General features: G+C 66.0%; 232 protein-coding genes, 2 tRNA genes and 1 pseudogene (2 of these 235 cut by a window edge). 119 read left to right on the top strand and 116 right to left on the bottom strand.

The features are described 5' to 3' along the window. Together BM337_RS11105 and BM337_RS21625 are read right to left on the bottom strand one after the other, a co-directional pair. Positions 1-59, bottom strand: partial view of a transcription initiation factor IIB gene (locus tag BM337_RS11105; RefSeq protein WP_089816672.1) — the beginning only. Its footprint begins 874 nt before the window's first position; 59 of the gene's 933 nt are visible here — the first part of the coding sequence; it begins with the start codon at positions 57-59; its stop codon lies off the left edge, out of view. A gap of 119 nt (positions 60-178) precedes the next feature. Beyond that, the gene (locus tag BM337_RS21625) at positions 179-466 is read right to left on the bottom strand and encodes an SWIM zinc finger family protein (protein WP_245778673.1); all 288 of its coding nucleotides are present in this window, start codon (positions 464-466) and stop codon (positions 179-181) included. Between BM337_RS21625 and BM337_RS21630 the strand changes: the two genes are divergently transcribed. After that, positions 416-739: a hypothetical protein gene (locus tag BM337_RS21630; protein ID WP_245778675.1), complete on the top strand. Its 324-nt coding sequence runs from the start codon at positions 416-418 to the stop codon at positions 737-739. The two genes, BM337_RS21625 and BM337_RS21630, sit on opposite strands and share 51 nt — an antisense overlap. Here the strand turns inward: BM337_RS21630 and BM337_RS11115 are convergent. The 6 genes from BM337_RS11115 to BM337_RS11135 form a co-directional block, all read right to left on the bottom strand. Next, complete coding sequence (locus tag BM337_RS11115; protein ID WP_089816673.1) at positions 718-942, bottom strand: hypothetical protein; 225 nt, start codon at positions 940-942, stop codon at positions 718-720. The genes BM337_RS21630 and BM337_RS11115 overlap by 22 nt on opposite strands. A gap of 203 nt (positions 943-1145) precedes the next feature. After that, positions 1146-1691: a hypothetical protein gene (locus BM337_RS11120; RefSeq protein WP_143117706.1), complete on the bottom strand. Its 546-nt coding sequence runs from the start codon at positions 1689-1691 to the stop codon at positions 1146-1148. Between the two features lie 2 nt (positions 1692-1693). Then, positions 1694-1849, bottom strand: a complete 156-nt coding sequence (locus tag BM337_RS21140) for a hypothetical protein (RefSeq protein WP_177227421.1) — start codon at positions 1847-1849, stop codon at positions 1694-1696. Further along, on the bottom strand, positions 1836-2867 hold the full coding sequence (locus BM337_RS11125; protein ID WP_245778653.1) for a M78 family metallopeptidase domain-containing protein: 1032 nt from the start codon (positions 2865-2867) through the stop codon (positions 1836-1838). The genes BM337_RS21140 and BM337_RS11125 overlap by 14 nt, the downstream gene beginning before the upstream one ends. Before the next feature lie 143 nt (positions 2868-3010). Then, on the bottom strand, positions 3011-3490 hold the full coding sequence (locus BM337_RS11130; protein WP_089816675.1) for a PIN domain-containing protein: 480 nt from the start codon (positions 3488-3490) through the stop codon (positions 3011-3013). After that, positions 3462-3686: a hypothetical protein gene (locus BM337_RS11135; protein WP_089816676.1), complete on the bottom strand. Its 225-nt coding sequence runs from the start codon at positions 3684-3686 to the stop codon at positions 3462-3464. The genes BM337_RS11130 and BM337_RS11135 overlap by 29 nt, the downstream gene beginning before the upstream one ends. Before the next feature lie 258 nt (positions 3687-3944). Between BM337_RS11135 and BM337_RS11140 the strand changes: the two genes are divergently transcribed. Beyond that, positions 3945-4949 (top strand): hypothetical protein, encoded by a 1005-nt coding sequence (locus BM337_RS11140; protein WP_143117707.1) that lies wholly within the window; start codon positions 3945-3947, stop codon positions 4947-4949. Positions 4950-4958: 9 nt separating this feature from the next. Here the strand turns inward: BM337_RS11140 and BM337_RS11145 are convergent, their stop codons facing one another. The 4 genes from BM337_RS11145 to BM337_RS11150 form a co-directional block, all read right to left on the bottom strand. Continuing rightward, a complete protein-coding gene (locus tag BM337_RS11145) occupies positions 4959-5585 on the bottom strand; it encodes a DUF6735 family protein (RefSeq protein WP_089816678.1) in 627 nt (208 codons plus the stop codon). 160 nt (positions 5586-5745) lie between these two features. Continuing rightward, positions 5746-6195: a hypothetical protein gene (locus BM337_RS20655; protein ID WP_143117708.1), complete on the bottom strand. Its 450-nt coding sequence runs from the start codon at positions 6193-6195 to the stop codon at positions 5746-5748. Between the two features lie 268 nt (positions 6196-6463). Continuing rightward, positions 6464-6709 carry a hypothetical protein gene (locus tag BM337_RS20660; protein WP_143117709.1) on the bottom strand — a complete coding sequence of 82 codons (246 nt, stop codon included), beginning with the start codon at positions 6707-6709 and terminating at the stop codon, positions 6464-6466. Positions 6710-6758: 49 nt separating this feature from the next. Next, on the bottom strand, positions 6759-7562 hold the full coding sequence (locus BM337_RS11150) for a hypothetical protein (protein WP_143117710.1): 804 nt from the start codon (positions 7560-7562) through the stop codon (positions 6759-6761). 466 nt (positions 7563-8028) lie between these two features. On the opposite strand from BM337_RS11150, the gene BM337_RS11155 reads away from it, so the two are divergent. After that, positions 8029-8547: a hypothetical protein gene (locus tag BM337_RS11155; protein WP_089816680.1), complete on the top strand. Its 519-nt coding sequence runs from the start codon at positions 8029-8031 to the stop codon at positions 8545-8547. 604 nt (positions 8548-9151) lie between these two features. On the opposite strand, the gene BM337_RS11160 is transcribed toward BM337_RS11155, so the two are convergent. Together BM337_RS11160 and BM337_RS21145 are read right to left on the bottom strand one after the other, a co-directional pair. Beyond that, positions 9152-10003, bottom strand: coding sequence for a DNA-binding protein (locus tag BM337_RS11160; RefSeq protein ID WP_089816681.1), 852 nt, complete (start codon positions 10001-10003; stop codon positions 9152-9154). Between the two features lie 618 nt (positions 10004-10621). Then, positions 10622-11170, bottom strand: coding sequence for a hypothetical protein (locus BM337_RS21145; protein WP_089816682.1), 549 nt, complete (start codon positions 11168-11170; stop codon positions 10622-10624). A gap of 177 nt (positions 11171-11347) precedes the next feature. On the opposite strand from BM337_RS21145, the gene BM337_RS11175 reads away from it, so the two are divergent. After that, positions 11348-12334 (top strand): hypothetical protein, encoded by a 987-nt coding sequence (locus tag BM337_RS11175; RefSeq protein WP_089816683.1) that lies wholly within the window; start codon positions 11348-11350, stop codon positions 12332-12334. 277 nt (positions 12335-12611) lie between these two features. Continuing rightward, positions 12612-13967, top strand: coding sequence for a hypothetical protein (locus BM337_RS11180; protein WP_143117711.1), 1356 nt, complete (start codon positions 12612-12614; stop codon positions 13965-13967). A 1251-nt stretch (positions 13968-15218) separates the two neighbouring features. Here the strand turns inward: BM337_RS11180 and BM337_RS11185 are convergent. Continuing rightward, entirely contained in the window at positions 15219-17048 is a 1830-nt protein-coding gene (locus BM337_RS11185; RefSeq protein ID WP_089816685.1) for a DUF4365 domain-containing protein, read from the bottom strand. 307 nt (positions 17049-17355) lie between these two features. On the opposite strand from BM337_RS11185, the gene BM337_RS11190 reads away from it, so the two are divergent. Next, positions 17356-17607: a DUF7692 domain-containing protein gene (locus tag BM337_RS11190; RefSeq protein ID WP_089816686.1), complete on the top strand. Its 252-nt coding sequence runs from the start codon at positions 17356-17358 to the stop codon at positions 17605-17607. Positions 17608-17721: 114 nt separating this feature from the next. Here the strand turns inward: BM337_RS11190 and BM337_RS20665 are convergent, their stop codons facing one another. The 4 genes from BM337_RS20665 to BM337_RS11205 all read right to left on the bottom strand — a co-directional run bounded on the left by BM337_RS20665 (position 17722) and on the right by BM337_RS11205 (position 21655). Further along, positions 17722-17946, bottom strand: coding sequence for a hypothetical protein (locus tag BM337_RS20665; protein WP_143117712.1), 225 nt, complete (start codon positions 17944-17946; stop codon positions 17722-17724). Positions 17947-18977: 1031 nt separating this feature from the next. Then, complete coding sequence (locus tag BM337_RS11195) at positions 18978-20075, bottom strand: AlbA family DNA-binding domain-containing protein (RefSeq protein WP_177227423.1); 1098 nt, start codon at positions 20073-20075, stop codon at positions 18978-18980. Positions 20076-20606: 531 nt separating this feature from the next. Next, positions 20607-21203, bottom strand: coding sequence for a hypothetical protein (locus BM337_RS11200; protein ID WP_245778654.1), 597 nt, complete (start codon positions 21201-21203; stop codon positions 20607-20609). After that, positions 21200-21655, bottom strand: a complete 456-nt coding sequence (locus BM337_RS11205) for a hypothetical protein (protein WP_089816688.1) — start codon at positions 21653-21655, stop codon at positions 21200-21202. Before BM337_RS11205 ends, BM337_RS11200 begins: the two co-directional genes overlap by 4 nt. A 221-nt stretch (positions 21656-21876) precedes the next feature. Between BM337_RS11205 and BM337_RS21635 the strand changes: the two genes are divergently transcribed. Continuing rightward, the gene (locus tag BM337_RS21635) at positions 21877-22047 is read left to right on the top strand and encodes a hypothetical protein (RefSeq protein ID WP_245778676.1); all 171 of its coding nucleotides are present in this window, start codon (positions 21877-21879) and stop codon (positions 22045-22047) included. A gap of 112 nt (positions 22048-22159) precedes the next feature. Here the strand turns inward: BM337_RS21635 and BM337_RS21640 are convergent. The 5 genes and pseudogenes from BM337_RS21640 to BM337_RS11230 form a co-directional block, all read right to left on the bottom strand. Then, positions 22160-22324 (bottom strand): annotated as a pseudogene (locus tag BM337_RS21640) (sigma-70 family RNA polymerase sigma factor); the annotation flags it as partial. Continuing rightward, entirely contained in the window at positions 22315-22551 is a 237-nt protein-coding gene (locus BM337_RS11215) for a hypothetical protein (protein ID WP_089816689.1), read from the bottom strand. The pseudogene BM337_RS21640 and the gene BM337_RS11215, both read right to left, overlap by 10 nt. A gap of 172 nt (positions 22552-22723) precedes the next feature. Beyond that, positions 22724-22797, bottom strand: a tRNA-Ile gene (locus BM337_RS11220). A gap of 84 nt (positions 22798-22881) precedes the next feature. Continuing rightward, complete coding sequence (locus tag BM337_RS11225; RefSeq protein ID WP_089816690.1) at positions 22882-23445, bottom strand: FxsA family protein; 564 nt, start codon at positions 23443-23445, stop codon at positions 22882-22884. A 435-nt stretch (positions 23446-23880) separates the two neighbouring features. After that, positions 23881-25260 carry a cytochrome P450 gene (locus tag BM337_RS11230; RefSeq protein WP_089816691.1) on the bottom strand — a complete coding sequence of 460 codons (1380 nt, stop codon included), beginning with the start codon at positions 25258-25260 and terminating at the stop codon, positions 23881-23883. A gap of 142 nt (positions 25261-25402) precedes the next feature. Here BM337_RS11230 and BM337_RS11235 point away from each other — a divergent pair, with 142 nt between their 5' ends. The 10 genes from BM337_RS11235 (at position 25403) to BM337_RS11280 (ending at position 33453) form a co-directional block, all read left to right on the top strand. Next, positions 25403-27037: a DUF255 domain-containing protein gene (locus BM337_RS11235; protein ID WP_089816692.1), complete on the top strand. Its 1635-nt coding sequence runs from the start codon at positions 25403-25405 to the stop codon at positions 27035-27037. Between the two features lie 82 nt (positions 27038-27119). Further along, positions 27120-27923 carry a TrmB family transcriptional regulator gene (locus BM337_RS11240; RefSeq protein WP_089816693.1) on the top strand — a complete coding sequence of 268 codons (804 nt, stop codon included), beginning with the start codon at positions 27120-27122 and terminating at the stop codon, positions 27921-27923. 67 nt (positions 27924-27990) lie between these two features. Beyond that, positions 27991-28719: a DUF2103 domain-containing protein gene (locus BM337_RS11245; protein ID WP_089816694.1), complete on the top strand. Its 729-nt coding sequence runs from the start codon at positions 27991-27993 to the stop codon at positions 28717-28719. A 233-nt stretch (positions 28720-28952) separates the two neighbouring features. After that, complete coding sequence (locus BM337_RS11250) at positions 28953-29231, top strand: 50S ribosomal protein L37ae (protein ID WP_089816695.1); 279 nt, start codon at positions 28953-28955, stop codon at positions 29229-29231. Then, positions 29231-29365 carry a DNA-directed RNA polymerase subunit P gene (locus tag BM337_RS11255; RefSeq protein WP_089816696.1) on the top strand — a complete coding sequence of 45 codons (135 nt, stop codon included), beginning with the start codon at positions 29231-29233 and terminating at the stop codon, positions 29363-29365. Before BM337_RS11250 ends, BM337_RS11255 begins: the two co-directional genes overlap by 1 nt. A gap of 15 nt (positions 29366-29380) precedes the next feature. Continuing rightward, positions 29381-29629 carry a KEOPS complex subunit Pcc1 gene (locus tag BM337_RS11260; protein WP_089816697.1) on the top strand — a complete coding sequence of 83 codons (249 nt, stop codon included), beginning with the start codon at positions 29381-29383 and terminating at the stop codon, positions 29627-29629. Between the two features lie 163 nt (positions 29630-29792). After that, positions 29793-32150 carry a bacterio-opsin activator domain-containing protein gene (locus BM337_RS11265; RefSeq protein ID WP_089816698.1) on the top strand — a complete coding sequence of 786 codons (2358 nt, stop codon included), beginning with the start codon at positions 29793-29795 and terminating at the stop codon, positions 32148-32150. Positions 32151-32212: 62 nt separating this feature from the next. Beyond that, positions 32213-32611 (top strand): DUF7344 domain-containing protein, encoded by a 399-nt coding sequence (locus tag BM337_RS11270; RefSeq protein ID WP_089816699.1) that lies wholly within the window; start codon positions 32213-32215, stop codon positions 32609-32611. Positions 32612-32772: 161 nt separating this feature from the next. After that, a complete protein-coding gene (locus BM337_RS11275; protein WP_089816700.1) occupies positions 32773-33162 on the top strand; it encodes a prefoldin subunit beta in 390 nt (129 codons plus the stop codon). After that, the gene (locus BM337_RS11280; RefSeq protein WP_089816701.1) at positions 33163-33453 is read left to right on the top strand and encodes a DUF3194 domain-containing protein; all 291 of its coding nucleotides are present in this window, start codon (positions 33163-33165) and stop codon (positions 33451-33453) included. It begins immediately after the preceding gene. Positions 33454-33514: 61 nt separating this feature from the next. Here BM337_RS11280 and BM337_RS11285 read toward each other — a convergent pair whose 3' ends face one another. The 3 genes from BM337_RS11285 to BM337_RS11290 all read right to left on the bottom strand — a co-directional run bounded on the left by BM337_RS11285 (position 33515) and on the right by BM337_RS11290 (position 36751). Beyond that, positions 33515-33772 carry a DUF8142 family protein gene (locus BM337_RS11285; protein WP_089816702.1) on the bottom strand — a complete coding sequence of 86 codons (258 nt, stop codon included), beginning with the start codon at positions 33770-33772 and terminating at the stop codon, positions 33515-33517. Positions 33773-33995: 223 nt separating this feature from the next. Then, entirely contained in the window at positions 33996-34151 is a 156-nt protein-coding gene (locus tag BM337_RS21150; RefSeq protein WP_177227426.1) for a DUF7563 family protein, read from the bottom strand. A gap of 140 nt (positions 34152-34291) precedes the next feature. Continuing rightward, a complete protein-coding gene (locus BM337_RS11290) occupies positions 34292-36751 on the bottom strand; it encodes an ATP-dependent DNA helicase (protein ID WP_089816703.1) in 2460 nt (819 codons plus the stop codon). A gap of 668 nt (positions 36752-37419) precedes the next feature. On the opposite strand from BM337_RS11290, the gene BM337_RS21155 reads away from it, so the two are divergent. Beyond that, positions 37420-37581, top strand: a complete 162-nt coding sequence (locus BM337_RS21155; RefSeq protein ID WP_177227429.1) for a ribbon-helix-helix domain-containing protein — start codon at positions 37420-37422, stop codon at positions 37579-37581. Positions 37582-37604: 23 nt separating this feature from the next. Here the strand turns inward: BM337_RS21155 and mct are convergent, their stop codons facing one another. Beyond that, positions 37605-38795, bottom strand: a complete 1191-nt coding sequence (mct, locus tag BM337_RS11295; protein WP_089816704.1) for a succinyl-CoA:mesaconate CoA-transferase — start codon at positions 38793-38795, stop codon at positions 37605-37607. A gap of 120 nt (positions 38796-38915) precedes the next feature. Here mct and glmS point away from each other — a divergent pair, with 120 nt between their 5' ends. From glmS to citE, 5 genes are read left to right on the top strand one after another with little or no spacing between them, the layout of a single operon-like run. Next, complete coding sequence (glmS, locus tag BM337_RS11300) at positions 38916-39356, top strand: methylaspartate mutase subunit S (protein ID WP_089816705.1); 441 nt, start codon at positions 38916-38918, stop codon at positions 39354-39356. A gap of 2 nt (positions 39357-39358) precedes the next feature. Then, entirely contained in the window at positions 39359-40822 is a 1464-nt protein-coding gene (locus BM337_RS11305) for a methylaspartate mutase subunit E (protein WP_089816706.1), read from the top strand. Next, the gene (locus BM337_RS11310) at positions 40812-42083 is read left to right on the top strand and encodes a methylaspartate ammonia-lyase (protein WP_089816707.1); all 1272 of its coding nucleotides are present in this window, start codon (positions 40812-40814) and stop codon (positions 42081-42083) included. The genes BM337_RS11305 and BM337_RS11310 overlap by 11 nt, the downstream gene beginning before the upstream one ends. Beyond that, a complete protein-coding gene (mch, locus tag BM337_RS11315) occupies positions 42076-43158 on the top strand; it encodes a 2-methylfumaryl-CoA hydratase (protein ID WP_089816708.1) in 1083 nt (360 codons plus the stop codon). Before BM337_RS11310 ends, mch begins: the two co-directional genes overlap by 8 nt. Before the next feature lie 46 nt (positions 43159-43204). Beyond that, positions 43205-44245 (top strand): L-malyl-CoA/beta-methylmalyl-CoA lyase, encoded by a 1041-nt coding sequence (gene citE, locus BM337_RS11320; protein WP_089816709.1) that lies wholly within the window; start codon positions 43205-43207, stop codon positions 44243-44245. A gap of 13 nt (positions 44246-44258) precedes the next feature. Here the strand turns inward: citE and BM337_RS11325 are convergent, their stop codons facing one another. Then, the gene (locus BM337_RS11325) at positions 44259-44585 is read right to left on the bottom strand and encodes a hypothetical protein (protein WP_089816710.1); all 327 of its coding nucleotides are present in this window, start codon (positions 44583-44585) and stop codon (positions 44259-44261) included. 106 nt (positions 44586-44691) lie between these two features. On the opposite strand from BM337_RS11325, the gene BM337_RS11330 reads away from it, so the two are divergent. Beyond that, positions 44692-45231 carry an SRPBCC family protein gene (locus tag BM337_RS11330; protein ID WP_089816711.1) on the top strand — a complete coding sequence of 180 codons (540 nt, stop codon included), beginning with the start codon at positions 44692-44694 and terminating at the stop codon, positions 45229-45231. Between the two features lie 12 nt (positions 45232-45243). Further along, positions 45244-45630: a hypothetical protein gene (locus BM337_RS11335; RefSeq protein WP_089816712.1), complete on the top strand. Its 387-nt coding sequence runs from the start codon at positions 45244-45246 to the stop codon at positions 45628-45630. A 78-nt stretch (positions 45631-45708) separates the two neighbouring features. On the opposite strand, the gene BM337_RS11340 is transcribed toward BM337_RS11335, so the two are convergent. Beyond that, positions 45709-46728, bottom strand: a complete 1020-nt coding sequence (locus tag BM337_RS11340) for a sulfite exporter TauE/SafE family protein (RefSeq protein ID WP_089816713.1) — start codon at positions 46726-46728, stop codon at positions 45709-45711. A gap of 435 nt (positions 46729-47163) precedes the next feature. On the opposite strand from BM337_RS11340, the gene BM337_RS11345 reads away from it, so the two are divergent. From BM337_RS11345 to BM337_RS11355, 3 genes are all read left to right on the top strand, one after another. Beyond that, positions 47164-48324, top strand: coding sequence for a DHH family phosphoesterase (locus BM337_RS11345; RefSeq protein ID WP_177227431.1), 1161 nt, complete (start codon positions 47164-47166; stop codon positions 48322-48324). Further along, complete coding sequence (locus BM337_RS11350) at positions 48308-48784, top strand: universal stress protein (RefSeq protein ID WP_089816715.1); 477 nt, start codon at positions 48308-48310, stop codon at positions 48782-48784. Before BM337_RS11345 ends, BM337_RS11350 begins: the two co-directional genes overlap by 17 nt. Positions 48785-49145: 361 nt before the next feature. Then, the gene (locus BM337_RS11355; protein WP_245778655.1) at positions 49146-49754 is read left to right on the top strand and encodes an HdeD family acid-resistance protein; all 609 of its coding nucleotides are present in this window, start codon (positions 49146-49148) and stop codon (positions 49752-49754) included. A 94-nt stretch (positions 49755-49848) separates the two neighbouring features. Here the strand turns inward: BM337_RS11355 and BM337_RS11360 are convergent, their stop codons facing one another. The 4 genes from BM337_RS11360 to BM337_RS11375 all read right to left on the bottom strand — a co-directional run bounded on the left by BM337_RS11360 (position 49849) and on the right by BM337_RS11375 (position 52716). After that, positions 49849-50241 carry a hypothetical protein gene (locus tag BM337_RS11360; protein WP_089816716.1) on the bottom strand — a complete coding sequence of 131 codons (393 nt, stop codon included), beginning with the start codon at positions 50239-50241 and terminating at the stop codon, positions 49849-49851. Next, complete coding sequence (locus BM337_RS11365) at positions 50242-51075, bottom strand: DUF2391 family protein (RefSeq protein WP_089816717.1); 834 nt, start codon at positions 51073-51075, stop codon at positions 50242-50244. It abuts the gene before it with no gap. A gap of 168 nt (positions 51076-51243) precedes the next feature. Beyond that, positions 51244-52359, bottom strand: coding sequence for a pyridoxal phosphate-dependent aminotransferase (locus tag BM337_RS11370; protein WP_089816718.1), 1116 nt, complete (start codon positions 52357-52359; stop codon positions 51244-51246). Positions 52360-52449: 90 nt separating this feature from the next. Continuing rightward, positions 52450-52716 (bottom strand): DdfA family disk-determining factor, encoded by a 267-nt coding sequence (locus BM337_RS11375; RefSeq protein WP_177227433.1) that lies wholly within the window; start codon positions 52714-52716, stop codon positions 52450-52452. Positions 52717-52986: 270 nt separating this feature from the next. Between BM337_RS11375 and BM337_RS11380 the strand changes: the two genes are divergently transcribed. Further along, the gene (locus BM337_RS11380) at positions 52987-53148 is read left to right on the top strand and encodes a CinA family protein (protein WP_143117714.1); all 162 of its coding nucleotides are present in this window, start codon (positions 52987-52989) and stop codon (positions 53146-53148) included. A gap of 140 nt (positions 53149-53288) precedes the next feature. Here the strand turns inward: BM337_RS11380 and BM337_RS11385 are convergent, their stop codons facing one another. Further along, complete coding sequence (locus tag BM337_RS11385) at positions 53289-53738, bottom strand: restriction endonuclease (RefSeq protein WP_177227434.1); 450 nt, start codon at positions 53736-53738, stop codon at positions 53289-53291. A 532-nt stretch (positions 53739-54270) separates the two neighbouring features. Here BM337_RS11385 and BM337_RS11395 point away from each other — a divergent pair. After that, complete coding sequence (locus BM337_RS11395; RefSeq protein WP_089816721.1) at positions 54271-54780, top strand: CinA family protein; 510 nt, start codon at positions 54271-54273, stop codon at positions 54778-54780. Positions 54781-54810: 30 nt separating this feature from the next. Here the strand turns inward: BM337_RS11395 and BM337_RS11400 are convergent, their stop codons facing one another. Further along, positions 54811-55545, bottom strand: coding sequence for a PHP-associated domain-containing protein (locus BM337_RS11400; RefSeq protein ID WP_089817186.1), 735 nt, complete (start codon positions 55543-55545; stop codon positions 54811-54813). Positions 55546-55859: 314 nt separating this feature from the next. On the opposite strand from BM337_RS11400, the gene BM337_RS11405 reads away from it, so the two are divergent. The 15 genes from BM337_RS11405 (at position 55860) to BM337_RS11475 (ending at position 68849) form a co-directional block, all read left to right on the top strand. Continuing rightward, on the top strand, positions 55860-56426 hold the full coding sequence (locus BM337_RS11405; RefSeq protein WP_089816722.1) for a hypothetical protein: 567 nt from the start codon (positions 55860-55862) through the stop codon (positions 56424-56426). A 71-nt stretch (positions 56427-56497) separates the two neighbouring features. Then, complete coding sequence (locus BM337_RS11410; protein WP_177227437.1) at positions 56498-57565, top strand: TIGR00341 family protein; 1068 nt, start codon at positions 56498-56500, stop codon at positions 57563-57565. Then, positions 57562-58725, top strand: coding sequence for a DUF7972 family membrane protein (locus BM337_RS11415; RefSeq protein ID WP_089816723.1), 1164 nt, complete (start codon positions 57562-57564; stop codon positions 58723-58725). Before BM337_RS11410 ends, BM337_RS11415 begins: the two co-directional genes overlap by 4 nt. A gap of 51 nt (positions 58726-58776) precedes the next feature. Next, complete coding sequence (locus tag BM337_RS11420; RefSeq protein ID WP_089816724.1) at positions 58777-59568, top strand: DUF2182 domain-containing protein; 792 nt, start codon at positions 58777-58779, stop codon at positions 59566-59568. After that, positions 59565-60545, top strand: coding sequence for a beta propeller repeat protein (locus BM337_RS11425; protein ID WP_089816725.1), 981 nt, complete (start codon positions 59565-59567; stop codon positions 60543-60545). The genes BM337_RS11420 and BM337_RS11425 overlap by 4 nt, the downstream gene beginning before the upstream one ends. Before the next feature lie 65 nt (positions 60546-60610). Next, entirely contained in the window at positions 60611-60814 is a 204-nt protein-coding gene (locus BM337_RS11430; RefSeq protein ID WP_089816726.1) for a heavy-metal-associated domain-containing protein, read from the top strand. Positions 60815-60920: 106 nt separating this feature from the next. Further along, positions 60921-62483: a permease gene (locus BM337_RS11435; RefSeq protein WP_089816727.1), complete on the top strand. Its 1563-nt coding sequence runs from the start codon at positions 60921-60923 to the stop codon at positions 62481-62483. After that, positions 62480-63961, top strand: coding sequence for a hypothetical protein (locus BM337_RS21160; protein WP_177227439.1), 1482 nt, complete (start codon positions 62480-62482; stop codon positions 63959-63961). Before BM337_RS11435 ends, BM337_RS21160 begins: the two co-directional genes overlap by 4 nt. A gap of 78 nt (positions 63962-64039) precedes the next feature. Then, positions 64040-65656, top strand: coding sequence for a cytochrome c oxidase subunit I (locus tag BM337_RS11445; protein ID WP_089816729.1), 1617 nt, complete (start codon positions 64040-64042; stop codon positions 65654-65656). Between the two features lie 121 nt (positions 65657-65777). After that, on the top strand, positions 65778-66185 hold the full coding sequence (locus BM337_RS11450; RefSeq protein ID WP_089816730.1) for a helix-turn-helix transcriptional regulator: 408 nt from the start codon (positions 65778-65780) through the stop codon (positions 66183-66185). 81 nt (positions 66186-66266) lie between these two features. Beyond that, the gene (locus tag BM337_RS11455; RefSeq protein WP_089816731.1) at positions 66267-66521 is read left to right on the top strand and encodes a hypothetical protein; all 255 of its coding nucleotides are present in this window, start codon (positions 66267-66269) and stop codon (positions 66519-66521) included. 7 nt (positions 66522-66528) lie between these two features. After that, positions 66529-66855 carry a hypothetical protein gene (locus BM337_RS11460; protein ID WP_089816732.1) on the top strand — a complete coding sequence of 109 codons (327 nt, stop codon included), beginning with the start codon at positions 66529-66531 and terminating at the stop codon, positions 66853-66855. A gap of 7 nt (positions 66856-66862) precedes the next feature. Continuing rightward, positions 66863-68161: a hypothetical protein gene (locus BM337_RS11465; protein WP_177227441.1), complete on the top strand. Its 1299-nt coding sequence runs from the start codon at positions 66863-66865 to the stop codon at positions 68159-68161. Continuing rightward, positions 68158-68472 (top strand): hypothetical protein, encoded by a 315-nt coding sequence (locus BM337_RS11470; RefSeq protein WP_089816733.1) that lies wholly within the window; start codon positions 68158-68160, stop codon positions 68470-68472. The genes BM337_RS11465 and BM337_RS11470 overlap by 4 nt, the downstream gene beginning before the upstream one ends. 71 nt (positions 68473-68543) lie before the next feature. Further along, entirely contained in the window at positions 68544-68849 is a 306-nt protein-coding gene (locus BM337_RS11475) for a DUF7565 family protein (RefSeq protein ID WP_089816734.1), read from the top strand. Positions 68850-68935: 86 nt separating this feature from the next. Here BM337_RS11475 and BM337_RS11480 read toward each other — a convergent pair whose 3' ends face one another. Next, positions 68936-71293 (bottom strand): DUF7405 family protein, encoded by a 2358-nt coding sequence (locus BM337_RS11480; protein WP_089816735.1) that lies wholly within the window; start codon positions 71291-71293, stop codon positions 68936-68938. A 368-nt stretch (positions 71294-71661) separates the two neighbouring features. Between BM337_RS11480 and BM337_RS11485 the strand changes: the two genes are divergently transcribed. Further along, complete coding sequence (locus tag BM337_RS11485; RefSeq protein WP_143117715.1) at positions 71662-72453, top strand: hypothetical protein; 792 nt, start codon at positions 71662-71664, stop codon at positions 72451-72453. Between the two features lie 65 nt (positions 72454-72518). Here the strand turns inward: BM337_RS11485 and BM337_RS11490 are convergent, their stop codons facing one another. The 8 genes from BM337_RS11490 to BM337_RS11520 all read right to left on the bottom strand — a co-directional run bounded on the left by BM337_RS11490 (position 72519) and on the right by BM337_RS11520 (position 78481). Further along, positions 72519-72656: a transcription elongation factor Spt5 gene (locus BM337_RS11490; RefSeq protein WP_394327765.1), complete on the bottom strand. Its 138-nt coding sequence runs from the start codon at positions 72654-72656 to the stop codon at positions 72519-72521. Positions 72657-72726: 70 nt separating this feature from the next. Beyond that, a complete protein-coding gene (locus BM337_RS11495) occupies positions 72727-73164 on the bottom strand; it encodes a transcription elongation factor Spt5 (protein WP_089816737.1) in 438 nt (145 codons plus the stop codon). Between the two features lie 4 nt (positions 73165-73168). Beyond that, positions 73169-73348: a protein translocase SEC61 complex subunit gamma gene (locus tag BM337_RS11500; RefSeq protein ID WP_089816738.1), complete on the bottom strand. Its 180-nt coding sequence runs from the start codon at positions 73346-73348 to the stop codon at positions 73169-73171. Positions 73349-73426: 78 nt separating this feature from the next. Continuing rightward, on the bottom strand, positions 73427-73603 hold the full coding sequence (locus BM337_RS21165; protein WP_177227443.1) for a hypothetical protein: 177 nt from the start codon (positions 73601-73603) through the stop codon (positions 73427-73429). An 84-nt stretch (positions 73604-73687) separates the two neighbouring features. Next, positions 73688-74395, bottom strand: a complete 708-nt coding sequence (locus tag BM337_RS11505) for a DUF2270 domain-containing protein (protein WP_089816739.1) — start codon at positions 74393-74395, stop codon at positions 73688-73690. A gap of 95 nt (positions 74396-74490) precedes the next feature. Further along, the gene (ftsZ, locus tag BM337_RS11510; protein WP_089816740.1) at positions 74491-75657 is read right to left on the bottom strand and encodes a cell division protein FtsZ; all 1167 of its coding nucleotides are present in this window, start codon (positions 75655-75657) and stop codon (positions 74491-74493) included. Between the two features lie 116 nt (positions 75658-75773). Further along, positions 75774-77150, bottom strand: coding sequence for a D-aminoacyl-tRNA deacylase (locus tag BM337_RS11515; RefSeq protein WP_089816741.1), 1377 nt, complete (start codon positions 77148-77150; stop codon positions 75774-75776). After that, a complete protein-coding gene (locus tag BM337_RS11520; protein ID WP_089816742.1) occupies positions 77150-78481 on the bottom strand; it encodes a sodium:calcium antiporter in 1332 nt (443 codons plus the stop codon). The genes BM337_RS11515 and BM337_RS11520 overlap by 1 nt, the downstream gene beginning before the upstream one ends. A 144-nt stretch (positions 78482-78625) precedes the next feature. Here BM337_RS11520 and BM337_RS11525 point away from each other — a divergent pair, with 144 nt between their 5' ends. The 5 genes from BM337_RS11525 (at position 78626) to BM337_RS11545 (ending at position 83423) form a co-directional block, all read left to right on the top strand. Next, positions 78626-79432, top strand: a complete 807-nt coding sequence (locus BM337_RS11525) for a shikimate dehydrogenase (protein ID WP_089816743.1) — start codon at positions 78626-78628, stop codon at positions 79430-79432. Positions 79433-79613: 181 nt separating this feature from the next. Then, the gene (locus BM337_RS11530) at positions 79614-80324 is read left to right on the top strand and encodes a helix-hairpin-helix domain-containing protein (RefSeq protein ID WP_089816744.1); all 711 of its coding nucleotides are present in this window, start codon (positions 79614-79616) and stop codon (positions 80322-80324) included. A 44-nt stretch (positions 80325-80368) separates the two neighbouring features. Continuing rightward, positions 80369-81889, top strand: coding sequence for an anthranilate synthase component I family protein (locus BM337_RS11535; RefSeq protein ID WP_089816745.1), 1521 nt, complete (start codon positions 80369-80371; stop codon positions 81887-81889). Beyond that, positions 81886-82563 (top strand): anthranilate synthase component II, encoded by a 678-nt coding sequence (locus BM337_RS11540; protein ID WP_089816746.1) that lies wholly within the window; start codon positions 81886-81888, stop codon positions 82561-82563. Before BM337_RS11535 ends, BM337_RS11540 begins: the two co-directional genes overlap by 4 nt. Next, positions 82548-83423, top strand: a complete 876-nt coding sequence (locus tag BM337_RS11545; protein ID WP_089816747.1) for an aminotransferase class IV — start codon at positions 82548-82550, stop codon at positions 83421-83423. Before BM337_RS11540 ends, BM337_RS11545 begins: the two co-directional genes overlap by 16 nt. 438 nt (positions 83424-83861) lie before the next feature. Here BM337_RS11545 and BM337_RS21170 read toward each other — a convergent pair whose 3' ends face one another. Together BM337_RS21170 and BM337_RS11550 are read right to left on the bottom strand one after the other, a co-directional pair. Next, positions 83862-84008, bottom strand: coding sequence for a hypothetical protein (locus BM337_RS21170; RefSeq protein WP_177227446.1), 147 nt, complete (start codon positions 84006-84008; stop codon positions 83862-83864). A 46-nt stretch (positions 84009-84054) separates the two neighbouring features. Next, positions 84055-84579, bottom strand: a complete 525-nt coding sequence (locus BM337_RS11550; RefSeq protein WP_089816748.1) for a GNAT family N-acetyltransferase — start codon at positions 84577-84579, stop codon at positions 84055-84057. A 107-nt stretch (positions 84580-84686) separates the two neighbouring features. Between BM337_RS11550 and BM337_RS11555 the strand changes: the two genes are divergently transcribed. The 4 genes from BM337_RS11555 to BM337_RS11570 all read left to right on the top strand — a co-directional run bounded on the left by BM337_RS11555 (position 84687) and on the right by BM337_RS11570 (position 88543). Then, a complete protein-coding gene (locus BM337_RS11555) occupies positions 84687-85169 on the top strand; it encodes a redoxin domain-containing protein (protein ID WP_089816749.1) in 483 nt (160 codons plus the stop codon). A gap of 45 nt (positions 85170-85214) precedes the next feature. After that, complete coding sequence (gene nth / locus BM337_RS11560) at positions 85215-85898, top strand: endonuclease III (protein WP_089816750.1); 684 nt, start codon at positions 85215-85217, stop codon at positions 85896-85898. A gap of 50 nt (positions 85899-85948) precedes the next feature. Next, positions 85949-86251 (top strand): hypothetical protein, encoded by a 303-nt coding sequence (locus BM337_RS11565; RefSeq protein WP_089816751.1) that lies wholly within the window; start codon positions 85949-85951, stop codon positions 86249-86251. 75 nt (positions 86252-86326) lie between these two features. Continuing rightward, positions 86327-88543, top strand: coding sequence for a glycoside hydrolase family 3 N-terminal domain-containing protein (locus BM337_RS11570; RefSeq protein WP_089816752.1), 2217 nt, complete (start codon positions 86327-86329; stop codon positions 88541-88543). A 20-nt stretch (positions 88544-88563) separates the two neighbouring features. Here the strand turns inward: BM337_RS11570 and BM337_RS11575 are convergent, their stop codons facing one another. The 3 genes from BM337_RS11575 to BM337_RS11585 form a co-directional block, all read right to left on the bottom strand. Further along, the gene (locus tag BM337_RS11575; protein ID WP_089816753.1) at positions 88564-89052 is read right to left on the bottom strand and encodes a DUF7321 family protein; all 489 of its coding nucleotides are present in this window, start codon (positions 89050-89052) and stop codon (positions 88564-88566) included. A 67-nt stretch (positions 89053-89119) separates the two neighbouring features. After that, entirely contained in the window at positions 89120-89473 is a 354-nt protein-coding gene (locus BM337_RS11580) for a DUF7344 domain-containing protein (RefSeq protein ID WP_089816754.1), read from the bottom strand. Between the two features lie 88 nt (positions 89474-89561). Beyond that, entirely contained in the window at positions 89562-90230 is a 669-nt protein-coding gene (locus BM337_RS11585) for a helix-turn-helix domain-containing protein (RefSeq protein WP_089816755.1), read from the bottom strand. Between the two features lie 172 nt (positions 90231-90402). On the opposite strand from BM337_RS11585, the gene BM337_RS11590 reads away from it, so the two are divergent. The 8 genes from BM337_RS11590 (at position 90403) to BM337_RS11625 (ending at position 95641) form a co-directional block, all read left to right on the top strand. Next, the gene (locus BM337_RS11590) at positions 90403-91200 is read left to right on the top strand and encodes a DUF7319 domain-containing protein (protein ID WP_177227448.1); all 798 of its coding nucleotides are present in this window, start codon (positions 90403-90405) and stop codon (positions 91198-91200) included. A 61-nt stretch (positions 91201-91261) separates the two neighbouring features. Then, positions 91262-92038, top strand: coding sequence for a halocyanin domain-containing protein (locus tag BM337_RS11595; protein WP_089816756.1), 777 nt, complete (start codon positions 91262-91264; stop codon positions 92036-92038). Beyond that, positions 92038-92433, top strand: coding sequence for a DUF7318 family protein (locus BM337_RS11600; RefSeq protein ID WP_089816757.1), 396 nt, complete (start codon positions 92038-92040; stop codon positions 92431-92433). Before BM337_RS11595 ends, BM337_RS11600 begins: the two co-directional genes overlap by 1 nt. Positions 92434-92435: 2 nt before the next feature. After that, a complete protein-coding gene (locus BM337_RS11605; protein WP_089816758.1) occupies positions 92436-93296 on the top strand; it encodes a Rieske (2Fe-2S) protein in 861 nt (286 codons plus the stop codon). A 4-nt stretch (positions 93297-93300) separates the two neighbouring features. Further along, positions 93301-94104 (top strand): cytochrome b, encoded by an 804-nt coding sequence (locus BM337_RS11610; protein WP_089816759.1) that lies wholly within the window; start codon positions 93301-93303, stop codon positions 94102-94104. Positions 94105-94108: 4 nt separating this feature from the next. Further along, a complete protein-coding gene (locus BM337_RS11615) occupies positions 94109-94885 on the top strand; it encodes a cytochrome b family protein (RefSeq protein WP_089816760.1) in 777 nt (258 codons plus the stop codon). A 176-nt stretch (positions 94886-95061) separates the two neighbouring features. Beyond that, the gene (locus BM337_RS11620) at positions 95062-95382 is read left to right on the top strand and encodes a DUF7315 family membrane protein (protein WP_089816761.1); all 321 of its coding nucleotides are present in this window, start codon (positions 95062-95064) and stop codon (positions 95380-95382) included. Beyond that, entirely contained in the window at positions 95375-95641 is a 267-nt protein-coding gene (locus BM337_RS11625; protein ID WP_089816762.1) for a DUF7314 family protein, read from the top strand. The genes BM337_RS11620 and BM337_RS11625 overlap by 8 nt, the downstream gene beginning before the upstream one ends. A 747-nt stretch (positions 95642-96388) precedes the next feature. Here BM337_RS11625 and BM337_RS11630 read toward each other — a convergent pair. The 3 genes from BM337_RS11630 to BM337_RS11640 form a co-directional block, all read right to left on the bottom strand. Beyond that, complete coding sequence (locus tag BM337_RS11630) at positions 96389-96826, bottom strand: DUF7313 family protein (RefSeq protein WP_089816763.1); 438 nt, start codon at positions 96824-96826, stop codon at positions 96389-96391. A 109-nt stretch (positions 96827-96935) separates the two neighbouring features. Beyond that, on the bottom strand, positions 96936-97676 hold the full coding sequence (locus tag BM337_RS11635; RefSeq protein ID WP_089816764.1) for an NAD(+)/NADH kinase: 741 nt from the start codon (positions 97674-97676) through the stop codon (positions 96936-96938). A 101-nt stretch (positions 97677-97777) separates the two neighbouring features. After that, positions 97778-99010 carry a digeranylgeranylglycerophospholipid reductase gene (locus BM337_RS11640; protein WP_089816765.1) on the bottom strand — a complete coding sequence of 411 codons (1233 nt, stop codon included), beginning with the start codon at positions 99008-99010 and terminating at the stop codon, positions 97778-97780. A gap of 168 nt (positions 99011-99178) precedes the next feature. On the opposite strand from BM337_RS11640, the gene BM337_RS11645 reads away from it, so the two are divergent. Together BM337_RS11645 and BM337_RS11650 are read left to right on the top strand one after the other, a co-directional pair. Further along, entirely contained in the window at positions 99179-100339 is a 1161-nt protein-coding gene (locus tag BM337_RS11645) for a hypothetical protein (RefSeq protein ID WP_089816766.1), read from the top strand. A 111-nt stretch (positions 100340-100450) separates the two neighbouring features. Continuing rightward, positions 100451-100981 (top strand): DUF1349 domain-containing protein, encoded by a 531-nt coding sequence (locus BM337_RS11650; protein WP_089816767.1) that lies wholly within the window; start codon positions 100451-100453, stop codon positions 100979-100981. Positions 100982-101011: 30 nt separating this feature from the next. Here BM337_RS11650 and BM337_RS11655 read toward each other — a convergent pair whose 3' ends face one another. Next, positions 101012-101875, bottom strand: a complete 864-nt coding sequence (locus BM337_RS11655) for a 2-oxoacid:ferredoxin oxidoreductase subunit beta (protein ID WP_089816768.1) — start codon at positions 101873-101875, stop codon at positions 101012-101014. Further along, positions 101872-103635, bottom strand: coding sequence for a 2-oxoacid:acceptor oxidoreductase subunit alpha (locus BM337_RS11660; RefSeq protein WP_089816769.1), 1764 nt, complete (start codon positions 103633-103635; stop codon positions 101872-101874). The genes BM337_RS11655 and BM337_RS11660 overlap by 4 nt, the downstream gene beginning before the upstream one ends. A gap of 174 nt (positions 103636-103809) precedes the next feature. Between BM337_RS11660 and BM337_RS11665 the strand changes: the two genes are divergently transcribed. Beyond that, positions 103810-104541 (top strand): FAD-dependent oxidoreductase, encoded by a 732-nt coding sequence (locus BM337_RS11665; RefSeq protein WP_089816770.1) that lies wholly within the window; start codon positions 103810-103812, stop codon positions 104539-104541. 326 nt (positions 104542-104867) lie between these two features. Here the strand turns inward: BM337_RS11665 and BM337_RS21175 are convergent, their stop codons facing one another. Next, entirely contained in the window at positions 104868-105035 is a 168-nt protein-coding gene (locus BM337_RS21175) for a hypothetical protein (RefSeq protein WP_177227450.1), read from the bottom strand. Between the two features lies 1 nt (position 105036). Beyond that, positions 105037-105228: a hypothetical protein gene (locus tag BM337_RS11670; protein WP_089816771.1), complete on the bottom strand. Its 192-nt coding sequence runs from the start codon at positions 105226-105228 to the stop codon at positions 105037-105039. Between the two features lie 115 nt (positions 105229-105343). On the opposite strand from BM337_RS11670, the gene BM337_RS11675 reads away from it, so the two are divergent. After that, positions 105344-105634: a transcriptional regulator gene (locus tag BM337_RS11675; RefSeq protein ID WP_089816772.1), complete on the top strand. Its 291-nt coding sequence runs from the start codon at positions 105344-105346 to the stop codon at positions 105632-105634. A 60-nt stretch (positions 105635-105694) separates the two neighbouring features. On the opposite strand, the gene BM337_RS11680 is transcribed toward BM337_RS11675, so the two are convergent. Beyond that, the gene (locus tag BM337_RS11680) at positions 105695-106123 is read right to left on the bottom strand and encodes a Rieske (2Fe-2S) protein (RefSeq protein WP_089816773.1); all 429 of its coding nucleotides are present in this window, start codon (positions 106121-106123) and stop codon (positions 105695-105697) included. A 122-nt stretch (positions 106124-106245) separates the two neighbouring features. On the opposite strand from BM337_RS11680, the gene BM337_RS11685 reads away from it, so the two are divergent. From BM337_RS11685 to BM337_RS11710, 7 genes are all read left to right on the top strand, one after another. Continuing rightward, the gene (locus BM337_RS11685) at positions 106246-107823 is read left to right on the top strand and encodes a bacterio-opsin activator domain-containing protein (protein WP_089816774.1); all 1578 of its coding nucleotides are present in this window, start codon (positions 106246-106248) and stop codon (positions 107821-107823) included. A gap of 53 nt (positions 107824-107876) precedes the next feature. Continuing rightward, positions 107877-108950 carry a phytoene/squalene synthase family protein gene (locus BM337_RS11690; RefSeq protein WP_089816775.1) on the top strand — a complete coding sequence of 358 codons (1074 nt, stop codon included), beginning with the start codon at positions 107877-107879 and terminating at the stop codon, positions 108948-108950. Next, a complete protein-coding gene (locus tag BM337_RS11695) occupies positions 108950-110557 on the top strand; it encodes a phytoene desaturase family protein (protein ID WP_089816776.1) in 1608 nt (535 codons plus the stop codon). Before BM337_RS11690 ends, BM337_RS11695 begins: the two co-directional genes overlap by 1 nt. Next, the gene (locus BM337_RS11700) at positions 110554-111387 is read left to right on the top strand and encodes a prenyltransferase (RefSeq protein ID WP_089816777.1); all 834 of its coding nucleotides are present in this window, start codon (positions 110554-110556) and stop codon (positions 111385-111387) included. The genes BM337_RS11695 and BM337_RS11700 overlap by 4 nt, the downstream gene beginning before the upstream one ends. Next, on the top strand, positions 111380-112234 hold the full coding sequence (gene cruF, locus BM337_RS11705) for a bisanhydrobacterioruberin hydratase (protein WP_089816778.1): 855 nt from the start codon (positions 111380-111382) through the stop codon (positions 112232-112234). Before BM337_RS11700 ends, cruF begins: the two co-directional genes overlap by 8 nt. Positions 112235-112284: 50 nt before the next feature. Beyond that, positions 112285-112440 (top strand): hypothetical protein, encoded by a 156-nt coding sequence (locus BM337_RS21180; RefSeq protein ID WP_177227452.1) that lies wholly within the window; start codon positions 112285-112287, stop codon positions 112438-112440. A gap of 647 nt (positions 112441-113087) precedes the next feature. Further along, entirely contained in the window at positions 113088-114653 is a 1566-nt protein-coding gene (locus tag BM337_RS11710) for an RtcB family protein (protein ID WP_089816779.1), read from the top strand. Positions 114654-114684: 31 nt separating this feature from the next. Here the strand turns inward: BM337_RS11710 and BM337_RS11715 are convergent, their stop codons facing one another. Both BM337_RS11715 and BM337_RS11720 read right to left on the bottom strand, forming a co-directional pair. Further along, positions 114685-115179 carry a hypothetical protein gene (locus BM337_RS11715; protein WP_089816780.1) on the bottom strand — a complete coding sequence of 165 codons (495 nt, stop codon included), beginning with the start codon at positions 115177-115179 and terminating at the stop codon, positions 114685-114687. A gap of 109 nt (positions 115180-115288) precedes the next feature. Next, entirely contained in the window at positions 115289-116479 is a 1191-nt protein-coding gene (locus BM337_RS11720) for an acyl-CoA dehydrogenase family protein (RefSeq protein WP_089817188.1), read from the bottom strand. A gap of 249 nt (positions 116480-116728) precedes the next feature. Between BM337_RS11720 and BM337_RS11725 the strand changes: the two genes are divergently transcribed. Beyond that, positions 116729-117529 carry an RIO1 family regulatory kinase/ATPase domain-containing protein gene (locus BM337_RS11725; RefSeq protein ID WP_089816781.1) on the top strand — a complete coding sequence of 267 codons (801 nt, stop codon included), beginning with the start codon at positions 116729-116731 and terminating at the stop codon, positions 117527-117529. A gap of 19 nt (positions 117530-117548) precedes the next feature. Here the strand turns inward: BM337_RS11725 and BM337_RS11730 are convergent, their stop codons facing one another. The 3 genes from BM337_RS11730 to BM337_RS11740 form a co-directional block, all read right to left on the bottom strand. Then, complete coding sequence (locus BM337_RS11730) at positions 117549-118103, bottom strand: NAD(P)/FAD-dependent oxidoreductase (RefSeq protein WP_089816782.1); 555 nt, start codon at positions 118101-118103, stop codon at positions 117549-117551. 40 nt (positions 118104-118143) lie between these two features. Continuing rightward, entirely contained in the window at positions 118144-118623 is a 480-nt protein-coding gene (locus BM337_RS11735; protein ID WP_089817189.1) for an SRPBCC family protein, read from the bottom strand. Between the two features lie 99 nt (positions 118624-118722). Continuing rightward, positions 118723-119565 (bottom strand): HpcH/HpaI aldolase/citrate lyase family protein, encoded by an 843-nt coding sequence (locus tag BM337_RS11740; protein ID WP_089816783.1) that lies wholly within the window; start codon positions 119563-119565, stop codon positions 118723-118725. A 166-nt stretch (positions 119566-119731) separates the two neighbouring features. Between BM337_RS11740 and BM337_RS11745 the strand changes: the two genes are divergently transcribed. Next, on the top strand, positions 119732-120715 hold the full coding sequence (locus BM337_RS11745) for an aldo/keto reductase (protein WP_089816784.1): 984 nt from the start codon (positions 119732-119734) through the stop codon (positions 120713-120715). A 22-nt stretch (positions 120716-120737) separates the two neighbouring features. On the opposite strand, the gene BM337_RS11750 is transcribed toward BM337_RS11745, so the two are convergent. Further along, positions 120738-121574 (bottom strand): endonuclease III domain-containing protein, encoded by an 837-nt coding sequence (locus BM337_RS11750; protein ID WP_089816785.1) that lies wholly within the window; start codon positions 121572-121574, stop codon positions 120738-120740. Between the two features lie 94 nt (positions 121575-121668). Between BM337_RS11750 and BM337_RS11755 the strand changes: the two genes are divergently transcribed. Beyond that, positions 121669-122547 carry an NmrA family NAD(P)-binding protein gene (locus BM337_RS11755; protein WP_089817190.1) on the top strand — a complete coding sequence of 293 codons (879 nt, stop codon included), beginning with the start codon at positions 121669-121671 and terminating at the stop codon, positions 122545-122547. Between the two features lie 64 nt (positions 122548-122611). On the opposite strand, the gene BM337_RS11760 is transcribed toward BM337_RS11755, so the two are convergent. Next, positions 122612-123043: a DUF371 domain-containing protein gene (locus BM337_RS11760; protein WP_089816786.1), complete on the bottom strand. Its 432-nt coding sequence runs from the start codon at positions 123041-123043 to the stop codon at positions 122612-122614. A gap of 25 nt (positions 123044-123068) precedes the next feature. Beyond that, positions 123069-123248, bottom strand: coding sequence for a hypothetical protein (locus tag BM337_RS11765; RefSeq protein ID WP_089816787.1), 180 nt, complete (start codon positions 123246-123248; stop codon positions 123069-123071). A gap of 204 nt (positions 123249-123452) precedes the next feature. Here BM337_RS11765 and BM337_RS11770 point away from each other — a divergent pair, with 204 nt between their 5' ends. From BM337_RS11770 to BM337_RS11785, 4 genes are all read left to right on the top strand, one after another. Continuing rightward, positions 123453-124052, top strand: coding sequence for a DUF2062 domain-containing protein (locus BM337_RS11770; RefSeq protein WP_245778656.1), 600 nt, complete (start codon positions 123453-123455; stop codon positions 124050-124052). 148 nt (positions 124053-124200) lie between these two features. Further along, positions 124201-126033, top strand: a complete 1833-nt coding sequence (locus BM337_RS11775; RefSeq protein ID WP_089817192.1) for a glycosyl hydrolase 2 galactose-binding domain-containing protein — start codon at positions 124201-124203, stop codon at positions 126031-126033. A 250-nt stretch (positions 126034-126283) separates the two neighbouring features. Next, positions 126284-127174: a coiled-coil protein gene (locus BM337_RS11780; RefSeq protein ID WP_089816788.1), complete on the top strand. Its 891-nt coding sequence runs from the start codon at positions 126284-126286 to the stop codon at positions 127172-127174. A gap of 194 nt (positions 127175-127368) precedes the next feature. Then, the gene (locus BM337_RS11785; protein ID WP_089816789.1) at positions 127369-128034 is read left to right on the top strand and encodes a LysE family translocator; all 666 of its coding nucleotides are present in this window, start codon (positions 127369-127371) and stop codon (positions 128032-128034) included. On the opposite strand, the gene BM337_RS11790 is transcribed toward BM337_RS11785, so the two are convergent. The 4 genes from BM337_RS11790 to BM337_RS11805 all read right to left on the bottom strand — a co-directional run bounded on the left by BM337_RS11790 (position 128031) and on the right by BM337_RS11805 (position 131058). After that, complete coding sequence (locus BM337_RS11790) at positions 128031-128747, bottom strand: HD domain-containing protein (RefSeq protein ID WP_089816790.1); 717 nt, start codon at positions 128745-128747, stop codon at positions 128031-128033. The genes BM337_RS11785 and BM337_RS11790 overlap by 4 nt on opposite strands. A 224-nt stretch (positions 128748-128971) precedes the next feature. Next, positions 128972-130087 carry a DNA-methyltransferase gene (locus tag BM337_RS11795; RefSeq protein ID WP_089816791.1) on the bottom strand — a complete coding sequence of 372 codons (1116 nt, stop codon included), beginning with the start codon at positions 130085-130087 and terminating at the stop codon, positions 128972-128974. A gap of 124 nt (positions 130088-130211) precedes the next feature. After that, positions 130212-130481, bottom strand: coding sequence for a DUF7571 family protein (locus BM337_RS11800; protein ID WP_089816792.1), 270 nt, complete (start codon positions 130479-130481; stop codon positions 130212-130214). Between the two features lie 472 nt (positions 130482-130953). After that, a tRNA-Gln gene (locus BM337_RS11805) sits at positions 130954-131058 on the bottom strand. 181 nt (positions 131059-131239) lie between these two features. Between BM337_RS11805 and BM337_RS11810 the strand changes: the two genes are divergently transcribed. Beyond that, complete coding sequence (locus tag BM337_RS11810; protein WP_089816793.1) at positions 131240-131674, top strand: hypothetical protein; 435 nt, start codon at positions 131240-131242, stop codon at positions 131672-131674. 33 nt (positions 131675-131707) lie between these two features. Here BM337_RS11810 and BM337_RS11815 read toward each other — a convergent pair whose 3' ends face one another. The 6 genes from BM337_RS11815 to BM337_RS11840 all read right to left on the bottom strand — a co-directional run bounded on the left by BM337_RS11815 (position 131708) and on the right by BM337_RS11840 (position 136609). Continuing rightward, positions 131708-132139 (bottom strand): metal-dependent transcriptional regulator, encoded by a 432-nt coding sequence (locus tag BM337_RS11815; RefSeq protein WP_089816794.1) that lies wholly within the window; start codon positions 132137-132139, stop codon positions 131708-131710. A 1-nt stretch (position 132140) separates the two neighbouring features. After that, complete coding sequence (locus BM337_RS11820; RefSeq protein WP_089816795.1) at positions 132141-132623, bottom strand: rubrerythrin; 483 nt, start codon at positions 132621-132623, stop codon at positions 132141-132143. 91 nt (positions 132624-132714) lie between these two features. After that, positions 132715-132951, bottom strand: a complete 237-nt coding sequence (locus BM337_RS11825) for a hypothetical protein (RefSeq protein WP_089816796.1) — start codon at positions 132949-132951, stop codon at positions 132715-132717. An 18-nt stretch (positions 132952-132969) separates the two neighbouring features. Continuing rightward, positions 132970-134181, bottom strand: a complete 1212-nt coding sequence (gene sufD, locus BM337_RS11830; protein WP_089816797.1) for a Fe-S cluster assembly protein SufD — start codon at positions 134179-134181, stop codon at positions 132970-132972. A gap of 15 nt (positions 134182-134196) precedes the next feature. Beyond that, entirely contained in the window at positions 134197-135627 is a 1431-nt protein-coding gene (gene sufB, locus BM337_RS11835; RefSeq protein ID WP_089816798.1) for a Fe-S cluster assembly protein SufB, read from the bottom strand. A 64-nt stretch (positions 135628-135691) separates the two neighbouring features. Next, a complete protein-coding gene (locus tag BM337_RS11840; RefSeq protein ID WP_089816799.1) occupies positions 135692-136609 on the bottom strand; it encodes an ABC transporter ATP-binding protein in 918 nt (305 codons plus the stop codon). 481 nt (positions 136610-137090) lie between these two features. Here BM337_RS11840 and BM337_RS11845 point away from each other — a divergent pair, with 481 nt between their 5' ends. Continuing rightward, on the top strand, positions 137091-137909 hold the full coding sequence (locus BM337_RS11845; RefSeq protein ID WP_089816800.1) for a hypothetical protein: 819 nt from the start codon (positions 137091-137093) through the stop codon (positions 137907-137909). Positions 137910-137958: 49 nt separating this feature from the next. Next, positions 137959-138792 carry a M14 family metallopeptidase gene (locus BM337_RS11850; RefSeq protein ID WP_089816801.1) on the top strand — a complete coding sequence of 278 codons (834 nt, stop codon included), beginning with the start codon at positions 137959-137961 and terminating at the stop codon, positions 138790-138792. 68 nt (positions 138793-138860) lie between these two features. On the opposite strand, the gene BM337_RS11855 is transcribed toward BM337_RS11850, so the two are convergent. From BM337_RS11855 to BM337_RS11865, 3 genes are all read right to left on the bottom strand, one after another. Beyond that, entirely contained in the window at positions 138861-139532 is a 672-nt protein-coding gene (locus BM337_RS11855) for a DUF4166 domain-containing protein (protein WP_089816802.1), read from the bottom strand. Next, the gene (locus tag BM337_RS11860; protein ID WP_089816803.1) at positions 139529-140446 is read right to left on the bottom strand and encodes a DoxX-like family protein; all 918 of its coding nucleotides are present in this window, start codon (positions 140444-140446) and stop codon (positions 139529-139531) included. Before BM337_RS11860 ends, BM337_RS11855 begins: the two co-directional genes overlap by 4 nt. Before the next feature lie 562 nt (positions 140447-141008). Further along, entirely contained in the window at positions 141009-143744 is a 2736-nt protein-coding gene (locus BM337_RS11865) for a DNA-directed DNA polymerase (protein WP_089816804.1), read from the bottom strand. 311 nt (positions 143745-144055) lie between these two features. On the opposite strand from BM337_RS11865, the gene BM337_RS11870 reads away from it, so the two are divergent. From BM337_RS11870 to BM337_RS11885, 4 genes are all read left to right on the top strand, one after another. Then, on the top strand, positions 144056-146224 hold the full coding sequence (locus tag BM337_RS11870) for an endo-1,4-beta-xylanase (RefSeq protein ID WP_089816805.1): 2169 nt from the start codon (positions 144056-144058) through the stop codon (positions 146222-146224). A 278-nt stretch (positions 146225-146502) separates the two neighbouring features. Further along, positions 146503-146691, top strand: coding sequence for a DUF7331 family protein (locus BM337_RS11875; RefSeq protein ID WP_089816806.1), 189 nt, complete (start codon positions 146503-146505; stop codon positions 146689-146691). Positions 146692-146728: 37 nt separating this feature from the next. Further along, positions 146729-147103 carry a DUF7322 domain-containing protein gene (locus tag BM337_RS11880; protein WP_089816807.1) on the top strand — a complete coding sequence of 125 codons (375 nt, stop codon included), beginning with the start codon at positions 146729-146731 and terminating at the stop codon, positions 147101-147103. Positions 147104-147128: 25 nt separating this feature from the next. Beyond that, positions 147129-147551 (top strand): DUF7346 family protein, encoded by a 423-nt coding sequence (locus BM337_RS11885; RefSeq protein ID WP_089816808.1) that lies wholly within the window; start codon positions 147129-147131, stop codon positions 147549-147551. Positions 147552-147579: 28 nt separating this feature from the next. Here BM337_RS11885 and rad50 read toward each other — a convergent pair whose 3' ends face one another. From rad50 to BM337_RS11905, 4 genes are all read right to left on the bottom strand, one after another. Continuing rightward, positions 147580-150255: a DNA double-strand break repair ATPase Rad50 gene (rad50, locus tag BM337_RS11890; RefSeq protein ID WP_089816809.1), complete on the bottom strand. Its 2676-nt coding sequence runs from the start codon at positions 150253-150255 to the stop codon at positions 147580-147582. A gap of 43 nt (positions 150256-150298) precedes the next feature. Then, positions 150299-151678 (bottom strand): DNA double-strand break repair protein Mre11, encoded by a 1380-nt coding sequence (mre11, locus tag BM337_RS11895; RefSeq protein WP_089816810.1) that lies wholly within the window; start codon positions 151676-151678, stop codon positions 150299-150301. Beyond that, complete coding sequence (locus tag BM337_RS11900; RefSeq protein ID WP_177227454.1) at positions 151675-152091, bottom strand: DUF7966 family protein; 417 nt, start codon at positions 152089-152091, stop codon at positions 151675-151677. Before BM337_RS11900 ends, mre11 begins: the two co-directional genes overlap by 4 nt. A 75-nt stretch (positions 152092-152166) precedes the next feature. Continuing rightward, entirely contained in the window at positions 152167-152436 is a 270-nt protein-coding gene (locus BM337_RS11905; RefSeq protein WP_089816811.1) for a winged helix-turn-helix transcriptional regulator, read from the bottom strand. Between the two features lie 188 nt (positions 152437-152624). Here BM337_RS11905 and pan1 point away from each other — a divergent pair, with 188 nt between their 5' ends. Both pan1 and BM337_RS21750 read left to right on the top strand, forming a co-directional pair. Then, complete coding sequence (pan1, locus tag BM337_RS11910; protein ID WP_089816812.1) at positions 152625-153839, top strand: proteasome-activating nucleotidase Pan1; 1215 nt, start codon at positions 152625-152627, stop codon at positions 153837-153839. A gap of 208 nt (positions 153840-154047) precedes the next feature. Continuing rightward, positions 154048-154176: a hypothetical protein gene (locus BM337_RS21750; protein ID WP_281244899.1), complete on the top strand. Its 129-nt coding sequence runs from the start codon at positions 154048-154050 to the stop codon at positions 154174-154176. 18 nt (positions 154177-154194) lie between these two features. Here the strand turns inward: BM337_RS21750 and BM337_RS11915 are convergent, their stop codons facing one another. Continuing rightward, positions 154195-154950 carry an SIMPL domain-containing protein gene (locus tag BM337_RS11915; protein ID WP_089816813.1) on the bottom strand — a complete coding sequence of 252 codons (756 nt, stop codon included), beginning with the start codon at positions 154948-154950 and terminating at the stop codon, positions 154195-154197. A 142-nt stretch (positions 154951-155092) separates the two neighbouring features. Then, positions 155093-155380, bottom strand: coding sequence for a DUF7111 family protein (locus BM337_RS11920; protein WP_089816814.1), 288 nt, complete (start codon positions 155378-155380; stop codon positions 155093-155095). A gap of 115 nt (positions 155381-155495) precedes the next feature. Here BM337_RS11920 and BM337_RS11925 point away from each other — a divergent pair, with 115 nt between their 5' ends. Genes BM337_RS11925 through BM337_RS11940 form a run of 4 tightly spaced genes read left to right on the top strand, consistent with a single transcriptional unit; the run spans position 155496 to position 157857 of the window. Beyond that, positions 155496-156959, top strand: coding sequence for an HTTM domain-containing protein (locus tag BM337_RS11925; RefSeq protein WP_089816815.1), 1464 nt, complete (start codon positions 155496-155498; stop codon positions 156957-156959). A 60-nt stretch (positions 156960-157019) separates the two neighbouring features. After that, positions 157020-157319 carry a PadR family transcriptional regulator gene (locus BM337_RS11930; protein ID WP_089816816.1) on the top strand — a complete coding sequence of 100 codons (300 nt, stop codon included), beginning with the start codon at positions 157020-157022 and terminating at the stop codon, positions 157317-157319. A 49-nt stretch (positions 157320-157368) separates the two neighbouring features. Continuing rightward, the gene (locus BM337_RS11935) at positions 157369-157614 is read left to right on the top strand and encodes a hypothetical protein (protein ID WP_089816817.1); all 246 of its coding nucleotides are present in this window, start codon (positions 157369-157371) and stop codon (positions 157612-157614) included. Between the two features lie 36 nt (positions 157615-157650). After that, the gene (locus tag BM337_RS11940; RefSeq protein ID WP_089816818.1) at positions 157651-157857 is read left to right on the top strand and encodes a hypothetical protein; all 207 of its coding nucleotides are present in this window, start codon (positions 157651-157653) and stop codon (positions 157855-157857) included. Between the two features lie 49 nt (positions 157858-157906). Here the strand turns inward: BM337_RS11940 and BM337_RS11945 are convergent, their stop codons facing one another. Both BM337_RS11945 and BM337_RS11950 read right to left on the bottom strand, forming a co-directional pair. Next, the gene (locus BM337_RS11945; RefSeq protein ID WP_089816819.1) at positions 157907-159049 is read right to left on the bottom strand and encodes an acyl-CoA dehydrogenase; all 1143 of its coding nucleotides are present in this window, start codon (positions 159047-159049) and stop codon (positions 157907-157909) included. 363 nt (positions 159050-159412) lie between these two features. Next, positions 159413-160279 (bottom strand): 3-hydroxyacyl-CoA dehydrogenase family protein, encoded by an 867-nt coding sequence (locus tag BM337_RS11950; protein WP_089816820.1) that lies wholly within the window; start codon positions 160277-160279, stop codon positions 159413-159415. A gap of 194 nt (positions 160280-160473) precedes the next feature. Between BM337_RS11950 and BM337_RS11955 the strand changes: the two genes are divergently transcribed. Both BM337_RS11955 and BM337_RS11960 read left to right on the top strand, forming a co-directional pair. Then, positions 160474-161262, top strand: a complete 789-nt coding sequence (locus BM337_RS11955; protein WP_089816821.1) for a class I fructose-bisphosphate aldolase — start codon at positions 160474-160476, stop codon at positions 161260-161262. Continuing rightward, complete coding sequence (locus BM337_RS11960) at positions 161259-162158, top strand: class 1 fructose-bisphosphatase (RefSeq protein ID WP_089816822.1); 900 nt, start codon at positions 161259-161261, stop codon at positions 162156-162158. Before BM337_RS11955 ends, BM337_RS11960 begins: the two co-directional genes overlap by 4 nt. Before the next feature lie 30 nt (positions 162159-162188). Here the strand turns inward: BM337_RS11960 and BM337_RS11965 are convergent, their stop codons facing one another. Continuing rightward, a complete protein-coding gene (locus tag BM337_RS11965; RefSeq protein WP_089816823.1) occupies positions 162189-164213 on the bottom strand; it encodes a PKD domain-containing protein in 2025 nt (674 codons plus the stop codon). 118 nt (positions 164214-164331) lie between these two features. Between BM337_RS11965 and BM337_RS11970 the strand changes: the two genes are divergently transcribed. Continuing rightward, a complete protein-coding gene (locus BM337_RS11970) occupies positions 164332-166161 on the top strand; it encodes an acyl-CoA carboxylase subunit beta (RefSeq protein WP_089816824.1) in 1830 nt (609 codons plus the stop codon). Between the two features lie 35 nt (positions 166162-166196). Here BM337_RS11970 and BM337_RS11975 read toward each other — a convergent pair whose 3' ends face one another. Then, positions 166197-166805 carry a GNAT family N-acetyltransferase gene (locus BM337_RS11975; protein WP_089816825.1) on the bottom strand — a complete coding sequence of 203 codons (609 nt, stop codon included), beginning with the start codon at positions 166803-166805 and terminating at the stop codon, positions 166197-166199. A 171-nt stretch (positions 166806-166976) separates the two neighbouring features. Here BM337_RS11975 and BM337_RS11980 point away from each other — a divergent pair, with 171 nt between their 5' ends. After that, positions 166977-167348, top strand: coding sequence for a DUF5658 family protein (locus BM337_RS11980; protein WP_089816826.1), 372 nt, complete (start codon positions 166977-166979; stop codon positions 167346-167348). A gap of 85 nt (positions 167349-167433) precedes the next feature. Here BM337_RS11980 and BM337_RS11985 read toward each other — a convergent pair whose 3' ends face one another. The 3 genes from BM337_RS11985 to BM337_RS11995 all read right to left on the bottom strand — a co-directional run bounded on the left by BM337_RS11985 (position 167434) and on the right by BM337_RS11995 (position 169471). Beyond that, positions 167434-167616, bottom strand: a complete 183-nt coding sequence (locus BM337_RS11985) for a DUF7511 domain-containing protein (protein WP_089816827.1) — start codon at positions 167614-167616, stop codon at positions 167434-167436. Between the two features lie 100 nt (positions 167617-167716). After that, positions 167717-168961, bottom strand: coding sequence for an MFS transporter (locus tag BM337_RS11990; RefSeq protein WP_089816828.1), 1245 nt, complete (start codon positions 168959-168961; stop codon positions 167717-167719). 63 nt (positions 168962-169024) lie between these two features. Then, complete coding sequence (locus BM337_RS11995; RefSeq protein ID WP_089816829.1) at positions 169025-169471, bottom strand: MaoC family dehydratase; 447 nt, start codon at positions 169469-169471, stop codon at positions 169025-169027. A 74-nt stretch (positions 169472-169545) separates the two neighbouring features. Between BM337_RS11995 and BM337_RS12000 the strand changes: the two genes are divergently transcribed. Then, positions 169546-170379 carry an alpha/beta fold hydrolase gene (locus BM337_RS12000; RefSeq protein ID WP_089816830.1) on the top strand — a complete coding sequence of 278 codons (834 nt, stop codon included), beginning with the start codon at positions 169546-169548 and terminating at the stop codon, positions 170377-170379. 24 nt (positions 170380-170403) lie between these two features. Here the strand turns inward: BM337_RS12000 and BM337_RS12005 are convergent, their stop codons facing one another. Beyond that, positions 170404-172323, bottom strand: a complete 1920-nt coding sequence (locus BM337_RS12005; RefSeq protein WP_089816831.1) for a beta-CASP ribonuclease aCPSF1 — start codon at positions 172321-172323, stop codon at positions 170404-170406. Positions 172324-172583: 260 nt separating this feature from the next. Here BM337_RS12005 and BM337_RS12010 point away from each other — a divergent pair, with 260 nt between their 5' ends. The 5 genes from BM337_RS12010 to gltB all read left to right on the top strand — a co-directional run bounded on the left by BM337_RS12010 (position 172584) and on the right by gltB (position 182175). Next, positions 172584-173081, top strand: a complete 498-nt coding sequence (locus BM337_RS12010; RefSeq protein WP_089816832.1) for a DUF7984 family protein — start codon at positions 172584-172586, stop codon at positions 173079-173081. A 45-nt stretch (positions 173082-173126) separates the two neighbouring features. Beyond that, positions 173127-173843 (top strand): hypothetical protein, encoded by a 717-nt coding sequence (locus BM337_RS12015; protein WP_089816833.1) that lies wholly within the window; start codon positions 173127-173129, stop codon positions 173841-173843. A gap of 291 nt (positions 173844-174134) precedes the next feature. Next, positions 174135-175589, top strand: coding sequence for a proline--tRNA ligase (gene proS / locus BM337_RS12020; RefSeq protein ID WP_089816834.1), 1455 nt, complete (start codon positions 174135-174137; stop codon positions 175587-175589). Between the two features lie 450 nt (positions 175590-176039). Beyond that, on the top strand, positions 176040-177296 hold the full coding sequence (locus BM337_RS12025) for a Glu/Leu/Phe/Val family dehydrogenase (protein WP_089816835.1): 1257 nt from the start codon (positions 176040-176042) through the stop codon (positions 177294-177296). Positions 177297-177567: 271 nt separating this feature from the next. Next, a complete protein-coding gene (gltB, locus tag BM337_RS12030) occupies positions 177568-182175 on the top strand; it encodes a glutamate synthase large subunit (RefSeq protein ID WP_089816836.1) in 4608 nt (1535 codons plus the stop codon). Between the two features lie 403 nt (positions 182176-182578). Here gltB and BM337_RS21755 read toward each other — a convergent pair whose 3' ends face one another. Next, the gene (locus BM337_RS21755) at positions 182579-182701 is read right to left on the bottom strand and encodes a hypothetical protein (RefSeq protein WP_281244900.1); all 123 of its coding nucleotides are present in this window, start codon (positions 182699-182701) and stop codon (positions 182579-182581) included. A gap of 184 nt (positions 182702-182885) precedes the next feature. Between BM337_RS21755 and BM337_RS12035 the strand changes: the two genes are divergently transcribed. Next, complete coding sequence (locus BM337_RS12035) at positions 182886-183944, top strand: NAD(P)-dependent glycerol-1-phosphate dehydrogenase (RefSeq protein WP_089816837.1); 1059 nt, start codon at positions 182886-182888, stop codon at positions 183942-183944. 32 nt (positions 183945-183976) lie between these two features. On the opposite strand, the gene BM337_RS12040 is transcribed toward BM337_RS12035, so the two are convergent. The 4 genes from BM337_RS12040 to BM337_RS12055 form a co-directional block, all read right to left on the bottom strand. Further along, positions 183977-184453: a hypothetical protein gene (locus BM337_RS12040; RefSeq protein ID WP_089816838.1), complete on the bottom strand. Its 477-nt coding sequence runs from the start codon at positions 184451-184453 to the stop codon at positions 183977-183979. An 83-nt stretch (positions 184454-184536) separates the two neighbouring features. Next, positions 184537-186375 carry a S9 family peptidase gene (locus BM337_RS12045; RefSeq protein WP_245778657.1) on the bottom strand — a complete coding sequence of 613 codons (1839 nt, stop codon included), beginning with the start codon at positions 186373-186375 and terminating at the stop codon, positions 184537-184539. 64 nt (positions 186376-186439) lie between these two features. Beyond that, entirely contained in the window at positions 186440-187984 is a 1545-nt protein-coding gene (locus BM337_RS12050; protein WP_089816839.1) for an FAD-dependent oxidoreductase, read from the bottom strand. Between the two features lie 48 nt (positions 187985-188032). Continuing rightward, positions 188033-188764, bottom strand: coding sequence for a Yip1 family protein (locus BM337_RS12055; protein WP_089816840.1), 732 nt, complete (start codon positions 188762-188764; stop codon positions 188033-188035). A 173-nt stretch (positions 188765-188937) separates the two neighbouring features. Between BM337_RS12055 and BM337_RS12060 the strand changes: the two genes are divergently transcribed. Then, positions 188938-189999 (top strand): glycosyltransferase family 4 protein, encoded by a 1062-nt coding sequence (locus BM337_RS12060; protein ID WP_089816841.1) that lies wholly within the window; start codon positions 188938-188940, stop codon positions 189997-189999. 156 nt (positions 190000-190155) lie between these two features. Here the strand turns inward: BM337_RS12060 and BM337_RS20680 are convergent, their stop codons facing one another. Further along, the gene (locus tag BM337_RS20680) at positions 190156-190434 is read right to left on the bottom strand and encodes a hypothetical protein (protein WP_143117716.1); all 279 of its coding nucleotides are present in this window, start codon (positions 190432-190434) and stop codon (positions 190156-190158) included. Between the two features lie 39 nt (positions 190435-190473). On the opposite strand from BM337_RS20680, the gene BM337_RS12065 reads away from it, so the two are divergent. Then, positions 190474-191472 carry a sensor histidine kinase gene (locus BM337_RS12065; protein WP_143117717.1) on the top strand — a complete coding sequence of 333 codons (999 nt, stop codon included), beginning with the start codon at positions 190474-190476 and terminating at the stop codon, positions 191470-191472. A gap of 60 nt (positions 191473-191532) precedes the next feature. Continuing rightward, on the top strand, positions 191533-193413 hold the full coding sequence (locus BM337_RS12070; protein ID WP_089816843.1) for a DEAD/DEAH box helicase: 1881 nt from the start codon (positions 191533-191535) through the stop codon (positions 193411-193413). A gap of 82 nt (positions 193414-193495) precedes the next feature. Here the strand turns inward: BM337_RS12070 and BM337_RS12075 are convergent, their stop codons facing one another. Next, on the bottom strand, positions 193496-194104 hold the full coding sequence (locus tag BM337_RS12075) for a class I SAM-dependent methyltransferase (RefSeq protein ID WP_089816844.1): 609 nt from the start codon (positions 194102-194104) through the stop codon (positions 193496-193498). A 101-nt stretch (positions 194105-194205) separates the two neighbouring features. Here BM337_RS12075 and BM337_RS12080 point away from each other — a divergent pair, with 101 nt between their 5' ends. Continuing rightward, the gene (locus BM337_RS12080) at positions 194206-194658 is read left to right on the top strand and encodes a GNAT family N-acetyltransferase (RefSeq protein WP_089816845.1); all 453 of its coding nucleotides are present in this window, start codon (positions 194206-194208) and stop codon (positions 194656-194658) included. 15 nt (positions 194659-194673) lie between these two features. On the opposite strand, the gene BM337_RS12085 is transcribed toward BM337_RS12080, so the two are convergent. The 7 genes from BM337_RS12085 to purH form a co-directional block, all read right to left on the bottom strand. After that, positions 194674-195435, bottom strand: coding sequence for a creatininase family protein (locus tag BM337_RS12085; RefSeq protein WP_089816846.1), 762 nt, complete (start codon positions 195433-195435; stop codon positions 194674-194676). Positions 195436-195499: 64 nt separating this feature from the next. Further along, the gene (gene folP / locus BM337_RS12090) at positions 195500-197998 is read right to left on the bottom strand and encodes a dihydropteroate synthase (protein WP_089816847.1); all 2499 of its coding nucleotides are present in this window, start codon (positions 197996-197998) and stop codon (positions 195500-195502) included. A gap of 113 nt (positions 197999-198111) precedes the next feature. Next, complete coding sequence (locus tag BM337_RS12095) at positions 198112-198780, bottom strand: hypothetical protein (protein WP_089816848.1); 669 nt, start codon at positions 198778-198780, stop codon at positions 198112-198114. Positions 198781-198842: 62 nt separating this feature from the next. Next, on the bottom strand, positions 198843-199418 hold the full coding sequence (locus BM337_RS12100) for a hypothetical protein (RefSeq protein WP_089816849.1): 576 nt from the start codon (positions 199416-199418) through the stop codon (positions 198843-198845). Positions 199419-199505: 87 nt separating this feature from the next. Beyond that, on the bottom strand, positions 199506-200642 hold the full coding sequence (locus BM337_RS12105; protein WP_089816850.1) for a Gfo/Idh/MocA family protein: 1137 nt from the start codon (positions 200640-200642) through the stop codon (positions 199506-199508). A 61-nt stretch (positions 200643-200703) separates the two neighbouring features. Next, positions 200704-201663, bottom strand: a complete 960-nt coding sequence (locus tag BM337_RS12110) for a formate/nitrite transporter family protein (RefSeq protein ID WP_089816851.1) — start codon at positions 201661-201663, stop codon at positions 200704-200706. A 72-nt stretch (positions 201664-201735) separates the two neighbouring features. Beyond that, complete coding sequence (gene purH, locus BM337_RS12115) at positions 201736-203316, bottom strand: bifunctional phosphoribosylaminoimidazolecarboxamide formyltransferase/IMP cyclohydrolase (protein WP_089816852.1); 1581 nt, start codon at positions 203314-203316, stop codon at positions 201736-201738. A gap of 169 nt (positions 203317-203485) precedes the next feature. Here purH and BM337_RS12120 point away from each other — a divergent pair, with 169 nt between their 5' ends. The 5 genes from BM337_RS12120 to BM337_RS12140 all read left to right on the top strand — a co-directional run bounded on the left by BM337_RS12120 (position 203486) and on the right by BM337_RS12140 (position 208634). Next, positions 203486-204037: a hypothetical protein gene (locus BM337_RS12120; protein ID WP_089816853.1), complete on the top strand. Its 552-nt coding sequence runs from the start codon at positions 203486-203488 to the stop codon at positions 204035-204037. A 93-nt stretch (positions 204038-204130) separates the two neighbouring features. After that, the gene (locus tag BM337_RS12125) at positions 204131-205105 is read left to right on the top strand and encodes a PrsW family intramembrane metalloprotease (RefSeq protein ID WP_089816854.1); all 975 of its coding nucleotides are present in this window, start codon (positions 204131-204133) and stop codon (positions 205103-205105) included. A gap of 30 nt (positions 205106-205135) precedes the next feature. Then, positions 205136-205639 (top strand): hypothetical protein, encoded by a 504-nt coding sequence (locus tag BM337_RS20685; RefSeq protein ID WP_143117718.1) that lies wholly within the window; start codon positions 205136-205138, stop codon positions 205637-205639. A gap of 191 nt (positions 205640-205830) precedes the next feature. Then, positions 205831-207216 carry an adenylosuccinate lyase gene (gene purB / locus BM337_RS12135; RefSeq protein WP_089816856.1) on the top strand — a complete coding sequence of 462 codons (1386 nt, stop codon included), beginning with the start codon at positions 205831-205833 and terminating at the stop codon, positions 207214-207216. 140 nt (positions 207217-207356) lie between these two features. After that, positions 207357-208634, top strand: a complete 1278-nt coding sequence (locus BM337_RS12140) for a right-handed parallel beta-helix repeat-containing protein (protein ID WP_089816857.1) — start codon at positions 207357-207359, stop codon at positions 208632-208634. Positions 208635-208889: 255 nt separating this feature from the next. Here BM337_RS12140 and BM337_RS12145 read toward each other — a convergent pair whose 3' ends face one another. Then, on the bottom strand, positions 208890-210002 hold the full coding sequence (locus BM337_RS12145; protein ID WP_089816858.1) for a glutamate-cysteine ligase family protein: 1113 nt from the start codon (positions 210000-210002) through the stop codon (positions 208890-208892). Between the two features lie 188 nt (positions 210003-210190). Between BM337_RS12145 and BM337_RS12150 the strand changes: the two genes are divergently transcribed. Beyond that, entirely contained in the window at positions 210191-210808 is a 618-nt protein-coding gene (locus BM337_RS12150) for a phosphoribosyltransferase (protein WP_089816859.1), read from the top strand. On the opposite strand, the gene BM337_RS12155 is transcribed toward BM337_RS12150, so the two are convergent. The 6 genes from BM337_RS12155 to dapA form a co-directional block, all read right to left on the bottom strand. After that, positions 210800-211924 (bottom strand): M20 family metallopeptidase, encoded by a 1125-nt coding sequence (locus BM337_RS12155; RefSeq protein ID WP_089816860.1) that lies wholly within the window; start codon positions 211922-211924, stop codon positions 210800-210802. The two genes, BM337_RS12150 and BM337_RS12155, sit on opposite strands and share 9 nt — an antisense overlap. Beyond that, positions 211921-213195 carry a diaminopimelate decarboxylase gene (gene lysA, locus BM337_RS12160; protein ID WP_089816861.1) on the bottom strand — a complete coding sequence of 425 codons (1275 nt, stop codon included), beginning with the start codon at positions 213193-213195 and terminating at the stop codon, positions 211921-211923. Before lysA ends, BM337_RS12155 begins: the two co-directional genes overlap by 4 nt. Before the next feature lie 456 nt (positions 213196-213651). Continuing rightward, the gene (locus BM337_RS12165; RefSeq protein ID WP_089816862.1) at positions 213652-214476 is read right to left on the bottom strand and encodes an Nmad3 family putative nucleotide modification protein; all 825 of its coding nucleotides are present in this window, start codon (positions 214474-214476) and stop codon (positions 213652-213654) included. Between the two features lie 10 nt (positions 214477-214486). Next, complete coding sequence (locus BM337_RS12170) at positions 214487-215317, bottom strand: 2,3,4,5-tetrahydropyridine-2,6-dicarboxylate N-succinyltransferase (protein ID WP_089816863.1); 831 nt, start codon at positions 215315-215317, stop codon at positions 214487-214489. Next, complete coding sequence (gene dapB / locus BM337_RS12175; protein WP_089816864.1) at positions 215314-216075, bottom strand: 4-hydroxy-tetrahydrodipicolinate reductase; 762 nt, start codon at positions 216073-216075, stop codon at positions 215314-215316. The genes BM337_RS12170 and dapB overlap by 4 nt, the downstream gene beginning before the upstream one ends. Next, entirely contained in the window at positions 216072-216998 is a 927-nt protein-coding gene (dapA, locus tag BM337_RS12180; RefSeq protein WP_089816865.1) for a 4-hydroxy-tetrahydrodipicolinate synthase, read from the bottom strand. Before dapA ends, dapB begins: the two co-directional genes overlap by 4 nt. Positions 216999-217409: 411 nt before the next feature. On the opposite strand from dapA, the gene BM337_RS12185 reads away from it, so the two are divergent. Further along, a complete protein-coding gene (locus tag BM337_RS12185; RefSeq protein ID WP_089816866.1) occupies positions 217410-217907 on the top strand; it encodes a LabA-like NYN domain-containing protein in 498 nt (165 codons plus the stop codon). 40 nt (positions 217908-217947) lie between these two features. On the opposite strand, the gene BM337_RS12190 is transcribed toward BM337_RS12185, so the two are convergent. Then, positions 217948-218130: a hypothetical protein gene (locus BM337_RS12190; RefSeq protein ID WP_089816867.1), complete on the bottom strand. Its 183-nt coding sequence runs from the start codon at positions 218128-218130 to the stop codon at positions 217948-217950. Positions 218131-218281: 151 nt separating this feature from the next. Here BM337_RS12190 and BM337_RS12195 point away from each other — a divergent pair, with 151 nt between their 5' ends. From BM337_RS12195 to BM337_RS12205, 3 genes are all read left to right on the top strand, one after another. Continuing rightward, on the top strand, positions 218282-218758 hold the full coding sequence (locus BM337_RS12195; protein WP_089816868.1) for a PUA domain-containing protein: 477 nt from the start codon (positions 218282-218284) through the stop codon (positions 218756-218758). A gap of 73 nt (positions 218759-218831) precedes the next feature. Then, complete coding sequence (locus BM337_RS12200) at positions 218832-219236, top strand: nascent polypeptide-associated complex protein (RefSeq protein ID WP_089816869.1); 405 nt, start codon at positions 218832-218834, stop codon at positions 219234-219236. Beyond that, a complete protein-coding gene (locus BM337_RS12205; RefSeq protein WP_089816870.1) occupies positions 219233-219964 on the top strand; it encodes a methyltransferase domain-containing protein in 732 nt (243 codons plus the stop codon). The genes BM337_RS12200 and BM337_RS12205 overlap by 4 nt, the downstream gene beginning before the upstream one ends. 39 nt (positions 219965-220003) lie before the next feature. Here the strand turns inward: BM337_RS12205 and BM337_RS12210 are convergent, their stop codons facing one another. Further along, positions 220004-220439, bottom strand: the 3' portion of a protein-coding gene (locus BM337_RS12210) for a DUF6517 family protein (protein WP_143117719.1). 149 nt of this gene lie beyond the right edge of the window; the window shows 436 of its 585 coding nt (coding positions 150-585); the start codon falls outside the window, past its right edge — the gene reads right to left on this strand; the stop codon is at positions 220004-220006.

A 220439-nucleotide genomic window follows, 5' to 3' on the forward strand; every position in this document is an offset into this window, starting at 1 on the left:
GGAGTCGTCTTGCCAGTCGATTCATCGAAGCCACGTACGTAGATGTCTCTCGAACTCATTCGTTATCGCGGGCACCCGTCTGCAGGCCCCGCACCCGACAGGGGCCAGAAAAAATACCTGCGGCGCTGTCGCGGTCTAATCGAGTCTAAATGATTCGCCAGTGAAGCGGAGACAGTCGCTAACGATCTCGTTCGTTCCGTGTCGGCATCGGTCGCCTCCCTGTCCGAACACACTCCCAGCACGGGAAGTCGTCGGGGAGGAAGCCACACTCGCAGTCGTCCGATTCTGGTGACTCGTTAAGCTGAGTTTCAGCCTGCTCCGAATCATCCCGTTGTGGGCGCGTCCCACCATCAGCGAGCAACTGCACGTCGGTGGCGAAATCGAGGACCGGCCGCCGTATCGCGACGGCGACTCTGTGTTTGCACGCGTGCTCATAGTTCGCATCGGCAGGACAGGTACAGTCCACCGGAAGGCCGTCCTCGATAGTGACGAGGTACTCGTGGTCGGCTGGGACGGCGTGGCTGGCGTTTCGAACCCGGATGTCGGTGTCCAGCAGTTCGAACTCGAATGCCTCGTACTGAGCGCGTTTGCAAACACGATTCGATACCGAAAGTTCGTCGAGTGGATGTGGAGTCATGCGAGAATCCGCGAGGCCCGAATCGTGTGGCCCCGCACCCCGAAGGGGCCAGAGAAAACGCATGTGCACAATCCGATCGATCAGGAATTCGATTCGGTGTGAGGGACGTCCGGGAGGTTGGCCCGTTGGACACGGTCGTGCCACGAGCGAGGGACATAGCCATGTTCTTCGATCGCGTCGGCGTAGCCGCGAAGCAATCCGACGAGCACGAGTTCGGGAACCTCGTCTGTGGCCTGGCCTCCGAGCCAGCGTTCGAGCGACTGTGCAACCTGTTCGAACTGCTCATCGTCGAAGTCAGTCGTCATACGTCGTTTTAGGCGACCAGTGCAGGCTCGCCTGCGCCCTTCGCAGGCGAGAAAAAACGACCGAAGCGTGTATGATCGATTGGATGCCCCGGTGGGTCCAGTTCACTGGTCGTACCAGACACGAACGTACTGTAGACATAGGGGAGGATAGCTCGTCGGATAGAATTGAGAGAAGCCAACGTCACGAGGGTGTGACCCAGGAGTTACGACCCGAGATAAACGTCTTCAGTAACGGGGTACACCGACACACCACACGCACGGCCAAGACTACGAAGTGGCCCATCGAAGGAGAAGAGACAATCGTCGCCTCGTTTCGCCTGTAGAACTAAGATCGCTTCTTGGAGGGAAACGTCGTGCTTTGGATACTGGGCCAAGAATTCCGCTGCTGCATCCATGACACCCCGTGGACTCGTCGACAGTTCGCCTTCGTCCCAGGGATCCGAGCCGTGCTGGACGAGCATATCTGACGCCTTGATATCTGCATACAGATCGAGTGCCTCGTGTGCGCCCCGTTGAGAACGAAACGCCGAGACGACTTCTGCGACCACGTATGCATCAGTGACGTAGTACGCGCGTTGCCCCGTCAACTCGAAGAATCGATCGACGACTGCTTGCTTCTGTTCGGATCGATGATTCGTGGTGAGGCGGGCCAGTAGTGACTCTTTGTCGAGATACACGACCACAGAACCGATTTCATCGGGAAAGATGAGACTGTCCTTGACGAATGGAGCGCTGTCAGTTCCAGCCACGCCTACTCCTCGGAGGATTCGAGTTCGACACGATCACGCGTCAGCAACGGATCGTCACCATCGTGAAGCGGAGGCTCCCCAAGAGATTCAAAATCGAGAGCCGGGCCGCTCAGGAACGCTTCGAGCGGACTCTCACCATCCTCGTTATCTGCAGCCATCTGAATTCCCCGTATTATTCACATGTTGATTCTCGTCGGACTTAAAGCTAGAGTCTCGCCGCGGACCACAGTCCTTCTGGGTCTGTTCTCCGGAAGTTACTTCGACCGTGTCGATGATTTTCTCTGCCGTCCGGCTGATACGACCGAGTCTTTCGGTGATAGCGTCGCTGTCGTCACCTTCCCACGCTGCGAGGTAGAACGCCGAGTTGTTCGTGTCCAAGTCGAAGTGGCGACCAACGACGTAGGCGACTGCCTCGGCCTCGACTTCCCGTTTCGAGCGCTCCGTCGCGTCGTCGACGTCACTGTGTAGCAGCGCGTGGGCGTACTCGTGGACGAGCGTCGTCGCCAGGTCGGCGTCGTTCTCAGTCTCCTGGACTTCGACGACTGGTGCACTGCCGTCGCCGTCGTACTGACAGACGCCCTTTGCGTCCCCGTGTGACCACTCGTGGTTCGGGACGAGCCGAACGTCGATGCCGAGTTCAGTGGCTGCCTCGAGGAGCTCGGAGACGAGGTCCCCAGCGTCACCGTTTGTCTCAGTATCGAGTTCTGGCAGTGGGTCACCCTCCGTCTGCGAAATGTCGAAGACGGTCGTCGGTCGGAACCCGACCAGTCCTTCCGACCACTCCTCTGGTGGCGTCTCGTCGTACTCGCAATCGATCGAATCGTGGTACGACGGTGCGTTCTGGCACTCCGGACACCGCGTCGTGACGATCGGTGCCCAGATCCAGATGGCTGATTCGCCCTCCGTCACGTGCCGATCGAACTCTGACTGCCAGGTGTGGTAGCCCGCGACTTTTGTTGCCTGGGGGCACTGGGCCTTGATCAAGAGCGTATTTCGGTACGAGTACTCGTGGAAGCGTGATTGGACATCTAGCCACTCCTGGAACTGCTCACTGGTCGCGGCCTCGTCGGTCAGGTCGGCCAGGTCTTCGACCCACTCGGTGATCGTGCTGTGCATCTCGTCGTCGCGAGTCTCCTGGTCGTCGAAGGAGACTCGCTGATCGTCTTGTGAACTCATTCTCGGAGTGCGAGGGTGTGAGAACCCCCGCACCCCTTCAGGGGGCGATAAAACGCTGTCTGCTGAGCAAGGCTGACCGATGAAGAAGCTCCTCGGAAAGTGGCTCAGTAGCCGCTATTTACCTGCACAGGAGTGCAGAACCGCTATAGTTCGACACCGCCGTGCTGGATGACGTCCTCGGTCCGAAACCAGCTAGCGTAATCCTGGTGCCCGAAGACCTTGTCGTCACTCCAGATGTCACCACCTGTCGCGATCGCTGCCGCGAGGAACACGACGTCGTCCTCGTCGCGGCCTTCGAACTGACGCTCCTGATCTGCATCGGGATGTGAGGACGTCGCCTCGGCCGCGGTTCGATACTGTAACAGGACATCCGCTTCCGGGACGAGGGTGATGTTCTTGAAGAGACGATCGATGAGTTCGTCGATGGCCGTCGCGGAGAGGCCCGCTCGTTCCTGGATCACGCCCCGGTTTCGACGAATTTCCTCGAACGAGGGTTCTGGATATCGGAGGTCTCGTTCGAGATCAACAATCAGCTTCCGTGTTGCACCGCCAATGAGCCCCGAAAGAGCGGTGTTCGTGTCGATGACGAGGGGCCTACTTTCCTGCCAGTCGTTCTGCGACATTGCTGTCGATCAACTCCGCGAGTTCGTCGACGTCTTCGTCGGTGAGTTCACTGTCTGACGTGAGCCGATTCATCATCTCGAGATCGTCGATTTTCTCTTCGAATGCGTTGCGGGCGACTTCGGACCAGTTGATCTCGGAGTGGTCCTCCATCTGTGCTTTGAGGTCGTCGTCGACGTTGATGGTTACCGTTGGCATCGTGGATTGCTCCTTGGCTGGGATTATGGCTGCTGTGACTTATGTCTATTGTGGAAACTGTGATTTCTGTGTCCACTGCGTTCGCCGCTAATTCTGACGTGATCAGCTGGAATGTGCGGGTTCGATCGCCCCCGCCCCTTCCAGGGTGCGATAAAATAGCGTGGGAGGAGCCCGGACGCTCAAACGCCCGTTTGTGCCATGGGAAGTATATTTGCAGCCAAAGGTGATAGATAGCTATAGACATTCAAGCGGGCCACTATGAGAGAATGCCAGAACACGTATCGAACGACTGCGGCCGCCCGGACGATGCGCCGTCGAACGCTGTTAGCGTCGACGGCCGCCCTCCTTCCCGCTGCCCTGTCCGGCTGCCAGACCGGGCCAGAGACCAGCGGTAACCTCGTCGACGAAGTACCGACTGCCAGCTTCCAGATGACCGCCGTTACCGATGCCGAACTCCCGGAGAAGGTTCTCTACTCACTCCAGTCGTATCCGGACGAGGATCCTGATGCAGCACTACTCGAGCGGATACGCGACGGTGGGGCGACGACTGAGGGGACGCGGCCCCCGCTCCCGGCAAACCGGCACATCGCGACCGACGATGCAGTGGTCGAACTGTCGAAAGAGGTCGTCGGCGAGACGCCGGCGACGACGTACTCTGTCAAAGTCGACATCGTCCAGGATTCGATCCAGGACGATGAAGCGATCCGGTTCACAGATCTGCCCGAGGTTGACCGAACTGTCTTTTCCGATAAGGGGCTCGCCGACGGCGACGTCGTCGGCATCGGGACGACGCTCCTGTATACCCACGAGGAACGCAAGCAGTCCGTCCTCGTCCCCGAATCGGAGTATGCCTACATCGTCTGGGAGAACGGCGCCGAAGCCGAATGGGTCGTCGACGACGCCTACGAAATGTCGCTGAAGACCTACGACTATTCGGCCGAAGAGGTCGCCACCGTAGTGGAATACGGCCAGCAGATGCGCGAACAGTTCGCGTTCGAGTTTTCCGGCCTCTCCAGTGAGCAACGAGACATCGTGGAGACGGCTACCGGCGACGAACGGTACGTCGTCAGAGCAGACGAGACAACGCCCCAGCCACTCGTCGAACTCGCCGACCAGTTCCGTCCACAGGAACAGGCCAGAGGTCTCGACGAATCAGGCGAGGACGACCTGAGCGGGTCGTACATCGTTCGCTATGAGGGAGAGATCTACTGGACCACGTTCGTCGTCAACGGCGAATCGTTTGCAACATCGACGCCGAGCTGAGTGAGGAAGTTACGTAGTATCGCTGTGGACGTGAATTTCCGCGTCGTCGTGGACCCACGTCTGGAGTTTCTCGATCATGTACGTCTGTGCCTCGTCCTCGTCGAAGACGTCCCTGTCGAGCGTGTCTCGCGTGATCGATCGCAATGCGTGAAGCCGACCACGAAGGACGCCATCGCCGACTGGTTCGCCGTCGTTCCACCGGACCGGGACGAGTGCGCCGTTGCCGACGGTATCGCCCTCCTTTGTTTGATGCTCGACGTGGTCCATCGCGAAGGAGAACGTCCGGTACGCCGTGACGTCGAAGTCCCGGTCGACGACGTAGAACGCTTCGTGAGTGAGGTAATCGACGTGGCCCTCGCAGATTGTCTCAAGCGCGAGGGCGATTTCTTTCGGTTCCATCTCGACCGGCGCCGCCCGATATCGGCCGCTGTCCACGGAGATACCGGCGCCACCGGGCTGGACCTCCAGCATGAGATCGAGTCGGTTTCGCTGGTCTGTACTCGGGACGCCGCCACCGAATGGTGTGTCAGCCGTGATGTCCGTCGCCAGTCGAAGTTCGTACGCGCCTTCGTGTGAGTAGTGCAGGTTGAATCGTCCGTCAGGTCGCTCGTACGCGACGAGTGCTCTATGTGCCATGATGTGCTGCGGGATTGCCCCCGCACCCCTCGGGGGGTAATAAACACACCGTAGGTTAGATGTCCCAGAGAACCGCCTCGCGATATGCGCGGTTAACGGCGCTCATCGGTGGAAATGGTCCAATTCCGCTGAAGTGACGATGTTCTAGAGAGGGAGGCCTTCATTGACTGGCGTCAAGAGTGTCCTCTACATTCTTCGCCAACCAGTATGGGTCTCGTGGTGGCACTTGACCCACTTCAAGCAATTCATCAAGATGATCGACGAATGCTGTCCCCTCGTGCCCCGCCTCTAAAAGTTGCTCTTTGAGGCTAGAGGTGTATGCCTTCCAGTCCACGAGGTCGGGAAAACGCATCCACTTGCCCGGGTAACTGATATCAAGGAATACGTGGTGACGAGGCTTGTGCGTAGAACAGAACGGTACGAGGTTTGGCGCGTCCGCAATGCCCCAGAATTTAGGTGGAACAATCCTCACATACCCAATTTCATCATCTGAATCGCATAGAATACAGGAGTCCCCATATTTCTCCCTAGCACGGCGCTTCCGAGCTTTCGTTATCGTATCAGTATTGTCGTCCTTCGGCCGAGTCTCGTACCCGAACGTGCGCCCCATTTGCTCCCGTGGAGGCATGTGAAACTTCGAGTTGCACTCTGGGCACCGCTTATTCCCACCATCTCGCCATGATTTACAGTTGGGCCACGATGTCTTCATCCGGTCCCCCTCGTCGAGACGTTCTGGAGTTAGGTCACAGCCACATTTGCAGGTATACGGCCGTACTTCAGTGCGTTTGAGGCCGTGTTCTTCAGATTTTCCAATGATGAAAACAACCTCATGCCGACTGGCTGGCTTGTGAAGAGTCTCAAAGAGCATATCGATTGTACTATTCTGTCTCCAAAACAGTTGGGGGCCAACACTCCTCGCAGTATTCTATCTCCTTATCGTCGAACTTTAACTTGGGGCGTATTTCGTCGTCTTCTGTTGGCACACCGCATTCCGTTTCGTCTTGTTGTTCTCCATCTTCGTTGAATTCCGAGACCACAGCGTGGCAGATCCCTGGGGCACGTTCAAGCTCTACGGCGGAATGGCCTGAAAGGTCTCGGTCGAAACCAGGCGCACTGATTACCATACCCCGACAACATAGTCAATCAACAATAAACGCACCCCCCTTTGAGAAACTACAACTGATCTAACGCATCGACAAAGTCGTCAAAGTCTGCATATACATCTAAATCATCTTCACCTTCAATTTCATCTGTTACCCGTTCAATGAGTTCGACATTTCTCCATTTCTCTTCAATCAATAGCATCTCACACTCTGTGATTATTCCGTGAGCGCACACGGCTATATCAGCAATATCGTTGGTGTCGATCGTCTCATTTGGTGCCATCAGTACTATTCGGTGAGCATAGATTATCTTCTTCACAAATTCGATAATATCTACGTCTCCCATCTGCAGTTCCATTATTCCGTCACCCCGTTCTTTCGAATAAGATTCAAAAGCAATCGCCTTGAGGTCCTCAAATTCATAATTTTCAGCGATGTCTTTGAACTGATTAATGCCGACCTCATATTTCCCAGTCGGTACCCAATCAGACAGGCGAAAAATCATCTGTAATGTCCCCACCGGGTCAGAAGGAACGGTTAGCTTTCGTAGGTCATATCGGAGACCAGCGTCCGGTACCATATGGATGGGGTCTTCAGTAATATGATAAGACTGGCCATCAGGGGGCATAGGTGGGATATAGGTGTCTACAGTTTCGGCAATTAGCTCTGACATCTCGTCTTGCTCCCGACGCTTTACGAGGTCAACGAGGTTTCCAAAGGAAAATAGAACTTCAATCCCATCCTTGTTAGTCACAATTTCTCTAAACCTCCCAAAATCTGTTGGATTGTTCTCCATTCGTATCCAGTACTTCGTATCCAATAGGATTCTCATTGATGTTTTCTTGGCAATTACCAAGTATAAACCCTCGTCCACACGTGGATTGGGTGCTATCCGCTATAATAGTAGAAAAAGAGGTGTAGAAAGTGATTGGACCTACTTACCGACCGTCACATAGGAAACTGGAATGGCATTCCGAGTGCGACCGGGCTTGTTCTCCCGTTCGTACCCGCAGTTTTCGCATGCTCCGCATGAGTACGTCGTTTTTGAATTTGTGCTCTTCTCAATGGAGGTGGAAGCGTTGCACTCAGGACAGCTTACCGTGATGGTAACGTCGAACATGCTCTCCTATCGAATTGGCTGAAACATAGGGGTATCGGGGGGAGGAGCGTTTTAGCCAGCATCTGAGGGTCCGTAGAACATTTCTTGTGAATGTGGGTTGTGGGACAATGTTTGGCGACACGAGGTGCGGGAACATTAGGCCGTCATACCGGTTTCGCACCGTTGTTTACTGAGATATTGGGGGTAGGTTTAATGCAGAAGTCTCCAGACTGCTGAGTATATGCTAAATGAGGTGCAGCGGTGGATTGACGACAGCCAATATGACAATTGGGAATGGTATTCTCTCATCATTGCAGCCAGTATCAGTGGTTGCATTTTCTTCGAAGTGTATTCTGTCACATCGGCCCTCAGGTCGCTAGATACCCAAATAGTGATGTCTGGATACACCTTCGGTGATTTTTTCATCGCATCACTGCAAGGTATTGTGATGGGATTTGTGGGCAAGCGCCTGTATACACATGGTAATAGCTATTCGAAGTTCATGACAGACGATTTCGCTACGAAAGAGATGACCTTCGTTGCCCGAATTGGAGTGATGACGGTGATCAGCATCATGGTCGGATTAGTGTTGCCAGATATGGTTAGTCAAAGTGCAGATTACGTCACCGTGCAGGTCGCTGGGACAGTTGTTGTAGCAGGTAATCTCTTGATTCATTCCGAAATCCGAAATTGGAATGTGATGAATGAAGCCCCCGTGCTTGCCGCAGGCAGTCTTCTGGCTGTCGCACCAATGCTCTGACTTTGGCAAAATTATCAATGGACTCGTTAATGCGGCCGATTGACGTGGGCTAAACCCATCCAATCCCAAATGGAGTCTTATCAGTGTTTCTGGCCTTTCTCTATGATTCCCATCCCGCACGATGTTACTGTAATTGGAACAGGGAGTATCCAACTGATGGTTTTTGGTCATAGTTGGGAGTAGTAGCTCACAGAAGTTGCGCCCGATTTCGGAGCTATTGGTTCATTGATTCCTGTTCTCTATTATGTCCGATTGTATCGGGAAACGAGGGAACAAACCAAGGCGACATAGGCTAGCTACGCTCCAATTTTGGATACTAAGTTCGACGGGAAAAGGAACGAATTTTTCTTGACTATTGCTAACCAATGTGAAGGAAATGCGAAGAACGCTCCGTTGAATCGGCAGAAACCGAAGTCCTCCATCCACCTACAGGAGAACACGCACGGTCGTGGCTGCGCGCGCAGCGAAAGAGAGGTCGAACGGAGTGAGTCCTCTGAGAGCGAACGGGGAACGCAGTGACCCGTGAGCAGCGAGCACGGAGCGGAGGGTGGGGAGGCGGGGCCTGGGTCGGTCTGGCACGAAAGAAAAAGACCGCACTAGTCGCCTACTCCCACCACTGCCCACGTTCCGGGAAGTGCACTTCCGACCACCCGGTGAGCGCTATCGAGCAACGGCCCTGGTACCAGTTCTTCGCCGCCGCCCTGAATCGGACGCGTTCGCCCTCACGAACCATGGACTGGTCGGATTTTACCCAGGAGGTGAACTTGGTTCGTCCACTCTCGTCTTCGATCAGCCCGACCTGCCGAATTGCTGGGGAAGAGGGGTCCCACAACTGGGTAACGCGCCCCTCAACAGTCACCTCGCTGCGATCGACGTTCTCGATTTGGTCGATCGGCACGATGACACCAGCCTCGTCACGAATCGACTCGATGACCTCGACGACTGCATCTATGACATCCATCCCGGCCGCGATTCGTTCGGCCAGCTTCCGTGATATCGCCGCTCTCGTCAGGCCACCGTGTTCCTCCGCCAACCTCGCCGCCTGTTCGTTCACTGTCGAGAGTTCCGCCTGCGTGAGTTCCGCCCGGGGATCTCCCCGATCCGGGCCTGCCCACTGGTCCACGCCCGCTCGTCGTCGCTCGAACTCCCGCCGTTTTCTCGCACTGCCCTCCTTCACCATCTGTCGCGACCGCGCTTCCCGACTCGATTCCTGCCGACTGTCCCACCGCTTGTGCGTTCGCTCTATCTCCCACTCCCGAGCTGCCAGCTTCTCTTCCGCCTCGAGTGTCAACCCCGTCCGTCCAGCGTCGGGGTGATTCGTATCGACCTTTCCCTGTATCTCCTGTTCGACTGACCGCCGCAGCTCCGGCTCCTGACCAGCCGCTCGCTCGTGTCGCTGTTCGACCGCCTGTTCCTCGACCGATCCTTCATTACGGAGTAGGTGCTTACCTTTCATTGGATTCACCAGAATCCGAAGGCGCTCTGCGCCACCACCGCGATGCTCCTACATCGCGGTTTTCCGACGTCGACGACCGACAGACACGTCTGCGCGTCTCGCTCGCGCCTTCGCGAGCGCCCCCGGGCGCGAGCGAGACGCGCTGTCGAGGCAGAACAAACCAGCCACGCGCGCCGACCCACCCGGAGCGAGCGGCCAGCACACAAGCCGGTTTCGCGTCCGTCGACCGCAGGGAGACGCAACCGAAAGCGCGCTTGGTGCTGGCGCGAGGGCACATTCACTTTAGCCCGGAACGGGCGCGGGCGGTGCGGAGAGCGCCCGCACGCCCGGAATGGTCGGTCGCGAGCGACGCGGAGGGTGGCAGCGGCGAGCGGGGCGAGCCGATACCGACCCCAGCAAACCACGTGACTCAATGCCCAACAAACCACTAGGGTGGGACTGAAAGGGGCCGGGCGGTCGGCGACGGCAGGCGACGCAAGCACCGCAACGAAGTGAGGAGCGCAGCGAGCCTCCCGAGCCGACTGCCCGGGGGCTTTCGGGGTGGTAGCGATTCTATTCTATAAGCAAGAACAGACGTCAACACCAACCTACGCGTAGAGGAAACCCAGACCCCTCCCGTCAGGTAGTCTCCTCGCCGTCCCGTACCCGACGCGCTTGCGCTATCTGTCGTTCGATCCCCTCCACTAGAAAATCCTTTTCCACGTACCGGTACGCAGGCAGTAACGATCGCTGCCGACCGATACGGGGGAAGCCGTAGTCACCCTGGGCGGCCGCCCTGGCACTCGACTGCCCATCCACGAGTGGTGGTTCGGCACCGTGGGAACTCGGGGAGTGGTCGACGACATCCAGGTCGGAAGCATCGATGGCACTCCTGAACCCGGGTGGGGCGTCGTCCACCGTCTCCACCCAGACGAGCGCCTCGTCGTAGCCGTCCGTCGGGAACGGAATCTCCTCCACGGCGTGGGCCCCACAGCGCAGGACGTCAGTCACCCACCCGTCCGGGGGGTCACTCATCTGCGCGAAGTTGGGCATATTGTCGACCCGGATGACGTCCATCAGGATGGACCCGGCGGGATCGACGGGGACGTATGTCTCGTGTTTCAGGTCACAGGTCAGGTAGATCGGTTCCCCGTGGATGTCGCGGCGAATCTCGTCGGCCAGCGCCATAGGCACACGCACAACACGACTGTCCGTAACTAGGCAGGTGATATCTGCACACTCCTTAATTCAACTAAGAAGGAAACAAGAAAAAGTTGATACGCCCACCCCAAATCGACACACGTAGCGACGCCACACACGAACTCGTCGCGACCCAGGGTGGACAACAACGAGGTTCCAGTACACATGGCCGAAATCCAGATAGCAGAGCGGTACAGCCTTCCGCGGGACGTCGCCGGACAACCAGACGACGAGGTCGAACCGCGTCTTGACGACGCGCTCTCGGAGTGTCTCCCCGACGACCGACTGGTGGCGCGAAACCGCGCTCTCGATGTCGTCGTCTCCCTCCCCCGCCACTTCTACCCGAGCATCGACAAAGGCGGCGCGCAATACACGAACATCTCGATCAGCCCCATCGACCAGACAGTCGCCGACATGGCGGCCGCCCTCGACGCGGTCGAATCGATGCTCGACCCGCCAGCAGGGCTGAAAGCGTGTCACTACGGCGTCCGCGCGGGGTCGATACAGCTCTCGTCGAACACACCGGGCCGGTTTCTCACCGATTTCGAGGACGTCGCGTCCATCGCACCGACGGTCGATAAGCGCCGTCCCGTTCTGACGCGCAACGCGACGAAGCCCGAAGTGATAGGGGCGTGCGTCTGGCCCACGAGCTATGGGACGTTCTACCTGCAGGCACAACGGCGGCACGGCAACACGACTGTGAACGTCCACTACGGCATCCTCGCCCACGGGATGCCACTCGATACGACGCCGATAGAAGAGTTCTTCGACGCACTCGCCGACGGGGCCGCCCCGTCTCAGGCCCCTTGGCCGTACCGCCAGCTCACCCTCGCTGGTCTCAGATCGCTACCGATCACCGACGCCGAATCCATCGACGACGCTATCGTCGCGGCCGAGTCTGACGTCATAATGAAACTCACACACGCCGGTGAGAACCCGGTGTACCAGTATCAACCCCCCGAGAACGCATTCTCCTGGCGGGCACGGGAGGAGATCTACGATCAGCTACGGGCGATCAGTACACTGGGCTACGAGACGAAGCAGATTGACCAGTCCGGGCCCTACGTCCTCGATACAATCCACGCGCTGGATATGCCCGTGAATCACCTCTGTCTCGTGACGACCACACTCGATAGCAAGCCGGGAGCTTGACCCCTTGGTAACCACGGTGAACGGCCGGCTCGATTCGATTGTACGTTTCACTGGACGCCCGACGGTCGAGCCCAGGTCAAACACCGCGGAGAGGTGAAACCGGACGCAACAAGGTGACCGGGGATACCACTCACCCGAACCCGGTCGTGGCTGCAGGTACAGGCGCCTGTTCTCTGGAGGCGACCAGATAGCGCGACTATGCCCCTGTACAGAAAGAACCGTAGCGGCAGGTGAGGTGATCCGAACGTTGAAGCCACGAACCAAGAGTTAGGATGGTATGCAATCGGGGCGTACGCGGCGAACATTCATTCACGGGGTTGCGGTTTCGGTACCTCTTCTCGCAGGGTGTACCTCTGAGGAAGGAGGGACACCAGAAGACGATACGATTCAAGATAGCGACGGGGACGGCGTGATCGATAGCGAAGACTATGCCCCCACGGATCCCGACGTGCAGCGAAAGTCCGATCTGCAAGAGACAGCGACTGAAGCAGCTGACCGAGTGACGCCGACGCCAGCCACGTCGACGACGACCCCCGAACGAACCAGTTCACCCGAACCAACGAGGTCGCCGACCCCGACGAACGATACGCCTGCAGGCAGTTCGAACACGGTGACCGTCTCAGAGCATCTGAGTGAACAGTCCAGACTCCACTCGTATTCTGCGACGGATGCCACAGTTGTCGTGACGTCGTACCCCGAGATCCCCCACGATCGTGTCCAAATTGTGGGCATTACGTACGAGTACCCCCGTGGTGAGGGCGTAGCGTACGGCTCCAGTGATGCTATCGACACACCCAGGGACGGAGATTCGACGCGCGTCACGGTCTCGATGACCGAAGGCGATGTCTCCCGTGGAGAACGGCTCCATCACCTGATCTTCGCCATGCCCGAGGACCAAGACCTCGAAAACGTCGACGGAGACGATCTAACGTTCCTCTACGAAAGCGACCCGTTCCGGGTGAACTCGGACACGGGCGAGATCTCACGCGACCCACCGAGCCACGCCCAGGATGATGCCACGCAAGATGGGTTCGAGCGAAAATCTGTCGAGGGCGCGTATCGACTCCAGTTCGACGGGCAAACCCAGGGACAGCCGTGGCGAGTTGGCCTGTACATCTGGAAATCCGCGTACAGTCAATCCGTGAACGAACCTCGGGGCCGAGGCTATAGTGAGTACGTTGCACTCGCTCAATCGAACGGGAACGCCGGAACGATCGCTGAAATCCTCGACGAAGCTGCAGAAGCGAACTCGTTTACCGGGAAGCGAGCAAAAGTCGAGTTCGTCATCGACTGGGTCCAGAGTTTCCCGTACGTCACCGACGACGTCGATACCGGATACGACGATTACCCGAAGACGGTGACTGAAACCATGGTCGAGGTCCGTGGGGACTGTGAAGACACGTCGATTCTCCTCGCAGCCATTCTCCAGACGGAGCCATTTAACTACGATATGGTGTTGATCCAGCCGCCCGAGCACATGGCTGCCGGGATCTACGGGAAAGACCAACCTGGCTATTACTGGGAGGCAGATGGACGAGAGTACTACTACATTGAAACGACGGGCGAAGGCTGGGGGATCGGCGATCTCCCTGAAACGTACCAGGGTGAAAACGCAGTCGTGCATCAGGTGTAACGCAGGTAGAATCCTCTCTTCCAATTCGGAATGGTTTGAAGCTGCTGTGCCTCTCGGCACCACTCCACAGTCGGGGAAACACGATCACGACCGTCGAACGGGGCACTAGGCACGGCTCGTTACGCCGTCTGTTCTTCACGATCGGCCCTATAGCCCGGTAGAATGGTTCTTGCGGGTGTCTAGGACTGTGTGTGAAGAACGACATGCAACGTGGATGGGCACGAATGTGATATAGAAAATGCGCTGTACAGACAGTAAACTCCCTGTTTTCGGGCCGCTTGGCACTCACGGCAGGCCGAGACTTCGTGGTCAGTGCCATGCGCTCGGTGCCTCACAACCAAAATCGAAGGACGGCAGTCGTGTGTGAAGCTCGAATCCGTCTCAGACTGTGCTCGTGCCATCGCTCGAGTGGCCCACCGCTTCTCGTAAATTCCCCCTCTCACACCCATGTGGACCCCTTACAGGCCACTTGTGACGTGCACCTCGCGCTGCCGCCCTTCGTTTCTGCCCGCTCACACACGACCAGTGACTGCCCTTCATACTGTCTCTACCGGGCGAAAACGCCGATCGTGAAGATTCAGAGACGAACGAAGAATCCGTTTCTGGTGCGGAAAGACGACGTCAATTGCTCTGGGTTGCTGTGAGTCTGTGCAGTTGAAACGTGGGTAGGGGCCAGCGCCTGCGTGGCGATGTCTGAACCGACCAGTTTTGTGATGGCCTGAACTTCGAATCTCCAAGGGCAGAATCGTCTTCAGTGATAATGCGCTCCAGAACAAGATCTGGGCCGGAAGTCGATGGACCCTGAAGAATGGAAATTCCACACTTGTCCGCTCGACTTGCTCCGTTCTCTTCGATAGCGTAATCTCCGCATCACCGTAGTCTGGAACGTGTACCGTGTCACCGACGATTTGCATCTCTTGCAGACACAACTCCGCGTCATTGAGCCCAGCAAGTGGGCCTCAGTATCGTTGTCTACAAGTTCGTCGACAGGGGCAACTGCGTACCGTCCGTCGACGCATCTCTGATAGATAGTCCAGAGGTCGTATTCTCCACGGCCCGCCATGATGGGCTAACATCTCTCGTTTGTCCGCTTCTAACGTCACGAGTCGGCTCGTTTATACGTGACTCATTCCAATTTAGCCACAGACAGGGGAAAGAAAGTAGATTAGCCTTGTACGGACTGAAAGTGAAAGTAAACGGGGAATGCCATTAATAAGATACAGTCGATGTATATGTGGGGATTGATGGAATTCAACTATCGTACTGAATTGGAACCTTCTTTTCTGCGAGATAAGATTTCATCTCACTTTCCATCCTTCTATGGACTTCATCGAAAACAACCCGATTTGAATGGTCAAATTCGAGCATAAATTGACTTCCCGCTCCTCTATAGGGTGTTCTGTAGGTATCTCCCTCATATTCAAAGACTCCCCCTTGGCCAGAACCCATCTCTTTGTAATTCTCCGGAATTTCTTCATCCGAAGCCCAGTGACATTTTACAGTAAGGCTTTGTTCCTTTCCTTCTAGCCAGTAGCGCCTAATACACGTGCTACGCAAATCTCTCAGATTATCGCGATCGACGACGACCAAGAGAAAGTTGGTTTGAGAGGGGATCAAAATCTCAGAAAGGGCTGGGAAGTTAGATTTTGCTAGGTTGTTATATTCTTTGTAATAGTTTGTGTAGTATGTTTGGATATTCTCAAATATCGATTCGTCAGAGTAGAATTCGAGGATGTTGGAGACGTCACTTCCCGGATCCATCCGATCCCGGTCATTATATGGTTTTTCGATAAAGTCAACTGACGACTCTACTAATGCGTTAATCATCCTCTCCAACACCTCTTGTTCGTAATCCTCTGCTATGATCCGGTGAAGGGGTGGGTCAATTTCTGCTTCTTCTGTCCTCTGTTGGGCGATGTCGTGAGCATGATCATAACGGTCGTCTGACTCCCCCTCTAGGAAACCGTCTATAACAATATGAACATCACTAACATTGCGATCCTGGAAGATCCCCTTACTTTCCTCTGATAACCAAAACTGAAGATATCGGTAGTATCCCTCTCTAATTTCGTCAACGCTGTATCTTTCCTTTTCCTCAAGCCCGAGTAATGCTGAGAACCGACTAATGAAGGGATATATGTACTCTATCGCCAGAAACGGACAAGATGAGTAGTCAAAATTGTACTCATCAAACAAGTCGGGTACACGGTGATCCAATGCATTATATGCGAATCCCTTGGGGTCCCTTCTTAGTGGATTATCTGTTGGATTTCCAGACATCCGATTAGCTCCTAACTTGTGAATTTCGTCCCAATCTGAATCAATGTCCCTAATCTGCGCATCATTTTCATCATCCTCGATTGGATAAAGAGTATAACTCAACTCATCCTCTTCGTAAATTATATTTCCAAAACCAAATTTCCAGATTCTTGGATAGAGTTGTTCTTTAACGATCTCGAAGTCGGAATCCAGAAGAGAGTGGTATTTATCCAAGAAGGTATGGATATCGCGGAACTCAGGCCTCTGCTTTCCAATCGTGGGATTTGAACGACGCTTGAGTTTTTGGTATTTCTCTAAAATATCGTTCCGCTTCCTCGTCCGGTCTGCAATGTCTCTCCAATCTTCAACGTAGTCTTCTGTGCTATCTGAGATTACGTTCTCCACTGGAAAGTGGATAGTCTTATAGTCCTGATTATGGAGATCCTCATTCTCGAACCACTCTACAGTAATATTCTTCCAGTAGGCCCGCTCGTTCTGGACATCCACTGCTATAATTAGAAATGGTTCACCGCAGGCATAGCAATAGGAGAGATGCCTTGTTTCCATTTGCTTTTTTGGCGTCTCTATATGGTCATCTGGGAGCTTTTTGACCTGAATGATTAACCGGCCTATTGGTGAATTATCCTCGTCAACCATTTCCAAAATTCCGTCATGGTTGGGGGCTTTATCGCGAGAATCGATAGACGACTTCACAGAATCCGCTAGGATGATATTTAAAACGTCAACAGCATCGTGCTCATGTTTATCTGATTCTGGATAGGGTGCCGGTTTAACCCTGTCATCCTCCCCTTCGTTAGCCATATCTACCGTTCATTTTCCCGCCGTAAGAATCTAATCTCAATGATGATGTTCAATTGATGGTTGGGAAACGAGATCAGGAGAACTTCTTCTCACTCCTATCCCAGGGGGTCGCGCGTCGAGGAATCGGCTCGCCGCGATATGCACACGAGCCAAGGGAGTCCGTGTGCATACTCGGGTCGGTGCGAGCGGCTGAGTGGGGGACGTCTGGCCGCGATGGGCATGTGCTACGGTGTTTCTTATAGGCTAACCCGGTTTGAGTTACCCAAGCTACCCCTGGTTTACGCTCCCGTGTGTACGAGTGCCCGGTATGCGCATTCGCACTGACGGCAAGCACGCCCGCCGGGAAGACACCATCGAGCAGGCTGCCGACTTCTGGGGCTGTAACAAGACCACGGCACTCATGCAGTCCGCCGAATTCGCCGTTCGCATCGACAGCGGAATCCGGAAGGTCCTCGTCCGCGAAGACTTGACACTCCGGCAAAAGCAGGAGATAGCCCAGACGTTGAGCGTCCCCAGCTACTACGAGATCGACGTTAAGGAAACGGTGGCGGTGGATTAGTAACAGGCTCTATCGGCTCTGTGGAAACCCTCTACAGGTGATGGGTCCTGAGCGGTGTGATGACTAGACAGCGCTTTTCCATCAACTGAGCGTGACCACTCTAACTGGAGTTGTTCACCCCAAAGTGGAAGCATCTCTTAATTTACCCCTCACTCGGAGAATTTCGATGGCAGTCACTAATGCTGCAACAAATGCTATCAATATTTCATAGAGTGGCGTGCGCGTATTGAGCATCTCTAAAATAGGGGGCGCTGCGCCGATAGCGAATATTGCCAACGGAAAAACTATTAGAACTTCTATGTTTACGTGTTTGAACCCTTCCTTGATGTCTGAGAGCATGTACTAAACCAATAATCGCACTCCATATTAATTCACTATCTGGACACAAAGGGTCAGTATTTGTTCGCTGGATACACTCTCTCTATTCAGCAGGCCGTTTATGTCTCCTCCTAAGAGCTTAAACAGAGCCGCTCTATGCGTCCCTGACAGTTATTCCATGGAAGCACTCGGGATTGCTGCATAGCGCGTAGCTATCAAAAGGGAGCCGCCGCGCGATGGTGACGCGCTTGTACTCTTTCGTCTCCTCGCGCCCCAGGTGGTCAGTCCGGTAGGGCTGCCGGCCAGATCGGCATGCTGGCCGAATCGGTAACGGGTTCTTCGATTCGTCGCTTAGCTCACTGGGCGCCGGAGCTCGGTGGATTGCCGGGCCACTTGCCGCCCGCTCGACCAGGCCGTACTCCGGAAGCACGTCGAGAGGTACGCGGCTCTCGGCAATCTCGTAGTGCCGGGCCCCAGTGCCGCCGTTGTCCAGCAAGCAGTAATGTTTCGCGCCCATGCTCAGATCACCGCCCTTGCACTTCGCCGGTTGCTGCTCAAATTTCGTTGCACGACTGGAATACTCGCTTTCGCCGGGAAAAGAAAGGTAGCAGCGGTCTTGCGGACAGTTCATTATGAACGGAGGCGGTCGCTCATCATTAGGACGTGAGGCGTCGAATCGAGTGCAATGTCTCCTCGATTTGACCACTGTACGGCGGTCGGATTGCGCCGTTGCACGTTGCATCCCCCCTCCCGTACTCAATAGTACATCAACCGCGGCAACTTTCAATTACGAATGCACGAATTAGGTGACTCCAAGCCTGAAAACGGGCTTCCTGATATTCTGAAGAGTTGAAAGGGGATGATAGAGAGTATTCTAGTGAACGGATCTGGTTCTCATACCGACAGAAGGCGGTGTGACGTTCACGTTTATTCTCCCACTCGTCGCCCATGACGGCTGCTCGCCTGGTGGCGAGCGACTGCACTCCATGGGCTATGCCGGGAGAACAGGAGAGGAGTGTATATATAAGACGCGCGAATAGGTCGCCTCTCGACTAATATGAGAGTGAAATTTCTTCTTCGTCGATCTCGGACCTCTGGAGAATTCGTAGTAATATCTGTGGATTATCGCCTATGAATTCTTCAATATCATTCCATCCCAACTGATCTTTTCTAGAACCAGTTCTGTATTTGAATACGCCATTTGCGCTGTAGAGTCTATCTTTCGCTGGTGGGACCCTAACCCAAAGGATCTTGGTGTCGTCAATTTCCGGCCTATAGGTTTGGACTCGTAGACTTGGTTCGATAGTAGTTGTAACCCAATCTGTGATAATGTTCTCAACATCATCGATATTTGAGACCCCGACAATCTCTCCACTATTTGATACGCCGACAAATAGCTCACCGCCGCCACTGTTAGCCAATGCAACGAGTTCCTGGGTAGTTGATTGATGGTCCAAATCGCCTTTCTTCAATTCAATATCGTCATCTTCAGACCGGTTGAGAAATCCTTTTGCTTTGTCTGTCAAGTCAGACAGAGTCTCACCGCCAGATTCTGGAATCGACTTTTCTGAGAAATAGTGAGCTCCCAAGAGAATCACCTCAATCTCATTTGGTCTTGGAGACGCGACTATATCCATTTCAGTAAAGGAAACCAATGTGTCCTTATGTACTTCTGTTAATACATCGTGTGCCTTGTTTCGGATATTCCGCGTGGCCTCAATATAATCGAGGCGTTCGCTCTCTGGTTCTCTTATTCGGTAGATTCCCGGAGATGCTGGAAGTGGATCTGAGAATTCATCATGTACCGCATACTCTTTAGACCAATTCAGTCCCATCCATTCTGAACCCGTTACTTCATTCCAGTTGTCCCAAGATAAATTACTATAATCGATGTGCCGGTGTCTCAATCCATCCTCAATTCTTGAGCGTTCTTGAAGTTCTGCATTGGGCAAATCCCCGCTAAGATTTACTGTATTGCCAAAGTTCGCTATAGGTGAGTGTCCGGTAGTAGCGTGATATCTTGCCAGGCTTGCAGCCCAGACACCCTCAATATCTTCAATCGAGTCGTCCCCCATCTCGCTCCAAGACACAATAAATTCTGGACCGAGGGAGTTCCTCAGATCCCACAAAACAGGCCCTGCAGTGTGCATCTCTCTGCTGGGTCGTTCATCTGAACCGATTCCATACCCGAGATGCTGAATACGCTCCCGTAAGTCCCGACCCGTTAACGCGATCAAATAGATTCCGTTTGTCCGAATATGAGACACCCGGTATATTCCTGGCTTCTTTGGTATCGGATCTAACTCGTCCGTGGGAAATAGCGGCACCCAGTCCGACCAGCCAATTTCTAGCTCAATTTGTGGTATTGTACCTACCATCCGGATATAATTAGATACAAAATGTATTGGTCACTGATAAATGTTGATGCTATCTCAGTATTCCCCTCGGGCTTGTACGAAGATCCGAATTTAGAACTGCGGTGTATTTTGATGATGTGGCCTTAGCCACACCTCTAAAGCGGAATACAACCCACCGGGTTGGATTCGAAGCGGCCAGGCTCTTGGCTCAGTGACCAGCCCACGCTCCTCGAGATCGTCACCGTGGCTGGGACGGCGAAAAAGCGGCGAAAATGGCGGTGTTTTCGGGGTGTTGAACAGTGATGCCTCTGGCCAGGCCCGGCGCTACCCGGTGTTCAGGAACCGCCAAGCCTGGCCGACACTCCCGTCGGGGAACCGTACGGTTGCCTGCCGGAACCGTTCTTCTGGCAGTCCGGCATCTGTCCACACCCGGAATCCCTCGCGGAGTGACTCGCCGGCCTTCGTAACCGTCTTCGTCCCGTCAAAACGGAGCGTCATCTGTGCCTCTCGGGCGTCGTTCACGTCGACACCGTGGCGTGCGGCCCAGGCGATAAACGCGCTCATCGTCTCGCCCAGCCCACGCTCAGCGGCTTCTGCGGCCTTCGCAGTGGTCTCGACAGCCCGTCGGGTCGCATCGCGGGCCTCTTTCACCGCTTCATGCACCATCTCCGCGACGTACTCCGACCGGAGCTTCACGTCGGCGTACTCGCTGACGACGAGATCTTTCATCTCGCGGAGCGCACGGCGGACGCTTTCGACGTGGCGGCCGTACTGGTCCGCGATATCGGCTGGCGACACTTCGCCCCCGTCAGTCACCAGCATCTCCAAAGAATCCCACTGCACCGGCGAGAGGCCGTCTGAGAGATGCCGCACGACCACACTCTCCTGTTGTTGCTCGACTCGCGTCAGGTACAGCGTCACCGGATCCGGTCCGGAGTGATCCACCTCAGGGCCGAAGTACGCATCCTCGACGAACGGTCCGCTACCGTTGCCCGGTGCGACATCGAGACCTGCATCGGCCAGATCGTCTCGACTGGCGGCAGGTCACGAGGTTCGTCACGGCCTTCGAGGCGGTTCGGCCGCTCGCCGATCTCGTCCAGGTCTGCCTCGCGCTCGTCGAGCGCTTCGATGATTCCCGACCGTGGGCCACCATCGTCGCCACGATCTAGCCGGCGCTCCACGGCCTTCCAGGCCCGGACCACCTCGATGCGGTCGAGACTCTCGATGCGGTCGCGGACCATGCGAGACCGCCCGTCGACGTGCTTCGACCCGATCCCGAGGATCTCCGCGTCGAGCCACCGCGCCGGGTCCTCGCCGAGCTGCTCGCGCAGCCCGGGGAACCGCTCGCGGTCGTGAGAGAGGTTCCTTCGCATTAGTCGCCCTCCACGTCGGCGAAGGCCCGCTCGACTTCCCGCTGGGACTCCGTCGCGGGCTGGCGCTTCGACCAGTCCCAAGGGACAGCATCACCCGATTCTACGTCGTAGAGACGGGAGGCCCGGATGAACACTCATCTATCCCTTACCGGGACCACCTCGACTGGCTTTCACTACGGTGAAATGACTATAGATAAACAGCTGGCAACGAGTTTCGGAATATGGTCTCAGGCATAGTGATAAACTTGATCGACGTCGCCGTCGTCGCAGTTGGGGCCTATATCGGCACGACGATGGCTCTGCGTGGGTACTTTGGCCGGGAATACCACGAATCTCGAATTGGTGAACGGATAGACGAGACGGGATCTTCCGACGATAGAAACGAGCAGTGAGTCGCGACAGAGCCCCTCGTGACGAGTCGATAGCCAGGGTTCCAGGCCGGGCCGCCTCTACTCGCTGAATCTCACGCTGCATTATCCACCTCCAACCGGTACGAGCGCGACGCAACACGTTGCCCACAGTACCCGGTGCTCGCCCGGTTTTCCGGGCGTACTCTCGAACCCCGTAGCCATCTTGCTCGATAGCCAGGAAGACTTCGCGTTGCGCGCCGGAGAGCCCAGACAGGTCCTCCTCGAACTCGCAGAGGGTGGCCTGGTGCTTCACCGCCACTCACCCCCGAAACACTCGGGATTTCCACACATCCCGTAGTGGCCGGCGTACGCGGCGACCGGGACGTCAGTCCATTCGGCGTCTTCCCGGTAGTCGGCCTCCGGACAGGCCGGCTGCACGTCGTCGCTGTCGGGGTCCTGCCGGTGGAGTGCCGTCGCGTACTGCGAGCGGTTCCGGACGGCGGTCTCGACGTCGACCCGCTGCTGTGGGCTGGCGGGCTGACTCACGCTGACCCACCTCCGACTAATGCCGTCGCAAGACGTGGTGGGTGCGCGCTTGCTACCCTGTTCGGATTATCTTTTTGAGCCGGGGGCTCAGAATCGTTATGGCGCCGAGATTAGGTGGCTGGGGAGTTGAGCGGCCCGTTTCCGTCCGGCCAAAGGCCGTGTGGAATCGGGATGGGCCAACGCGGATTTGAACCGCGAACCTCCCGGTTATCAGCCGAGCGCTCAACCTGATTGAGCTATTGGCCCGCTGAGCGCATCAGAATGTATCCGAGGGCTACTGTTAAGCGTTACTACTCCGGCCTCGAATGCGCCACAGTACCACCCGACCGCTCACTCGTCACCTTTCTCCTCAAAGTCGATGTCGGTGGCGTTGTCGTGGTCGAATCCACTGCTCTCGCCGCCGCCAGCGCCGCCGGCGCCGTCGGGACCCGGTCGCCCCATCCCGCCGAAGCCCACGCGGTCGGTGTCGTCGTCGCCGGGGAACCCGCCGATGTAGACGTTCCCCGTCGCGAACCCGCCGGACTTGGCGTCGATGTAGGGCGTGATGACCCACTTCTTCGCGGCGACGCGCACGGGCCAGCGCGTGAACGGGATGGCCAGCAACAGCGCCAGCGCGTCCGTCACGAGGCCGGGCGTGAGGAAGAACGCGCCCGCGGCGATGAGCAACCCGCCGTCGATAACCTCGTCGGTCGGGATCTCCCCCGTCGCCAGCTTGCGCTGTATCTCGCTGAGGGTGTGGCGCCCCTCGGCGCGGACGAGCAACATTCCCAGCAGCCCGGTCAGGACGACGATGAGGATAGTCACCGGCCAGCCCAGGAACTGCTGGCCCACCACTGCCAGCAGGACGACGTCGAGCAGCGGTATCAACAGCAACACCGCGATGACGCGCAGCATACCTCGTCTTGACGGTGACGCCTCAAACCGTTTTCGTGCTAGGTGTGCCCATCGCTGGAATAAACGGTGGAGTTTCGCGAACCGTGAGTCCAACTAATGCTTCTAACAACTCGAAAGCCCCCTCCCGCTCGGGTCGGGGGGCTTGTTGCGCTCCTCACTTCGTTGCGGTGCTTACTGCACCCGCCTTCCCCGAGCGGTCGGCCCCTTTCAGTCCCACCCACCGGTTGTTCATCCAGCCGACTTCTAGTGGATCGTTCGTCATGCATCGCGGGTGGGGATGAAAGGGGCGAGAGGCTCCGCGAAGGCGGGCGACGTAAGCACGTGAGCGCTAGCGAACGCGCGCAGCGAGCCCCTCGAGTGGAGCCTCTCGGGGCTTTCGAGTTGTTGCTGGACGTGATCGCAGTCCTCGTAGCTGTATCGTTCGTACTCTTCACATCACCTCGCGCGAGGAATCACGTCGATACCATCGCTCGGCTGCAGGGTGATCTGCATCGAGAGGTCGAGCGGCGCCTCCGTCACAGACTCGAACTCGAAGCGCTGGCAGAGCGTCGCCAGGATCAACCGGGCTTCCATCGTGGCGAATCGCATGCCGATACAGTGGCGCGGGCCGCCGCCGAAGGGGTAGTAGGCGTACTCCGGCAATTCCTCCTCCATCGACTCCGTCCAGCGCTCGGGACGGAACTGCTCGGGGTCGTCGTACCACCTGGAATCCCGGTGGACGTTCCACTGGGGGAGCGAGAGTGTCGACCCCGCGGGAATCGTGTACCCGCCGAGTTCGACGTCGTTCGTCGGCTCGCGGAAGATGACGAACGCGGGCGGGTAGAGCCGCAGGGCCTCCTGGATGACCTGCTCCAGGTAGGGCAGGTCGGCCAGGTCCGCAGCCGTCGGCGTCCCACCGCCCAGCGCGTCCAGTTCCTCGTGGACGCGGGCCTGTTTCTCCGGGTTCGTCGCGAGCAAGAAAATCGCGTAGGTCAGCGTGAGCGCCGTCGTCTCGTGGCCGGCGAACAGGAAGGTCATCAGTTGCTCGCGCACGCGCTGGGGCTCCATGGTGGTCCCGTCCGGGTACTCTCGCTCCAGGAGCAGGGAGAGCAGGTCGTCGCGTTCCTCGTCTTCGGCCTGCCTCTCAGCGATAATCTCGTCCACCGCGTCGAAAAAGTCCTGGACCGCGCGCTTGCAGCGCAGGTTCGCGGGCGTGGGCACCCAGAGCGGGAGGTACGCCGAGAACCCCGAGGTGTCGAAGCGCTCGGCGATGGTCTCGCTGGCGTGGCCGATGGCGGTCTGCTTGTCGCGGACGTCGACGTCGAGGAGCGTCTTGGCCAATACGTCGAGCGTGAGCCCCTTCAGCCGGTCGTCGATACGGACAGGCTCACCCGAGGGCAGGCTATCCGCGAACCCGCTGGCGTACTCGCCCATCATCGGCGCGTGGGTCTCGATGCGTTCGCGGTAGAACGCGGGCTGGATGAGGTTCCGGTCCCGCTGCCACTCCGCGCCGCTAGTCGAGATGAGCCCCGTCGGCGCGATCGCGCCGATCGACTGCTCGACGACGGTCCCCTTGACGAAGTCGCGGTCGCGCTCGACGAGGACGGTCTGGATGTCGTCGGGATGGGTGAGCATGTAGCCGTTGGTGCCCGCGATGCGGTAGTGGACCACGTCGCTGTCGAACTCCTCCCGGCAGCGCTCGTAGAACGCGAAGGGGTCGCGGACGAACTGGAAGGTGTTACCCGCCAGCGGCACCCCGTCGGGACCCGGCGGCGTCTCACCGGGCGCCCGCTCCACCCGTCGCTCGGCCTCGCCGTCGCCGTGGCTAGTAGCCATCGTTCGAGGGTTGGCCCGCCGGTCACAAGTCCGTTCCCCCGCGCTGGTGAGGGCCGTTTATGCGATATCCGCCGTTGGTCGTCCCGGACGCCTCGTCGCCGGAGAGTGCAAGGTACTTTCCGTCCTCTCACGTAGCGCGAGTATGGACGAGTTCGCTGCGGACACGAAGGTCGAGTGGCGCGAGTGGGGCCCCGCGGCGTTCGAGGACGCCGCCGAGGCCGGCAAGCCCCTGCTCCTGGCGCTGACCGTGCCGTGGAGTTCGGAGTGTCGCGAGATGGACCGGCGGACCTACGGCGAACCGCGCATCGCCGCCAACGTCAACGACGGTTTCGTCCCGGTCCGGGTCGACGCCGACCGCCACCCGCGCGTCCGCGAGCGATACAACATGGGCGGCTTCCCGTCGACGGTGTTCCTCACGCCAGACGGCAAGGTGCTCTCCGGGGCGACCTACCTCGGCCCGGACGGCTTCCGGGACATCCTCGACGGCGTGCGCGAGACGTGGGACGCGAAGGGGGAGGCTGCCGGCTCGGTCCCCCGCTCGGTCGGGGCCGGCGTCCCGCCCGCGGGTGAGGTCACCCCCCGAATCGAGGAGCACATGGTCGAACAGTTGCTGGGCGCCTACGACGAGGAGTTCGGTGGCTGGGGCAGCGACGTCAAGTTCCCGATGGCCCGCACCGTCGAGTTCGCCCTCGTCCGCGCACGCGACCAGGCCACCCGCACGCTGGAAGCCATCCGGACCCACCTCCGGGACACCTACGACGGCGGCTTCTACCGCTTCGCCGCCAACCGCGACTGGTCGGATGCCCGTAGCGAGAAACTGCTCGACGAGAACGCGGCCATCCTGCGAGCGTTCGCCCACGCCTACCGCTACACCGGCGAGGAGGCCTACCGCGAGACGGCCGAGGGAACCCTCGACTACCTGACGACGACGCTGTGGAATGGCGAGGCTGAGGCCTTCGCCGGCAGCCAGGCCGGCGACAGTTCCTACACGCAGCTCCAGGCGACCGAGCGGGAAGACGCCGACGCGCCCCACGTCGACGACACCGTCTTCGCGGACCGCAACGGCGTCGCCGTCGACGCGCTCTGCACTTACGTCGCTTACACCGACGACGAGCGCGCACAGCGGTACGCCGAGCGCGCCCGCGACCACGTGGTCGAACAGCTGGTCGACGACGACGGCGCGGTGATCCACTACGCCGACCCGGACGCAGGCGACGTCGGCGAGCGCGGCCTGCTGCTCGACCAGGCCCGCGTGCTCCAGGGGCTGACGACGTCGTGGCAGGTGCTGGGCGAGGGCGGCCCCGCCACCGCCGTCGCGGACTGGACCGTGGACGAACTCCAGGCCGAGAACGGCGCGTTCCGCGACGGGCCGGTGACGGGCGCGGGTCTGCTCTCCGAGCCCCAGTATCCCCTCGACGCCACCGTCGAACTCGCCGACGCGCTGGCGGACCTGGCCGAGCTCACCGGCGACGAGGAGTACCGAACCGCTGCCGAGGAGGCCATCGCCGCCTTCGCCGGCGCGGCCGACCGGATGGGCGTCGAGGTGGCGGCGTACGCGAGCGTCGCGTCCCGACTGCTGGAACCGGCGAGCGTCCGCGTCGGCGCACTGGCGGGGAGCGACCTCCACCGCGCCGCGCTCCGACTCGCCGACCACGAGTCAGTCGTGGTGCCCGACGCAGCAAATCTAGACGACGTGGCCGAGCAGCGCGTCGACGGCGAGGTGACCGGCACGGCCGAGTCGCCGGCCGAACTCGAAGCGCTCCTGACCGGCGAGTGAGCCGTGTCCTCCGCGAGGTCGGCAACTGACAACCCGGTCAAACCGGCGGTGCGTTTTTGGATGGGGACCGAGAACGACTGGTATGCCCAACCTGCGCGACCTCGGCCTCTCGGAGTACGAAGCCCGCGCGTTTCGATCGCTGCTCGACACTGGCCCGACAACGGCCAAGGAGTTGTCACGCGCGAGCGACGTCCCGATGGGACGCATCTACGACGTGCTCAACAGCCTGGAGACGCTGAACCTCGTCCGGAGTCAGGCCGCCAGCCGGCCGAAGAAGTTCGTCGCCGTCGAACCGGAGACCGCCCTCGACAGGCTGCTGGAGGACCGTAAGCGCCAGCTCGAGGAGAAGGCCAGCCAGTACGAGTCCATCGTCGACGAACTCGCCGACCAGATGGAATCGGCCGACCCCGTCGACGAGCCGTTCTGGACGGCCGCCGTCGGCCCGGAGGAGACCGTCGACCTGCTCGTCGAGCGTCTGGCGGCCGCCGACGACCGCATCGTGATGGTCGGCTCGGTCCCCTCCCAGCAGTTCGACGTCACCGAGGCCGCCGACCGTATCGTCGACGAGATCGAACGCGCCCTCGAACGCGGCGTCGAGGTGTTCATGTTGCTCCCGCCGGCGTTCTACGAGCACATCCCGACCGAGCGGGGGCGCGATTACCAGCGCCGCCTCCAGAACTACGACCGGTTCAACTACCGGGCCAGCGACGAGATAACGTCGACGTTCGAGTTAATCGACGACGTCGAGGTCTGTATCGAGGTGCCCCACCCGATGGGCGGGTCGACGTTCGCGATGATCGACCTGAAGGACCCCGAGTTCGCCGACGAGGTGTACGAGGAGTTCCGGCCACAGTGGGACGGAGCGCGGCGGGTCTCGGGAGCCTAAACTCAGTTGACACGCTCTTTCGCCCGAATCGTCCCGCTTATCCACGTTCGGAAGTGACGCTCCGACAATGGAGTGTCGGCAGTGCGCGTCGTCGCTGGACCGACCGGGCGACTACTGCCTGGTCTGCCGGACGGCCAACGCCGACACCGTGGTCCTCGAACTCGAGAGGGACCGGGCGACTGTCACTGCCCTCCTCGACGAGGACGTCGTCGGCGCCCGGACGATAACGACGACGCCGGAGGACGAAGACGACGGTGAGTCGAACGTCGTCGAACTCCGGAACTTCGCGGGACTGATCGCCGACGAGGTCCGCCGTAAGCGCCCGGAGGAGGTGTACGTCACCGGCGACCGCGACGTCGTCGCCGCGGTCCGGTCACAGCTTCACTACCCCTTCTACCGCGTCGAGGCCGAGAACCCGGTCGAGCACGTCGTCGAACGCCGCGGCGAACCGGCCCTGGAAGTCGTCGAGGCTTCCCTCTCCGAGAAGCTCGGTGGCTCGCACTCGACGCTCGTTGGCGGCCGCGCTGGCAAGCGCGCCCTCGAAACCGTCGCCGCCCACCCGCACGTGAAGAAGGTCATCCCCGGCCCCATCGACGCCGGCGGGTCGGGGTCCCGAACTGGCGTCCGGGCCAAGGCGACCCGCGCCGACCAGCACGGCAACGTCCGCCTGCTCATCCGCGACGGCTCCTCCGTCCAGGAGAACCGCATCGTCACGACCGCCGGCGACCGCGAACTCGGCGAGCGCGTCCGCGCCGACCTCAACGACGCCCTCCAGGAGACTGAGCTTCAGGAGTGAGCGTCTCGACGGACTGGTCAACCGAATGGGTGGGACTGAAAGGGGCGGTCCGTTGCGCGAACCCCGGCGACGTAAGCACCGGAAGGAGCGCAGCGAGCCGCGGGAGCGCAACGGGCCGGGGCTTTCGAGTTATTTTCTTCGTCTCTCCTGCTGTCGTCTTCGACTCACTTCCACGTCTCTCCTAGCCGCAACTCAACAGGTTTATTTGGCCGCTGTGCCGATTAGTCGATACTATGGCCAGTAACAAGGGACGGACCGGCAGCGCCGGTCGCTTCGGCGCCCGCTACGGGCGCGTCGCCCGCCGCCGGGTCGCCGACATCGAGTCCGACATGAACGACGACCACGCGTGCCCCGAGTGCGGGAAGGACCGCGTCGACCGCCAGGGCACGGGTATCTGGGAGTGCGGCTACTGCGGCTACAAGTACACCGGTGGCACGTACCGACCGCAGACCCCCGGCGGGAAGACCGTTCGCCGGTCCATCCGCGCGGCGCTCGCCGACGACGAGGAATAATGAGCTACAAGTGTTCCCGCTGCAAGCGCGACGTGACGCTCGACGAGTACGGCGGCGTCCGCTGTCCGTACTGCGGCCACCGCGTGCTGCTGAAGGAGCGCTCGCGCGACGTCAAGGAAGTCGAAGTCAAGTAGTCCGGGGGCGGTAGCGTGGACCACGAGGCGATTCTCTCCTTCGAATACGACGACGGCGAGCGGGCGCGCCGGGTCGAGCGGAGCGTCCGGCCGGAAGTCGGCGACATCGACGGCGACCGCACGACGGCGACGCTCGACCGGGACGGCGCCGTCGTGAGCGTGCGAGTCGCGGCGGCCGACCTCGTCGCGCTCCGGGCGGGCGTCAACACCTGGTCGACGCTGGTGGGCGTGGCCGAGCGGGCTGGTGCGGCCGATATTCCGTAGTCGCAGCCGAGCGAGCCCGTCGACGCACTCGTTCCCGTCGACGCACTGGTTCTGGGGCCGGGTCGACGTGGGGCGTGGCGGCGAACTATTATACTGCTGTAACTCCGGGTGTCACGTAGATGAACAGATCGTGGGGGGACGACCACGGCGAGGACGCCGACGTATGGTGAGTGAGCTCGAAGCGGACTACCGGGTGGTGCAGGGCGAGGCGGCGACGAGACTCCTCTACGTCGACGCCGACGAGGAGACGATGGCGACGGTCGCCAGGTACGTCGAAGGGGAGTACTCCGACGTCGAGCTCGTCGGGACGACGGACGCCGGGGCCGCGGTCGACACGCTCCGGTCCGCCGGGTGGGGCTGTCTCGTCGTCGGCGGTGACCTCCCGGCCGCCGACCGAAGCGCACTGGTCGAGGCGGCGTCGTGCCCCATCGTCTCCTTCACGAGGGCCGGTCGGGACGCGGACACCGACCCGGTCGTCGCGGCGGCGACGATGGTCCTGGAGAAGGGGACCGACGAGCGGATTCTGGCGATGCTCGTCGACAAGGCCCGACAGTTCGCCGGGGCGGGACCGGACGGGGACGACGAATCGCTCGCGCGGACGCTCACCCGGCTGGGGGACGCCGACGAGGACATCGCGTGTTTCGTCGTCGACGACGGCGACCTCGCCTGGGCCAGCCGCCCCTTCGAGACGACGTTTCCGGTCGCTGCGGCGGACGTTCCGGACGGGGACTTCGACGACCGGCTCGCCGCGGTGTTCGGGGATGTCCCGGACCCCGGTACGTCGCTGGTGACAGTCGAGACAGACGACGCGGGCTCGGCCAGTGCGGGCTCGGACGACGAGGGTCCAGTGCTGCGCTACTATCGATACGCCAGCCACCGGATCCCGGACGAGCGCCGGCTGGACGTGTTCGAGGACGTGACCGACAGGGTCGAGCGCGAGACTCGCTCGGGGCTGTACGAGCTCCTCGTCGAGCAGGCCCGCGACGGGCTCTACGTCTTCGACGCCGACGGCGTCGTCGTGTTCACCAACGAGGCCTTCGCCTCGATGCTCGGCTACGACCCCGAGGACCTGATCGGGAAACACGCCGCGGAGATATTCGCGGAGGGTGAACTGCACGCGGCCCAGCGGGACATCAAGAACGTGGTCGACTCCGAGGACACCGGCGGCGCGGGGGACCGGACGTTCCTCGACTGTCACGGCGACCCGGTTCCGGTGTCGGTCAACTACACCGTCCTGGCCGGCGACGAGACGGACTTCGACGGGTTCGTCTGCGTCGCGCGCGACGTCACCGAACGTCGAAAGCGCGAACGAGAACTCGCGGAGCGACGCGACGAACTGGCGCGCATCAACCGCGCCGACGCGCTCGTCCAGAACGTCGTCCGGGAACTGGGGCAGGTCTCCTCGCGCGACGAACTCGAACAGGCAGTGTGTGAGTGCTTCCTCGAGGTCGACGGCGTGACCCTGGCGTGGGTCGGCAATCGTGAGGGTGCCAGCGACCGCATCGTTCCGGGCACCGTCGTGGGCGAGCCCAGGCAGTACCTCCACGACTTGCTGGCGTCGGCGTCCGTGGATGGGGCGACGGGCGGTCCGGCGATGCGCGCTGTCCGGACGGGCGACGTCAAGCTGGCCGCGGACCTCCGGGACGGCGACCGGGAGGACGTCTGGCGTTCGCTGGCGCTGTCCCACGACCTCTACTCGCTGGCGACGATCCCGCTGATCCACGGCGAAACCGTCCACGGCGTCCTCGCCGTCTACGGCGACCGACCGGAGGCCTTCGGCGACGCGCTGACCGACCGGTTCCACCTGCTCGGTGATACCATCGGGTTCGCGATGACGGCCGTCCAGAACAGGCGATTGCTCGAGGAGGACGTCACCGTCGAACTGGAGTTCCGGGCCGACAGTGACGAGGCGCGCCTCGTCTGGCTGGCACAGGCCTGTGACTGTCGGCTGGAGATCGTCGGATCGGTCGACCTCGGCGAGGACGTGCTCCAGTATCTCGCCGTCGACGGGGCCTCGGTCGAGGCGGTCGCGGACGCCGCGGTCGAGAGCGACGCCGTCACCGGCGCCCGCGTCATCCGGGCCGAAGGGTCCGACGCGGGCGTGGTCGAACTCCGGACGCCCTGGTCGCTACGCTCGGCACTCTCGGAAGTCGGGGCCCGGCTGGAGGCCGCCGTGATAACCCCCGCATCCACTCGAATCGTCGTCGAAGCGCCCAGCGACGCCGACGTCAGGGCCATCCACGAGGCCGTCCGTCGGTCGAACCCGGGCGCGACGCTCGTCACCAAGACCGAGGGTGATCGCTCCAGGCTCGACGGCCGGGAGGGAATCGGCGTGACGGAGTCTCTCACCGACCGCCAGCAGGAGGTCCTCCAGGCGGCATACCTGGCGGGCTACTACGCCTGGCCTCGAGATACGACCGCGGAGGAACTGGCCGAGTCGCTCGGCATCGCCTCGCCGACGCTCCACCAGCACCTCCGGCGCGCCGAGCGCAACATCCTGGATGCACTCTTTGGCGAGTAAAACCTAGGTGGCTAGGCGTATTCTTGATAGTTACCACGCGGGTATAGATCAGACGCGAACCAATGACCGAACAGTCCCCGTCTGGCCCGGAAAGCGAGGACTGGCGCGGCATGACCCCGTGTGACCGTGGTCTCACCGCGCCGATGGTCGACGACGTATTCGGGTTGCTGGCCGACTGGCGACGCCGGACTGTCTGTCGATACTTCGTGACGACCGGGTCGAACTCCGTCCACGTCGATACGCTCGCCGCCGCAGTCGCGCGGCGCGTCAGCGACGACGAGATCGACGCCTCCGAAACGCGCGAACAAGCAATCCGAGAGTCCCTCGTCCACGACCACCTCCCCCGAATGGACGAGGCCGGCGTCCTGGACTTCGACGTCCGCAGCGAGTCGGTCTGCTACTGGGGGAACCCGACGCTGGAGAAGTGGGCCGAACACGCCGAGGCCGTCACCGACCGGTAGCGTCCCACACTCCGCCCGCCGTCCGTCCCCGCGCCCGTCCCGCACCCTGTCCGTCCCCGCGCCCGTCCACTCCGTCTCCCGCTGGCGCTCGTCTTCCACCCCCGGGCCGAGTATGGGTGACAAAGCAATGGTTTTTCAGTGAGGGACTCAACCCTCCGACCATGCAGGGTAATCTGCCGCCGGAAGCACAGGAGAAACTCGAGGAACTGCAGGACCTTCAGGAGACGGCACAGCAGGTCGCCGCCCAGAAGCAGCAGGCCGAGACGTCGCTGCAGGAGTCCGAGACCGCACTGAACGAACTCGACGACATCGACGAGGACGCCACCATGTACCGCGAGGTCGGCGAGCTGCTCGTCAAGACCGACTACGCCGAGGCCCAGGAAGACCTCGAGGAGAAGGTCGACAGCCTGGAAGTCCGCACCGAGACGCTCCAGAAGCAGGAGGACCGCGTCCGCGAGCAGTTCGAGGACCTCCAGAGCGAGCTCCAGCAGATGCTCGGCGGCGGTGGCGGCCCCGGCGGCGCACCGGGCCCGGGCGCCGGCGGCGCGTAAATGCCGACCGACGGTGAGACGACGGAGAGTTCGACCGACGGCGGGGACGCCCCGGCCGACGGTCCCACCGACGAGGACGTTGTCGAGGTCGCGTCGGGCGCCGCCGAGGGGGTCGTCCTCTCGCGGTACTCGAAGAGCGAGCTCGACGACTACGACGTGACCGTCACGTTCGACGACGGCGTGCTGGAAGTGGACGTCTACGTCCACGCGCCCGACGCGCGCGCCGACGAAGACCAGGTCGCCGAGGACGCCGCGCTGGCGGCCCAGTCGGCCGTCGACGACCTCTTCTAGGCCGTTCCGGCCGCTTTTGCGATACAGTTCCAGTAGCTGTGGGTGTCGACGTCGCGGTCACCTAGAAGTCGGTCCGGTCACTGGCGAAGCCGGTGCGGAACGCGATCCACGTCAGCACGCTCATGAAGAGGATCGGCGGGAGGATCATGAAGCCCCAGAGCGGGTCCAGTCCCCAGAAGAGCAAGAGGACGAGGTCGGCGAGACCGATGAAGAGGAACGGTGAGACGAACAGCAGCGCCTGCTTGCGAGAGATCCCGCTTTCGTCCTCCCGGTCGTCGAGCAGATCTCTGGTCTCGACGGCCTTCCCGGTGTCTTCCATGGGCGAAAAATTGGGTCCCGACAGGCAAAAACGACCCGTTTTGCTATCGTTCTAGCGGCTGGACGCGCGTCCGAACTGGTCTCTCGCCCGTTTCCGCTGCGCTCTCTGTGGAACACAGCAGTTCAGCTACTCACGAACGGCCTCACCAGTCCGCACTCGGAGACACTCACACCATCAACACAACATCGACAGCCAAAAAATCAGGTGGCGGGGACCAGCGCCGTCACTGACGGGACGAACGCGCTTCGCGGACGTCGTTGCCGTCCCGGAGCTTGTCCTCGCAATACGGGCAGACCCGCGGCCCGTCGTGTCCTTCGGGCGTGAACACCCGAACGTACTGCTCGGTGACGAACGACTCACAGTTCTGACAGTGCGGCATTCACAGAGACACTTACTCAAATACGTATAGGCTTTTTGTTCGCGGGGTGAGTCATGATACATACCAGTCAGCTACCTATAGCCGTCGACCGAATACACGTAGAACTCCGGGTCGATCCTGGGGATCGACGAAGAAAGAATTCAGCGTTCGTCCCAGAATCGGTCGATCTGTTCGGCGAGGAATTCGGGGGTCATCCGGGTGAACTCCGCGCGTTCTTCCTCGGGGAGGAAGGGGTACACCGAGTGGCGCGCGCCGGGGCAGTACCGGCGGCCGACGAACGCGCGGACGCCCACTTCGTCGGTGCCTCTGATGACGCGGCCGATGGCCTGGCGGGCGCGTCGGACCGCGGGCACGGTCAGGGCGTACTCGAAGGCGTCGTCCTCGCCGAAGACGTCGCCGTAGGCACGCTGAACGGCGCGGACGCGGGGGGAGCCGATGTTGACGAGCGGGACGCCGACGACGGCGCAGGTCGAGAGCTTCGCGCCGTCGTAGTCGACGCCCTCGGTGAGGGTGCCCCTGGTACTCGTGACGAGCACCTTGTCGCCGCCGCGGAAGAACTGCTGCTTGCGGCGGTCGGTCTCCTCGTTGCTGGAGGACTCGTCGACGAGGACGGGCTTGGTGACGGCGTCTTCCAGGTACGCGCCGGCCCACCGGGCCTCGCGGTAGTTCGGCATCGAGATCATCACGTTGCCCGGCGAGCGGGCGAGCGCCCGCAGCGCGTGGGCGTACTCGTCGCGCGTCGGGTTCCACCCCTCACCGAGCGGGCGCATGTCCTCGGGGTCGCCGCGGTTTCGCGCGGTGAAAGGGCGGCAGTCGACGAGCCACGAGGCTCGGTTCTCCTCCGGGAACGTCAGCCCGTAGGTGCGATCGTAGACGGGCCGCGAGTCCCGGTCCTTGCCGCCCTCTTCGAGAAACGTCAATCCGGAGACGTGGGCGAACACGTCCAGCGGCTCCAGTGTCGCGCTCATCAGCACGCCCCCGCCTAACTCGTCGAAGATGTCCCGGAGCGCGCGGGCGGGCATGCAGTTGTACAGCAACAGGCCCGGCGTGTACATCTGTTCGTAGTCGGCGTCGACGTGGCGCTCGTCGGCGGGCGCGTGTTCGAGTTCGATCTCCCGGAGGAAACTCGCGTGGTCGCGCTCCCACCAGTTGCCCATGATGGCGCCGACGGCGGCACAGACTGGCTGGCGCGTCTCGCCGAGTTCGTCGAGGACGTCCTCGACCGCCGCGCCGACCTTCGAGAGCGTCCGCCACAGGCTCCCCTCGTAGCCCATCTCCTCGGCCCACGCAGTGAGGTCGTCCTGTCCGGGCTCTTCCGGGTCGCGAAGCGGGATCTCCTGTTCCCGCTCGGGCAGCGTCGATGGGTCCGCGCGCCAGCCCTCGGCCTCGCCGTCGAGGTACTCCCGGACGCGCATGTCGAGCCAGTCGATCAGGTCGTCGTAGAATTCGCGGGCGTCCTTGACGGCGTCGAGGGGGACCTCCCGGACCGAGAGGACCTCCTCGACCTGCTGTTTGTGGTCCTGGGTCTGCTGTGCGCGCTGGATCAGGTGGTTACAGTCGTTGCGCGCCCGCACGAGCGTCTGCTTGCCGACCCTGTCCGAGAGCAGGTCGCGGACCCGCTCCTCCAGCCGGTGGGCCTCGTCGACGATCACGAACGTCTGGTCGTCGAGGATGGACGCGAGCAGCGGGCGCGTCTTCGGGTCGAAGAGGTGGTTGTAGTTCCCGACGACGACGTCGGCCTCCTCGAGCATGACGTTCATCACGCGATGCGGACAGGTCCCGCGCTCGACGGACTCCGGGAGGTAGTCGTCGATGGTGACGACGCGCTGGCGGCCGGCGTCGAAGTCGATCGGCGAGCCCTTGTTGCGGGCGTACCAGTCGGCCTCGAACGGGCAGTACAGCGGCGGGTCGTCGCTCTCGGCCAGTTCTTCGGGCGCGCTCGGCTGGGACTTGCGATAGGGCGAGGTCGCGTTCGCCGTCGCCAGGCTGTCGTCGCCGAAGCTCTGCTGGGCCTGGGCCTCTGGCCGAGCGGCCTTCGCCAGGTCGCTCGCGATCTCGGGGTCCCACCACTGATCGTCGTCGACTTCGGCCTCGATGGCCGCGCTGGCCGCCGCCGACTCCGTCGCGTTGCTGTCGGCCTCCACGAGTCGGGCGGTGTCCTCCCGCAGGTCCTCACAGCGGTCGTGCGTGCTCGCGTCGTCGGGGAACAGCCCCTCCCGGCCGTAGGGACACAGATCCGGTTTCCCCACGAGTGAGATGCCGTCCATCGGCTCGTCCATGTGCGCGTTCATCGCCCGCAGGTCCTCGACGAACTGCTGGAGCTGTTGCTTGACCGGCGTCACGACGACGACCCGTTCGTACAGGTCGGTGTCGCGAACGAGGGAGGTTGCCGCGGTCAGCGCAGCCATCGTCTTCCCCGTCCCGCAGGGCCCCTCCATCGCCAGGTACCCCTTCGACTTGCCCGCCCGGATCGCCTGCTCGACGGCGTCGGCCTGGTTCGCGTACGGCTCCTCGAACGCGAAGTACTCCCGCCAGGTGGCCTCCCCCTCGGCCGCTGGGTCCCCCTCGGCGTCTCCCTCCTGGGCCGCGCCGTCACTCATTGGACAGGGGTTGATCGTCACCGGATTTGAACCTCCGGAATTCTGGCTCGGAGTTGTGTGGTGTTCTTTCGTACACAGGAGTACCGAGAACGGGACGTAGAAAGCCCTCGGCGCGCTCCGGTCCCGCGGGCCCACTGCGCTCCTCACTGCGTTGCGGTGCTTATGGGCCCGAGGTTCCCGGACCCCGCCTCGCCCTTTCATTCCTCCAGGCACACCACCGCAGCCCTGCCCTCCCCCTGGTCGCGCGATGAAACGCGCTCCCGGCCGTGTGGTGCGGTCAGGAAGCGTGTCGCGACGCGGACGCGGCGCGACCGGGGAGGTTTGGTGGTTTTAATCGCGAGCGCGTTTCATCGCGCGAGCGATGCTGGTCCTGGTGGATTGAAAGGGCGAGGTGCGGTCGACGAAGCACGGTGAAGTAAGCACGCGAGCGAAGCGAGCGCGCGCAACGAGCCGCGCGAGTCGAGCGGGCCGAGGGCTTTCCTCTGTTTGCGGTATCGGTACCGACTCAAAGCGATCCATCGACGGCTTTCGACGTGTGTGTGGAGACTGATCAATTCCTTCGTCCACCCCTATTCCCCGCAACAACCCACCGAATCAATCATCGGCGGAAGACGGGCGTCAGACGCCATGGCGGTAGCCTTTTGACCGAGACGGGCCAACGACGGGCCATGACAGCCACCGGATCGACGCCGGACCGCGAGGAGATAACCGTCCGGTTCTCGGAGGGAGTGCTCGACCGGATGGACGAGTCGTGCCGGGCACAGGGCATCGCGACCCGGAGCGAGTTCGTCAGCGAAGCGCTCGACGACCTCGTCGAGCAGGAAGGATAGCGTCCTCGACCGCACACCAGGTCTCAGTCGTCGCTCTCTGCGGTCCGTCGCCCCTCGGCCTCTGACGCGTCGTCGCCGAGGATCTCCGCTCGATGCTCGTCGAGCAGCGGGGCGCGGCCGCCGGGCGCGGTCTCGGTCTCGCTCATCTTGATCGGCGAGCCGGCGATGGTCACGTCCCGGCCGGCGCCGGGCTGTTCGACGTCGACGAGCATGTCCCGGTCCTCGACGTGGGAATCCTCGAAGATGTCGGCGGTATCCTGCACCGGTGCGGCGGGGACCTGCCCCTCCAGCGCGTCCACGACGTCGGCCGTCGCCAGGTCCCGGGTCCAGTCGGCGATGGCCGACCTGAGTGACTCCCGCTCGGCCATCCGGGACGCGGCGTCCGGATAGTCCGCGGCCAGGTCCGCCCGGTCCATCGCCTCGCAGAGGCCGCGCCAGTGGCCGTCGGAGAACGCGGCGATGACGACGTACCCGTCCGCACACTCGAAGGCGTCGTAGGGGAACAGCGTCGGGTGCGAGTTGCCCTGGCGCGAGGGCGCGTCGCCGGTGTAGGAGTACTGGTAGACGGCGCGCTCCGTCATCGAGACCATGGCGTCGTACATCGCGGTGTCGACGTACTGGCCCTCGCCGGTGCGGTCGCGGTGGTGGATCGCGGCCAGGATGCCGACGGCCGAGAGCGCGGCCGTGAACAGGTCGCCGATGCCGGGGCCGACCTTCGTCGGCGGGCCGTCTTCCTGGCCGGTGATCTCCATGACGCCGCCGAGGGCCTGGGCGATGAGGTCGAAGGATGGCTGGCCCTGCCGGTCGGTCTCGCCGGTCCGCGGGTCGCCGAAGCCACGGATGGAGGCGTAGACGAGCTCCGGATTCCGCTCGCGCAGGGTCTCGTAGGAGAGATCGAAGCGCTCCATCGTCCCCGCGCGGTAGTTCTCGACGACGACGTCGGCCTCCTCGACGAGCGAGAGAAAGGCCTCGCGGTCCTCCACGTCGCCGAGGTCGAGTTCCAGCGAGCGCTTGCCGCGGTTGACGCTCTGGAAGTAGCCGCCGTAGGGCTCGTCGCTGCTTTCGGCGTAGGGCGGGTTCGGCCGGATGAGGTCGCCGCCGGGGCGCTCTATCTTCACCACGTCCGCGCCCATGTCCGCGAGCAACATCGTGCAGTACGGGCCGGCCAGCACCTGGGTCAGGTCGAGCACCCGGAGGTCCGATAGGGCTCCCATGCTCTCGGCCAGTGACCGGGCCCACATCAATCTTGGTGATAAATCATTATAATCTCCTTAAGGTGTATTATCATGAAAAATCATTACGTTTATTGTGGGTGCCCCACCACGAGGTAGTACATGCCCGAAACGGTCATCCTCGGCGTGATAGGATCCGACGCGCACGTCGTCGGGATCACGATCCTCGAACAGGCGCTGTCGGCCGCCGGATTCGAGGTCGAGAATCTCGGCGTCCAGAGCTCGCAGGAGGAGTTCGTCGAAGCGGCGAAAGCCGAGGACGCGGGGGCTGTACTCGTCTCTTCGCTGTACGGGCACGCGCGCCAGGACTGCGAGGGCTTCCACGAGCGACTCGAGGAGGCTGGACTCGACGTCCTCACCTACGTCGGCGGCAACCTTTCGGTCGGCCAGGACGACTTCGAGTCGACGCGCGAGCGCTTCCGCGAGATGGGGTTCGACCGGGTCTTCGACGCGGAGACGGACCCGGAGGAGGCCATCGCCTCGCTCCGGCGGGACCTCCAGCTGACGACGACCGAGCCCGAGGCGGTCAGGGTCGATAGCTGACCATGCTCACCGACACGCGGCTCGCCTCCGACGAGCTACAGCGCATCGCCAACGAGTTGCGCGACAACTGGCACACGGGTCGCGAGGTCGACTTCGAGGAGGCCATCGCCTTCCACGAGTCCCTCCCGCACTCGAAGGAGTTCGCCACCGTGCTGGAGTCGGCCGACGCGCCGCTCCTCCAGCCCAGGGCCGGCGTCCCCTGTCTGGAAGAACAGATCGAACTCCTGCGATACCTCCAGGACGAGGGCGGCGCTGATCTCCTCCCCACCACCATCGACTCGTACACGCGCGACAACGAGTACGAGAAAGCCGAGGAGGGGCTGGCCGCCTCGCGCAACAGCCCGGACAACGAACTCAACGGCTTTCCCGCGGTCAACCACGGCGTCGAGGACTGCCGGCGACTCGTCCGGGCGCTCGACGCCCCCATCGAGGTGCGCCACGGGACTCCCGACGCGCGCCTGCTGGCGATGGTGACGCTCGCCGGCGGGTTCCAGAGTTTCGAGGGCGGGCCGATCTCGTACAACATCCCCTACACCAAGGAGCACAGCCTGGCCGAGACCATCGAACACTGGCAGTTCGTGGACCGGCTCTGCGGCGCCTACACGGAACGCGGCGTCACCATAAATCGCGAGCCGTTCGGCCCGCTGACCGGGACGCTCGTCCCGCCCTCGATCGCCATCGCCGTGATGCTCGTCGAGGGACTGCTCGCGGCCACCCAGGGCGTTCGCTCGCTCACGCTGGGGTACGGCCAGGTCGGCAACCTCGTTCAGGACGTCGCCGCGCTGCGGGCGCTTCGCTCGCTCGGCGAAGAGTACCTCCCGGACGATGTGACAGTCACCACCGTCTTCCACGAGTGGATGGGCGGGTTCCCGCCGGACGAGGCCCGCGCCAGCGGCGTCATCGGCCTCGGCGGCGCGACGGCGGCAGTCGCCAGACCGGACAAAGTCATCACCAAGTCCCCCCAGGAGTTCCAGGGCGTCCCGACGAAGGAGGCCAACGCCTCGGGCCTCCGCACCACCAGACAGCTGATCGACATGCTCATCGAACAGGACATCGACCTCGGCGGCATCGACGACGAACAGGACCTCATCGAACGCACGACGCACGCGCTGATGGACGCCGTCTTCGACGCGGGCGAGGGCGACGTCGTCCAGGGCGTGCTCAACGCCTTCGACTCGGGGGCGCTCGACGTGCCGTTCGCGCCGAGCGACGCCGCGAAGGGGGCGGTCCTCCCCGCCAGAGACGACGACGGGCGCGTCCGCATCTTCGAGTTCGGCGACCTCGCGCTCCCGGACGACATCAAGCAGATCCACGCCTCGCGACTCGGCGAGCGCGCCCGCACGGAGGGCCGCGACGAGTCGTTCAGGATGGTCGCCGACGACGTCGACGCCATCAGCGACGGGAAGCTCATCGGCCGTCCGACCGGTGATTCCGACCTCGCCGGAGGTGTCGGCGATGCGGATTGAGGACGTCCGCGCGATCCCCGGCGTCTCCGGGTTCTTCTTCGACGACCAGCGGGCCATCAAACAGGGGGCGACCCAGGACGGCTTCGACTACGAGGGCGACCCCGTGACGCCCGGCTTCGAGCGCGTCCGCGAGGCGGGCGAGTGCCTCATCGTCGAACTGGAACTCACTGATGGAACGGTCGCCAGGGGGGACTGCGCCGCGGTGCAGTACTCCGGCGCCGGCGGGCGCGACCCGCTGTTCCGCGCCGCGGAGTACGTACCCGTCGTCGAGGGCCCGGTCGCCGACGCACTCGTCGGCCGGGACGCGACGGCGTTCGGGGGGAACGCGACCGTCGTCGAATCGCTGGATCCAGCGAAAACCGACGGCGACCGCCTGCACACTGCGGTCCGCTACGGCGTCTCGCAGGCGCTGCTGAACGCCGCCGCGCGGGCCTCCCACCGGACGCCGACGGACGTGCTCGCCGAGGCGTACGGCACCGTCCCGGCCGACGAACCGGTCCCGGTGTTCGGGCAGTCCGGCGACGAGCGGTACGCCAACGCCGAGAAGATGATCCTCAAGGGAGTCCCGGTGCTTCCCCACGGCCTGTTCAACTCGGTCGAGAAGGTGGGCGATGACGGCGAAACGCTGGTCGAGTACCTCGACTGGCTCGCCGAGCGGGCCACCGAGCGCGGCGAAGCGTACGACCCGCGCTTCCACGTCGACGTCTACGGCGTCCTCGGCGAGGTGTTCGGCCCGCCGTACGACCGCGAGGAAGTGGTCTCCTACTTCGAGGAGTTACGCGCGGCAGCGTCTCCCTATCCACTCCAGGTCGAGGGGCCGATGGACGCAGAGGGGCGCGCCGAACAGATCCACGCGATGGCGGAGCTCCGGGAGGGGCTGGCCAGCGCTGGCGTGGACGTCGACCTGGTTGCCGACGAGTGGTGCAACACGCTCGACGACGTCCAGGCGTTCGTCGACACCGGCGCCGCCGACGTCGTCCAGGTGAAGGCGCCCGACCTCGGTGGCATCCAGCGCTCGGCGGAGGCCGTCCGCTACTGCGAGGGGACCGACACCCGGGCCTACCTCGGCGGCACCTGCAACGAGACGGTCACCTCCGCACGGGCCTGCGCCCACGTCGCGCTGGCGACGAACGCCGCCCAGGTCCTGGCCAAGCCCGGGATGGGCTTCGACGAGGGGTTCATGGTCGTCACCAACGAGATGCGACGGACCATCGCCCGTCGAGAAGCCGACGCAGCCACGGAGGTGACCGCCGATGACTGACGGGGACGGCGCCGACTGGACCGACGCGGAGACGTTCGCCGCCGCCCTCGACCGCGCCGAGACGCGCGAGAAGGGCCACTTCTTCGAGTTCTTCGCGGAGGGCGACGAGATCGAACACGACCCCGGCATCCGACTCGCCCGGGCCGGCAACGAGCAGTGGCTGAGCCAGACGCTCAACCACGACCCGGCGTACTGGCGGACCGACGTCGCCGCGGAACGCGGGTTCGAGGAACCGCCCATCCACCCCGACTACCTGCTCGCGTGCGTGATGGGCCCCTCCGTCGAGGACCTCTCGGAGAAGGGCGGCTACTTCCTCGGCCGGACGAACGTCCGCTATCACGAAACGGTCTACCCCGGCACCGAGGTCCACGTCCTCTCGACCGTCGTGGACACGCGGACCTCCTCCTCGCGGCCCGACTACGGCATCGTCACCTGGCAGACCGAGGGGTACGACGCCGACACCGGGGACGTGCTCGTCAGCTACGAGCGGACGAACATGATTCCGAGAAGAGAACAGGTGGCGACCGACGGCGGTTCCACCGAACGGAGCGACACGTACACCGCCTCCGACGTTCCCGACCTCCCGGAGACGTTCGTCACCCCGGACGGCGGCTACCTGGAGGACTTCCGGGCCGCGCTGGACCGCGCCGAGGACGAAGACGCCGCCGTCGCCTACCGCCACGAGCGCGGGCGGACGATGGACGATACGCTGGTCGCGGGGCTCCCACTGGCGACGCTGAACACCGCCCGCCAGCACCACAACCGCGACGAGATGGCTGACTCGCCCTCGGGCGACGTCGTCGCCTACGGCGACGTCACCCGCTCGATAGCGCTGGCCCACGCCCGCTCGGACGAGGCGACGTACCGCGAGCGGCGCTTCGAGAACGAGCGCTTCCACGACTTCGTGACGCTAGGGGACACCGTCTACGGATTCACGCGCGTGCTCGACGCCGACAGACCGGTGGCCGACGCCGAGGCGGGCGCCGTCACGTTCCAGCACGTCGCCTTCAACCAGGAGAACACGCCCGTCTACTCAGGCGAGCGGACGGCGCTCGTCCGCTGCCGACCGGAGTGACCGCCCAGAGAACAGACGACCGAGACCGAACCACGACACATCATCCATGACACGACTCTGCCGCACGTTCCAGACCGCACCGGCCGCCGTCCCGAAGGAGGACAGCGCGAAGTACCTGAAATCCGGCCTGACCGCCGAGGGGTTCCAGTCGCCCGACTGGCTGGTCCCGGACATCGAGGACGGGACGGCGCCGAACATGAAGGCCGAGGCCGTCGAGAACGTCGCCGACCTCGTGCCCGAGCACGCGCCCGACTTCGGCGGTGAGATATGGCCACGCGTCGAGTGGAGCTACGCCGATTCGGGATTCAGGGAGCGCGGGAGCGACCAGATCAGGACCCTCGTCGACGAGGCGGGCGACCACATCGACGGCGTCGTCGTGCCGAAGGTCGGTCGCCTCGCGGACGTCGAGCGGGCGCTGTCGGCCGTCGCCGACGCCGAGCGGGAGTTCGGCCACGACGACGGGAGCATCGGCCTCTCGATCATCGTCGAGACCGCCCGCGCCTGGTCTGACCTGCGTGAGATCGCCATGCTCGGCGAGGACGGCCGTCTCACTGGCCTGATCTTCGGCCCCGTCGACTACACCGCGGAACTCGGCGGCCGGGCGATGGACGGCGAGCGCCCCCGCTGGGACGCGATGCTCGAACACCTCTCGAACGAGGCCAGCGCCAGCGACCTGGTCTGCGTCGGCGGCCCGTTCGACCGCCTCTTCCACGAGCGCGCCGGCGTCACGTACTTCAACGCGCCGGGGTACGCCGACCAGGTGACCTACGAGGCGAAGATCGGCATCGACGGCTCGTGGTCGCTCCACCCCAAGCAGACGGTCCAGGCCAACCGGATCCACATGCCCACGAGCGAGGAACTCGAACGCGACGTCTCGAAGATAGAGCGGTTCAACGACGCGAAGGCCGAGGGGACCGGCGCCGTCGTGCTGGACGGCCAGATGGTCGACGAGGCGACGTTCAAGAACTTCGCCAACACTGTCGAGGACGTCCGGGCCATCGACGACGCCCACCCACAGCAGACGAGCGAGTTCTACGACGACGAGTTGCTGGAGCGAGCGCGAGAGCTCGACGTCGGGTTCGCGTGAGGCAATCGCGGATCTAGTCTCCGAACGGTGGCATCGACGCGCTCGATGGTCCGTCGCCGCCGGCATCGTCGTTCGAGCCGTCTCCGTCTCCCGCCGAGTCGTCGTCACTGCCGTCGTCTCCGGTCTCCGGTGTTCTCCCGGGGAGTTCGTCTCGGTCGTCGATCTCCTCTAGCGCACTCAGGGCAAGATACAGCGCGCTGCCGAACATCGCGGCACCACCGACGACGTTCCCGCCGTCGGGATACTCGATGGATGCGAGTTCGACGGCGATGGCGCCGAGGACGATCAACACGAATGCAGTACACCGTCGAATCGTCCGGCGAAGGAGGGCGTCGGACATACCGATCCGTGCCCCAGGCCGGACCGAATAACTTCCGGCTGTGGCGTCCCGTCGGTACCCTGGCGGGCCAGAGAATACTTATCACCTGTCTGAACGAAGGGCCAGTATGCAAACCATCGTCGCCGGCACCCAGATAGACGCGCCGCGCGCCGACGTGTTCGCCTTCTTCGAGCACATGAACGACCGTCGCTACCGCGCCTGGCACCCCGAGGCCCACCGGGACTTCCGGTACGTCAGCGGCGACCGCATCGAGACCGGCACGGTCGCGCACTTCGAGGAGGTCGTCGGCGGCGACGACCACTCCCTCGACGCCGAGTACACGGCCGTGGTGCCCGACCACGTCATCGAGTTCCGCCTGACCCATCCGGTGTGGCGGCTGTTCCTCCGGCGGGTGCGCCTGGAATTCCGCGACTCCGGGCGCGGGAGCCACTTCGTCCAGAAACTGTTCCTCCGGTCGGGGCCGATTTCGGCCCACTCGGCGCGGATCCAGGACGAACTCGCTGTCGTCAAGCAGCACATGGACGAGGAGGGCGAGAATCTACGCGATATCGTCGAGAACGACCGCGTCGACGCCATCGATGCGGGGTCGGACCCGGCCGCAGTCGGGGAGCCGTCGGCGCAGAGGCTAAACGTCCAGACACCTTAGAAAAATTGAACTATGGATCAGCTCGAACTCGGCAAGGCGACGATCGTATACGAGGACCAGAACGGCGACGTCGTCGAGGACACCGTCGACAACGAGATGGTCGTCTACGCACGCGACCACTGGATGCTCAAGTCCGGCACCGACGACGACGGCAACGACCTGATGAGCCAGATTCCCCGCGACCGGGTGGTGCGCGTCGACAGGAACGTCGAGAAGTTCGAGGACCAGGCCCAGACGGTTCGTCGACGCGTCGTGTCGTTCGCCGACGAGCTCCGCGAGAAACTCCCCGTGGACGTCGGCGAGGGGATGGGCGGCGGGCCGCGCCGGGGCAGGGACCGTCACGAGCCCCAGAGCCAGACGATTCCCGTCGAAGAGGGCGACGAAGGCGAGGGCCGATAGGCACCGTTTCGGTCGGCTCGTGTCGTCCGATACCCCCTGGCGAGCGCTCGCCGGTGGCGCCCCGCGTCGGGTTCCTCCTCACGTGAGCTGGACGAGCGCGTACGTACCGATCGAGAACGCGTACAGCGGGATCAGGTACTCCAGCACGCGGCCGGGGAGCACGCGAACGAGATAGGGCGCAGCGATGGCGGCGAGGAACGCGCCGGTGAACAGCGACGGGAACAGGCCGTAGCTGATGGGAAACCCGGCGAGGAACAGGCCCACGTACGTGAGCGCGCCGACCACCGAGACCAGCCCCTCCGACAGGGACGTGATCGCGGTCGCGGTCTTCTCGAAGACGCCTGCGTAGATCTGCCCGAGCGTCGCGACGGGGCCGTAGCCCCCGCCCGAGACGCCCTTGTTGAGTCCCGCGAGTAGTGCGAACCCGGCGAGCCTGCGCGGGCGATACGTCAGCTGTCTGGGCAGGAACTGCCGGAGGAGCCCGAAGACGCCCATCGCGATGACGAGCAGGGCGACGTAGATCTCGATGGCGCGCTCCGGTATCTCGACCAGGAGGTACGCGAAGCCGATGGAGGCGAGCGTCCCGACGACGCCGAAGCCGGCCAACAGCAACACGGCCTTGGTGGCGTCCGAGAGCGGGCGGCTGACCGAGAACGTCACGTTCTCGAACTCGTGGTGGAGCGCGCCGGCGAGCAGTCCGGTGACGGTCTCCGTGATGAACAGTACCGGGACGACTTCCAGCGGGGTGTAGCCGAACGATAGCAACAGCGGCGTCAGGGACGTCCCGAATCCCATTCCCGAGGCGGAGTCCAGCGTCTCGAAGACGAACCCGGCGAGGAAGACGCCGGGGACGAACAGCGACGGAGCGACCTGTATGACGTTTCGCCCGTCACTGATCATGGAGACGCCCACGAGGAGCGTCGCGAGGTAGCCGAGTACGAGCAGCACCACTCGTCGGCGGGTCCTGCGCCGGAGGGCGATTCGCTGGCCGATCGGCTTCGCGTCGAGTCGGCGCGCCTCCTCGCCGATCGCCGGCTCGGTGTAGTCGATGGGCTCCGTGTACGGGATCTCGGGGTCGGGGAAGTCTGGTATCGACATCTCGTTTGGCGGGTGCGTATCGAACGATACGTCGCGGTGTCGACATTGTTCATTTCAGCCTTTCGCCGCGTTGGATCGGGCTAGCGTCTCGAAGCGGGAGCCATCGAGTGACGCGTCATCGGGGGCTTCGATGTCTCGGCGTGGCCCTCCGACATTCCAGTCGATCGGGGCGGATCACGCGACGTAGCCGTTAGCGCGGCCCGGCGGGGGCAATGCGACGCGAATGAATCGAGCATACTTCTGAGCAAACGAGGCATAACTGAAGCGGCGACGTGACCGGGTGTACGCCGTCCGTGGCGGCGACGGCGTCGACGCGGCCGGTCTTTGCAGTCGGTCGCTATCGTCTGCTTACCCGCAGTCGATTCCCACGAAGGCTCGGCCGTACCTGGCGAACGAACTGATCGCTTATAGTGTCATGTTTCTAACCAAATGTGCATGAGGCTCGCTACCGCACTCGCGGACTATCTCACCGACAAGAGCTTCGTCGCGGTGATCTGTCACAGGGAACCGGATCCTGACTGCCTCGCGAGCGCGGTGGCGTTCGGGACTATCGCCCACTGGTGTGGCGCCGAAACGGTCGAGTACTTCGACGGCACACGGATATCTCGGCCACAGAACCTGGCGCTCATCGCCCATCTCGACGTGAACCTCCGCCCGGTTTCGGAGCTGACTCCCGCCGAACCGGACGTGCTCGCGCTCGTCGACCACGCCGTCCCGGGCGTTCACGACGGACTTACCCGGGATACGCAGGTCGACGTCATCCTCGATCACCACGAACACGACCGACCCGTGACGGCCGACTTCGTCGACGTCCGCCCGGAGTACGGTGCCACGGCAACCTTGTTCGTCGAGTACCTCCGAGAACTCGGCGTCCCGGTCTCGGCGCGACTGGCGTCGGCGCTCCTGTTCGCTCTCCATCGCGAACGGCTGGATCAGGTCCGTCACCCGACGCGACACGACTACCTCGCCGCCGCCGCGATGCTCCCGCTCAGCGACCCCGCCACGATCGACCACCTCTATCGCGCGGGCATGAAACCGACGACCATCGACGCGATCGCGACGGCGATCCGGAACCGCCGCACCGTCGGCTCGTGTCTGGTCTCGTGGGTCGGGCCGATACCGGACCGCGAGGCGCTCCCCCAGACGGCGGAGTACCTGTTGAACCTGCAGTCGGTCGACACGGTGCTCGCTCTCGGCGTGGTCGACGACGAGGTCCACCTCAGTGCACGCACCGTCGATCAGCGCGTCAACCTGGCGACCGTCTTGCCGAGCGTCATCGGCACCGCGGGAAGCGGGGGTGGTCACCGAGACATGGCCGGCGGCGTTATCCCCGCTGCCCGGCTCGACACGTCCGCGCGGGACGGCGGGGACGCCGCCCCGCCGGCCGTCGACGACCTCGGGTCGCGGTTCTGTACGACTGTCGAGCGAGCGAAATCTGCCGGCGTCGTGGCGGAGCCGGGGCCCCCGGTTCAGGTCGTTGATACGGCCGTCGAGGCTCGTAGCGACGGATCGAACGCGCTCCCGGACGCGGTGTCGGCCGGCGTCTCGGACGACGCGGTCTCCCCACGGGGAACGCCCAGTGACGTCCACCAGTGAACTCGCGGGCACGGCGGCGCCCGCGTTCTCGGATCTGCTCCTGCCGACAGACGGCACCAAGCGGATGACGAGGGTGGTCGACCTCGCGATCGACGTCGCCTCGCAGTTCGGTGCTCGTCTCCACGTGCTCTACGTGGTCGACGCCGAACGGGGCCGTTTCACGGGGTCGAATGCCCGTCAGAAACCGTTCCAGTGGGGCGACGTCGTCACCGGCGACGTGGCCGAGCTGGCGCGCTACCGCGGGGTCGAGCCCGTGACGGTGATTCGGGAAGGCGTCCCCCACGAAGTGATCCTCGACTACGCGCGCGAGGCAGCGGTCGACCTCATCGTCGTCGGCATCGATAGGCCCCGTACAGTCGTCGGCTACGCCGCAGACCTGCTCGGTCACACCCCCATGGGAACGACGTCCAGCCACGTCATCTACAGGGCCCAGGTTCCAGTCCTCTCCGTCCGCGTGTGAGAGTTTCCTGCGGCCTACCGGCACCGCGTCAGTGCCGACCACACGAGTCCGCGCCACGGCGATGCGCGGTCGCGCTAGCCACGACGTCATCGCTGTCTCGCCGGTCTGACCGACCCGCAACGACCAGACGGACGGGTCGGGGCGACACCCGGTTTCCGGCGCCCTCACGCGATGTCGTCCCAGAGGCTGCTACCGCTGGCAGCCGACCGCGAGCCGGCGACGCCGGGACGACGGTAAGCCCACGTGGTGCACGCGATGGACGGCGTTAGTGCGATGCAGTCGGCGGGCGACGTCGCGGTGCGCTCGGCTTACCGCTCGCAAGGAATCTATAACAAAGTCGCCCGACGGCGTAGCGATCCACATGGAAGAATCGACAGTGTACGGTTCGCGGACCGACGGTGAATCGATGCCCGGACTGGAGACCAGCTGGCGGTCGCTCGAAGTCGGTGGGATACTCATCGTCCTCCTCGGACTGTTGGCCGTGGTGTTCCCGCTCGTGGCAGGCGTCTCGATCTCGCTCGTGCTCGGCGGCTTGCTCGTCGTCGGGGGCCTCGTCCACGTCGCACACGCCTTCCGGGCGCGCGGATGGGCCGGATTCGCGGGACAGGTCCTGCTCGCCGTGGTGTACGTCTTCGCCGGTATCTCGCTGCTCGCGAACCCGCTGCTCGGCCTGACCACGCTGACGCTGTTGCTGATCGCCTACCTCCTGATCTCGGGACTCGTCGAGGTCGGGGTCGGGCTGCGACTGCGCGGCCAGCCGCGGTGGACCCTTCTCCTCGCCAGCGGGCTCCTCTCGGTGGCCCTGGGCGTGATACTGATCGCCGGGTTCCCGTCGACGGCGGCGTGGGTCGTCGGGCTGTACGTCGGGATCAACCTGATCGCCACCGGCGTCTCGATGGTGCTGATGGGACGGCAGGTTCAGCGCGAGGTGACGGCCGTCGGCGGCGCCAGCGGTGGCGTCGCTCAGTGACGGTCTAGTAACCGCTCGTTTTTCGACCCGACGGCGGGTCGCCGCTCGCGGCCGACGACGGACGGCCACCGGTGCTGACTGCCGACCGACGCCGTCACGCCATCACCCAGTTCGCGACGGAGACGTTCGGATCGGTCGTGCCCGCGGGACAGACGAGCGTCGCCTGGCGACGCGTCGAGGCCGGCACGTAGGTGAGCTGGACGCTCGGCGGCGGCCTCGCGCAGTCCGCCTCGACGGTCACGGAGACCAGTCCGACGTCGCCCGGGTTCCTGAGCCGAACGGAGACGGCCACCTCGTCGTTCGGCATCGTGTCGGTCCCAACGACGGTGGCGCTCGGCGCGACGCCGCTCGGCGTCGCAGCCATCTGCGCCGCGCCGTAGGCGACCAGCGACAGCGTGAACAGGATGCTGACGGCCATCACCACCTTCTGTGTCGTCGACGTCTCTCCCTCGTCGGAGCTCCCGCCGGTGCGGTCGCCCCCATCCATTCAGACCACCACCTGCGCCGCTGCGCCACCGAGCGACGCCGGAAAGGCCAGGACCACCGTCTCCTGGTAGACCAGCGCGAGGGTCGCGTTCGTGAAGTGCCCGAACGCGGTGAGCAGGAGGAACGCCGTCGTCGCACCGACGGCGTAGGCCAGGAACGCGGTACCGAGTTCCAGCCGCCAATTGTCGGCTGCACGCCCCCGCTGTCCCCGGAAATCGAGTTCGAACAGGAACAGGTAGACCAGCGCGACGGTGACGACGACCAGCGTGAGGTGGTGGGCCCAGCCCATGTGCGCGGCGATGAGTTCCATCTCCTGGGTCGGTGCGATGGCGGCCGAGATGAAGAGGGCCCCGACGACGAACAGCGCGACGTTCTGAGGGAACTCCATCTCCTTCTCGGCGGCCTCGTCGCTCGTGGTTCCGAACAGGCGGTTCGCCATCGCCGCACCGAACCCGAGGGGGACGACTTCGATCAGCCCGAGGCGGACCGCGAGGTCCGGTGACGACCCGAGGTCGACGATACCCAGTAACAGGAGGGTGGCGTACGAGGCGACGAAGCTCTGGAGGAGTATCTGCGTGACCGCCAGCGCGACCTGGGACGCCGACCCGGGGCGTTCGTTCGCCTCCCCGTTCGCCTCGTGGAACCCGACGAATCGGGTGACGACGACCACGCCGGACAGGCCGACGAGGGCGAACCCGAGGAGGTACGGCATCGGCAGCGTCCAGCCGAGCCACCACGTCTCCATCGTGTAGTGGAACGTCAACCCGACGACGAGCAGCGCGCCCATCACCCCGCGAATCTGGTCGCGAAGCACCGCGATCGCGCGTCCGTTCATCTGACGGGCGACGGACCGGTTGTTCGGTCGGTGCGTCGTCGGGACGTCGGCGCGTTCCTCGTGACCACGTTCGGAACACCTGTTAGATAATTGTCCTACTCGATGAAAACCGTTCGGTACGCGTTCGCCGGGTATCGTCGCGCTTCTCGGACGACAGCGCCGCCTGGATCAGAAGTACTCGACGAGCCGCTCGGCGGCCTCGTCCACCGTCGGCGTCACGAGCGCGAAGCGGATCCACTCCCGGCGCGACTCGCCGAAGGCCTCGCCGGGCATCCCGGCGACGCCGGCCTCGTCGACCAGTTCGAAGACGTTCTCGAAGGTGCCCGGGAACCCCTCGAAGCGGCCCATCACGTAGAACCCGCCTTCGGGGCGGTCGTACTCGGCGCCGACCGCGTCGAGGGCCTCACAGAACGTGTCGATTCGACCCTGGAGTCGGTCCCTGTTCTCCGCGTAGTAGTCCGGTCCGGTCGTCTCCAGTGCCCTGTAAACGGCGTACTGGGCCGGCCGCGACCCGGTCACGTTGACGATCATGTGACGAGTGCGGGCCCGCTCCAGCAGTTCGCCGGTCGGCCCGTCCGCCGGCGGGAAGACGGCGTAGCCCACCCGGAAGCCCGTGATGGCCATCGACTTCGAGAAGGCGTTCGTCGCGACGACGTTGGGCGAGTCGAACTGCAGCGCCGAGGCGAACCGGCCGGTGTAGTCGAAGTGGTCGTACACCTCGTCGCTGATCAGCAGCGCGTCGTTCTCCTCGGCGATGGCGACGAACTCGGCCATCGCCGCCTCGTCGTACACCGCACCGGTGGGGTTGTTGGGCGAGTTGACGACGACGACCGCCGTCTCCTCGCTCGCGGCCTCGCGCACCCGCTCGGGGGTCAGGTGGCCATCGTCGTCGACCGGGACGAAGCCGACGTCGGCCCCGACGAAGTTCGCCCGCCCAGCGTAGTAGGGGTAGACCGGGTCCGCAAGCAGTATCTCGTCGCCGGAGAAGCGTTCGAGTCCGCCGACCATCGCGAGGTGGTTCGCCTCGCCAGCGCCGTTGGTGACGACGATGCAGTCGCGGTCGACGCCGCGTCGCTCGGCGATCTCGGTCCGTAACTCCGGCAGTCCGGCGCTCGCGGTGTACTGGAACTCGTCGGCGCCCAGGTCGGCGTACTCGCGGAGTCCCTCACGTAGCCCCTCCGGCGGGTCCCAGTCGGGACTCCCCGACACCATGTCGACGACGTCCCGGTCGGCGCGCCGCGCGTACTGGATGACGCGGTAGAACTGCGGCGTCTCGTAGTCCATGTCTCCCGGGTCGGGACAGTCGGTCTTCGGTGTTGCGGTGGCCCACACGCCTCGGCCATCCGGTGGCCGAACGTACACGTCCGGGCGGGGCTAGCGACTGAAGACGACGACGTCGTTGTCCTGAATCGCGACCGTGTAGCCGCAGTACTCGAACGCGACGGTGCCGACGCGCTCCTCACGGAAGATCTGGTCGAGTGCGTCGGGGTCGACAGCGTCGTAGAGGGGCGGGAGGTCGCCCGGATCCGTCTCTTCGGCGTCGGCGACCGCTTCCGCGACCGCCACGCTCGGGAGCACGTCCTGAATCGACACGACGGTGGTGATTTCAGCGCGTTCGTCGGGACTCACTTTCGACTCCATGGTGTCCTCGCGGGAAAAGACCGGATATCGTTCACCTTCGTTTAAACGGCGACGTCGGCGATATCTAGGGCCGGGTAGAAGTTCACTGAGATGGCGGTACAGCGGCCGAATCGGTCGTTATCAATTCCAAAAACGACTTCCGTGAACGGTAGTCCGCCGTATCCGGTGGTTCGTCGGCGGTCGGGCTGGGAGTGGCCCCTCGACGGCGGCCGGACCGAAACCGGGCACGGTTGGATCGAACTTTTGGCGCTGCCAGTCCAGTCTTCGGGCATGAGCGAGTCCGAGGCGACGATCGAGGAGCGCGTGGGTGAGGTGTTGCGGGAGCGCGGGGAGACGGTCGCCGTCGCAGAATCGTGTACTGGATGCCCGAGAGGATCGCTCCTGGCAGACGTCTTTCATGGGAAACATCTGTCCTTATATCAGCGGGATTGAGATATCTAAGAGTATCTCGATGGTCTTGAGCAAAACGTAACCGAGAACGAGCACTTGGAACGCTTGAATCATCCAGTTCACTAGCTTATTGTCGGTTCTATTAGCGCCACTGACATCTCCGAATCGGAGGTCATCGTCTGTCATTGTTGCTTCGTTTTGGGTTTGCCGTCAGCGTACCATTGCAGGATCTCATGCGCATCGTATTTGTGGACAATACGGACAAGATCGTCTCCGTCAATACAGTTCACATCAAGTCGCTCCGCTAGTTCCTCTGCTGATCGAGTAAAGGAGCTCGTGGTAACGATGGTAACGCCGTTCACATCGCTCCACTGCTGACGGAGGGCGGAATATTGCTGGACATTATCGCTTGAAACCTTGTTTCCCTCTGCGTATCGTTTGCACTGGACAGCTGTCTTTCCGCCACCAGTAGGAGGCTGTCCAATTACGTCAAGACCTTTGTCAGGGCCGGCGTCCATCACCTCAGTCGTCCACCCTTGACGCTCTTGCCACACATCTGCGATGAACTGTTCGAAGTGTCTTGGGGGGAGAGCCCGAAGCGTTGCTAGTATCTCAGATGAGGCCAAAGTCACCACCACTCTTGTTCCAATCCGGGCGATATTCGTTGAGTGTTTCCTTGACGTAACTCTCCGAACAATCGCAATTGGCCGCGATCTGTTTTGGATTAGTTGTCATTATGTCATACTGCTCAAGGATACAATCTTGTAACTTGGTCGTGTCGCCGTCTCTACCGCCTAACATGGAATGGTCCTAGGTACATGCTAACAAAAATGTATTGGGTAGATAAGCAATCGATCCACACCGCCCAGTAGAGATATGTGACATTACCCTTTTGAGATGGGGTTCAAAGCGTCACCAATTCGGCCGTCCTTTCCATCTTTCCACAACTACTCATGATGGTGGATATCCACCTCAGGAGGTTTGAAGGGATCATCGTTATAGGCTTGAAGGAAATCGGGCTACCAGCACGTTCACCGCCGGCTGTGACATGGTGATCCGGGTGGTCGTTGGCAGTCGGGTAGAGAGCGATCGGCCTTCCGACGGAGCTCCTGATCCGGACAACATTGGATCGAACTTTTGGCGCTGCCAGTCTACCGTCCGGACATGAGCGAGTCAGAAGCGCCGGCCGAGGAACGAGTGGGCGAGGCGCTCCGCGAGCGCGGCGAGACGGTCGCCGTGGCCGAGTCGTGTACGGGGGGGCTCATCGGGTCGCTCTTGACCGACGTCCCGGGGTCGAGCGACTACTTCGACCGGTCGGTGGCGACCTACTCCTACGACGCCAAACGGGACGTGCTCGCGGTTTCCCGGGAGGCTCTCGACGGCCACGGCGCGGTGAGCGAACCAGTGGCCAGGGAGATGGCGCGGGCGGTTCGGGACACTGCGGATACGACGTGGGGCGTGGCGACGACGGGTGTCGCCGGGCCCACCGGCGGCAGCGAGGAGACGCCGGTCGGGACGGCCTACATCGGCGTGGCGTACGCGGCGCCGTGGGGGACGGGCGACTCCGAAACGACCGTCGAGCGCTACGAGTTCGACGGCGACAGGCAGACGGTCAAGCAACGGGTCGCCGAGCAGGCGCTGTCGGACCTGCTCGACGCCGTCGAAGCCCGGTGACGCCGTCGTTCGACCGCAAACCAGTGGCGCTCAGTACACCTTCACGTCGTCGAACCGGCCGCCGTAGGCGACGTGGTCCGGGTGGGTGGCCGCAGTGCCCTGGAGCATGACGCGGTCGAACTTCGACCACGTGTTCTCGTAGCCGAGGTGGCAAAACTCCAGCCCGCAGCGGAGCGCGTGGAGCGGGCCGTTCCGGTGGAAGAGACGCCGTGGTTCGCCGTCGCGCAGGGCGCCGACGAACGCCGTCTCGTCGGTCAGCGGTCGGTCGAAACTGACCCACGCCTCGCCGACGGTCCCCCGGAGGTGGGCGTACGACGACGTGAACGTCGGGAGGCCGATCGACCGCGCCAGCTCTCGTGCGCGTTCGTTGTGGTGGGGCAGGTGCTTGGGGTTGTACACCTCGAGGCCGTGGATGCGGTCCTCGTACCGGCGGATCTGGTCCTCGGTGAGGCTCACCGTGAGAAACTCCGGGTGGGGGACCAGCACCGCGGCGTCCTGCCGGTCGAGTTCCGCCATCGTCCCCTCGAGCGTGAGAAAGTCCGGAACGGGGTCGTCGAGGCCGAGCGCGAGGACGTGCCGGCGCTGTTGCCAGCTACCGGTGAACAGCTCCCGGGCCGGGACCACCGTCAACTCGTCGTCGGAGAAGCGCTCGGCGCGCTCCCGGACGTCGGGTAGCCGCGTGAAGTGCGGCGCGTAGACGAGCGCGTCCAGGCCACGCGCCTTGGCGCGCCGGACGACGGCCTCGTCCAGGACCTTCACGTGCATGTCGACCGCGAACCCCTCGTCAGTCACGCCCACACGTACTGCCAGCCCGGTGTTATGGATTTCTATGCGCCGTCGGCCCGCTACCACAGACTGTTGTCAGTCGAGAGGACTATAATGGTAACAATTCTGTCTCTATCGGAGAATCGAGAGGGGCGGTCACGTCACGGGGTTTGGGCCGGGAAGATATTAAATAATTGGAGCGTTTGTAGGATTTTTATCGCTATCAGTGCTACATCTGGTAGCGTTCGGCCCGGACGACGCGCCTCCGTGCGCGGATGACATCCCGGCCCGAATAGCTGCGGTTGTCTCAGCCCATGATTGGATACTACGCATTCTGCCACAGGAGTGGCGCACCGCTCTCCGAGCCAACTCACTACGACGAGGACGGACGTGCCTGGCGGTCGGTGCTCTCCGGCGACGGCGACGACGACGATAGACGGGTCGGTGAGCTAACCAACGGGGCGGTCCGTTCCACGCGGCAGGCGCTCGTCACGTACTTTCGCAGGACGCACCGCCGTCACTGCGAGTTCGACGCGGAACTGTACAGGCGGGCGGCGCTCGCCATCTCGCGGCTCAAACGCGCTGCAACTGGCGAGCAGGCGGCCGACCGGTACGTCTGGTACGCCCTCCAGCACCGGTTCGACGAACTCGGCTACGACGTCCAGTGGATGCACGCCCACGCGGGACTCCGCTGTCCAGGCTGTCACGGTCGGCTGAAGTTCGACGACGACCACGACGGCGTCGTCCACGCCGAGTGCGGCACGAACTGTGACGGCACGACCGACGACCAGATGGCGCGGATCCGTGAGACCGTCGCGTCGCTGTACACGGCGGCCTTCGACGGATCCGCCGCCCACCCCGAGGAGGTACTCCAGTTCTGATGGATAGGAGTCGCCTGGTTCGTCCGGCCGACGTCCAGCAACTGCCCCGTTACGGGAGTGAGTAACGAGGGATGGCACGACAGGACTTGCGCGTCGTCGAGGTCCTCACGCTCACCCGGACCGCCCGGGAGGAGGTCGTGGGGGTCCTCGAAGCCAACGAACTGGAGTACGTCCTCACCGACGAGAGCGGCGGGGACTCCGAGATGGCGACCATCTCGTTTCCCCTCCCGACACAGACCGTCGAACACATCCAGACGAGACTGGAGGAACTCGACATCGACGACGAGCTGTACACCATCGTCATCGACCCCGAAGCGGTCGTCTCCGACCGCTTCGGCGAGTCCGACGACCCCTACGACGAGGTCCGGGGACTCGGCTACCAGGGTATCTCCCGGAGTGAACTGATATCGACGGCGACGGACATGGTCCCCGACCGGACGATCTACCTGCTGATGACCGCCATCAGCGCCGTCGTCGCGACGGCGGGCGTCCTGCTGAACTCCCTGTCGGTGCTCGTCGGATCGATGGTCATCGCTCCGCTGATCGGGCCGCTGATGGCGACGAGCGTCTCGACGGTGCTCGACGAGCCGAATCTGTACCGACGCAGTGTTCGATATCAGATCCAGGGCGGTGCGGTGGCGCTGGCGAGCGCCATCGGCTTCGCCACCATCGTGAAGTTCACCGACCTGGTCGATGCGGGGTTCAACGTCAGTCACCTGCTCCAGGTGAGCAGCCACACCGCCCCGAACTTCCTGCTCGTCGTCGTGGCACTGGGCGCGGGCTTCGCCGGTGCGCTGAGCCTCTCGACGAGCGGGACCATCGACCTCGTCGGCGTGATGATCGCCGCCGCCGTGATGCCGCCCATCGGCGTCGTCGGCGTCGGCGTCGCGTGGGTGAGTCCCTCCGCGGTCGTCGGCGGCGTCGCCGTCGTCCTCATGAACGTGTTCTCGATGACGCTGGCGGCGATTATCAGCCTCTGGTACCTCGGCTATCACCCCGAGAGTATGGCCGACGTCCGGCGGGCCCGCGGGACGATGCTCGTCCGGATCTCGACGCTGGGCTGTGCCATCGTCGCGCTCGTCATCCTGCTCGCGCGGGTGACCAACAGCGGTCTGACCGAGGCGATTCCGCTGCTATGACCCGCGATACACGCCCCGACGAGGGCACGGACGAGACGTCGGCGGCCGGCTTCCAGCGGGTTCTCGTCGACGCGATGGCCTCGACCGGTACGGTGCTGTTCCTCGTGGCTCGCCTCCTGTTCGTCACCGGCCGGTTCGTCGCCGTCGGCGTCGCCATCGCCGGCGCGACGGTCGCGGACGACGGCGTCCAGGCGTCGATTCGCCGCTGGTTCCTGCTCGACGGCAATCGCTGGGTCATCGCCGGCGGGATTACCGCGTTCGCCTTCGTCGGCACGTTCCTGCTGTCGGCGACTGGTTTCGTCGGCGTCGAAGAAGGCGGCTTCGTGACCACCATGTTCAGCGCGTTCATCTCCGGGCTGTTCTCGTTAGTCCCCATCGTCGTGTCCGTCAACCAGCTGACTGTCTCGCGGGTCGTCGGATCGATCTCGGAGATACAGGAGCAGATGGAGAGCGCGCGCGGGTTCCAGCGACAGGTCGCGTCGATGAGCGTCGAGACCGACGTCGTCTCGACCAAGCCGGCCCCGTTCCTGGGGGCGGTGATCTCCCTGCTACGAAACCGCGCCGAGGGGCTCCAGCAGGCCGTCGACGACGGGTCGGCGGCCATGCAGACGGCCGTCGACGAGTACGTCGCGGTCCTCCAGACCCAGGCCGGCCACGTCGAAGAGCGGTTCGACGGTGACCGGCAGCGGCTCGGCGACCTGCTGGTGCCCATGATGGGCGACAACTACCCGCAGAACGTCCAGGACGCGCGCCGCATCGAATCCTCCTACGCGGACGAACTGTCAGACCACGCCTGCGAACTGCTGCAGGACCTGCAGGACCTCTCGACGACGCTGGACCTGCTCCGGCAGTACTACAAGGCGATGTACATCCAGCAGGAGCTCTCCCGGCTCTCCCGGTGGATCGGCTACACCGGCATCGGCGCGTTCTTCGTGTCCATCGTGGTCGTGATGGGCTTCGCCCAGGGACAACCCTTCGCCGGCTGGCCGCTCCTGCTTGACCTCTCCGTCAGCTTCGCTCTGGCCTCTGTCGTCCTCCCCTTCGCCGTGTTGCTCTCCTTCGTCGTGAAGATCGCGACGATCACCGCGCGGACGGCCGCGCCCGGTCCGTTCACGCCGCTGCGGGAGACGCCCGCCTACGCCAGGCACCGGAACGACTGACCGTTCGCCGACCGACGACCGACCGCTCGCTTTCCCCGGCGTTTCGAATCCATGCAACTCGACCACTCGCAGTCCCTCGACCGACTGGAACGACGACTGGACAGTGTACAGATCCCCCCGGTCACGCTCGGGGTGCTCGCCGTCACGCTCTCGCTGTGGGTCGCCCTGCTCGCCGGCTGGGTACCCATGCCCACGCCCGCGGACCTCCCCATGTCCGCGCCGGGCGCGATGGAGCGAGCCGCCCTCCACGGCGGTGCCATCGGCGCCTATATCGTGATGTGGGCCGTGATGATGGCGGCGATGATGTTCCCGGCGATGCTCCCGTTCGCCCGCCGGTACGACAGCGCGATGGGGGGCGACTGGCCGGCGCGTGCGGCGGCGCTGGCGACCTTTTTCACGACCTACGGGCTGGTGTGGGCGGCCACCGGGGTCGTCCCGCTCGCAGTGGACGCTGTCGTGGACGTCCACGCGCTGGTCCAGCGCGCACCAGACGTCACCTACGGCGGGACGCTCCTGTTCGCCGGCTGGTACCAGCTCTCCGGGTTCAAGGGCGCGGCCCTGGACGACTGCTGTGACCGCGTCACCGTCGACAGCCCGGGTCTCCGGAAAGCGGTGCGCCTGGGCCTGCGCCACGGCCGGAACTGCGTCCTGGCCACCTGGCACCTGTTCGCGCTCGTGGTGCTGGTCGGGTCGATGAACGTCGTCTGGATGCTGGGACTGACCGGCGTCCTCGTCACCGAACGGTTCCCGGTCTGCGGCCGAGAGATATCCCGGTCCGTCGGCGTCCTCGCCGCGGTCGCCGGCGTCCTCGTCCTCCTGCCGGTCCCCGTCCCGTTCCTATGACGGGGAGCGAATCCTCGGCGACTCGACGCCGGTTTCTCGCCGCGAGCGCCGCCGCCGCGGCCGTCGGCCTCGCGGGCTGTGGCTCCGACGACCAGACCAGGTACGGCTGGAACGACGTCGAGACGCCCACGCGGAAGGGACTGACGGACGCCGCGATGACGACCGACGGCCCCTACGCCGTCGGGGAGAGCGGCCTCGTCCTCACCCGGCGCGGCGACGAGTGGCAGACGGTCGTCCAGAACGGGCCCGACGGCTCGAACAACGGGCTCTCGGGCGTCGACGTCACCGACGACGGCCGGAAGCTCTGGATCTGTGGATCCAGCGGCGCGCTCGGCCGGTACGACGTCGTCGCGGGCGAGCTGACCGACTTCACCGCACCGAGACAGAAGACGAGTAGCTGGACCGACGTGGCCGTCGACGGCAGCGGCGGTTCGGAACAGGTGTACGTCGTCAACAGCTCGGGGGAACTGCTCCCCGGTCGCTGGGGCGGCCAGCGGATGAACTGGGCCGAGGTCACCAAGCCCACCGGCGGCGAGAGCGCCGCGGCCGTCGATACGGCTGCCGGCGTCGTCTACGTCACCGACACCGGTGGTGGCGTCTACCGACACGACGAGAACTCCGGGGACGGCTGGACGGCCGCGGGCGTCCGTGGCGTCGACGCCTCGCTCCGGGACGTGGCGGCAGTCGACGGCGACCTCGTCGACGTCGCTGCCGACGACGGCTCCATCTACGTCTACAACGGCTACAACTGGCTCCAGTTGCGCGCGGGCGAGCACCCGCTCCACGCCGTCGACCGGGACCGCCACCGCGGCCTGGCCGTCGGGAACGACGGGAGCGCCCACGCCATCCAGGAGAACAACTGGCAGACCGAGTCCACGCCGACGACGAAGACGCTCCAGGGCTGCGCCCTCGGGAACGAGTCTCACTCCGACGTCGCGGTGGGCAACGACGGGACGATACTCGAGCGGTTCGGCTGAGCCAGACCGTCCATCGAACTGGCAAGTTTTGCCTATTTATTCGTCCCCCTCCCGTACAGCGGTTGATGTCGGAGTTCATACTCGAAGTGGACGGCATGACGTGCATCAACTGCGAACAGCTCGTCGAAGACGAAGTCGCGGACCTGTGTTCCGTCGACGGCGTGTCGGCGAACGCGACGAAAGGTTGCGTCCGGGTCGAAGGCTCGCCCAGCGCCGTGCGTTCGGTGCAGGAGGCCATCGACGACCTCGGATTCGACGTCGAACAGTAGCGAGACCGGCGGACCCTCTCTCGCGACGGGCAGGTCGACCTCCTCTCCGTCGCACGTTTTCGGCCGCCCACGGCGGCCACCAAACCCGCAGACCACTACGAGATTCATGTATATCGACACCCTGGCACGCGCAGTCGAACTCGTCGCGGAGATGACCTGGGACACCTGGTGGGCGCTGGTGCTCGGCCTGACCATCTCCGGCGCCGTCGAGGTGTTCGTCGGCGAGGAACAGTTGACCGGCCTGCTGGGCGGCGACGGCTGGCGCGAGGCGTCGCTCGGTGCGGCCTTCGGCGTCGCCTCCTCCAGCTGCTCGTACTCGGCGGTCGGGACGACGAAGACCCTGTTCAAGAAGGGCGCCTCGGGGGCGGCCTCCCTCGGCGCGTTCATGTTCGCGAGCACCGACCTCGTCGTCGAACTCGGCCTCGTGCTGTGGGTGCTGCTCGGCTGGCAGTTCGTCGTCGGGGAGTACCTCGGTGGCGTCGTCGCCGTGGCCGTCATGGTGCTCCTCTTTCGCCACGTCATTCCCGAGTCGTGGGTCGAGGCCGCCCGCGAGCACGTCCGCACGCACGACGAGTCGGTCTGTGCCACCTGCGACATGACAGTCGAGCCCGGCGCCGACCCGGACGAGATCGTCGTCGAGGACGTCGACGGCCGCACCGAGTACTTCTGTTGCTCGGGCTGTCTGCAGGTGTACCGCTCGACGGGGGACGGCGGCGCCCTCTTCTCCCGGGCCGGCTGGACGAGCGCGGCCAGCGCGACGATGAAGGACTGGGAGATGATCGGCCGGGACCTCGTCCTCGGATTCGTGATCGCCGGCGTCGTCGGCGCGGCCGTCCCCGAGACCTGGTGGACGGCGCTGTTCGGCACCCAGGGGACGTTCGAGGGCGTCGTCATCAACGCCACCATCGCCGTCCTCATCGGCGTCCTGACGTTCATGTGCTCGGTCGGCAACGTCCCCTTCGCGCTGGTGCTGTGGCGCAACGGGCTCCCCTTCGGCGGCGTGCTGGCGTTCATCTACGCCGACCTCATCATCCCGCCGCTCGTCAATCTCTACCGGCGGTACTACGGGACCCGGATGGCCGCGACGCTGTTCGTCTCGCTGTTCTTCGCGGCCGTCGTCGCCGGCGTCGTCGTCCACTACCTCGTCACCTGGGCCGGCATCGTCCCCTCCCAGGGCGTCGTCGGCGGCACCATCTCGAACGAGTACACGACCGTCCTCAACCTCGTGTTCACACCGGTGTTCGCGGGGCAGGTCCTGGCGACGTACGGCCTCGACGCCGTCGAGGAGAAACTGCGTGACTGGGCCGGCGAGGTGTACTACGCCCTGCTGCTCGCGTGGGTCGGGCTCTCGATGGGTTTCCTCGCCGTCGCCGGTGCCCTCTACTGGCTCCGGGACCGGCTCTCCTCGCTGCACGCGTCGCTCACGACCGCCGACGCGGGCGACGACGACCTCGACCGGGACGCCGAACAGTCGACACCTCGCCGGCGGGCGGAGTACTACGCCTGGCTAGTCGTCCTCGGGTTCTCGCAGGTCGTCCGGACCGCCTGGCGAGCGGCGGTCGGACTCGGGGACGCCGTCCAGCGCCTCGGCGCGGGCGCGTGGTCGCTGGGTCGCACCGTGGCGACGGCCATCCGCCGGACCTGGATCCACGTGCGGTCGTGGCGATGACGGACGGACCGGACCGCGACGCCGGCGACCCGGCCGACTCCCCGCCCGCCGACTCCCCGCCCGCCGACTCCCCGCCCGCCGACCCCCCGCCCGCCGCCGAGCCCACCACCCGCTCCGCTGACGGCGTCCCGGTCTCGGACCTCGAGACGGCGGGCCCCCTGCCGACTCCCGGCATCGGCGACGACGACGGTCCGGTGCTCCCGGCCCGTCCCGACGGAAGTGACGACGGCGGAGATGGAACGCGGAGTGCGTCGAACCTCGTCGCCGTTCTGGCGTCGACGGCGGGCTTCGAAGCGACGGTGTGGGTCCTCGTGCGCTACGTCCCCGAGTACCTCCAGACGCTGGGCGTCGGGGCGCCGCTGATCGGCGCCCTCGGTACCCTCTGGCTGCTCGGTCGCCGGCTCGGAACCGGCGGGTCCTCCCCGCGGCGGTGGCGGGTCGTCGCCGGTGCACTCGCCGCCGCCGTCGGTCTCTCGCTGTGGGCACTCGTTCCGGAACTGGCCGCCGGCTCCGCGGTCACGGCCTCGCTGGTCGTCGCGGCGGGCGGCGTCGGCGTCGCGGCGTGGGCCCGTTTCGGCCCGGACCGGAGCGTCGGTCGGTGGTCCCTGGCGGACTGGAACGACACCGCGAGCCCGGATCGGTCGGGCTGGGCCGTCGCCGCGCTGACGGTCGCGGTCGTGATCTTCGCCCTCGCGCGGTCGTTCGAGGCGGGCTACCGCGTCTCGCTGACGCTGACCGCCGCGCTGGGCGTCACCGTCGCGGCTCTGTGGGCTACCGGCGGGTTCGACGGCTCCGGTTCCGTCCCCGCTCCGTCCGGCGGCGAGTCGCCGGTCCGCTCGCGGGAGCGCCCCTCGCTGGGCCGCGACGTCTCCCGGTTCGGGCTGACGATGGTCTCGCTGTTCGTCGTCGTCGCCGTCACGACCGTCCTCGACGTGGACCTCGTCCTGTTCGGCCGTCGCCTCTCCCCGGCGGCGACGTTCGGGCTCTTCCTCGTCGCGGAACTGGCGACCGCGGCAGTTGTCGCACGCGTCGGCCCGCGCGTCGTCGACGTCGTCGGCGCCCGCGCGGCGACGGTGTACGCGAGCGTCGTCGTCGCCGCCTTCCCGCTCGTCCTCGTCACCGTGCCGGCCACGCCGCTGGTCGTCGGTGCCGTCTTCGCGGTCTACGGGACGCGGTCGGTCGGTCGCGTGGCGCGGTCCCGCACCGAACCTCGGGGAGAGGCGACCGGGACCGACACCGCCCGGTCCGACCTGCCCGTTCGGGAGGTCGAACGGCCGGATGGTCCCCACTCGACCGGTCGAACCGCCGGCGAGGGGCGCACACTGAGCGACCGACGCGCCCTCGCGGTCGCGACCGCGCCGCTACTGGGCGGCGTCCTCTACGCGGTCGACCCGGTCCTCGCGTTCGGCGTGGCGACCGCGGTCGGTGCCGTCGGCGCCTGGGAGACGGTCCGGCGCGGGTGGACGCGGACCGGGTGACTCCGTCGGCGGCCGAGCAGCCGATTCCTGCCGAGAGAGGGGCCGGCGAACCGGACGAGGTGAATCCCAACGAACCCGATGTCAGACCCATCACGACCCACGAAACCCACCGGCCTTCGCAGGTGGCTCACGACCGTCGACCACCGCGACGTCGGGCGGCTTTACATAGCGCTCGCGGCGGTCGCGGGCGCGTGGGGCGGCCTCGACGCCATGGCGGTCCGGACGGAACTCGTCACGCCGGGGACTGGCGTCTGGGGGGCACAGACCTACGACGCCTTCTTCACGACCCACGGGCTGACGATGCTGTTCTTCTTCGCGACGCCGCTGGCGTTCGGGCTGGCGAACGTCGTCGTGCCGCTGCTCATCGGCGCCGACGAGATGTCCTTTCCGCGGGTCAACGCCCTGGCCTTCTGGCTGTTGCCGCCGGCCTTGCTCCTCGTACGTGCGGGCACTATCGGCCAGTTGCTCGGCATCTCGTGGCTCGCGCCGCCGGCGACGGGGTGGACGATGTACCCGCCGATGAGCGCGGAACAGGCGGGCGTCGGCCTCGACTTCGCGCTGATCGGGCTCCACCTGAGCGGCGTGTCGACGGTGGCCGGTGCGATCAATCTGGTGGTGACCATCGTCGCCGAGCGGGGCGACGCGACGCCGTGGCACCGGCTGGACATCTTCACGTGGTCGATGCTCACGACGGCTGGGCTCGTCCTGTTCGCCTTCCCAGTCCTCGGGAGCGCCGTCGTGATGCTCCTGCTCGACCGGAACGCGGGGACGACCTACTTCGCCGTCGAGGGCGGCGGTCCGCTGCTGTGGCAACACCTCTTCTGGTTCTTCGGCCACCCGGAGGTGTACATCCTCGTCCTGCCCGCGATGGGCGTCGTGAGCCTGCTGTTGCCGCGCTTCGCGGGTCGGAAGCTGTTCGGCTTCCGCTACGTGGTCTACTCGACGCTGGCCATCGGCGTCCTGAGCTTCGGCGTCTGGGGGCACCACATGTTCGCGACGGGCATCGACCCCAGGCTTCGGGCCTCCTTCGTGGCCGTCTCGCTGGCCATCGCCGTCCCGAGCGCGGTCAAGACGTTCAACTGGATCGCGACGCTGTGGAACGGCCGGGTCCGGCTCACCGTCCCGATGCTGTTCTGCCTCGGCGCGGTCGGGACGTTCGTCCTCGGCGGCGTGACGGGGGTGTTCCTCGCCGCCGCGCCCGTCGACCAGTTGCTCCACGGCACCTACTACGTCGTCGGGCACTTCCACCTCGTCCTGGTCGGGATGATCGTCTCGGCCCTCTTCGCGGCGACGTACTACTGGTTCCCGCTGGTGACGGGGCGGCTGTACGACGTCCGGCTGGGCCGCGTCCACTTCTGGCTCACGCTGGGCGGGACGCTGACCGCGTTCGTCCCGATGCTACTGATGGGCCAGCTGGGACTTCCGCGCCGGATGGCGACGTACCCCGAGGCGTTCGTCCCGCTCCAGACGGCCGCGACGGTCGGCGCGTACGTCCTCGGGATCGGACAGGTGGTCTGGCTATGGAACGTAGGCAGTGCGTTGTGGCAGGGTGACCGGGTCGAGGCCGCCGACGTCGGTCCCGGTCACCGCGGCGTCGGTGCGACTCCCGAGTGGACGGCGCTGGATTCCCCCGACGCGGAACCGGACGACCGTCGCGGGGACGCGGCGTCGTGGGACCGACGGCGCGAACGCTGACGGCACGGCGTCGTGGCCCAGCGAACCGCGGTCGCCGTCCCGGTCGCGTCAGGTATTCAGGCCGCCGCCGGGTTCGATTCCCGGGCGCGACAGTGGCGGGATTCCCCGCCAGTATCGACGCATGAACGACGAAACGGGCGAGAAAGCACGTATCGGCATACAGCCAACCAAGTGTCCCGACGACCTGCGAGCGATCCTCGACGTGACTGGCTTCCAGCGGGACCTCCTCCTCACCGTGGCCTGCGCCGGGAACTCGTACCCGTGTGGTCAGGCGGTCCACACGGCTCTGGAGACCGTCTGGGGGAAGGAAGTCAACGAGAGCCGGGTCTACCAGAACCTCAGCGAACTGAAGGGCAACGACCTGATAACGAGCTATCCCATCGACGGGCGGACCAAGGGATACCGAGTGACGGACAGGGGGCGTTCGCTCGTCTGTGCGTACTGTTCGTGGGCGATGGCCTGCCTCTCGGAGGCCACTGACGGGGAATCGGATGCCGACCCCTGTTCGGAGTTCGAGACGGAGCCCTAGGCCGACGACAGCGTCGAGAGCGACGGCACCAGTCGATCGCGGACGTCCCCGGAGACGGGACGGTACTTCTGAACCGACAATATGACGAGAAACTCCTGGAACCGACCGACCGAGCGCGCACAGATCGATCGGCAGACGACCACGTCGGTCCGCGGGGACCGGCGCGGGCCCGCTGTGGACCGAACCGACGAAACACGAGTTCCGGCCGAACCGCTGGATGATCCGAGCGAACGACCGGGTGGACCGAACGACCGACTGAGCGAGTCCGCCGACGACGTGGTGCTCCGGGCCAGCGACGAGGCCGACCGCGTCGCGCGGGACGAGCACACCCGGTGAACGGGCCGTGTTCGTCATCCACCTCGTCGCCGGATTCGTCGGTGCGTTCCTGCTGTTCGGCCCGGCGATTTACACGGGATTACAGCTCCTGCCCGGGGAGCCGGCAGTCGAGTACCCGGTCGCCGCCGCGACGGCGCTCGTCGGCGTGCTGGTCGCCGGGCTGGTCGACGGACTGCTCGGCTGGCTCCCGGTCGTCGGCGTCGTCCTCGCGCCGCTGGCCTGGAGTGCCGTCGTACGACGATTCGGCCGCGCTTCGTGGCCAGCGAGCGTCGCCGTCGGCTTCGCCACCTGGGCGCTCTCACGGCTCCTCTACGCCGGGCTCTCCGGACTATAACGACCTCATGAAAGCATTTGACTCACTACAGACGACGATCGATAGCCTCACGAACGAAGCGAAACGCCGGACGGACGACGTCGATACCGGGACGCCGAGTTCCGCGCCCGGGTCCGCAGCGAGCGACGACCCTGACGCGGCGTCGACCGGCCGAGACGACGACTCATCGACCGACCGCGAGTCGGCCGACCGCGGCTCGTCGAACGACTCGCGAACACCGCCGTCGGACGATTCCAGAACGCCGCCGTCCGACGGCGACAGACCGACGGCGTCTGGCTCGGGCGACGACGGCGAGGCGGGGACGGCCGACGGAACCTGGCGCGTCGTCGACACCGACGTCGAGAAGACGATGTACGACGTCACCCGGACGGCGAACGGCGTCTACGCCGTCGGCGACAGCGGGACCGTCGCCAGCCGCGGGGCCGGGGGCGAGTGGACTGTCGCCATCCCGAGCGGTCCGGCGGTCAAGCGCAACACGCTGACCGGCGTCGACGTCACCGACGACGGCGAGCGGATCTGGTTCGCGGGAGGTAGCGGCGCCATCGGGATGTACGACACGACCACCGGTCGCAAGTACGACTACTCGGCGCCCATGGAGATGACGAGTACCTGGGAAGCGATCGGGATCGCCGGCGAGCGCGGCGACGAACGCCTCTTCCTCGCGAACGGCTCGGGCGAGGTACTCGAGGCCACGGTCGACGATGACGGCTGTCCCGCGTTCGGCGACCCGGTCAAACCGGGAAGCGGGTCCACCATCCCCGCGCTGACTGTCCGCGACGACGTCACGTACGCCGTCGACACGAGCGGGAACGTCTTCGAGCGACGGGACGGCGAGTGGGCGACCGTCGGCATCGAGAACGCCCAGATCAACTTCACCGACGTCGACGTCGGTCCCGACGGAAGCGTGCTCGTCACGGGCGGGGGCGGCATCGTCTATCGCTACGACGCGACCTGCGGGAACTGGACGCCGGTCGCCGTCGGCACGGTCGTCCTCCGCGGGATCGACCGGTGTGAAGGGCGCCTCGCCGTCGTCGGCGACGGCGGGCACGCCTACGAACGCAGACCTCGCGAGGGCTGGACCGGCGTCGAGACGGGCGTCGAGGCGACCCTGCACGGGATCGCACTCGGCGAGACGGACGTCGCCGTCGGCGAGGGCGGCGTCATCGTCGAGCGCGAGGCCGGCAGCCGGGCCGACGGTGCGGCTGAGGACCGGACCGGTGCAGAGACCAGCGGCCGGGCGGAGACAGACTCGAACGTAGTGGTCGGTCCACGCTCCCTCGACAGCGACCCCGGAGGTGACTCGTGAGCGTCGACGTCGCGACGGCGCTGTTCCAGATGGTGGCGCTGGCGGTGCCACCCATCGCCGTCCTGATCCAGATGCTGCGCAAGTCAGAGAACCTCCCCTGGCGGTACCGGAAGTGGAGTTTCGGGCTGGCGATTCTGAGCGTCGTCTCCTTCATCGCCACGGGCACGCTGGTCGCCGCGTATCTGATCATCCACACCGGTCCACCCCTCCTCCTGCAGGCCGGTCTCGCGCTCGCCATCCTGGGACTCGTCCCCTTCTCGCTGTTCACCGGCATCCTCTACAAGGAACACAAGTCCGAGCACGGGCCCTAGCCCGGTCCACCCGGTGAACGGCGAGCGGCGGGGATGAACGTTTTTAACCTCCGGTCGCATGCGTTTCCACAATGCCACGCTGGGAGTGCGCCATCGAAGCCGACGGCGAAGTGTTCGACCGGGTCGAGGACCTCATCGTCCACCAGTCGACGAAACACGACCGCATCGAGTGCGAGGTCTGCGGTGCCGTACTCCCCGATGGCTTCTTCGCCATCCGCCACGCCTTCGACGAACACAGCAGGGCCGAGTACGTCCGCGCCTACGACGCCGACGCCTCCGAGGTCCGTCGCCGGGAGAAGGTCAAGGAACGCATCGAGGCCGCGGCGGACATCCGCGAGGTCATCGACCGGCTCGAAGGCGGCGACGGCTCGATCTGACCCGCTTCCCCGGCGCTCTCGACGCGAATCCGACTCGCTCGGCCGGTCGTTTTTCAATACACACGCTATCCGGTTACTAACACTGGTCAGCCCCCCTGACCGTCGGTCCCGACCGTCACGCTCGTCGTCGCTTCGACGGGCAGGCCGTCCTCGTCTATCCACAGCAGCTTCGCCGTCTCGGTGTCGGCCCCGAACCCCGCAGCGTCGACGTCGAACTGGAGCGACGCCGTCCCGCTCCCGTCGGACGGCGTCTCGGTCGCCGTCCCAGTTTCCGTCTCGCTCGCGGTTTCCGTGGGCGTCTCGGTGGCCGTCGCGTTCTCCGTCGCCGTTCCGCTGTCCGTCGCCGTCTCGCTGTCCGTCGTGGTTTCGCCGGCCGTCGTCGTCTCGGTCGACTGGTCCGTTTCCGTCGCGCCGTCGCCCCCGGTCGCCGTCTGGGTCGCAGTCGCGGTATCCGTCTCGGTCTCGGTCGTATCGCCGTGTCCATCCTCGTCACCGTCGTCGCGGTCCGTTCGCCCGTCGTCCCACCACCAGATCCAGCCGACCTCGTCGTCGTCGCCGCTGTCGCCGCCACCGCTGCCATCGCCACCGTCGCCGCCGTTGCCGTCACCGCCGTCGTCGTCTTCCCACCACCACGACCAGCCGTCGTCGTCCCATCCGTGTGTTCCGAACACGCTCGCCTGGCTCCCCATCTCGTCGTGTCCGTCCGTCCACCAGGTCCACGGTGGGTAGTGGTCGTCGCCGCCGCCGCCGTGCCCGCCCCCGTCGTGGCCGTCGGTACCGTCCCGTTCGTCAGTGCCATCACCATCTGGCGACTGCTCCTCGGTACCTTCCTGGTCCCTGGAACCGTCTCCGTCGCCGACCGAATCCGGCGCGGCGCCGCCGCCCCGGTTGACTGCTTCGATCGGTCCGAACCGGATCCGTCTGGCCGCCGCGGGGTCGAGCGACGCCTCCCCGTCTGCGGTGACCGTGACGTCGACCGTCCCCGCTGTCGTGTCGATCGTGCCGGTCGACGCGTCGCCGTCCACGGACTTGACTTCCAGCGTCGCCTCGGTGGCGTTCGCCGGCGGCAGCGACCGGAGCGTCAGTGGCGGGACGAGGTAGTTCCCCCGCCGGAGGGCCGTGATGAACGCCAGGAACCCGTCGTCCTCGACGTCGATGTCGACGGCGTCGTGGTTTATCGCGTCCTCGCCGTCGTTCGGGATCGATTCGTCGGCGGAGAACTCGACGCCGTTCATCGCCTGTCGGACGTACACCATGTAGCCGTTGAACCGCATCAGCGCCAGGAAGTGCAGCCCCGACTTCCCGATATCGGCCGTGTTGAAGTCCCGTCGCAGGATCGTCGTGTCGTGACCGCCGTCCGACTCGCCGTCCGTATCGCGCCTGGAGAGGTCGAAGCGCGCGCGGGCGAGTTTCTGTTCGTGACCGACGACGCCCCGTTCTTCGGCGTCGGCCTGGGCGCGCCGCGCGACGTCGTCGTCCGCGTTCACGTCCCGCATCGGGAGGCCATCGACGCCGCTGGTCCGGCCGAGTTCGTTTCCGGTCTCTCCGACGTCGTCGGGACTGTGGTGCGGGCTGTACATCCTCTCGACCCGTTCCTCGTGGGGTTGGTCGTACCACGAGTCGAGATCGATGCTGAGATTCGAGACGTGCTGGATGCTCCCCTGGGCGAACACGCCCGGTGGCATCGGGCTGTCCGCGCCCAGACGCTGGTCGTGGACCATGGACACGTCGTCTTCCGACGGAATGTTGTCCTCGAAGACCGACTGGAACCCCATCGACAGCGGCGCCTCCGCGGAGATGTTCTCGTCGCCGAACTCCTCCCTGGGCAGGCCGCCGCCCACGAACCCGGTCCGCCGGGCCGGGAACTCCGTCGGTCGATCGAAGATCCCTTCGAAGGTCGCGTCGATCGTGACGCCGTTGAGTTCGTCCCGCTCCCCCCAGAGCGCTTCCTCGGCGGCCAGCAGGTTAGCGACGTTGTCGCTGGCCAGGTCGAGCAGTATCTCGAACGGTTCGGGGGTCGGGTCCTCGTCGCCGACGATGATGGCGTCGATGACGTCCTGGTGGGGTCGCAGGTCCACCCCCGGCGGGACGTCGTCGTTGAATCGCCCGAAGTACTCCGGCGAGTAGTTCGTCGTGAACAGCAGCCCATCGTTGCTCCACTCGAAGGCCTCTTCGAGCTGGCGGAGTGCCGTCTCCATCTCCAGCCGGTCGGTCGCCGACGGCTCGCCGTTTTTCTGGTAGTTCATGAACAGCAGCACGTGATGTCTCGGTGGCACCGCCAGACCCCGGGCGTCCGTGTCGAGGTACGCCGTCCAGGCGTGTTGACGATTGTCCCGGTCGGCCACACTGGCGCTCCGTTGTGCACTCGCCGTCCCCGTGAACTCGGTGAACCCCGTCACCGCGGATAGCGCGCTCGCGCCCCCGATGGCGAGCGCCGACTTCACGAATTCTCGCCGCTCTATCCCCCTCTGACTGTCGTGTGGTCCGGAGCCATGCCGCTCCGGACTGGCATGCCTGCAAGGCATCGCAAACAGGCAATAGCGCCCGTCACCCTTTAACTTTCTCTGTATATGTATATGAGAAAAATACATTCTCCTGGCGCAGTATCTAGCCTGATTTATCATTGCTAATTACGGGGGATACGAGCTGCCCTGCTCGGGCGGTGTCGGCCGGCGTCGTGAAGGCCGGGAGCACCACGCGCAGGGTGGCCGGGGCGCCGGTATGCTCGGCTTTCTCCACAGCGGTGACCCGACGCGCGTATCACGGCCGGCTAACAATGGGTCTGAGGCCACTAGACGGACCCGAGAGGATTATGTCACACCGAGACCCAGACTCCGAGTCTGACGTGCGCTTCGACAACTGGCCGGTCGAGGGGCACGGTGAGTACACCGACTGGGAGATCGACCAGTCCCCGACAGAACGGGGCGACGACACCCGGAGTCAGATCGTCGAGGAGTACCGGACGGAGATGGCCGACGAGGAGTCCGACTGGTTCGGCTACGTCGGCCAGACCGACGAGGGCGGTCCGCTCATCTACGCACCCCACGAATCTTCCCTCTACCGCGGCGAGGTCGACGAGGACGAGGAGCGGGTCGTCCTCCGGGAGGAGAACCGCCACGACGTCGACGACGAATCCCTCGGTGAGCACCTCGAACGCCTCGGTGAGGAACACGGCTGGACGTGGCTCTCGTCGTTCGCCCGCGACCACATGGACGCGGACCAGCACGAGGGGCCGAGCGTCGAGCACCGGGACAGCGAGTTCCAGCGGCGCAACGTCCTCGACGACGACCCGTACGACCTTTCGTTCTACGGCGCTCACACCTTCGCCGACGAGACCGGGCGAGTCCACATCATCGATCGGTATTTCAACATCTACCTGGACGAGGCGACCGCCGACGTCACCTCTGTCGAAGTCGAAGAGGAGCACCTCGTTGCCGACGACCCGACTGCGGAGCGTCGCGCCGGCGACGCCACCATCGTCGACGAGAACGAACGGGCCCTGGACGTCGACGCCGACTTCGACGAGACCAGCGGCGAGAGCTACCTCTCGGAGGAACTGGAGCAGTGGCACGAGGCCCACCGCGGGCTCGGATGGGCGCAATGACCGGTTCCAGTCGCTAACGGACTGGTCTGCTCGCAGCAGAAGCGCTCTTGGGCCGGGCGACCGTTCTACCGCTCTTCGGAGTCGAGCACGCGGATCTGGTCCCCACGGACGGTAACGGGAATCGGGACCGTCGCTTCGTACAGCTCGACCGTGACCTGGTCCTCGCACCTCCACCTTTTTCTTCGTCGGGTATCCTCGCTCACTCCGTTCGCTACGGGTACCACTCCTCGAAAAACGTGGGCGAAAAAAGCCGCTCGCTCCGCTCGCGGTATGCTACCGCTCTTCGGAGTCGAGCACGCGGATCTGGTCCCCACGGACGGTAACGGGAATCGGGACTGTCGCTTCGTACAGCTCGACCGTGACCTGGTCCTTCCCTTCGTCGATGCGCTGGACCTGGGCCTTCTCTCCCTTGAACGGCCCGGCGATGAGTTCGACGATGTCCCCTTCTGCGATGCCCTCGACGTCGGGCTTGGGCGAGAGGAAGTGCTCGACTTCCGTCATCGAGGACTGGCCCGGCACGACGCCGTTTGCGTGGGGGATCTCGTCGAGGATGCGCTCGAAGACGCTCTCGTCGTCGGCCTCGACCATGACGTAGCTGGTCAGCGAGTCCGGCGCGAGGGCCGCGTGGATCGACGGCTCCTCGCGGTTGACGATCATGTCCGCGACGGTGCGTTCCTGACTGGCCGTGGTTTTGACTGCGTAGATACCCATGCTATCACGTCGGGACCGCGCCCGGTACGAAGTTCATTATCACGAAGATGGCGAAGCCGATGAGGCCGACGAGCACGACTCCCGCGCCCGCGATGAGGGCGACCTGGGAGAACTCCTCCCACGAGGGCGTGCTCGCGAGCTTGAGCACGCGCACGTACGAGGTGAGGTCATAGGGTACGTCCATGGCGGTGGGTTGCAACCCCTTGCTTTTCTATATTGCGATGGCGCGATGTTTCGGTCCCCACCTGTCGGCGACCCCGATTCACTCCGCCGTCGTCGACTCGACGTCGTCCGACCCGCACTCCGGACACTCGTCGTAGTCGTGGTGGAACTGGGCCTCACAGTCCCGACAGCGATAGTCCGCCTCCGCTTCGGCGGCCTGCTTCGCGTTCTGTTTGAACTCCTCGACTTCCCGGCCGAGCTTTTCGAAGAGACCCATCTGTCTGTCGACGAATCGTCGCCGAGCGGGAAAAGCGTTGGCCAGCAGAGAGCGAATCGGTTCGGGCTCGACGGTCGAACCGGCTCAGCCAGTCTGGTCGAGGTCGCCGCGGTCCGCCTCGTCGCTCGTCTCCGCGATGTCGGTCTGGCCCGGCCAGAACGCGATGGCGAAGAGGGTGACGTAGAGGAGACCGACGGCGGCGAACACCGCCAATCCCGGCACTCCCGAGACGCGGGCCGCTTCGATCATCGACCCGTCGGCGCCGGTCAGCCGGATCAGCCAGACGATCAGCAGGCCACACAACAGCGGCAGGTACACACGGCGGAGGCGGTGGGCCAGCGCCTGCTGGAGCGAGAGCTTCACCGTCGGCCGCCGGTAGTCCTCGCTCAGCTGCCGGCGCCAGTCGCGCTGTTCGACGCCCTCGGAGGGGTCCAGCGCGTTCGCGAACAGGTTCTCCTGCATCGAGCGCACGCGGGAGCGGAACACGTCGTAGCGCCGGAAGCGGCCCGCCTCGATGACGAGGAAGACGACGCCGATGACGATGCCGACCAGGATGATCGCGTGCCCGACGTCCTCGCTGGAGAAGGCGTACGCCAGGATACCTGCGATGATGGTCACTGCCCAGTTCGTCGTCGAATCGAGGCGCGTGCGCCAGTTGACCTCCCGGTCGAGTTCGCCGCGGTACATGTGCGCGACCACCGACCCGAGTCCCGTGCTCTGGTCGACCATCTCGCGACCGATCTCGCTCTGTGCCGGTGCCTCCGGATCGAAGCCGTCGTGATCGCGAGCCATCGTGTCACGATTCTAAGGGGACCCGGGAGAAACGTCTGTCGACCGGGCGAATAGAGAGAGTGGATCGCAGAAGAAACGCAGCGAGCGGTACCGCGCTATTCGACGTAGTCGATGTCTTCGCCCACCTGCTTTGCGGCCTTCTCGCGTTCGGCTTCGGACTTCCCGTAGATCTGCGGGGACTCGACGCCGGTGACGACGATCATCGTCTCCATCTTCCCCTCGAAGTCGTCGTTGACGCTGGCGCCCCAGATGATGCGGGCGTCGGGGTCGATGCGGTCGTAGATCTCCTCGACGACGCCTTCGGCCTCTTCGATTGACATGTCCGGGCCACCGACGACGTTGACGAGCGCGCTGTTCGCGCCGTCGAACTCGACGTCGAGCAGCGGCGAGCGCAGGGCCGAACGGATCGAGTCCTGGGCCTTGTTCTCGCTGTCGGACTCGCCGAGGCCGATCATCGCGACGCCACCGTTCTCCATGATGGTGCGAACGTCGGCGAAGTCGACGTTGACGAGGCCGGGCTTGGTGATGAGTTCGGTCATCCCCTTGACCGAGCGCATCAGGACGCGGTCGCAGATCTTGAACGCGTCCTGCAGCGGCATCGACGGCGCGTAGTCGAGGAGGCGGTCGTTCGGGACGACGATGACGGTGTCGGAGACAGAGCGGAGACGTTCGAGGCCGGCGTCGGCGTTGGCGCGACGGCGCTCGCCCTCCGCGGTGAAGGGAATCGTGACGATAGAGATGGTCAGGGCGCCCGCTTCCTGGGCGGCCTGGGCGACGACGGGGGCCGAGCCGGTGCCGGTTCCGCCACCGAGGCCGGCGGTGACGAACACCATGTCGGAGCCGGAGATGGACTGCTGGATGTCTTCGATGTTCTCCTGGGCGGCCTCCTCGCCGATCTTGGGGACCGAGCCCGCGCCGCGGCCGCCGGTGCGCTTGCGGCCGATGAGGATCTTCGTGTCGGCCATAACCTCGTCGGCGAGGTGCTGGGCGTCGGTGTTGGCGGCCACGAGTTTCGCCCCGTGGATCCCCTCTTCCATCATCCGGGTGACGGTGTTCCCGCCGGCGCCCCCGCAACCGACGACGGTAATCTTCGTCTCCAGGTCCTTGACGACGCTCGAGAGTTCGTCGTCCGTCATCGTCCCCGACGTGTTCATGTCGTCGGTCGTCTCGGGGGTGTTTGCCGCGTCCCGATCCCCGCCCGACGTGGGTTCCTCCCGCTCGTCTTCGGCCTCCTCGATGGCGTCGTCGATTATGCTGTCCATAATTTGAACGCTGATAACAGACCCGTCGTTATTAGCTTTCCCCCTCCGTCTGACGCCCGTCGGACTGATTCGCCAGACTGGGCGGTGACGGTAACGTATCGTTTCAGCGCCGGTAACTAGCAATTAAAGCGCCGTTTTCGCTCTCTACTGACGTCTTCGGGTTTGATAGTTCGGCCGTCGACCTCGACCGATTCGCCGCTGGAAAGCCGGCCGAACTTCGGCCCCTCGGGGACGCCGATCATCCGCGCCCGCTCCGGGTCGAGCGCCTGCCGTCTGGCGATCAGCTCGTCGCCGCTCCGCGTGACCTCGTCGTACTTCGCCCGGAGGACGTCGGCGATTCCGTCGAGTATCCGGTCCCTGTCGCTCGCGTTCCGGACCGCGACGGGGCCCACGACGCGCGTTCCGTTTTGCTCAGTGTCGAAGGCGACTGCACTCTCGGAGACGGCGTCCAGCACGCCCTCGGCGTCGATGCCGCACGCTTCCGTGAGGAGGTCGTCAGAGATGGACACGACGTCGAAGTCGACGGGGACCGCCGCTTCGTCGTCGGCGGCCGCGTCGTCGACGGCGCCCGGGACGTCACCGAACCGCAGCCCCTCGTCTACGGTCGCGATGGCGTCTTCCGCGCGCTCGACGAGGCCGAGCGGGACGCCGGTCGTCTCGCGGACCCAGGTCTCGCTGACGACGCGATAGCCCAGGGCCGCGATGGTCTCGCGCAGGGCAAGTCGGTCGGCCTCCAGCAGGGCGTAGTCGGCCGCGCTCGCCTCGAACGCCTGCCGGACGACGTCCTCGTTGGCTTCGGGGTCACCCATCGCGTCGAGACACCAGTCGGCCGCGACGTGGCCGACGGCCCAGTCCGTCTCGTGGACGACGCGGTCGAACCGGGGGGCGTAGTGGCAGCCGCCGAACCCCACGAGCTGTCGACGGGACCCGTTCTCCCGGGGCGCGTCGGGGGCGACGCCTCGCAGGTCGAGGATGGCGCTGGCGACGGCGCGGGCGGCCGCTGGGTCGGCCCACTGGGCCTCGTCGCTGCCGACCTCGACGAACATCGAGGGGGTGCCGACGTCGCTCGGGCCGTGGTGGGTGCACTCCATCCCGACCTCGTACTCCTCGGGCGCGTGCTCGGCGAGGGCCTCGAGGACGCGCCGGTGAGCGTTCGGGCAGGCGCGGGCGAGCGAGCCGTCCGTCCCGCCGAACTCCGCCTCGCCGAAGTTGCCGGTGTGGTGGGCGGTCAGCAGTTCGTCCGTCTCGCCCGCGTGGCGCGAGGCGAAGACGAGCAGGTCGGGGTCGTCGAAGCCGTCGGCGACGCGGGTCGTCTCGAGGTGGAGTTCGTCGAAGAATCGCAACTCGGCGTCGTCGAGGTGGTACACCGTGGCGCCGCCGTCGGCGTCCGGCCGGCTGTCGTCGACTCGTTCCTCCCAGTCGGCCAGATCGAGCAGGTGCTCGCCGACGTGCTCGGACGCGCTGTCGGCCCGGGAGACGACGATGGCGAGCATCAGTCGGCGTGCTCCGTCGACGGCTCACGCCAGATGGCCGAGCGAACAGTGTTCGCTGCGATACCGAAGATTTCCATGACTGCACCACGGCGCACCACGAAGAGACCGACCGCGAGCAGGACGTAGAGAACGATGTAGGCGTCGAGGAAGAGGAGGCTCAGTTCCTCCGGATTCGGGACGGTGAGGACGCGGAGAATCAGGAACTCGATGATCACCTGCGAGAGGAAGAGTACGAGGAGCACGAGCGACTCCCGGACGGATATCTCGAAGTTGATCAGCAGCGCGATGGCGAACAGCGACTGGGCGGCGGTCACCCAGATTTCGACCGACTGCTTGAGGTCGAACTGGAGGGTCCCGATCTGGCCCAGTGCGATGCTGTAGACGACGGCCAGCGTCCCGATCAGCAGCGTCCACTGGTTCAGCTTCGAGGAGATGAGCGCGTTGAACCCGGCCGTCGAGCGCGCCTTGTTCACGAGCACCGCGACGACGATGAGTTCGGGCGTTTCACTGGCCAGCGGCGCGATCCACTGGATCATGAAGAACGCGGGGACGCCGTACTCCAGGCCCAGTTCTTCGAGGCCGTGAGCGAACGGTTCGACGGCGGAGAAGATCAGCGCGCCGGAGAAGGTGAACAGCGCGAGGACGACCAGCGGCCGCCACGGCCGGGCCCACCCCTGGAAGTACGCTGGGACGCCGCCGTGTTCCTCCGGGGGCTCGACTTCGCCGCGGAGGATGATCACGATGTACGCGGCGTAGAGGCCGACGAGGACGACGGTGTCGAGCATACCGATGCCGCCGCCGAAGGGGACGAGGAACGCCCAGACCGTCGCGAGAAAGAGGAAGACGATCTCGAGCCCGATGTCGCGGTCGAGCTGGACCGAGTCCGAGAGCCAGCCCGGTCGGCTCCGGACGGCGGGGTCGCCGGTGTGCATCGCCCGGTAGACGGTGAACAGGGCGATGCCGGACCAGCCCAGACCGATGAGGATCCGGTTGGCACCGGTCATGTTCGCGATGGCGAGGTTGGCCGCTTCGGCGCCGCGGGGCGTGCCGGCGTAGGCGCCCGCGTTCCAGGCGTACAGGGCGTCGACGGCGTACTCCGGGGCGACGGCGAGGACGGCCAGCACGGCGATGGCGAAGGCCGTCGGCACGTCCTTCTCTGCGGTTTCGGCCGCCCAGGCCAGCAGGAACGACGCGCCGACGACACCGAGACCGCTGAGACCGACGGTGGCCAGCGTCGAGAGCGGATACCCGCTGGCGAAGGCAACTATCCACGGGGCTGTCAGCAGGAACGCTGCCCCGACCGCGACCAGTGGATGGCGGAGACGACTCACTACTGCCACTGAATGCGGTTCGGTTTGAAACTGTTGCGAAATACCGAGCTCCGGCCGGGAACTTGGGGCCCTGGCCGGGAACCGGTTCGTCCGGGCCCACCGCGAGCCGGTGCGATTTATACCTCGCGCCCCACGCAATCGGGTATGCAGGTCTACGGTCTCATCGGGAACCCGGTCGGTCACTCGCTGTCGCCGCCGATGCACGAGGCGGGGTATCGCGAGGTCGGTCTCGACGCCCGGTACGTCACGTTCGAACCGGGAGCGGACGACGCCGTCGCCGCGGTGGAGGGCGCCGACGCGCTCGGCGTCGCCGGCCTCAACGTCACCATCCCGTTCAAGCGGGACGTCCTCGAGGCGGTCGACCCCGATCCGCTGGCCGAACGCATCGGGGCGGTCAACACCATCGACTTCGGCGAGGGGACGCCGACGGGGTACAACACCGACGCCGTGGGCGCCGTCCGGGCACTCCGCGAGCACGACGTCGCCATCGAGGGGACGGCCGTCGTCGTCGGCGCGGGCGGCGCGGGCCGGGCCGTCGCATTCGGCCTGGCTGACGAGGGCATGACCGTCGAAATCGCCAATCGAACCGTCGAAACGGCCCACGACCTGGCAGCGGACGTCCCCGACGCCTCGGGCCACGGGCTGGACGACCTCGACGACCTTCTCGTGGACGCCGACGTGCTCGTCAACTGTACCAGCGTCGGGATGGACGAGGACCGGTCGCCGGTGGCGGCCGACGCGCTCCACGGCGACCTGGCCGTGCTCGACGCGGTGTACTCACCGATAGAGACGCGCTTGCTTCGCGAGGCCGCGGCCGCCGGTGCCACGACGGTCGACGGCGCGTGGATGCTCCTGTTCCAGGGCGTCGAGGCGTTCGAACGCTGGACTGGCGAACGGGCACCGGTCGATCAGATGAACGCCGCGCTCCGCGACCGACTTCACGAGACGTAGGCACTGATCTCCCACGCCGTCGCGGCCGTCGCGTCGAGCGATTCCGTCGACCGGGAGACGCGCCGCCGGGGGTCCCTGAGTCGAATTCAACCACGGGGGATTCGCGAAGTCGTCGCCTCGCCGACCGCTGGCCGCCGAAATCTCGGAAGGGATTAAGTGCCGGCAATTAATAGACCACACCATGGGTCTGATACAGAAGCTGAAATCCGCGCTCGGTCTCGACGGCGCGGACTCTCCCGACTCCGGGACGGCCGCGCCGCGGGACGTCGACGTCACCGTGGAGCGTGAGCCGTCTTCGGAGTCCGAGGACGCCGTCAAGGGGACCGAAACGGCGGCGTCCCGGACCTCCGAGCGGGAGGAATCCGACGTGGGGGTCGGGACTGGGGAATCGAGCGAGGCGGAGACGCCGATCGAAGAAGCGGAACCCGACGCCGGCGAGTCGCCGGTCCAGGCGGTCGACGACGAGACCGTCCAGACCGAGATCGAGGACGTCGGCGAGGGGGCCACCGACGCGGCGACCGAGGAATCGACGGCGGACGCTCCGATCGAAGACGCGGAGGTAGAGGAGGAGGTACCTGCCGCGGACGACGAGGAGGCGTCCGACGAAAGCGACGGTGACACGTCTGCCGAGAGCGAGGACGCGGGATCCACCGAGGACCTCGACGAAGGGTCGGTCGAGGACGACGGGACCGAGGCTGCCGCCGCCGACGTCCCGGACGACCCGGTCACCGAGATCAGCGGCATCGGTCCGGCGTACGGTCAGCGACTGTCCGACGCCGGCGTCGAGACCGTCGCCGACCTCGCCGCGGCTGACCCCGACGAACTCGAATCGGCCACCGACATCTCCGCCGCGCGCATCGAGGGCTGGATCGACGCCGCCGCGGAATACTGACGGTATCGTAAGGGAATTAGTCGGACCGCTTCTCTCTCTCTCCAATGCCGACCGTCACGACCGACCGGGACGCGTTTCTCGGCCTCGCGGCCGACGCTCCGGCGACTGCACGGGTCCCCGTCGAGGTCCACGTCGCGGTCGACGACCCGTTTCTCGCCTACCGGCGGGCGCGCGACGGCGACGAGGCCTGCGGCGTCTATCTCGGGACCACCGGCGGCCAGTCCGGGTGGGGGTACTTCGCGACGACCCCGGCCCGGTTCGAAGAGGTGGGGCCGGAAGACGGCTCCGCGCTCGCCGCACTCGACTCGTTCCTCGACGAGGAGCGACTCGTCCGGGGCGATTGCGACGTCCCGTACCCCTGCGGCGCCATCGGGTGGCTCTCCTACGACGTCGTGCGTGAACTGGAGGACCTCACGGATTCGGCCGTCACCGACCGCGCGCTGCCCCGGTTGCAGATCGCCGCGTACGACCGCATCGCCGCCTGGGAGGAACCCAGGGACGAGTGTGAGGGCGGCGCCGAGGCTGAGGACGGAACTGAGGGAGCGGACGAGACGACGCTCCGGGTGACCGCGTGCCCGCGCCTCGACGAGTTCGAGAGCCCCGGCGTCGCCTACGCGTTCGGCCGCCAGCACGCCCTCGACCTGGCGAGGCGGGCCGTCAACGGCGACCCGCTGGTCGGGGAGCCGCGGGTCCAGACCGACCGCGCTACTTTCGAGAGCGACTGCACGCGCGAGGCCTACGCCGAGCGCGTCCGCCGCGTCAAGGAGTACGTCCGCGAGGGCGACACGTTCCAGGCCAACGTCTCCCAGCGCCTCGTCGCGCCCGCGGCGGTCCACCCCGTCGACGCCTTCGACGCGCTCCGGGAGGTCAATCCAGCGCCCTACTCCGCGCTCGTGGAGTTCCCCGGCGTCGACCTGGTGAGCGCGAGCCCCGAGCTCCTGCTCGAACGCGACGGGGAACACCTGCTCACGGAACCCATCGCCGGGACGCGCCCGCGAGGAGAGTCCGCCGACGCGGACGAGGAACTGGAGGCCGACCTGCTGGCCGACGAGAAGGAGCGGGCCGAACACGCCATGCTCGTCGACCTGGAGCGAAACGACCTGGGGAAGGTCAGCGAATTCGGCTCCGTCGACGTCCCGGAGTATCGCCGCGTCGACCGCTACTCCGAGGTGATGCATCTGGTCTCCAGGGTAGAGGGGCGCCTGCGCGACGACCGCGACCTGACCGACGCCATCGCGGCCGTCTTCCCCGGCGGGACCATCACCGGCGCGCCCAAGCCCCGGACGATGGAGATCATCGACGAACTGGAGGCCACCCGGCGCGGCCCATACACGGGCTCCATCGGCATCTTCGGCTTCGACGGCCGCGCGACGCTGAACATCCTCATCCGCACGCTCGTTCGCTACCGGAGTCGCTACTACCTCCGCGTCGGCGCGGGCATCGTCCACGATTCGGTCCCCGAACGGGAGTACGAGGAGACGCTGGACAAGGGACGCGCGCTGATCAACGCCGTCGACGCTGCCCTCGACGACCGGACCGAGCTGACCGTGGAGGGGTCGGAATGACCGGACCGTTCGGAACGTCCGGGGCGACCGCCGGTTCCGGAGGACCGGCCGACGACTTCGCGCCCACCGTCCTCGTGCTAGACAACTACGACTCCTTCGCCTACAACCTCGTCCAGTACGTCGGCGAGGTGGTGCTGCGCCTGGGGGGGAACGTCGACGACGTAGTGGTCCGCCGGAACGACGCCGTCGACGTCGACGGGATACGGGCGCTGGATCCGGACGGCATCGTCGTCTCGCCGGGGCCCGGTACTCCCGAAGAGGCGGGCGTCTCGATGCCGATATTCGCCGACCTCGATTACCCGACGCTCGGCGTCTGCCTCGGCCACCAGGCGCTGTGTGCCGCCAACGGCGCGCCGGTGGGCCACGCCGAGGCCGTCGTCCACGGCAAGGCCTCGGCGATGACCCACGACGGCGAGGGCGTCTTTACCGACCTGCCCGACCCGCTCGAAGTCGGTCGGTACCACTCCCTCGCCGTCGAGCGGGACGACCTGCCAGATTCGCTGGAGTTGACGGCGCACACCGAGGACGAGGCCGACGGTGAGGCGGGCGTCGTCATGGCCGTCCGCCACCGCGAGCGCCCTCACGTCGGCGTCCAGTTCCACCCGGAGAGCATCCTGACCGAACACGGCAAACAACTCGTGGAGAACTTCGTCCTCAGATGCAATACCACGTGAACGGCGACCTGGTCCCGGCAGAAGATGCGACCGTCAGCGTCGCGGACCGCGGCTTCCAGTACGGCGACGCCGCCTTCGAGACGCTGCGGGCCTACGGCGGCGAGTGCTTTCAGTGGGACGCCCACCGCGAGCGCCTCCAGCGGACCGCCGAGACGCTCGGTTTCGGCGACGCAGTACCGGACGATTTGCGCGAGCGCGTCGCCGAGACGCTGGACGCCAACGACCTGGCGGACGCGTACGTCAAGGTCTCGGTGACGAGAGGCGTCCAGCCCGGGAAGCTCACCCCTGCCGCCGAGGTCGACCCGACGGTCGTGGTCATCGTGAAGGAACTGCCCCGCGGCGGTACCGACGGCGACCGGGTCTGGGAGGACCCGGCGACGGTCCAGACCGTTCGGACCCGTCGGGTCCCCGACGCGGCGCTCCCGACGGACGCCAAGACCCACAACTACCTCAACGGCATCCTGGGCCGCCTGGAACTCCGCCGGGCCGCGACGGCCGACCACAGCGCCGACGAGTGCCTGATGCGCGACGTGGACGGGACCGTCGTCGAGGGCGCGACGAGCAACCTCTTCTTCGTGACGGAGAACGGCCTCCGGACCCCTGCCGCGGACCTGGACCTGCTGCCCGGCGTCACCCGCTCCGTGGTGATGGATCTCGCCGACGCCGAGGACTTCCCGGTCGAGACCGGCCGCTACTCCGTCGACGCGGTCCGGAACGCGGACGAGGCGTTCCTCACGAACTCGACCTGGGAGATCCGCCCGATCGCGAGCGTGGACGGGATCGAAATCGGTAGCGGGCCGATGACGAAACTCCTCCAGCGCCTGTTCGACGAACGCGTGGAGGAACTGCACTACGGGTGAGACGGGTGGTGACGGGATGGAACGTCGTTCTCCGGATACGTCGCTGGATTCTTCGGTACGTGTGTGAAGTGAGTAGGTATTCTGGTGAGTTTGGGCTGGAAGAAACGATGCCAACAACAGCCAGAAAGCCCTCGGCGCGCACTCTTGAGTCGGAATCGAGACCGCCAACAGCCAGAAAGCCCTCGGCGCGCACTCTTGAGTCGGAATCGAGACCGCCAACAGCCAGAAAGCCCTCTGCGCGCTCCGGTCCCGCGGACCGACTGCGCTCCTCGTGGTTCGAGAGAGCGAAGCTCTCTCGTCATCACGAAAGAGCGCGTACGCGCTCTTTCGAACGACAACGGAGTGAGGAGCGCAGACTGTGGCGCGCGAGTCGAGCGCGCCGAGGACTTTCGACGTGTTTGATTACGTGTTCTCTGCTGCAAAGCCGATACCATTTGATCAGAGCTGTCGTCGGACGAGCACCACGATACCCACAAACAGCAACAGGATGCCCCAGTACAGCGAGTCGTAGGGGAGCGCCTTCAGCAGCAGGGTCACGATTCCAGACGTGAACAGGGACCAGCCGACAGTCGTCTGGTAGGTCATACGACACGTTCGCCCTCGGCGTCCGTAAACCCTCGCTCGCTGACAGCTACTCGCGCCACTCCGATTCGAGCAGGCCGTACTCGTAGAGGTCGACGTGGTCACCGTCGACGAAGGCGTGGTCGCGGCGGACCCCCTCGCGTTCGAAGCCGACCTTCTCCAGGACGCGCTGGGAGGCTTCGTTGGGGGCGTAGACGTCCGCTCCGACCTTGTGCAGGCGGCGTTCGTCGAAGGCGTACCGAACCAGGCAGCGGACGGCGTCGGTGGCGTAGCCGTGGCCCCAGTGGTCCGGGTGGACCATGTAGCCCACCTCGGCGTAGCCCCAGGGGTAGGGGTCGAGGTGGAGGCCGGCGATGCCGACGGGCTGGTCGCTGGCGTACAGAACGAACGAGGGTCCGTCGTCGTCCTGGCGCTCGTACCACTCGCGTTCGTCTTCGGCAGTCTTCGGGGCGAACGCGCCGACGCCCCGGCGGACCTCGGGGTGGTTGACGACGCGCTGGGCGAACGCCAGGTCGTCCTCGTCGACGACACGGAGCGTGACCGTCTCGCCACGGAGGAACGTGGGTCCAGACATGCATGGAGCGTCGCGCGCGGCCGCTTTCAGGATTTCCCCGGCGTGCGATCCAGTGACAACGTCGGACCTGGACCACGCTTAAGCCGCCCCTGGCGGAACCACCGGGTATGCTCGACGCCGGCGACCCAGCGCTCGACTTCGACCTGCCGCGACCGACGGCCGGAGGGAGCGAGACGTATCGGCTCTCCGCGGCGGCCCGTGAGGGACCGGTCGTCCTCGCGTTCTACCCGGTCACGGACACAGCGGAGTCGGCGAAGTTACTCCGCGAGATCGCGTCAGTCGACTGGGGGGCGGTCACGGATCGCCTCTCCGTCCTCGCCGTCGGCGTCGGTGACCGCGCGAGTCACGACCGACTGGCCGAACAGGTCGACGTCCCGTTCCCGTTGCTCCTCGACCAGGACGGTTTCTTCGCCGAGCGGTACGGGATCCTGGAACCTCTCGACGAACGAACGATCCGGGTCAGGCCGGCGCTGTTCGTCGTCGGCGAGGACTGTTTCGTCCGATACGCGTGGGCGGCAGGCGACTCAGCGCAGAATCCCGGGGAGGATCTGCCACTCGACGAGATCAGGTCGGCAGTCGCCTCGGGCTGACGCGGAGTCGAATCGCTCAAGCCCCACCACTCGTAACGCCACCCCATGGGAACGCCGCTGGAGTCACGCGAGGCACAGGCCGAGGCGGTCGTCGAGCGCCTCCACGAGGAGTACCCCGATTCCGCCATCTCGCTGCGGTACTCGAACCGGCTGGAACTGCTCGTCGCCGTCGTCCTCTCCGCGCAGTGTACCGACGAGCGGGTCAACGAGAAGACGAAAGAGCTCTTCGAGAAGTACCAGTCCGCCGCCGACTACGCCGAGGCCGACGAGGAGCAACTCGCCGAGGACATCTACGGTATCACCTTCCACAACAACAAGGCGGGCTATCTCAAGAACGCGGGCCAGATCATGGTCGAGGAGTACGACGGCGAGGTGCCCGACTCGATGTCGGGCCTCACCGACTTGCCCGGCGTCGGCCGGAAGACCGCCAACGTCGTCCTCCAGCACGGCCACGACATCGTCGAGGGGATCGTCGTCGACACCCACGTCCAGCGCCTCTCGCGCAGGCTGGGTATCACCGAAGCGGAGACGCCACCGAAGATCGAAGAGGACCTGATGCCCGTCGTCCCCGAGGACGAGTGGCAGCAGTTCACCCACCTCCTCATCGACCACGGGCGCGCGGTCTGTACGGCCCGGAACCCTTCCTGTGACGAGTGCATCCTGGCCGACATCTGTCCCTCCGCGAAGATGGACAGCGACGTCGACCTCGCCAGCGGCGAGGCGTGGTGAGGAAGGAACTAACGGACAGGTTTTTGCCAGTTCGCGCCCCGCGTTCGACCATGAGCCTCGACGTTACGAGCCTGGGCGACCGCGTCCGCTGGCGGTCACTCGGTATTCTCGCGGGCCTGGTCGCGGCCATCGTCGCCGGCGAGTACGCGGTGGGGACGGTCATCGAGCGCGTCGTCGACGGCGGCGGCCAGTTTCCGGCGTGGCTTCCGCACGCGAGGTCGGTCGGCGAGACCGCAGTCATCTACTTCGTGGCCTTCGACTTCCTCACGTTCGTCGTCCTCCCCGCGGTGCTGGTGTGGGTCGGGTACGTCCACGGACGCCACCACGCCACGACGGCCGGCGAGCGCGGATAGTCCGCGGCGGTTGTTTCCGAAACGGCGATATCGACGGGCCAGAGACTTTTGTCGGGCCCCTTCGAGGAGTGTGTCATGCCAACTGTCCCCTACCGGGACCCCACCGAGGACGTCGAGACGCGCGTCGCCGACCTGCTCGACCGGATGACCGTCGAAGAGAAAGTCGGCCAGCTACTGGTCGAACCAGCGACCGGGTCGGTCGACGAGGTGGTCGACACGGTCACGTCGAACGTCGACCGGCACCACCTCGGACAGGCCTCGCCGTTCGGCCGCGAGGACGCGCCGGACACCCCCGAAGCGATGGTCGAGGTGGCCAACACCATCCAGGCGTACGCCGTCGAGGAGACGCGGCTGGGCATCCCGCTGTTGCTCATCTCCAACGCAGTCCACGGGAACGCCTACGCCAAGGGCGCGGCCGTCGCGCCGCACAACCTCGGGATGGCGGCGACGCGTGACCCCGAACTACTCGAAGAGATGGCGTCGGTCACTGCCACGGAACTCGCCGTGACGGGCGCCCACCAGAACTACGACCCCATCTGTGACGTCGGGCGCGAACCGCGGTGGGGCCGGGTCTTCGAGACGTTCGGCGAGAGTCCGCGCCTCTGCGGGGCGATGGGCGCGGCGAAAGTCCGCGGCTACCAGGGCGACGGCATCGCGGGCGAGGAGACCGTGCTGGCGACGGTCAAGCACTTCCCAGCCTACGGCGAGCCGGTCCGGGGCGAGGACGGCGCGGTCAACGAACTCTCCGAGAGCACGTTCCGGCGGATGCACCTGCGCGCTCACGCAGCGGCCATCGAGGCCGGCGGCGGTGCCGAAGCGGTGATGCCCAGTTACGCGGCCGTCGACGGGTTCCCGGTCCACGGGACCAGGAAGTATCTGGGCGACCTGCTCGACGGCCTCGAGTTCGACGGCTTCGTCGTCTCGGACCACCACGGCGTCCGGATGCTCCACGACGACCACCAGGTGACGGGGTCGCTCCGCGAGAGCACCCTGGCCGCCGTCGGCGCGGGGATGGACGCCTTCCTCGACCAGCCCGCTGCTGGGACGTACGCAGACGCGCTCGTGGGCCTGGTCGAGTCGGGCGAAGTCGACGAGGAACGACTCGACGAGAGCGTCGCGCCCGTCCTCGAAGCGAAGTTCGAAAGCGGGCTGTTCGAGGACCCCTCCGTCGACCTGGAGCGAGCGAAAGAGACCCTGCGGACCGACGATCACCGCGAGGTGGCCCTCGACGCGGCCCGGGAGTCGATGACGCTGCTCCAGAACGAGGGAGAGGTCCTCCCGTTCGACCCGACCGTTTCGGAGGTGTTCGTCGCTGGCCCGAACGCCGACGACCTGGACCACCAGTTCGGCGGGTGGAGTCGGGGTGACAACGAGGACGGCGTCTCCATCCGCGATGGGGTCGCGGCAGTCACCGGCGACGAGACGTCGGTCACCTTCGAACAGGGCGCGACGATGACCGAATCCCGGGACCTCGACGCCGTCGCGCGGAAAGCCGCCAGCGCCGACGTCGCGGTGGTAGCGGTGGGCGAGAGCCAGTACATCCACGAGTTCGCCCTCGCGGAGAAGAGCGGCGAGACCGGCGAGTTCCCCACGCGCTCGCAACTCCACCTCCCCGATGCCCAGCGCGAACTCGTCGAGGCCGTCGTCGACAGCGGCACGCCCACTGCCGTCGTGCTGGTGACCGGTCGGCCGCTGGCCGTCGCGGACGTCGCCGACGCCGCACCGGCGCTGCTGATGGCCTACTACCCCGGCAGCGAGGGCGGGACGGCCGTCGCGGAGACGCTGTTCGGCGAGCACAATCCGTCGGGCACCCTCCCCATCTCGATGCCGCGCTCTGCGGGCCACCTCCCGACGCGGTTCAACCGCTCCCGCGACACCGACGTCGTCGGCCCGCACGAACATCCCGCCTCCTACGACCCGCTCTTTCCCTTCGGCCACGGCCTGAGCTACATCGACTTCACCGTCGAGGACCTCTCGCTGTCCGCCGAGACGGTGGCGCCCGACGAAACCGTCGAGGCCACGGTGACGGTCCGAAACGCGGGCCAACGACCGGGCGCGACCGCCGTCGACTGCTACGTCTCCGACGTGCAGAGTTCGCGGGTGACGCCCGTGCGCGAACTCGCGGACTTCGCCCGGGTGGAACTGGACGCAGGGGACGCGGCCGAAGTCACACTCGGCGTGGACGTGAGCGACTTCGGCGTCCGCCAGCCCGACGGCGAGCGCGTCGTCGAACCGGGCGCGTTCGAGGTCCAGATCGGCGACGAGACGGCGAGGTTCGCGGTGGCCGAGTGAACCGACGGGTGCCGTGACGTTCAGTACACGTAGCGGATGACGAACCGGGCGACGCCGACAACGTACGCAAGTATCCAGAAGATGACGTAGCCGAAGACGCCGATGCGGACGCGGGAGCGCCAGTGGCTCATCGTCGGCCCGCCGATCTCGTCGAGCAGCACGTCCTCGTCGTACTCCTCGTAGAGGTCGTGTTCGAACTTCGCGCGGAAGATGCGGACGATGCCGGTGAAACCGAACGCGAGCATGGCGTAGGCCTGCAGACCGAGGATGGCGTGCAGCGCCGAGAGGCCGCCGAACTGGTCTGGCAGTCGCGGGGCCATCCAGAAGACCAGCGGGACGGTCGTCAGGATCAGGCCGGTGACGACGAACTTGAGGTGGTGCATCAGCACGCCCCAGGTGACCGGCTCCGTCTCGATGATGTAGTAGGCGCCGTAGAGGAAGCAGGGCAGGCTCAGTGTGACGGCGACGAGCACGACCGTCGAGATTGCGGCCGGCGAGAGGCCCTGCATGGCCCCGGCTTGGCGGGTGGGTCGCTAAAGGATGCCGAAGTCGGTCCGGACGCCGGTGCGGTGGCGTCTAGTTGGCCTGCTCGGTCGCCCAGTCCAGTAGTGGCCCGACCGAACCGATGTCGTCCGCGAGGGCGACGGTCGTCTGGTCCTGGTCGTAGTGGAGAAAGCCCGCGTCTGTGAGCTTCGGGAGGTGGACGTGGTGGAGCCGTACGTAACACCGTTCGACGGCCTCGTCGGGGATCGCTCGCCCGTCGGCGTCGCGTTCCCGGGCCACGACGTCGCGTGCCAGGTCCGCGACGCCGACGGGGCCGTCCGCAGACTGGAGACACCGGAACACGGCACGTCGCCGCTCGTGAGAGAGGGCGGTGAACGCCTCGTCGAGCGTAGCGTCGGGAGATATCGTCGTCTGAATGGTGGTCATCGACTAGTCGGAGGGCGTCGAACCGCTTGAGAAATCGGTCTCATCTGTCCCACCTCTTAAGTGCCGCTGCGGTGTCACCAGCCGATCCTCACTGGTCGCTCTCGTCGTCCCCGTCGTCGACGGCGAGGGTGTTGCCCACGAGATTTGCCGTCCCGCGTCGGAGTCTGGCGGAGACGGCGTTCGAGGAGATCCCGAGTTCCGACGCCAGATCGCTCGTCGAGGACTGGCGCGGGACGCCGAAGTAGCCAGCGCCGTATGCGGCCACCAGGGCGTCTCGCTGCTCGAGCGTCAGGTCGTACTCGCGCTGTCTGGGCGCCGAGGGCTGGTAGAGCCGTTCGACCTCGAAGTCGCGCCCCTTCTCGTGGAAGTAGTCCTGAAACTCCCCAACGTGGCGTTCCTCGGCGAAGCGGAGCGTGAGATACCACGTGCCGTCCGTCCCGGTCGCCTCGACCACGGCGCCGCGGTGGTCGACCATCGCGTCGACCAGGTCCCTGAACGCCTGCTCCCAGACGACCTTGTACAGTGCGCCGTCGCCGGTGTCCTCCGAGACGCTGACTTCTTCTAACGACGGATCTTCCCGGAGGAGGTCACGGAACTCGTCGGCGTCGCAATTGGACTCCCACAGGAACGGCATCACCTGCATGGTGCTGTGGGTCGCCATCCGTTCGGCTTCGACGACGGCCTCGGGCCGGGCCGCTAGCGTGTCCTCGAGCGCGAACGCCGACGCCGGGACAGTGAACTCGCCGATGACGCTCATTGGCCGACGTAGGGTCCGGCGAGTGAAAAGACGCGTGCCCCGTCCCGACGCTATGCCCCGTCCCGACGGTATCCCGCAATTCGAGCGGGCCCGCCCGGAGCGCAGCCGTCCGAGTGACCGTGACGAGGACACGTCGCGGCGTTTATGCGGCTACGGGCCACAGTTTCGCACAATGAGCGACGCCGAGGACGAACAGTACTCGGACCGTGGGGAGGGCGAAAGCGAGTCGGTCCAGGAGCTACGCGACGCCGTCGACGAGAAGTACGACTTCGAGAACTTCGGGCCGGCGGAGATGGCGGAGATGTCCATCGACGAGTGGCAGGCGGCGTTCGACCCCGAGACGTGGATCACCGGCGCGGAACTCATCGACCGCGTCGAGGCGGACCTGAAGACGCGGGTCCGGAACCGCGAGGTGTTCGCGCGCGTCGAGCGCTACGAGGACCCGCCCCGGTTGCTGGCGTACTCGGAGAACTCGTACGCGATGATCTACCCCGACGGGAGCGTCGAGGGCGAGGGGACCGTCCTCCGTGACGTCAAGCCGACCGTGGCCCTGTGTTCGATGGAGTCCTACGACGCCCCCGAGATGCCGGACGGGCCCGTCCTCCCGCGCCCAGACGAGGTCCCCGAGGGTGGGAACGAACTCGGTAACAACATGCTTCAGGTCATCGCCGGCATCCAGATCCTCGCCGGCCTCGTCCTGCTGGGCGGCGGCGTGTTCTCGTTCGGCACGCGGGGCACGAATGCCCTGCTGCTGTTCATCGCCGGATTCGGCTTCCTCGCCATCGGCGTCGTCCTCTTCGTGGTCGTGGCCAACGCACGGCTCTCGGACACGTTCCGCGCCGAGGAGTTCCGCGACCGGCTCCGTGGCGTTGGACTCGAAGACGGGGAACGGCCCGAGTTCCTGCCGCCAGCGCCCGGGGAGGAGGCTGCGGGAGACGACGCCGGAGAGACCCGTTCCGAACGGTCGTGACGGTTCCTGCCGGCGGTATTCGGTGGGTTTATACAAACCGGGGACTGAAATTCGGACGTACATGAACAGGCGGGAATTTCTACTGAGTGCTGGGGGCGCCACCGGTGGCGCAGCGGCCCTCAGCGCCGCCGGCCCTGCTGCCGCCCAGGAGACCGAGACCGCCACCGGCACGCCGGGTAGTGGCGGGAACGAGACCGGCGGTGGCAACGAAACCAGCGGCGGAAACGAGACCAGCGCCGGCGATGGCGGTGGCAACGAAACCGGCGGTGGCGGTGGCGGAGGCGGCGGGAGTGCCGGACCGCCGGACTACGGCACCTGGTTCAGCAACGTCGACAACTACGGCGGCGAGACAGTCGACGCGACCGGCCAGAGCGAGGTCACCATCACCGTCGGTGCGGAGGGCAACGGCGGCGCGTTCGCGTTCGACCCGCCGGCCGTCCACGTCGACGCCGGCGCGACCATCCTCTTCGAGTGGACCGGCGAAGGCGGCGCGCACAACGCCGTCAGCAGCGATGGCACCATCGACTCGGGCGACCCGGTCGCCGAAGCCGGCGTCAACTACGAGGTCGCCATCGAGGAAGACGGCATCTACCAGTACGTCTGTGAACCTCACGAAGGCCAGGGGATGAAAGGCGCTGTCGTCGTCGGCTCCGATTACCCCACCGTCGACACGAGCGGGGGCGGGGGAACGCCCGTCAACCCCGAACACATGGGCGTCCCGTTCCAGGCGCACTTCGTCGGCATCTCGACGGTGCTCGCCATCCTGGCGTCGCTCGTGTTCACCTTCTTCACGCTCAAGTACGGTGAATCGGCCAACACCAAGGGAGGGAACGACTGATGTCTTCGAGCGGATCTACCTACGGCGACATCCACCGCTACGAACAGCCCCGGGAGAGCACGGCCGCCGCGCTCGCGATCGTCCTCCTGACGGTCGTCGAGGTCGTCTTCGTCGGGCTGTTCACCTACGGTATTATCGCCCAGTGGGCAGGGACGAACGCCCCGCTGGGGAACATGTTCCTCGGGGGCGTCCTCGCGGTCATCTTCATCGACCTGGCGTTCATCATGGTGCTCTACCGCAAGGAGTTCCTCCCCGACGTGATGATCGTCAAGAAACGCCGCCGCAAGTGGGAGGACCTCTACGTCCGTGAGGGTGACGTCGAGGGGACGCCCATCGCCGACGAAGACCCCTGGGAGAGCGTCAAACGTGCGGTCTACCCCTACTACAAGAAATAACAATGCCACTGGACGAAGACAAGTATCCGGCCGAATCGGGACGACGCCGTTTCGTCAAAGGCGTCGTCGGTAGCGCAGCGCTCTCGAGCGTCGGTGCGGGCGGTGCCGCCGCGCTCGACGCGACCACCGGGCCCCTCGGGGCCGGCGGTGGCCAGACGTTCTTCTTCGGAATCGAGAACACTGCGGGGCCCGCACCGCGCGGCATGCCCATCATCCCGGTCGAGGTCACCGACGAGGGCGAGTTACGCGGCCAGACCCCACAGCGTGCAGAGGAGGTCGGGGAAGGCTCCAACGGGTTCAACGGGAGCGGCGTCCCCTACACCTGGTCCTGGTTCCAGTACTGCGGGATCCAGTCCTACGCGGGCCTGAATCCCGAAGCGGACGAGGACAACTACTTCCGCGCCACACCGGGCACGTACGACTGGATGAGCGACGTCGAGGGCGGCGAACCGCTCACCGTCGACATGTTCGACGACTACGCGGAGTGGGGCAACGACATCGGGAGCTCGGGCGTCGGCAAGCCCGCGACCGCCAGCTGGCGCTCGGAGGGGCCGGACGCACAGACCATCCCTGTCCAGGTCCTCCGGAGCACGCGCGTGACCCAGATGGTCAACGGCGAAGGTCCCTACAGCGACCTGGACGAGAGCGTCCGGGCCTTCCTCGAGGGCGCGACTGCCGACGACTTCATGGTCTGGCTGAACAAGTGCACCCACTTCTGCTGTGTCCCGGGCTACAAGGCCTACGCGGACAGCGCCCGGTTCGACGCCGAGAACAAGGTGTACTGCCAGTGCCACCAGTCGGTGTACGACCCCTTCAGCCCAGTGGAGAAATCCTTCGTGGCCCTGCCGCGACCGGACCAGTGATACAATGAGTCTCGAACGCAAAGACGAACACGAACACGGACGCTGGATGGAATCGCGGGACCTGACCGCGATCGAACAGATCTATCTGACGACGCTTATCTGGCTCGACAAGCGCCTGCGCGTCGTCGACTACCTCGAAATCCTGGAGGACATGTACTACAAGGTCAACCTCCAGATGCCCAAGAGCCACACGGAACAGTACAACCTGGACAACAAGTTCTGGTACTGGTATCCGCTGTACGCGCTCGGGTCGTTCTCGACCATCGCCTACATCGTCGCCGCGGTGTCTGGCGCCCTGCTGGGGTTCTACTACGCGCCCGCAGCGGCCAACGCCAACGGCCAGCCCACCATCGCCTACGAGCAGATCACCTTCATCATGACCGAGCTGAACTTCGGCTTCTTCCTCCGGTCGCTCCACCGGTGGGCGGCCCAGTTCATGGTGGCCGCGGTGTTCCTCCACATGCTGCGCGTCTACTTCACGGGCGCGTACAAGGAGCCCCGCGAGCTCAACTGGATCATCGGCATCGTCCTCATCTCGTTGACGATGGTGTTCGGGTACACGGGCTACCTGCTCCCCTGGGACCAGCTGGCGTTCTGGGCCGGTCAGATCGGCGTCGAGATGTCGCTGTCGATTCCGCTCATCGGCGAGTGGGTCGCACAGCTGATGTTCGGGGGCTTCACGCTGAGCCAGTCGACGCTCCAGCGGATGTACATCCTGCACGTGTTCTTCCTCCCGTTCGTCACGACCGCACTCATCGCGGTGCACATCGGCATCGTCTGGATGCAGGGCATCGCGGAACCACACTAGTACAATGACAGACGACACCACCTCCGACACCGAAGACGTCCGCACTGACGGAAGCGGCGGTACGGGCATCGTCCCGCCGGACGACGAGACCCCGACCTGGTCCGAGCGCAAGCAGCGGACCCAGGGGCTCTCCCGGCTCACCTACGAGTACTTCGAGCGGGCCCGCCGCGAGGACCAGGACCTGCGCCAGCAGTCCGACTACGTCGAGCGCGACGTGCTCGGCTTCCCGGCCTGGCCCCACGAGATGATCCGCAACCTCGCGCTGACGAGCTTCTTCGTCGGCATCATCATCTTCCTCTCGGCCGCGCTCCCGCCACACATCGGCCCGCCGGCCAACGCCTCCAGTACACCGGCGGTCATCCTGCCCGACTGGTACCTCTACTGGTCGTTCGGGCTGTTGAAGCTGGGCTTCCTCAACCCCGAGCTCTCGCTGCTCGGGGACACGAAGCTGCTGGCCGACCGAACGTACGGCGTCCTGGCAAACGTCGTCATCGTCGGTTTCATCGCCATCGTCCCCTTCCTGAACAAGGGGAGCGCCCGGCGACCCGTCGAGCAGCCGTTCTGGGCCGCCGTCGGCATGTCCGGCGTGATCTTCTCGATCACCATCGCCGCGCTGTCGGTCAAGAACCTGCTCCCGATGGACTCCAAGCTCCTGCAGGACCTGACGTTCCTGCTGCCCTTCGTCGGCGCGTTCATCACCTACGCGGTGTTGCGGACGATGCGCGAGGGGTACATGTTCAACCTCAACCGCCGCTACTACCGCCTGCGACCGCCGAAATAGCACCTTCCGCGCTGCGAGTGTTTCCGACCGTCTTGGTTTTCCAGCGTCTCTCCCGTCGATCAGCGTCAGCGCCGCAGGGCGCAAATGCACGGCCCACGAGCGACGTGGCGAGTGAGCCAGTTGCCGTCGACACGAACTCGCCGCAGTAAAGTATGTACCCCCCGTTCGTGTCCGTAATGACTGACGACCGGCCGGAGGGCGTCGACGAGCCGGACGCGCGAACGCGCGACGTCGTGGTCCCGCTCCGGGTGTACAAGACGGTGACCGTCTTCTCGACGCTGTTCGCCGTCGCCGCCGTCGTCGGCGGCTTCCTCCTCATCGACCAGGCGACCGAGCGGGCGACGCTTCCGACCTCGGAGATCGACCCGGTAGTCGCCATCGCCGGTATCGCGCTCATCGTCGTCGGCGCGGGGACCTACGCCTTCTCGACGCGTTTCCGCACTGCGGAAATGGGAAAGTCTAAAGACGACGCCGACGAACCCTCTGATAATGGCTGACGAATTCGCGAAAGGCTTCGGCATCTTCGTGGTCGCCGGTCTCGGGTGGATGACCCTGGCGGGCTGGTACCGGACGCCGTCCTTCGAAGGGACACAGCTCACCGGCGCGCCACCCGAGGCTGCGACGGTGTACGACCAGATCGGTCTCTTCCTCGAGCCCGTGCTGTTCTGGTTCATGATCCTCGGCCCGCTCACGTTCTGGATCCTCATTCCCATCTTCGAGCGCGCCCGCGAATCGTACGCCGAACGCGCGCAGTAGTCTGTTTTCACGGCCTGGTTCCCCGCTCTGGGACGTTCTTCAGTATCGTCCGAGGACGCCAGACGGCTTCGACGTATTTGCTATCGGGAGATTGCGAGTGTAACGGGTAGTTCTGTGATTTGAGTGCTGGACAGAACTGTAGGGACAACAACAACCAGAAAGCCCTCGGCGCGCTGGACTCGCGCGACCCGCGCTGCGCTCCTCGCTACGCTCCGGTGCTTGCGAGGTCGTGCTTCGTCCACCCCGCCTCGCCCTTTCAGTCCACCAAGTCCGCACAGCCGGCACCCCTGCCTTCCCCCTGGTCGGCCGACGAGACGGCCTCTCGGCCGAGCGGTTGCGGGGCGGTCAGGACGCGTGTCGCTCGCCGGACGGCGAGCGACCGGGGAGGGGTGGCGGAGTCGATCGTGAGTGCGTTTCATCGCACGAGCGAGGCTGTCCCTGGTGGACTGAAAGGGCGAGGTGGGCTCGCGCTGGAAGGCAGTCGCTCAGCGGGCCCTACCCGAACGGACGTGAGGGTATCCCGCTGAGCGACCGCGAGCGCGCCGAGGGCTTTCGACGTGTTCGTGCCGGTACTGTGCCAGAACTCAGAATTACACCAGATCGTTACAGACACTCCCTCTCTCGAACGACAGTGAGCGTCGAAGCAGTCACTCGCGAGTCTGCCGGAGTGATCACGGTGGAGAAACGGCGGAATCGACAGTAGCGTTCGGCACAGCGCGGGAACCCAGAAGAGAGAACCGAGGAGCGCTAGACCAGCGAGTCGATGGAGCCGGTGAAGGCGACCTGGAAGATCACGTACAGTAGCGCGAGGACCCAGGCACCGATGGCCGCCTTGGGCCGGTCGAGCGGGAGGTCGCGGCGGGCCTCGACCTTGCGCGACTCGAACTCGAAGAAGTCGGTGATGACCATCCCGACCACGAGCACGGAGGTGACGAGGCCGCCGTGGTGGTGGACGGTGAGGAAGTAAAACGACGCGAGGACGAGCACGAGGTTCGTCACCTCGTGGGGGACCCACCGGGTGATGGCGTCGGCGCCGTCGTCCTCGTACTGGTCGACGTATCGCCGCTGGGCGAGGAACCGGGTCACCATGTTGACCAGGACGAGTGCCAGTATCACGATCTCGATCTGGCCCTGGAGCGCGGCGTCCAGCGGCCCGAACAGGTTCACGAACGGCTCCGTCTGCATATCTTGCAGTGTGTCCACCGTCCATTAGTGTCTTTCCAATTTCCAGCGGGTAGAATCCGGCAAGTCTGTCGAAGAGTGACAGTTTTGCCGGCGGGCTGTGGTCCGTCGGCTAGAATTCCGGGTCGCTCGCTGGCGTCAGGGCGACGTCGACAGACCCGTCGGGCGTGACGGTGACCGGCTCGCCAGTGGCGACGGTGGCCACCTCGCGGTCGTCGGCGACCAGCGTCACCGGTGTCTCGTCGCGTTCGACCGTGAGCCGGAGCTCCTCCAGGGGGAGGACCCAGTGGTCGGGGTTGGTGGCGAAGGGGGCGATGGGTGCGACGGGCCCGACGTTCGTCCCCGGGGCGACGAGCGGACAGCCGAGCCGGTGGGCGTAGCCGGGTGAGCCGGCGGGCGTCGCGACGACGACGCCGTCCGCGCGGAACTGGCCGACGTGGCTGTCCCCGCTGGCCACGGCGTACTCCGAGATGTGGGCGACTTCTGCCGTCAGCAGCGACACGTCGGCGACGGCGCTGGCGATGCGCTCGCCGCCGTACTCGACGCCGAGCACGGGATACGACTGCGTCTCGGCGTCACCGGCGAGGACGGCCTCGATGGCTGCCCCCGCGGAGTCGGCCGGGACGGACCGGAATCCTCCGTCGACGTCGACCGGCAGGACCGGTGGCGCAGGTGCGGACCGCGCGAGTCGCGCGAAGGCAGCGTCGCCGATGGCGACGACGAGTGCAGGTGACGCTGCAAGCACGGAGTCGACGTGGCTCACGCGCGAGCGGGCGCCCGCGGCCGCGACGGCCGCCTCCAGGTCCGCCGTCGCGTCGCCGACGACGCCGACGAGCGGCTCCCCCTCGTTCATGATTCGAAACTCAGGCCAGGCGGAGAAAAAGCTGCTGACCTCGCCCGACGCGACGGGGGCTATCGATGGACCGAGCGCTGGCGGGCCGACGACACCGCCGCTCAGATACCGAGTCTATCTCGGGCGAACCGGGCGATCAGGGGGAGGTCCGAGAGGTGCATGAGGTTCCGCATCGCGAGCCGGTTGCCGTTGTTCACCTGCTCCAGGGTGTCCTCGTCCGTGGCGCGCAGGTCGGCCATCAGGCGGTCGTAGCGCTCGTTGGGCGCGAGATAGAGGAGGCGGGTCATGAGCAGTCGGGGACGCATCTGCGGGGCGACGTCGCGGTGCCACAGTTCGTCGTAGGTCGACAGTGCCGCGGCGGAGGTGTCGGGTTCCTCGGGGGTGAGACAGGCGTCCGCCGTAATCGCCGCCGACCGTGCGGACTTCATCCCCGAGTGGATGCCCTCGCCCCACAGCGGATCGATCGTCGGGACGGTGTCGCCGATGGCCATGAAGTTGTCCGTGCTCATCCCCTCCGGGGGCTGGATGTGGGCCGACCCGCGGTGTTGCTTGCCCTCGATTCGCTCGGCGTCGTCGAAGCGCGGGTCGCGGTCGATCCAGTAGTTCAGGTAGTCGTCGATGCCCATCCCGTCTTTCGCGTAGGTGTCGTGGGAGTCGTTCTGGATGTAACAGAGGCCGACCTTCGCCGTGTCGGCGCCCGTGTGGAAGATCCACGAGTACCCGCCCGGCGCGAGGTCGTGGTCCAGGCGGAGCATCATCGAGTCACGCAGGTCGGCGAACTCCGGGTGGTTCACGGCGACGCCCTCGAACTCGTACTCGATACCGATGGCCTGGTGTTCGCGTTCGAGGCCGGTGACGTCGAGCTTCTTGGCCAGCGGCGCGGCGGGGCCGGTGGCGTCGACGATCACGTCGGCGTACACCTCCTCGGACCCGTCGTACCGCACACCGACGGCCTCCCCGCCGTCCACGATGGGCGCCGAGACCCGGGAGTCGAACCGGTACTCCGCCCCTCGCTCGCGGCCGTCGCGGACGAGGAAGCGCTTGAAGTCGGCGAACTCCAGGACGGCGCCCGGCTGGTCGCGCACGTAGTGCTCGTTGGGCGACTCGAGAACGACCTTGTCGGTGTAATGCATCACGACGTCGTCGGGGATGCCGAACGACGCCATCATCGACGGGAAGGTGCCGGCGGTGGACTTGTTGCTCTGACGCGGGAACTCGTCTTCGGGCTCGGTTTCGAGCACGAGGACGTCGTAGTTCCTCGCCGCCAAATCGCGGGCACACTGGGCGCCGGCCGGCCCGGCCCCGGCTATAACCACGTCAAAGCGATCGCTCATAGCATCAGGTCATGCGTACCCACTAATAGTCTTGCTGAATTTGCCAGGTGACTGCGGTCCAGTGACCGGGTTGTACAGTGCGACGGCGACGCTGTTCTCGAAAGCGTAAAGGCGACACCGGACACAGCACCGGGAAAGCGCGGGGACCGGGGCCCGCGGGGATACATCATGGTCATGAAGACAGGCGCTGGCTGGCTCGCTGACAGCGCGACGTTGCCGACGGCGCTTCGCGCGGTGCTGGGGTACTACGCCGACGCCGGCGTGTTCGACTACGGCAGCCTCTCGCTCAAGCGCGAGATCGACGGGCGCACCGAGCGGATGGTCGAGGACGTGTTCGGACTCGTCGAGGACGCCCTCGCCGAGGAGTTCGACCGCTCCTCGGTGTCCTTCGATTACGACACCAAGCTGATCCTCCCGGCCCAGCTCACCCTGGGATACGTCTACCGGTCGGCCAGGCAGCGAGCGGCCTCCGACCCCGTCACCGACGATGTCGCCACGGGCGTCCCCGAAGTCGACGAGACGGCCCTCGAAGAAGGCCCCTCCCAGACTCTCTCGCCCCGCGAGATGGTCGTCCGGGCCGAGCAGATGACGTACCTCTCCATCGAGGCGCTGGTCGACGGCGACATGCGCGACGCCATCAACGACGACGAGTTCGAGGACTTCTCGGTCGACTTCGAGGCCGACCCCCGTCGCGTCGCCGAGGTCGCTCAGGCGGCGCTCCAGGCCGACCTGGACGCCAAGCTGGAGGGGCTCCCCCCGGTCGTCGAGGAGACCTACTCGCGGGCCGTCGACTACTCGGAGGCCCACCAGGACCGCGACGACGACTTCCGCGAGATGATGAGCGCCGCCGAGGACGGGGACCAGTCGGCGCTGCGGGACGTCCGCGAGCAGTACAAGTTCGCCGACTTCGAGGAACCCCCGGCGCTGTTCGACGAGAGCGAACGCGGCCTGCCGTACCTCAAGACCCAGTACGCCCGCGTCGGCGTGCTCTACGACGGGATGATCGGCCTCTACCGGCTGGCCGGCCTGGACATCGACGACGACTTCGCGAAGGCCATCGTGCTCGCCATCATCGGTGCGCAGGTGTGGCTCGACGACGTCGACGACTACGACGACGACCGACGGAACGGCCAGTTGACGCCCGTCACCGCCGAGTACCTGCTCGCCCCGGACGAGGACGCGGGCTACCGCCGCGTCGTCGACGTCACCGAGCAGTACCTCGACCTGGCAAAGACCTACGCGACGCGGGCGGACTCGCCGCTGACCGGCATCGCCGTGGAGTACATCTACCGCTCCGGCGAGCCAGAAGTGCTGCCCGGGAGTCCGTAACGAACGGGGTCCGGAATTTCGTAGCGAACGGGATCGGAGGGTTCGCGGCCGGTACTCGTTCTCTCGCTGGCGGAGCTCCAATTTTACCCGTGTGTGGCCGTATCCACTAGCATGGAGTGGTACAACGAACCCCCGGACTGGCGCGAAGCGGGCGACAGCCTCGTGGTCCAGGCCGGACCCGAGACGGACTGCTGGCGCGTGACGCTGCACGACTATGTTGCGGACGACGCGCACTTTTACCATCGAGCGGTCGACGGTGACTTCACCGCGACCGTCGAATTCACAGGCGACTACGAGTCCCAGTACGACCAGGCGGGGCTGATGGTCCGCGACAGCGAGGAACGCTGGCTGAAGTGCGGAATCGAGTATGTCGACGGCGCCCAGCAGGCGAGCGCCGTCGTCACCCGGGAGTTCTCCGACTGGTCGGTCGTCCCGCTCGACGACGACCCGGCGTCGGTCTGGATCCGGGTCGAGCGGACCGGCCCCGCTATCGAGGTGTTCTTCTCTCGCGACGGGCGGGAGTTCACGATGATCCGCCAGGCATACCTCACGGAGACGGAGACGCTCCGGGTCGGACCGATGGCAGCGGCTCCGCGCGGTGACGGCTTCGAAACGGTCTTCGAAAACTTCGACGTCGAGTGATTCAGTAGAACTCGCGGACCGGGTCCAGACTCAGTAGAACTCCCGAACCAGGTCCATCGCGCCCTCGGGGGCGCCGTCCGGGATTTCGGCCATGCTGCCCTCGATGCCCTGGCGCTTCTCGTAGGGGACGCTGTCTTCGTCCTGGTAGAGGACGCCCATGTACTCCGTCTCGGTCTCGCGGATCTTGTCCATCGCCGCGTCCGAGTCGTGGCGGTCGTGGTCGGTCTCGTCGAGGTCGACCAGCGAGTCGCGGAAGTAGTCGTAGGTGTCGACGTCGTTGAACGTGACACAGGGGGAGTAGACGTTGACGAAGCCGAAGCCGTCGTGCTCGATGGCCTCCTGGACCAGCTCCGCGTGGCGCTGGGAGTCCGAGGAGAACGACTGGGCGACGAACGTCGCGCCCGCGGCCATCGCGAGGGCCTTGGGGTTGACGGGGGCCATCTGCGGGCCCTCGGGCGACGTGGACGTCTCGAAGTCCTCGCGCGAGGTCGGCGAGGCCTGGCCCTTGGTGAGGCCGTAGATGCGGTTGTCCATGACGACGTAGCTCATGTCGACGTTGCGGCGGACGGCGTGGATGAAGTGGCCCGCGCCGATGGAGAAGCCGTCGCCGTCACCGCCGGCGACCATCACTTCCAGGTTCGGGTTGGCCATCTTCACGCCGACGCCCACCGGCAGGGCGCGACCGTGGACCCCGTGCAGCGCGTAGCTGTGCATGTAGGTCCCGATCTTGCCGGAACAGCCGATGCCGGCGACCACGAACGTGTTGTCGGGGTCGTTGCCGGTCTCGGCCAGCGCCTTCATCATGCCGTTCATCGTCCCGAAGTCGCCGCAGCCGGGACACCACGTCGGTTGCTTGTCGGACTTGAAGTCGGTAAATCGGACGTCTGAGCTCATGCTTTCACCTCGGCTTCCTCGGCCATCGCGGCCTTGATCTCCGCGGCGAGTTCGTCGGCGTCGAAGCGGACGCCGTCGTACTTGTTGACGCGGTCGACGCGTTCGAGCACGTCGTGTTCGATGACGTCGGCGAACTGCCCCGTCGCGTTACACTCGACCACGATGGTCTGGTCGGCCTGCTCGACCTCCTCGGTGAGGTCCGGGCGCGGGAAGATGTAGGGGACGGAGATGAAACGGACCTCGATGTCTTCGTCTTCGAGGAACTCCATCCCTTCGCGCATCGCGCCCTCGTTCGAACCCCAGGAGATCACCAGCGTGTCCGAGTCGGGGTTCCCGAACTCGCGGTAGTCCCAGTCCTCGCGCTCGATGGCGGTCTCGACCTTCTGCTCGCGTTTCTCGACCTGTTCCTTGCGGACCTCGGTGTCCTCGGTCCGGCGACCGAGGGCGTCGTGTTCGAGGCCCGTCGTCATGTGCGCGCCGCCGGAGGTCCCCGGGAACGTCCGCGGCGAGATGCCGTCGGCCGCGGGGAAGTGGGGCTGGAACTGGTCCTTCTCGTTCATCCAGCCGTCGATGTCCTCCTCGTCGACGACGTTGCCGCGCTCGATCTCGACCTCGTCCATGTCGAAGGCCTCGGGCTTGAACGTCTGCTCGGTGACGGCCATCGCGAGGTCGGAGACGAGGTACACCGGCGTCTGGTACTTCTCGGCGAGGTTGAACGCCTCGACGGTCTTCCAGAAGCACTCGGAGATAGTCGTCGGCGCGACGACGAACCGCGGAATCTCGCCGTGGCCGCCGTACAGCGTCATGTTGAGGTCGCCCTGCTCCTGCTTGGTCGGCATCCCGGTCGAGGGACCCGAGCGCATGACGTCGCAGATGACCAGCGGCGTCTCGGTGGTCGCGACCAGACCGAACGTCTCGGTCATCAGGTCGATCCCCGGACCGGACGTCGCGGTCATCGCGCGCGCTCCGGCGCGGGCCGCACCCAGCGCCATGTTGATCGCGGCGAGTTCGTCCTCCGCCTGGACGACTTTCCCGCCGAACTGGTCGACGCGGCCGGTCATGTACTCCATCACTTCCGTCGCGGGCGTGATGGGGTAGCCGGCGTAGAACCGGCAGCCTGCGGCGATGGCGCCCATCCCGATTGCCTGGTCGCCGTTGATGAGGACGTAGTCCTCGTCGGCGGTCTGGAGCTCGTAGCCGAAGTCGTGGTCGTACTCCTCCTGGACGTACTCCTGGCCCTTGCGCGCGGCCTGCATGTTGTTCTCGACGATGGCCTCGCCCTTGTCGCCGAAGCGCTTCTCGAGGGACTCGTCGAGGTTCTCGATGGGGAACTGCGTCACCTCGCAGGCCGCACCGAGTGCGACGACGTTGGCCATGATGGCGCCGCCAGCCTCCTCCGCGAGGCGCTTGAGCGGCACTTCGAGGCCGATCATCTCGTCGGGCACCTCGACGTTCTGCATCGTGGTGCGCTCGCTGTCGTAGATGATGACCGAGCCCTCGTGGAGCTCGTCCATGTTCTCGTCGATCGTGCGCTCCGTGAGCGCGATGAGCAGGTCGAGGCGGTCCACGACACTCTGGACGCGGTCGAGCGACGTCCGGATCTTGTATGCCGTGTACCCACCGCGGATACGCGACGCGAAGTCCTTGGACGTGAAGACGTGCCGACCGGCCCGCGAGAGTGCCTGGGCGAAGATCTTCCCGGTAGAGTCGATTCCATCGCCGGCTTCGCCGCCGATGGCCCAGTTGAGGTCGTCGGGCATTCTAGCGCGTGGGTATCCGTTGCCTATGGAAAAACCTTCTGTAAACGCCTGGAGACCCGAAGGCTGTGGGTTTTGCCTCTTTCCCGGTCGCGGATTGTGTACTCGATTCCGAGTACCTCGTTCGACTCGCTCGCGGACCGAAACCGGCTTGCCGGTAATCGCCCAAGCGGACGTATGGATCCTACGCAGACTGCCGTCAGGGCCGTTCACGACGTCGGTCCCGACGCGGTCGCCATCGACCTCGAATCGCCGACCGAGTTCGACGCCCAGCCGGGACAGTTCGTCAAGCTGACCTTCGACCTGGCCGACAAGCTGGAGTTCGAGGCCCTCGAGCGCCTCGCCGCCGAGGGCGAACTCGACGTCGAGACGGCCGACGAACTCGAACGTGGCGACGAGGTGCTCGTCTCCCGCTTCTACACCATCTCCTCGCCCGACGTCGGCGACACCTTCGAGATAACCGTCGGTATCGACCCCGAGGGAACGCTCGCCCCGGTGCTGGCCGACCTGTCCGCGGGCGACGTCGTCACCGTCTCCGGCCCCTTCGGCAACGACTACTACGAGGGCGAGGACCCCGCCGTGATCCTCGCCGGCGGTCCCGGCGTCGGCCCGGCGATCGGCATCGCCGAGCGCGCCCTCGCCGAGGACAACCGCGCCGCCGTCGTCTACCGGGACGACGTTCCCATCCACCAGGACCGCCTCTCGGACCTTCGTGATGAGGGCGCTACCGTCACGCTGCTGGCCGCGGGCGAGGACCTGCCCCCTGTCGTCGCAGACGTCCTCGACGACTACGGCGCCGACAGCCAGCTCTTCGTCTACGGCTTCGCCGACTTCATCGACGACGCCACGTCGGCCATCGACGCCGCCGGTGGAGACTCTGAAGGCGCCAAGATCGAGAACTTCGGCTAGGAGTCGTTTTCCTTTAGAGTAGATACTGGACGTTCTCGCTCGTCGTCTTACCAACCGATACCGCACAACTCGAAAGCCCTCGGCGCGCTCGGGTCGCGCGGACCACGCTGCGCGCCTCACTCCGTTCGGTGCTTGCGGGTCCGTGCTTCCCCGACCACGCCTCGCCCTTTCATTCCTCCAGGGCCAGCACCACACCACAGCCCTGCCCTTCCCCAGGTCGCGCGATGAAACGCGCTCCCGGCCGTGGGGTTCTGTGAGAACAATTCAGAGAAGGACTGATCGGTCACAGAAGGTGCGCGACAGAGAAATCGAATGGTGCTCGCTGCCTACATCGCACCCGCGACGCCGCTACCGATGGCGGCGCCGCAGTCGCCACAGCCGACGAGGTAGAACCGCTTCGAGGCGGTGAAGAAGCCCGTCGTGGAGTCCATGTCGAGGAACTCGACGTCGTCGGCCTCGGTCAGTTCCGTCTCGCAGTGGGGACAGTGTACCATCTCAGACCGCCCCCGCGCCGCCGTTTCCTTTCGCACCGGCGACGCCGGAGCCGATTGTTCGGCCGCAGGCGGCGCAGTTGGCGGTGTAGAACCGCTTGGAGGCCTTGATGAATCCGATGCTGGAGTCCGTCTCGACGAACTCGATGTCGTCGGCGTCGTCGAGTGTCGTCTCGCATTCAGGGCAGTGTACCATTGCGGTCGGGGCATCGGCGCAGGCCGAAAAATAGCTGTGGGTCGCTTCGACTGGAACCGAGTGGCCGTTCCCACACCCCCGGAAAAGATATACCCGTTATCTCCCAAGGTCCGGTATGCGCGAGGCAAGTCGGACGACCCGCCAGCGCATCGCCGACCGACTCCGGGACGACGCCCTCCAGGCGGGGGCCATCGCCCGGGAGTTCGAAATACAGACCAGCGACGCGCTCAGTCACGTCGAGCACATCTCGAAGTCATTGGACTCGACGGACGAGCAGTTGCTCGTCGCGCCGCCCACCTGCGAGGAGTGTGGCTTCGACGCCTTCGACGACCTGGTCAACCGGCCGAGTCGCTGTCCGGAGTGCAAGAGCGAGTCCGTGACGGAACCGGCCTATCGGATCAACTGACGTCGTCGTCGTCGGGGGCCGAATCGTCACCCGCCCCGTCGGAGCGCCGCGTCACGTAGCCTAGCTCCCGGAGAAGCCGATCCGACTGCCCGACGAGAGATCGTCGTCTGCTGCGGGCCCGAGGTGCTCGAACGCGTAGCGGTCGTCGGCGAGGTAGACGACGTCGTCCTCGACCGCGACCTCGACGGCTTCGAGCGTGGCGCCCTCGCAGGGGCCGAAGTTGCAGTACCCGGAGTCGGCCTCGAAGTAGGCGCCGTGTTTCTCGCAGACGATTTCGTCGTCCCGGAGCGCCGCGCCGGACCCCGAGTCCAGGCGCACGTCGGTCCAGTGTTGACAGTAGTTCTCGTAGGCGACGACGCCGTCGGCCGACCGGAGCAGGATGGCCTCGACGCACTCGCCACCGTCGCCGTCGGCGACTGTCACGGTGAACAGTCGGCTCCCGTCCTCGGGCACCTCGTCCAGGGCGACGATCCGGCGTGCATCGTCCATACTGGCCCGAGCGTTCGCGAGTCACTGATTTGAATCCCGCGGTCCAGAGGGGCCGGTCCGTCGATGTCGCGCCACCGTCGGCTCGCCCGAACGTTCATTTGGTGAGTTCCGCTATCTAGCCCATGAGCGAACCCGAGGCGCCCGCGGTGTCGTTCCCCCTCAAGGAGCGCGCGATGGACGAGGCGCCGGTCGGTATCACCATCACTGACGCGACTCGGCCCGACAACCCACTAATCTACGTCAACGAGGCGTTCGAGCGCGTGACGGGCTATCCCCGAGAAGAGGTCCTCGGTCGCAACTGCCGCCTGCTGCAGGGGCCGGAGACGCGCGAGGAACCGGTGGGGAAGCTCCGCGAGGCCGTCGACGCGGGCGAGTCGGTCACCGTCGAACTGCGCAACTACCGCAGGGACGGCGAGGAGTTCTGGAACGAGGTGACCATCGCCCCCATCGAGGGTGCGGACGGCGAACCGGTGAACTTCGTCGGCTTCCAGAACGACGTCACGCGGCGCAAGGAGGCGGAGCTGGCGCTCGAGGACGAACGCGAGCGCCTGGACGTCGTCTTCCAGCGCGTCGAGCGGCTCCTCGACGCCGTGACGACGGCCATCATCGCGCCGACGTCACGGGGTGACCTGGAGCGGGCGGTGTGTGAGGGGCTGGTCGAGGCGGGTCCGTACGAGGCCACCTGGATCGGAACCGTCGACGCCGCGGGCGAGTCGATCTCGGTGTCGAGTACGACGGGCGACCACCCGTGGCTTCCCGAAGGGGACGTCCCCATCGACACCGACCATCCCGCGGCGGTCGCCTGCCGAGAAGGGACGATTCAGGGCCTCCACGGGCTCTCGGATGGCAACGGCGGAACTGGTGACGACGGCCAGCAGATTGCCGTCCCGCTGCGCCACGGCGACTCCGAGTACGGCGTCATCACGCTCGTCGCCCCGGCCGGGCTCCGCGTCGACGAGCGCGAAGCGACGGTCCTGACGGCGCTCGGCCGTGCCATCGCGGCCGCGCTGTCCGCCGTCGAGACGCGGCGCATCCTCGTCGCCGACGACGTCGTCGACGTCGAGCTATCCGTGCGTGACGACGACCTCTTCTTCGTCAGGATTTCCGAGCAGGTGGACTGTCGGCTGACATACGAGGGGGCAGTGGCGGATGCCGACGTGCCGTCGCTGTACTTCACGGCCACCGGCACGTCGGCCGACGTCATCCTCGAAGCCGCCGCGGACTGTCCGGACGTCGTCGCGGTGTCGACGGTGATCGAGGACGGGGAGCAACACCTGCTGGAGTTCGAACTCGGTCGGGACCCGCTGGTCGGCAGGCTTGCCGCCTTCGGCGCGGAGACCAGGTCCATCGTCGCCGAGGACGGGGAGGCGTCGGTCGAGTTTACCCTCCCCGCGGGGGCGGACCTGCGCTCGCTCGTCGAGCGCGTCCGCGAGGAGTACCCCGACACGGAGCTGCGCTCGACCGCCCACCGTGAGCGGCCGCCCGAGACCAAACAGGAGTTCTTCACACGCGTCGAGACGGCGCTGACCGACCGACAGCTCGCGGCCCTCCAGACGGCCTTCGTGGGCGGCTTCTTCGACCGGCCACGGCGGGCGACCGGCGACGAACTCGCCGCGTCGATGGACCTCACCAGGTCGACGTTCCACCAGCACCTCCGGGTCGCCCAGCGGAAGCTCCTGGCCGAGTTCTTCGAGCGGTAGTACCCCACTAGTCCGGCATCCAGCTTATGGTACTGACAATTGAACAATAGGTCATGAGTCAGCCATCCGGAGGGTTCCCCGACGACAGGGCCTCGACGAGGCGGGCCGAACCTGTCGCCGAGAGTAAAGCTATCCAGCGGCGGACCGGTGCGACGTTCCACCTGGCGACGCGAGTGCTCCCGCAGCGCGTCCGTCACGCGACGTACGTCCTCTACGCGTTCTTCCGCGTCGCCGACGACGTCGTCGACGACCCCGATCCGGGCCCGCCGGCCGAGCAGCGCCGGGAACTCGAACGGATGCGCGAGGCCGCCCACGGACGGATCGACAGCGACGACGCCGTGGTGACCGCGTTCCACCGTATCGCCGACGAACACGACGTTTCGCCCACCGAGATCGACGAGTTCGTCGACGCCATGCTGCGGGACGTCGAGGGGGCGGACTACGAGACGTACGCGGACCTCGAAGCGTACCTCCGCGGGTCCTCGGTGGCGGTGGCCAACATGATGCTCGCGGTGATGGACCCGCCGCAGGCCGACGAGGCGCGACCCCACGCCAGGGCCCTCGCGGAGGCGTTCCAGCTGACGAACTTCGTCCGCGACGTCAGGGAGGACGTCCGGGACTACGACCGCGTCTACCTCCCGAAGGCGACGCTGCGAGAGTACGGCGTGAGCACCGACGACGTGCGCGCCCTCGATCCCTCACCGGCGATTCGCAGGGCCGTCCGGTCGGAACTCCGCCGGACCGAGCGGCGCTACCGGGACGGCGTCGCGGGCATCCGGATGCTCCCTCCGGACTGCCAGTTCGCGGTCCTGCTATCGGCGACGCTGTACGCGGAGCACCACCGGCTCATCAGGGCGCGTGACTTCGACGTCCTGACCGGCCGACCGTCGCTCTCGACCGCCCGGCGGCTGGTCGTCCTCGCCCGGACCTGGGCCGCCTGGAAACGCTTCGACGACCCCGAGACGGTGTTCTACCACGTCAGTCCCGTTCCGGAGACCGAAGACGTCCCGCAGGAGGTTCAGACGACCGGTGCGGGACGACGCGGCCGGCTCTCCTCGGCGATCAGGGACCGAACACCCCAGGGCCTCGGCGCCGTCGGCTCGGTCGTCCCCTGGAGGAGCGACTGATGGCAGCCGGATCCGCTGCCGAGGTCGTCGTGGTCGGCGCCGGCTTCGGCGGCCTCTCCACGGCGTGCTACCTCGCCGACGCCGGCCTCGAGGTCACCGTCGTCGAGAAGAACGAGTCGCTGGGCGGCCGCGCCAGCGTCCTCGAACGCGACGGGTTCCGCTTCGACATGGGGCCGTCGTGGTACATGATGCCCGACGTCTTCGAGCGCTTCTTCGGCGACTTCGGCCGCGAGCACACCGAGTTCTACGAACTGACCCACCTCGATCCCCACTACCGCGTCTTCTTCAGGGACGGCGACCAGCGCGCTGCTTCCGGCCAATCGAGCGGCCGACACGCGCGCGACGGCGTCGACCAGGTCGACGTCACGCCCGACCGCGCCGCTATGCGCCGCCTCTTCGAGTCGTACGAACCGGGGGCGGGTGCTGCGCTCGATAGCTACCTCGAACAGGCCGCCGAAACCTACGAAGTGGGCATGGAACAGTTCGTCTACACCGACCGCGGCTCGTTCCGTGACTACCTGGACTGGGACGTGCTCCGGAACGCCCGCGGGCTGGGTCTGCTCGGGTCGATGCAGGACCACGTCTCCGATTACTTCGACCACCCGAAGCTCCAGCAGCTCGTCCAGTACTCGCTGGTGTTCCTCGGGGGGTCGCCGACGAACACCCCCGCGCTGTACAACCTGATGAGCCACGTGGACTTCGAACTCGGCGTCCACTACCCCGAGGCCGTCGGCGACTTCTCGCCGCCGCACCGCGAGACGGCGTCCCCGGGTGGGATGGGCACCGTCGTCGACGCGATGGCCGCCCTCGGCGACGAGATGGGCGTCACCTACCGGACCGGTGTCGAGGTCGAACGGATCACTGGCGAGCGGGGTAACTTCACGCTCGAAACGACTCAGGAGCCGGTGACGGCGGATCTGGTCGTGAGCGACGCCGACTACGCGCACACGGAGAAGCACCTGCTCGCCCCCGAGGACCGGCAGTTCGACGACGACTACTGGGACTCGCGGACGTACGCACCCTCCGCGTTCCTGCTGTACCTCGGCGTCGAGGGCGACGTCGATCCACTGGAACACCACACGCTCGTGCTCCCGGAGGACTGGAGCGACCACTTCGAGAAGATATTCGACGACCCGTCGTGGCCCGACGACCCCGCGTACTACTGCTGTGTCCCCTCGGAGACGGACCCGACGGTCGCGCCCGAGGGCCACAGCAACCTCTTCGTGCTCGTCCCCATCGCACCCGGCCTGGAAGACGGCCCAGAAGCCAGGGAGGCAGCCCGCGACGCGCTGCTCGAGGACCTGGCGACCAACGTCGGTGTCGACCTCCGCGACCGTATCGTCGTCGAGGAGCAGTTCTCCGTCTCGGAGTTCACCGACCGGTACAACGCCGAACAGGGGTCGGCGCTGGGACTCGCGCACACGCTCAGACAGACCGGGCCGCTCCGGCCGGACCACCGCTCGTCGGCGCTCGACGGCCTCTACTTCACCGGTGGATTCACCCGTCCGGGCATCGGCGTCCCGATGTGCCTGATCAGCGGCGAGCACGCGGCAAGCGCCGTCCTCGAAGACCTCGACGACGACCGACGGATCCAGCGTCCGGCATGAGCACACTCGTTCGCCTCCTCCGACTGTCCCGCCCCCGGTTCTGGCTCTACCTGGCCGGGCCCGTACTGGTGGGGCTGTCGTTCGGTGCGGACGCACTGACGGACCTGGTGGCACCGCTCTCGCTCGCGCTCGTCGCGTACTTCCTCCTGCCCGCGAACGTCTTCCTCTACGGGGTCAACGACGTCTTCGACGCCGACGTCGACCGGGCAAACCCGAAGAAAGACGAGAAGGAGGTCCGGTACCGGGGGGACGTCTGGACGCTGGTGGCTGTCGTCGCCAGCCTCGCCCTGGGCGTCGCCCTCGTCGCGTGGGCGCCCGCCGCCGCCCGCCCCTGGCTCGTCGGCTTCTTCGTCCTCGGCGCTGCCTACAGTGCGCCGCCGCTCCGCCTGAAGACGCGTCCGCCGCTCGACTCGCTGTCGAACGGCCTGTACATTCTCCCCGGCGCCGCGGCGTACGCGGCCTTGACGGGAACGGCGCCACCACTCGCGGCGCTCGCCGGCGGGTGGCTCTGGACGATGGCGATGCACACCTACTCTGCCGTCCCCGACGTCGAACCGGATCGGCGGGCCGGCATCGAGACGCTGGCGACGGTGCTGGGCCGCGACCGGGCGCTGGCGTACTGCGCCGCCTGCTGGCTCCTCTCGGCGGCCGCCTTCGCCCTGCTCGACCCCCGTGCCGGCCTCCTGCTGCTCGTCTACCCCGCCCTCGTCGCCGTCGTCGAACTGCGCGACGTCGACGTAGACCGGGCGTACTGGTGGTACCCGGGCGTCAACGCCGTCGTCGGCGCGGTGTTCACCGTCGCCGGCCTGTGGGGTGTCGTCGGTGCCTGACGCGTCCACTGGCGCCGCAGTGATTCCCGACGCGACACTCGCGCGACTCGAACGCCTCGTCCGCGAGAACCGCTTCACCATTGCCGTCGTCTTCCCGGCCGTGGGCGCCGTGACGCTCGTCGCCAGTTCGGCCGACCTCCTGCCCCCGCTGCTGGCGTACAACCCGCTGTTCGTCCTCGTGGGGACGCTGGTCATGCGCCTGCCCCTCGTCGCCGCGCTCGGTCCGCTGCTGGACCGCCGTGCCATCGGCGTCCTCTCCGTCCTCGTGGCCTACACCTACGCTATCGAGGCCGTGGGACTCGCGACCGGCTTCCCCTACGGCGACTTTCGCTACCTCGCCGACGTCGGCCCGATGGTCGACGGCGTCCCGGTGGCGCTTCCGCTCTTCTTCGTCCCGCTCGCGCTGAACGCCTACCTGCTGGCGACGCTGTTGCTGGGTTCGAGAGCGAGGCGAGGGCTCGTCCTGGTTCCCCTCGCCGTCGGCCTCCTGCTCGTCGTTGACCTGGTGCTCGACCCCGCCGCGGTCGCCATCGGCTTCTGGACCTACGACGGCGGCCCGTACTACGGCGTCCCCGTCTCCAACTACCTGGGCTGGCTGCTGAGCGGAAGCGTGGCGGTAGGCCTGATCCACGCCGCCTTCGACCGCGGGGCGCTACTCGCCCGTCTGGAGGCCTGCCCGTTCGCGCTGGACGACCTGGTGAGCTTCACCCTCCTCTGGGGCGTCATCAACGTCGTCGCTGGCAACTGGATTCCGGTGGGCTTCGCGCTGGTGCTCGTGGCCGGGCTGGCGCGGACGGAGCGCTTCGACCTTGCGGCGCCGGACTCGGCAAAACTCGGCTGGGGGTGAGCGTGTGTGGGTGGTACAGATCAAGGACTGAACGAATTGCCAGAGCTGCTGTGACCACGACGTCCAACACCTCGAAAGCTCTCGGCGCGCTCTCTGGAGTCGGAATCGAGACCGCCACCACCCAGAAAGCCCTCGGCACGCTCTCTGGAGTCGGAATCGAGACCGCCACCACCCAGAAAGCCCTCGGCGCGCTCGACGCGCCCTGAGCGAGATATCCTCGCTCCTCCGTCGCTCGGATAGGGCCCGCTCAGGCCACGCGACCCCACCTCGCCCTTTCATTCCACCAGGAGAGCAAGCTCTCCTGAGCCTTGCGCTCACTCCGTTCGCGCAAGACACCAGGCCCTGCATCGCTCGCGCGATGAAACGCGCGACCGATTGAGTCCGCCACCCCTCCCCGGATTCGCGCCGTCCGGCGCGAATCACGCGTCCTGACCGCTCGGCAACCGCCCGGCCGGGAGGCCGTCTCGTCGGCCGACCCACCGACAGACTCGGCACACCTCGTCTTTCGAGCCCACACTCGCTTCGCTCGCGTGGAAGGGGAAGGGCAGGGCTGTGGTGTGGTGCTGGCCCTGGAGGAATGAAAGGGCGAGGCGTGGTCGGGGAAGCACGGACCCGCAAGCACCGAACGGAGTGAGGCGCGCAGCGTGGTCCGCGCGACCCGAGCGCGCCGAGGGCTTTCTGGGTGTTGGCGGTGTCATTTCTTCCAGCAAAAGTCCCACGAACCACCCGCTCACCACACAGACACACGAATCATCCAGCCTCCACCACTCTCCATCGAAGCGTCTCCCCAGAGAGTCACGCACACGGTCCCGTCAGCTACAAGCCCGCGAGTCGAGTACGGCCACATCACGCTATGGCGATAGAGCTGACGGGCGCGCACACGACGGCGCGCGTGCTGGTCGACGACGACTCGCTGTCCGAAGACGACTCACTGGCCGAGAACGACTCGCTGTCCGAAGACGATTCACTGTCCGGGGACGAGTCGCTGGTCGAAGAGTCGGCGCTGGCCCAGATCCAGGAGCTGATCGACCACCCGGCGTTCACCGAGCCGGTACGCATCATGCCGGACACCCACGTCGGTGCCGGCGCGCCGATCGGCTTCACTATGCCGCTGGCCGAGCGCATCGTGCCGAACATCGTCGGGGTCGACGTGGGCTGTGGGATGGCGGCAGCGAACCTCGGTGACGAACTTCCCCTCGCCGACGCGGAGCGCGAGCGGCGCGTCCGCGAGGCAGTTCCGATGGGCCGCAACGTCCACGACTACGACGACGCACCCCACCTGGTGAACGAGTTCCCGTTCGAGCGGGCCAACCGCGTCTTCGAGCGGTTCGACGAGGCCTTCGAAGCCCGGTTCGGCGAGCACGTCGACCCCATCGAGTTCGACTTCGAGGGGTACGACGGGAAGTACTTCGAGGCGCTCTGCGAGCGCGTGCTGGCCAGCCAGCGCCAGGGGATGGGGCACGTCATCCAGAGCGCCGGCACCCTCGGTGGCGGCAATCACTTCGTCGAGTTCGCCCGCGCCAGGGAGGCGGGCGACTACTGGCTGGTCGTCCACAGCGGGTCGCGTTACCTGGGGAAGTCCGTCGCCGAGTACTGGCAGGCCAGGGCCTCGGACCGGCGGAGCGTCGAGCAGATCCGCGAGGCGATTCCCGACGGCTACGGCGACTACCTCAAGTTCGACCCGGAAACGGTCGAGGGCCGCGACCTCTACGAGTGGGTCACGGGCGGCAAGGGCGAGTCACACATCCGGAAACAGCGAGTCCGCGACGACTTCGAGGGGAGCGACATCGAGGACGCCTTCGACGCGCTGTCGAAGCTCCGGCCGAGCGACGTCGTGGCCGACGACGATGACAGTGACAATAGCGGCGACGCCGCCGACTCTCGCAACACCGACCTCGACTGGCTCGAAGGCCGGGAGGCCCACGGCTACTACGTCGACATGCTGTTCGCCCAGCAGTACGCGCGCTGGAACCGCGAGCGAATGGTCGACGCCATCTGTGAGGCACTCGGCGTCGAACCGGCCGATCGGTTCCAGTCCATCCACAACTACGTCGACTTCGCGGACATGACGATTCGCAAGGGCGCGACGCCCGCCCGCGAGGGCCAGCGCCTGGTCGTCCCGTTCAACATGGCCGACGGCTCGCTGCTGGCCCGGGGGAAGGGCAACGACGAGTACCACCAGACCGCGCCACACGGCGCTGGCCGAACGATGAGCCGCGGCGCCGCCAACGAAACCATCGGGATGGACGAGTTCGCCGACGCGATGGACGGTATCTACTCCGAATCGGTCGTCGAGGCGGTCCGCGACGAGGCACCGATGGCCTACAAGCCCGCCGAGGCCATCGCAGAGGCCATCGAACCGACCGCCGAGGTGGTCGACTGGCTAGAGCCGGTTCACAACCTGAAGGCGACGGAGTGAGGATCGCTGGTCCGAGCCGCTCGCTCCCGCCTCAGGCGTCGAGCGGACCGGAAACCGACGACACCGACGGGACGAGGCCGTCCGCGTCGACGGTCTGGACCGTCGACCCGTCGATCTCGACGGTGACTTCGCTGATACTCCCGGGAATCACGGCCGTGACGACGACTCGCGAACCGGTCTGGCACTCGCCGTGTCCCGGGAGCGCGGCGGCCGCCGTCGCAGCGTCTCGGTCCGTTGCGTCGAGCGAGAGGACCAGCCGCTCGCGGCGTCTGTCGGCCGAAATAACGGGGACGTGATCCGCATCGTGGGCGACGGTGGCGTTCATCGTCAGCGTCGTTCCGTCGGCCGCTCGGGACGCCTGAATCCACCCGTCTGCCGGGAACGGGCCGCTATCGAGGCACGTGGGCGCCGTGGTCGTCACCGAGAGGCCGTCCGTTCCGGCCGCGGATCCGCTGGGGTCCTTCCCGGCGACGGTTATGCTCGCCGGGCCGGTGACGAAGGCGAGCACGACGAGGAGGGCAGCCACCACCGAAACCCGACTCCACCGTACTGACACAGTTGCGGATGTCTTCACCGAGACGACACAAAATAATTGAGGTTTCGGCACCGGAAACTGGCGTCACTCCCCGTCGTCGCTACAGCCCCAGTTCCCGCCCCAGCACCATCCGCTGTATCTCGCTAGTTCCTTCGCCGATCTCCATGAGTTTGGCGTCCCGGTAGAACCGCTGGGGCGCGAAGTCGGTGGTGTAGCCGTAGCCGCCGAGCACCTGGACGGCGTCCTCGGCGACCTCACGACAGATCTCGCTTGCGTCCAGTTTCGCCATCGAGGAGATCCGGGTCACGTCCTCGCCGTTATCGTACGCCGTCGCGGCCTTGTGCGTCAGCAGCCGCGCCCGTTCGATCTTCCGGTCCATCGCCACGAGCATGTCGCGGACGGCGTCGAACTTCCCGATCGGCTGGTCGAACTGTTCGCGCTCCTTCGCGTACGCGAGCGCCGCCTCGAAGGCGCCCTGGGCAAGCCCCACGGAGAGCGCGGCGATGGAGATGCGACCGCCGTCGAGCGTCGCCTTCGTCTGCTCCCAGCCCTCGCCCTCCTCGCCGAGCAGTCGGTCCGCGGGAATTCGGCAGTCGGTGAACTGTATCTCGCAGGTCGGCGAGGCGTTGAGCCCCATCTTGTCCCACTCCGTCGTCACCTCGAAGCCGTCGTCGTTCTCGGGGTCGACGATAAACGTGGAGATGCCGTCGTAGCCCGCGCCGGGTTCCGTGACGGCCTTCACGAGGATCGAGCCCGCGACGGAGGCGTTGGTGATGAACTGCTTGGTCCCGTTCAGGACGTACTCGCCGCCCTCGCGCCCGGCGGTCGTCTCATCTCCTTCGGAGTGAGACGTCGCTGAGCTCCGCTCAGCGGTAGTCTCCATGTCGCTGGCGTCGCTCCCGCTCCCCGGTTCGGTGAGCGCCCAGCCGCCGAGGTACTCACCCGTCGCCAGCGGCCGGAGCCAGCGTTCTTTCTGTTCGTCGTTCCCGAAGTTCTCGATGGGCTTCGACGCCAGCGACGTGTGCGCCGCGTAGGAGAGGCCGACGCTCCCGGACACCCGCCCGAGTTCCTCCGTCACGAGCGCGTACATCAGCTGGTCGCCGCCGAGGCCGCCCCACTCGTCCGCGACGGGGACCCCGAGCATATCCAGGTCGGCGAGCTGGTCGAATATCTCCGCAGGAAACCGGTGTTCGTCCTCGATCTCCTGGGCTATCGGTGCGATCTCGGCCTCGCAGAACTCGCGGACGGAGTCGCGGATCATCCGGTGCTCGTCCGGGAGGTCGAAGTTCATGGAGGTTGAGTTCATGGAGGGTGCTTAGTTCCGTGGGAACAAATAGCATTTCACGCACCCGGTGGTTCGACAGGAATTGTCGCGACCGATGCCACGATGACCGTCAGCAATCCGAAAGCCCCGCCTGATTGGATTGCCACGTCGGGCGGGGCTTTCGAGTTGTTGGCAGTTCTGTTCTCTGGTTCACGTCGAACACTCTATCCCCTAGAACCGAACCACTATGGCGGTCCCACACGTTACTGTGAGCAGATGGCGTTTCGCCGATTCCTCCGCGGTCGCGTCCCCTGGGAGACACTGGAGGGGGTCGTGGCCGAGGTCGCGCGCCGGTACGACCAGCCCGGGGTCCGTGTCGAGTTCCTGGAGGCGGACAACTGGCTGTCGACGCCGATGGTGGTCGACGACGAGTGGTTCGTCAAGGTGGTCACCGAGCAGAACTCCGTCGTCCACGCACTGTTGACGGCCGGCCGGAACCTGGGGGCGTTTTCCTCCGGGCGCGAGGGCTTTTTCGAGCACTTCGGGACGCCGTACGAGATGGCCGAACACGAACTCGAAGCGACGCGGAAGATGCGCGAGATCGGCGTCAACGCGCCCGAACCGGTCGAGGCCTTCGAGTACGACGGCGTCGGCGTTCTGGTGCTGGAGTACCTGCCCGAGTTCGAGACGCTGGAGGAACTGGACCCCGACGTCGTCGCCGAGCACGCGCCGACGGTGTTCGACTTCCTCCACCGGATGCACGAGGCCGGCCTCGCCCACGGCGACTTCCGCGGCGAGAACGTGCTCGTCTCCGGCGGCGACCTCTACTTCATCGACGCGACGAACGTCCGGGACGAGGCCATCGAGGACGCCCGGTCCTACGACCTGGCCTGCGCGCTCGGGGCCCTCGAACCACTGGTCGGCGCCCGCGTCGCCGTTCCCGCAGCGGCGGCTCACTACGACTCGGCGGCGCTGCTCTCGGCCGAGGAGTTCCTCGACTTCGTCAACATCCGCCCGGACCACGACTTCGACGCCGCGGCGCTCAAGGGCGAAATCGAAAAGGTAGCGACTGCGTGAGGGCTATCTTCGGCGAGAGTTACTCGGCGTCGGCGGGGACGTCGAAGTCGTGGAAGTGCTCCCCCTTCTCCTTCGAGAGGATGTTCAGCGCCGCGGCCGCCCCGTCACCGGCGGCGATGACCGCCTGCCACTCCTCGGCCCGGACCATCGCGCCGGTGGCGTAGGCGTCCGCGACGGAGGTCTCCATGTCCACGTCGACGTCGACGACGTCCTCGTCGGTGAACGCACAGCCCAGACTCTCCGCGAGATCGCGCTTGGCACCGGTCGCGAGGACGAGGTACGGCGCTTCGTGCTCGCCGTCGTCGGTCGAGACAGTGAAGCCGTCGTCGCTCGCGGCGACGTCGGTGACCTTCGCTTCGTGGAGGTCGGCGCCGAAGCCCTCGGCCTGGGCTCGAGCGTCCTCCACGAACTGCGTCCCGTCCTCGCTCTCGATGCCGAGGTAGTTGAACAGGTGCGCCTTGTGCATCCACGTCTCGTCCGTGTCGAAGACGACGGTGTCGAGGTCGTTCTTCGCGGTGAACAGCGCGGCGCTCAGGCCAGCGGGGCCGCCGCCGACGATCAGGACGTCTGTCATACGATCGAGTGGGGCCCACTCCGAGAAAAAGATGTGGTACCTAGCCGAGGAGTTCCCGCGTCCGGCGGTGCCGGTATCGGAACATCGGTTCGAAGCCGACGACCGCGAAGGGGTCGACGACGCGACCGACCGGACCGCCGAGGAGTTCGTACTCGACGCGGTCGTGGACTAGCGTCCCCTCGCCCTCGGCGGAGAAGCGGTGGGTGTGCTCCCAGGACGCGAAGGGACCGTCGACCATCTCGTCGCGGAAGAGCGCGTGTCCGTCGCGTTCGCGCCGGTCGACGATCACCGAGGTCCAGCGCTGGCGCGGGCCGACGCCGAACGGCCGCACCGAGGAGACGATAGTTGCCCCCTTCTCCAGCACGTCAGGGTCCGGCTGACCGTCCGGGCCTGTCGCCTCCTCGATCCGGAGGTGCAGCCAGTCGGGGGTCAGGGCCTCGAGGCCGTCCCCACTGGAGTGAAACTCCCAGACGTCTTCGAGCGGCGCGTCGACGTGCGTGGACCGCTCGTACACGGGCATGCCCGCTGGTTGGGCCTGGAGGTGGAAAACGACCTCGGTGCTGGTCAGTCGACCCATGTTGGCCGGCGGACCGCTGACGGCAGACGGTGTTCGGACGGGTCAGCGACGCTTCCCTTCACCGGCGCGTTCGAGGATCCGTTCGGCCTGGTGGATCTGCGGCGCGTCGATCATCTCTCCCTCGACGACGAACACGCCCCGGTCCTCGGCGTCGGCGTCCCGCTTCGCCGTCATGATGGTCCGGGCCCACTCGACCCGTTCCGGGTCCGGCCTGAACGCGTCGTGGATCGCGTCGATCTGTGCCGGGTGGATGGCGAGTTTCCCGTCGTATCCCAGGTGACAGCCCCGGCGGGCGTCGTCCCGGAGCCCCGCTTCGTCCTCGTATTTTGTGTAGTGCGTGTCGATCAGGTCGACGCCCGCGGCCCGACCGGCCAGGACCACGTGCTGGCGGGCGTAGGCCAGTTCCGACCCCTCGGCCGACCGCGTCGCGCCGATGTTGCCGGCGAGGTCTTCGGCGCCGAAGACAAGCGCTGACGTGGGTGCGGCGGTCGCGATGTCGGTCGCGCCCAGGACGCCCTCGGCGGATTCGACGAGCGCGATGACGGGCAGCGGCGCGTTGCGGTTCCGGAGCTTTCGGAACAGCATCCTGACCTCGCTCGGGCCCGACGTCTTGGGGAGCATCACGCTGTCGGGCGCCGCGTCCTCGAGCACGGCGTCGAGGTCGTGGGTCGCTCCAGCGCCGATGGGATTGACCCTCACACACAGCTCGCAGTCGGCGTCGAAGTCGGCGATGGCGTCCCGGACGACCTCGCGTGCGACGTCTTTCCGGTCTGGGGCGACGCCGTCTTCGAGGTCGAACACCACCGCGTCCGCGCCGCTCGTCGCCGCCTTGCGGAGTTTGTCTGGCTGGTCGCCCGGCGAGATGAGGACGCTCCTGCGGACCATAGCCACCGTTCGCACCGAACGTACGTAACTTCGATTACCGATTAGCTCCCAGACTGCTGGTCGACGGATCGTTGAGTCGACACGACCGACGCGTACGGGCTGTCCAGTGCCGGAGAGCAGTGGATGGAGCCAGTACTACTAAGCGGAACCGAACTGAGTACAACACATGGAGTACAAACGACTCGGTACCACGGGACTGGAAGTCTCACCCATCTGCTTCGGCACCTGGCGCTTCGGCAAGGAACACGAGGACAGCGGGGTAATGGAGACCGACCGCGAGGGCGCTCACGAATTGCTCGACGCCTTCGCCGACCGCGGGGGGAACTTCATCGACACCGCGAACGGCTACGGCGAGGGCCGCAGCGAGAAATGGATCGGCGAGTGGCTCGCGGACCGCGACCGCGAGGACTTCGTGATCGCGTCGAAGTGCTACTGGTCCGACGTCTCGCGCTTCCAGGAGAACCTCTCGCGCAAGAACGTCCGCGCCGAAGTCGAGGGGTCGCTCGAAAAGCTGGACACCGACTACCTCGATATCCTCTACCTGCACCGGTTCGACGACGAGACGCCCATCGAGCGCACCCTGCGCACCGTCGACGACCTGATCAGCGAGGGCAAGGTCCACTACGTCGGCATCTCGACGTGCGACGCCTGGAAGCTCGCGAAGGGCCTCTGGAAAGCCGACGTCGAGAACTACGAAGCGTTCACCGTCACGCAGCCCCAGTACTCGGCCACCCACCGCGACCCCGTCGCAAACTATCTGGACGTCTGCGCCGACCAGGACCTCGCAGTGTGTCCCTACTCGCCGCTCCACGGCGGCTTCCTCACCGGCAAGTACGAGCGCGTCGGCGACGGCGAAGTGGAGGCCCCCGACGGCTCCCGGGCCGACCTGGACGAGCACTTCGAGGACTGGTACCTCTCGGAGCGGGCCTGGGACGTCCTCGACGAGGTCCGCGCGGTCGCCGACGAGGCCGACGCGACGCCGGCTCAGGTCTCCCTGCGCTGGTTGATGGACCACGAGCGATTCACCTGCGTGCCGATCATCGGCGCACGGACCGTCGACCAGCTGGACGAGAATCTCGGCGCTGTCGACGTGGAACTCACCGACGAGCAGTTCGAGCGCATCGACGCGGCCGGGCAGGCAGACGCGTAAGCTCTCCGCCGCTTTCGCTTCTTCAGTCGGCCTCCGGCGCCTCGCTCGGGTCGACGACGTCGCCGTCCACGGGGTAGACGCCGACCTGGTCGCACAGGTCCTCGATGGGACAGGCGTCCGGGCCGTCGAGACACGCCGGCTTCCGGGCGGTGCAGTACTCGCGCCCGAACTGGATCATCGCGGTGTGACCGAAGCCGCACTTCTCGCCCGGGACTGTCGCTTCCAGCGCCTCGCGGACGCCCTCGTGGTCCGCGTCGGCTGGCGCGACGCCAAGCCGTCGGGCGATGCGGTGGACGTGGGTGTCGACGGGAAAGACGCCTGGCTGGCCGCCGGCGAACAGCAGGACGCAGTCGGCCGTCTTCGGGCCGACGCCGGTCATCTCCAGCAGCGTGTCCCGCACCTCCTCCGGGTCGCCCTCGCGGACGAATGTGTCGAACCCTGCGGCCGACCCGTACTCCTCGACGACGAGTTCGGCGATTTCGATGATCCGGGCGGACTTCTGGTTGTACAGCCCCGCCGACGAGATGGTCTCGGCGAGGTGTGTCTGCTCCGCGTCGGCCAGCGCGACGGCCAGGTCGGGGTCGTCATCGTGCGCTTCGTTGTCCGGTGCATACCTGTCCATCAAGGCGTCGTGAGCCGGCTGGCTCGCCACGTCGGAGGTGTTCTGGCTGAGGATCGTCCGGACGAGACACTCGAAGGCGTCCCGGCCGCCGTAGGTCTTGGTCCAGTACAGCTGGCCCAGCCTGTCGACGATTTCCTCCGCGCGCGTCGCGGCCTCGGCGGGTTCGAACTCGGCCGCGACCCCGCTGCCCGACGCGCCGCCGCTGATGTTCTCCGTCGGCTCCGGGTCGTCGGTCATGTCCGTCCGTAGCGGCGCGTCGCCAATAACACCTCCCGACTCGGAGACGCTATCGGCCGGCGACTTCTTCACCCTCGCGGTCCGAATCGCGGACATGACAGTTCTCGTTACCGGCGCGACGGGCACCGTCGGGTCCCGCGTCGTCGCCGCGCTCGCCGCCGCGGACGAACCGGTACGCGCGGCCGCTCGCGACCCGGATGCGGCCCGGGAGTCGCTCGACGCCGACGCGGTCGTCACGTTCGACTTCGAGAAGCCGGAGACGTGGGGCGACGCGCTCGACGGCGTCGACCGCCTGTTCCTGGTGCGACCACCGCAACTCTCCAGGGTGGGCGCCATCACCGACTTCGTCGACGCCGCGGAACGGGTCGGCGTCGATACCGTGGTCGTCCTCTCCGTGCTCGGCGCCGAGAAGAACCCGTTGCTCCCCCACCGACGGATCGAGCGCCACGTCGAGGGGACGGGCCTCGACTGGACGTTCGTCCGGGCCTCCTTTTTCATGCAGAACTTCCTCGAGGAGCACCGCGAGGAGGTGCGAGACGGCGTGTTGTTCGTCCCGGCCGGGGAGGGAGAGACGAGTTTCGTCGACGCGCGCGACGTCGCCGACGTGGCCGCCGCAGCGCTGACCGAACCCGGTCACGCCGGGCGTGCCTACGACGTCACGTGCCCCGAAGCGCTGACCTACGACGAGGTCGCCGCGGTGTTCAGCGACGTCCTGGGCCGGCCGGTGACCGACGCGAACCCGTCGCTGCCCGAGTTCGTCTGGGAGACGTACCGCCGGGGGACGCCGCTCGGCAAGGTGCTGGTGATGAGCGCCATCTACACGACGGCCCGGTTCGGCCTCGCGGGACGGGTGACCGACGACGTCCGGGACGTGCTGGGCCGGAGTCCCGTCGACTTCCCGACGTTCGTCAAAGACCACGCGAACGACTTCGCCGTCGAGCGTTCGCCCGCGCCGTCGAACTCCCGAAACTGAGGGGCGTTCTGCGGTATTCGTACAGGCCCGTCTCGAACGAGTTCTCGACTCTGACTCGCCGCCGTCACTCGACGGCGAAGGTTGCGGTCACGTCCGCACCGTCTGCGAGGGCACCGACGAAGTCCCTGTCGAGGTCGGCGGCCGCTTTGTCCGCCTCGACCATCACCGTCCGGTCGTCGACGTAGTCGCTCGTCCGGCAGACGAAGCTGCGGTCGCCGTCGAAGGTCAGGTCGGGGTGGCCGCTGCCCGTGACTGTCTCCGCCTGATCGCCGGCTTCGATGGTCAGCGTGATCGTCGCGTCGGCGTCCCGGCACGCCTCGACGAACGCGTCGTCGAAGTCCGCGGGGACGCGGTCGGCTTCGATGGCGAGGATGCAGTCGCCGGCCGGCGTCAGAAAGTCGTCGCTCGTCAGCTCCAGCGTGCTCGCGTGCTCGGCACTCACGTTCTCGTGTCCGTGCGCGTGGACGATTTCGGTCGTCCCGCCCCGTTCGGTCATACCCCCGCTTTCCCGTCGGCCCACTTCAGCGAGTCGACTCGGAATCGCGTGCGACCGTGACCGTGACGGCGCCACAGCGGCACTCGTAGGCACGCCGCTCGCCGCCCTCGGTCCGGAACGTGAGCGTCGGTTCCTCGGCGAGGCGCCGCTCGCAGTTCTCCCCGTCACACGTTGCCGTCGTCTCGTTCCGGAGTTCCTCTATCATACATCCGAGTCCACGGGGAACGGATATGAAGGTCCGCCTCCCCCGGAGTGGAAGTGAAAGTGTGGGACGGCGCGGGGGTGGACCCGACGAGCGGCCACAGCGTCGAACCCGGGGCGACCGACGGTTGTGAAACGGAGCCACCGTGAGTGGTATGCGAACGCTAGCCGTAACAGTTACAACCACCTTGGAACAACAGGCGCGCAGGTGTTCCAGAGAGTTCGCGGGTCCGTCCGGGAGAACGTCGGTCGTGCGAAGCGCCTGCTCCGCCGGTCGTTCTCCGAGGACCACACGACCGAGGAGGTCGCCCGTAGTTTCGGACTCGGCGTGTTCATCACGATGCTGCCGACGCTCGGTGTCGGCTTTCTCGTCTTTCTCGTCCTCGCGGCCGTCTTCGATAGCATGAGCAAACTCGCGCTCGTCGCCTCCGCCGTCGTCTTCAACCCGGTGGTCAAGTGGGGCGTCTACGGGCTCAGTCTCGGACTGGGGATGTTCCTGCTCGGTCCGGTCGAGGGAGTCACGATGACCGACGCGTCGCTGTCCGCCGCGCCGGCGGTCGTCCTCCGCCTGGTGGTGGGCAACGTCATCCTCGCCGTCGCCGTCGCCGCCGTCAGCTACGTCGTCTCGTTCCGGTTTATCGACCGCTACGCGGACACGGCCGTAGAGTACATCGACGACGTGAGCGACCACGTCACCGCCCCGTTCGGCGGGACGGGCGAGGATCGGGACTCGACCGAGGGCCCGGACGTTGCCCAAGGCGGTGACGACCCCCGGGGAGGCGGTGACGACCCCCGGGGCTGTGACTGACGTCCGGGGCTGTGACTGACGTCCGGGCCGCCGACACGCGCTGGCGTTCTGCCGACTGTGCCGAGAGCGCCGTCTAACGTCAGCGAACGAACCACTACGACGAGGACAGGGGGTAAAGTACATGCCCGCGGAGAACAGCGCAACGTACATGTCGCTGGAGTGGCGAGGTGCGGCAGTCGAACCCGGGTCCGGCGTCCCGTCGGCGACGACGTGGCAGGACGTCGACGTCCCCGGACGGCCGGTGAAGTTTGCCGGTGACGACGCCGTCGCCTATCGAACCGAGTTCGCAGACCCCCGGGAGGCCGACGACGAGCACGCCGTCCTCGTCCTGGAGGGAGTTTTCGCACACGCCCGCGTCTGGCTCAACGGTGCCGAGCTGGCCGAACACGACGCGTACTTCGACCCGCTCCGTGTTTCCTTGCCCGTCGAGGACGAGAACGAACTGGTCGTCGAGTGCCGGGCCCCCGAGGACCGGTTCGGCGGGATCTACGACACCGACCGCGTTCCCCAAAACGCGTCGGTGCCGGGTATCTGGTGGGGCGCGACCATCGAGACCCACCCCGATCCCTACGTCGAATCGCTGAGCGTCGCCCCTCGCGTCGGCAACGGGGAACCCACGGTCGCCGTCGAAGCGACCGTCGTCACCGACCAGCCCCTCGACGACCGGATGACACTGTCGATACGGCCGGAGGGCGACGTCCGCGGCGGCGGGATGATGAACCGCGCCGCCGTCGAGACGGACCCAGGACGGGTGACGGTCACCCACGACGTCGAGGTGCGCGACGGCTCGCTGTGGTGGCCCCACGACCTGGGGGACCAGCCCCGCTACGCGTTACGTGCGAAGCTCGACGATTCAGAGCGGACCACCGTCACGGGGCTCCGGAGCGTCGACTACGACGAGGACGGCCTGCTCGTCAACGGCGAGCGCGTCGCGGCCCGCGGCGTCAACCTGACCGACGCCACCGAGGCGGACGTCGAACGAGCCGTCCGGGCGAACGCGAACTTGGTGCGCGCCCACGCGCACGTCCTCTCTCCCGAGGTGTACGAGGCGTGCGACGAACAAGGCGTGCTCGTCTGGCAGGACCTCCCGCTGACCGGGCCCGGCGAGTTCGACGTCGAGCGCGGGCAGAACCTGGCCGAGCGCCTCCTCCGGGCCCGACGGAACCGACCCAGCCTGGCCGCCGTCTCTGTTCACGACGATCCCACGCCGGACCTCGGCGAGGGGCTCGGAACCGGCGCCGTCGACCGCCTCCGCTACCGCTGGCGCGCGTGGCGGGCGAGTTACGACCGCGGCCCGGTCGACTCCGTCGCCGACGTCGTCTCCGAAGTGCCGACGTTCCCCGTCGTCGGCCCGGCCGGCATCGGGCCGGACGCCGCGACGATCTATCCCGGCTGGACCTTCGGCGAGGCCGGCGACGTCGACTGGCTCTGCGACCGCTTCGACCTGGGGGACGTCGTCGCGGAGTTCGGCGCCGGCGCGCTCGCGGCCGACGACCCGGCCGACGAGACGGACTTCGACGCCGAACGACACGCGGCGCGCGTCGGCAGCGGCGTCGACGAGTCCCAGGACTACCAGGCGGACGTCCTCGGCACCGTCGCCGAACGGCTGCGACTGCGCGGGACGAACGTCCTGGCCGCCTACGCGCTTCGCGACGTCGGCGACGCCGGGATGGGCGTGCTCGCCCGGGACGGCAGCGAGAAGACCGCCTTCGATCGACTCGCTGCGGCCTACCAGCCGGTCCAGGGCGTCCTCTCGGACCCGACGCCGGGCGAGAGCGACGTCGTGGTCATTCACGACCGCCCCTCGCCGGCGACCGTCACGGTCGAGTGGGACGTCGACGGCGAGCGAGAGCAGGAGGAACTGAAAGTGGGCGCCTACGGTCGCGTCGACGTGACGACGATCTCGCTATCGGCCGGCGACGCCGTCACTATCGCCGTGGCCACCGACGACGGCGTGGCGCACAACGAGTACCGTATTTAACGTCTCCCGACGACGTGTGAACCCGTGGCACGCGGCTTCTCGAGGGTGTGAGCGGTCACCACGGTGTTCGTTGTACCGCAATGTTTAAAGGAAATCGACCAGTACCTACAGGTACCAGAACGTCTCCGGCGTTCAGGCAGTATCGCATTCCGCCCAGTATGACAGGGAACCCTTGTTATCGGCGTCAGCCCACTGAGAGGAATACGACTGCCCAGCGCCGTGGCGGTCATGGAATCGAGGATTAACAACAATGGCAGAATCGATAGACGAATCCAAAAACGTAGAAGTCACAGACGAAGATCTCGAAAACAAATCCAAGGGCGAGCTCATCAAGCTCGCCGGCCAGCTCCGCGACCGACGGAACGACCTGAACCAGCTGGCATCCGAGCGGGCGTCCAGCCGGGACGACCTCAACGCGAAGACCCGTGAGAAGGTCAACGAGGCCCAGGAACACCGCGAGAAGCGCGACGAGCTCAACGAGCAGGTCCAGGAGCACAAGGAACAGCGCAACGAGCTCAACGCGGAGGCCAACAAGCTCTTCGACAAGGTCGACAAGATGAAGAACGACCTCGAGCTCGACGAGGGAAAGTCCGTCGACAAGCTCGAGTCCGAAATCGAAGACCTGGAGTTCAAACAGCAGACCGAGGTGCTCAGTAGCGACGACGAGCGCGAACTCATCGAGAAGATCGAGGAGAAACGCGAGCAACTCGCCGAGAAGAAGGAGAAGCTCGACCAGACGGGCGACCTCGACGGCCTCAAGGAGGAGGCAGAGGAGGTCCGCTCCGAAGCCTCGACCCACCACCAGAAGGTGACGGAACTCGCCGACGAGGCCCAGAAGCACCATAACGAGATGATCGAGGCCTATCGCGAGGCCGACGACATCCGCGACGACGCCGACGAGATGCACGAGAAGTTCGTGGACGCTCAGGAGGCGGCCGACCAGCACCACGAGGACTTCGTCCGCGTCCAGAAGCGCCTGCGCGAACTGGACAAGAAAGAGGAGAAGGCCGAGCGCTCCGCCCGCGAGGAGAAACAGGAGGCCGCCAAGGAGGAGGCCGAGGAGATCTACCAGAAGTTCAAGGAAGGCGAAACCCTCGACACCGAGGACCTGATGAAGCTGCAGAAGGCCGGCAAGCTCTAGACCCGGTCTCTTTTCTCTCTACGCCGTTCTCACGACGACGAGCGGCTGCTATCGCTATCGCGTCGGTGACCACTGGCTGACCCGGCCGCACGTCGCGCCAGTCCACTCGCCCTGCGCGGACCGACCGCGCCATGTCACGAGTTCTCAGCACGGTCCCGTTACCCCTTTCACCGCCGATATCGAACGTGCGGGCGATGTCTCTGGCCGCGACGCTGGTCGGTGGTATGGTCTTCGGGCTCGCACTGGCAGCGCCCCCGGGGCCGATGAACGCCGTCATCGCGACGGAGAGCGTGCTCCGTGGCTGGAGCGCCGGTTTCCGCGCTGGTCTCGGAGCGATGCTGGCCGACGTCTGTTTCTTCCTGCTGGCGCTGGTCGGCCTGGTCGCGTTCGTCCAGCGGTCACCGGCCGTCAGGACCGTGCTGTTCGTCGCCGGTGGGCTCTTGATGCTGTACTTCGCGTACGGTGCCGTCGCGAGCGCTCGCTCGTTCGTGGACGACGACGTCGACGAGGGCAAGGGGTTCCGCAAGGCGTTCGTCCTCGCGCTCACGAACCCATTCCAGATCGCCTTCTGGCTGACCGTCGGCGTCGGCTTGCTCGAACCGGGCCAGCTCGACGTGCTGGCGGCCCTGCCCGTCGTCGGCCAGTCGCTCGCCGGACGCGCCGTCGTCCAGACCGGCGAGCCGGCGATAATCGTCGGCCTGTTCGCCGGTGTCGTGGCCTGGATACTCGGCTTTCCGGCGGCGCTCGTCTCGGCCCGGCGACGCGTGGAGTCGGTCGCGCCGGTGGTTGCGTGGCTCTCGGCGGCGGTGCTGGCCGGGTCGGGTCTGCTCTTCCTCGCGGAGGCGGCCTCGCGGCTCTAGTCGCCGCCCATGCCGGAGGCCATGTCGACGACGGCTTCCTCGCCGTCCATCTCGGCTACCTCGCCCTCGAGCCACTCCTGGAACCAGCGGGCGCGCTTGAGACGGCGCTGGAGCACGGCATCGGCGGTCTCGCTCTCGATACGGTCGCGAGCGTCACGGCCCCGTTCGACGACGCGCCCGACCATCTCGGCGGCGTCCATGTGTGAGCGGGCCTCGTACCCCATTCGCAACAGCATCAGCGCCGTCCCGTTGGCGCCGACCTTGTCCAGGATGTCCGCCTCGATGAGACACTGGGTCTCCATCGGCAGGTCCGTCACGTCGCCCTGGTAGGAGTGGTCGCGGATGGCCGTACACACCTGGTCGACGAACGAGTCGGGGTAGTCGCCGTGGGCCGTGAGGTACTCGCGGGCGATGTCCGCACCGGCGTCGGCGTGGACGTCCTGGTCGACCTCGAGTTTCGCCACGTCGTGGAAGAGGGCGGCGACGCGCGTCACGTCGGCGTTCGCCCCTTCTTCGCGAGCGATCTCTCCGGCGAGGTCGACGACGTTCAGGATGTGATTGAACCGGTACTCCGCGGAGTGCCAGGGGTACCACCGCATTCGGCCGCCCTCGTCCTCGTTCTCCACGCTGGCCGTCAGGTAGTCGCGCACGAACGTCTGCATCGCGTCGAATTCGTCGTCCGAAACTGGCGACTCCTGGATCTCAACGCCCACAGAACCACCTCCCAGAACGGATGTCGTTATTCATCTTACAGGGAAAAACGGGCGTTCGACTCTTTAGCGTTACGACAGGGTGCACAACTGCCAGCCACGCCGAACGAAACCTGCCGAACTGTTCGAATTCGCCCGCACGAACGACCGCCGTCACCGACTCTCGCGGTGGACCGTTCGCCTCGTGATCCCTTCCCCGACGTCTCTCCGCCGCCAGTACCGCCGTCTCACGGATCGGAGGGGGAGGTCGCCGATTCCGGCTCCGGCTCCGTCTCTGCCCCCGCCTCCGGACCGGCACGCCCGCCGTCGATTGGATCGTGAACCGCCCGGTACCCGTCCCCGGTCGATTCGACGGCGTCGACGGCGTACAGCCGGATCTGCTTCTCCTGCTTTGTCGTGACCGGGAAGTCGTAGTAGTCGGCCTCGTAGTCGAACTCCCCGCCCGCCTCGCGTTTGTCCTCGACGAAGGTGCGGTGGTCCGCCAGTCGCTGTTCGACCACGTCGCCGGAGAACTCGGGGATCGCTCCGGTCCGGTCGTCGAAGACGCCCGTGAACTCGCCGTCGATCTCGTAGCCGACCGAGTTCCGGCCGGCGGTCATCGCGGCGAGCGTCGTCGTTCCGGTGCCCCAGAACGGGTCGAGGACGGTGTCGCCGTAGACGCTGTACATGTTGATCAGTCGGTAGGGTATCTCGAAGGGGTACGCGGCGGACCGGCTCCGCAACTCGTCGTGGTCCAGCGCCTGGTGTTCCCCCGTGACGTCCTCCCAGACGTCGCTGAACCACTGGTTACGCTCCTCCCAGAAGTACGCCGCGCCGTAGCGCCGATCCGACCCGGGCTCGAAGTCCCGGTGTGCCTTGCCGTTCCGGAACACGAGCACGTACTCGTGTTCGAGCGTCACGTAGGCGTTGGGCGGCAACATCCCGCTGCCCATGAACTTCGCCGCCGAGTTGACGGGCTTGCGCCAGAGAATCTCCGGCAGCGGCTCGAACCCCAGCCCCTCGAAGGCGTCGACGATCCGCGAGTGGTTCTGGAAGACGCGAAAGCTGTCGTCGACCTTTCGCGTCGCGTCGCCCACGTTGACACAGGCGATGCCGCCGTCGACGAGGACGCGCTCGACTTCGGCCCACACGCGCTCCAGTTGCTCGTGCATCGCCTCGAACGCCGCCTGTCCGTCGCCCGCGTCGAGGTGGTCCGCCACCGTCGGGTCGAGCTCCGCGAAGAGGTCGTCCCACATCTCGATCATCGGATACGGCGGCGACGTGACGACGAGTTCGACGGAGTCGTCGTCTACCTGTGCTAGCTCGCGGGAGTCGTCCACGACGACGCGATGCTGCGTTTCCACGTTGGTGGTTCCTCGGAGCGTTGGTTGATAGAGGCTTTGCCTGGCTCCGGCTGTCGAGGTGTGCTCGGCAACGACCGTCCACGAAACTGTTCCGAAAAGACCGTCCGAAACGACCGCTCGCCGTTCAGCCGTGAACCGATTCGCAGTGCCAGCCGGGATCCTGGCCAGTCTGTTCGATCCGGTCCGACCGACAGGCCGGGCAGTAGTCCGGGACGCCGGCCTCGGAACGGGGGACGTAGACCGCGCCGCCACACTCCACGCACGCGTCGGGGACGATCGTCACACAGTCCGCACAGAGGTTGAAGTCGTCGACCGTGAGTTCGCGCAGGGGTTCGAGTTGTTTGTCCAGGATGTACTCGTCGATGACCGCCTGACAGTTTTGGCACGGTTGCATGTCGATCCACTCGGTACCATGTGAAGAGGTACCAAATAGCTTCCCCCGCCGGCCGTACTTGCGGGCCGGAAACGGGTTCACTGGAGTGATGTCTCTCCTTCGTGTGCGTTCGCGAGAAGATAGTCGCGGCCGTTCCCGCAAACGAGTGAACGAGGGCTCGGAAGAGCCCGCTCTTTCGGCGTCTGCGCGAGCGACGCGAGCCCAGACTCGCCGAACGCTCGCGTTCGGCGGCGGATTCGAACCGGAGCAAGACTCGCTACGCTCGTCTTGCAGGGTTCGAATCCTTGTGGGCTATTCGCTCCTCACGTCCGTTCGTCGCAGAATAGTCCCGGGCGTCCTCGTGAACGCAGTGAACGAGGGCTCGGAAGAGCCCCGCTCTTCCGGCGGATTCGAACCGCGAGGACTCGCTGCACTCGTCCTCTGGGCCCGAACCGCCGGGGATATCTCTCGCTCACCTGCGTTCGCGAGAAGATAGTCCCGGGCGGATTCGAACCGCCGTCATAGGCTCTCTTCCGAATCCGGTCGAAACCAGATCGCGTCCAAAGGCCCATATGATTGGCCACTACACCACGGGACTGCAATTCCTTGGTTCCCCCTGATTCCTTAATAGCGTTACTTTCCGGCGGTGGAGAACACTGATACCGCACCCAGCTTGGTGCGATGTCCCCCGTTAGGAGCGCAGATCGTTCACCGAAATCGCAGTAGGGCGGCGTTACTGGGACGGAAGACCTATACGATCCCTTCGAAAACGGAGACCAATGATCGCGACGGCAGTTCTCGCTGGACTCGGACTCCTCCTGTCTGTCGCAGGCGGTGTCGTCGTCCACGAACTGCTCCACGTGCTGGTCTTGCGGTCCGGCGGCGTGCGGTGTTCGCTCGTGCTCCGACGGGTTCGCGGCGAACGGGGCGGCTTCCACACGCTCGTCTCCGGGTCGTGGGCGTCGGTCGAGATGGAGTCGATCCCGGCGGACTGTTCCAACTGGCGCTTGCGTGGCGCGTCGATGGCGCCCATGGCGATGCTGGTCCCCGTCGGCGCGTACGCGTGGGCCGTGACGAGCGGACAGGTGACGGGGTCGCTGTTCGGGTCGATGGTCGTCATGGGGTGGATGGCGTGTGCGCTGCCGAGTCCGGCGGACTTCTCCGTCGTCTGGTACACCGACGAGGCGAGAGAACTGGTAGCGGAGCGCGACTGAGTCCGCAGCGACGACAACGAAAAGACGAGTCGTTCAGTCGGAGGCTTCGAGTTCGGGTTCCAGCAGGCCGCAGACGTCTTCTTCCGCGTTGAAACAGTCGGGGCACTGGGGCTCGCGGTCGATGATCGTGTCCAGTCGCTCGGCGACCGTCTCGTCGATGACGCCCTCTAGCTGTTTGGCCTCCTCGCGGAACTCCTGGACTTCGAGTACCTCGACGAGGAAGCGCTGGATGATGCAGTAGTTCTGGAGCGAGAGCCGGGCCCGTCGGATCCCCTCGTCGGTGAGGTCGACGCCCTTGTACTTCTCGTGGTCGAGCAACTCCTGGGACTCGAGCTTGCCGATCATCTCGTTGGCGCTGGCGGGGCTCACCTCCAGCAGGTCGGCGACGTCGCCGGTCGAGGCGGGACCGTCTTCCTGTTCCTGGACGAGGTAGATCGCTTTGAGATACTGGTCTGCCGTGTTCATTCTATTCTCGCGCCTCCATCAGTCGCGTCACTTCCTCGACGCCGTCGGCCTCCTCGTCGCGGATCGAGCGGAGGGTATCGACGAGCCGGTTGCGGTCGATGCTGAACTCCGTGTTCGACGCCGCGATGGCGCCGATGAGGTCGTCGTAGAACTTGTAGGCGGTCTCCTCGTTGCAGAGCTGGTCGTAGAGGACGCCGTCGAAGTCGTCGTCGGCCTCGTACTGGGCTTCGACGAGGCGCTTTATCTCCTCGAAGGGCACCGTGTCGGCGTCCATGTCGTCGATGAGCGCTTCGAGCCGGTCGCGGTGCTCCGCGGACTCCTCGGCGGCGTGTTCGAACAGCGTCACGACCTCCTCGTCGAGGTCCGCAGCGGTCACCTGGGCGTGCTTGTCGGCGCGGGCCTCGACGACCTCTTCGAGCACGACGCCGATCTGCAGGAGCCGGGCGAGCTGGTGGTCCGAGCCGATGGGTCGCTGGAGGCTCACTGCCACCCCCTCCCGGAACGTTCGTCGGACGATGCGGTCATGGTCCAGTTTCGGGGAGGTGGCGACTTAAGCGATTCCCTCCGTGCGACCGTCACTCCAGCTCTCGCTGGTCGTATCTAACCCGTTCCGCGATCAGGCCCCAGAGAAACCGAGTGATCCGAAAGAGGATCCAGAAGACGATCCCCCAGAAGACGAACATCATCACCGCAGTGACGACGAGAATGAGGGCGAGAAGCAGGTCGTTCGCACCCGCGGAGGGGAGCCCTATCTGCCCTGCTGGTCGGTGGCGTGCAGCAAGTAGCGGAACAGCGAACGCCCGAGAAAACATGCGGCGAAGAGCGATTGGTTACTCGACGAGACGCTCGACGATGAGGTCGTCGAGGTCGTCGCGGAGTTCGTCGACGGCGACCTCTTCGAGGACGGGGACGAAGAAGCCCTCGACGAGCATGTTCCGGGCGAGTTCGGGGTGCACGCCGCGCGAGGTCATGTAGAACAGGTCCTCCTCGTCGACCTGTCCGACCGTCGCGGAGTGGCTCGCTTCCGTGTCGTGGTTGTTGATGATCAGCTTCGGGGACGCGTCGGCCTCGCTATCCTCGGAGAGCATCAGCGTGTTCTCGCGCTGGTAGGAGTTCGTGTCCCAGGCCTCGCGGCCGACGTCCTGGACGCCCTCGTACACCGACCGGGCCGCGTCGTCGAGGACGCCGCGGGTGACCAGATCGGCCGTGGTGTGCTCGGCCTCGTGCCAGACGCGCGAGGCCAGATCGAAGTGCTGGTCCTCGTGGCCGAAGAACGCGCCGACGATCTTCGACTCCGAGGAGTCGCCGAGCAGTCGGGTCTCGACGTTCGTCTTCGTGAGCCGGGAACCGATGTTGCCCTCGATCCAGTCGATGCTGCCGTAGGTGCCGGCGTGGCCGCGCTTGACCTGGAAGTTGTACGTGTCTTCGGCCAGGTTCTGGAGCGTGCCGTACTGGATGTGTGCGTTCTCGCCGGCGACGGCCTCGACGACGCCGGAGTAGTACTGCTCGCCGTCGACGTTCGTCCCCGTACGCTGGCGCTCCAGGATGGTGACCGAGGATGACTCCTCGGCGACGACGAGCGTGTAGTTGAACAGCGACCGGCTGTTCATCGTCGTCCGGATCTTCACGTCCTCGGCGGCGACGCCCTCGGGGACGTAGACGACGGTCCCGGCCGCGAACAGTGCGGTCGAGAGCGCCGTGAGGTAGTCACGCTGCGGGTCGACGACCGACCCGAAGTGCTCCTCGATCAGGTCGCCGTGCTGGTCGAGCGCGTCGGCCCAGGAGAGCACGTCGACGCCTTCGGCGTCAACGCGGTCTTTCTCCTGTTCCCACTCGAGGGGGTCGACGAGCGTCTCGTAATCGAGCGCGTCGAGGTTGGTCCAGTCGCGACCGGGGGTCCGGATGACCTTCGGCATGTCCAGATCCTCGAGCGCCGCGAGGGCGTCGAGGCGGGTCTCGAGCAGCCAGTCGGGCTCGTCGAGCTCCGCGGAAATCTGCTGTACCTGCTCCTCCGTGAGGTTGGCTGTTAGCTGCGTACTCATGGTAGATCCGGGGAGTTACCCGAGGCTTCCCTCCATCTCGAGTTCGATCAATCGATTCAGTTCGACCGCGTACTCGATGGGCAGTTCCTCCGTGATGGGCTCGATGAAGCCGGCGACGATCATCTGCTTTGCGTCGTCGTCGTCCAGGCCGCGGCTCTGGAGGTAGAAGACGTCCTCGTCGCCGATCTTGCCGACGGTCGCCTCGTGGGCGACGTCGACCTTGTTCTCCTGGATCTCCATGTACGGCATCGTGTCCGAGGTGGACTCGTTGTCGAACATCAGCGCGTCACACTCGACCGACGTCGAGGAGTTCTCGGCGCCGTCGGAGATGTGGACGAGGCCGCGGTAGTTGGTGCGGCCGCCGTCCTTGCTGATGGACTTGGACTCGATGGTCGACTTCGTGTCGGGCGCGTTGTGGTACACCTTCGCCCCGGTGTCGATGTTCTGACCCTTGCCCGCGAACGCGATGGTGATGTGGTTGTCCGTCGCGCCCGGGCCCTTGAGGATCGTCGCGGGGTAGAGCATGGTGGCCTTCGAGCCCATGGAGCCCGAGACCCACTCCATCGTGCCCTCTTCCTCGACGATGGCGCGCTTGGTGTTGAGGTTGTACGTGTTCTTCGACCAGTTCTGCACCGTGGAGTACTGGACGTGGGCGTTGTCGCGGACGAAGACCTCCACGCAGCCGCTGTGGAGGTTGAACGCGGAGTACTTCGGCGCGGAACAGCCCTCGATGTAGTGGACTTCCGAGTTCTCCTCGGCGACGATGAGCGTGTGCTCGAACTGACCCATCCCCTCGGAGTTCATGCGGAAGTACGCCTGGACCGGCATGTCGACCGTCGTGTCCTCGGGGACGTAGACGAACGAGCCGCCGGACCAGATGGCGCCGTGGAGCGCCGCGAACTTGTTGTCGCTCGGGGGGACGCACTTCGTCATGAAGTGCTCGCGGACGAGGTCGGGGTGCTCCTGGACGGCCTTGTCCATGTCCATGAAGATGACGCCCTTCTCCTCCCAGCGCTCCTGCATGTTCTGGTAGACGATCTCGGACTCGTACTGGGCGCCGACGCCGGAGAGGGCGTTCTTCTCGGCCTCAGGGATGCCCAGCTTGTCGAAGGTGTCCTGGATCTCTTCCGGGAGGTCCTCCCAGTTCTCGGCCCCGCCGCGGGTCTCGATGTCGGGCCGGATGTAGGGGACGATCTCGTTGAGGTCGACCTCCGAGAGGTCCGGCTGGCCGGGCCAGTCGGTCGGCATCGGCATTTCCTGGAACTGTTCGAGTGCGCGGAGACGTCGCTCGAGCATCCACTCGGGCTCGTCCTTGTCCTCGGAGATGAGGCGGACGGTCTCCTCGGTGAGGCCTTTGTCGGTCTCGAAGGCGGACTTTTCCTCCTTCTTGAATTCGAAGCGGGCCTCGGTGTCCGTTTCTTTGAGTTGGTCTTGATCTGAGCTCATGGTTGTTGTCTGCGGCTTGGGTGTGTGCGGTTAAGGGACTTGTGCCCGGGACGATACGAGACGGTCACGCGGCCTCGTACACTTCTTCGCGGACCCAGTCGTACCCCTTGTCCTCGAGTTCCTCGGCCAGCGTCGCGTCGCCGGACTTGGCGATTTCGCCGTCGATCATCACGTGGACGTGGTCCGGTTCGACGTAGTCGAGGATGCGCTGGTAGTGGGTGATCTGCAGGACGCCGGTCCCCTGCTCGTCACGGAGCGCGTTGATGCCGTCGGAGACGTCCTGCAGGCGGTCGATGTCCAGCCCGGAGTCGATCTCGTCGAGCACGGCGACGGATGGCTCGAGGATCGCGGCCTGGAGGACCTCGTTCTGCTTTTTCTCCCCGCCGGAGAAGCCCGCGTTGAGGTAGCGATTGGCGAACTTCTCGTCCATGTCGAGCTGTTCCATCTTCTCCTTGAGGAGCTGCTGGAACTCGGCGACGCCCACCTCGCCCTCGTCGACGTCACCCTCCATCGGGGAGGTGTCGTAGCCGACGTCCTCGTCTTCCTCGTCGGCTTCGGCCTCGTCGTCGTCCTCGAACAGTTCCTCGCGCTCTTCGAGCTTGGCGTTGAGCGCCGTGCGGAGGAAGTTCACCATCGTGACGCCCTCGATCTCCGCAGGGTACTGGAAGCCGAGGAACACGCCGAGCGCGGCGCGTTCGTTGGGCTCCAGGTCGAGGAGGTTCCAGGTGCGCTTGTCCTCGGGGATTTCGAAGTCCTCGCCGAACTCGTCGTCCTCGAGGTGGATGAGGACCTCGCCGTCGGTCACGTCGTAGGCCGGGTGGCCCGCGATGATCTTCGCCGTCGTCGACTTGCCCGAGCCGTTGGGACCCATCAGCGCGTGGATCTCTCCGGACTCGACTTCGAGGTCGACGCCGCGAAGGATGGTCTCACCGCCCTCTTCAGCGACTTCCGCGTGTAGATTGTTGATTTCGAGTACTGCCATAGTAGATGCTTAGGTCACCCGAAACCTAGAGAGAGACGCTGATAATAGTTTCGAGTTTTCCCGGGCCACTTTTCTGAATCGGAAACACAATTTATTCTGAGGAAAAATTCTACACCACGTCGTTCGATCCCGTTTGTGGAAACGCACACCAGACTTCGATAGAGCCCGGTTTCTAGATGTACGCTATCTGTCGAACGGGTACTGTTTCACTGGTACCACTCGTCTCCCTGGTTTCTGTGATACCGCTGATTTCGGTAGCAACACTGCTCTCGTGCGCGCGTCGGCGGGCCTCTCGAGCAGGTGATGGTCCCGACAGTTTCGCAGTGAACGGGCGTGGACGATTCGACCCGATAATACAGCGTAAGAAACTATTAAATAATGTCCGGGTCATCCAAAGATAGTGCCAGACAGGACCGATTCGGACAGGAGGGAGTCGGTGACAGAGGGGCTGTCCGGTGGTCGGGGGAGGTCGTCCGGCGGTGTGTCGCGCCGCGCCGCGCTCGGACTCGGTGGTCTCCTCGCCACCGGCGGCCTGCTCGGGACGGGTCTCGTCACGTCGGGAGCCACCAGTTCGCGTACACTCGACGGGAATCTCGACTGCAACGGCTACGACCTGGGAGAAGTCGGGGCGATCCAGGGAAGCGTCGCGGACGGCCAGCGCCTGGAATCCCTCGTCGGCCGGAACCTCTCCGTCGCCGACGGACGACTCCAGGCTGCTGTCGGCGAAGTCGACGACGACGTCGCCTCGCGGCTGGACGATGCACTGACGCGCCTGGAGGTCGTCAGCGGCACGGCGAATACCTGGCGTGTGGGCCCCGTGCTTCCCGCAGGCGATTATCACCTCACCAACGAGTTCGGGTTACTCATCGAGACGGACCGACCCGCCTACCTCGGCGAGTGTACCATCGACGCAGACTCCGCCGGCCGGTTCAGCCCGGCGCTGTACGAGTACGACCCGGAGACGGACGGGCTCGGCACACGGCTGGAGGCGATGACCGTCCAGGCGACGGGTGGCCGTCAGACCATCTACCTCGACTTCCTCCTCGACGAGCCCGGTCAGTACCTGCTGACGCGCCTCCTGCCCCGTGAAGCGCCGGACAACCCGAACGCGCCGGCCACCCTCTACAGACCCTCGGACGACGCGGTCGAACTCCGGCGCGTGGAGGGATACGGCCAGTTCGAGGACGACTCCCGGAACGGCGTCACGTTCCGGGGCGGGTACAGCCCGTCGGCGACGGACGGCCCGGTCGATTACTACTACTACTTCTTCGACCTCGAGGTGTCCTCGGCGCGCTCGTGAGGAAGACGATGCAGGCACCGACCGACCGACCCGACGCCGGAGGGGGCCGATGACGGACGCCACGCTCGAGGAGAGCGTCGAGCGGATCGAACGAGCCCTCGCGGCCTACCGCCGGTATCGACGCCGGCGGCGGAACCCACAGCTGGTCACCGAGCGGAACGACTCGAAGGACGTGGACCGGTCGATCGAGATGCTCATGCCGGACACCAAGTGGGCGACGCCGCTGCACGAAATCGATTCGGCCAGGGACGGGCCGACTGCGTTCGTCGTCGCGGGCCAGCACGGCATCGAGCCAGCCGGCTGGAAGGCCGCCGAGTTGCTCGTCGAGATGACGCCCCAGTCCGGAACGCTCGTCGTCGTTCCGCGCGCCGACCAGACCGCGATCGAGGCCGGTGTCTACAGCGGCGACGAGGGGAGCCTCAACGACCACTGGCGCGTCGGCAGTGAGCCGACGATCGAAATCGCGCGCGTCATCTGGGACCGGTTCGAGTCCTACCAGCCGGACATCGCGTTCGACCTCCACAGCTCACAGGGCATCTACAAATCAGGCATCGACGACGGGTTCGGGCAGGCCCTCTACCCGACGCCCGGTCGAGCGCGTGACGTCGCGGCCGCGGTCGTCGACACGCTCAACGAGGAGTTCGTCACCGACTGGCCGGACCACTACGACTACATCGTCGGGAACCTGCAGAGCGGCTGGGGCACCTTCTTCAGCCACAAGGTCGGCGGCCAGTACGACGGCGACTGCCTGCTGTGTGAGCCGACCCGCCGGACCACCGAGGACGGGCGACACCCGACGGAGGCCCAGCGGATCAGGTGGAACCTGGCCTCGGCCGTGCTCGCGCTCGACCACTACGAGATGACGTTCGACGAATCGATCTGAGGACGACCGACTTCGACCGCTCGCGCTCCCTGGTCCCTTCTCCCGGAGCGCTTGCTCCCCCGGGCACTTCACTCCCCGCGCGTCGGGGAGACCGGGCGAACCTCGTCGGGCGCCGTCTCGCAGTCGATCCACTCGACGTCGAACGACCCCGAGTACTCGAAGACCAGGCCGACGACCGGATTCGTCACGCGGACGGCGATCCGATAGCTATCGGCCGCCTCGTCGTACCACTCGTGGACGTTCGCCGTCGCCGAGAGGACGAGCGGGAAGTCGATTCCCGTCCCGAACGCGTACAGGCGCTGGGCGCCGGTCGTGAGTTCGATTCCGCCCGCGTCGCTGACGCCGACGTCGACGTCGACCGCGAGGTGGTGGCGCTTCCCCAGGTAGTCGACGATACGGTCGCGCTCCTCGCTGTAGATCATCGCCGCGTCGAAGTGGCGTTCCCTGGGCAACTCGAACGTCCGCAGCCAGGTCACCGTCTCCCGCCCGTAGGCGTCCTCGTACGCGTAGTTCCGGATGGTGAACGGGACTGCAGTGCTCTCCTCCGGGAACATGGTGTGCATCGTCGCCCCGACGGCGAGGAACGGGAGGGTGTACAGCCCGCCGTTGCGGACGTACTCCATCGTCCCGCGGCCGATGGCGGCCACGCCGTCCTCGCTCGTGAACCCGAACCGCCGCTGCATCTTCGGGTGGAGGTCGTCGAACTCCTCGCCGAGGGCCCGCTGGTAGATGGAGTTCACTGGAGGTCACTCTCCGTCCGATCGGTGATACAGCGACGGGCACTCGGGAGTTCCTCGCCGGCGGCGTAGCCGACGGCCGCGAGCCCGAGCATCGCGACGCCCAGCGGAATCGACGAGAGAGGATGGGCGAGCAAGCCCGGGTTCGCGACGAGGCCGGCGCCCACCAGCGCCACGGTGAGTAGCGCCGACGCGGGGAACGCCAACCGGCGGTGCCAGGCTACGAGAAGCAGCAGGCCGAATCCGACCTCGGCCGCGCCGAGCGCCTGGATGGTCCCGTCGACGGGGAGCCCCGCCGGTAGCAACGCCGCAGACAGTTCCCGCTCGACGGGATGGGGCCCGAGTAGCTTCGGAACCAGGCCCTGGTAGACCCAGACCACGGCGAGCGAGAGCCGTGCTACGGCGTGGACGATAGCCTGGCGCATCGACGCCTCCGGAGAGACGTCCGATTCGAGCCACAGGCGGAGACGGTCGAAACTCCACGCCGTCGCCCACACCATCAGCGGTCGGAAGACGAACCGGTCGAAGACGCTGCCGAGACGGCCGAAGCGCGTGTCGTAGTTGTACGCAGTCAGGAACCGGACGCCGCCGTCCTCCGGGAGGTACTTCCAGTACCCGTTCCCCTCGGTGATCAGCGACTTCGGGTCGTCGGACCAGAACCGGAGCGCGGAGGTCCGCTCTCCTCCATCCGCACGCTCGCCGGTCGACTCGCCGCCACCAGCGACGCCGATGCCGAACCCGATTCTCGTCTCGTAGTCGAACTGCTGCGGTTCGCTCTCGTCGGGCCTCGGGAGATAGTCGATGTCGGTAAAGCGGAGGTCCCACCGCTCGTGCTGGTCCGGTTCCTGCGTCGCCCCCCACAGGTCCTCGACGTCGGCGTCCACCCACGTCTCGATGTACAGTTCCGTCCCACTCATCTACCACTCTGTCCACGTACTCCCCAATAAACGCGGGGGAGAGCTAGGAGTGGATGTTCGTGTGTGAGCTATCGCCAAACCTGGATCCAAGACGACGAAAGCCCTCGCGCGTTTCCGGTCCCGGGACCCACGCTGTGCGCGCTCGCTTCGCTCACGTGCTTGCGGGGTCCGGGTTCCCGGAAACGCCCTCGCCCTTTCAGTCCACCAGGGCCACAGTACTCTCGCGATGAAACGCGCTCACGTGAGGGTCCACTACTCCCCGGTCGCTCACCGTTCGGCGAGCGACACGCTTCCTACCGCAACCGAATGGCCGGGAGCGAGTGGCCGACCGACAGCGAGGCCCTCGCGACCAGGGGAAGGGCAGGGCTGCTGAAGCGATCCTTGGCGGACTGAAAGGGCGAGGCGGGGTGGGGGAAGCACGACCCCGCAAGCACGCGAAGCGCGCGCAGCATGGGTCGCGCGACCCCAGCACGCCGAGGGCTTTCTTCGTTCTAGTGACTGCAGTCACTGAACTGCTCCCAGAAGCACCACTTTAGAACTCGAAGAAGCCGAAAACGCCGAGTCAGCCGAACTGCCCCAGGCCGGTCTGTTCCTGGCCGGACTTCACTTCGTTCCAGGAGATGTCCAGGGCTTCGAGAATCCGCTCGATGGGACCCTGGAGGGTCTTGTCGAGCATCTTCTCCCAGTCGATCTCGAACTCCTCGGGCACCTGGTCGGCGAACTCGTAGCAGATGACGTCCTGGTCGCGGCGGAACTCGTTGAACAGGTCCTCGGCGCCCGGCGGGATGTCGTCCTCGATGCGCTGGAAGAAGTCGTCGTGGACCCGGTCGAGGTAGACGCGCTTTGGCTTGGAACCCCGCTGGAAGTTCGTCCCGAGCATGAGGTTCGCGTACTTCGCACCCCGGACCTGTGCGGTGTCGGTGTCGTAGTTGTCCAGGCGCTTGCCGATTCCGCCCGGGATACCGACGTCGTCGAGGTCGACGTTCCCGGCCTGGTAGTCCTCGATGACCGCGTGGACGTAGTCCTTGATGGCCTCGCGGTCCTCGCCGTGGACGATCATGTCGATGACTTCCTTCTGGACGCGCTTGGTGATGGGCGAGATGTCCGAGCGCTGGTACTCGAAGCCGGTGATGTCGATGTCGTCGACGTCCTTCCCCTCCTTCCAGACGATGTGGCCGGCGTAGCGCTTCTTCTTGCCCGCCTGGAAGAACCGCCGGTAGAGTTTCTCGAACTCGATCTGGAAGCGGTGGTCCTCGGCGTTCAGTTCCTCGCGGGCGAACTCGTCGTAGGCTCCGTTGATGTGGTCCTCGATCTCGAAGGACTGCTCGATGGCCTCCTCGACGGAGACGTCGCTACCGAGCGAGAGCATGACACTGTCAGTATCCCCGTAGGCGACGTCGTAGCCGATGTCGTTGGCGGCTTTCTCGGTGAACTGGATGACGTCGCGGCCCGTCGCCGTGACGGCGGCGCCCATCTCCTTGTCGTAGAGGCGGAACCGGTCCCAGCCCAGCACGCCGTACAGCGAGTTCATGATGACCTTCACCGCGGCCTGCTGGCGGTCGTACCGGCCGTAGGCGTCCGAATCGGGGTCGTGCTCGTTGCGCAGGGACTTCTTCTCCTCGCGCTCGCTGAGGAGTTCGTCGACCATCGACCGGATGACGCCGTCCGGTTCCTTGCGGAAGTGGGTCCCGTTGGGGGCGCGGTAGGTGTTCTCCTCGAACGCTTCCTCGCTCTCGTACTCGTCGGGCGTGACCTTCGTCTCGGGACTCGCGTTCGTCGTCACCATGCACATCGGGTACAGTGACTTCAGGTCCAGCACGGTGACGTTCTCGCGCACGCCGGTGATCGGTTCGAAGACGGCCCCACCCTCGTACTCCTCGCCCTCTTGCTGGCCCTTCGAGGGGAGCGCGTAGTTGCCGTGGAGCTTGTGGAGGACGTACATGTCCACCGCGTCGCCGGGCGTCGTCGCGTCTTCGATCTTGCAGCCGACGAACTGGCGCACCTCGTCCCAGAAGGGGATGATGCCCTGTTCGCGGTCGAGTTCCACGCAGAGTTCGACGTCGCGGAGGTTGTACTCAAGCAGGCGCTCGGGGTCCTCCTCCCAGAGGTCGCCGATGTCGCCCTTGTAGCGTTCCTTGCCGACGCCCAGCTCCACTTCGCCGACGGCGTCGAGCCGATACGAATCCAGCTCGCTGAACTGGGTGCGCTGGTATGCGTACAGCAGGTCGAAGACGACCCGTCCCTTGACGTTCGGGCCCTGCCAGTTCGAGCGCCACACCTCGTCGATGCGGGAGAGCCGGTCCGAGTCGAGGTCGTAGTCGTGGTTGTAGTCCTGCAGTTCCTCCAGTCGGTCGAGGAAGTACGGCGCGTCGAAGTCGTCGAAGTTCCAGCCCGTGAGGATGTCCGGATCTGTCTCGTCGATGTAGTCGAGGAAGGCTTCGAGCATCGCCTCTTCTTCCTCGAAGATGCGGACGTCGGCGTCGAACTCGCCGCTGATGGGCTCGTAGCGTTCGAGCGCCTCCGGGCCGGCGACGTTGTCCGGGTCCTCGTAGAGCCAGACGACGTACTCGTCGTCGTAGGAGTCGTGGCTGGTGAGACAGATGATCGTCTCTTCGCCGTCTTCGGGGAAGCCGTGGCGGTCGTCGACTTCGATGTCGAAGGTGTTGACGCGCGGGTCGGCCTGTACCTCGGCCGGTTCCAGTTCGGCGTGGTGAACTCGCAACGAGCCGTCGTCTTCCTCGCGAACGGGCACGCGCACGCCGCCCGTGATGCCCTTGTCGATGAGCAGCCGGTTCGGGAAGAGGATGTCCGCCTCGTAGTGGTCGAACTCGTCGCGGATCTGGCCGACGTCGCGGGGGGTCTGGCCGAATATCTTCACCAGCCGTTCCCCGCGGATGGACTCGTAGGGCTCGCCGTCGTCGTCGAACTCCTCCCAGCCGGTGATCCGGTCGTACTGGCGGAGTCGGTCGTCGGAGACGGAGTCGACCGGGGCGTAGAAGTACGGTCTGAAGTCGTAGACGCGTGCGTGGACCGCCTCGTTCTCGCTCGTCCGGCCGAAGACGTGGACGACGGGGTACTCGTCGTCCCCGTTGCCCTCGATCGTGTAGTCGACCTGGGTCACGACGAACTCCTCGTGGCCGTCGACGTCGGGGAACAGGTGCTCGCTCGCGTCGACGACGTCGGCCGTCGACCCGCCGTTGCCGGCGATGGCTTCGGCCTCCGCCGTCGCGTCCCGCTCTCCGCCGTCCCCGTCGTTCGTGGCGAACGCATCGAGGCCTTGCTGGCCCTCGTCGGTCATGTTGAGACGACCTTTGCGACGCCCGGTAAAAACTACGGCGGTCCGGTCGCTCGAACGTCGCCGGGGACCGTGACCGGATCTACGTCGGCCGCTGGGCCGAACCACCGTCTGTCCTGCGTGTCGCCGGCCGTCCGCTGACGAAATCACACCCTGTCTGTAAACGATGTTAAACGGTTGCTAAGGCCGATATGGCGGCCGAACACCGGGTACAGGCCGCCGTGGTTAGGAGGTAACTAGCAGACGTCTTGCTATTATTTGAACGATTGTGGCAGATTAAGTAACCGCCACCACTCTGAGCTGAATGGATATTCATGCCAGACGAACGGACAGGGTTCGAGAGCAGGCGGCGAACGTTCCTGAAATCGGTGGGCGCGCTAGGGGTCACGGCGGCCGGCAGTTCGGTCGCCACGGCCCAGGAGTCGACGGAGTCGGCAGACTCGCTCGGCGACTACCACCAGGCGCTCCGGGACGACCTCACGGGTCGCGGGGGGAACAGGACGCTCCCGGCAGGAGAGTACGTCTACGGCACGACTGAGGAGGCGGCACTGGAGGCCTTCTCGCTCGAGGGCGACGGCGAGGAGTCGACTATTTCGGTCGACACCGACGCCGTCCCGATCACGACCGCGGGACGGCTGAACGTCTCCGGTGGCGCAGGTCAGCCCCACGAGGTATCGTATAAAGGGCTCATCGAAGACGCCTCATTCAGCGAGGGTGATCTCCTCCTGGGCGTCGCGTACGTCCGGAGCGATTCCGAACACGCGCAGGCGAAGGCGTCGTTCAAGTACGAGTACACCGACTCGGATGGGGAGACGACCTATAGCGACAGTTTCGTCCAGCGGGGTGCAGAGATGGACCCGACGGGCGAGTGGCTGCGCTACTTCTTCCCCATCGAGGTGGGCGCGAAACCCGACGGGTCGGACCACGTCCCGTTCCTGGAGTTCTGGACGGGCTACGGCGATCAGACGATCGAGTTCGGCGGGCTGGCGCTGATCGACTACAGCGACGACGACGTCGACCTGGGGACGCTGCCGCCCTACGACTACGAGGGCCGGTCGCCAGACGCCGAGTGGCGGGAGGAGGCCCACGAGCGGATCGAGGAACACCGCAAGACCGACCTCGAGGTCGAGGTCCTCGGGCCCGGCGGCCAGCCGATGAATCGCGCTGGCGTCGAGGTCGAGATGCAGGAACACGAGTTCGACTTCGGCAGCGCCGTCTCCGTCAACCACGTCACGGGCGACGAGGAGGACGACGAGACGTACCGTGAAACCTTCCTCGAGTACTTCAACAAGGCCGTCGTCGAGAACGGCCTGAAGTACCCGGCCTGGGAGGGGGGCTGGGACATGTCCCAGGACGACATCAGGTCGACGCTCGACTGGCTGAACGAGCGGGACGTTCCGACTCGCGGCCACTACCTCCTGTGGGAGGAGTACACTACCGACGGCGGCGGTGGCATGTACATCGAGAACGCGGACGAACTCTCGACCGACGAGATCGAAGACCTCGTCGCCGAGAAGATCCGAAACCACGCCGAGACGTTCGACGGCGAGGTCTCCGACTGGGACATGCACAACCACCCCATCTGGCAGAGCAACTTCCGCGACACGGAAGGGCTCGGCTGGGAGGCAGTCGACCGCTGGTGGCAGGTGGCGAACGAGGCCACGGACGACGAACTGTACACCAACGAGATGGGCGCCATCGGCGGTGCGTGGCAGCGGAGCCAGTACCTCGATTACATCGAGCACCTGGTCGAGAACGACTACCCCGTCGACGGGATCGGATTCATGGGCCACCACCAGCAGCAGTGGGGCCAGATGCTCCCCATCACGGGCGACCGGAGCATGGAGGAGGGCTTCGACGCGTTCGCCGACTTCGACCTGCCGCTGCTCATCACCGAGTTCGACATCGAGATTTTCAGTCGCCGCAACGCCCAGGACGTCGCGGTCCAGGCCGACTACACGCGTGACTTCCTCACGATGGCGTTCAGCAAGGAGGCCGTCGAGGGCGTCATGTCCTGGGGCTTCTGGGAGGAAGACCACTGGCGACCGACCGGCGCCTACTTCGATTCGGACTGGACGCTGCGTGAGAACGGCGAAGTCTACAGGGACCTGGTCTTCGACGAGTGGTGGACCCACGAGCGCGGCTGGACCGACCACGACGGCGTCTTCGAGACGCGCGGGTTCAAAGGCGACTACGCCGTCAGGGCCCGGAAGGGCGGACTGACTGGCGAGAAGATCGTGACGGTCGACGACGAGACGGAGACGGTGACGGTCGAACTCTCCCCCGACGACGAAGAGTCGGACGACGAAGAATCGGACGACGACGTGGAGTGCGGACCAGGTCGGGACGACGAACCGGGGAAGGGCCCTGGCTGGAAGGGGAAGAAAGGAAACGGGCACGGAAAGGGGAAGCGAGGTAACGGTCACGGGAAGGGGAAACACGGGAAAAAGCACGGCTGGAAGGAGAACGACGAGCGCACCTGACACGGGAAGAACGCCAGCGAGTGGAACGAAACCGCCCACGACTGGCCGGAGAAGAACGCGAGCCAGTGGGGCGAATCTGACGAGCACGGGTGGAACAAGACGGTGCGGGAGTGGTTCGACGAGACGGGGGACAACGGCGACTGACCGAAATCGCAGCGTACCCCCACCCAGGGACCGTCAGATCCGGCGGGCCGGTTAGGTGGGCCGGTCCTGTCGTCTGAACTACTGGTGCCGGAAAGTATATGGCATGACATCCCATACCACATTCCGACGCCCCAATGTCGAACCACGCACCCAGTGGAGAAACGGACGACGCGATAGAACTGACGTCGGAACCACAGTTGCCCGATGCCATCCAGTCCACGGAGACGTACCAGACCGACGAGGGGACAGTATTCTACGACGCCCAGAATCCGCTTGCGTGGCTCCAGACCGACGCCGCCGTTCGCCTGAGCGACCGGGCGTAGGCGAACGACTTTTGCGGTCCCCCGCCAACGACGACTCGTGAGCCAGTCGGACGACCAGGGTGACGACCGAAACCTCGCCCGCCAGTACGCCGACCGGTACGGCGGATCCGACCTCGACTTCTCGCTTCTCTCCGAGGAAGAGGACGAAGACCTCCCCGGTCCCGGGGCTCCGTCACCGCCGAACCCCGGCGACGCCGACCGGACCGTCAGGGGACTGTTCTGGGTGCTCGTGCTCGTGTTCAACGTCGCCGTCGCCGCGCTGGCCATCGGACCGATGATGATCGCCTTCCAGGGCTGGTGGGACCTCGGGCTACAGGTGACGCTGGTCGGCGTCCTCGCCATGGCGTACGGCCTGTTTCGGTACTACCAGTTCAGAGAGAGTCGCGACGACGACGGGGAGCACAACGGCTAACCCTCCTGGACGGTAATCCTATTCCATGCGAACCGTCCGGGACGCCGACGGCGACCGCTATTTACTCCTGAAGGAGTCCTCGGAGTCGAGCCGCGTCCGCGACCCCGAGACCGGCGAGGAGCGCCACGTCCCGAACGACGAACTCGAACCGGTCGACGGGGAGTCGCCGCTGGAGACGGCTGCGAAGGCCGTTCCCGAGCCCGCCCGCCGCCTCGTCACTGCCGTCCCGGACAAGCGGGCCCTCGGGCTACTCGTCGAAGTCGACGACCGCGGCCCGCTCGACGTCCACGTCCTCCTCGATTCGTACGACCTCTGCGAGAGCGACCTCCACGGGCTGCTCGCGGAGTTTCGCGCCGCCGGGCTCGTCGAGGAGACGGACGTCGCGGGCCGCCGCGGTTACCAGATCACCGACGCGGGCCACGACGCGCTCGCGCGACTGCGGGACTAATCGACCCGTTTGACCGGCGCCCTCGACCCTAGTCGGCCAGTTCGGCGACGACGCCGGTCTCCACGTGTTCGACCGAGGACCGGTTGGTCGTCGAGTCTTTCGCCACCCGCACCAGGTCGTCCGCCGCGCCGACGAGTTCCTCGTCGTGGCTCACGACGACGATCTGTTCGACGCCGACGTCGTCGCGCATGTACTCGATCATGTCGAGTAACTGCGTGACGTGGCCCGAATCGAGGAACACCGTCGGTTCGTCGAGGATGAGCGGCGGCATCGGAGCCGCGCCCTCGATCCCTTCCGCGAGCAGTCGATAGATCGCACAGCGCAGACTAAGGTTGAACAGCGCTCGCTCGCCACCGGAGAGCTGTTCGGGGTCGAGTGCCTCGCCGTCCTTCTGGTAGACGGTCAGCTGATACTCGCCGTCCAGTTCGATGCGGGCGTACGAGTCGTTCTGGTAGACCAGGTCGAACGTCTCGTTGACCATCCGTTCGAGCGTCTCGACGTTGCGCTGGCGGAGCTCTGCCCGCAGGGTGCCGTACATCTCCTGGAGGTCGTCGGCCTCCCCGTACAGCGATTCGAGCCGTTCCAGTGTTTCCGAGAGCTCCTCGCGCCGTTCCCGGAGTCCCTCGAGTTCCTCGATCTCGTTCTCGACGGCGCCGACCTGGCTCTGTAACTCCGACAGGCGCTCTTCGAGTTCCTCTAGCCTCGCGTCGGCCTTCTCGACGTACTCGGTCGCGCGGTCGCGTTCGTTCCGGGCCTGCTCGACCTTCTCGTCGTCGAACTGCCCGGCCAGATCCTGTTTCCGTTCGCGCTTGTCGGCCAGCCGCTCCCGGCGTTCGTCGTTGACCTCGCCCTTCTGGTCGTGCTGTTCGCGCAGACGTTCGATCGCCTCCTCCAGGGTCTCGACCTCGTCGAGCAGGGTCGAAACCCGTTCCAGCCGGTCGATACGCTCCCGTATCTCCTGGCGTTCCTGGTTGCACTCGGCGACGACGTTGCGGCACTCTTCGGCCGATTCCTCGGCCTCGGAGGCGGCCGCACGCTTCTCCTCGGCCGTCGACGCCAGTTCCTCGGCCTCTTCGCGGAGCCGTTCGATGGCCTCCTCGTCGTCACCCAGCCCGGATTCCTTCTCCTCGACGAGCGTCTCGACCGTCTCGCGGTTCGTCTCCAGCTGGTCGAGCTTCGTGGCGGTCTCGGCGAGGGCCTCGGTGCGATCGAACTTCGCTTCCAGTTCGTCGCGCTCCTCGGCGGCAGATTCGAGTTCCGCTTCCAGTTCTGCGATACGCTCTCTGTCTTCCTCGATGGTCTCGACGTGTGGCGAGCCGTCGACGTCCTGACCGCACTCGGGGCACTTCCCCTGGTCCCGGAGTCGCTCGGCCTCCTCGAGAGCCTCGCGCTCGCTCTTCAGCGTCGTCTCCAGCTCCGTGACGGTCTGGCGGGCCTCGTCGAGTTCGCTCGCCACCGCCTCGCGGTGCTCGCTGACCGACGCCCTGTCGGCGGGCGCGTCGTCGAAGTCGCTCGATAACGTCTCGATCTTCTCGTCCAGGGAGTCGAGTTGCGCCCGTTTCTTCTCGATTTCCTCGCGGGTCTCGGCCAGTTCGGTCTCGGTTTCTGCGGCCTCCTCACGCTTCGCGTCGGCGCGCGATTCGAGGTCCTTGGCCTGTTCGCGCAGCGACTCGGCCGTGCTGTTGTGTTCCTGGGCCTCGACGCTCTGTTCTTTGATCCGCTCCTGGAGGTCGTCGTCGGTCGCTTCGAGTTCGTCGACCTTTGCTTCGACAGTCCCGGTGTCGGCTTCCTCGACTTCGCTCTCGGTGACGGCATCCTCCAGTTCGTCGCGCTTTTCGGAGAGTGTCTCGCGCCGGTCGCGGATCCGCTCGTTCAGTTCGTCGCGTTCCTGTTCCGTCTCGGCGATAGAGTCCCGGAGTTCCGCAATCTCATCTTCGAGTTCGTCCAGTTCCGCCCGCTTCTCCTCGTACTCCTCGAGCACCGACTCCGCGTCGTCGCGAGTCTGGACCGCCTGTTCGCGCTGGTCCTCGATGCGCTCTCGCTCCGCGGTGACCTCGTTGACCTGGCCGCCAAGTTCGTTCAGCCGCTCGTGGAGGTCCTTGTCCTCCTTGGCCTCGATCTGTTGATCGAGATTTTCGAGGACGTCTCGCTTTCCGTCTCGGACTCGTTTCACGCCGACGCGGGCGTCGCTGGCGCGCTCGCGGTACTCCTCGAGCTTCCCGAGCTGGAGGAGGTCGTCGAGCATATCCTGGCGCTCGCCGGGCGAGGCGTTGATCAACTTGTTGACCTCGCCCTGGCGGACGTAGGCGCAGTTGACGAACGCCTCGTGGTCCATCCGGAGCAGGTCCGTGACCCGCTGGCGGACGGCGCGCGCGCCCTCGTAGGTCCCCTCCGGCGTCTCGAGGACGGCCTTCGCCGTGACGGCGCGCTCGTCCCGGACGCGGATCCGGCGTTCGACGTGGTAGTCCCCGCCAGCGTGGGTGAACCACAGTTCGACCTCCGCGTCTTCGGCACCGATCGAGACGACGGCTTCGAGCGTCTCGTCCAGCGCTTTCGACCCGTAGAGTGCAAAGAAACAGGCCTCCAGTAACGACGACTTGCCGCTCCCGTTGAGCCCGTGGATGACCGTGACGCCGCGGTCGAGGCGGAGGTCGGCGTCGGCGTAGCACTTGAAGTTCTCGACCCGGACGCGCGTGAAGCGCATCAGGCCTCACCTCCCGTCGGACGGCGGGTCACGGGATTCCGGATCACAGGTACTCCTCCATCGACGACTGGCCGTCACTGGCGTCTGGTTCCGGTCGCGACTCGTTCGGGGAGGCAGAATCGTCGGTCGCAGAGTCTTCCGGCGAACTACCGTCGGTTTCGGTGCCGCCATCTGCCTCCGCGGCCGTCGTGACCTTCTCCGCTGCCGTCGAGGCGCCCGTCTCAGAATCTGTTTCCGGAGCGTCTCCACCCTCGACGACGGCCCCTGCTTCCTCGCCGCCGGGTTCGACTTCCTCACCGGCAGGCTCTGGCGCCGCGTCGAACACCGACAGGTCCTCGTCGGCGACGAGTTCCCGGACGTGTGATTCGACCTCGTCGGCGACGTTCGAGCCGGCGACTTTCGAGGCCCGGATGGTCTCGTCGATGTCCCGGGCGGCCTCGCTGAGGCCCAGTTCGCGCACGCGCTCGCGGACTGCGTCGTCCGGGTCGGCGAAGTTCACCTCGACCTCGCGGTCGTCGGCCAGTTCCCGGTGGTCGGTGACGCGGGCGACGAGGGCTCCTTCATCCAGGGCGAACTCTTCGACGCTGGCGGGCGTGACTGGTTCCCCGTCGCCGTCGACGTGGACGATGACGACGGCGTCGGTCAGGTCGTACTGGCCGACGGCCTCGCGGACGCGAGAGACGCCCTCGTCTTCGGCGAGTTCGACCTCGCAGAAGACGAACTCGCGCGTGTCCAGCCCCCGGCGGCTGATCTGGACGTCGTCGTCGAAGGTGACGATGTTGTACCCCCGGTCCTCCCGTTCGTCCGCGCTCGCGCGCTCGGTCGACCCGCAGTAGGTGAGCCAGGTGTCCGCGACCTGGGCCGTGTCGGGGACGTGGTCGTCCCCGAGCAACATCGCGTCGAAGTCGACGCCGGCCCCGTCCAGGATCTCGGTGGCGTCCCAGTTCCCGTGCTCGAACGGCTGGAACAGGCCGTGGGTCACGAGCGCCGCGAAGTCGGCGTCGTGGTCCTCGAACGAGTACGCGAGATCGTCACGTTTCGACCGCGGGACGAAGTCTAGCCCGTAGAAGGCGGTGTCGCCAATTATCTCGGGGTCGTCGCCAAGTCGCGTGGCGAGGCCGAGCGACTCGAAGAGGTCGAGCCACTGGGCGTCGCGCTTGGCCTCGTGGTTGCCCACCACGGCGAGAAACGGGATGTCCGCGTCGTCGAGGTTCCGCAGCACGTCGAGCGTCCCCATGATGTCCGACAGCGTCGGGCGCCGGTCGTGGAAGAGGTCCCCGGCGTGGACCACCGCGTCGACGTCGTCGGCGACGGCGTCCTCGACGACCTGCCGGAACGCCGCGAGAAAGTCCCGCCGGCGTTCGGGGACGTGGTACTGCTGGTACCCGAGGTGGGTGTCGCCGGTGTGTATCACCCTCGTCATTCGCTCGGGCCTATGTCACCACTTCCTAAAGAGGTTCCGTGACCGGGGTGGAAGTGGTCGGCGTCGCCCCTCTCGTGCTCGTCGCTGCTATCTCCGCTCGCTTCGCTCGTGTCGGTGCCCTCGGCGGCGTCCCTGAACTCACGAAACGCGGCCAGCGCACGCCGGCCGTCCTCGGCACACGCGCTCACGGACTGCTCCGCTTGCTCGACGGCGCGTTCGAGTTCGGAGAGGCCACCGTCCTCGACGAACGCCGCCGCCGCGTCCAGGTCTTCGACGGCGGCGCTCGCGCGTTCGATCGTTTTGCGGTACGTTCCCGGCTGCTCGTCCGGGCCCGAGACATCGACCGTCTCGGACTCAGAATCGGCCGAGTGCGCCAGGTTCGCGAGTGCTCGTCGGACGGCGTCGTCGGACATGAAGCGAGTTGGTGCGTGATCGCTGAAAAAGGTTCGTCGAAGCGAGCAGGGTAGTTGACTCCCGCGGCGGCCCGTTCACTCGATCGTGAGGGTGTAGATGCGCTTGCGTGCGTCTGCGAAAGAGAACCGCGAATCGACGACCCCGACGTCTTCGAGACGGTTCAGCGCGTAGCGGACGGTCCGCGGCGGGAGGAGCGTCTCGTCGGCGAGCTGGCTCTGGGTGAGCGTCCCGTCGTACTCCAGTACTTTCGCGACGAGTTTCGCGCTGGGGGGTAACTCTTGAACGGCGCTCCAGTCGGCCTCGGCTGGCTCCGCGTCGGCAGTGGTCGCCTCGGGTGCACTCATGGTACTCTCTCGTAATGGATACAGCTTAATAATATTTCCCGTTCGAGTTTATGACTGGCGGGAATGATTGGGCAATATTCTCCCGGGCTGGCTCGTTCCTCGTCGGCCTTTCGAACCGGCGATAGCGCAACTGTCGGCCGATGACCCGACCCGAAACCTCATAATGGCTGACCCGCTAGCGAGGGGTAATGACTGACACCGTCGACGACGTGGATATGCCGTACGAGGACGACACGTCGCAACAAGAGAAAATCGAGTCGCTCCAGGAACGGCTCGAGGTGCTGGAGGGGCAAAACGAGGAGATGCGCGACAAGCTCCTCGACGCGAACGCGGAGAACAACAAGTACCAGCAGAAGCTCGAACGACTCACTCACGAGAACAAGAAGCTCAAGCAGTCGCCGCTGTTCGTCGCCACCGTCCAGGAGATGACCGACGACGGCGTCGTCATCAAGCAACACGGCAACAACCAGGAGGCCCTGACCGAGGTCACCGACGAGCTCCGCTCGGAGCTCGAACCGGACAGCCGCGTCGCCGTCAACAACTCCCTCTCTATCGTGAAGTCTCTCGACGACGAGACGGACGTGCGCGCCCGGGTCATGCAGGTCGACCAGAGTCCCGAGGTCACCTACGCCGACATCGGTGGCATCGAGGAGCAGATGGACGAGGTCCGCGAGACCGTCGAGATGCCGCTGGAACACCCCGAGATGTTCGAGGACGTCGGCATCGACCCGCCGTCGGGTGTCCTCCTCCACGGCCCGCCGGGCACCGGCAAGACGATGCTCGCGAAGGCCGTCGCCAACGAGACTGACGCGACGTTCATCAAGATGGCCGGCTCCGAACTCGTCCACAAGTTCATCGGCGAGGGCTCGAAACTCGTCCGCGACCTGTTCGAACTCGCCCGCCAGCACGAACCCGCCGTCATCTTCATCGACGAGATCGACGCCATCGCCGCCAAGCGAACCGACTCCAAGACCTCCGGCGACGCCGAGGTCCAGCGGACGATGATGCAGCTGCTCTCGGAGATGGACGGCTTCGACGAGCGCGGTGAAATCAGGATCATCGCCGCCACCAACCGCTTCGACATGCTCGACCGGGCCATCCTCCGGCCCGGCCGCTTCGACCGCCTCATCGAGGTGCCCAAGCCCGACTACGAGGGCCGCGTCCAGATCTTCAAGATCCACACGCGCAACATGAACCTCTCCGACGACGTCGACTTCGAGGTGCTCGCCGACGAGGCCGGCGAAGTCTCCGGCGCCGACGTCAAGGCCATCACCACCGAGGCCGGGATGTTCGCCATCCGCGACGACCGCACCGAGGTCCAGATGGACGACTTCCGGAACGCCTGGGAGAAGATCGAGGCCGAAGAAGAGGAAGACGAGGACGTCTCGAAGACTTTCGCCTGAGCCTTTTTCTTCGTCGGGTTTCCTCGCGCGCTCGAAGAGCGCGCTGCGGGAACCACTCCTCGAAAAACGTTCGCGAAAAAGTCCTTCTGGCTCGCTCCGCTCGCCAGAAGTGAAACTGCGCCTCACTCCGTTCGGCGCAGTATGCTTACAGCGACCGCATGCTCTCACTGGGACTCACAACTAAGAGGCCTCGCTCGCAATTCCAGATATGCCCACCCTCGCCGACCAGTTCGACCATCCGACGTGGCTGACGGCCGCCGCGACGGCCGCCGGCTACGGACTGATCTTGCTCGTCCTGTTCGTCCTGCTGTTTCTCGTTCCCTACGCGCTGATCTGAAACGGGAGCCGCTCGTCCCTAGCTGGTCGCGTTGTAGGTCACCTGCACGGTCGCCTGAACGGTGACCGGGCCGCCGTCTATCTGGGTGCCCGAGGATTCGAGCGCGGCGACGTCCTGCGTGGCGTATGGCTGCGGACCCTCGGAACTCGTCGAAATCGAACTGACGCCGGTTATTCGGACGTCTTCGGTCGCGGCGAGCGTCTCTGCCTGTGTTCGTGCGCTTCCCATCGCTTCTTCGAGCGCCTGGTTCCGGAGGTCGGCCTGGGACTCCTCGGAGAGCGTGAACTCGACGTTGCGGACGCCCGTGGCCCCGCTGGCGACGGCGACGTCGACGAGTTCGCCGACGCGGCTGGTGTTCGTCACGTCGACGGCGATCCCCTGCTGGGCGACGTACCGCGTCTGGTTGGGCGGCTGCTCGGGTCCACCGCGTTCGGACTCGTCGTAGAGGTTGTAATCGGTCGTCCGGATCTGGTCCTCCGAGATGCCCGCGTCGAGGAGGGCGCTCCGGAGTCGCGAGGTGTTGGCGGCGAGGCGGTCCGTGGCGGTCTGGGGCTCCTCGGCGGTCGCGGCCGATTCGAGGTGGAGGACCGCGACGTCCGGTTCCGCCTGGACGTCGCCGGAAGCCGAGACGGAGATAGTCGTCGCGGATCCGGTCGCGTTGCCCGCCTGGGCGGTCTGTGCCTGGGGTTCCGGTGCGACCGCGACTGCCGTCATCGTCCCCGCGAGGAGGACGACGAAGACGACGCTGATCGCCGATCGGTGCGCTGATCCCATACCTGTCCGTCCGCTGGATCGGGTTTTGTTATGCGGCTTCAATTCCGGAGAGCCGGTTCTCGCGTTCGGAAGCCCCTTCGGAGATAGCAGGGGCGTAGCGGTAAGCCGAATCTACGCGTCCGATTCCCGTCGCTGGAGCCTCCTACATCCCCATGTCGCTGGCGGCATCGGGGACCGGTAGTGCCGTCGGGTCGACGCCGAGAAGTTCGCCGGCGTGGTCCAGCGCCATGTCGAAGCCGTAGTAGCGTTCGAGTTCGTCGCCGTCGGCGGTCGGTCGCACCTTGAGCATTGCGTATCCATCGCGGTTCTGCGCGATGGCGGCGGTGCCCGTCGCGCCGTCGCCCTCGCCCTCGAACGCCAGGATGCGCTCGGTGTCGGTCTCGTAGTAGCGGGCCGTCACGCCGTTCGCACTCGCCTCCGCGTCGGTCATTGCGAGGGAGTTCGACGCCGGGGGAGTGAAAGCTGTCGGTCCGCGGTCGACGACCCGACGCAGGAGTAGAAGACTTTTCACCCGACGTGGGCAGGTACCATCCGAGAAGGTTCCCGTGACCGAACGAACGACTGACGGTTCGTCGACGCTCGCCCGGGTTCGCGACGGCCTCGAGCGCCGGTTCGGCGTCGACCCCAGATCGCTGGCCGCGTTGCGTATCGCGCTCGGGACGCTGCTGTTACTCGACCTCGCCCTGCGAGCGCGCGACCTGGCGACCTTCTACAGCGACGTCGGCGTGTTCCCGCGGTCGGCCCTGGCCCACCACTATCCGGCCATGGGGTCGCTGTCAGTCCACGCCATCACCGGTGAGGTCTGGGTGCAGGGCGTCCTGTTCCTGGTGGCCGCGGCGTTCGCGACGGCGCTGCTCGTCGGCTATCGGACCCGCCTCGCCACGCTGGCGTCCCTCGTGTTGCTCGTCTCCCTGCACGCCCGCAACCCGATGGTCCTCAACGCCGGCGACGTGCTGTTCCGCAGGCTGCTGTTCTGGGGACTCTTCCTCCCCCTCGGTGCCAGGTGGGCGGTCGACGTCGACACCGCGGCCACCGGCGACGCTGGCGATGATGGCCGCGACTGGATAGCGACCGTCGCCACCGCGGCGTTGCTGGTGCAGGTGGTGCTGGTGTACTTCGCCAACGTCGCGTTCAAACTCCGGACCGACGTCTGGCTCCAGGGGGACGCTATCCGGTACGTGTTCGAACTGGACCGGTTCACGGTCGGTCTGGCGTCCTCCGTCGCGCAGTACCCGAGGCTGCTCGAACTGGCCGCGCTGGGGTGGTTCGCGCTGCTCTGTATCTCGCCGCTGCTCCTCGTCGTCACCGGCCGGGCCCGCCTCCTGCTGGTCTCGCTGTTCGCCTCGGGACACCTCGGCATGTTTCTGACGATGGACCTGGGTATTTTCCCGCTCGTCTCCCTCACAGCGTTACTTCCCTTCCTCCCGCCGTCTGTGTGGGACCGGGTCGAAGCGGCCACCGAACCGGTGCGGATGCGCCTCTGGACTGGCTTCCCTTCGGTCGACCCCCGTCGTGTGGAACTCCCCGTCGGACAGCGAGCCAGAACAGCGCGCTCGGTGTTTCTGGCTGGATTGCTGGCGTCGATGCTCCTCCTCAACGCTGTCGCCGTCGGACTCGTCGACGCCCCGGCGGGGACACCGGAGGCCGTGGAGGACCGATCCTGGAACATGTTCGGGAATCCGCCGGAGTCGGAGAGCTGGTACGTCGCGTACGCGACGCTCGACTCGGGGCGAAACGTGTCCGGGCACGTCTCGGCGGCACGCTGGGGCGGGCCAACGGACGGTCGCGACAGGTATCCACGAGGACGCTGGCGGAAGTTCACCTCGAACGTCGACAGGGGCGACGAGGACCAGTTAGTGGCAGCGCTCGGGCGGGACGTCTGTCGTCGCTGGTCCGCCAGCGGTGACCAGCAGGTTCGCGCCGTCACGCTCGAACGCGTGGACGAGGAGTCCGTGCTGGATGGCCCGGACCGGCGCACGAGTACCGTCGTCTGGCGTGGCGACTGCTGAGGTGGGCACCGGCCGACAGGAAGCGCAAGGAACTACTGGCCCTGCTACCTTCGCTCGTGCATGACCAGGTGGCTCCAGAGCGGGCGGCGGCGAGATGTGTGCGTCTTCCTCGCCGACGAGGGCGAACTCACTGGACAGAAGCTCAAGACCCATCTCGAACGCCACTACGACACACGCATCGACCCGAAGAGTTTCTACGGCGCGCTCTCGGCGCTGGTCGATTCGGGGTTCGTCGAGAAGCACGAGGACGGCATCGCGGACGTGTACTCACTCACCGAGGCGGGCGAACGTCGCGTGCACGAACACTACGAATGGATGCGTGAGCATCTGGATGGGGACCGCGAGCACCCGGACGGGTAGAGCGAGCGGCCGACGAATGACTTTTCACGGGGCTCCGTGACGGACGGCCATGGGACGGAGACGGGCGGCTATCTACGGCATCCTCGACGCGACGCCGTTCGCTATCGGTCTGGCTATCGCCGTGTGGAGCGTCGGCGAGATGTTCGCACCGGGTCGATTGCTACTCATTGCGCTCCTCCTCGGCGCCGGCGTCGGGTCGCTCCTGGCGACGCTCAGCGCGAGTCGGTACGTCGCAGACGGGACGCGGCTCTGGCTGATCAGGGCAGCCCTCGACACGGTGCTCTGGTGGTCCTGACCGGAGGTTTATAAGAAAGAGCGGACCAGCCGGCCTATGCGAATCGTAACTCCACTCGACCGACTTCTCCAGCTGGGGGGTGATGGCGTGACGATGCTGTTCTGGTTGCTGGCCGTCGCTGGCGCGCTCGCGTTCGTGCTCACCGACCTCCCGGAAGCACTCTCCATGGGAATGGCCGGGACCGGGACGACGATGTACTGGCTCCGCTTCCGGAACATCACAGTCGCAGAACTCCTCACGTAGATCCGGTCCCGGTCCGTACCCACCGGTGGGAACGACGGGGACGTGGCCGTCACTCCAGCAACTGGTCGGCAATGGTGTTCCGCAGGACTTCGCTCGTCCCCTCGTAGATTTCGTTGAGCTTCGCGTCGCGGTAGAACCGTTCTGCCGGGAAGTCCTTCGTGTAGCCGTAGCCGCCGTGGATCTGGATGCCCTCGTTGGCGACCTCGCGGGAGATCTCCGAGGCGTAGAGCTTGGCCTGGGCGGCCTCCTTCACGAAGTCTTCGTCGCGCATCTTCAGGTCTGCGGCCCGGTGCATCAGCATGCGCGCGGCCTGGAGCTTCGTGTCCATGTCGGCCAGTTTGTGCTGGATGGCCTGGAAGTCGGAGATGGGCTGGTCGAACTGCTCGCGCTCCTGGGCGTACTCCAGCGCCGCGTCGAGGGCGGCCTGCGCGATGCCGACGCCGCGCGCGGCGATGGTGATCCGCCCGCCGTTGAGCGTCTTGAGCGCGTGGACGAACCCCCGACCCTCCTCGCCGAGGCGGCGGTCCGCCGGGAGTCGCATCTCGTCGAATCGCAGCTCCGCCGTCGGACACCCCTTGTCACCGAGTTTGTGCTCGGTCCCCTCGACGTGGAACCCCTCGTCCTCGTCCGGCCGGACGACGAACGACGAAATGCCCCTGTTCCCCGCTTCGGGGTCCGTCTTGGCGAAGAGGACGACTGTGTCCGCGACGGAGCCGTTGGATATCCAGAGTTTGCCGCCGTTGACGACGTACTCGTCCCCGTCTCGCTCTGCGGTGGTCTCCATCGCCGGCACGTCGCTCCCCGCGCCAGCCTCGGAGAGGGCGAAGGCCCCGACCTCCTCGCCGTCGGCCAGCGGGACGAGGTACTCCTCTTTCTGATCCTCGTCGCCGAACTCGTCGATCATGTTACAGGCCAGCGAGATGTGGGCGGCGACGATGGTCCCGAGGCCGCCGCTGCCTCGCGATATCTCTTCGAGCGCCATGGCGTAGGCGTGGTAGTCCAGCCCCGCGCCGCCGTACTCCTCTGAAATTGGCATCCCCAGTAGCCCGAGATCGGCCATCTGGTCGACGAGGTCCTGTGGGAACTCGTCTGTCTCGTCGATGTCGCTCGCGCGCGGAACGACCTCTTCGTCGACGAACTCCGCGACCATCTCCCGGATCTGTCGCTGTTCCTGCGTCGGCGCGAAATCCATGCTAGCAGGTATCGTGGGACGGGCCTTGATTGTTCGCCCATGATCTGTGGAAAGCGGGCTAGAAACTGACGGAATCGGCGAGAACTACAACCAGAAAGCCCCGGCCGTCTCACCTCCCGCGGCTCGCTGTCGTCCGAGAATCGAAGATTCTCGTGATGACGAAAGACGGCGCGCCGTCTTTCGAACCACGCGCGCTCACTCCGTTCGCGTGCTTCCTTCGCCGGGGTTCGGTGAGACGGCCGCCCCTTTCAATCCCACCCGCATCTCCGATTAACCAGCCGACTCAGGGTGGGACTGAAACGGTCGGGGCTTTCTGGTTGTCGTTTGACGGTACGACGTTCCCGGTACCGAATCCGCTCGAATTCACTCCTGGTCGTACTCGTAGAACCCTTGGCCGGTCTTCTTGCCGAGGTCGCCTGCCTCCACCTTCCGTTTCAACAGGTAGGCGGGCTTGTACCGGTCGCCCAGTTCATCGTGGAGCGTCTCGGAGGCGTGGAGGCAGACGTCGAGGCCGACGTGGTCCGCGAGTTCCAGGGGCCCCATCGGGACGTTGGTCCCGAGTTTCAGTCCGCGGTCGATATCGTCCTTCGTGGCGACTCCCTCGTCGAGGGCGCGGATTCCCTCGTTGATCCAGGGCATCAGCACCCGATTTACCACGAACCCGGGCTTGTCGTCGGACTCCCAGGTCTCCTTGTCGAGGGACTCGGCGAACTCGTGGGCAGTCCGGAGCGCCTCTGCACTCGTCTTCTCGCCGTCCACGACTTCGACGCCGGGCATTATCGGGACGGGGTTCATGAAGTGGAGGCCGACGACCTGTGCCGGACGGTCGGTGGCCTCGGCGATGCTCGTTATCGAGAGCGTGCTGGTGTTGGTCGCCAGGATGGCCCCGTCGCCACAGACGTCGTCGAGGTCCGCGAACACCTTGCGCTTGACGTCCATCGATTCGACGACGGCCTCGATGGCCAGATCGGCGTCGCCCAGGTTCGCGGTTTCCGTCGACCCGTCGATGCGGTCCAGTGCGGCGTCGGCCTCCTCGCGCGTCAGGTCGTCCCTGCCGACCAGTCGGTCCAGGCTGTCGTCGATGCGGTCGAAACCGGCGTCGACGAGGTCCGATTCGACGTCGACCATCGTCACGTCGTAGCCGGCCGTCGCGGCGACCTGTGCGATGCCGGCGCCCATCGTCCCCGCGCCGACGACGCCGACCGTCTGGATACTGACGATCTCACTCATGCGAGAATGGTCGCCCGCCTGTCGTATAGAGGTGCCGTCGAGCGAGCACGCAGATCGGTCGCGTGAATTGCTACCACGAGACCCGCTCCGTCCGGGGATATTGGCAATTCCTGCCTCGCCGAACGCGGATTGACTCGCTTCGTAGTAAATGTCAGTAACAAAATACTTGGTCGGTCGCCGAGAACCGACACCTGATGCGGCCCATCGACGACACTCCACTGGCTCGGGACGGCAAAGTGCTGATTCTCGCGTACGACCACGGCATGGAACACGGCCCGGTCGACTTCGAGGAGCGCCCGGAGAGCGCTGACCCGGAGTCCATCTTCCGGACGGCGACCCACGACGCGGTCACCGCACTGGCGGTCCAGAAGGGACCCGCGGAGGCGTACTACCCCTCCTACGAGGACGACGTGACGCTACTGGCGAAGCTCAACGGCACCTCCAACATGTGGATGGGCGAGCCGGACTCGTCCGTCACGTGCTCCGTCGAGTACGCGGCCACCCAGCTGGAGGCCGACGCCATCGGCTTCACGGTGTACCCCGGCTCGAACAAGGAGACGGAGATGGTCGAGGAGTTCCGCGAAGCCCAGGAGGCGGCCCGGGACTACGACATGCCCGTCGTGCTGTGGTCCTACCCGCGCGGTCAGGGACTCAAGAACGACACCAAGGAGAGCACCATCGCCTACGCGGCCCGACTCGGGCTGGAACTCGGCGCCGACGTGACGAAGGTCAAGTACCCCGGTAGCCGCCAGGGGATGGAACAGGCGGTTCAGATGGCCGGCAAGTCGAAGGTCATCATGAGCGGCGGCTCCAAGGTGTCCGACGAGGCGTTCCTGGACAGCGTCCGCGCGGTGATGGACGCCGGCGGCGCCGGCCTCGCGGTCGGGCGCAACGTCTGGCAGCGTCAGGACCCCGAGAGCCTGCTCGACTCGCTCGAACGCGTCATCTATAAGGACGATACCGTCGACGCTGCACTTCGATGAACGGCTCGCTCGACGTGTCCAGCGACGAAACGAATTCGACCGTCGACGCCGTCGTCGAGACCATCGCCGAGACGGCGCCCGAGGTCCGGACGGCCATCGCCGAGTACCGACAGTACACGGCGGACTCCAACGCGACCGGCGACCAGCAACTGGCCGCCGACGTCCGTGCCGACGAACTGTTCGAGGAGCGACTGCTGGCCATCGACGGCGTCGCGAGCTACGCAAGCGAGGAGCGCGAGGACGTCGTCACCCAGGACCGCGACGACGTTGCCACTGACGAGGGCGATCTCCACGTCGCGATGGACCCGCTCGACGGCTCGTCGAACCTCAAGCCCAACAGCGGGATGGGTACGATATTCGGTGTCTACGAGACCCAGCCACCGACGGTCGGTCGCGACCTCGTCGCCGCGGGGTACGTCATCTATGGCCCCGTCACGAGCATGGTCGTCGCCCGCGACGGGAGCGTCACGGAGTACCTCCTCCACGACGGCGAGTCCCGCGTCGTCGACGACGACGTCACCATCTCCGACGACCCGACGGTGTACGGCTTCGGCGGCGGCGAACCCAGTTGGACCGACGCGTTCACCGAGTTCGCCGACGACGTCCGCGAGGAACTCAAGCTCCGCTACGGCGGCGCGATGATCGCCGACATCAGCCAGGTGCTCACCTACGGCGGCATCTTCGCGTACCCCGCGCTCCGCGACGCCCCCGAGGGCAAACTGCGCCTCCAGTTCGAGGGCCAGCCGATGGGCTACGTCGTCGAGACCGCCGGCGGTCGCTCCTCGAACGGCGAGCAGTCGCTGCTGGACGTCGAACCCGACGAACTCCACGAGCGCACGCCGCTCTACGTCGGGAACTCCGACCTCGTCGACCGGCTCGAAGCGGCACTCGACTGATTCTCGACCGCGCCGGTGCGCACGTTTCGGTCAGTATCCCAGGTAGATAGCCAGGGCCTTGAGCACGCCGTAGGTGCCGACGACGAGACCGACGATCCCTGTGAGAACCGTCCCGACCAGCCCGTCGGGCCAGAGGGCCAGCGGGTTCGGTATCGGGACGTCGAATCCCCCTCCGTCGCCACTGTTCTCGCTCCCGTTGGCCTCCTCGCCGGTATCGTTGCCGTCGTTCGAGAGCAGGCCGCCCCCGCTTTCTTCGGTGGGCGTCTCGTCTCGCGTGACCACTCGAAGGTCGCCAGCGACGGTGCCGTTCACGCTGACGGTCCCGTTGCTGACGGCGCGCGTGGCGAAGGACACCGACCTCGTCTCGCCCGCGTCGACCGTCACTCGCCGCGTGTCGACGACCCGGGACCCGACTGACAGGCCAGCGAGGAAGGAGCCCCGCTCGATTCCGTCGTTCGCGAGCGTCACTTCGACGACGACGTACTCGCCGAGGGGGACCGAGTCGCGGACGAGGCGTGCGTCGGCGACGCGAATGTCGCCTCCGTCACCCCCGTCGCTCGCTTCCCAGTCTCGCTCCGCCCCCGACGCGCCGACGACGAACGTCGACAGTCCGGGGGACTCGGCCTCGTAGACGACCGTCGACTTCGTCGCGCGGACCACTTCGGTGGGGAGTTCGGTCCAGTTCCCGTCGTCACGGTACAGCGCGACGTCGGAGTAGGAGATGCCGGCCCGGGAGAGCCGCGAGGCGGAGACGGAGAAGCGGAACGTCGGATCGCGGACGGTCTCGTTCCCGTGGTCGATGGAGACTACCGTGAGCGCCTCGCGCCCCGTTCCGTCCTCGAAACCGGGAGCCGTGGCGTTGCCACAGACGTTCAGGCGAAGCGTCTCGTCGGTCGGGAGCGTGACGCGGAGCGAGCGCACCGTCACGTCGTCGTCACCCACGAGGCGGCCGTACTCGTCGGTGATCCGGACGCGTTCCTCGGTCCGGTTCGAACTCACCACGACGAGGCGACGGGCGCTGTCGTTCGTCGCCGTGACGCCGACGCCGCGCTTGCTCGGCGCGTCGTGGACCGTCACCGACCAGTTCGCCGTGTCCGCGTTACCGCCTTCGTCGGCGACGGTCAGGCCCACCCGGTGGGTCCCTGGCTCGTCGAAGGCGTGTTCGAAGCCGCTCCCGTTGGCCAAAGTCTCGCCGTCGACGGTCCACTCGTAGTCGACGACGCCGACGTTGTCGGTGCTGGCCGACCCGTCGAAGCGGGCGCGGTCACCCGCTTCGACGTGGCTGGGGCCGTCGATTTCTGTGGTCGGCGCCGTCGCGTCGCGGACGAACGTCTCCGCCGTGGTGAGATTGACGAAGAGGCCTGATTCGTCCTCGAGCGAGGTCACCTCGACGGTGTAGACCCCGTCTTCGGGAAAGTGGACGGTCCGCACGTGGGGGACGCCGAAGACGTTGTCGTCGACGGCGCGGAAGTCGGCCCTGGTCAGGTTCGCCGACGTCGGGCCGCGGATCTCGACGTCGAGCCCGGTCAGCGGTTCGTTCGACCGGGCGACGATCTTCGCCGCCGACTCGTTGACACGTTTGAGTCTGAACTCCCGGAGGAAGGGGAGCCGGCTGTCCATGCCGGTGACGGTGACCGAGTCGCTGGCGAGCGCGTTCCCGGCGGCGTCGGTGACGGCACCGTCGGCGGGGCTCCGGACGGTGACCGTGTCGGTGTTGACACCGGATTCGAGGAAGAGCTTCACCGTCGCGTTCGACCCGCTCTCGGTGACGTTGATCGACGCGAGGTCGCCGTCGCTGAGCGAGAAGTCCTCGACGTCGATGGACGCTTCGTCGACGTCGGTATCGTCCGCGACGGTGACCTGCATCGTCGTGGCGTTGACCCGCTCTCCCCCGGCCAGTGTCGGCGGAGTGTCGTCCGACTCCTGGGCGAGGGCCGAGGTCGCCAGTAGTAGCGAGAGTACCAGCACCGCGACGATGGCCAGGACGGCGGCCCGCGCTCGCCACCGCTCGCTGGGCGAGGCGGACGGCGCCGCTGGCGAGGACGAGGCGTTCACTACCGGTCCAGTTTCCCGCCCCGGAGCATCAATAACCCGGCGCGATTACAACTGGTGATAACCGGGAGCGGTCGCGGCGGGGACAAACGTTGTTACAGCCCCGTCCGTGGTACGTGGTATGAAGGTCCACATCGCGGCCGGCGCGAGCGAGGACGAGGCGTCGGCCATCGCCGCCGCGGTCGCGGAACACGTCGGCGAGACGGTCGAGGTGTTCGTCGGCGACGCCGAGGAACCCGCCGTCGTCCACGACGCCGATGCTGCCCCCGCGACCGACGGGCACGCGTCCGGTCCGGGCGACGTGTCGGACGATGCCGAGGAGGACCTCGGGCCGACCGACCGCGAGCGCCGACTGCTTGAGGAGATCGCCGACGTCCACCGCGGCGGCCCGGAGAAGTACCGTGACCGGTTGAGCGAGCAAGGGAAGCTGTTCGTCCGCGACCGCCTCGACCTGTGGTTCGGTGGCGACGGGGCCGGGGGAAACGGGCCCGACGGAGAAGACGGCGACGACGGCGTCCGCTTCGAGGACGGGACGTTCGCCAACTTCGACGCCTGGCACGAGGACTCTCCGGACGTGGACGAGGCGGACCCGGACACCCGGCTGCCGGCCGACGGCCTGCTGACCGGCGCGGCCACCTTCGAGGGCAGGGACCTGTTCTTCATGGCCAACGACTTCACCGTCAAGGCCGGGTCGATGGCCGAGAAGGGCGTCGAGAAGTTCCTCCGGATGCAACAGCGGGCGCTCAAGACCGGCAAACCGGTCCTCTACCTGATGGACTCCTCCGGCGGGCGCATCGACCAGCAGCGGGGCTTCTTCGCCAACCGCGAGGGCATCGGGAAGTACTACTACAACCACTCGATGCTGTCCGGGCGCGTGCCACAGATCTGCGTCCTCTACGGGCCCTGCATCGCCGGCGCGGCCTACACGCCCGTCTTCGCCGATTTCACGGTGATGGTGAAGGGGATGTCGGCGATGGCCATCGCCAGCCCGCGGATGGTCGAGATGGTCACGGGTGAAGAAATCGACCTGGACGAACTGGGCGGCCCCGGGGTTCACGCCCGCCACTCCGGGAGCGCCGACCTGGTCGCCGAGGACGAGGAGCACGCCCGCGAACTGGTGGCACAGCTGATCTCTTATCTCCCGGACAGCGCCGGCGACTCGCCGCCCCAGACCGAGGGCACCGAGCCCGAGAAACCACCCGCCGGCATCGACTCCGTCATCCCCGAGGCGCCCAACAGGGGGTACGACGTCCGGCGCGTGATCGACCGGGTGGTCGACGCGGGCTCCGTCCTCGAACTCCGGCCGGAGTACGGGCGAGAGATCCTCACCGCGTTCGCCCGCATCGACGGTCGCCCGGTCGGCATCGTCGCCAACCAGCCGAACCAGCGCGCCGGCGCCATCTTCCCCGACGCCGCGGAGAAAGCCGCCCAGTTCGTCTGGACCTGCGACGCCTACGACGTCCCCCTGCTGTACCTCTGTGACACTCCCGGATTCATGGCCGGTTCACAGGTCGAAAAGGAGGGCATCCTCGAACAGGGCAAGAAGATGATCTACGCGACGTCGTCGGCCACGGTCCCGAAGCAGTGCGTCGTCCTCCGGAAGGCCTACGGCGCCGGCATCTACGCCATGTCCGGGCCGGCCTACGACCCGGAGGCGACGCTCGGTCTTCCTTCGGGAGAGATCGCCATCATGGGCCCCGAGGCGGCCATTAACGCCGTCTACGCGAACAAGCTGGACGGCATCGAGGACGAAGCGGAGCGCGAACGGCGGGCACAGGAACTCCGCGAGGCGTATCGCGAGGACATCGACGTCCACCGGATGGCCAGCGAGGTGGTCATCGACGAGGTCGTCCCGCCGAGCGACCTGCGAGCCCAGCTCGCGGCCCGCTTCGAGTTCTACGAGACCGTCGAGAAGGACCTGCCCGAGAAGAAACACGGGACCGTCATCTGAGTGAGAATCGCCGTCGGCCACAGCAACTGACGGCGCTACTCGCCGTCCGTCGCCGCCTCGTATTCCTCGCGGGTGACGCTGTAGCGACGGACGTCGGCGGGTTCGTCGCCGTAGACGAGTTCGTTCCGGAACAGGCCCTCGTAGGTCCCGCCGTGGGCCTCGACGTACTTCTCGATGGCGCGCCGCGACTGCTCGTTGTCCACGTGGCAGGTGACGCCGACGACCTCCAGGTCGAGTCGCTCGAAGGCGAGTTCGAACAGCGCCGCCGCGCGCTCTCCGGAGTAGCTCCGGCCCCAGAACCGCTTGCGTAGCCACACGCCGAGCGTGCCGCGACGGCGCTCCCAGTCGACGTCGAGGGCGGCGCCGCCGGCGATCTCACCGGCGCCCGCCTCGCCCTCGGCCGGCCGGATCAGGTACGCTGCGCCCTCGCCGTCCTCACGATCGGCGGTGACTGTCTCGATGAACTCCAGGGAGTCCTTTGGCGTCTGGTGGGGGTTCCACGTGAGATACCGAGTTATCTCGTCGATGGCCGGTTCGTGGTGCGAGGCGATTTCGTAGAGTGTTAGCGGGTCGATGGTTTCCGCAGTCAGCGCATCGAGTTCCAGGCGGTCGGTTTCGAGCCGCTCCGGGAAGAGGTCGCCCATGGTTCGACGTCGGGAGACTGGCTCTTAACGCTACTCAGGCCGTGCCATCCGTTCTCGTTCGCCGGGGCGAAGTGGGAAATAACAGGTAGCTTTTTGATATATTGCGCCCACCTATCCGGTGGACCACGGTGCACCTGGTGGGAACACGGTGAATGGTGGTCCGTCGAAGGAATGGACGCACGCAACACGTCGGAGTCCCCGGTGACGAACTGGGCAGACTCACTGACGGAACGGGTGGTGGCGTCCGGCGTCGACCGCGGGGAGATAGAGCGACACCTCTGGCTCGTCGTCGTCTTCGCGCTGGTCGCGGACGTGCACCTGACGCATCTCGGACTCCAGTACGGCCTGACGGAGGGCAATCCGGTCGCCCGGTGGGCGATCGCCGCGGGGGGCATCGAGACCCTCGCCCTCGGCAAGGTGGCCGTGCTCGGCATCGCCGCGCTCGTGCGGTGGCGGCATCCACAGCACGGGCCGGTCATCCCGCTCGGACTGGCGGTCCCCTGGCTGACGGCCGTGGCGCTCAACGCCGTCACGCTGGCGTAGGACCCCGCGTCCGGGCATCGCTGTGAACCGATCCGTTACTGGCGAGACTCCCGAGTCGGGACTCGCCTGCCGGTCTCCCTGGCCGTTACCGCATCGCTTCGAGGCTCTGGACGACCGACGCCGGTGCAGTTATCCACTGACTCAGCTGGTCGTATCCTGTCACGTCGTCGGGAGCGATGGTGTACGTCGCCGATCCGGCGGACTCTTCCTCGACGTACCCGATCAGTTGCGGCGCTTTTCCGTCCAGTTCCCGGTGGCGTATCGACATAGTCTGGCCCCTCTATCTGGTGCTGGGACGTGCGCGGGGTTATAGCTGACCGCCGATTCTTGGCCGGTGAGAATCGGGCGAATATCTGGCCCTGTTCCGGTCACTCCGTGCGTTCGGGGAGGCCCATTCCCGCCAGTACGATCGCCGTCGCGCCGACCGCGAGCGCGACGAGGCCGGGGACGAACGACCCCGTGACGTCGCGGAGCGTGCCGACGAGGAACGGCCCGGCGAATCCACCGAGCTCGCCGACGGCGAAGATCAGGCTGACGGCGGTGGCGGTCAGCGCCGGACCGACGTCCTCGATCTCGGTGGGGATGGCCCGGATCAGCGGCGAGACGCCGCCGACGGCCGCGCCGGCGACGAGCACGGCCGCGCCCGCGCCGACGACGCTCTCGGCGACGACGAGCCAGCCGACGCCACCGGCGGCGGCGACGCCACAGCCCACGACAGCGGGGCGTCGTCGGCCGAGCCGGTCAGACGCGGGCGGGATCACCAGCGTCCCGGCGGCCTGGCCGACGACGAACAGCGTGGCGACGGTGGCCGCGAGGCCCGGGTCGAGGCCGCGTGACTCGAGGATGGTCGGGAGCCATCCCTGGAGGCCGTGTGCGAGTAGCAGGTAGGCCGTCCCGACGACGACGAGCAGTCGCATCGCGCGGTGGGCGAACACCTGGGCCACGTCTTCCCGGACAGAGGTGAGCGAAAACGCCGACTCGCTCCCCTCGTCGTAGGGCGTCCCGTGCTCGCGCGCGTGCCACAAGGCGACGGGGACCCAGACTGCCAGGAACGCGAGCGAGACGACCGCCAGGACGCGAAACGTCGGCCGCCAGCCGCCCAGCAGCGGTCCGAGAATCCCGCGACCGACGCTGTAGGCGGCGGCGATGCCCGCGTAGGAGCCAAGCAGGTACACCGTCGACATCGTCCCGAGCAACCGCGGGGGAAAGACGCCGGCGACGAGCTTCGGCAGCCCGAAGGTGATCGCCGTGGCGCCGACGGCCAGCAGCACCGTCGTCGCCAGCATGTCCGGGAAGCCGACGGTGAACGAGCGGAGGAACTGCGCGACGCCGAAGACCGCGAGGGCGGCCGCGATGCCGGTTCGCGCGCCGACCCGGTCGAGGACGAGCCCGGTGAGCAAGGAGAGGGGGACGTACGTCAGCGGTATCGCCCCGACGAGCGCGCCGGCCTGGGCGCCGGTGAACCCGAGCTGGTCGCTGATCGGGTCGAGAAACGCCGCGAGCGCGAACCAGTTTGCCATCAGGAGCAGGTAGCTGACGCCGCCCAGCACGACCAGCGCGTAGGAACTGGGAGCCACGGCGTCTCCGTGTTCGGTCCCGTCTCCGCGGTCCATCTACTCCGGAGTCGGGTGATCGGCGCAAAAACTCTGTCGGCCGGGCCACACGCGCTCGTCAGGTCAGTCCGCCCGTTCGGACAGCACCGTTCGCTCGAAGGCACAGACCACCTCGTCGTCCTGGTTGCGGGCCTCGACGGCCATCGTGACGACGCCCCGTTCCCCGTCTGAGGTCTCCCGTTTGTCGAGCACCGTCGTCTCTGCCCGGATCGTGTCGCCGTGGAAGACGGGCGCGGGGTGTTCGACATCGTCGTAGCCCAGGTTGGCGACGATGGTCCCGTCCGTCGTCTCCGGGATGGTCATCCCCACGGCGAGGGACATGGTGTACAGGCCGTTGACGAGGCGCTCGCCGAACTCGGTGTCCGCGGCGAACTCGGCGTCGAGGTGGATGGGCTGCTGGTTCATCGTCAGGTCGCAAAAGCGCTGGTTGTCGCTCTCGGAGATGGTTCGCGAACGCGGGTGTTCGATGGTCTCCCCGACCTCGAACCCTTCGTAGTACTTCCCGGGCATACGTTGCAGGACGGTTTCGCCGACCAAAGGTGTCCGGGAGAAAACCTCTCCCCTGCGGAACCCCTCGATAGGCCATGCCCACCGTCCGAACGAACGACGTCGATACCTACTACGAACGGCGCGGAAGCGGCCCACCCATCGTGTTCGTTCACGGTGCCATCCTGGACCACTCCCAGTGGGACCCCCAGGTGGACGAACTCGGCGAGGACTACGAGACCATCGCCTACGACGTCCGCGGCCACGGTCGGACCGGCGGTTCTGACAGAGGAACCTACTCGATCGACCTCTTCGCCGACGACCTCGACGCGCTGCTCGCGGCGCTCGACCTGGAAAATCCGGTGCTCTGCGGGCTCTCGACGGGCGGGTGTATCGCGCAGGTGTACGCGGCCCGCCACCCCGAGCGGCTGGCAGGACTCGTCCTCGCGGACACGTTCACGCCCGCCATCGACGACTGGCGCGAGTGGCTCCAGCGAGTCGCCCTGCTGAAAGCGACTGTGCCGCCGGTCCGCCTCGTCGGGTACCAACGGGTGGAACGGGTCATGGTGTGGCTTCAGGAACGGTTCGCGGGCGAGGGCGTCAGCGGTGACTACGAGCAGATCGAGCGACTTCGGACGGCGGGCCCGAAGATGGAGACAGACGAGTTCGTCAAGGTGATCCGCGCCGTCGCGAACTTCCACCGGACGACTATCGACTTCGGCTCGATACCTGTGCCGACGCTGGTCCTCTACGGGGAACGCGAACCGCTGTTCGTCCGCCGGCACGCGTCGAAACTGAGCGCTGAGATACGGAATGCGACCGTCAGGGCCGTTCCCGGGGCCGGACACGCGTCGAACCTCGACGAACCCGAGTTCTTCACGGGCGCACTACGGGAGTTCCTCTCGGGGATAGAAACGCGGCCAGAGAACTGAGACGCCGGTGAGATGGACAGGTCGCTACAGGAACCGGAACGTCTCGAGGTTCTGCGGGGCGAAGGTGCGCATGTTGAACTCGTGGTAGAGCCCGGAGGAGAGATCCTGCGTCGCGGACTCGTCGCCGTGGACGCAGAGCACTTTCTCGGGGCGGGGGTTCATCGTCCGGACGAAGTTCTCCAGGCCCTGGCGGTCGGCGTGGCCGGAGAAGCCGTCGACGGTCTCGACGTTCATCTCCATCGAGACGGTGTTCGAACGACCGGAGCCGCCGCCGACGGGGATCTCGTTCTGGCCGTTCTGGATCCGGCGGCCGAGCGTGCCCTGGGCCTGGTAGTCGACGAACACCAGCGATGAGTCCGGGTCGGGGCCGAGGTGTTCGAGCCAGGACGTGATCGGCCCGCCGGTGACCATCCCCGACGTCGAGAGGACGATACAGGGCTCGCCGTCGGCGACGGCCTCGCGTTCGTCGTCGCCGCCGTCGACGTGTTCGAACTGGTCGGCGAGGAACGGGTTCTCGTCCTCGTCGAAGATGCGGTCCCGGAGGTCGTCGCGGAGGTACTCCGGGTAGGTCGTGTGGATGGCAGTGGCCTCCCAGATCATTCCGTCGAGGTAGACGGGCATCTCCGGGATGTCGCCGTTGCGCATCGCCTCTTCGAGGACGAGCATTATCTCCTGGGACCGACCGACGGCGAAGGCGGGGACGAGCACCGTGCCGTCCCGCTCGTAGGTCTCGTTGATGACGCGCTTCAGGTCGCGTTCGGAGTCGCCCTGGTCGGTCTGGTAGTCGTTGCGCCCGCCGTAGGTCGATTCGAGGACGAGCGTCTCGACGCGCGGGAAGTCGTTGACGGCGCCGTCGAACAGCCGGGTGTCGTCGTAGTGGATGTCGCCGGAGAAGGCGACGTTGTAGAGGCCGTCGCCGATGTGGAAGTGTGACACGGCGGAGCCGAGGATGTGCCCGGCGTTGTGCAGCGTCAGCTTGACGTCCGGTGCGATGTCGGTGACGTCGCCGTACTCGATGGGGACGGTGTGCTTGATCGCCTCGCGGACCATCTCGGAGTCGTAGGGCTGGGTGCGACCCTCCTTCGAGGCGGCGTCGATGTAATCCAGCGTGAGCAGTCCCATCAGGTCCCGGGTGGGTTCGGTGCAGTAGATGGGACCATCGTAGCCGTGCTCGAACAGTAGCGGGACGAACGCGGAGTGGTCGAGGTGGGCGTGGGTGAGCACGACCGCGTCGATAGACGTCGCGCCCGACCCGAGCCCTTCGGGGATGTGGAGGTACGGCATCTCGTCCTCGGCTCCGGGCTTGTCGCCGCAGTCGACGAGGATCCGGGTGTCCGGCGTCGAGAGGATGAACGCGGCGCGGCCGACCTCGCGACAACACCCCAGCGTCGTGATCCGGACCCACTCGTCGTCGGACATGGGTTCGCGGTGGATCTGGCGGCCGACGCGTTCGAGGATGTCACGGCGGTCCTCCCGTTCCTGCTTGAGGAAGTTGCGGACGTTCTGGACCGTCGAGGACTCGATGGGCGGCGTCCGGACGACTTCCGGCGTCCAGCCGACTTTCTGTGTTATCTCCCGGAGGGTCGCGCCGTGGCGACCGATGACTATCCCGGGCTTCTGGGCCTCGATGACGACCTCACCGGTGTCGGCGTGGAAGTCCAGATCCGTGACGCCCGCCTCCTCGGGGATGACGTCCGAAATCTCTTCGCGGGCCTGGTCGGCCGGGGAGAGCACCTCGGGGTCGGGACGGACGGTGATCCGCTTGCGGAGTTTGCTCGCGAGCCGCCGGATCAGGTCCCCGTCGCTGGCGAACTCCCTGGGATCCCGGGTGTAGATGACGAGTTCGGGCCCCTCGTATTTCACGTCGGAGATGGAGATTCGGTTCGGAACCTCGTCGGCGATCGTTGCGCGGACCGTCTCTAGCTGCTTGTCTACCGTACTCATAACTCAGACGCGATTGTGGCGGTTCCCGGGGCGGCTGGACCCGACGACCAGCGTGACCCGGGTTCGACACGGTCTAGGAACATCATTGAAACTCTGTAATCGGCTCTCGGTAACGTCTCCGGACCGTCGAACGTCCGGAAAACCGGCCTATGGTTCAGCGTATCTCCTGCCAATATAAAAGCCTTCGCAATACGGAGTTTCCGGTGGCCGACCGGCTGGCAGTCGGTAGACAGTTGCCCAGTGGAGACGAACTCGCCGCTATGCACGTGACGCGAGAGACAGTCCGCGACCAGCGGAACTGGGTCGCGGAGCGGACACCCGTCGTCACCGACCTGATAAACGAGACGCGCGCGGGCCTGGGGGACCACTTCGACGTCGACGTCGATACCGTCACCGTGGACCAGGTCGACGACGCGGTCGACGCCGTCTTCACCGACGGCGACCGCGCGGTCAACGTCGCCGCCATGATCGGTATCCTCCGCGATCTCGACGTCGAGGGCGATTATCCCGGGTTCGTCGTCGACGAACTGATCGGTCGGGAACTCGCCGCGACGATAGCCGGCGACCAGCCCCTGCGATTGCTGGCCGAGGCGACATTCCACTACGCCGACGTCCGAACCCACGGCGACCCGGACGACCCCGCAGACGGGGCGGGCCTCGACGACCTGGACGCCGCGCTTGCCGCCGGTTTCCAGACGCGCTTGCCCGGGTGGCCCTGGCGCGAGCGTCCCAGCCCCTTCAGGACCGGAACCGAATGACGCCGCCGTCCCCACGCTTTTCCTTCCCCCCTTCGTGGGGCGGATATGGACACCATCGGGATCGTCTGCGAGGCCGACCATCCCGTGTTCGGGCGGGCGGCCGAACGTCTCGCAGCACGCGGGTTCGGCGTCGAGTTCTTCTCACCGGGCGAGCCGCTCGGTCCGGACGCGCTCGACGGACTCGACGCGCTCGCTAACACCGTGCTCAGCCCCCGGTCGTTCGCCGTGCTCCGCGAAGCCGACCGGGCCGGCCTGGAGACCTGGAACGGGTACGCACCGACGACGATGCTCTCCTGCCGGCTCCTCTCCCTGCACGCACTCGACCGGCTGGGCTGTCAGGTACCGTCGACTGGACCGTCCGAAACTGACGGCGACGCCGTCGAACGGGCCCGGTTTCGCTGGGACCAGCCCACGGCTGCGCGGGCGGACGTCCCCGTCGAGCGCGTCCGGACCGAGCCGGTGACCTACCGGTACTACGCGGTCGACGACGGCGTGGAGACCCACGTCCACGCGATGGTCCTGCGGTCGGAACTGGACGGTTATCGGCCCGCCGCGGAGGAGGCCGACGTCGACGTCGAACTGGCCACCCGCGTTCGCGAGTTACTCGACCGGTTCGGGGCCCGGACCGTCGCCGTCGACTTCGTCGCGACGCGGGAGGCGTTCTTCGCCGTCGACGTCGACCCGGCCCCGGACTTCTTCGGGACGGATCTGGACCGCCGCATCGCGGACTCGATCGCTTCGCTGGCGACTATCGGTGCCTGACCCCACCCCCGTAGGGTCCTCCCTGTCTGCGAACTCCGCTCCCCCCAGGCCCCCAAAACAGCGCCCGGGCCGGTCCCGGTGGACGGTGATGGATAGGCGGGGCACCGGCCCGGGCAATACACGGTGGCCCCGTCATCTGCCTTAAGGGTTCGGAGGTGGAGCAACCGAACGGGCGGGAATGAAAGGGGCCGGGCGCCCGGGGGCTTTCACGTTGGTATCGTCCATCGGTATCGCCACTCCAAGGCCTGCGAAACACAGCGCGTTTATTCCCCCCACGAATCAATACCAGGTATGACCGACGAGCAGGACCTGGGAATCACGAGTTCGAAGTCCCACCAGACGGGTGACTGGTACGCGGAGGTCGTCCAGAAAGGGGAGATGGCCGACTACGCTCCCATGGGCGGCTTCATCGTCACGCGCCCGCGCGGATACGCGGTGTGGGAACGACTGCAGGAGAACCTCGACGGCTGGTTCAAGGAGACGGGCGTCCAGAACGCCTACTTCCCGCTGTTCATCCCCGAGAGCTACCTGGAGAAGGAGAAGGACATCGTCGAGGGGTTCGACCCCGAGGTGGCCTGGGTCACCCACGGCGGCAACGAGGAACTGGAAGAGCGCCTGGCGGTCCGGCCGACGAGCGAGTCCATCATCGCGCCGTTCCTGGCCCAGTGGACGCGCTCACACCGTGACCTGCCCCTCCGGCTGAACCAGTGGTGTTCGGTCGTGCGCTGGGAGGCCACGGAGACCAAGCCGTTCTTCCGGACGAAGGAGTTCCTCTGGCAGGAGGGCCACACGGCCCACGCCGACGAGGAGAGCGCCTGGGACGAGACGATGACGCGCCTCGACCAGTACGAGCGCCTCTACGAGGAGGTGATGGCGATGCCCGTCATGAAGGGTCGCAAGCCCGAACACGACAAGTTCCCCGGCGCGCACACGACGAGCACCGTCGAGGCGCTGATGCCCGACGGGAAGTCCGTCCAGGGGGGCACCTCCCACTACCTCGGGACCTCCTTCGCGGAGGCATTCGACATCGAGTTCGTCGACGAGGACGAGGAGATGCAGACGGCCCACACCACCTCGTGGGGCCTCTCCTGGCGCGCGATGGGCGCGCTCATCATGACCCACTCCGACGACCAGGGACTCGTCCTCCCGCCGGCCGTCGCGCCCGAGCAGGTCGTCGTCGTCCCCATCTACTCCGAGGACACCCAGGAGGAGATCCTGGAGTACTCGGCCGACATCGCCGCGGAACTCGACGAGGCGGGCGTCCGCGTCCACCTCGACGACCGCGACCACCGCAACCCCGGGTTCAAGTACAACGACTGGGAGCTCAAGGGCGTCCCGCTGCGTATCGAAGTCGGCCCCAACGAGATGGCAGACGGCGAGGTCACCTTCTCCCACCGGCCCGACGGCGAATCGATCACCGAGAGCCGCGAGGACCTGCCCGCGACTGTCGAGGAACACCTCGACGCCGTCTTCGCCAAGCTCTACGCCAGCGCCGAAGAGACCCTGGAAGGGGAGATACGCGAGGCCGAATCCCGCGAGGAGATACTCGGGACCCTCGGCCAGCACGGCGGCTACGTCGAGACCGGCTGGTGCGGCGACGAGGCCTGCGAAGAGCCCATCAAGGACGCCATCGCCGCCGAGATCGTGATGGTGCCCCTCGACCGCGACGAGGAACCGATCCACGACGAGTGTGCCATCTGCGGTGAAGAGGCCGAAGAGACGGCGTACTTCGCGAAGAGCTACTAGCGGACCGCGGCGTCCCGTTTTCCGTCGCGATTCGTTCTTCTGGGAGCGGGAGCGTTCGAAACCTGGTCGCCGGGATAGCCGTCACTGACCGTGTGGGTGCGCGCAGAGAACCGATGCCTGTACCGGTCAGTCGAACGAGTTGGGGAGGGAGCGTGTGACATTTCCGGCGCCCCCAGGGAATCGTGTTCCGCCATCCCGTATAAATCACCGTCAGACTTCGGTCGGACGACCGGCAGACTGTGGGAGCCTTCCTCACCGCCCTGGCCCCGACGATACCACGAGACTGCCGATCTATCACGATAGATTGTTCCTTAATCGTATAATAGGTGACCTTATTGGTCTAAATGGATTTAAGAACTAAAACAAAACTGCCCCGTTCCTCATGGTTTGTCAGCCATTCGGCGAACGAATTCCGATTCACTTTTAACTCCATTATACAAACGTCCAGTTATGGCAGACGACGTCAATCCGTTCGAGAGCTTACAGGAACAGGTCGACGACGCTGCGGCGTACCTCGACATCGACGAGGGTATGCTCACTCGCATCAAGAACCCGGAGCGCATCCTCGAGACGAACCTCTCCGTCGAGATGGACGACGGCGACATCGAGGTCTTCCGCGCGTTCCGCTCGCAGTTCAACGGCGACCGCGGGCCGTACAAGGGTGGCATCCGCTATCACCCGCAGGTGTCCCGCGACGAGGTCAAGGCCCTCTCGGGCTGGATGGTGTACAAGTGTGCGACAGTCGGCATCCCGCTGGGCGGCGGCAAGGGCGGCATCATCATCGACCCCGACGAGTACTCCGAGGCCGAACTGGAGCGGATCACCAGGTCGTTCGCGAAGGAACTCACGCCCCTCATCGGCGAGGACCGGGACGTCCCCGCGCCGGACGTCAACACCGGCCAGCGCGAGATGAACTGGATCAAGGACACCTACGAGACCCTCGAAAACACCACCGAGCCCGGCGTCATCACGGGCAAGGATCTGGCCTCCGGCGGGAGCGAGGGCCGCGTCGAGGCGACCGGTCGCTCGACCGTCATCGCTGCGCGCGAGGCATTCGACTACCTCGACAAGGACGTCGAGGGCGCCACCGTCGCTGTCCAGGGCTACGGGAACGCCGGCTGGATCTCCGCGAAGCTCATCGAGGAGATGGGTGGGACGGTCGTCGCCGTCTCCGACTCCAGTGGCGGCGTCTACAGCGAGGACGGCTTCGATGCCGTCGCCGCGAAGGACCACAAGCGCGAGACCGGAAGCGTCGTCGGCTTCGAGGGCGCCGACGAGGAGGTCACCAACGACGAGCTGCTCCAGCTCGACGTCGACCTGCTGATCCCGGCGGCCCTCGAGAACGCCATAACCGAGGAGATCGCCGAGGGCGTCCAGGCGGACGTCATCTCAGAGGCCGCCAACGGCCCGATCACCCCGAAGGGCGACGACGTGCTCGCCGAGAAGGACGTCATCGTCGTGCCCGACATCCTGGCCAACGCCGGGGGCGTCACCGTCTCCTACTTCGAGTGGGTCCAGAACCGACAGCGCTTCTACTGGGAGGAAGAGCGCGTCAACGACGAACTCGAATCGATCATCGTCGAACAGTTCTGGAACCTCGTGGACGCCTACGAGGACCACGACCTGCCGACGCTTCGCAACGCGGCGTACGTCGTGGCCCTCCAGCGCGTCGTCCAGTCGGCCGAGGAAGGCGGCGTCTGGCCCTAGCTGACCGCCTCACTGCCAGCCCGCCCGGATAACCCTCAGACTATTCGACGTTCGAACAATTCTTTTGCCTAGTTACGACTATTTGTCGGCGTCGAATTCAAGTTGTTACGCGTTCTTTCGTTTCTCGTGGCTGGCTGCGCCTCGTCGACTGCGATCACTGGCCCGATCGTGGTGATTTACCGTGATAGATATATATCGCCTTAAATGTGATAGTACAACCCTAATACCTTCAGGAGTACGCTCTTAATCGATGGAATCAACGTACGGGTAGATGACTGGAGAAGACGCGACTGGTGAGGCCACGGGCGCCGCAGGGCTCGCGGACCCCACCGACGAACGGTCGAACTGTGGCGTCGGGGTCGTCATGGACCTCGACGGCGGCTCCGAACACTGGGTCGTACAGGACGGGATCGAACTGCTCGGGAACCTGGAGCACCGCGGCACCACCGGTGCCGAGGAGAACACCGGCGACGGCGCCGGTATCATGCTCCAGATGCCGCACGACTTTTTCGCCGACGAGGTGGACGCGGACCTGGGCGAGCCCGGCGAGTACGCCGTCGGCACGCTCTTCCTCCCGCAGGACGAGGACGCCGCCGCCGAACTGATCGACGTCGTCGAATCCGCGTTCGCCGACGAGGGCCTCGACGTCGTCGCCTGGCGGTCCGTCCCCACGAACAACGAGGAACTCGGCGCGACCGCACTGGAATCCGAACCGTCCGTGATGCAGGTGTTCGTCCGCTCGACTGACGGGCTAACCGGCGAGGCGTTCGACCGACGCCTGTACGTCGCCCGGCGCGTGCTTGAGAACACCGTCGAGGCGGAACAGCCGCCGGGTCACGAGCGCTTCTACGTCTGCTCGCTCGACCGCGAAACGATCGTCTACAAGGGCCTCCTCACTGCCGAGCAGCTACCGACCTACTTCCCCGACCTGATCGACGAGCGCATCGAGTCGACGTTCGCGCTCGTCCACGCGCGATTCTCGACCAACACCCTCGGTGCCTGGCATCTCGCCCACCCCTACAGGAACATTATCCACAACGGCGAGTTCAACACCATCCAGGGCAACATCAACTGGATGCGCGCCCGCGAGACGGACATCGCGAGCGAGGCCTTCGGGGACCGGTCGGCGCGAAGCGCCGACGAACGAGCGAGCGGTGACGAACCGCGAGCAGAGATAGAGAAGATCAAGCCGATCATCGACGACCCCGAGCAGTCCGACACCGCCAGCGTCGACAACGCCCTCGAACTGCTCCTCCAGGGCGGCCGCGACCTGCCCCACGCGCTCCGGATGCTCGTTCCCGAGGCCTGGCGCGGCGAGTTGAACGACGTGCAGGGCGACCGCCGTGACTTCTACGACTACCACGCCTCGCTCGTCGAACCGTGGGACGGCCCCGCGCTCGTCGCGGCGACCGACGGCGACCGCATCGGCGCGGTCCTCGACCGGAACGGCCTGCGCCCCTGCCGGTACGACGTGCTCGAAGACAACACGCTCGTGATGGCCTCGGAGGCCGGTGCACTCGACCACAGCCCGGAGGAGATCGCCGAACGCGGGCGACTCCAGCCAGGCCAGTGTTTCCTCGCCGACCCCGCAGAGGGCCGTGTCATCTCCGACGAGGAAGTGTTCGAGGACATTACCGACGAGAAGTACGGCGAGTGGGTCGCCGAAGAGCAAGTTCACCTCGACGACCTCACCGACCGGGCTGACCCGCTCCCACGCTCAGCAGTCGACGACCTCCGGAGCCACCAGGCCGTCTACGGCTACACGTACGACGAGGTCGACCACCTCATCGAACCGATGGCCCACAAGGGCAAGGATCCCGTCGGCTCGATGGGCGACGACACGCCGCTGTCCGTCCTCTCGCAGTTCAACCGCCCGCTGTTTACCTACTTCAAACAGCTCTTCGCTCAGGTGACGAACCCGCCGCTGGACAACATCCGTGAGGAACTCGTCACCTCCCTGGAGTCGCGACTCGGCTACCAGCGCAACATCCTGGACGAGTCGCCCGAACACGCCCGACAGCTCGTGCTCGACTCGCCGGTCCTCACCGACGAGGAGACGACTGCGATCAAGGAGCTGGACGCCAACGGCCTCTCGACGGCCGTCGTGGACATCACCTACGACGAGTCCGAGACGGACCTGGAAGCCGCCGTCGAAACGGTCCGCGACGAGGCGACCGAGGCCGCGACCGAACACGACGTCGTCGTTCTCTCCGACCGCGCGGCCGGCCCGGACCGGGCCCCCATCCCGAGCCTGCTCGCCGTGGGTGGCGTCCACCATCACCTCGTTCGCAACGGCCTCCGCAACCACGTCGGCCTCGTGGTGGAGTCGGGCGACCCGCGGACGTCCCACCACGTCGCGACGCTGGTCGGCTACGGCGCCGGCGCGGTCAACCCCTACCTGGCCTACCAGACCATCGAGGACCTGGTCGCCGGCCCGGACGGCGCCGACACGGACGAAGCGATCCAGTCGTACGTGAAGGCCGTCGAGGACGGCCTGCTGAAGACGATGGCCCGGATGGGGATCTCGACGGTCGAGTCCTACCAGGGCGCCCAGATCTTCGAGGCCGTCGGGCTCGACTCCGACTTCGTCGCCGAGTACTTCGAGGGCACTACCTGCCGAACGGAGGGCATCGACGTCGAGGACGTCGAGGAGGACCTGCTCCGCCGGCACGAAATCGCCTGGAGCGAGGACGAACCGGAGATGGAACGCCAGGGCGAGTACGAGTTCCGCTCGAACGGCATCCACCACCAGTGGAACCCGAGCACCGTCGGTGCGCTCCAGCAGGCAGTTCGCACCGGCGACTACGAGAAGTACCAGGAGTTCGCCGAGCAGATCAACGACCAGCAGCAGAACCTCCAGACCCTGCGCGGCCTCCTGGAGTTCGACGACGGGTCCCGGAACTCGATTCCCATCGAGGCGGTCGAACCCGTCGAAGATATCGTCAAACGGTTCGAGACGGCCGCGATGTCCCTGGGCTCGCTCTCGCCGGAGATGCACGAGAACAACGCCATCGCGATGAACCGGCTGGACGCCACCTCCAACACCGGCGAGGGCGGCGAACCGCCGGAACGGTTCGGCACCGAGAAGGAGTGTTCGACCAAGCAGGTCGCCTCCGGGCGCTTCGGCGTCACTTCGGGCTACCTCACCTCGGCGGACGAACTCCAGATCAAGATGGCGCAGGGCTCCAAGCCCGGCGAGGGCGGCCACTTGCCGGGCAAGAAGGTCAACGAGATGATCGCCCACGTCCGTCACGCGACGCCGGGAGTCGGCCTCATCTCCCCGCCGCCCCAGCACGACATCTACTCCATCGAGGACCTCAAGCAGCTGATCCACGACCTGAAGGCCGGCAACCCCGAGGCGGACATCAACGTCAAGCTGGTCGCCGAGGACGGCATCGGTACCATCGCCGCGGGCGTGGCCAAGGCCAACGCCGACGTGGTCCACATCTCGGGCCACTCCGGCGGCACCGGCGCCTCGCCGAAGACGTCCATCAAGAACGTCGGCCTCCCGTGGGAGCTCGGACTGTCGGAGGCCAACCAGATGCTCCGCGCGACGGGGCTGCGATCGCGCATCAAGGTCACCACCGACGGCGGGATGAAGACCGGCCGTGACGTCGCGGTCGCCACGCTGTTGGGCGCCGAGGGGTACACCTTCGGCACCGCGTCGATGGTCACCTCCGGCTGCGTGATGGCCCGCCAGTGCCACGAGAACACCTGCCCGGTCGGTATCGCCACCCAGAACGAGACGCTCCGCGAGCGCTTCCCCGGCGAGCCCCAGCACGTCATCAACTACATGACGTTCGTCGCCGAGGAACTCCGCGAGATCATGGCCGAACTCGGCTTCGCCACGGTCGACGAGATGGTCGGCCAGGTCGACGTCCTGCGCCAGCGCGACGACGTCGAGAACCCCAAGGCGAAGAAGCTCGACCTCTCGGGCCTGCTGGCCGAGCCCGCGGGCGACGACGACCCGTACAAAACCCGCGAGCAGAACCACGACGTCGACGAGCAACTCGACTGGGACCTGATCGACGCGGCCGAACCCGCGCTCGAACGCGGCGAGCCGGTCACGATCGCGACGGACGTGGACAACGCCGACCGCGCGGTGGGCGCGACGCTGTCGAACCGGATCACCCGCGCTCATGGCGTCGGCGGCCTGGCGGACGACACCATCCAGGTCGACTTCGACGGTTCGGCCGGCCAGTCCTTCGGCGCGTTCCTCCAGAGCGGCGTGACGATGAACCTCGTCGGCACCGCCAACGACTACGTCGGCAAGGGCCTCTCCGGCGGCAAGCTGATCGTCAGGACCCCCGAGGCCGCCGGCTACGACGCCGCCGAGAACATTCTCGTCGGCAACGTCGCGCTGTACGGCGCGACCGACGGCGAACTGTACGTCAATGGGATGGCCGGCGAGCGCTTCGGCGTCCGCAACTCCGGGGTCAAAGGCGTCGTCGAGGGCGTCGGCGACCACGGCTGCGAGTACATGACCGGCGGCGCCGTCGCCGTCCTCGGCGACACGGGGAAGAACTTCGCGGCCGGCATGTCCGGCGGCGTCGCCTACGTCTACGACCCCGACGACGAGCTCGAAGCGAAGGCCAACACCGGAATGACGTCGCTCTCGACGACGCTCGAACCGAAGGACGAGGCGATGATCACCCGACTGGTACAGAACCACGCGGCCTACACCGACTCGGACCGCGCGACGGAACTCCTCGACGACTGGGACGAGTCCCTCTCGGACTTCGTCCGCGTCCTCCCCGACGCCTACGCGGAGATCATTGCCGAGGGCGACCGTCACGACGTGCGCAACGAGCTGCCCGAGGCCGCGACGCCGACCGCCGACGGCGTCGACGCCGACTTCGCCGCCCAGAGCGACGACTGATAGTGGTGGTTGTAATTCGTTACCGGTGTTTCTTCGCAACCGGCCGGTTCAGCTCCGGTTCAGCTCCGGTTCACCACCGGTAGTGTCTGCCTCCTGAAAATAGTTACAACCACCACTATGAGGGGCTGGACGGCTCCGTTCGTTCACTTTCGACTGTTTCTGTACGTGCCCGATCGTGGCTCGTTCGAGCGGCCCGGGGACGTTCGCTGTGTTCGAGATCGTGGTCACAGCGACGGCTTTGCCACCCGCTGACCGATACGTCGCTAACCGTTAGCAACTGTTTAGTGAAAACGGGGTCGGAAAGTCTGAATCACTCGACGCTTCGCTCGCTCAGCAGGGGCTGCACAGCAGGCCACAGGCTACGCGTGACCGAACACGGCGTCCGAGAATCGCTCCTGGCCGACTACACCCACTCTTCGAGGCAGTCGGTCGAGCAGAAGGCCAGGTCGACGTTCGACTCGGTCTCCTCGACGTGTGCTCGAAGGGTGTACGCGGTTCCGTCGGTGTCACAGTTGATGCATCCCATGGCCGATTAGTCGCACCGAGCGTGGTTTGTTATGAAGCTTTTACCGACCGCGGGCGATCGTCTGGCGGGCTGAATCGGCCTGAACGATCGTGAGGGACGACGGTCGCGGGAGCGGTCCGGCAGCTCCGCTCTCCCGGGCCCTGAACACCAGTAGGTTTTCACCTATCCCCGGTAAGAGAGGAGTATGTTCGACAAAGCGACGTGGATCCGGCTGCCGCGCAACGTCGTGGTGGGCCACGGCGTCATCGGGCAGACGGTCGACGCCGTCGAGGACGTCCACCTATCGGGGCGCCCGCTGGTGGTCTCCAGTCCGACGCCCCACGAGGTGGCGGGCGAGCGAGTCTTCGCGCAGTTCGAAGAGCGTGGCCAGGACCCGGCCGAGGTCATCGTCGAGACGGCGAGCTTCGGCGCCGTCGAGCGCGTCATCGAGACGGCCGAGGAGGTCGACGCCGGCTTCCTGCTGGGTGTCGGCGGTGGCAAAGCCATCGACATCGCGAAGATGGCCGCCGAAGACCTGGACCTGGGGTTCGTCTCCGTGCCGACGGCGGCGAGCCACGACGGCATCGTCTCGGGTCGCGGGTCGGTGCCCGAGGGCGACACCCGCCACAGCGTGGCGAGCGAGCCGCCGCTGGCCGTCGTCGCCGACACGGAGATCATCGCCGACGCGCCCTGGGAGCTGACGACGGCGGGCTGTGCCGACATCATCTCGAACTTCACGGCCGTCCGTGACTGGCAGCTCGCCAACCGGTTGAAGAACGTCGAGTACCACGAGTACGCGGGGACGCTCTCGCAGATGACCGCGGAGATGCTCGTCGAGAACGCCGGGTCGATCAAGCAGGGTCTCGAAGAGTCGGCCTGGATCGTCGTCAAGGCGCTCGTCTCCTCGGGCGTCGCGATGTCCATCGCGGACTCCTCGCGACCGGCGTCGGGTGCGGAACACCTCTTCTCCCACCAGCTCGACCGCATCGCGCCCGAGCCGGCACTCCACGGCCACCAGGTCGGCGTCGGTGCGATAATGACGGAGTACCTGCACACGGGCGCGAAGGGCCAGTGGCACGACGTCCACGACGCGCTCGAAGCGATCGGTGCGCCGACCACGGCAGACGACCTGGGCATCGCCGAGGACACCGTCATCGAGGCGCTGACGACGGCCCACCAGATCCGCGACCGCTACACCATCCTCGGCGACGGGGTCAACGAGCCCGCCGCTATCGAGGCGGCGACGGTGACGGGCGTTATCTAGCCAGCAGCTAGGGACTAGACGTCAACTAAGAACTAGACGTACTCCGGAACCGCGGGCGTCTCGGGGGCCCACGCCGCGTTCTCTACGCTTCCGCGCACGTACGTCGCGTCGAGGAGTGCGATCAATCGGTAGACGGTCGGCGCGTCGGAATCGGCCTCGTTGTTGACGCCGGCGATTGTCACTCGCGTGACCTCGTCGAGACTCACCTCGACGCCGGATTCCCGTCGGACTGCCCTCGCGACGGCGATGGCGAGGGGTTCGTCCGGCCCGGCCACGCACCGCGGCACTGGGCAGTCCCGGTCGTCGCCGAGGTGCAGGGCGTCGCCCTCGTCGTCGTACACTCTCACGTAGACGTCGATGGCGCCCGCGTCGGCGCGCTCGCGCGCCGTCTCGTAGTCGGGCTCTGGGACCGTCAGCGTCGTCTGGTTGACGGGAAACGAGCCGAAGCGTTCCTCCAGTCGCTCGATACCGGCACCGACCCGGTCCTGCATCGTCCCATCACATCCCATACGGGATACTCACCGCCGAGAATGGATAAATCCATCTCGTCGTCTCGACAGGCGAAATAGCTGTGCCGTCTGCCTGTTTCGGGCTAGACGTGTCTGGATAGAAATTCGACGACCTGGGTGTAGGCCTCGACGCGATTCTCCCGCTTGCCGATCCCGTGACCCTCGTCGTCGAAGATCAGTTTCTCGACGGGGACGCCCTGGTCTCTCACCTCTTCGACGATCTGTTCGGCCTCGCCCACGGGGACGCGCGGGTCGTTCGCGCCGTGGAGGACGAACAGCGGTGCGTCGATGCGGTCTGCCCTGTGAATCGGCGAGATCGATTCGAGGAACTCGCGGTCGTCCTCGAGCGACCCGTACTCGGCCTCCCGGAGCGACCGGCGCCAGTCGCCCGTGTTCTCCAGGAACGTGACGAAGTTGGCGATGCCGACGACGTCGACGCCCGCCGCCCAGAGGTCGGGATACTCGGTCATCGCCGCCAGCACCATGAATCCGCCGTAGGAACCGCCCATCGCGACGATCCGGTCGGGGTCGACCGCCGGGTGGTCGTGGAGCCACTCGACGCCCGCTTTCAGGTCCTTTACGCTATCCATGCGCTTCTCGACGTCGTCGAGCCGGGTGTACTCGGTCCCGTAGCCAGTCGATCCGCGGACGTTCGGCTCGAAGACAGCGTACCCCTGCGAGAGGAAGTACTGGGTGAGCCCGGAGAAGGAGGGGCGGCGCTGGCTCTCCGGTCCGCCGTGGATGTCGACGATCACGGGCGTCTCGCCGGTTCCCCCTCCGACGGTCCCCGTCTCGTCGGAGGCTGCGTCGCCGTCGGTCGCGGCGCCGTCGGGCAGCGAGAAGAACGCCGGAATCTCCCGGCCGTCGAAGCTCTCGAACCGGACCACCTCGGGCGCGACGAAAGTCGATTCGGGGATACCGGCGGTCGACGCGTACGTCCAGCGCTCGGCTTCACCCGTGGCCGTCTCGACGACGAAGACGTTCGTGTTGACGGTGCGGCCGGTGACGGTGACGGCGAACCGCTCGCCGTCGGGTCCCCACGAGACGCCGCCGGCGATGCCGCCAGGGAGGTCTGGTTCGGGAAACTCGTCGACAGTCGCCGGGCCCGTTATCTCGCCGACGGTGAGTTCGTTGTACCCCTCGACGTTGCGCGAGTAGGCGATCTGATTCGACTCCTGGTCGACCGACACCCCGTCGACGTTCCACCCCTCGCCGTCGGCGACGGTCTCCAGCGTTCCGTCGAGTCCCAGACGGGCGAGATACAGCGTGTCGCTGTCGCGGTCGGTGACGAGGTAGAGCCCGTCCCCGTCGGGCGCCCACTCGGCGCTCTGGTACCGGACGTCGCCCTCGTGGGGCGTGAGGTGGTCGAGGTCGCCCGACTCGACGTCGAGAACGTAGACGTCCTGGTCGAAGTTCGAGTAGGCCTCCGTGACGAGGAGTTTCTCGTCGTCGGGCGACCACCCGCCGACCGAGAGCCAGCCGTCGCCCTCCAGGATCACCTCGGCATCGGCACCCACAGCGTCCCGGTCCTGGACGTACACGTCGAACACCGACCCGTCCCGGCGGTTGGCGGCGAAGGCGAAGCGCTCGCCGTCGTGACTCCAGCCGCCCCACCTGTGTTTGGCGTCGGGCCGATCGGTGAGCGGGTGTATCTGCCCGTCGTCGTCGAGTCGGTAGAACTGCAACCGCTCGTTGCCGCCCTCGTCCATCCCGAAGATCAGTTCCGGGCGTTCGGGCGAGTAGGAAGCGAAGGAGACCGGTTCGTCGTAGAAGGTGCGCTGTTCGGGCCAGGCACCGGGCGATTCGAGCGTCCAGACCTGCGGGACGCCGGTCGTGTCCATCCGGAAGGAGAGGGCGCCGTCGGGTCCGAAGGTAGCCCCGTAGGCGCTCCGGACGTTGAGGTACCGTTCGAGGTCGTACACGGTGGTGCTGACGTCCGCAGCGAGTATAACGGTTGGGCGCGTCGCGAGCACACCGCCCGCGAGTTCAGAACTGGAGGAGGCCCTCGTACAGCTCCCTGGTCGTGAGGTGCTCCTCCACCTCGGCGTCGATCCGCTCGTAGTACTCGTCGTGTTTCCGGACGACCTCCTCGCTCACGTCGAAGTCGTTGGTCTCGTAGAAGACGGACTCGGCGCCGAGGTTGCGCATCATCGTGTAGAAATCCGGGAGGGAGAAGATGGACAGTTTCAGCAGGTCGTCGTCCTCGGAGAGCGGGACGACCTCCCTGGTCAGCCCGTTCCGGTCGAACTGCTCGACGATGGCGTCGACGCGCGGGCTGTACTCCCTGGTGGCGACGTCGCGCCAGAACGCCGTCTCCCCGGTCGCGTACCGGTAGTGGATCGCGATGAAGTCGTAGATGGACTCCCAGACCCAGCGCACCCACGTGTTGTACTCCTCCCGGAACCGGTCGTCGGCGATCCCGCCGCGTATCGACAGCATGGTCGCGAGTTTCTCGGCCGCGGTGGCGTTCCCGGTCAGACCCGTCGATTGCAGCGGTTCGACGAAGCCCTGGGAGTTGCCGATCGCGACGCAGTTCTCGATCCAGGCGCGGTCGTAGTAGCCGGAACTGAACTCGTACTTCGCCACGTCGTCCCTGTCGACGTCCGGATCGCCGCCGGCGCTGTCGGGGGCCACGTCCGGGATGTGGCCGAGGAACTCCTCGAGGGCCGTCTCGTCGTCCACGTGCTCGGAGCTGAACACGTAGCCCAGGTCCCGCTCGTCGTAGGTATCGATCTGCCAGAACCAGCCGTGGTCGCCCGTGTCGACGGCCGTCGCTGGCAGGACTTCCGAGAGATCCCTGTCGATCCGAACGGTGTAGGCCGAGTCGAGCGGGAAGCCGAAGTCCCTGAACTCGGCGTCCTGCTCGCGGCGGAGCACGCGCCCGAATCCCGTCGCGTCCACGTACAGGTCCCCCTCGTATCGCGCCTCCTCGCTCAGCACGCCGTCGATGTGTGCGCCGGTCGTCTCGACGCCGGTGATCGCGTCGTCGACGATCGATATCCCCCGTTCGCGACAGACTGTCCGCAGGAACGACGCGAAGCGCTTCGTGTTGAGGTGATAGGCCACCTTCTCGTACCGGTCGAGGTTGCCGTCGGGCCCGAAGAACCACGGCGACTTCCCCTTCTCGACGATGGCTTCACCCTTCGTCAGGTGGTCCGGACTGTCGTACAGGTCCGCGTACTGGTGGTAGTAGTGCTCGACCGCGTTCGGATTCTTCGGGTCGGGGTACTTGTCCTCCGGATCGAAGGGGTAGTGGAACGCCGTTCGGTCACACCAGTCCCGGAAGTACAGCGCCCCCTTCCAGACGGGGCGGACCTCGCCGATGAACCGCCGCTCGTCGATGTCGAGCGTCCCGTGGAGGATGTCCTGTATCTTCTTGAACGTGCTCTTGCCGACCGCCGGCGCGTCCCGCTGGAGGTCGTCGACGACGGTCACGTCCATCTCGGGGTTCAGTTTGTTGATCGAGAGCGCTGTCAGCAACCCGATGTCTCCGCCACCGACCACGACCACGTCCCCAATCTCGTCGTCCATGCGTGGGACCTATAGCGCGATGGGAGTAATAACGGTTTTGCGCGCCCCTCAGAGCGCGCCGAAGAGAAGGAACAGCGCCGTCACGGACCCGGCGACAATCGCGGCCCGTGAGCGGGTGACCGACCGGGCGGATTCGAGGCCGAACGTCCAGACGACGGCGCCCCAGAGCGACCCGACGGCGTTGAGTGCGAATGCGACGGGCCGCCACCGTTCGAGACTCGCCATCACCGGGTCCCGGAAGGCGGCGGGGTCGCCACCGGGCGACACCGTTACCGGGTCCATCATCGCCCACAGCGCGAGTATCGACACCGGCATCACGACGAGCGTCGGGACGAACCCCCACGCCGTCACCGTCAGCGTCTGCCCGAACCCGCCGTCGGCGTCGAAGAGAGCGGTGCCGACGTGGAGCATCGCAGCCGCCAGCAACAACACGATCGGTAGCCCGACCAGTATCGGGCCATAGAACTGACTCAGGGCGTCGCTGAGTATCGTATCGACGTCCCGGTCGACCTGTGCCGGCGCGTCGCAATCGAAGGCCGACGCGTCCATCTCCTCGAACGTGCTCCCCGTTCCGTCGTCGCAGAACGCCTCGGGGGGTCGGTCCGGATTGTCGACTGCGACGGTCCCGTCGATTCTGTCCATGAAAACCGCGCCGAGCAGCCAGATGGTCACCAGGAACCCGAGCGTGACGACGACGGCCAGGATCAGGCCTCGAACGGGGTCCGGCACTCGCTGCGCGAAGTACCTGTCGGGGCGGAGGAGGGGCGTGCGAGGACGCATATCTACCGAGATATACACCGTGAATAAATCTCTTCTCACTCGACGTGTTGCCGGTGCCGACCGGACGCTCACGCAATCTCCGGGTGGCGTCCTGTCGACGCCGAGGAACGACCGGACGCACTCCCATCACTCGAACGAGGGGATTTTTCATCCCCCATAGCAATCTCGGGAGTATGCGCGTGGCGTTCGTCGCGATGGAGACGGTCCACCTGCGAGACACGGAGGGAAATCGACGGCTGGACCGGCTCGCACACCAGCTCGCGGGAGCGGGCCACGACGTGACGGTCTTTTGCTCCCGGTGGTGGGAAAGCGACGGCGACGTGTTCGAACCCGAGGACGTCACGTACCACGCACTGGCGGACGAGCCCGCGACGGCCTCGTTCTGCGTCCGCCTGCCCTACGAACTCGCCCGGCTGAAACCGGACGTGATCCACGCCACGTCTGCGCCCTCGTCGGTCGTGCTGTTCGCGCGGTTCGGTGGAACGCTCGCGCGGGCGCCCCTGCTCGTCGAGTGGTTCGGTGACAACGAGCCCCTGCACTCGCGGACGAGCGACCTCGCGGTGCGCGCGCCGGCAGAGATTGTCACCCCCTCCGAGATGGTGCGGACCAGCGCGCGCGAGCGCGGCGCGACGGAGAACGGGACGACGGTTATCCCCGAGAGCATCGACATGGACCTTGTCCGCGAGGCCGACCCGGCGGAGAAGGTGGACGTGGCCTTCGCGCACTCGCTGGACGACAGCGCCAACCTGGAGAGCCTCTTTCTCGGCCTCGCGGAACTGCGCGAGAAGGACTGGTCGGCGACGATCATCGGCGACGGCCCCAACCGGGCGGACTACGAGCGCCAGGCGTCGGACCTGCGCATCGACGACCGCGTCGAGTTCGTCGGCGCCTGCGACCGCGAGCGCCGCGTCGAGATATACAAGGGCGCCCACGTCTTCGTCCAGACGGCCTACCGGGAGTTCTTCGCCTCGGAGCTGCTGTGGGCGCTGGCGTGTGGCTGCGTCGGCATCGTCGAGTACCAGGCCCGTTCCAGCGCCCACGAACTCATCGAACAGCGCGAACGGAGCTTCCGGGTGACGAGCACCCAGCAGATGGCCGAGGCCATCGTCGAGGCCGGCGAGTTCGAGCGCCTCACCGTCGACGACACGCTCGCGCCCTACGACCACGACAGCGTCCGGGCGGAGTACGAAGGGTGCTACCAGGATCTGGTTGGCGAGTTCGGCTTGATCGGGTGAGCGTGCGACAGGGCGTTCCGTCGTTCGAGCTAGCCGACAATTCGAGTTATCGGGAGTGAATACGCTGAACGTTGGAGTTATACATGTCGTACAGAGACATAGGAGAACCCCTCTTGGAGGTGAACACTCCCCCATTATGGTTATCATCTCTGATTCTCAACCACGATTACTTAACGCCACACGTGGTACGACGTGCACGTTACTGGGTATGAAAGCCCCGAAGAAACCAGTCAGACCGACGTCGAATTCGAGGCGTCGAACGTGAATTCGCTCGATAGAGGCCGCGACCTGTCGGGTTCGCTCGCACGAATCCGCCGGCTCCGTGCCGAAGACGCCGCGCCCCTGTGTATTTCCGCAATCGGCGTCGCGCTCCTCGTCGTCGTCGTCCTCGAGTGGATACTCTTCGCACGGCTCCAGCTCGCTCTCATACTCCATCCTGCGAATCTTACCGGCTTACTCACCAGCGTTCCCTTCATGGCAGCGCTCGTCTATGGGGGCCACTGGCTCGCTCAGAGCGACGTCTCCGCCGACCGGCACGTCCGCGTCATCGGGTGGACCGTCGCCGGCATCACCGTCTCCTCGGCGATGAATCTCCTGATTATGAGTAGCGCGCCGCCGCCGGACGCGTGGTACCTCGTGGGCTGGCTGCGGTGGGCGGTGTCGATCGGTGGCGGCGTCGGACTGCTCGTCGGGGTCATCGAGGCGCGAGCGATAGAGCGTGAGCGAACTACCGAACGCGCCATCGCCCGTGCCGACTTCGCCGAGTCCCAGCAAGAGTGGCTCGATTACCTCAACAGTCTCCTCAGGCACGAGGTGCTCAACACGTCGAACGTCATCGGCGGGCGCTCCACCCTCCTGCTGGAGGAGTACGACCCCGACGACGAGGCCCGATCCCACCTCGAAACGATCACCCGCCAGAGCGAGGACCTGACGAGGGTCATCCGCGACGTGCGCGTCCTGCTCGAGGCGACGGACCGCCACCCTCAGTACGAGGCCGCCGACCTCGCGAGCACGCTGGAGACGGAGGTAGCGAGCCTCCACGACCGCTACGAGGGCGTCCGGACCGATCTGTCGGTTGCAGACGACCTCACCGTGATGGCCGACGACCTCCTGCCCCGCCTGTTCTCGAACCTGCTCTCGAACGCGGTCGAACACAACGACGGCGACTCCACGACGGTCCGCGTGACGGGGGAACGGCGGGGAGAGCGCGCGGTCGTCCGCATCGCCGACGACGGTCCCGGGATCCCGGCGAAGCGACTCGATACCCTCTTCGAACGCGACACGACCAGGAGCGACACCCACGGACTCGGACTTTTCATCGTCCGCACCCTGGCCGAACGCTACGGTGGGACCGTCGCGCTCACCGAGACAGGCCCGGACGGCACCACGATCACCGTCGAACTCCCGCTCGCTGGATTCGGCCCGGACACGGCGTCCCGCGACCCCGCGTGGGTCCCGACGGATTCCGAGTAGCCCCCGTCCAGCGGGCCGGTGGCGCAAGGCGTTTACCCCTCCGACGGATAGCCCGCGGCAGTGACAGACGACGACGAACTCTCGCTGTCGGACCTCTACGACGCCATCGAGAGCGTCGGCCGGCCCCACCTCACCGCCGCGGAGCTCTCGCGGAAGACCGACCTGACGACCGAGCGGGCCCGCGAGGAACTCGAACGCCTCGCGGACCTGGAGGAGGTGGCCCGGCAGGACGTCACCAGCGCCGACGCCGTCTGGTACCCGACGGATCTGGACGCCGTCACGGACCGCGAGCGCGTCGTGCTCTTTCCCGACCGCCGCGAGGTCGTCGTCCAGCACGCCGACCAGTTCACCCGCGCACAACTCTCGCAGTTTGCCCACCTCGTCGACACGAATCGCTCCGGTGGGGCAATCTACGAGATGCGGGAGGAGGATATCTGGCAGGCACCCTACGACTCGCTCGAGGACCTGATCGCGACGATGCGGGACGTCTTCGGCGAGCGCTCGCCCCACCTGGAGGAGTGGGTGACCAGCCAGTGGGAGCGCGCCCGGAAGTTCAGGCTGTACACCCACGAGGACGGCTATACCGTCCTTGCGGCCGAGAGCGACGACCTGATGGGTAACGTCGCCCGGCAGAAACTCGACGACGACGCGCTGCGGGCGCCCATCTCCGATTCGGAGAGCTGGGTCAACGAGGAGAAGACGGCCCAGGTAAAGCGGACGCTGTACGACGCGGGCTATCCCGTCCGGGACGAGCGAGAGCTGGACGAGGGCGAGGACCTGGACCTGGAACTCCGACTCACCCTCCGGGACTACCAGGCCGACTGGGTCCAGCGCTTCGTCGAGCAGGGCTCGGGCGTCTTCGTTGGCCCGCCCGGCAGTGGCAAGACCGTCGCCGCGATGGGCGCCATGGAAGCGGTTGGGGGAGAGACGCTCATCCTCGTCCCATCGCGTGAACTCGCCAGCCAGTGGCACGACGAGTTGATCCTCCACACCGACCTGGAGGAGTCCCACATCGGCGAGTACCACGGCGGCACCAAGGAGATCCGTCCGGTCACCATCGCGACGTACCGGACGGCCGGGATGGACCGCCACCGCAAGCTCTTCGACGAGCGCCGGTGGGGACTCATCGTCTACGACGAGGTCCACCACGTCCCCGCCGACGTCTACCGGCGTAGCGCCGACCTGCAGGGGAAACACCGGCTGGGACTCACCGCGACGCCGACCCGCGAGTCCGACGACGAGGAGGAGATATTCACCCTCGTCGGCCCGCCCATCGGCACCGACTGGTCGGCGCTGTTCGAGGCCGGCTTCGTCCAGGAACCCGAAGTCAACATCCGACTCGTCCCCTGGGGCGACGATTCAGAGGCCGACGAGTACGTCTCCGCCGTCGGCCACGGTCGGCGGCAAGCGGCAGCGGACAACTCCGCGAAGATAGACGAGATCAGATTCCTGCTGGAGGAACACCCCGCCGCGAAGGCGTTGGTCTTCGTCGAGTACCTCGACCAGGGCGAGGCCATCTCCGAAGCACTGGACGTGCCGTTCATCAGCGGCGAGATGCCACACGCCCGCCGCGAGAAGCTCTTCGACGAGTTCCGCCGCAGCGAACGGGACGCACTGGTGGTGTCCAGGGTGGGTGACGAGGGCATCGACCTGCCGGACGCGGAACTGGCGATCATCGCCTCCGGTCTCGGTGGGTCGCGACGGCAGGGTGCGCAACGTGCCGGCCGGACGATGCGTCCCGTCGGCGACGCGCTGCTGTACGTGCTCGCTACCCGGGGGACCGAGGAGGAGGACTTCGTCCGCCGGCAGATGCGTCACCTCGCGTCGAAGGGGATTCGCGTGACCGAGAGCGAGAGCGAGGTTGGCGACGTTCGGGAGTCGACGCTGGAAGACGGCGACGCTGATTCCGACACGTCCGGTGGGTCCGGGACTGTGGACTGAACGTAGCAGGACGTCCTCTAGATCTGGTTACTCTCCACACCCGAGATGCAGAGTACACAGCCTAATCAACACGGTAACCCACCTACGCTCGCGCACGGAAGAACTCGAAGGTGCCGCCGAGTTCGTCGTCGACTTCCTCGACGTCCGCTATCTCGAAGCCCGCCTCCGCCACCAGTTTGCGGTTCTTCTCGGGGCCGTAGAAACTCCAGGACATCGTCTCGCCGGTGTCGAGCCAGTCGTCGTTTTCATCCTCGAACTCTGCGGTACCCATCGTCACCACGAGCCGACCATCGGGCCGGAGCACCCGCTGGAACTCCGAGAGGACGTCGGCGTGCTCCTCCTTCGGGACGTGGATAATAGCGTGGTACGAGACGAGTGCGTCGAAGCTGTCGGCGGCGAACGGCAGCGTCGCCAGGTCACCCATCGTCAGGTCGGCGTCGGGAACTCGCTCGCCGGCCAGGGATAGCTGTTCGCGGGAGATGTCGAGGCCGACAACGTCGTGGGCCGCGGCTAGCGTCTCCGTCGCCGGCCGACCCGCGCCGCACCCGGCGTCCAGGACGCGCGATCCGTCTGGCAGTGACGCAGCGAGTTCCGCGGCGATCTCCCGCTCCCGGCCTTCGCCGCGACGCTCTTGGACGTAGGTCTCCGCGATGGCGTCGTACCCTTCGCGAACGACGTCGCGCTGGTCCATAGTCCAAACCTGCGAGCATCCGGGAATGAGTTTTCCGGTCCTATGGGGCCGTCTCCCACGCGGGAGCAGCACTTTTAGTCCCGCGAGGGGTCAACTCGCCCATGCCGGAGCCGACGGTCGAGCAGGTGACCACCGACGAGCAGTGGGACGAGGCGGTCCCCATCCTCCGACAGCTCTGGTCCCACGAGAGTGAAGATTTCGTGCGGTCGTGGCGAGAAGAAGAAGACTACGAACTGTATGGCTACTACGCCGAAGACGGGAGCGGCGAGAGCGACGACGCCGACCGCGACCTCGTCGCCGTCGCGGGCCTCTCGGTCCAGCGCGTCCTCCACCACCGGCGCCACGCCTGGGTCCACGACTTCGTCGTTGACGAGGCGTATCGAGGTGAGGGCCACGGCGCGGCCCTGCTGGAATGGATCGAACAGTGGGCAGCGGAACGGGACTGCGAGTACGTCGCGCTGGCGAACGTTCTAGATAACGACGAGGCCAGGGAGTTCTACGAGGCCAACGGGATGGAGACGTGGGGCTACGTGGTGGAGACAGAACTGGAGTGAGACTGCGAGGAGCGCCTACCGGACTGCCGCTCGCTCCCGTTCTATCGTTTCGGCGTAGGCCTCGGTGACGGCGTCTAGGATGGCTTCGCCGGCCTCGGGCGTCGCTTTCCGCGGGTCGCCGAGCACGCCGGACTCCGTAATTGCCCGGAATCCCTCGCTTAGCAGACGGGCGGTCGATAGCTCGCCGTCGTGTCCGGCGGCGAGTTCGTCGGTCCTGACGAGGTTCTCCCGGACCGCCATGACGACGGCCGTCTCGGCGGCCCCCGCGTGGATGACCGGCTCGCGGTAGTCGACGCCGCCCGCTTCGAGCCCGTCGTTCTGTAACTCCATCAGTTCGTCCAGGTCCGCCACTGCGATCACGTTGGCGTCGAGCTCGCGACCGAGTTCGGGCGCGACCGTGTTGACCGGCGCGAAGTTACCGCCGTGGGTCGGCACGAGCGCGACGTGGTCGAACCCGTGTTCGTCGAGCGACCGACAGTAACCCCGGATCACGTCCATCAGTGTCTCGGGCGGGACGGTGATGGTCCCGGGGAACTCCATGTGGTGGCCCGAACAGCCGGGCCGGATCGTCGGTGCGGCCAGCGCGTCGCCGAGTTGCTCGGCGATCCGTCTCGCGAGTTCGTCGCCGGCGAGGGCGTCCACGACCAGCGGGAGGTGCGGGCCGTGCTGTTCGACCGCGCCGACGGCGACGACGGCGGTGTCGGTCCCGGCGTCGAGCGCTGCTTCGACGTCTGGCCACGCTAGCTCTTCGAGGAGAACGGTGTCGGGAGAAGTCATCGCTACGGACGGGCACCAGGACGGCGATAAATCTGGGGTGGCACCGTCATCGGTTCACATGGGATCAGGAATCGAGCGATTCGGGATCGTCCGCCGCCTGCACCACCTTCACCGCCGTCGCGTTCTCGTGGACGTCGTGAACGCGGACGATGTCCGCGCCACGCTCGGCGGCCAGCGCCGTCGCTGCGACGGTAGCGTTCGGCGCGTCGCCGCCGCCCTCGCCGACGTGGCCGAACATCGACTTGTGGGAGTGGCCGACCAGCACCGGACAGCCGAACGTCTCGAACTCGCCCAGCCGGCCCAGCAACTCGAAGTTCTCGGTGCGAGTCTTGCCGAAGCCGAGGCCGGGGTCGACGATTATCTGCTCGCGGTCCAGCCCCGCTTTCTCGGCCAGGAGGACTTTCTCGGTCAACTGGTCGACGACGTCCTCGACGACGTCGTCGTACTCGACGTCGTTGTCGGGGTCGACGGGCACCGCCTCGCTGTGCATCACGACGAGGGGGACGTCGTACTCGGCGGCGAGGAAGCGCATCTCCGGGTCCTCCAGTCCCGACACGTCGTTCAGAATATCTGCGCCCGCCTCCAGCGCGGCGCGGGCGACGGTCGCCTTCCGCGTGTCGATGGAGACCAGCGCGTCCATGTCGGCGAGTTCCTCGATCACCGGGACGACGCGGTCTCGCTCCTCCTCGACGGGGACGACGTCGGCCCCGGGGCGGGTGGACTCACCGCCGACGTCGATGATATCGACGCCGGCCGCGACCATCTCCTCGGCCCGCGCGACGGCGTCGTCGACGGCGTCGTACTCGCCGCCGTCGTGGAACGAGTCTGGCGTGACGTTCAGTATGCCCATGACGGCGGTGCCGTCCTCCCAGGGATAGTCCCAGGAGCTGTCGGGTTGCTGGATATCCAGCGCGGCCCGGAGCTCTCTGGCCAGCGTGGACAGGCCGTAGGGCTGGCCGTCGAGCTTGTCGCAGAGGCGCCTGTACTGGGCCATCGTGGCCATGAGCACCACGTCGAGGTTCTCCTGGTCCTGATTGTTGAGCCCCGACACCGCGCACTCGCCGCCGAGCGACAGCAGTTCCTCCTTGAGGTACTGGGCCTGGCGGGGCTGGACGCGGGACTTCAGGACGCGGTGGACTGCCTTGCCGCGCATCCGCCAGGCGCCAGCGTCGGTGACGTGGGCTCCCTCGATGGTCTCCCGGGCCGACTCGATCGAGTCGACGCGCTTGGGTATCTTCGGGCGGATCCACCGCGATCGGGCCTCGCCGACGGCGTACAGCGACCCCGCGACGAGCACGCAGTCGTCCTCGCCGGCGGCGTCGAGGGCGATGTCGAACGCGCCCGCGACGTCGCTACGGGTCTCGATTTCGGCGTCGGTCTCCTCCTCGAAGGCCGCGGCGACGACGGACTCGTCCTCGGCGCGGTCGACGTCGGGCTGGCAGGCGACGACGTGGTCGACCGAATCGATTGCCCGGGCGACGCTACGCAGGTCCTTGTCCACCATCGCACCGACGACGAGGTGGAGGTCGTCGTAGTCGAACTCGCTCAGCGTCTCGGCGACGCGCAGGACGCCGCCGGGGTTGTGGGCGCCGTCGAGGACGACGAGCGGGTCCTCGTCCATCACCTCGAAGCGGCCGGGCCAGTGGGCGTTCCGCAGGCCACGGGCGATAGTGGCCTCGTCGACGTCGGCGACCTGTCGGGCGAGAGTCGCCGCGATGCCGGCGTTCCGGGCCTGGTGGGCCCCGATCAGCGGAAGCTTCGTCTCGAGTGCCCAGTCGGGGCCCGACAGGGATATTTCGCCTTCCAGCCCCGCCCGCCCGTGGTAGGCGACTTCGACGTCTGGGTCCTCGGAATCGTCGCCGTCGTCGGCCCCGGAATCGTCGGTCTGCGCCACATCGCCGACGGTCACGACGTCGTCGACGGTCACGACGTCGCCGGCCACGTCCTCGACCGCTGCCAGCGCCTCACCGGTCGTCGCCGTGACGAGTGGCGCGTCGTCGGGCGCGACGTGGGCCTTGTCGCGAGCTATCTCGTCGATCGTGTCTCCGAGGATCCCGGTGTGTTCGAGCGTGACCTCAGTGACGGCGCTGGCAACCGGGTCGACGACGCTCGTGGCGTCTTTCTTGCCGCCGATGCCCACTTCGAGTATCGCGACGTCGACGTCCTGCCGGTCGAACTCCCAGAGGGCCAGTGCCGTCAGCGTCTCGAAGAAGGTCGGCGAGTCGCCAGCGGCGGCCCGGTCGATGACGTACGGTCGAATCTCCTCGGCGAACTCGACGATGGCGCTCTCGGTGATCTTGTGGCCACCGACGGTGACCCGTTCGCGCACGTCGTCGAGGTGAGGCGAGGTGTAGAGGCCGACGTCGAGGCCGGCCTCACGGAGGGTGCGCTCGAGCATTCGCGCCGTGCTCCCCTTCCCGTTCGAGCCGGCGATCTGCACGCACGGCAGGTCGACGTGGGGGTCGTCCAGGTGAGCGAGCAGGTCCCGTGTTGCCTCGGTGCCGGGCCGTAAAGCGAAACGCCGCAGATCGAAGAGAAAGTTCGCCGCCTCGTGGAACTCCATGCTCGTGTGTTCCCCGCCGCGCGCTTTAGACTGACGATTACACCGACGACAGCGACGACGGGGACGACACCGTCGACGCCCCAGCGCCCGGAATTCCGGCCCGCGGTGGCCCGTCAGTCCTCGCGGTCGGCGTCGAATCTCCGGAGGATGACTGTCGCGACGGCGAGAAACGCCATCCCGACGACGGGCGCGACGTCGACCGGGTAGTCCCGGGAGTCCTCGTCGTCGGCGTGGGGGTCGTCTGGGGTGGGGTCCTGGCCAGTGGCTCCGCGCCTGTCGCTCGTGAACTCGTCCGCTCCGCCGCTGTCCCGAAATTTCAGGAACCAGACGGCGACGGCACCGACGACGCCGAGCGCGGTGGCGACGCCGCCGATCAGGAGCTTCTTCTCCAGCATCCGGGCCACGGTTCCCCCGTCCTCGTCGTCAGGTTCGTCGGTGGGCGCGCCGGGCCACGGCGTCGACGGGCGCGTCCACGTCGACGCCGTCGCTCGACTCTCTCTGGGCGTGTCGTCCAGGTGTGCCTCCACGCCTGCAGATCTCGCGGATGGTTCGCCGGTCGGGCCGACGTCGGCGCCGGTCGGGCCGACGTCGGCGCCGGTCGAACTCGCGTCGTCGCCGCCGGTCGTGGACGGGCCAGCCTCGGCGTCGCTCGCCGGTCTCGCCGTCTCGGCCTGATCCCGTTCGTCGACCTGGACCGGCTCCACACCCGGAATCGACGCGAGGATCCGGCGAATAGCGTCCTCGTCGACGTCGAACTGGAAGAACGTGAACTCTCTGCTCATGTGGGTTCCAACGGGCGCCGCCACCAAAAACACCACCGACGCTGACAGCTCTCGGCGGGCGCTCACTCGGTCTCGCGCCGTCGCTTACGGTTCAACAGGTCCGGGGCCGGCGAATCCCCGCCCCGGTCGTCGCTCCCGCGCGTCGATTCGTGAGGGTCGAGCGGGTCGGTGTGGTCGGCGAGCGGGGACTCCGGTTCGGCCTCGGCGAGGAGGTCGAGCATCTCGCGTTCGAAGTCCCTCTCCGACAGGTCCCCCTCGACGTAGCGGCGCTTGATCGCTCGCTCCCGTTCTTCGAGGCTCGGTGCGAACCGCTCGGAGAGGCCGAGCCCGCGAATCGGCGGCAGGACGGTTTCGAGGAGCGAGAACACCCAAGCGGCGCGGTCGCTGGTGGGGAAGGAGAGCCGCCGGACCACGCTCACGACGAACGCGACGGTCAGCGTCACCTCGGCGAGGATCAACAGCCCAGCCACGCCGACGACGACGGCCGCGTCGGCGAGCAACGCGCCGGGACTCGCCCCACCGAACGCGCCGGCCAGTAACGCGAGCGCGCTCACGCCGAGGAACCCCACGATGACGTACCCGACGACGAGCGAGAGCGCGAGTGTCACCCAGTGGGCGTTGCGCGAGAACCAACTCACGGCGAACAGTTCGCAGTGAGGGGGCAAAAACACGGCGAAACCGCAAGACACAAGCGGGACGAACGGATGCCGCCGCGCGCGGAAGGATCAGCCGTCGAGAGCGGCGCGCGCGTCGGCGAGTAGTTCCTGGACCGCGACCGGTTCGCCCGTCTCGCTGCTCTCGATGGCTGCCTCGACGAGCGCCACCGACTGGAGGTTGTCGTGCACGTTCGTCTCCATCGGTTCGCCGCCGTCGGAGCTTCGCTCCGAGGAGGCTCGCGTTCCGTCGGAACGCTCACCGCCGTCCAGCCACTCGAGGAACTGCCCGACGAGCCAGGTGTTCGACCAGTGCTCGCGTTCGTCCAGTGGGACCGCTTCGCCCCGCTCTCGGCCCGTCGTTCCGACGACTCCCTCTGCGTCGGCGTCGTAGGGATAGCGCGTCAGTTCCCGGCCGTCGAGTTCGAGGGTGGCGTCGCGACACTCCGCGCGGACGTAGTCGTTCCCCCAGCCGTTGAGCGTCGTCGCGTTGGCTTTCGCGCCCTCCCACGTCGCCCGGACGCCGTTCTCGAAGCGCAGCTGGACGGTGGCCTGAACGTCGCCGGCGTACTCGGCCCACTCGGGCTGCCAGGTGTCGGCGTAGAGGCGTTCGCAGGGCGCTCCGGCCATGTCCGCGAGGAAATCCAGTTGATGGACGGCACCTTCGACCATGAGCGGGTGGTCCATGTCGTGGCGGAACGCGCCCCACGTCCCGTAGGTCCTGGCGTTACAGGTGAATCGGCCGACGAGGTAGTCGAGCGGGCCGCTCGATTCGGCGCCGATCTGCCGACGCAGCGTCGTCTTGTCCCGGTCGAACCGGTGGCTCATCGTCACCCCCATCTTCGCGCCGGCGCGCTCGACTTTCTCGGCGATGCGGACGGACGCCTCCAGCGTGTCGGCGATGGGCTTCTCCGAGAGGATATCGAGGTCGTGGGCGAGGGCCGCGTCGACGACCTCCTCGTGAACCCACGGCGGGACGACGACGATACAGAAGTCGGCGTCGTGTTCGGCGACCGCCGCTTCGACGTCGGTGTAGCAGGCCTCTGCGGGCACGTCGAGGTGCTCGCGGGCGTTCGCGTGGGCCGACTCGTCCACGTCGACGGCGGCGACGACGTCGACCCGGCCGGCTTCGACGTGGGGCTGCAGGAAGGTGTCACACCAGCGAGCGCCCTGGCCACCGGTCCCGACCTGAATCGCGCGGTATGTCATACCACGCACCCGACGCCGCGCGCACAAAGCCGTGTCGGCACGTCGGCGTCACCCCGGTTCGTCACTCGCCCTCGTCGTTCTCGCCGCGGATGGGGACGTACGCGCGACCGCTGATACCGCCGAGCAGCGACTCGCGGAGCGAGAGCTGGCGTTTGAAGTCCTCGCTCCGGGCCTCCTCCACCCGACGCTCGGTCGTCTGGAAGTAGTTCACCACGGTGACGAGGGCGACGCCGCCGACGGAGTTGCCGAGCAACACCGGCAGGACGAACTCCCAGATGCCGACGGCGAGGGCGAGTTCGCCCTGGAAGACGAGGTAGACCATCTCCGTGGACGAGACGACGACGTGGTAGAGGTTGCCGAAGGGGATGGCGAGGAAGGCGACGTAGACCAGCACGAGCCGGGAGATGGTGTCCCGGGAGGCGTAGTCGACCCAGACGACGCCGGCGACGATCAGCCCGGCGAAGACGGCCTTGGCGAACAGCGTCCACCAGGCCGTGTCGATGGCCTTCTCGGCGAATCCTTCGGCCGCAGCCGCTGCCTCGGGCGTGAACACACCCGTCGAGGAGAGGAAGAACGCCCCGGCGACGCCGCCGACGAGGTTGGCGGCGAGCACGATGGCCCAGATGCCCAGCAGTGCAGGCACGCTCGCGAGACGTTCCAGGACGAGCGCGACGGGCGGCAAGGTGTTCTCGGTGAACAGCTGATAGTCACCGAGGATGATGTAGACGAAGCCGAGCGGGTAGAGGATGGCGCTCAACACGGGGTCACCGCCCGTCTTGGCCGTCATCGACGTGTACAGCAGGAAGGTGATGGTGATGGCAAAGCCCGCGGCGAGGCCGCTGAAGAACAGTTCCCGGTTGCCGACGCGAATCTCCTCGTCGGCAGCGGCGAGGATCCGCTGGAATATCTCGTCGGAGGAAAAGCGGTCGCGGACGACCGCCCCCGCGGCGGGTGCGCCGTGGCGCGACCGCTCGACTGCGTCGCGGACCTGGTTCCCCTCGGATTCGTCGGGATCAGCCATTACAGGGTTGGTATGACGAACTCCCGGAAAGGAACTTCGTTCGAGGGTGGCGAGCGAGGCAGTCGCTGGCGCTCAGTCGTGCCTGAAGGAGCGCTGGCCGGTGAAGACCATCGCCACGTCGTGTTCGTTCGCGGCCTCGACGACGGCGTCGTCGTTCTTCGACCCGCCGGGCTGGATGACGGCCTCGATGCCGGCGTCGACCGCTTCCTCGATGCCGTCCGGGAACGGGAAGAAGGCGTCAGAGGCCATGACGGCGCCCGCCGAATCCTTCCCCTCGGCGTGCTCGTCGGCCTTCATCGCGGCGAGGCGGACGGCGTCGACGCGGGAGACCTGTCCCATCCCGATGCCGACCGTCTCCGTGCCCTTGGCGAAGAGGATGCCGTTGGACTTGACGTGTTTGAGCGTGTGCCAGGCGAACAGCATCGACTCGACCTGCTCGTCGGTCGGTTCGCGCTCGGTGACGACCTCCAGGTCGTCGGCGGTGAGGTGCTGGCGGTCCCGCTCCTGGACGAGTCGCCCGCCGACGAGGGGCTTCTCGGTCAGGGTCTCCGTGGCCTCGAACTCGCCGTCGCAGTCCAGAACTCGCAGGTTCTCCTTCTCGAAGAGGACGTCCAGCGCCGCGTCGGTGTACCCCGGCGCGACGACGACTTCCTTGAACGAGTCGATTATCTGCTCGGCGGTGTCGGCGTCGCACTCCCGATTGAGCGCGACGATGCCGCCGAAGGCGCTCATCGGGTCCGTCGAGAGGGCCTTCTCGTAGGCCTCGGCGACTGTCTCGGCGGTCGCACACCCGGCCGGGTTCGTGTGTTTGATGACCGCGGCGGCGGGCTCGTCGAACTCCTTGATGAGGTTGAGCGCGCCGTCGGCGTCGTTGTAGTTGTTGTAGGACAGGGCCTTCGCGCCCTCGTTCAGCTGGTCCGCGTGGACGACGCTGGCCTCGGTCGTGGTGGGGTCGGCGTACAGCGCGGCGTCCTGGTGGGGGTTCTCCCCGTAGCGCAGGTCCGCGGCGCGGTCGTCGCTGACGAGGCGGCGCGTCGGGAACGCCCCGCCGTCGTCACCGTCGACGTCGACGGTCCCGGCCTCGAAGTCGACGTCGACGCGGCCCTCCGCGAACCACTTGACCGCTCGCGGGTAGGCGGCGAATTCGCCCTCGTAGAGCACGCGCTCCTTCAGGTCGTCTTCGTCGTCGCCCTGGTAGACGGGGATGGGTTCCTGGGTGACGACCGGGCCGCCGTCGACCGTCTCGTCGACGACGTGGACGGTACAGCCCGTGAGCTTGACGCCCGACTCGACGACCTGCTCGTGGGCGTCCATCCCGGCGAAGGAGGGGAGCAGCGAGGGGTGGACGTTCAGCGTCGTCGGCGTCGCGTCGAGGAACGTCTCGGTGAGGACGCGCATGTAGCCGTCGAGGCAGACGAGGTCGACGTCGTAGTCGGCGAGCGCGTCGACCACGCGCTCCTCGTGGGCCTCGCGTTCCTCGTCGTTCTCGCGTTCGACCACTTCGGTCGGGATGCCACGTTCGGCTGCGGCGTCGAGCACCGGTGCGTCGGCGTCGTTCGTGAGGACGACGGCGAAGGACGCGCCGCCCGGCGCGCGGTCCGCGATGTTCATCAGGTTCCGGCCGCGGTTGCTGGCCATGCCGGCGAGTTTCATGTGCGAGGACGCGGAGCGGGCGCGCAAAGTAGTTGCGAATCCACCCTCGACACAGTCGACACAGTCGGCGCACCCGGTGCAGTCGTACGGCCGAAGCCATCGCCGCGGCGTGGCACTTCGACACTGTCGACACCCGAACCATTTGACGGTGGCGGGCGTAGTCGCCCCTGTGAACGGAACTCGTCGTCACTGGGCCGCGCTCCCCGTCGTCGCGGCCGGACTCACCTGGGCTGGCTGGGCCGCCGTCGCGGCAGCCGCCGGGACGGTCGCCGACGGCGTCGCGCTCTGGCTCGTCGCGACCTCCGGCCTGTTGCTTGCCGTCGGTCTCGCCGGCGTCGTCCTCGCGTTCGACTGGGCCTACCAGTTCCCCGGTGGCGAGGGAGCCGCCCTCGCGGCCGTCGGGGCGCTCTCGTTCGCCGTCGGCCAGGCGCTCCGTCTGGTCCGCGGCGAGGGCGGGCTGACGACGTCCTTCCTCGCGCCGGGGGTCCTCGCGCTCGTGGCCGGGTCGCTCCTCCTTGCCGCCGGCCTCGTGCGCGCCCGCCGTCTCCCGCCGTGGATCGGTGTCAGCCTGTTCGTCGGGACCGTCCTGTTCCTGGGGTTCAACCGGGTCCCGGCGCTGGCACTGCCCGTCGGACTGGCCTGGGTCGCGGTCGGGAGCCACCTCTGGCGTCATCCCGACCGCCCGGCCGACCACCTCGAACCGAGCGCCGTCGGGCGGTAGCCACCCCGCTCGTCACCGCGACGACCGGTCTGTGGCGGTCAGGGACGGTCTCTCGCCGAAAATCACTACGGTGTGGCGGCCCTGTTCCAAGGTATGCGTGATCGAGATCCGGTTGCGATCGTCCTCGGCGACACCGAGGACCTGTACGACGTCGCCGAGTGGGATGCCCGGTCGATCATCGACAGGCTCTCGGTCGTCATATACGCCGTCCTGCACGGGATCAAGCGGTTCGGCCTCATCGCGCTCGCGCTGCTCCTCTTCGTGGCCCAGCTCGCGTTCGCGGGGCTGCTCGTCGTCGAGGAACCGAGGCTCGGCTTCCTGGCGGCGCTGTCCGCAGTCCCGGCGCTCTTGCTCGTCGCCTACGTCTGGTACGACGACCCCACGCGCCGGGAGCCCATCGACGCGCTCGCCATCACGTTCGTGCTCGCGGTCCTGTTCGCCAGCTTCGCCGCCGCGGTCAACTCGGTGTTCCAGGTCGTCTTCAGCTACGTCCCGGTGATCGGGATGGCGCTCTTTTTCTTCCTCGTCGTCGGCCCCATCGAGGAGACGGTGAAGTGGCTCGCCATCCGAAGCCACGCCTACGGCCGGGACGACTTCGACGCCGTCATCGACGGCGCGGTGTACGGCGCCGTCGCCGGCCTCGGCTTCGCCACTATCGAGAACGCTCTCTACATCACCCAGGGGTACCAGGCCGCAGCGGAGATGGCCGGCGTCACCCAGATCGAGCGTGCGATCGGCACGGCCACCAGCCGGGCGTTCGTCGGCCCGGGCCACGTGCTCTACTCCGCCTTCGCGGGCTACTACCTGGGGCTCGCCAAGTTCAACCGTGAGAACGCCGGCCCCATCGTCGTCAAGGGCATCCTCATCGCCGCGCTCATCCACGCCACCTACAACACGCTCGTGACGTACCTGCCGATCGATAACCTGTTCCTCTCCCTCGGCGTCATCCTCGGCTTCGACCTCATCGTCGGCTACTTCCTCTACCGGAAGCTCTCCCGGTACACGAAATACTACCACCGCGCCGAGGACGAATCGGACGCGATGGGTGCGACTGCCGAGGACGACTGATCTCTCCGGGTCTCCACGCTCGTTTCTTCTGTGAGCTGCGTCTCAGCCGCCGTCGAAGCCGGAAGATACTATGGGCACATCAGGGAAAGAGAGGGCATGGGCCGGTCCGTTTCACGCCGCCAGATTCTCTCTGCTGTCAGCCTGACGGGGCTGGGTGGCCTCTCTGGGTGTCGTCAGCTCTCTGGGACGCGAACCGAACTAGCCGGTGTTCAGCTAGTGAATCCGTATTACGGGACCGAACGCATCGACGTCCGGATCGAACAGGCCGACGAGATAGTCACAGAGGAGACTCTGCCGGTCGTTCAGGAGGAAGGTGCCGAAACGTTACCGTGTTCGTGGAAAGGTGACGGCGAAGAACCGGTCGTCGAGGCGCGACTCGCAGGTGACGGTGACTGGCAGCGGCTGGATCTGGCCGAGACTGACGAAGAGAAGGCCTTCCTCCTGGGAATCGTGAGACCTGAGTCTGGGGTTTCGTTCGTCGTCTATGGTGAAGACGATGACTTCTTCGTCGATACGTGCGCCCAGGAGGAGTAATTCCGCCGATTCGTCGTCGACGGACACGAGTTCGGAGAGCGCTGCCACAGAGTCTCTTTCGATGGATCGGTGCGTATCACACCGGTGCTCACCACCGACCGAATCCGGTCCGGGACGGGTCTTCGATGACTCGACGAACCATCCACACGGGATTCGATACGCTTTTTCGGCGGCCCGGCCCACCCTTGCGCATGACAGAACGCGGCGCGCTCGACGCCGTCTCGCCACTCGACGGGCGGTACGCCCGGTATACCGAACCGCTCGTGCCCTACGCCAGCGAACGCGCGCTGATGCGGGCGCGCGTGGAGGTCGAAGTGGAGTATCTGATCGCTCTCGCGGACCTCGACGCGACCCCGCTGGCCGTCGACGCCGACCAGCGCGAGCACCTCCGCGGGCTCTACGAGTCCTTCGACAAGGACGACGCCAGCGTCGTCAAGCAACTCGAAACCGAGGGGTACGGCGAGTACACCGCGACGAACCACGACGTCAAGGCCGTCGAGTACTTCGTCCGCCTGAACCTGCCCGAGGACCTCGACGCGGGCAACTGGATCCACTTCGGGCTCACCAGCGAGGACGTGAACAACCTCGCCCACCGCCTGCTCGTCAAGCCCGCCGTCGAGGAGGTGCTGGTGCCCGAACTGCGCGAGACCCGCGACGCGCTGGCCGAGATGGCCCGCCGGTACCGTGACGTCCCGATGCTCGCGCGCACCCACGGCCAGCCCGCGACGCCGACGACCTTCGGCAAGGAGATGGCCGTCTACGCCTCGCGGCTGGGCCGCGCACTCGTGCGAATCGAGCAGGCTGCAGACGCCCTCTCCGGAAAGCTCGCCGGCGCGTCGGGCACCTACGCCGCCCACCACGCCGCCTATCCCGACGTCGACTGGCCCGCGTTCGCCCGCGAGTTCGTCGACGGCCTCGGCCTCGATCACGAACCGCTCACGACGCAGGTCAACCCCTGTGACGACCTGGCCGCGCTCTTCGACGCGCTGCGGGGCGCCAACAACGTCCTGCTCGACCTGGACCTCGACGTCTGGCTCTACGTCTCCGACCGCTACCTCGGCCAGGAGGCCGTCGAGGGCGAGACCGGGTCGTCGACGATGCCCCACAAGGTCAATCCCATCGACTTCGAGAACAGCGAGGGGAACCTCTCGAAGGCGAACTCCGACCTGACCTTCCTCGGCGACTACGTCACGAAGTCGCGACTCCAGCGCGACCTCTCCGATTCGACCGTCAAGCGCAACATCGGGGCCGCCTTCTCGCACTGCCTGATCGGCTACCGGAAGTGTCAGAACGGCCTGGCGAAGGTCGTCCCGAACGAGCAGGTGATGGCCGACGACCTCGAAGGGACCCCCGAGATAATCGGCGAGGCCGTCCAGACGATCCTCCGCCGGGAGGGCCACGAGGACGCCTACGAACAGGTGAAGAAGGCGACCCGCGGCCAGCACGTGACGATGGAGGACTTCACCGCGATGATCGACGACCTCGACGTGAGCGAGGCCGTCCGCGAGGAGTTGCACGCTCTGACGCCGGCGGGTTACACGGGCGTCGCGGACGAGATGGTGGACGCGCTCGACTGACCGTCCGTCGAGGTTCTGCAACGACAGTTTCCCGATACGTGGCTGGCTGATTGGAATGTTAGCCACTCCATCCCGTCTTCATACTATCTGTATTCTGGTTAAATTTACAACAGCGCGAGCTGTTCGGTCAGTTGCATATTATGACTGACGAATCCGAACGCATCCAGCAACTCGAACAGCGGATCGAACAGCTCGAACAGGAAGCAACGCGGGGTTCGTCCGCAGGCAGTTCGCCGACGAGTTCCACGCGTCGTCAGATGCTCGGCGCGCTCAGCGTGGGCGGGCTCCTCCTCGGTGGCGCCGGAACTGCCGCGGCAGCGCCGTACGACGACGACCTCGGCAGTGCACGGTTCGTCGGGGAAGGTGAGTCCCTGCAGGACGCGGTCAACAAGTCGAACCTCGTGTTCGTCACCTCGGCGTACGATAGTAGCGTCGAGGAGGTAGATACGATTGAGATCGACCGCGAAATTACCGTGATGGGTGACGGAAATACCTACATCGACAACCCCGGAGGAAGTGGACCGGCGGTCGAGATCGTGAGCAAGAGCGAGCGTCCGAACGCCGTGAGTCTCCAGAACCTGTCGATCAGAGGTGGCGACCCCGGTTTGCTCATCGAGGACACGAAATTCTGTGAACTCTCGAATGTCCACGTGAGAGAGACCAGTGGGCACGGGATCGCCGTGAGAAATCCGTCACTCTCGACGAATTCCATGGATCTCTACCACACCTCAGTCCAGGACAGTTCTGACGATGGTATCTACATCGAAGGCGGCGCCCATTCGACGAATCTGTTCGGTGTCAGGACTCTCTTCGCTGGCGGGCACGGCGTGAACATAAATGGAAGTCATGCGGTGAATATGATGGGGTGCCAGGTCGAGGATTCTCAGGGGTATGGGCTCCGCATGGAGGGGCTCAGCGCTGCGAACGTCTACGGTGCCTACGTGGAGGGGAACAAGCAGGATACTGGCCTTGGATCCGAGAGTGCTGAGATATACGCGGAAAGCTGCTACGGACTATCGATAGATAGCGCGTACGGTAACCCGTTGAACAATTCTCTCAGGAGCTTCATATACCTCAAGGGATGCCGGACTGCGACTGTGCATGGGACTCGTATCAAGGGCGGCTATAGTTATCTGGTCGACGGACCGACCCAGAGCGGCGATCAGAACCGACGCCTAGACGTCTATCGGGGAACGCACTATCCCGGGTACAGTGATGGCGTGGTCTCGGACCCAGATATCGCAAAGCGTCTTCGTAGCAATGGAGTAGTCGTTGCGAAGAATATTGGTGATGCGAACGGCCAGCATCCCGGCGAAATCGGCGTTCATAACGCATATACTAACGATACGCCGGAATTCTACGTCTGGGATGACAGCGGGGAGAACTGGGTCAGTTACGACGGCACAACGACGAGGTGAATCCATGGACACCGGGTTCCGAGGGTCAATTGGACGTCCGCGCGAGAACTGACATCATCCGGGGCCCAATCAACCATCTACTTGTCGACTACGCACCCGAAACGGGTGGCGAGTCGATAGGGCACTTCTCTCGTGGTGTCTTGACCAGATCGGCCGAAATCATCTCGGCGAACTGAACGTTGGCGACCACGAAAGACCGCCCGAACTGCGCGTCTAGAACGAGAGCAGGCGGAGGGGAGATCATTCCAACTCCAGTCAGTCGCCTCTGATCGGGTCGGCCTGCAGCACGTCCCGTTCGAGCCGTTCGGCCTGTTCGAGCCGTAGCTGGCGTGCCGCCTCCGGCGAGATGGTCCGGCCGCTATCGATCGCTGGCGACACCGGTTCGTACGCGTCGACGTCGAAGCCCATCCGTTCGAGGTACGCCTGGAGGTCGGGGTCGGCCAGGCCGTCCCTGATCGCGGCGTTGACGTACCCGATGACGGCGTCGAACTCCGGGAGGACGATGTCTTCTCCGTCCACGCGACCGCCGTCGCCCTGGATGCGGACCTCGGCGTCGCGCATGCGCTCGACGACGCCGGCCAGGTCGTCGGCCAGTCGGACGACCTGGCCGGGGAGCGCCGTATCCGGCGAGCGCCACTCGACGGTGCCGAACTCTTCGCGGAGCTGGACCGGCGTCCAGACGGCGCTCTCGGGATCGAAACTCGACGCGATGGCTCGTCTGTCGACGCCGGCGTCGGTCGCGGCGGTCAGGAACTCCTCGTAACGGCGTTCCAGCCGGCGGGTCCACTCGTCGGTGTCGTCCGCGTAAGTCCAGAGCCGGCCCTGGTGGGGGACGTCGTCGTAGGCCATCCAGCGGTAGAGTTTCGACCGCGCGCCGGCCGCAAGGCGACGGCCCTGGAAGTACGGTGATGAGTTGACCAGCGCCAGCGCGGGGTCCAGCGCGATGAACGCGTTCAACTGGTCGATGGCGCGGCCGGGCTGTTGCTCGACGTGGATATGCGTGCCCGCGCAGTGGCGGACGTACTCGAAGTCCTCGCCGACGACCGCGTTCTGGATGTGCGTGCGCTCGCTCTCCCGCTCGGGTATCTCGTCCTGATACACGGGCGTCGCCAGCGGAACGAGACCCCGGTCGAGTTCGTCGGCGCGCCGGAGAACTGCACCGACGCGCTCGAACAGTTCCGCGCGCAGTTCCGCCGTCGTCTCGCAGGGTGTCGTCTTGATCTCGATCAGTGGTTCGACGAACTCCTCCTCGGCGCCCGCCGACGCGTCCAGGAGTTCGCCCGGTTCGACGAGTCGCCCCTCGTCGTCTATCACCCAGTACTCGACCTCGATGCTCCGCCGTATCGGTTCTGATTGATGTGATGACACGGTGACCTCGCCACAGCCGCGGTCAGTTGGTCCACACGCAACGACTCTAGCGTCCGGAGAGGGGGAACCTATATGCCATACGTTACCGTGCAACACGGCAATACAAGAATTTTTCCCGAGCGGAAATATTTCCTCGCTACCGGCGTACCGGCGGTCGACCTAACTGTTAGCGGATCGAACACTCGAGTATGTTCCGCGATCGCACCGACGCCGGCGACCGACTGGCCGATGCGCTTCGCGAGCGTGGCGTCGAAGCCGACGTCGTCCTCGCCATCCCACGCGGTGGACTCCCCCTCGGTCGCGCCGTCGCAGATCGGCTGGACGCTCCGCTCGACGTCGTCGTGGCAAAGAAGATCGGCGCCCCGCACAACCCGGAACTGGCTATCGGCGCTGTCGCCGAGAACGGGGCGCTGTGGCTGAATCAGTCGCTAATCGACGACGTCGGCGTCCGCGAGGACTACGTCGATGACGAGCGAGTCGCAGTCAGCGAGGCCGCGAGCGAGAAGGCCCGACGGTATCGGCAGGGACCGCCACCGGATCTATCCGGCAAGCGCGTCGTCGTCGTCGACGACGGCGTCGCGACGGGAGCGACGATGCGGGCCTGCCTCAAGCACGTTCGCGACGAAGGACCGGCGAGCGTCGTGGTCGCGGTGCCGGTCGGGCCACGGGACAGTATCGAGGAACTGCGGGCGTTCGCGGACGAGGTGGTGGTCCTCGAGATCCCGGCGGCCTTCCGCGCGGTGGGCGCCTACTTCAGGAACTTCGACCAGGTGAGCGACGCCGAGGCGCAGTCGTACCTACACTAGCTCCTCGAGGGCAGTCCGGACCGCCGCCGCGGCCGCCTCGACCTCCGAGAGGTGGACGTACTCCCGTTCGCTGTGGGCGATTGCACCCTCGTCGTCGGCGAGATCGCCGGGGCCGAACACGACGGTTGGCGCGTGCTCGGCGAAGAAGGAAGCCTCCGTGGCGGCGCCGAACGGGCGAACGTCGCCGCCGCTGGCGTCGACGAGTTGCCGGACCAGCAGGTCGTCGCGGTCGGTGGCGAACGCACCGAGGAAGGGTGACTCTCTGGGAGTGAGTTCGACGCGGAGGTCCATCCCGGTCGGCATCCACTGGTACAGGTGCTCCTCCAGGTCGGCCCGGAACTCCTCGGCGCTCTCGGGCGGGACCGGCCGTCGGTCGAAGGTGATTTCGCAGGTTTCGGGGACCTGGTTCGACGTCTCCCCGCCCTCGACGACCGTCGGCGTGAGCGTGGGTTGACCGAGTGACTCGTGGTTACCCGGGCCGCGTTCTTCGTCGAACGTCTCCATGGCCTGCAGGACGGGGGCGGCGGCGCGAATCGCGTTCGCACCGCTCTCGGGGGTCGCCGCGTGGGCGGCCGTGCCGGTGATAGTGATCGTTCCCTCGTACTGCCCGCGCGCGGCTGTACAGACGTCGAGGCCCGTCGGCTCTCCGACGACGAAGCCGTCGACCGACAGGTCTCCGTCGGCCATCCGCTTTGCCAGGTGGGCTGCACCCGACTGGACCGTCTCCTCGTCGGGCGTGATGGCGATGGTCAGTTTCCCGTCGGTGGGCTCGACGGCGAGGAAGCCGGACAGCAATGCGGCGAGTGGCCCCTTCGCGTCGCAGGCGCCTCGACCCCTGACCACGTCGCCGTCGCGACCGTAGGGGACGTGCGGCGGCACGGTGTCGATGTGGGTGTTGAGGACGAGGTGGCGGCCGCCCGTGCTGTCATCATCACCGTCTGCGGTGCTGTCGTCGGCACCGCCACGAGTTGCGAGGACGTTCCCCGCCTCGTCGACCGTCGGCTCGTGGCCGGCGGCTTCGAGCGTCTCGACCAGGAGATCCCGCATCTCCCCGACGTCCTCGTGGGACGCCGTCTCGACGGCCTTCCGGTGGAAGGTCTCGACGTCGAAGCTCATCGGTCGGACTCCGCGCTGGCCGACCCGATTTCCGCTTCGTCTTCCACTCTGGTCACGTCGGCCATCGTCTCCCGGCGACGGACCACGCGCACGTCGTCCCCGTCGATGGCGACCTCGGCGGGCCGGGGCTGGGAGTGGAACTGGTTGGCGAGTTCGTACCCGTACGCGCCGCAGTTCCCGATGGCGAGGACGTCCTCGCGCTCAGGGCGGGCGACCGGCCGGTCAGTGGCGAAGACGTCCGCACTCGTGCAGCATGGCCCGCCGATAGCGACGGGGTAGTCCTCGCGCTCGGGCGCCGTGATATTTCTGATGGGGTGGTAGGAGTCGAACATCGCCGGGCGGATCATCGTCGCGAGCGAGGCGTCGACGCCGACGACGGTGGCGGCGGGCGTCTCCTTGACGGTGTTGACGGTCGTGAGGATCAACTCGGCGTCGGCGACGACGTAGCGGCCGGGCTCCAGTTTGATCTGTGCGTCCAGGTCGCCGACGGCCTCGCGGACCTTCTCGCCGACGACGTCCATGTCGAGGGGCTCCTCGTCCTCGCGGTATGGGACGCCGAAGCCGCCGCCGAAGTCGACGAACTCCAGGCCCTCGCCCGCCCCGGCGACTTCGCGGCCCATCTCCGCGACCTTCGCGATGGCGCGGCAGTGGTCGTCCAGGTCGTCGTGGAGGACGCCGCTGCCGGCGTGGGCGTGGATGCCCACTAGGTCGAAGCGCTCGCGGACGTCGTCTGCGACTTCCGGTACCTCGTCGTACGGAATCCCGAACTTGGCGTCCTTGCCAGTGGCGACCTTCTCGTGGTGGCCGGTACCGATGCCGGGGTTGATCCGGATGGCCACGCGACCGTCGTAGCCCCGCGATTCGAGGCGGTCGAAGGTGTCCCGCGCGCCCGCGGTGATGGTGAACCCCGGGTGGTCCGACGCAAGGTCGACGGCGTAGTCGAGGTCGCGGTCCGGCGGGTTGACCGCGGTGTACTGGAGCGTGTCCGGGTCGGCGCCGGCCTGGATGGCCCGCTGGAGTTCGCCCGCGGCAGCGCACTCGATGTCCGCCCCCGCTTCGAGCAGGGCAGAGAGAACTGCCTGGCCGGTGTGGGCCTTCGCGGCGTACATCACGTGGGCGTCGAGGAACGCGGCGGAGAACCGGCGGTAGTTCTCCTGGACGCGCGACGGATCGAGGACGTACAGCGGCGTGTCGTACTCCGCGGCGATGTCGAGTAACTGGTCGTGGTCCCAGTCCGCGAGTCGGCGGATCGGCGGCGAGGCGTCGGTCATTGGCGAACACACGGCAGCGCCCGCTAACAAGGGTTCCGTTTCTACGAGTTCGGGTGGGAGTAGTGGCGACTTTTCACACCAGTAGCTGGGATCTTTGCAGCTACGGCAAGGACATTGTTACTGCAAACACCTCGAAAGCCCCGACGCGCTCCGGTCCCGCGGACGCACTGCGCTCCTCGGCTTCGCCTGCGGTGCTTGCGCGTCCGGGGTTCCCGGACCGCGTCGCCCCTTTCAGTCCACCCGTCTCTCCCGACCAATCAGCCGACCCGGGTGGGAATGAAAGGGGCCGTGCTCTGCGGGAACCCCGGCGTTCGCAAGAGCGAAGCTCTTGCGCAGCCCATCAGAAATCTTCGATTTCTGAGGACGACGTAAGGACCGCAGCGAACGCAGTGAGCGAGGACCACAGCGAGCCGCGGGACCGCAGAGCACGGGGGCTTTCGAGATGCTCGCGGTAACTCACCCGACGGTAGTGCGCACTCGGGAAACATCGTCGGTCGCACTCTGGACGAATTCCAGAAAGGCCTCCGAATCCACGTCACACCGGACGGCGGGCTTGAATCCGCCGAGGTGGCAGCCATCGGCGCCACTCCGGCAGGGGCTCAGTTCCGATTCGACGCCGTCGTCCATGTAGTAGTTCGGGCCGCGACGGCTGTCGCTGAGTCGAATCGCCCTTTCGAGCAGCCCACCCGGTTCTTCCCCGGGGACGATAACCACCGGATCCATTCGGTCAGTAAACTCCGGGTCGTGGTAGTACAGGTCGCCGTGGGCGGCGAAGCGCTTGGCGTGGGCGTTCTCCGGATGATTCTCCAGCACGGCGCGCTTGGCGTCGAGGTCGTCGTCTGGTTCCAGAACCACGGGCCGCTCCGCGACGGTGAAGTAGCCGAACAGGTAGCGGTGTTTGTACTCGCTTTCGGGCCCCGGAAAACCGGCGTAGAACGCGACGACGTCGCCCGGGTCGAGGTCGCGGAGCGCGGCGACGTAGGCCGGCCGGTGTTCGCCGTAGGTCAGTGCGTCGAGGTTCGGGTCGCGGTGGACGGGTTGACTCGCGATGGCGTCCGGATCGGTCACCCAGTCGCCGTCGCTCCCCGGTCGGACGCCGTCGAGAATCGCGGCGAGCGGACCGTCGCTGAATCGACTGTCGAGCGACCCGTAGGTCGCCGCCTCCGTGGTCGGGCCTTTCTCCGGAATCGGGACGTACTCGAATCGCCCGTCACTGTCGACTTTCGGGACTGGCCGGACGTTGCCGGTGTCGGCGCCGACGCCGCAGAGAACGACGGTCAATTGCGGGAGACTACTCCCGGAGCGCGTCCTCGCGCTCGGTCGCTTCCAGCGTCTGTTCCTCGACGTCCGTCGCGACCACGGCGGGCTTGTAGGCGCCGCCGTCGAACAGGTCGTGGTCCGAGACGCTGGACTCGACGAAGCGGGTGAACGCGCGGCGCTCCGGCGGCAGTTCGCCGTAGATCACTTCCTCTTCGACGAGGTCGTAGATGGGGATGCGGGGCGTGAGGAGGGTGTTCTCGCCGACGACGGAGTTCTCGCCGACGACGAAGCCCGAAGTGACCCGGCAGCCCGCGCCGAGCGAGACGCCGTCCTCGACGATGACCGGGGCGTCCTCGACCGGTTCGAGGACGCCGCCGATGAGCGTGTTGGCGCCGAGTTTGACGTCGTCGCCGATCTGGGCGCAGGAACCCACGGTGTCGCAGGAGTCGACGAGTGTGCCATCGCCGACGTAGGCGCCGATGTTGACGAAGGCGGGGGACATGAGGATGGCGTCACTACCCACGTAGGCGCCCCGGCGGATGACGGTCCCGTCCGGCGTGTTTCGCGTCCCGCGCTCGTTCAGGTCCGCCGTCTCGCGGAGCGGGAGGACGTCGTGGTAGGTGACGTCGCCGTAGGTCCGGGCCTCGGTCTCGCGCAGGCCGAAGTTGAGCAGGATACCCTGCTTGACCCACTCGTTGGCCTCCCAGCCGTCGCTTCCCTTCTCCGCGGCGCGGACCTCGCCCGCTTCGAGGGCTTCGAGGAACTCGTCGAGGACCGCGAGGTGGTCGTCGGTCGCGTCGGCGGCGGTCAGGCCGTCCTGTTTGCGCTGCCAGAGGTCGCTGACGTCTGCTTCGAGGCTCATGTGTCGTCGATGACTTCCCCGAATGAATACCATTCCGGATCCTTCCCGGCGAGCCAGGTGGCGGCGTCGAGCGCACCGGCGGCGAACACCCCTCTATCCTCCGCCCGGTGGGACAGCGAGACCACCTCGTCGTTGCCTGCCAGGACGAGTTCGTGTTCGCCGCGGATATCCCCCGCACGCCGCGCGAACACGCCGATCTCGTCCTCCTGACGGGGGGCGTGACCCTCGCGACCGTAGACGGGTTCGACGTCGCGTTCTTCCTGAATCGTCTCGAGGATGGTGTTGGCAGTCCCCGAGGGCGCGTCGATCTTCTGGTTGTGGTGAGTCTCCATCAGTTCGAGGTCGTAGTCCGGGAGCGCGGAGACGGCCTCGCCGATGGTCCTGAGGAGCACCTGGATGCCGCGGGAGAAGTTGGTCGCCTTGAGCACCGGGACGTCCTGGCTGGCCGACCGGAGCGAGGCCATCCCGCCGGAGTCGAAGCCCGTCGTCCCGACGACCATGCCGACGCCGGCGTCGACGCAGGCGTCCGCGAGCGCGAGCGTCGACTCGGGAACGGTGAAGTCGATCACGACCTGCGGTTCGTGCTCGGCGAGGCCGTCCGCGAGGTCGTCGGCGTGGAAGATGGGGACCCCCTGGATGTCGTCGACGTCGTCGACGTGGAACCCAACGACGACGTCGAAGTCGTCACGCGCGCTCGCGGCCTCGATGACGGCCCGGCCCATCCGGCCGGCCGCGCCGTTGACCGCGATGCGCGTCATCGCTCGACCTCCGCGAAGGCGTCCTCACCGTCCGGGTTTTCGAGTTCCGCGAGGATCGATTCGAGGTCGTCGAGGTACTCATCGCTCAGGCGGGAGAGCGGCTGGCGGACGTGCGCGGGGCCGTAGCCGCGGATCCGCATCGCCTCCTTCACCGGGATGGGGTTGGTCTCGACGAAGAGCCCGCGGAACAGCGGCCCGAGCTCGTGGTGCAGGTTCCGGGCGCGCTCGTAGTCCTCGGAGAGGGCGGCACCGACCATCGCGCAGGTGCGTTCCGGCTCGACGTTGGCGGCGACGCTGATACAGCCGTGGGCGCCAACCGAGAGCATCGGGAGGGTCATCCCGTCATCGCCGGAGAGGACCGAGAAGTCTGCCTCGCGCGTGCGTTCGATGATCTCCGATATCTGGTTCATGTCGCCACTGGCGGCCTTGTAGCCCAGAATACTGGGGTGGCTCGCGAGTTCGACGGCCGTGTCGGGTTCGATATTCTGACCCGTGCGCGAGGGAACGTTGTAGACGATCTGTGGGCAGTCTACCTCGTCTGCGATGGTCTCGAAGTGATCGACGAGGCCGCGCTGTTCGGGCCTGTTGTAGTACGGCGAGATGAGGAGCAGGGCGTCGGCACCGGCGTCGGCGGCGCGCTGGGAGAGCGAGAGCGCTTCGCGAGTGTTGTTCGATCCGGTGCCGGCGACGACGGGTACGTCGTCGACCGAATCGACGACTGCCTCGACGACCTCGACGTGCTCGTCGTGGGTCAGCGTCGCCGACTCGCCGGTGGAGCCGACGGGGACGAGGCCGTCGACGCCCGCGGCTTCGAGGCGCTGGGCGTCCTCTCGGAGGGTTTCGAAGTCGATGCTGCGGTCCGCGTCGTCGTGGAACGGCGTGCACATCGCGGGGAACACGCCGGTGAGGTCGATTGCTGTCATGTGAGTGGTCGCTGGTCTGTTGTGGGTGAGTCTGCGCGCGATGCAAAAATGACTGCCGTTCGGCCGGCGGGAGACGGCTCCGTCACTCGAACGGCAGGATTCCGGGCCCGTGACGGGGTCGCTACGCCCGCCGCGAGCCGCTCAGAATGGAAGTTTCGGCTTGGCCTTGGTGGCCGCTACGGACGCACCGCTCGTCGAATCGCGACGGGTGGGTGCGTTCCGGGTCATTGCACGAAATAGATCAGTGGAGCGTCTTAGTGCTTGCGTTCCACGGGGAGTGGCGTTCACGCCTGTCGCCGCGGACGTGCGCACCCCTGGGGATGCGCTGACGCCTCCGTGCTGACAGTTTCGTCGGCGCTGGGCGGCGCTGGACCCCGAAAAATTAACCGGACAGGGGTCACACGAACGTGCATGCCTGTTACGCACCCGACCCAACGGGTGGGCGTCCTCGCGGACGCGCAGAACCTCTATCACACGGCTCGGAGTCTCTACTCTCGCAATATCGACTACAGCTCGCTTCTGGAGGGCGCCCTCGACGGCCGGGAACTCACGCGCGCGATCGCCTACGTCATCCGGGCGAACTCGCCGGAGGAAGAGAGCTTCTTCGAGGCGCTCGTCGACATCGGCTTCGAGACGCGCGTCAAGGACATCAAGACGTTCGAGGACGGCTCGAAGAAGGCCGACTGGGACGTCGGGATGAGCCTCGACGCCGTCTCGCTGGCGCCCCACGTCGACACGATCATCCTCTGTACGGGCGACGGCGACTTCGCCCGCCTCTGTCGCTACCTGCGCCACGAGGGCTGTCGCGTCGAGGCGATGAGCTTCGCCGAGTCCACCTCCGAGGAACTCGTCGAGGCGGCCGACAGCTTCGAGAACCTCAGCGAGAACGAAGACACGTACCTGCTGTAGCCACTCGCGAAATCGGGCTCGAAAGAACGAAGAGACGGTTTCAGACCGGGCGAGCGTCTTCGGACGTGCCGACGAGCAGCGCGCCGGCGGCAAGTCCGAGCGCGGCGAGCGATCCGAGAACCGGCGGCAATCCGCTCCCGAGCTGTCCCGTACCGAGGATGATGGCCGTACTCGCGACGAGCAGGAGGACGCCGACTGCGACTTTTCGCGTATCCGTTGCCATGTCGGCCAAAGGTAATCGGTCGTCCGGTATAAATTTCTCCAAATCCAACGGGGATAAACGCGATCGATCGTTATCGTTTTCGACCGAGGGGTTTCTGCGAGTCCGTCCGCGGTTGGTGACGCTTTTGGTTCCGGGTCGTCAGCATCAGTTGATGACCGACGCCGAGGCCACGCTGTTACGCCGCGCCGCCGACTACCAGTTCGGCCGCGGCGGCGGCGCGGCCCTGTTTGACGACCTCGAATCGCTGTCCGTGACCCGGACCAGCTCCGGCCGACCGCGACAGGTCACGGCCGAGGACGGCCGCCTGGTCAGCTACGGCAACGACGGCCGCTTCACGCTCGGTATCGACGGCGGTCGGCGGCTCCACGAGGCCTTCGAGGCGCCGCGCAACCGCGTCGTCGTCGGCGACGAGAGCGAGCCGTTCGTTCGCGACGGGCGCAACGTCTTCGCGAAGTTCGTCGACGAGGCCGACGACGAGATACGGCCGGGTGACGAGGTGCTCGTCGTCCACGAGGACGGCCGCCTCCTCGCAGTGGGCAGGACGGAACTGTCCGGGGACGGCATGCGAGCGTTCGAGACGGGGATGGCCGTGAAAGTCCGGGATACCGTCGGCGAAGACGGCGAGTAACTGGGACGAGACTGGTCTGTGCGGTACACGGCAAAGGGGAGAGCTTTTTGGGACGGAAGGCCCAGGTTGGGCTATGTTTGGAGGAGGCGGCGGCGGACTCAATCCGCGCAAGATGAAGCAGATGATGGAACAGATGGGCATCGATATGGAGGATATCGACGCCGAGGAAGTGATCATCCGGACCCCCGACGAGGAGCTGTACTTCACCGACGCGGAGGTCCAGCTCATGGAGGCCCAGGGCCAGAAGACCTACCAGGTCGTCGGCGACCCGGAGAGCCGCGAACGCGGCGCCGACTCGGGCGGCGAGTCAGCGTCGGGCGACGCCGGGAGCGCTGAGGCCGGTGGCGACGCCGGCGGCATTCCCGACGACGACGTCGAACTCGTCGCGATGCGGGCCGGCGTCGGCGAAGACGCGGCGCGCGAAGCCCTCGAGGAGGCCGACGGTGACCTCGCGGCCGCCGTCGAGCGGCTAGAGTGAGCTACCTGTTCGTCCGCGAGGACCGCGAGTACCTGCTAGCCCCGGGCGACACGCTGGAGTCTGACCTGGGCATCCTGGAGGTGCCCGAGGACGTCGAACCCGGCGACACCGTCGAGACGCATCTCGACACCGAGTTCCGGGTCCGGAAGCTCCGCGGCCCGGACCTTTTCAACCACCTGGAGCGGACGGGCGCGCCGATGATGCCACGCGACATCGGCCTCGTCGTCGGCCAGACTGGCCTGCAATCGGGCGACCGGGTCCTCGACGCGGGGACCGGCACCGGCGTCCTGTCGGCGTACCTCGGGCGCATCGGCGCGCGCGTGACGACGTACGAAGCCGATGCGGACTTCGCCGACGTCGCTCGCGAGAACATGGCGCTGGCCGGCGTCGAGGAGGCCGTCGAGGTGCGCCACGGCGACGTAACCGACGAACTCCCGACGCTGACCGAGGGCGAGCGCTTCGACGTCCTGACCCTCGACACCGCCGACGCGGCGGCCGTGGTCGAACGCGCGCCCGACCTGCTGGTCTCGGGCGGCTACGTCGCCGTCTACTCGCCGTTCGTCGAACAGGCCCGAGAAGCAGTCGAGGCGGCGCGGGCGGCCGGCCTCGAAGACCCAGAGACGCTGGAGACCATCCAGCGCGAGATGGACGTCGGTGACCGCGGCACACGGCCCTCGACCCGCGGCGTCGGCCACACCGGTTATCTCACGTTCGCTCGGCGGGAGTGAGGCCTTCTTCGGTCTCCCGGCCCCTTCGTAGTCGGACAGTTAAGAGACGTCTCTCATCAGTTCTAGCAGTTCGCGTCTGTACGTCACGACGTCGCGCTGGAGTACCGGTGGCGGGTCGTCGAGTCCGAGCACCGCCCCTATCGGTCGTTCGGGGTAGGCGCCGCCACTGACGAGAAACCCGTCGTCGTACCAGACCCCGAGCCACCCTCCGAGCGGGACCGTCACGGCCGGCGTCTCGAGTTCCAGCGCGGCCTCGAACCGGCTCAGCGGCACTCGCTTCTCGTACCCAATCCGCCGCCGTTCCGTCCGGACTCGCTCGACGTCGGTGAGGCCGCTCTCCTGAAGCGTCGACCGGAAGCGATCTGTGGCTCGCGCGCGGACGACCGGCAGGAGAAACGCACGACTCGCGGTGGGTGGGACTTCCGGCTCGAACGAGAGTGCGGTCGCGAAGAAGAAGCGCCACGTCGCCTCGACG

It is taken from the genome of Halomicrobium zhouii (assembly GCF_900114435.1).
GTDB lineage: Archaea > Halobacteriota > Halobacteria > Halobacteriales > Haloarculaceae > Halomicrobium > Halomicrobium zhouii.

Coding starts and splice junctions, on each gene's coding strand:
- BM337_RS11815 (WP_089816794.1), bottom strand. CDS start 132,139: ATGAACACGGCAGACCAGTATCTCAAAGCGATCTACCTCGTCCAGGAA.
- BM337_RS12105 (WP_089816850.1), bottom strand. CDS start 200,642: ATGACATACCGCGCGATTCAGGTCGGGACCGGTGGCCAGGGCGCTCGC.
- BM337_RS20680 (WP_143117716.1), bottom strand. CDS start 190,434: ATGGAGTATGAGAGCGAGCTGGAGCCGTGCGAAGAGTATCCACTCGAG.
- BM337_RS11495 (WP_089816737.1), bottom strand. CDS start 73,164: ATGGGTATCTACGCAGTCAAAACCACGGCCAGTCAGGAACGCACCGTC.
- BM337_RS11695 (WP_089816776.1), top strand. CDS start 108,950: ATGGCAGCCGGATCCGCTGCCGAGGTCGTCGTGGTCGGCGCCGGCTTC.
- BM337_RS12185 (WP_089816866.1), top strand. CDS start 217,410: ATGCCTGTTACGCACCCGACCCAACGGGTGGGCGTCCTCGCGGACGCG.
- BM337_RS11565 (WP_089816751.1), top strand. CDS start 85,949: ATGAGCCTCGACGTTACGAGCCTGGGCGACCGCGTCCGCTGGCGGTCA.
- BM337_RS12085 (WP_089816846.1), bottom strand. CDS start 195,435: ATGACTTCTCCCGACACCGTTCTCCTCGAAGAGCTAGCGTGGCCAGAC.
- BM337_RS11945 (WP_089816819.1), bottom strand. CDS start 159,049: ATGGATTTCGCGCCGACGCAGGAACAGCGACAGATCCGGGAGATGGTC.
- BM337_RS11455 (WP_089816731.1), top strand. CDS start 66,267: ATGACGAGAAACTCCTGGAACCGACCGACCGAGCGCGCACAGATCGAT.
- BM337_RS12080 (WP_089816845.1), top strand. CDS start 194,206: ATGCCGGAGCCGACGGTCGAGCAGGTGACCACCGACGAGCAGTGGGAC.
- BM337_RS21750 (WP_281244899.1), top strand. CDS start 154,048: ATGCCCACCCTCGCCGACCAGTTCGACCATCCGACGTGGCTGACGGCC.
- mct (WP_089816704.1), bottom strand. CDS start 38,795: ATGGGAGCCCTATCGGACCTCCGGGTGCTCGACCTGACCCAGGTGCTG.
- gltB (WP_089816836.1), top strand. CDS start 177,568: ATGACTGGAGAAGACGCGACTGGTGAGGCCACGGGCGCCGCAGGGCTC.
- BM337_RS21635 (WP_245778676.1), top strand. CDS start 21,877: ATGGTCTCAGGCATAGTGATAAACTTGATCGACGTCGCCGTCGTCGCA.
- BM337_RS11985 (WP_089816827.1), bottom strand. CDS start 167,616: ATGTCGATACGCCACCGGGAACTGGACGGAAAAGCGCCGCAACTGATC.
- BM337_RS12010 (WP_089816832.1), top strand. CDS start 172,584: ATGCACGTGACGCGAGAGACAGTCCGCGACCAGCGGAACTGGGTCGCG.
- BM337_RS11555 (WP_089816749.1), top strand. CDS start 84,687: ATGCTCGACGCCGGCGACCCAGCGCTCGACTTCGACCTGCCGCGACCG.
- BM337_RS12025 (WP_089816835.1), top strand. CDS start 176,040: ATGGCAGACGACGTCAATCCGTTCGAGAGCTTACAGGAACAGGTCGAC.
- BM337_RS11270 (WP_089816699.1), top strand. CDS start 32,213: ATGACCGAACAGTCCCCGTCTGGCCCGGAAAGCGAGGACTGGCGCGGC.
- BM337_RS11710 (WP_089816779.1), top strand. CDS start 113,088: ATGGCGATAGAGCTGACGGGCGCGCACACGACGGCGCGCGTGCTGGTC.
- BM337_RS11730 (WP_089816782.1), bottom strand. CDS start 118,103: ATGACAGACGTCCTGATCGTCGGCGGCGGCCCCGCTGGCCTGAGCGCC.
- BM337_RS12050 (WP_089816839.1), bottom strand. CDS start 187,984: ATGGACGACGAGATTGGGGACGTGGTCGTGGTCGGTGGCGGAGACATC.
- BM337_RS11930 (WP_089816816.1), top strand. CDS start 157,020: ATGACCAGGTGGCTCCAGAGCGGGCGGCGGCGAGATGTGTGCGTCTTC.
- BM337_RS11290 (WP_089816703.1), bottom strand. CDS start 36,751: ATGAGTGACGGCGCGGCCCAGGAGGGAGACGCCGAGGGGGACCCAGCG.
- BM337_RS11285 (WP_089816702.1), bottom strand. CDS start 33,772: ATGGAAGACACCGGGAAGGCCGTCGAGACCAGAGATCTGCTCGACGAC.
- BM337_RS11990 (WP_089816828.1), bottom strand. CDS start 168,961: ATGGACCGCGGAGACGGGACCGAACACGGAGACGCCGTGGCTCCCAGT.
- BM337_RS20665 (WP_143117712.1), bottom strand. CDS start 17,946: ATGCTCTCAGACATCAAGGAAGGGTTCAAACACGTAAACATAGAAGTT.
- BM337_RS11595 (WP_089816756.1), top strand. CDS start 91,262: ATGAACAGGCGGGAATTTCTACTGAGTGCTGGGGGCGCCACCGGTGGC.
- purB (WP_089816856.1), top strand. CDS start 205,831: ATGACAGAACGCGGCGCGCTCGACGCCGTCTCGCCACTCGACGGGCGG.
- BM337_RS11265 (WP_089816698.1), top strand. CDS start 29,793: ATGGTGAGTGAGCTCGAAGCGGACTACCGGGTGGTGCAGGGCGAGGCG.
- BM337_RS11865 (WP_089816804.1), bottom strand. CDS start 143,744: ATGACCGACGAGGGCCAGCAAGGCCTCGATGCGTTCGCCACGAACGAC.
- BM337_RS11755 (WP_089817190.1), top strand. CDS start 121,669: ATGACAGTTCTCGTTACCGGCGCGACGGGCACCGTCGGGTCCCGCGTC.
- BM337_RS11975 (WP_089816825.1), bottom strand. CDS start 166,805: ATGGGCGACCTCTTCCCGGAGCGGCTCGAAACCGACCGCCTGGAACTC.
- BM337_RS11420 (WP_089816724.1), top strand. CDS start 58,777: ATGCAACTCGACCACTCGCAGTCCCTCGACCGACTGGAACGACGACTG.
- BM337_RS21175 (WP_177227450.1), bottom strand. CDS start 105,035: ATGGTACACTGTCCCCACTGCGAGACGGAACTGACCGAGGCCGACGAC.
- BM337_RS11500 (WP_089816738.1), bottom strand. CDS start 73,348: ATGGACGTACCCTATGACCTCACCTCGTACGTGCGCGTGCTCAAGCTC.
- BM337_RS11140 (WP_143117707.1), top strand. CDS start 3,945: ATGAGAGAATGCCAGAACACGTATCGAACGACTGCGGCCGCCCGGACG.
- BM337_RS11680 (WP_089816773.1), bottom strand. CDS start 106,123: ATGGACGATGCACGCCGGATCGTCGCCCTGGACGAGGTGCCCGAGGAC.
- BM337_RS11995 (WP_089816829.1), bottom strand. CDS start 169,471: ATGCCCGGGAAGTACTACGAAGGGTTCGAGGTCGGGGAGACCATCGAA.
- BM337_RS11645 (WP_089816766.1), top strand. CDS start 99,179: ATGGTCATGAAGACAGGCGCTGGCTGGCTCGCTGACAGCGCGACGTTG.
- BM337_RS11575 (WP_089816753.1), bottom strand. CDS start 89,052: ATGCAGGGCCTCTCGCCGGCCGCAATCTCGACGGTCGTGCTCGTCGCC.
- BM337_RS11635 (WP_089816764.1), bottom strand. CDS start 97,676: ATGAACGAGGGGGAGCCGCTCGTCGGCGTCGTCGGCGACGCGACGGCG.
- BM337_RS11660 (WP_089816769.1), bottom strand. CDS start 103,635: ATGCCCGACGACCTCAACTGGGCCATCGGCGGCGAAGCCGGCGATGGA.
- BM337_RS11485 (WP_143117715.1), top strand. CDS start 71,662: ATGTCACACCGAGACCCAGACTCCGAGTCTGACGTGCGCTTCGACAAC.
- nth (WP_089816750.1), top strand. CDS start 85,215: ATGGGAACGCCGCTGGAGTCACGCGAGGCACAGGCCGAGGCGGTCGTC.
- BM337_RS11590 (WP_177227448.1), top strand. CDS start 90,403: ATGAGCGACGCCGAGGACGAACAGTACTCGGACCGTGGGGAGGGCGAA.
- BM337_RS12000 (WP_089816830.1), top strand. CDS start 169,546: ATGCCCACCGTCCGAACGAACGACGTCGATACCTACTACGAACGGCGC.
- BM337_RS11970 (WP_089816824.1), top strand. CDS start 164,332: ATGAAGGTCCACATCGCGGCCGGCGCGAGCGAGGACGAGGCGTCGGCC.
- BM337_RS11395 (WP_089816721.1), top strand. CDS start 54,271: ATGAGCGAGTCAGAAGCGCCGGCCGAGGAACGAGTGGGCGAGGCGCTC.
- BM337_RS11960 (WP_089816822.1), top strand. CDS start 161,259: ATGAACGGCTCGCTCGACGTGTCCAGCGACGAAACGAATTCGACCGTC.
- BM337_RS11840 (WP_089816799.1), bottom strand. CDS start 136,609: ATGGCAGTACTCGAAATCAACAATCTACACGCGGAAGTCGCTGAAGAG.
- BM337_RS21170 (WP_177227446.1), bottom strand. CDS start 84,008: ATGACCTACCAGACGACTGTCGGCTGGTCCCTGTTCACGTCTGGAATC.
- BM337_RS11115 (WP_089816673.1), bottom strand. CDS start 942: ATGACGACTGACTTCGACGATGAGCAGTTCGAACAGGTTGCACAGTCG.
- BM337_RS11775 (WP_089817192.1), top strand. CDS start 124,201: ATGTCGCTGGAGTGGCGAGGTGCGGCAGTCGAACCCGGGTCCGGCGTC.
- BM337_RS11530 (WP_089816744.1), top strand. CDS start 79,614: ATGGGTCTGATACAGAAGCTGAAATCCGCGCTCGGTCTCGACGGCGCG.
- BM337_RS21165 (WP_177227443.1), bottom strand. CDS start 73,603: ATGGGTCTCTTCGAAAAGCTCGGCCGGGAAGTCGAGGAGTTCAAACAG.
- BM337_RS11465 (WP_177227441.1), top strand. CDS start 66,863: ATGAAAGCATTTGACTCACTACAGACGACGATCGATAGCCTCACGAAC.
- folP (WP_089816847.1), bottom strand. CDS start 197,998: ATGGAGTTCCACGAGGCGGCGAACTTTCTCTTCGATCTGCGGCGTTTC.
- BM337_RS11190 (WP_089816686.1), top strand. CDS start 17,356: ATGCGCATTCGCACTGACGGCAAGCACGCCCGCCGGGAAGACACCATC.
- BM337_RS11650 (WP_089816767.1), top strand. CDS start 100,451: ATGGAGTGGTACAACGAACCCCCGGACTGGCGCGAAGCGGGCGACAGC.
- BM337_RS11360 (WP_089816716.1), bottom strand. CDS start 50,241: ATGGATGGGGGCGACCGCACCGGCGGGAGCTCCGACGAGGGAGAGACG.
- BM337_RS11860 (WP_089816803.1), bottom strand. CDS start 140,446: ATGAGTGGGACGGAACTGTACATCGAGACGTGGGTGGACGCCGACGTC.
- BM337_RS11905 (WP_089816811.1), bottom strand. CDS start 152,436: ATGAGTGCACCCGAGGCGACCACTGCCGACGCGGAGCCAGCCGAGGCC.
- BM337_RS11195 (WP_177227423.1), bottom strand. CDS start 20,075: ATGCACACTGCAGGGCCTGTTTTGTGGGATCTGAGGAACTCCCTCGGT.
- BM337_RS11935 (WP_089816817.1), top strand. CDS start 157,369: ATGGGACGGAGACGGGCGGCTATCTACGGCATCCTCGACGCGACGCCG.
- BM337_RS11955 (WP_089816821.1), top strand. CDS start 160,474: ATGCGGCCCATCGACGACACTCCACTGGCTCGGGACGGCAAAGTGCTG.
- BM337_RS11810 (WP_089816793.1), top strand. CDS start 131,240: ATGATCGCGACGGCAGTTCTCGCTGGACTCGGACTCCTCCTGTCTGTC.
- BM337_RS11535 (WP_089816745.1), top strand. CDS start 80,369: ATGCCGACCGTCACGACCGACCGGGACGCGTTTCTCGGCCTCGCGGCC.
- BM337_RS12040 (WP_089816838.1), bottom strand. CDS start 184,453: ATGGGATGTGATGGGACGATGCAGGACCGGGTCGGTGCCGGTATCGAG.
- BM337_RS11700 (WP_089816777.1), top strand. CDS start 110,554: ATGAGCACACTCGTTCGCCTCCTCCGACTGTCCCGCCCCCGGTTCTGG.
- BM337_RS12190 (WP_089816867.1), bottom strand. CDS start 218,130: ATGGCAACGGATACGCGAAAAGTCGCAGTCGGCGTCCTCCTGCTCGTC.
- BM337_RS11745 (WP_089816784.1), top strand. CDS start 119,732: ATGGAGTACAAACGACTCGGTACCACGGGACTGGAAGTCTCACCCATC.
- BM337_RS11310 (WP_089816707.1), top strand. CDS start 40,812: ATGCGGATTGAGGACGTCCGCGCGATCCCCGGCGTCTCCGGGTTCTTC.
- BM337_RS11690 (WP_089816775.1), top strand. CDS start 107,877: ATGAGTCAGCCATCCGGAGGGTTCCCCGACGACAGGGCCTCGACGAGG.
- BM337_RS11175 (WP_089816683.1), top strand. CDS start 11,348: ATGGCCGAAATCCAGATAGCAGAGCGGTACAGCCTTCCGCGGGACGTC.
- BM337_RS11870 (WP_089816805.1), top strand. CDS start 144,056: ATGCCAGACGAACGGACAGGGTTCGAGAGCAGGCGGCGAACGTTCCTG.
- BM337_RS11135 (WP_089816676.1), bottom strand. CDS start 3,686: ATGCCAACGGTAACCATCAACGTCGACGACGACCTCAAAGCACAGATG.
- BM337_RS12055 (WP_089816840.1), bottom strand. CDS start 188,764: ATGCGTCCTCGCACGCCCCTCCTCCGCCCCGACAGGTACTTCGCGCAG.
- BM337_RS11885 (WP_089816808.1), top strand. CDS start 147,129: ATGCGAACCGTCCGGGACGCCGACGGCGACCGCTATTTACTCCTGAAG.
- lysA (WP_089816861.1), bottom strand. CDS start 213,195: ATGACCGACGCCTCGCCGCCGATCCGCCGACTCGCGGACTGGGACCAC.
- BM337_RS12095 (WP_089816848.1), bottom strand. CDS start 198,780: ATGAGCAGAGAGTTCACGTTCTTCCAGTTCGACGTCGACGAGGACGCT.
- BM337_RS11630 (WP_089816763.1), bottom strand. CDS start 96,826: ATGCAGACGGAGCCGTTCGTGAACCTGTTCGGGCCGCTGGACGCCGCG.
- rad50 (WP_089816809.1), bottom strand. CDS start 150,255: ATGCGCTTCACGCGCGTCCGGGTCGAGAACTTCAAGTGCTACGCCGAC.
- BM337_RS11900 (WP_177227454.1), bottom strand. CDS start 152,091: ATGTCCGACGACGCCGTCCGACGAGCACTCGCGAACCTGGCGCACTCG.
- BM337_RS11580 (WP_089816754.1), bottom strand. CDS start 89,473: ATGACCACCATTCAGACGACGATATCTCCCGACGCTACGCTCGACGAG.
- BM337_RS11425 (WP_089816725.1), top strand. CDS start 59,565: ATGACGGGGAGCGAATCCTCGGCGACTCGACGCCGGTTTCTCGCCGCG.
- BM337_RS11130 (WP_089816675.1), bottom strand. CDS start 3,490: ATGTCGCAGAACGACTGGCAGGAAAGTAGGCCCCTCGTCATCGACACG.
- BM337_RS11750 (WP_089816785.1), bottom strand. CDS start 121,574: ATGACCGACGACCCGGAGCCGACGGAGAACATCAGCGGCGGCGCGTCG.
- BM337_RS12170 (WP_089816863.1), bottom strand. CDS start 215,317: ATGAGCCTCGAAGCAGACGTCAGCGACCTCTGGCAGCGCAAACAGGAC.
- BM337_RS11335 (WP_089816712.1), top strand. CDS start 45,244: ATGGATCAGCTCGAACTCGGCAAGGCGACGATCGTATACGAGGACCAG.
- BM337_RS11655 (WP_089816768.1), bottom strand. CDS start 101,875: ATGAGCTCAGACGTCCGATTTACCGACTTCAAGTCCGACAAGCAACCG.
- BM337_RS12110 (WP_089816851.1), bottom strand. CDS start 201,663: ATGGCTGATCCCGACGAATCCGAGGGGAACCAGGTCCGCGACGCAGTC.
- BM337_RS11980 (WP_089816826.1), top strand. CDS start 166,977: ATGGACGCACGCAACACGTCGGAGTCCCCGGTGACGAACTGGGCAGAC.
- BM337_RS11405 (WP_089816722.1), top strand. CDS start 55,860: ATGATTGGATACTACGCATTCTGCCACAGGAGTGGCGCACCGCTCTCC.
- BM337_RS11600 (WP_089816757.1), top strand. CDS start 92,038: ATGTCTTCGAGCGGATCTACCTACGGCGACATCCACCGCTACGAACAG.
- BM337_RS11155 (WP_089816680.1), top strand. CDS start 8,029: ATGCTAAATGAGGTGCAGCGGTGGATTGACGACAGCCAATATGACAAT.
- BM337_RS12150 (WP_089816859.1), top strand. CDS start 210,191: ATGTTCCGCGATCGCACCGACGCCGGCGACCGACTGGCCGATGCGCTT.
- BM337_RS20655 (WP_143117708.1), bottom strand. CDS start 6,195: ATGGGGCGCACGTTCGGGTACGAGACTCGGCCGAAGGACGACAATACT.
- BM337_RS11720 (WP_089817188.1), bottom strand. CDS start 116,479: ATGAACTTCGACCTCCCGGACGAGCACCGGATGATCCGCGACTCCGTC.
- sufB (WP_089816798.1), bottom strand. CDS start 135,627: ATGAGCTCAGATCAAGACCAACTCAAAGAAACGGACACCGAGGCCCGC.
- mch (WP_089816708.1), top strand. CDS start 42,076: ATGACTGACGGGGACGGCGCCGACTGGACCGACGCGGAGACGTTCGCC.
- BM337_RS11780 (WP_089816788.1), top strand. CDS start 126,284: ATGGCAGAATCGATAGACGAATCCAAAAACGTAGAAGTCACAGACGAA.
- BM337_RS11430 (WP_089816726.1), top strand. CDS start 60,611: ATGTCGGAGTTCATACTCGAAGTGGACGGCATGACGTGCATCAACTGC.
- BM337_RS12075 (WP_089816844.1), bottom strand. CDS start 194,104: ATGGACCAGCGCGACGTCGTTCGCGAAGGGTACGACGCCATCGCGGAG.
- BM337_RS11445 (WP_089816729.1), top strand. CDS start 64,040: ATGTCAGACCCATCACGACCCACGAAACCCACCGGCCTTCGCAGGTGG.
- BM337_RS11435 (WP_089816727.1), top strand. CDS start 60,921: ATGTATATCGACACCCTGGCACGCGCAGTCGAACTCGTCGCGGAGATG.
- BM337_RS11850 (WP_089816801.1), top strand. CDS start 137,959: ATGACGGACGCCACGCTCGAGGAGAGCGTCGAGCGGATCGAACGAGCC.
- BM337_RS11235 (WP_089816692.1), top strand. CDS start 25,403: ATGGACGAGTTCGCTGCGGACACGAAGGTCGAGTGGCGCGAGTGGGGC.
- BM337_RS11250 (WP_089816695.1), top strand. CDS start 28,953: ATGGCCAGTAACAAGGGACGGACCGGCAGCGCCGGTCGCTTCGGCGCC.
- BM337_RS11475 (WP_089816734.1), top strand. CDS start 68,544: ATGCCACGCTGGGAGTGCGCCATCGAAGCCGACGGCGAAGTGTTCGAC.
- BM337_RS11160 (WP_089816681.1), bottom strand. CDS start 10,003: ATGAAAGGTAAGCACCTACTCCGTAATGAAGGATCGGTCGAGGAACAG.
- BM337_RS11180 (WP_143117711.1), top strand. CDS start 12,612: ATGCAATCGGGGCGTACGCGGCGAACATTCATTCACGGGGTTGCGGTT.
- BM337_RS11585 (WP_089816755.1), bottom strand. CDS start 90,230: ATGAGCGTCATCGGCGAGTTCACTGTCCCGGCGTCGGCGTTCGCGCTC.
- BM337_RS11410 (WP_177227437.1), top strand. CDS start 56,498: ATGGCACGACAGGACTTGCGCGTCGTCGAGGTCCTCACGCTCACCCGG.
- BM337_RS11610 (WP_089816759.1), top strand. CDS start 93,301: ATGAGTCTCGAACGCAAAGACGAACACGAACACGGACGCTGGATGGAA.
- BM337_RS21160 (WP_177227439.1), top strand. CDS start 62,480: ATGACGGACGGACCGGACCGCGACGCCGGCGACCCGGCCGACTCCCCG.
- BM337_RS21145 (WP_089816682.1), bottom strand. CDS start 11,170: ATGGCGCTGGCCGACGAGATTCGCCGCGACATCCACGGGGAACCGATC.
- purH (WP_089816852.1), bottom strand. CDS start 203,316: ATGAAACTCGCCGGCATGGCCAGCAACCGCGGCCGGAACCTGATGAAC.
- BM337_RS12015 (WP_089816833.1), top strand. CDS start 173,127: ATGGACACCATCGGGATCGTCTGCGAGGCCGACCATCCCGTGTTCGGG.
- mre11 (WP_089816810.1), bottom strand. CDS start 151,678: ATGACGAGGGTGATACACACCGGCGACACCCACCTCGGGTACCAGCAG.
- BM337_RS11765 (WP_089816787.1), bottom strand. CDS start 123,248: ATGATAGAGGAACTCCGGAACGAGACGACGGCAACGTGTGACGGGGAG.
- BM337_RS11400 (WP_089817186.1), bottom strand. CDS start 55,545: ATGCACGTGAAGGTCCTGGACGAGGCCGTCGTCCGGCGCGCCAAGGCG.
- BM337_RS11415 (WP_089816723.1), top strand. CDS start 57,562: ATGACCCGCGATACACGCCCCGACGAGGGCACGGACGAGACGTCGGCG.
- BM337_RS11380 (WP_143117714.1), top strand. CDS start 52,987: ATGAGCGAGTCCGAGGCGACGATCGAGGAGCGCGTGGGTGAGGTGTTG.
- BM337_RS11605 (WP_089816758.1), top strand. CDS start 92,436: ATGCCACTGGACGAAGACAAGTATCCGGCCGAATCGGGACGACGCCGT.
- BM337_RS21755 (WP_281244900.1), bottom strand. CDS start 182,701: ATGGGATGCATCAACTGTGACACCGACGGAACCGCGTACACCCTTCGA.
- dapA (WP_089816865.1), bottom strand. CDS start 216,998: ATGACAGCAATCGACCTCACCGGCGTGTTCCCCGCGATGTGCACGCCG.
- BM337_RS11760 (WP_089816786.1), bottom strand. CDS start 123,043: ATGACCGAACGGGGCGGGACGACCGAAATCGTCCACGCGCACGGACAC.
- BM337_RS11550 (WP_089816748.1), bottom strand. CDS start 84,579: ATGTCTGGACCCACGTTCCTCCGTGGCGAGACGGTCACGCTCCGTGTC.
- BM337_RS11920 (WP_089816814.1), bottom strand. CDS start 155,380: ATGACCGACGCGGAGGCGAGTGCGAACGGCGTGACGGCCCGCTACTAC.
- BM337_RS11505 (WP_089816739.1), bottom strand. CDS start 74,395: ATGGCTCGCGATCACGACGGCTTCGATCCGGAGGCACCGGCACAGAGC.
- BM337_RS11915 (WP_089816813.1), bottom strand. CDS start 154,950: ATGGGATCAGCGCACCGATCGGCGATCAGCGTCGTCTTCGTCGTCCTC.
- BM337_RS11725 (WP_089816781.1), top strand. CDS start 116,729: ATGGCGTTTCGCCGATTCCTCCGCGGTCGCGTCCCCTGGGAGACACTG.
- BM337_RS11125 (WP_245778653.1), bottom strand. CDS start 2,867: ATGAGTTCACAAGACGATCAGCGAGTCTCCTTCGACGACCAGGAGACT.
- BM337_RS12140 (WP_089816857.1), top strand. CDS start 207,357: ATGACTGACGAATCCGAACGCATCCAGCAACTCGAACAGCGGATCGAA.
- BM337_RS11525 (WP_089816743.1), top strand. CDS start 78,626: ATGCAGGTCTACGGTCTCATCGGGAACCCGGTCGGTCACTCGCTGTCG.
- BM337_RS11280 (WP_089816701.1), top strand. CDS start 33,163: ATGCCGACCGACGGTGAGACGACGGAGAGTTCGACCGACGGCGGGGAC.
- BM337_RS11205 (WP_089816688.1), bottom strand. CDS start 21,655: ATGCGAAGGAACCTCTCTCACGACCGCGAGCGGTTCCCCGGGCTGCGC.
- BM337_RS12065 (WP_143117717.1), top strand. CDS start 190,474: ATGGCAGCGCTCGTCTATGGGGGCCACTGGCTCGCTCAGAGCGACGTC.
- BM337_RS11570 (WP_089816752.1), top strand. CDS start 86,327: ATGCCAACTGTCCCCTACCGGGACCCCACCGAGGACGTCGAGACGCGC.
- BM337_RS11940 (WP_089816818.1), top strand. CDS start 157,651: ATGCGAATCGTAACTCCACTCGACCGACTTCTCCAGCTGGGGGGTGAT.
- BM337_RS11325 (WP_089816710.1), bottom strand. CDS start 44,585: ATGTCCGACGCCCTCCTTCGCCGGACGATTCGACGGTGTACTGCATTC.
- BM337_RS11225 (WP_089816690.1), bottom strand. CDS start 23,445: ATGCTGCGCGTCATCGCGGTGTTGCTGTTGATACCGCTGCTCGACGTC.
- BM337_RS11670 (WP_089816771.1), bottom strand. CDS start 105,228: ATGGTACACTGCCCTGAATGCGAGACGACACTCGACGACGCCGACGAC.
- sufD (WP_089816797.1), bottom strand. CDS start 134,181: ATGAGTACGCAGCTAACAGCCAACCTCACGGAGGAGCAGGTACAGCAG.
- BM337_RS21155 (WP_177227429.1), top strand. CDS start 37,420: ATGACAGCCACCGGATCGACGCCGGACCGCGAGGAGATAACCGTCCGG.
- pan1 (WP_089816812.1), top strand. CDS start 152,625: ATGACTGACACCGTCGACGACGTGGATATGCCGTACGAGGACGACACG.
- BM337_RS11240 (WP_089816693.1), top strand. CDS start 27,120: ATGCCCAACCTGCGCGACCTCGGCCTCTCGGAGTACGAAGCCCGCGCG.
- BM337_RS11375 (WP_177227433.1), bottom strand. CDS start 52,716: ATGGAGTCGAAAGTGAGTCCCGACGAACGCGCTGAAATCACCACCGTC.
- BM337_RS11305 (WP_089816706.1), top strand. CDS start 39,359: ATGCTCACCGACACGCGGCTCGCCTCCGACGAGCTACAGCGCATCGCC.
- BM337_RS11185 (WP_089816685.1), bottom strand. CDS start 17,048: ATGGCTAACGAAGGGGAGGATGACAGGGTTAAACCGGCACCCTATCCA.
- BM337_RS11675 (WP_089816772.1), top strand. CDS start 105,344: ATGCGCGAGGCAAGTCGGACGACCCGCCAGCGCATCGCCGACCGACTC.
- BM337_RS11625 (WP_089816762.1), top strand. CDS start 95,375: ATGGCTGACGAATTCGCGAAAGGCTTCGGCATCTTCGTGGTCGCCGGT.
- BM337_RS11665 (WP_089816770.1), top strand. CDS start 103,810: ATGGATCCTACGCAGACTGCCGTCAGGGCCGTTCACGACGTCGGTCCC.
- BM337_RS12035 (WP_089816837.1), top strand. CDS start 182,886: ATGTTCGACAAAGCGACGTGGATCCGGCTGCCGCGCAACGTCGTGGTG.
- BM337_RS11620 (WP_089816761.1), top strand. CDS start 95,062: ATGACTGACGACCGGCCGGAGGGCGTCGACGAGCCGGACGCGCGAACG.
- BM337_RS11950 (WP_089816820.1), bottom strand. CDS start 160,279: ATGAGTGAGATCGTCAGTATCCAGACGGTCGGCGTCGTCGGCGCGGGG.
- BM337_RS11540 (WP_089816746.1), top strand. CDS start 81,886: ATGACCGGACCGTTCGGAACGTCCGGGGCGACCGCCGGTTCCGGAGGA.
- BM337_RS11685 (WP_089816774.1), top strand. CDS start 106,246: ATGAGCGAACCCGAGGCGCCCGCGGTGTCGTTCCCCCTCAAGGAGCGC.
- BM337_RS11640 (WP_089816765.1), bottom strand. CDS start 99,010: ATGAGCGATCGCTTTGACGTGGTTATAGCCGGGGCCGGGCCGGCCGGC.
- BM337_RS11450 (WP_089816730.1), top strand. CDS start 65,778: ATGAACGACGAAACGGGCGAGAAAGCACGTATCGGCATACAGCCAACC.
- BM337_RS11515 (WP_089816741.1), bottom strand. CDS start 77,150: ATGCTCGCCATCGTCGTCTCCCGGGCCGACAGCGCGTCCGAGCACGTC.
- BM337_RS11615 (WP_089816760.1), top strand. CDS start 94,109: ATGACAGACGACACCACCTCCGACACCGAAGACGTCCGCACTGACGGA.
- ftsZ (WP_089816740.1), bottom strand. CDS start 75,657: ATGGACAGCATAATCGACGACGCCATCGAGGAGGCCGAAGACGAGCGG.
- BM337_RS11330 (WP_089816711.1), top strand. CDS start 44,692: ATGCAAACCATCGTCGCCGGCACCCAGATAGACGCGCCGCGCGCCGAC.
- BM337_RS11245 (WP_089816694.1), top strand. CDS start 27,991: ATGGAGTGTCGGCAGTGCGCGTCGTCGCTGGACCGACCGGGCGACTAC.
- BM337_RS12060 (WP_089816841.1), top strand. CDS start 188,938: ATGCGCGTGGCGTTCGTCGCGATGGAGACGGTCCACCTGCGAGACACG.
- BM337_RS11370 (WP_089816718.1), bottom strand. CDS start 52,359: ATGGACTACGAGACGCCGCAGTTCTACCGCGTCATCCAGTACGCGCGG.
- BM337_RS11735 (WP_089817189.1), bottom strand. CDS start 118,623: ATGCCCGTGTACGAGCGGTCCACGCACGTCGACGCGCCGCTCGAAGAC.
- BM337_RS12125 (WP_089816854.1), top strand. CDS start 204,131: ATGCGTGATCGAGATCCGGTTGCGATCGTCCTCGGCGACACCGAGGAC.
- BM337_RS12195 (WP_089816868.1), top strand. CDS start 218,282: ATGACCGACGCCGAGGCCACGCTGTTACGCCGCGCCGCCGACTACCAG.
- BM337_RS11545 (WP_089816747.1), top strand. CDS start 82,548: ATGCAATACCACGTGAACGGCGACCTGGTCCCGGCAGAAGATGCGACC.
- BM337_RS11355 (WP_245778655.1), top strand. CDS start 49,146: ATGGAAGAATCGACAGTGTACGGTTCGCGGACCGACGGTGAATCGATG.
- proS (WP_089816834.1), top strand. CDS start 174,135: ATGACCGACGAGCAGGACCTGGGAATCACGAGTTCGAAGTCCCACCAG.
- BM337_RS20660 (WP_143117709.1), bottom strand. CDS start 6,709: ATGGTAATCAGTGCGCCTGGTTTCGACCGAGACCTTTCAGGCCATTCC.
- BM337_RS21140 (WP_177227421.1), bottom strand. CDS start 1,849: ATGGCTGCAGATAACGAGGATGGTGAGAGTCCGCTCGAAGCGTTCCTG.
- BM337_RS11875 (WP_089816806.1), top strand. CDS start 146,503: ATGTCGAACCACGCACCCAGTGGAGAAACGGACGACGCGATAGAACTG.
- BM337_RS11740 (WP_089816783.1), bottom strand. CDS start 119,565: ATGGTCCGCAGGAGCGTCCTCATCTCGCCGGGCGACCAGCCAGACAAA.
- BM337_RS11825 (WP_089816796.1), bottom strand. CDS start 132,951: ATGTTTTCTCGGGCGTTCGCTGTTCCGCTACTTGCTGCACGCCACCGA.
- BM337_RS21150 (WP_177227426.1), bottom strand. CDS start 34,151: ATGCCGCACTGTCAGAACTGTGAGTCGTTCGTCACCGAGCAGTACGTT.
- BM337_RS11275 (WP_089816700.1), top strand. CDS start 32,773: ATGCAGGGTAATCTGCCGCCGGAAGCACAGGAGAAACTCGAGGAACTG.
- BM337_RS11345 (WP_177227431.1), top strand. CDS start 47,164: ATGAGGCTCGCTACCGCACTCGCGGACTATCTCACCGACAAGAGCTTC.
- BM337_RS12005 (WP_089816831.1), bottom strand. CDS start 172,323: ATGAGTACGGTAGACAAGCAGCTAGAGACGGTCCGCGCAACGATCGCC.
- BM337_RS11365 (WP_089816717.1), bottom strand. CDS start 51,075: ATGAACGGACGCGCGATCGCGGTGCTTCGCGACCAGATTCGCGGGGTG.
- BM337_RS11785 (WP_089816789.1), top strand. CDS start 127,369: ATGTCTCTGGCCGCGACGCTGGTCGGTGGTATGGTCTTCGGGCTCGCA.
- BM337_RS11145 (WP_089816678.1), bottom strand. CDS start 5,585: ATGGCACATAGAGCACTCGTCGCGTACGAGCGACCTGACGGACGATTC.
- BM337_RS11255 (WP_089816696.1), top strand. CDS start 29,231: ATGAGCTACAAGTGTTCCCGCTGCAAGCGCGACGTGACGCTCGACGAG.
- BM337_RS12200 (WP_089816869.1), top strand. CDS start 218,832: ATGTTTGGAGGAGGCGGCGGCGGACTCAATCCGCGCAAGATGAAGCAG.
- BM337_RS11340 (WP_089816713.1), bottom strand. CDS start 46,728: ATGTCGATACCAGACTTCCCCGACCCCGAGATCCCGTACACGGAGCCC.
- BM337_RS12155 (WP_089816860.1), bottom strand. CDS start 211,924: ATGAGCTTCGACGTCGAGACCTTCCACCGGAAGGCCGTCGAGACGGCG.
- BM337_RS11800 (WP_089816792.1), bottom strand. CDS start 130,481: ATGCAACCGTGCCAAAACTGTCAGGCGGTCATCGACGAGTACATCCTG.
- BM337_RS11230 (WP_089816691.1), bottom strand. CDS start 25,260: ATGGCTACTAGCCACGGCGACGGCGAGGCCGAGCGACGGGTGGAGCGG.
- glmS (WP_089816705.1), top strand. CDS start 38,916: ATGCCCGAAACGGTCATCCTCGGCGTGATAGGATCCGACGCGCACGTC.
- citE (WP_089816709.1), top strand. CDS start 43,205: ATGACACGACTCTGCCGCACGTTCCAGACCGCACCGGCCGCCGTCCCG.
- dapB (WP_089816864.1), bottom strand. CDS start 216,075: ATGACGCGCATCGCGGTCAACGGCGCGGCCGGCCGGATGGGCCGGGCC.